Raw genomic sequence first — 230,686 nt, forward strand, 5'->3', positions numbered from 1 at the left:
ATTATGCGTTCTACCTCATGGATGCGTACAAGATCACGATTGATAACGCTCAGATTTATATTTTTCTATTTCTCGCATCCGGAGCTGTGGGTACCTTCTTCGGCGGTCCGCTGGCCGACCGCTTTGGCCGCCGCAACATGATCATGCTCTCCATGATCGGCACAGCACCCATTGCGTTGATTCTGCCGTTCGCCTCCCCGTTCTGGGCGGCTGTATTGCTCCTTATTGGCGGATTTGTTCTATTGTCCAGTTTTTCAGTTACCGTCGTCTATGCCCAAATGCTGCATCCGGGCAATATCGGTACGGTATCCGGGCTGATTACCGGGTTTGCTTTTGGCATGGGCGGGGTCGGTTCGCTTGTGCTCGGTAATCTCGGGGATGCTTGGGGAATCGGCAATGTTATGATCGCCATCGGCTTCTTGCCGCTGCTTGGTCTGCTTGCCCTGCTTCTTCCCGGTGATGATAAGCTGGACCAGTGGGCAAGAGATTAACAGTTTCCGCTAAGTCTCTGTAACCGTTCAGATTGCTTGCTTTAAATAACATAGTTATGGTCCTTATAAGACAGACGCCCAGATCATCCGCGCCGATACGGATCGACTGGGTGTCTGTCATTTATATTGACATAAAAAGGATATCTGTGCCTGTATCGCTAATCTTCCCTTCCTTTAGCGCTTTGTTTTTGATAATCCCAGTCAATAGACATGGTATACTAAACAAAATACAAGCCATAGTATGACCAGGCTAGACCAAAGGAATGTGCGATATGTTGAAAATCCCAGGATATACGATCATCGGCATCGTCTATGAGGATTCATATATAACGGTGGCGTATGCCCGTTCCGAGCGAACCCGGAGAACGATGCTCCTGAAAATTGTAAATGAAGGTACCCGTACAACGATCGAGAACGCGAAGCTCATCCACGAATATCATTTCCTCAGTGACTTGGATGTGGACGGGCTGTTCAAGCCAGTATCCTACCTATCATTCAAGACAATGATCGTGTTGGAGTTTGAACCCATCCACGCTATTACCTTAAGGGAATATGTGCGAATTCACGGCTCCTCACCCTCAGTATTAATACCAATGCTTGAGCGTGCTGCCCGCAGGCTGCAGGAACTGCATATCCACGACGTTCTTCATTTAAACATCAGGCCAGATACGCTCCTTGTTCAAGAAAGTTCCCAGGACGTTTATTTAACAGGCTTCGGATACGCCGTTCGCAGGGATCAAATGAATATAGAGGGACATGGCAGTCTGGAAGCCAATCCAATCTATATGTCTCCGGAACAAACCGGGAGAATAGGCCATCGACTGGACAGCAGAGCCGATATCTACTCACTTGGCGTAACATTCTACGAGCTATTCGCTCATAGACTTCCCTTTACCGCGAACGGCGCGCTTCCTTGGGCTCACGCCCATCTTACCATAAGGCCTGAGCCCTTCCATGATATTCATCTGCCTCAATGGATATCAGAACTTATCCTGAACATGCTGGAAAAGGACCCCGCTGACCGCTACTTCGACATGCAGAGCATTACTGAGGAAATAGCCCAGCATCGATTAGCGGCTATAAAAGAATCAGATTCGGATGCCAAGCGCTGCAAGCATGAAATCAGGCAGAATCCTTTCGCTTCCAATTCAATTCCGACTCAGCAGCATCATGAAGTACCCAATGCTAAGAACGAGGAGGATAAGTCCTTCCAAGAAACGATCCCCTCCATCTCGCTTTCAGGCCATATCGTCAACTATCCACAAGTGTTGGATTTGGCCGCCATCATGCAGGCATCACATATTTTTAACTCGGAGATCGTAACGGAACGAGTAGCTGAACGTTTCTTGCAGCTCCTGATTATGAACGCTGGTGCCCATCGCGGACTGATACTGACACTTCAGGAAGGCATGTGGTATGTAGAAGCTGAGGCAAAGCAAGACGGGAGACTTATGACGGCTTCTTCCCGGCGAACGCTCCTTGGGGATGCCCATAGAGTCAGTCGGCGTTTGCTCATTCAGACAGCGGAATCCAAAGCTGCCCTTTGCGGCTCGGCTGCCACATCAGGGATGGACGAGTTGAATTCCCCTTCTTCCGCTCATTCGGCAAAAGGTTCCGTGCTTTATTTTCCTGTCGTTGTACAGGATCAGTTGCTAGGAGTATTGTTTTTGCAAAATGATGTGATCACGAAAGCGTTTGCCCCCGAACGATTTCACGTGTTGAGTACCATTGCCTCCCAAGCTTTATTCGCCATTCATGCGAGAGTCCGCTCCCATGCCGAGCTGCAGCTTTCCGAACATGGCCTCCAAACAGTAAGAAAGCATACGGGAGAAGTGCATGATTTAACGGGACGGGAGAAGGAAGTGCTTCGCCTGATCTCAAAGGGGCTCTCGAATAAAGAAATCGCTGCGGCACTTACCATTACCCATGAGACAGTAAAGACCCACATCAAGAAAATCTTCGAAAAACTGAAAGTTGACCGAAGGGGAAAAGCCGCAGCCATCGCTAATACGCTTGGTTTGCTTCACGAGGACCATCAATCTCCTGAATAGCTCCTACCTTCAGAAAGAACTAAACGCCAGTTATAAGCTGCTATCCCGTCGCCTCTGTTCTTCTGTTCCACGAATCAGTTATGCTGGGCAGCAAGGGAAAGCTCTTATAATAGATCTAAAAAGCTTACTTAAGGAAGAGTCCTTAAGTAAGCTTTTCTTTTATACGCTCTGTTCAATTGCTGTTATAAAACGGTGTATAACCGCTGTTACCTCTGCTCGTGTTGCTAAGCCTCGAGGCAAAAATCGTCCCCCGGGGTATCCGTTCATCAACTCGTTCTCGACCACGTTGGATACATGCTGCTTCGCCCAGATAGAAATAGAGCTTTGATCTTTGAAGGACAGCATATCTTTGCTGGATTCACCGGAGGAAAGACTCGCAAGCCGGCTTGACTTAGACAGCATAACAGCCATTTGCTCACGTGTGATCGGATCATCAGGGCCAAAAGCACGGCTGCTGTAACCACCAATAATCCCATGGGCTAGAGCCGTGCGAATCGCATCGCCAGCCCAGTGATTTTTAATATCCTCGAATGCAGCGCTGTATTGCCCTTCTAATCCCAGGCTCCGTACCAGCAGCGCGACAAATTCGGCCCGGGTCACCAGACGGTCTGGTTTGTAGCTTCCGTCAGGATAACCTTTTGCCAGCTTCAGATCATATAGTGCCTGGATTTCCGACTCCGCCCAGTGGCCGGAAATATCCGCAAAGGCAGGAGTTTGTTTGCTAGGGGGCGGCTGAGTAGCAGACGAGTCGCCGTCATTTCCCTGAGCTGGTGTTGTTGGGGGTGGTGCTGGGGTTGAAATCGATCCTGGAAGTCCTTCGTTCTGATCCCCCTTATCTACCGGAGAAGGATTCGGCTCACTCCCGCCGTTTCCCGGAGTAGGATCAGTCGGTCCTGTATCTCCACCACCCGGCCGAGGCGTAACGTTAACCGTTCGAACAACCTCTTCCGCCTCATTGCCGGCACGATCGGCTACCGAATAACGGAGCGTGTATTGTCCCGGTCTGGAAGTATCGACTTTACCTTCAACCTCGATGCGATCCGTTAGATCCCCGTCCAGATTGTCAATGGCCGTGGCCCCCGGGTCCGTATAGTCAGAACCTTGCATCAATGAGATTCGAGAATCACCAAGCAGCGTAATCACCGGCTTCTCCCGATCGATATTCGTGATTTCGACCTGTTTTACCGACTCATTGCCTGCATGATCGCGGACATAATAAGTAATCCAGCCGTTCTCATGGACCTCCAGCTTATCGCTCCAAGGCTCACCACCTCCAACTCCGAAATAGGCAGCATCCTGTTGTCCGAAGACAAACTTGCGATCAACTAAAGGGCTCGGGGCATAGACCGAAGCGGTGACTGTTACTTCCTTTTGTGTTGGCACGGTTGGGGACACCGTAACCTGAATGACAGGCACACTTTTAAAAATATTCGTAATTTCAATGGTCTCAATCCTCTTGTTGCCCGCGGCACTCTCGGCGTATACCGTGTACCATCCGTTCAGCTCCGCTTCGAAGGTTCCGTTAAAGTCGTTCCCTTCCGCGTCAAAATAGGACAACGGCTGAATTCCCGGCGCCCACTTCGTAACCATGATCGGACTTAACGTACCGTATACATCAGCCGTCACGGCCACGTTCTGGTTCGTCGGATCCTTGATAGAAGGCTGCAGGCGGATGATCGGTTCTTCTTTATCGATGTTGCTTACATGCAAGGACTTAACATTCCCGTTACCGGCAGCGTCTTTCGCATATACCGTGTATTCTCCGTTCGCGTCCACCATAAATACATTCTGGAACACTGTGCCCCATCCCTGCTCGAAGTAGGCTTCATCCTGCACACCGGCGCTCCATTTCATAAGTGAGATCACGCCGGAGTTGTCCATGCCGGATACCCATATTTCGACATCCTGACTCGTCCACGCTTCGGGCGTCAGCCTCAGCTCCGATATGATCGGTTTTTCGTTATCCATTCGGGTAACCTCAATGACGGCCACGGCCTCGTAACCAGCATTGTCTTTAATATAAACGGTATACATTCCATTGCTGTCAACGGCAATGCTGCTACCGGTAAACGGAGTGCCTTCATTCATGAAATAATCGGGATCATGATGTCCGGCTGCCCATTTCTGCACTGCAATACCGCTGCCATTGTCCGTTATATCGAGCTGTATTCGTACGGGGCTGTTCGTCCAATTGATGTTGTCGAGTGAAAGACGGAGGTTTGGGCCACTTTTATAAATATTAGTGATTTCTACAGTCTCGATCTGTTCATTCCCGGCCTTGTCCTTGGCATAGACCGTGTATAGACCATTCTCCGAAACCGTAAAGCCTGTCCCTCGCAAGGCGCTCCCCTCTCCCGCAAAATAGGAATACGGCTGCTTGCCCGCTGCCCATTTGACGATCTCGATGCCGCTTTCCTGATCGGAGGCGTCTACAGTAATAGCGATATCCGTCTGCGTCGGCTCTGTCGTGGATGGCGCCAACGAAATTACAGGAGGGATGGCGTCCAGTTTGTCAATCGTGATCTGCTCTGTTACCGCATTCCCCGCTTGATCCTCTGCATAGACGGTGTAACCCCCGTTATCTGTCACTGTAAAAGAATCGCTGAACATGGTTCCGGCGCCATTCTTGAAAAATGCCAAAGGCTGGCTGCCGGCGGCCCACTTCGTGAGCTTAATCCCGCTGAGATCATCTGCGGTTGATGCGGTGATTTGGACAGACCCAGCTGCCCACCCCGTCGGCGATGACGTCAGGCTAAGCGTAGGTGATACTCGATCAATGTTCCCGATCTCAATGTACTGCACCGTCTCATTTCCCGCTTGATCGCTGGCGTACCAGGTATACCATCCGTTATTAAACGCGGTAAATGTGCCGCCTTGCGGCAAATGACCGTTATTATAGAAGAAGGACTCCGTTTGGCGGCCTTCCACCCATTTCTCAATCTGGACCCCGCTCCCCGTATCATAAGCTCGTCCGTTAACAATGACGTTGCCCTGTGTCCATTCTGACGTAGATTGCGTCAGAGATATCGACGGCGGGCTATTGTCGAAAAATACGGAGCTTCCATCCGTGGTTGCCGATACGGTCATTGGAATCCCTTCGTCTTGGTATGCAATGCTGAAATCTATTTGCCCTTCAGGATGGCTAGCGTCCAGCGTCACAGATGCCCTCCATTCGTTTAAGGCAGCGTTTGGTATAGCGGTTGCTTGTACTTGCTGTCCGGCTAGCATGACACTCGGAGATTGCAGTGCTGGAAGCGAAGTAAAGGACAGGGTAACGTTATCGCCTGCCAGTGCATATCCCGGATCGGCCCCATGGGACTCAATCGAAACACTCCGGATGAGGTCCGTCTTCAGGTTGTAACTTGCCTGGGAACGACTGTAGTTTAAGGCCTTGTTTTCGCCGCTCCAGGTGGTCGTATAATAACTTATTGTGGCCCATAACGCGTTAGCCGGCACCTCAGGACCACTTAAAACATTGACGCCGTCCACACTGTACGTATACTGCTGATTATCGATGGGGTGATTCTCAAAGAACGATCCATCAAAGTTGCTTAATGTCAGCCACTTCACATCGGCAGGAATGTCGTTCAATTGTCCAGTGGTAAGCATTCTCTTCTCCGTTGTAATCCCATCCCGGCTATAATAAAGCTCCATGCCGTCAAAATTGATCGGCACAAACGTGGCCCACTTTGCGCTTGATGGGACTTCCGATAAATTGGTCGACCTGATGGTCGTCCCGTCGCTGTAAATATGAAGGACTCCGGCAAATCCCCTTGGATCATAAACGATGTCACCGAGCGTCTCGGCCTGTACCTGTAATGCAAAAGCTTGATCTCTCACCGGAATGGCCAGGCTGCCTAATAGAAGCGGTACGATCATGGCCATCACAATGAATGTTTGTGCTACACTGCGCTTAATGGCTCTAATCCTCCTTTTTTTGTTTTTTAAACATACAACCTTAGTGAAATAGGAATGTATACCTATATAAAATAGTAGCTTTTGCCTGGGTAGATATACATCCCCCGTATGAGGGATCTTTGGAGAAAATGAAAAAGACTCGGCTGCTGCCAGCCGAGTCTTTCATAGTTAAAAATCCGCCTTTGCCTATCCTAGATTAGATTTTGTTCAGATAATCCAGCAAACGGTACACAATCACGGATACCTGAGCCCGAGTGGAAGTCTCACCCGGTCCGAAGCGGTTGCCATTCACTCCCTTCACCAGACCTTCCTTCACTGCAAAAGCTACGGCCGCACGTGCATCCTCCGAAATCAAATTCGTATCATTAAATGACAAGGAGCCTGCTTCGGAATCAATCTTCAGCGCTTCCGCAATCATGACCACCATATCCTCACGGGTCAGCGGATTCTTCGCTCCCGCTTCTTTGCTGCGTGTTTCCCAATCGATGCCTGTTTCGAAAATACGATCAAGCAGTGTCGCAAATTCGGCACGGGTCACCGCATTGTTCGGAGAGAAGCGGCCTGCACCTGTACCGTTCGTGATATGCTGCGAGGCAGCAACCTCGATCTCATCTTTAGCCCAGTGGCTGATGATGTCGTTAAAGGTCACGTTATTCTCGGCAGCCACATATGAACCAGGACCGTTAATACGGAACGTGATCGATCCACGCGCAGCCGATTGCAGCAATCCAGCGGATTGCAGGTCCCCTTTTTCCGATTGCACGTAGGCACCTACCTTGCGCGCATCCTTCACTTTTGTTGGGTCATAGTTCAATGTCAGCAAAAGCGGATGTTTAAACTTATCCCCATGCTTGATCGAAACGATCGGGGATACAGCGTTCAATGTGTTTTCGGATCCCGCTTTGCTTGCAGCTACGGAAACCGCTAAGCTGAATCCGCTGTTCGTAGTGAAATCATCCAAGGCATCGGCAGGCACCGTCAAGGTAAAACCGTTACCTGTAATAACAAGCGGTTTGCCGGATGCTTTCAGCTTATCCACGGCAGCCTTACCGAGGGTAAGGGCTACATCGCTATATTTGCCGAAATCCAGCTTCGATACGTCCAGCTTCACTTCTTTGCCGTCTCCGGTAATTCCTGCCGCAACCGCTGCTTCAGATAGAGCGGCCGTTGCAGACTCGGTACCATCCGCATTTTTCTTCGTGGTTACTTTGGCATCCCCCGTTAATTCAGGTGCTGGAGTGGTTGGAGTTCCTGTGGAACCCCCACCGGAGGACGAGCCTCCACCGCCTCCTCCAGATCCGCCACCTGGGTTACCTGGATCCGGGTTGCCTGGTCCAGGCGCGCCCGTCAACTGCAAAGATACGGAAGCCGTTCCTTGAAGTCCTTGACGGTCCTTGACGGAAAGCTCAACGGTATAGTTGCCTGAAGATAACCCGTCTAGGGCAATGTTAAATGCACCATCCTGTCCAACATCAAAGGTGCCTTGCTTGGCGACCGTTTTGTTAGCTCTTTTAATAACGTAATTGGCATCTAACCATTCGCTTACATCAAAATCAATTGCCCATTCATCCCACAGAGCCGGAACAGCCGTTACATAGAGGTCATCGATCGTACCGGTTAGTGCAGGATTACTCTTGCCGGATATTTTGACATCCAGCTCGGTTTGGATCGATGGTGCTGATCTCTTCACGAAGAAAGGAATCGTGGCATAATCGGAATAAACGATTCCATCCGTACCAAGGGATAAAAGCTCGATCGAATATAATCCGTCCTGAACCTCTGCCTCTTTCTCGGTTTCATAATCGGCATACTTCCCGTTCCAGCCGATCGTAAACGAGGTGTTTGCATCAAAATAGGCTTCCCCTCCGAATATTTGGCCAATAATACCGTCGCCGTCAACACCCGCTCCTGGATTAAGACTGTCATACAAGTCCACAATGACGATCTGCATCGGATTGTAGAATTCAAAAGCCAGGTTGAGTTTGCCCAATTCACCAGTCTTGGTCAACGGAACATGCGGTAAATAGTTCTCTTTGTCACTGTAAGCTTTTGTATATTTCACGCCTGTGATCTCAAGGTTAAAGTACGCCACGTAAGGAACCGAATAGGTGCGGGTTCCATTCGTAAAGGTAATATACCCTTGTTGTTCCGATACGCCCTCTATCCCTTCCGGCACTTGAAGGGTTACTGTAACCTCTTCTTGACCGTTGAGGGCGAAGGTGCTTTTATCGGTTGTGACGCTTACCCCCGGCGTGACCTGCGTGTTATTGATTTCCACGTTAAAAGTCCCGCCCGCACTTCCAATACTCTCTACCTTTATTTTTTTCTGAACGGTCTTGGCAGCTTTACCGGTAAAATTACCGAAGTTGATGCTTCCCGTAATGTTATCCTGCTCTTTACTTGTTCCGTTCTCCTGATACGATGTCTTGTCTAGGACCTTCACCAGAGCCTCTGCCTGGATGGTATTGAGTGCTTGTACGCGTCCGGCTCCTTGATCCGTTACATCGTAGGATTCGGTATTCAGCACTTTGGCGTTATTCATCAGTGCGACTTTGACGTCGAATGGAGTCCAGTCGTTGTGCTTCTCCAATATGAGAGCTGCAAGCCCTGCCACATGCGGGGATGCCATACTGGTGCCCGTGAAGCGATCATAGGATTGACTGTAATCTGCATCGGCAATGTCCCTACCGTACGCCGGAATGGATGACAATATGCTGGTTCCCGGTGCAACCACGTCAGGCTTGATGTCCAGCGTCTTTTTAGCCGGGCCGCGGGAGCTGGAATCATTGATTTCATCGCCTGCGGTTCGGTTCTTGATAAAATCCGTAAAATTCACTTTCATATTCGGGTTGGCATCGAGCAGCGATTTGATATAATCCCCGTCTTCTTTGCTCATACTAAAGGTCGGAATGAAGGCAAAACTGTCTCCAAGCAACACACCGATAGGTCCAGGGTTCTGGTTGAACACAATAACACCCTTCGCGTCTGCCGCCTTAGCATTGGCAATTTTTTCGACGAAGGCAATTTCGCCGCGTTTAATCAAAGCGATTTTGCCGGCTACGTCTTTACCCGTGAAATCCTCTGGCTTACCCAGACCCGCATAAACCAGTTCGAAATCGCCATCCAGGGCAACTTCAGGATCTTCGGCCAGATTCCAGGCCATTAATTCAAGCTTATACGTTGCATCTGTCACCGTGATCGGAGCGGCATCGTCTGCCGAGGGCCCTTCCTTATCCTTGACAGGTTCAACAGCCTCTTCTTCCGTGGCCGGCTCTTCTCCGGCTCCTTCAGTCGGTTGAGTCGGCTCTAGATCTTGCTCCGTATCGACGGAAGGCTCCGTCTCACCCATAGCAGCGGTGTCATCCGTCGATGTTGGCCCAGCGGCTTCATCTGCCTGCGCTCCTACATCCGTCTGCTCTTCAGGCGTAACGGGATGTGTCGGCTCAGCTCCAAGCTCCAACGGACCCTCATTGTTATCAATAGGCTCACCCGGCAATTCCGAATCCGTGAAAAAGTGCGCTGTTGCCGCAATTTCGTCACTTGGACCCGTTGAGTTTCCTACCGTAATCGGAAAAGCGGCCGCTCCTGGTGATCCAACCGTCCAGCGGTTAGGCCCCGAATTGCCGCTTGCAACGACTGGGGTGACACCAGCCAGCGCAGCATTGTTGAGTGCTACGGACGTCACATAGTCCGGATCATTGCGTGAATTGCCAAGGGAGAGGTTGATTATATCCATTCCGTCTTGAACGGAACGGTCAATACCACCCAGTACCCAGCTGGAATAGCCGCTTCCGTATGGCCCAAGAACTCGGTAAGCATAGATATCCGCTTCCGGCGCAATGCCCACGACTCCATATTCGCCGGCATCACGGGCCCCGATGGTACCCGCTACATGCGTTCCGTGATCCGTCCAATACGTACTCCCCCTGTCATCGACCTGTGGGGGATTGGAAGGGTCATTCTCCCAGTCGAGCGGAGTCGTCTCATAGGGATCGTTATCATTGTCTACGAAATCATATCCACCCTTATAAGCATCCTTCAAAACAGGGTGTACGTAATCAATACCCGTATCGATAACGCCTACTTTAATGCCTTTACCTGTATAACCGAGATCCCATACTTCCGGAGCACCGATGAACGGCCCCGTATCTTTCATGTATGGATTCACTTCGCCCTTCGGTCCAACCGTTACCTCCAGATCGGGATATACGCCTAGAACGCCAGGGAGATCAAGCAGCGCTTCAACCTTGCTGCCGTCGATCTCCATGGACACTCCGTTGAATGCGTAACTATATTGCTCCGAAATTTCGTGCGTTATATTCTTCGTGCTCAGGCTGCGTATAAAAGTCTGCTGCTCCAATTGCACTTGTTCCTCAACCTTCGCTTCTGCGGAAGAACTAAAGGATTGACCCTGAATAGAAGAAAGCCCTTTGGCTAAGGCCACTGGCTCAGTAGACAGCTCTACAATGACTCTTGTAGGACCCCCGGCAGATCTCTGCAGACTTTGATCAAGCACCGGAAACTCGGCAAGCTTAGCTCGCTGTTTCAGAATATCCTTTATCTGACCAGCTTCATCGGCACTGAGCTGATTGTCCAGCTCGATCTGCCGTTCTGACGGAGCGGCCCCAGCCGCTGGTGCAACGAGTGATAGCGTTAATACAAAACTTAGTAGTGCGGACCATAACTTTTTACTCAAGGCTTTGCCCCTCCCATAAGATAGATTTCCCAATCACATTAGGGTCTGGGATGTCATCAGCATATCTGCGCTGCCTAACGATGGTATCCACTCCTTTCCGCATAAGACTGACCCGTGGTAAATTATTCTAGAACTCAAAATTAGATTCCTTCATCCTTTTCTGTATGTTTTTGTTAAATCGAGTCGAATGTTTAGGAGCTTTTGACGAATGATCGAAAACGTCATAGATTCATAGAAAATATGGCTTACATCGCAAGTGAGGGAGAAGTCAGGGAACTGGGGAAAAGAGAAAAACCGAGGCTATCGATAGCCTCGGTTCACATGGAGTCGCAACTGATTCTGCAAGATATATCCAGGTTGTATTATGATTCGTCAAGCAACCGCACGAACTCTTCTTCATCCTCCAGGATGTCGATGCCGAGCTGCTGGGCTTTGGCCAGCTTGCTGCCGGCTTTTTCGCCTGCAATGAGGAGATCGGTTTTCTTGGACACGCTGCCGGTGACTTTGGCGCCGAGCGCTTCCAAGCGTTCGGTTGCCTCTTCGCGGGTCAGCAGATGGAGGGTGCCTGTCAGCACGACCGTTTTGCCGCTGAAGTAGGAATCGGTGCTGACCGGCTTCGGTGCTTCCGGCGCTTTTGCTTGGACACCCAGCGAGAGCATCTTCTGAATGCTTGCTTGGGCAAACGGGTCCGCAAAGTATCCAGCGATGCTTTCGGCCACGATGCTGCCAACGTCCGGCAGCTCGACCAATTCCTCTGCGGTCGCCGCCATCACGCGATGCAGATCGCGATAGTGATCGGCCAGCATTTTGGTTGTGGATTTGCCGGTATTCGGAATCCCCAGCGCAAAGAGGAAGGATGCAAGATCCCGCTCCTTACTCTTCTCGATGGCATCCAGCAGATTCTGGGCTTTTTTCTCGCCGAAGCGCTCCAGCTTCAGCAAGCTATCAAAAGATAACGTGTAAAGGTCAGCCGGTTCTCTTACACCCAGTTCGTCGTATAACTGGATCGCGGTTTTGTCGCTGAATGTTTCAATGTCCATGGCATCCCTGGAAGCAAAATGCGTGATCCGGGCCACGATTTGCGGTTTGCACCCCGTCTTGTTGTTGCAGAAGAGATGAGCGCCGCGCTGCTCCAGCGGGAATCCGCAGGATGGACACTGTTCCGGATACAGGATCTCTTCTCCGTCCTGCTCCTCCGTTACTTTGCCGAGGATCTCGGGAATAACGTCATTCGAACGGCGAATGAAGACTCGGGAGCCCAGTGCGAACTTGAGGTTCTTGCGCTCAATATCCCCGATATTGTTCAGCGTACAATTTTGCACCGTGACCCCGGCAAGCTCAACTGGCTCTACACGCGCTAACGGCGTGATTTTTCCGGTCCGCCCCACATTCCAGGTTACCGACTGCAGCACGGTCGTGGTTTCTTCCGCTTCGAATTTATAAGCGACTGCCCAGCGGGGGAACTTATCGGTATATCCAAGAGCTTCGCGAATGCGGAAATCGGTCACCTTCACCACCGCTCCGTCAATGAGATAATCGAGCTCGGAACGGCGTTTCTCGATATCGGCCAATTGCTCCATTACATCATCAAACTGCTCAAAATAGAAAATGTACGGATTGACCTTGAGCCGGTTCTCTCGCAGGAAATCCATCATTTCCTTGTGATCGGCAAAAGTGATTCCATCCGAATAACCTACATTATAGAAGTAAGCGTTCAGTTTACGCTCAGCCGTCACCTTGGGATTAAGATTGCGGAGCGCCCCTGCGGCGGCATTACGCGCGTTCTTGAGCGGCTCGGCCGCGGTTTGATTGTATTTGTCCAGCACGGACAGGTTCATGATGCCTTCGCCCTGTACTTCAATCGTACCTGCCGTGTACGGGATCGTCATCGGCACCGACTTGATGGTTTTCACCTGAGCCAAAATACCTTCGCCAACTGCACCGTTGCCCCGTGTCGACGCCTGAACGAGCTTGCCGTCCTGATAGGTCAGATTCAGCGTGAGCCCGTCAAACTTCAGCTCCAGTGCATAACAAGGTGCCTTGAGAGGATTGCCGGGATTCTTCGTATTATAGTCATTGACCAGCCTGACCACGCGATCATGCCAGGTACGGAGCTGCTCAATGTTCTGAGCCTTATCGAGACTCCATAACGGAGCCAAATGGCGGTGCGGGGCAAAACCCTTCAGAATCTCCCCGCCCACCCGCTGGGTCGGAGAATCCGGAAGCGTCACTCCGGTCTCGGCCTCCAACGCTACCAGCTGGTCGTACAGGGCGTCATATTCCTTGTCGCTTACAAGCGGCTGATCCAGCGTGTAGTAATGGTAATTGTAATTGTTCAGCTCCGCAATGAGCTTCTCCATCTTTTCCTTGAAATCCATGCAGGGGCAATCCTCCTTCAATAATATAAGGCCATTATAGGTTACGTTGTGACTTATGTGGACTGTTGTTCAACCATTGTATTACATTGTTGTCCAAACATCCTGCTCTTAACATGCAGCAACCACCATCGTCCTCGGTTATTCCACCTTCGTAATCGGCGCGAAGCCGGCAAGCAGACGTTTCACGCCCACAGGCGCCGGGAATGCAATCTGCAATTCCATGTCGTTGCCACTGCCTTTTACCGCTACGATCGTACCGGTTCCCCATTTGCCATGGGCCACTTTGTCGCCGGCTTTAAATTCCCCACTGCCCGAAGCAGCAGCCGGACGGGATGACCCACCGGTTGTCATCGTCACCCGGCTCTTCGGCGCAGCTTGCGCGGAAGCGGTCGATCCGCTGAGGGAGAGGTCAACACTGCGACCGCCGCCAAAGTTGCTGCCTCCACCGCCTCCGAAGCCGCGTCCTGCGTAAGATCCGCCCACATTGCTACCGCCGCCGCGGCGGTATCGGTCATGCGCCATCTGGGTGTCTTCCTTCAATTCTTCCGGGATCTCCTCCAGGAATCGCGATGGCATGTTCGCCGTCGTGCGGCCAAATAAGGTGCGCATACGTGCACAGGATAAGAACAACTGCTTCTCGGCGCGCGTGATGCCTACATAAGCTAGTCGGCGTTCCTCTTCCAGCTCCTCGTTATCCATAAAGGCACGGCTATGCGGGAATACCCCCTCCTCCATGCCGATGATGAACACCACCGGGAACTCCAGGCCTTTGGCACTGTGCATCGTCATGAGCACGACAGCGTCGTCACGATCTTCTTCGTCATCGTTCATCGAATCGATGTCCGCGATCAGCGCAAGATCCGTGAGGAAGGAGATGAGCGATTTATCCTCGTTGTTCTTCTCGAACTCTTGCGTCACCGACAGGAACTCGTCAATGTTCTCGAGGCGGGATCTGGATTCGATCGTATTCTCGTTTTGCAGCTCTAGGCGGTACTCGGACATTTCCAGTATTTTTTCCGTAAGCTCGGTGACCGACAGAAATTCGACCATTCGGCTAAGCGCGGCAATCATGTCGTAGAAGCCCACCAGCGCATTGCGTGTTCGTCCGGCAAAACCGAGGTCGTCCACGATTTCCAGCACGCGGAAAATCGAGATGCCCCGCTCTGCGGCTGCAGCAGCCAGCTTCGCAACGGTTGTGTCGCCGATGCTTCTTTTTGGCACGTTAATGATCCGCGTTAAACTGATATCGTCGTCCGGGTTGGAGATCAGGCGTAGGTAGGCGAGCAGGTCCTTAATCTCTTTGCGATCGTAGAACTTGATGCCCCCGACGATCTGGTACGGAATATCCGACTTGATCAGAATTTCCTCGATCACCCGGGACTGCGCATTGGTCCGATACAGAATCGCGTGGTCCTGATAGCTTTTGCCAGCGGTAACGCTCTTGCTGATTTCCGAGGTAACAAAATACCCCTCATCATGCTCCGTGTCTCCACGGAACACCTTGATCTTCGGTCCTTCACCCTGCTCGGTCCACAGATTCTTCGGTTTCCGGCCTGTGTTCAGGCCGATCACATTGTTGGCAGCATTCAAAATATTCGCTGTAGAACGGTAATTCTGCTCCAGCAGAATCGTCCGCGCCTCGGGATAATCCTGCTCAAAATTCAGGATGTTCGTGATATCCGCGCCACGCCAGCGGTAGATCGACTGATCGCTGTCCCCGACAACGCAGATGCGGTGATGGCTGTCTGCCAACATGCGGCAAAGCATGTACTGCGCCCGGTTGGTATCCTGATACTCATCCACGTGAATGTACTGGAACTTCCGCTGGTAGAAGTCGAGGACCTCCGGCACTTCCTTAAACAGCTGGATCGTGGTCATGATCAGATCGTCAAAATCGAGCGAGTTGTTGCTCTTTAAGCGCTTCTGATATTCCGTATATACCTTGGCAACAAGGGTTTCAAAATAGTCTCCGGCCTTCTGTTCATACTGCTGCGGGGAGATCAGCTCATTCTTAGCCGCGCTCATAGCTGCTTGAATTGCCTTCGGCTCGAATTTCTTCGGATCGATGTTGTGCTGCTTCATCACGTTCCGAATAACGGACAGCTGATCCGTCGAGTCTAGAATACTGAAATTCGATGTAAAGCCAATCCGTTCAATGTCTCTACGCAAAATCCGCACGCACATCGAGTGGAACGTCGATACCCAGATGTCCTGGCCTTCCCGGCCGACCAGCTTGGATACCCGCTCCTGCATCTCACGGGCTGCTTTATTCGTAAACGTAATCGCCAGGATGCTCCAAGGTGCAGCTTTGCGCGTGGCGATCAGGTACGCGATTCGGTGTGTCAGTACCCGCGTCTTACCGGAGCCGGCACCTGCCATAATGAGCAGCGGTCCGTCGGTTGCTTCAACGGCTTGGCGCTGCTGCGGATTCAGCCGTCTGACGGCGTCGTGTATATCAATGGAATGCATAGTATTGCCTCCTAATAAGTGTAGATTTGGTAAGGGAGAAACTTGGTTAAAGATGACAAGCGAAAAAAATGAAATAGGGTCTGGCAGATAGATAAAATTCAAAGTGAATGAATATGAATATAGAATACTGTCTGTCTAAGACACGGTGCGTTCTGCTAGCTTGGTTAAATGGATTATAAAATTAATTATTATATAAATGTATACTTAACCGTCACAAGGCGGATGGAGAAAACACACTATTATAGAGCCTGAACTGGCTTAACGCGCCTCTATATTTTTGGGCAGATCTTATTAATATCTTATAACAGAGACAAGTCAGCCCTTCACGGCCTTGACCGTTTCTAGCGCCTGCTCCAGATGATCATACACAACGTTTCCAACAACGATCGTATCAGCGATAGCTGCAGCCTCCAGCGCCTGCTGGAAGGTGGTAATTCCGCCACCATAGAACAAACGGGCGTTATCCAGCGATCTTCGAACCGTACGGACGGTCTCCATATCCCCATAAACGCCGCTGTATTCCAAATACACAATCGGCAGATTCATCAGCTTGTCCGCAATCTGGGCATAAGCGGCGGCAGCGCTCGCTTCAATTGAAGTCTCAGCTCCAGTCAGCTTCGCCACCGCGGCATTCTCGTTCAACACGATATACCCCTCGGTCACAACCAGATCCCACGGGATCATGTACCCGTAGCGTTCGATTCCTTCGCGATGCCGGCCCATAATCCAGGTCGGATCCTGCGTATTCAAAACCATCGGGACCATATATAGATCAAATCCGGGTACAACGGCTTCCAGATCGGATACTTCCTGCACGCACGGCAGCTCGTAACGCCGAACTCGGGACAGCAGATCCACGGTATTTTCATAAGTGACTCCGGTTGAGCCTCCGACCATAATGGCATCGGTTCCTGACAAACATACCGCATCAAGGGTCTCGTCATCGATCTCCTTGTCGGGGTCCAGCTTAAACACATGCCTCCAGGATTGTATCATCTCTTTCAAGCGTCATTCCTCCACGTTCACGGGTTACTATTATACTAAAATAAGTCTATGCTAGCACGGTAAGCAAGTCAATTTATGTTCGCATAAAATACGAACATTTTTTTGGTAATTGCGGTTTATCGGTTTAGCCGATATACGAACCGAACCTCTGGAACGGGATTGGTGCTGATACTTCGCTAAGAAAAACGTCAATCGATGTACATTCCCAGACCGTATGACGCACGATCCCAGACATATAGATGGTGGTTTTCTGTGATATCAAATAGGCCATGCTTCGAATTTATATCTTCTGATATCAAAAAATAGCCCGCGTCTCTTTGGGAGACAACGGACTTCGATGTTCGGCATCACTGTAAATGAAATTAGCCTTTTCAATTGACGGGCGATACAACATGGGGGCAAACCATGAAAAGCACCCTCTATGCGAGTCACTTTTTAAAAGTATATCTCAGGCTGTTCTGCTCCAACTCCGGCTCTGTGAGCAGATCTGAATAAACGCCATAAACTCCCCATTTTTCATAATTGTTCACGGTCGTGGTGTCATTGATGGTGTGGACATAAGTCACAGCACCCGCTTCCTTCAGCTTCGCTACGAAATTCGGGCTGACCTTGTACTCCGGCATGGTAACCGCGTCAATGTGGTTCTCCTGTATGAAGGCGGTGATCTCAGCAGGTGAGTCCTGCGTGGCATACAGCGTATATATAATCGATTGAAACGGGTAGATGTCCCTGACCATATCAAGCATCGGCTCATTGTAAATTTGGACGACAACCCGATCCAGAAGCTTCGGATTCCGTTCTTTAGCAGCGTTTACAATCTCCGCGAACAGGTACTGTATATCCCGGTCCTTCTGCTCCTTCGTATCCGTCACGATGTAGATATCGGGATGACGCTCCATCATATCCATAATCCCCTCAATATCCATCGGCTGGTATTGTTCCAAAATCGGCGTATTAATGAATTCCTCATGGCTCAGGCGCGCTGCCTGCTTATCATCGGGGAGTTTCTCCTTCTGACCCAGCTGCTGTGTCATGCTCTCCGTCCACTCATGCCTGGCCACGACTTTCCGGTCCTCCGTCAGCATCAAATCAATCTCGAACACCCTTGTGCCTTTCTCATAGTTAACAACCATGGCTTCATAAGCGTTCGTATAGGGCTGTTCCCCGATGCTTCCCATGGCATGAGCAATCAGGCGATAGGCCGCGAATCCTTGCGGTTCTTCTTCTTCCAACTCCAGATGAGTCAGAAGCAGTATTATAATGGCGGAAAATAATAGAAGGACAGCTGCGATCCGTTTCATGGTATCCCCACCCTTTGTTTCGTTCATCGCTGTTGCTAGGTAAATACCCGGTTACATGGTCGGCCAAACAAAAAACGTCATTTGGCGGCTGCCAAATGACGGAATGATTTTTTATAATACTGTTGGCCACTAGCTCTTGGCCTTCAAAAGGTAAATATACCATTTCAATCCCGCGTTGTGGTTAAACACACTGACTTTATCTACCACGTCAAACCCATCACAGCTTTCGATTTCGCCGATCTTATGCTCTACCATGAGATTCGGGATCGTGGGTGTTCATATGTGAATATAGGGAAAATATGATGACGCCATCCGGGGTCAGGTAACACGCATATTCCAAAAGCTTGCTAGAGGTATTGGGAACGTAAAAAAGATGACGTCGTAGCTTTTATGAGGAACATAATGATTGATGTCCGCGCGCTGAATTAAGTTTCTTGGCGTTTTGCCAGATGCGAATCCGATCGCTTCCTCAGACAAGTCTACAGCGGTATAATTCGATTTTCAGTCATACAACAGGACTCCCCCGCACCCCATATCCAGAATGCCCTCTTCCCCAAGGACTTTCGGATGTTACCGCACACGACCGAGTATCCGGCATATTCCGTGATGTCCGATGTAAATTACCTGATCAATCTGCGCCGATACCAACATCGGCTCCAATGAACTTCGACCGCCTCTTTGTCCAAGGCGAAGAAATCAAACCCGGCAAGAGCAGCAAGGGAAAGCATCGGCACCAAAGATCAAAAATATCAAGCCCGTCAACGTTAAGGGCGATGTAGATCAGGTATTGGTAGCAAAATGCTTTAATTTGCTTCTGACCGAGCTGCATAACGCCGGACTGATGGAGGAACAATAAATGTTGGGAGAGCTTCGGTTCTCCCTAATTTTTGTAACGCGAGGTGTATAATGGACTATGTTCAAGGCATCACACCAGAAGAACGATGGAAGAATGATAAATTAAATGAATTACGTCGTCAGGCCTTGCTCCTTGAGCAGATTGCGCAACTACTCAATGAGAAGGTAAGCCGAAACGAGGAAAGCGTGGTGACGGGGATGACAAGGAAAGTTAACAAGATCATAAATGCTGGGATAGCACAGAAAATGAGTCTACAAGGTGGGGACGAGTTCCATATGCATCCGCCAGCGGACGAAACACGGAATGGATTTATGACTGTAGAAGACGGAAAAACTATGAATGGCGCTACATTATCACCGAGGCCAAATACACTGACGCCAAATACACTGATGAAACGAAATCCATCAGGACGAGCGGAGGTATCCGAGCCACTGGAATTAGATAACATCGCACGAAAACAAGAAGTTGATAAAGTTGAAGAGGGTATAGTTATAAACATTACATCAAATGTTGCTCACCCAACTGAACACATATCTTACAGTGGTGAGGTAATTGGGGCCAGGAATGTCAAGCAAACAATCGATAAAACTGATAGTAGAATTGACAGCCTAATTTTAAATATTGGAGATGGCACACCAGAAGTTATTGACGCGAGGGGAGGATTCCCGTTATTAGGTGATCGGTTAGATGCTTTTGATAACAATATGGCCGGTATTGTATCTGTTACAAATTTCAATACCTTTGCTTCTGCCATAGATCACTTGAAAACTCTTGGAGGTGGTATATTAAGAGTCCCAAAAGGAACATACAATGAAAGTTTTAAAATCGATTCAGGTAATATCGCTCTAAAACTTGATGATGATGCAGTGATTGACGGAAAAATTTCGATCAAAGGAGAAGGAGTTGGGAAATCTAATTCAGTTTCCTTTGTTGGTGATTGGTCTGTATTTCCTTCCGGGACATCTGTTTTTAACGGGGACTTTTCCGCCTTTGGAGTCGGGGACGTTGTTATGATCGAAACGGGAATCCAAAATGCAACTTATAATCAGACCGGGATTGATTTTGGTACTGTTGCGTCTGCAAGTAGAACAAATTTAATGATTGATTTGCCTACAAAGTTTGCATATAACAATCCCACTATTTCAAAAGTATCTGGTGCAATGTATGTAACTGGTTCAATATCTGCAGATGACTCCAGTATAACGGGGAACTTCACGAATTTGTTGTCAGTTGGTGCTATCGTCAGATTTGAGAATCGCTCTGGTGACGGTGGCGCTGATTCCAGTACGGCTTATTTTGAAATAAACAAAGTAGTTTCTATTAGCTCGACCGCCGTTGTATTTGAAAATAAGTTTACTCATTCATTTACCGATTATTGGATAGTGAAGTTGAACTACATTGATAATGTTTCGATTTCAGGAGGTAAAATAAATACCCTGGAAGTTGAGTATGTTTCGGACTTTAAGATTGACGGAACGAAGCATGGTTTGACTAACGACGGGGAGTTTTACACAGTTTCATTAAAGTATATATACGAGTTTTATATTAGCACTATTGATGTAGAAGTAATATCAAAACCAATAGGCGTTGAACTTGTATATTGTTACAACGGATTTGTCTCAGGTGTAGTGGTTAGCGGAGCAAGAGGTTCAACAGATAATGCTAATCTAAAGCTAATGAGTTGCATCAATGTCGCACTTGATACAGTCGTTTCAACCGACACCAAAAGTTCAAGCGCAGAGGCTGTAATTCCTTTTATTATCGATTACTACTACACTCCGTATAAGTGCTGGAACGACAAACTGGTTATTGATTCTATCACGGCAACGGGAAACAAAAACCAAGAGGATTTAACTTCGCCTGATTTTTGGGCAATAGGTGTTAGGAATTCGATTGTCAGTGGTGTGGCCTGTAACAACCCAATCAGGATATCAAATAACCTCAATGTCATATACTCGGATCTTATCAATGACAGTACGCTTTTTTTAGATCAAGGGTGTGTGTCAATAGCGATTAATAATTTCAAGTGTGGATCACTCGACATTGTGGGACTTGTTTTGTCCACGATCTCTAATGGTATCCTAACAAGTAAAGATGCGGTGTTGTCTCGTGTTATATACCTTCACGGTAATACAAGATATGTGAAGTTAAAAGAAATCTATGTAAGTTTAAGTGCATATACCACGTTGTATATTCAAAACTCTGAACATATAGAGGTTGACGGAATATCGGATCAAGCAGCCGGTGAATACAGCGTTTTTCATGGAGACAGTGCCACAAACGTAAGATATGGCACTAACTTTTTCGCCAAAGCAACCCCTTCAAATACATCGTCAATCGCGCCGACGAAACATTATGGAATACCCAAGGGTGTTATTGTTCCTTTTTTCGTATTAGGAAGGAATTCTTACAGCGATAAAGGCGCAATAACAGGTGATGGAACAGAGTACAAATGTGTGTTTGATGGCGATGGCCTGAATACCTATAACAAAAACAATGTTACTGACCTGTCAAAATTTACGGTACCAGGCGAAGCTGCTGGAAATTACATGATTACAGCTTCTATTGGTTTGGAAGGATTAGGGTCGTCACATAATTTAGCTGAGTTGTATCTACTAAAAAACGGGACCCAAAAGTATTACCTTGACTACCGACAAATTTCTTTAACTGGCAGTTTGTATTTGAATGGGACCATCGTACTCCCCTTATTGGCTGCTGATTATTTGGAATTGTGCGTTAAAGTTGCGGGATCCAGCAGGACTATTACCTGGCCCTACTCAGAAATGGGCGGTCAACTTTCGGGGACTCTTCTGTTTGCTGAATAAAAAGAGGGATAACATAGAAATGTGTCGAATTACCCAGAAAGGAGCTAAGCAAATAATGTTACCGAAAGGCGGAAATTAATTGTTAGAGGTTAAAATAGAAAGAGTGTTCTATTTAGACTTTATTAGAGCACTCTCTATGTTGTCCATTGTAATATTCCATTTCAATGCTTGCTCGTTCAATCGGGGTAACCTTAGTTTTTTTTGACACATATCCAAATGGAAACTTGGGTAGGATCGGTGTCTCGTTGTTTTTTATTTTGTCAGGATCTGCATTGATGCTCACTTATAAAAAAGGGCTGTCAATAAAAAACTACCTTAAAAGAAGATTTATTTCTATTTATCCGATGTTTTGGGTAGCATATGCTATTGTGTTTTTGTATTATTTTTATAAATATTTTGCTATAAATCCATTTAGTCCAGAAGTGCCGAAATGGACTTTTGCTTTAAGTATAATTGGTTTAGACGGGTACTTATCTGGTCTTATTCCGAATTACTATATACTTGGTGAGTGGTTTTTAGGTTGTATTATAATTTTTTATTTCTTGTTCCCTGCGCTAAGGTATCTGCTTATTAAATTCCCTAAGATTTTGGCGATATCGTCGTTGGTTGTTTACTTTATCGTCATCCAAAATTATATTTTTGAATTACCAATCGACTATAATATATTGACAAGATTGCCTGAATTTTTGTTTGGAATGTACTTTGTTCAATACTTTAAAAAGGTTAACGTATATGCTTTCTTGGTTTCATTGGCTTTAGTTATTTTCATGTTGTTTGTTGAAATTCCTTCAATAAACTACATGTACACTATCTCATTATTCGGAATTCCACTTTTCATTGTACTGGCTTTTATAGGGCAACAAATAGGAAGAGAAAAAATTCAAAAACCCTTCTGTTTGTTAGCAAATACTCTTTTGCTATTTTCTTAATACATCATGTTATAACAGAACAGATGCTTGTACGTTTTTACCGAAAGAGTTATCACGCCAATTGAGACTTATTGTTTGTTCTTAATAGTTTGTGTAGTAATTGGCGTAGCCGCATTCTATTTGTTCAAACTGACGGATGCGTTCAAAGGGCTTTTCGTTTTTAACGAAAGACGTAAGAAGCCGACACCTTAATAACCATCCTAAACCTCAACAAGCAGCTAGATGGTATCAATTAATCTGTAGAATCCATAGAGATCAAGGACAGTCAAGCACTGTCTGCGGTCGACGTGGATTTTTTTATACCTATCTCGATTTGAAAAGGGGCTCTATAAATGGCGACCTACAAAGAATATTGGATGACGATGACGTTAAAACATGACATTCGTTCACAAATGACAAGGTTTTCGTTTGGTTGAACGAGTCCATATTGGAAATTCACGAAAGTTTGGAGGTAGATTCAATGCTCTTATAACTAACCAGCGGATTCTACATATTGGACAACCTCTGAGAAAAGCACTGATGCGCCGACATCTCATTATAATGGTATCATAGTTATATTTAAAAATAATTCTAGATTACTATTGTCCGCTGTGTTGTACATGCATGTTTAAGTGGAGAGGAATGGATCGAATGTCCGAAGTTTATTCGGTATCGAATGTTATCGCTTCATGTAAGGCTGTGACAGTACAGGGATCTTTACAAGAGGCGTCGGGATTTGGCCAGCAACTTTAGTCGATATCTTCTTCTAGGTCAGGTAAATAAAAAACGCCATCCGGCTCATGCCTGATGACGTCATCATTAAATTACAATCAGTATGCATTTTTGAATCCGTTACGGATCGTGCGCAGAATGATTTTGATATCAAATAGAATGGACCAATTCTCGATGTAGAAAATATCGTGCTTGATCCGTTCCTCAATCGAAGTGTCCCCACGCAGGCCGTTGCTCTGCGCCCATCCCGTGATGCCCGGGCGTACGTGGTGTTTCACCATGTACTTCGGAATTTCCTCTTTGAACTGTTCCACATAATAAGGGCGCTCCGGTCTAGGGCCCACCACGCTCATATGACCGAACAGAACATTGAAAAACTGAGGTAACTCATCCAGACTGGTCTTCCGGAGAAACGAACCGAAATTGGTGCGGCGTGGATCATTTTCCACGGTCCAGCCCGTATCCGGGGCCCCCTCCGGTTGCGGCTTCATGGACCGGAATTTATACATATAAAAGTTCCGTCGGTTCAACCCCACCCGCTCCTGCTTGAAAATGACGGGTCCCCGGGAAGTCAAACGGATACCCAGGTATATCCCGATCATCACTGGAAGGGTGAGGATAATCGCCACTAACGAGAATACAATATCGAATGCTCGCTTAAACAGTCGGTTTGCCGCTAGATCCAGCGGGATATCACGCACGTTGATCATCGGCATCCCCGCGAAGTTATCAAACACCGGCCGTGCCGGGAGGTAATCGAAAAAGTCCGGGATAATCAGCGTTCGGACACCGGCCTTTTCACAAGCGGCAATGATTTCAGGGTATTTGTGGTGCGCATCCAGTGGAAGGGCTAGCACGACCTCATCCACGAGCTTTTCGTTTAGCACCTTATGTAGATCGCTGACCGAACCCAAGATAGGTTTAAGCCTTCTCGCTTCGATCTCGTCCCACTGCTGGTAATCATCCAAGAAACCGATAACTTCATATCCAAGCTCCGGGTACTGCTTCAGATTTTTGAAGAAGCGCTTGCCCAGCGATCCTGCACCCACGATGAGCACAAATTGGCGATTGTAGCCTTTTTCCCGAAAATGCTTCAGGGACGTCTTTAAGAAATAACGGTACAAAATGATGAATGCTACATTGAGAATCATGTATATCGCAAGATACCAACGGGAGATATTCACTTCCTTCACAAAGAACATTAAGCTGAGTAGGATGAACATTCCAATGAAATGCATCTGGAAGATTTTCATGAACTCGTCTGCGAAGCGTTTTTTCCGCTTTGGTGAGTATAAGGAAATCATGATGCCGACAACTACGGCAACCGCTCCGTATATCAAACTCCACATCCCATATGATTCGATGGGCAGAGGTTTTTCGTACGGAAACCAACCGCTTTCGAATTTCATCCACCAAGCGAGCAGAAAGGCCAGTTGGATGAAGACAAAGTCAGTTAACATATACAACTTGGTCAGGAAACCCTGATTCTGGCGTATCATGATTTCACCTCCACTCCACCTGAAGTTTGCGTTATCGTTGCAGGACGAATGGGCTTAAGCCGGTTCGTGAGCAGGGACAGGAGCAATTTTAAACCAACGCCCGCATACACGGCTCCATTAACGAATATGTTGTATTTCTGCCGGTAATGCTTCCGATGGAAAAGAATCATCGCCCGATGGAACTCAAAAATAATTTTGAACGGCCGGCGCCGAGCGCTGCCGCCTTTATAATGGATGATCGTCGTGCGAGGATAATAGTGAATGCCCCATCCCGCCTGCTTGATGCGATAGCACCAGTCAATATCTTCCCCATACATAAAGAACGTCTCGTCCAGCCCGCCAACCTGCTCAATCGTCTCGCGGCGTACCAGCATGAACGCTCCAACCAAACAATCTACCGGAAACTCAACGTCCGGATTCAAATACCCCAGCTGATACTGGTTAAACTCCGGCTTGTTCGGGAACAGCTTGCTGAGCCCAAAAGCATAGTAAAAAGAAGCTGCAGGAGTTGGGAATCCTCTTTTACAGGCCTTATCCAGCGAACCGTCCGGGAGGACGATTTTACAGCCGGAGGCACCGATTATCGGATTATAGTCCATAAAAGCGACCATCGTCTGTATCGTATCCTGCTGGATAATCGTGTCGGAATTTAGCAGCAGCATATAGCGGCCTTCCGCCACTTCCATCCCCTGATTGTTGGCTTTAGCAAAGCCGGTATTCTCCGTGTTCTCGATCAACTTAACCTGCGGGAATAACTCCCGAATGGTCTGAACCGACTCGTCCTTCGAGTTGTTATCTATCAAAATGACTTCATATGTATACTCCGTCTCTGATGCAAACACGGATCGCAAACAGTCCACCGTCAGTTGACAAGTATTGTAGTTCACGATTAAAATGCTTAAATCCATTGCATAACGTCTCCTGACAAATATAGTAATCTATCGACATTATAGCATAAAGAGGCAGGTCGGGCAGGAATAAAGAACTTCAATTACTAAAATCTAGTTATGGATGACTCTTTATATATACCCCAGAAGAATTAAAAAACGAAAGAGTGACTGCTCTATAATTGATTGACGATACAGTTTTGATTTTTTAAGGAAATAGATTTTTTCTCTAAGTCGTTCCCTAGGAGCAATAAAAAGTTCAAGTTGCTCTCGCTTTTTCTCGTCCATCAAATGACCGTAAACTCGGTGAAACTCTCTTGCTTGCATGATAAGAAGATGCTTCCCCTTATGTTTTAAGTAACTGCGATATTTCTGTTTTAGTTTGTTGAATAAAGAGTTACTTCCACCTACGACATTTTTTTCATGCTGGCGATACAGTATCGAAGGACGTTTATCATATATTACATTGCCGAATCCAGATACCAATAAGTAAAACCACCAATCATGCATAATGATTTTACTATGATCGACCTCGCATCCTTTAACAAATTTATTTCTCGCCGCCCTATTTATCGTAATGGTTGCTCCAACAGCAATATTTTGCACTAAAGCATTGTAAAATGAAGGTTCCTTCGAAGGGGGCTTAGGCCAAGTACCAAGAGTATTCAAATCTTTATCTGTAAGCTCCGTTGATGTGAATACAATCGCAGGAATGTGAGCCTCTTGAGAACGTAACATGCTTACAGCACGCTCAATTTTATGCTCCAGCCATACATCATCCTGATCGCAGAAACAGTAATAATCCGCATGGGGATCGGATTGCTGAACCAGCTCAAAAAAACTGGAAACAACGCCCACATTACTCCCGGCGATCACTTTGATTCGGTCAGGATGAACTTTTGCATATTCCTTTAATAAGGCAAGCGTTTGATCGGAAGATCCATCATCTCGTACAAGAACGGAAATGTGTGGATAACTTTGTTTTAAAATACTTTGTAGCTGAGCGTATATATAATGCTCCCCATTATAGGAAGACAGCAGCACCTGAACCTGTTTCATTTCATTTATGACCTCCAAACCACGGCTAAATATAACATAAGGCCTGATCATACAGATCAGGCCTACATTTGCTGTATTCACTTCAAGTATAGTTCAGGGTGCTGTTTCATATCCAGCATAAACTGCTTCAATCCCTCTCGCCAATGCGGCAGATCTTGCAACTGATTTAAACGGATCGAAAGGTGGTCCATTACGGAATTAGCTGGTCGAGGGGCTGGTCGTGGAAACTCTGCCGTCGTGCAAGGTTGCAGCTCAGCCGTTATCTCTAGCCCCAATTGATCTCGTGCTTCTTCAAAAATAGCCTGCGTGAATTCATACCAAGTACAAGAGCCGCTGTTGGAGGCATGATATAAACCGTATTTTTCTGTGGAAATGAGGTTTAACAAAAATTTTGCTAGATCTACCGTGTAGGTAGGAGAGCCCTTTTGGTCATTAACCACCTTTAAAAGTGGTTTTTCCTGACCTAGACGGAGCATTGTCTTCACAAAGTTATTCCCGTGTAGCCCGAACACCCAAGATGTTCTCACGACAAACCACTTGGAGCAGAAATCCCGAATCATTCGCTCGCCCGCCAGCTTGGATCGGCCATAAATCGTTTGTGGGTCAGTGTCGTCATACTCAACATAAGGCGTCTCACTAGTACCATTAAAAACATAATCCGTGCTTATATAGACTACTGTAGCACCCATCTTTTCAGCGGACACTGCGATATTTCGGGTACCTATAGCATTCACAAGATAAGCACCATCCGTATCGCTTTCGGCTGCATCCACGGCCGTATAAGCCGCACAATGAATGATGGTATCAGGATTATAAGCAGAAATAACCCGTCCGCATTGCTCCATGTTCGTAATATCCAGTTCTACTCTTCCGCAGCCTATAACCTGATACCCAGCTTCAGCAAGAACATTTGTTACATCCTGCCCCAACTGACCATTTGCCCCAGTTACGAGTACCTTCATTCAACTTCACCCAACCGCTTGCCGTACTGCTGGGTAATATAATCCCGGTAAGCCCCGGACTGGATTCGAGTCCACCAATCCTTATGGCTCAAAAACCATTGAATCGTTTCCTTAATGCCTGTCTCGAAATTATGTTTTGGCTTCCAGCCGAGCTCATTCGTGATTTTTGTAGGATCAATGCCATATCGGCGATCATGGCCAGGACGGTCTTCCACGTAAGTGATCAACGATTCGGGTTTGCCAAGCTCCTTCAGAATGGTTTGCACAATATGCAGATTGGTCCGCTCATTGTTACCCCCGATGTTATAGATCTCACCTATTTTCCCTTGATGGATAACAAGATCGATCGCACTGCAATGATCCTCAACATACAGCCAGTCTCGTATATTCAAACCATCCCCATACACTGGAAGGGCCTCATCATTTAGAGCCCGAGAAATAATAAGGGGAATCAGCTTCTCAGGGAATTGATATGGACCGTAATTATTCGAGCAGCGGGTAATGTTAACCGGCAGACCAAAGGTCTCATGATAAGCTCTTACAAGCAGATCCCCACCTGCCTTGCTGGCTGAATAAGGACTGTTCGGAGCAAGTGGTGTCTTTTCTGAAAACAGCCCCGTCTCACCAAGAGAACCGTACACTTCATCCGTTGATACTTGAACAAACTTCATTACGCCATATTTCTTGGCTGCATCCAAAAGAACTTGTGTACCCAGGACATTCGTGTTCACGAAAATCTCCGGTTCCAGAATGCTACGATCCACGTGTGACTCTGCGGCGAAGTTAACCACCACGTCGATACCCTGCTGAAAAATAGCATCTACTGCTTGTTTATCTGCAATATCCGCCTGCACGAATGAGTAGTTTGGCTGATCCTCAATCGATTTCAAGTTTTCCAGATTACCCGCATAGGTAAGAGCATCCATATTCACGATCTTATAATCCGTATGCTGCTGCATCATATATAAAATAAAATTGCTGCCAATAAATCCGGCACCGCCAGTGACCAGAAGTTTCATAAGGGCCTCCCTAATACTCTTTAATCATATTATACTCATCGATTCGTATCAATGAGTGAATAAATTCTAGAAGTTCATTTCTGCATCTGCCAAAACAGGGTGCTGTTTATCCTTTTCCGAAAGAATAGGATTAAAAGTTGGCCAGTCGATTGCAAGAGCAGGATCATTCCACAAAATCCCCCTGTCATTCTCAGGAGAATAATATTCATCAACTTTATAAGCAACCTGCGTATTTGGAACTAAAGTACAAAACCCATGGGCAAACCCCTCAGGTACAAGAAGCTGCCTCTTATTGTATTCACTTAAAATGACACCAGCCCATTGTCCAAACGTAGCGGATTCCCTTCGAATATCAACTATAACATCATAGATAGCTCCAGAAATAACTCTAACCAGCTTCGTCTGAGCTTTGGGATTCAGTTGATAATGAAGTCCACGAATGATTCCCGGCTCTGCTGACAAAGATTGATTGTCCTGTATAAAATTGTGATTGATGCCATTGGAATGCATAACTTGTTCATTGTAGCTTTCCATAAAAAAGCCACGGTGATCTCCATGGACCACCGGCTCAATAATTTTTGCACCTTCCAGTTGCAAAGGGATTACCTTCATAACTACGAGGCCTCCTTGTCATTACAACTTCAGTTTTCCAAACTCTTCTCCAAATAAGATTTCCTTTGCCAATTCATTAGCTCTTGCCAGAGAAGTATGAGTACCCGCATCTGTCCACCAGCCCTCAAGTATATCAAAAGTAAGAGTCCCATTCTTAATATATGCATTATTTACATCAGTGATTTCCAATTCGCCCCTGCCGGATGGCTTAAGTGTCTTAACAATGTCAAAGACTCCATGATCAAACATATAAATGCCTGTAACGGCAAAATTACTCTTCGGCTCTTTCGGTTTTTCTTCAATGGAAATAATGCGGTCTTCTTGCAGCTCTGCTACGCCAAAACGATGAGGGTCCTGAACCTGTTGCAATAACAGCTTTGCCCCTGTAACCTGCTTGCGAAAATTGTCAACAAACGGAGAGATGTCATCCTTAAATACGTTATCACCAAGAATAACTACCATTTGATCGTTACCAACAAAGTGTTCAGCCAAGTCGAGTGCCTGTGCAATGCCACCAGCCTCGTCTTGTACTTTGTATGTAAAGGTTACGCCCATTTTACGACCGCTACCCAAAAGATTTACTACATCACCCATATGATCTTTGCCAGTGACAATTAGAATATCTGTAATATCTGCTTGTTTTAGTTTATAAACGGCATGAAAAATCATAGGATATTTTCCTACAGGCAAAAGATGCTTATTAGTGACCTTTGTAAGTGGGTATAGACGTGAACCTGTACCTCCAGCTAAAATAATGCCCTTCATTATTGATAAATCCCCTTCCCAGCTAATGAACTATTTTTCACTATGCCATTTGATTCACTAGTTGATCGATTCCTTCTTTTAATGAGTAGCGAGGAATAAAACCCATTTCTCTTATTTTTGAAATGTTTAATGCATTAGAGTGAATAGTTGCTGTACAAGCTGCTTTATGCACAACTTCTATTTTTCTACCAGTAGCTTCCTCTATCAAATCAATAGCTTTAGCCAGAGAATTACCTTGTCCGCTTCCAACATTAAATTCGTCGCCGCGGCTCTTGGTTTTCTTAATAATTAGATCCGTCGCTTTAAGAAAATCATTAATAAAAATAAAATCCCTAACGGTGTTTTGGCTTACCCATAACTCGATTGCTTCCCCGGAAAGTGCTTTATTAATCATTATGGGGATAATCCCCTGTTTCTTTAAGGGATCCTGTTGACCACCGTAAGGATTCGATACTCTTAACACAACGTAATGAAATTCATTGGATTCCAACATCTTTATTCTCAGCAAGTTCTCAAAATACACTTTTTGCAATCCATATATATTAACTGGTCTTAGAGGGTGACTTTCCTGTATAAGACTGACCTGAGTATCCCCATAAACTGTTCCTGCTGAAGATATAAAAACAAACTTACGAACTTCTTTTCGCTCACAAACATTGATAAGCTTAATAAAAGAAGTGTAGTTAGACTGTAAATCATACTCAAGATCAATAAAGCTATTAGTTGAATTAATATGATTAACAGCATGAATAACTATACTGTTTGCTGGAATAACATCTTCATAATCTTCAACGTTAAATAAATTTGCTTCATAAAAGGTAATAGATGGATGTAGTTTATCTACATAATAAGAAGATTTTCCAATAATCCGCACATCTTTATTCTCATCGTGGAAATAATTCGCAAGATGGTAACCTAAATAACCACATCCCAAAATTACATATGTTTCCTTCTTCATCCTTCCATCATTCCATCATTCCTCATAATTTATTACCATCTGATTTTAGTTGACTATTCAACAATATATTTAAACAAACTTTCTCTTAAATTCTGCCGATCCAACAACTCTAATTCAGGTTCATTAATCCCTTTCTTTTGGGCAGAATTGATATAGGACCTCAATAGCCAGACCATCTTATCATTTCCTTGAACATTAATTGATTCAGCCATTTCCTCAAAATCAATCTCATTATTATTATTAAAAATGTCGCTTCCCTCAAAGCGGTGGAGGTTAGCAGCATAAATCCAGCATATTTCAAAAAGCATATGCTTTCGATTAGTTTTTATGGTATTTGTTCCATGAATCCGATACCGCATGAGACTGTCACTAATAATAGCACATTTTGTTTGTTCTGCAGCTCGCAATGCAAAATCCCAGTCATGGGCAAACTTTAAGTTACGCATTCCGCCTATTATCTCAAATAATTCTCTAGTAAAAACCATATTGCTCGTTGTAGATATGAAGTTTGACATCAATAAGTTTCTGGTAAAATCTTTATCTTTGGCAAAGCTTTTCTCTTTATTCGGAAAAGGCCACGGCTCCATATTCTCCCAGCCCCTTTTTATTCCCAGCACGTCTCCTGTATCGTTAATAATTTTAATGTAAGAGCAAACAAAATGAACATCAGGCTCACTTTGGAGAAGCCTTACACATTTCTCCAAACGGTTCTTTTCATACAGATCGTCAGAGTTCAATATTGTAAGATAATCACCTGTTGCCATATGAAGACCACGATTAATCGTATTATGTGCTCCTGCATTTTCCTGCGCTATTACAGTGATCCGGTCATCCTTAAAAGATCTTGCAACATTCAGCGAGTCATCCTTAGATCCATCGTCGATTACGATTAATTCTAGATTTTCATAACTTTGAAAAAGTACACTTTCTATTGCATCAGTTATATAATGCTCGTGGTTATACAGCGGAATAACTACTGAAACCTTTTTATTTTGGTCAAAAGGTATTTTCTTTTTCCGAAAAAACATACCACTCTATCCCCTTAATTAACTTTTTCTAATGTAATTTCAGTTGGGACCAGATATCCACGACCTTCTTGATATGGGCGTGGATCTCTAACGACAATTATCAACACATCATTAATCCATTGAATTTGCTCATGTGCCTGGTAGGTTCCATTTGCTAATGCAATGTCGAGAGAGTATTTACCGCTTCGCAAATAAGGAAATTCGAGTGCAAAGCGATAATGATATCGCTGATTTGCCACCAATGGTTCCAGTTGAATCTTTTCAAAATGAGTATTCGTTACGATTACAGTGTTACCTAGTGGATCTTTTAACGTAAAACCCAGAATGGGCATATCTATATGCCTAATAATTTTTAGGGTGAAATCAATATAAATTGGATCGCCACCTGCAACAATACTGCTCTTTTTCTCTGTTTCCTGATTAATCAGTCTTACCGTTTCAAAAAAACCATCCCCATTACCAAATGCCTGTGGGCGAGATTGTCCCATATCTTCTTCAACTTCTTCTGAATCGATGTCACTACTTTTGTATACAGTGACGGCTTCCATTTCTTTAACGTCATAACTCATAAAGGCTTGATACTCATCCAAAATTTTATCGGGACGTCCCTCTTTGAAAATTCTGCCTCCATCCAACCAAATAATTCGATCACAAAAGCTAGCTAGAACCCCTGTATCATGACTTACAAATAAGACTGTTCCTGTTTTCTTTATTTCCCTGATCTTACGGTAGCATTTCTGCTGAAACCGCATATCCCCGACACTAAGCGCTTCATCCACAATCAAAATTTCGGGATTAATATTAATGGCTATTGCAAAAGCCAATCTGACAAACATACCACTCGAATACGTTTTAACTGGTTGATGAATGAAATCGCCAATATCAGCAAAATCCAATATTGAAGGGATACTTTTTTCGACATACTCCCTCGAGTATCCTAAAAGAGTCCCATTCAGATAAATATTCTCCATTCCAGACAGGTCACCATTAAACCCTGCTCCAAGCTCCAATAAAGCAGACAACTTCCCTTCCACGTCAATAGAGCCTGATGAAGGCGTCAACACGCCTGCAACCATCTTTAACAAAGTGGACTTTCCCGAACCGTTTTTACCGATGATTCCAACGGTTTCTCCTCTTTTCACTTCAAAAGAGACATTATCTAATGCAAAAAACTTTTTATGATATTTTTTTTTAGTAGGACTAATGACTTCTTTTACCCGATCCATAGGAGTCTGATACAACTTGTAAATTTTGGATAAGTTCCTTATTTGTATTAAGGCATCTGACAAATGAATTACCTCCAATTACACACCAATTTCGTCGAAACAAGATATAGCGACTAATTACAAAACATCCGCAAAATGAGGCTTCATTTTTTTGAAGAATACAATGCCAATCAAAGCAGTAATTATTGTAATGCCCCAAAAATACAGTGTCTGATTGGGATGTTCAAAAAACCATACTCTGTTAATTAAAGCTTCTCGATAGCCATTAACAATATAGTAAATTGGGTTTAATTTAACGATCCATCTATAGGGTTCAGCGATGATGTCTTCCACCCACATAATAGGTGTTAACCAAATTCCAAATTGAAGCAAGATTCCAACAATCTGCGTAGTATCCTTGAAGAATACATTAAGTGTTGATAAAAAATATGATAATGCAGTAATTAAAGCAAAGATACAAAAATTATAATATAAAATGTCAATCAAATGGATTCCTGGAAACATTCCATATAGTGTAAATATAATAATTAAAAGCACATTAAAAGCAATGTTCAGAAAAAAAGAAGAAGTCACTTTAACCAAAGGCAATAAACCTATTTTAAAAACCAGCTTCTTTACAACAAAAGAATAACTTGTAAAAGCTCCTGTTGCATTTATAATTGCATCTGCAAAAAAGTTCCACGGAATCATGGCCGCGCATAGCCATAATATAAATGGTACATTTGAAATCGGCTGCGCACGAAAGCCTACTTGGAAGACAAACCAAAAAATCAGTATTGTCATAAGAGGTTGAACGACTGCCCAAACAACTCCGAAATATGAGCCAGAAAACCTACTTTTAAAGTCGCTTTTAGACATATTTATAAGGAGCTTTCTATTTCTCCACATGTCCAGAACTGAATTCAACATACTACCTCCCAATCCCAACTTCCAATTCACTGTTATTGTATTTTCTCATAGCCTTTTCAAAACTTTTTTTCATTAAGCCAGCTGCTCTTTCAGAAGAAAAGAACTCTAGACTTTGTTCTGTGCAGTTAATGGCATTTTCTTTATATTGGGACAAGTCAGCATAAAAACGATCGAAATCACCTTTGATATCTTCGATTTCGTGGCTTTTGGTAATTACCCCGTTGCTATTTTCATTTACGAATAGAGCGATATCACCCACATCAGTGGAGAATATAGGAGTGCCTACACACATGGCTTCAATACACACAATAGGCAACCCTTCAAATAGAGAAACCATGACCAATCCATCAATTGCCTTTATAAATTCGGAAACATTGGATATGTATTTTATCCGATGTATGCGGCTTTTCAGCCCGCTTCCTTCAATCAGTCTTTCTATGTCTGCCGAGGCCTCTCCATCTCCTACCATTACAAAGTCAACATTCTCATATCGGGTTGTAATATATTGGGCCAGCTGAAACACTTTTCTAGGTTGCTTTTGTTCAGTAAAACGACCCATAAATGCAAAATATAATTTATCCGGATCCAAATTAAAACTCTTGAGAATCTCCGGCCTGGAATAATTATCATTAATGGCTGTCCGAATTTTCTTCGTATCCGTTGCTGAATATACCAAGTCAATATCATCCGGGTTTATCCCATAAGAGGTAATAAATTTACTTTCTATCTTTTTATTTATAGCAATAAATCGATCATATGAATGTACAGCAGGTCTGTTGTAGTATTCAATCCATCCATATTTGTAATCATAGACATCCTGAACAACAATCGGAACGCCATTAAAAACTCGCCTTATGTTTGAAGCATTATCCATAGTCCATGGAGAACTGTTACATATCCACACGAGATCAGGATTATAAATTTCTTTTAATTTCTCGAGATTGAAAATATAGTGATCAAACGTAGAAATTTCAGCAAGATCAAAATACGCCAAACATTTATCTGCCACTTGGCTGTATAAGCTCCCCTGTTCTACACGGTGAGGCTCAAAAGTAATGACTACAAAATCGAATTCATCTTGTATCCGGTTCATAATTTCGATAGTATTTTTTTCGACACCACCGACAGCCATAAATACAGGTAAAACAAATATAATGGGTTTATCTTTTTTTACTTGTCTAACTCCAATGTCATTATTCCAATGAACAGTCCGTAACTCATTATTAAATATAAGGCTCCCCTGGGGCTTGAAGTTAGACATGGTACCCGAAAGATCAATTTTCCGGTCTAAGTTACGACTGCCTGGGAGTCTAATGAATCTACCAACAACATCACCAGAATTATTCCATTCTCCATCATTCCTTGATAGGGATTTTTTTTCGATTACTGAATCTTCAATAGAGTAACCACTTACGATGGGATAGTAATCTAAACTATCAGACAGGATTGCAAAATCGTAATCATACTCCAACAAACAGAGAATGGCATTTAGAAACTGTGTATTCTCCAAAGCATACTCAACATCTGTAATCTTATAAATGTATTCAGAATACTCAACACTCGAACCAGATCCATATGTTTCAATACGAACATCAGGCAGAACCGCACAAATGTTTTGATAATTTTGCAATAAATTATGTGCATCTTGTCCTTCTGGAACGATTACATGAACCCATACTCCTCTTCTGGCGGAGTTGTCCACTTGATCCAATACAAATTCGTTGCTTTTGAGATTTTTTCTTTTTTCAAAATAATTCAGAAGTTTTCTTGGCAGCTTTCTAAGCATCCTCAATATGTTTTTCAGGCTTCTCAAAAATCTTTTTAATAACAAGTAATCCAGACTAAACCCGATTTTAATGAATTTTGTATCAGGAGGTAAAAATGAACTGATTAGAATCGGATCATTTTCATTGGAAAAAGAATACCTATTCTCACCCGACAGACTTCCATTTGAATAGTCAAAGGTCACTGCTTGAACAGTTCCATCAGATAAATGCGCTTGGGCAAAGTTCAATTTAATATTGCAAAAGTGATCCAACGGATCAAAGCGAATTCTTCCCTTCGGTTTGTCACGCATATCAATTTCTATTGTTACATTTTTTTCACCGGCTGTATGAAAAACGACAGAATTGGCTTCTGTAAAGTTGTTATCCTTATCATAGAAAACCTGTGTTTTACCAAAAAACAAATATCTGAACACGTATCTTTTGGCTTGAGAAGGTTTAGCTGAGGCACATTTATCATAGCCATAAGCAAGCCCAAGGTACATATAATAGCTAAATACAATAGAGTATAATTTTGAGCATAACCTCTCAACCAAATAGCTGTTATTATTAGCCAAAAACTTTTCTAAAATTTTTGTAAAGTGTTTGAATAAAAAAACCAATATTCGGCCGGAATCCCCAATAAAATCTATTGTTTTATGGGACATTACATATCTTTCATATTTTTCATTAAATTCGTCTATATTCACTTTTATTTCTTCGGCACTTAGCTCAGGGTGCAGACGTTTAAAGGTATTCATTTCTTCTCCTGCCGAAAGCTGTCGTTTGCAAAATTTTTCTACACTAGAATAAACATGATCATGATAGGCAAGACAATTCGGATTATATAAGATCTGAACTCCTCTTTTATATAACCGATATCCAAGCTCAATGTCCTCAAATCCATATTTTTCAAACCTTTGGTCAAACAGACAGTCCAATTCTTGGAGCTCTTTGCGCGCAATACTAATATTAGAGGTATAAAAGTGCCTGAAATCAACATATTCAAATGGCTTCATGCCGACAAACCCGAATTGCTCACATCCAATGTCAGTAATATGCTTCATAAGATGGTTCATTTGAATGCCTTCTCGCCATTCAATCCTTCCAAGCATGGCGGTTTTACTTCCATTTTTCAAAAAGGATTCATAATGCTCGTTAATGAAATTGGGTTCAGGAAAAATATCGTCACCAGTAAAAATAATTATATCCCCTGTTGCATGTTGATAAGCGTTGTTTCGCGCCTTGGCCGCTCCACCATGTTGGTTTTTAAGAACCTTAACAGGCAAATCATTGCATGCTTCCAAAATTGCAACAGAATTATCAGATGATTCATCATCCGAAAATATAATTTCGTATTTATATTTTGTAGCTTGATCGACGATTCTCCAATGCTCTAGCAAAGATGGCAGTAGCGGAGCTCTATTATATACCGCTATAATTACACTAACTTGCATTTTGACACTCCTTTTTAATAAAGCAAAATCAGCATATACCGTATACCTTTCTTGCTCATCAAGTCTCTTGAATTTTAAAGTCGATGATTTATTTTTTTATTTTATTTTTCAACGATTTAAAAAAGTATAAGAAGCCTCTTTTCTCTGCTAATTCTCTAGTTTCTTTCAAAAGTTCTCCTTGTGACAGAACTAAAGAGGTTAAATTCTCCAAATAATTCCTTTCTTCTTCTGATTTTGCGTTTAATTCATTTAACTTAGTGTGTAACTCTTCAATTCTGTCCATCTGTTTATCAAGCTGTTTTTGCAAAATTTGATGATTTTCTTCTCTGCTTTGTCCTTCAACCTGCAAGACATCGATTTGGGAAGATAGCTCTTTTTGTGTTTTTTCAAACATTTCCGAGAGTTGCGTAAGCAAAAAAGTATTATTTTTACTTGCTTCCGTCATTCTATGGTAAAAACCATTAATGAACTCACTTAACTCAACCTGATTTAATACTTTAAAATATCCATTTATAGTAATAAAAGTTGCTCCTGCGAATTCACCCTTGATTTCAAACTGAGGATCTATATTCATAAAAACAAAGCCTGTTCTGTAGTATTCCAAAGCATTTAATGGCAGTGAGCTTTCAACAACTCCATCTGTTAGAACTTCTTGGATACTGCATATACAAAATTGATTTTCAATAGGATCGAATCTGAAACTTTTCGCATTATTGAACTGTGATATATCAAACGTTATTGAAAATTGATTATCCTCGTGCACTTTAATTGCCGCATTTTGCTTGTTTAACTGTGTATATATATTATCTTCTTCAGCCCCGTAAAGAGTTGCAATCGAGGTACCAATAGGGTTGTCATACTTATAAGCAGAATTTAAATCAACCTGCGATAAAGTATTTTTATCGTCACTGCACACCGCAATCATATATTTTTCCACGTCGTCAAGATCTTTATTTTTCAACATTCGAACATTTAAATCCAGACTCGACTCATCAATGATTGAAGAAACCATAAACAGAGACTGATTATAGATCAAAACATTTCCAAATTCATTTGATAAAAAATCTCTAAACTCATCGGGATAGAATTCATGAATATGGAACGGATTGTGATATCCACTCTTATCGGTATACACCGTTTTGTTCGGTGTGGAGATGATTAAAAATCCTGTAGGTTTTAGAACTCTCTTTGCTTCTTTTAAAAAAGCATTTTGAACTTCTTCATTAACATGCTCGATTACTTCAAGGTTAACAATACAGTCGAATTCTGAATCAGGAAATGGCAATTTTTCCAGAGAAGCTTGAATAAATGATAAGTTATTTTGGGCTCCATAATGATCTTGGCACCATGAGACGGTTTCGTCAGAAATATCAATCCCTACTATACTGCTGGCAGCTTGGGACAAAATGAAAGAACCGTACCCCGTCCCACATCCGGCATCTAAGACTCTCAAATCCTTAACATTCTTAGCAACAATTTTATATCTATGAATATGCTCAGCCTCTATCTCTGCTCCATCATGGCTTGGAATAAATCTTTCCCCAGTGTACTCCATAAAAATGTGACACCTCCAGCAATTTTCAATAAAATTTTTATTCACACCATTCATTTGGCAACAGACATGCTCACTAAAGAAATCTAAGTTCTGAAGTGTGTTCATGTACTTGTTAGTTTTAAGTTGACACTGTTGAAGATGACTAAACACACAAAATTTAGTAGTTAATTGTGGTATGGCCCTACTAAATCTTGTGTGTTGAATAATGTGATCTAATTTGAAAAGAAGATTGTAACCCTTATCAAATTCAGTAATACAAGCACAACCGTCGACCCGAGGCGAAATCAGGCCGTCGCAGCCCGGGCTTTAATTCCATGATTTTACATCGTTTAACTCATCCACTAGGAATACTACTAGCGAATTTTTCTATATATATTGTCATGAAGTTCTCATAAGTATACTACATGCATCCTTTATAAATACACAAAAGTAGATTCTATGTTCACCAAATAGCGGTAACAAGCTTCCGGCCATAACTAAAGCAATATCTGGCTCCTTCCTATTCGTTTATGCTAAAATATTGTCGTATCTACACGAAAAGGAGCTAATTACGTTGTCGAATCCAGTATACGGTAAAAAGGCCACCACGTCGAGAAAAGCTAAGACAAGATCGCCTTTATTTTGGGTGTTGATTTCAGGAATTATTTTGTTCCTGGCTTGGACGCCGTTCCAGACTGCTCTATTTAACGGACAAATGCTAGAATTTGAGAAACCGATTTTCTGGGCTGCTATCTTAGCATGTCTACTAATAATTCTCTGGATTGCTCATTCCTATAAAAGCATCCAACTACAAGATCAAAGAGATTGGCTAGCTGTGAGTGTGCTTTTACTTCCCGCAACATACATACTCTCACTCATTAGCGCCGCCTCTCATGTTCTTGCCATGAATATGGTCATCATTAATTGTATCTACGCCATTATGTTTATCATCGGATTATATGTGTTACGCGAGAATTTGGGAAATCGAATCATTAAAAATACAATTATGGCTGTATCATATCTTATTGTTGGTTTCGGTTTGCTCCATTGGTTTGGGCAGGGCAAGACTGCAGGTGCCATTGCGAAATGGTTTTCCAATACCGTTTTAAACGGTACGTACACTCATGCCGTCATGACTGACTCCAACGGTCTGCGACTCACTTCCGTATTCCAATACGCCAATACCTATGCGGCTTTTCTAATGGCATTCCTTTTCGCGGCAGTCTTTTTCGTTACGACATCTCGAAAATGGTACAGTCAAGCCTTTCATAGCTTCATGCTGGTACCCATCATTGTATCGCTGCTCTTGACGTTGTCTCGGGGCGGTCTGGTGATGTTACCTGTTGTGTTTGTTTTGTTACTCTTATTCCTGAAGCCAGCTAAACAATTATTGTGGATCCTGTACTGCGGTATAGCGGGCGTGACTTCACTGATCATTTCTAAACCGGTAACAGAGTTAGGGTTGAAATTAAATGAAACCTTTAGCAGCAGTGGCGCCCTTAAGGGCTGGGGAATTTTGCTTGGTGTGTCCGCTATTGTAGGACTCCTCGGATGGGCTATACAAAGTTTTATTGCTCCCAAACTTGAACGGTCTTTAGACAATTGGTCTGCTAGAAAAACCTCCAACTTATGGATTCCACTCGGTTCCGTTGCTATTGGAGGCCTGCTGATTTTCCTATTCATCGGTACTGGATTGAAAAATATACTGCCACAAAACATCAGCGTCCGACTCGAAAATATTAACTTTAATCAGCATAGTGTTCTGGAACGCTTTACATTCTATAAAGACGCCATGAAGGTACTGGCTGACTACCCGATCATCGGAGCCGGAGGCGGAGCATGGGCTTCACTCTATGAGCAGTATCAAAACAACCCATACACAAGCCGTCAAGCACATAACTTCTTTTTACAGTACTTGATCGAGGTTGGAATTGTCGGATTTGTGATATTCATGTCGTTTATCCTGTATATTTTCTACAAGTATATTCGCGGTTATATCAAGAGTAATGAGGAAGAGCGCAGCAGCCATTTTCTATATTTCATTATCGTTCTATCGATACTGATCCACAGCATTTTGGACTTTAACATGAGTTATGTGTTCATGGGAATTCTTGTATTCCTGGGACTTGGCGGAATGGCTGCCGTTATGGATAATAAGCCAGTGAAAAAATGGAGCCTCAAAGATTCAACTGCCAGAGGTGCATATAGTGCAGTCGTCGGACTTTGCGCTATTCTCGTTATGATTACATCCATCGGGTATGTACAAGCCGCAGACTCGGGAATGGAAGCACGCAGAGTCGTTCAGGTTAGCACTTCGTTTGAAGAGATTAAAGCGCCATTAGACAAAGACCTTGGTATCCGCCCGAGTCATCCTGACTCGCTACTGTTAACAGCATCACTCTATCAGACGGTATATAAGCAAAATCAAGATGAGAATTTTTATAACGCATCTGTTGATCTACTTAACAAAGCGTTAAAAGCTGAACCATATAACAAGTCTATGCTACGTCGATTAATTGAAAGTTACGAAATGAAACAGCAACCGGAGCAAGCCTATGAAGTTCTTATCAACAATGCCTATAAATTTAAATGGGACATTAGCTGGTCCGAACAAATTATCAATAAAGGTTATGATCTTGGCATGAAGGCTATTGGTACGGGTGACAACGCTTCGAAGGATAGATACTTCAAGCAAGCAACCGAAGCGTTTGCCGAGGTTCAGACAGGTATTCAGCATTTAAGTACATTGCCGGAAGGACAACTGCAAGGGCGCTCATTTGAGAACACACCAGATATGATCCTCCATACAGGCAAAATGTACTACATGATGAATCAACCGGAGCAGGCGGCAAATGCGCTCAAGATAGGCATCCAGGATGACCTGTCTCAGCCATCTGCTCAAAAGATAGTCAGATGGTACCTTGCTTCGCTTCAGAAGCTAGGCCAGAGCGACGAAGCGTTGCTTGAGAAGTTAAAGCAAGTTGATCCAAATGCGGAGCAAAACATCAAGCAGCTGTCAGATCTTCAATTCTAAGTAAAATAGCGGGTGCGTTCGGTAGGTCAATATCTACCGGAACACACCCGCTATATTTTTGCCTATAAGACTATCTCACTTTCTCCATTACTTTACTCATATAAGCTAATAAATCCTCTCGTAATTCCTCTCGCTGCAGTGCATAGTGAATACTGGTCTGAATAAAGCCCATCTTCTCACCAACATCATGGCGTACGCCCTCAAAATTATAGGCTAATATTGGACTCCGGCGGGCTAGTACAGACAGAGCATCGGTAAGCTGAATCTCGCCATTCTTACCAGCTTCTTGATCCTCCAGTAAATCAAAAATAACCGAGGGTAAAATATAACGCCCCATAATGGCCAAATTGGAGGGTGCTTCATCTCGTGAAGGTTTTTCAACGAGCCTCGACGTTTCATAGATTCTTTCCGATTTTCTTAGGCCGTCCACAATGCCGTACCGATCAACTTCATTCCAAGCTACAGGCTGCACGCCTACAACGGCTGAGTGATAGGTGTCGTAGACCTTCATCATTTGTTTCAGGCAAGGGACCTCCGACTCTACAATGTCGTCACCAAGCAACACTGCAAACGGTTCGTCCCCGATGAACTTGCGCGCACACCAGATGGCATGTCCGAGCCCCTTGGGCTCCTTCTGCCGGATATAATGGATATCAGCCATGTCAGATGGCTTCCTAACTTCTTCTAGAAGTCCCCACTTGCCCTTCTCCGCTAGATTATGTTCCAGCTCAAAGGAAGAATCAAAATGGTCCTCGATCGCCCGTTTACCCTTCCCGGTTACGATGATAATATCCTCAATGCCGGAAGCTACTGCTTCCTCGATGATGTACTGGATGGTCGGCTTGTCCACTATGGGAAGCATCTCTTTCGGCATCGCTTTGGTAGCCGGTAGGAAGCGAGTGCCGAGTCCCGCTGCTGGTATGATCGCTTTACGAATGTTCATTTCTAACTATCGCTCCATTTCCGTATGTTCCCACGAATAATGCTATTGTAGCATGTTCCGAATGGTCATTCGACATTAAAAATGATTTTAGTCAAAGTCAGACATCTTCAGAGTAAAGGCCAAAAACGTCTCACCGCATTCGTGGTTGATCTGCATACGATGCTCAAGCTCCAGTCATGAGTAAGCCACAACTTGCACATTCCCGAAAATGGCACGATCCGTTATCATACCTTAATTGATCCAAGGGTAAGTATTGTTTTTATACCTGCTTTTTTCATTTGATGTTAGCGCCTCCAGCCATGAAGCTTTTTGTGGAGATAGCTTTCTTAGAGTCGTAATGCCGCCTTCCAAATTTAACCATGGAAAGCCCCACTATCGTCCGATATACTAGTACGAAACTTCGATGGACTATAAAGCCAAAGGAGCTGGTTACTGATGAAAGAGAGAGACGTCTATTTCGATAACCTCAAATTCATACTGATCCTGTTGGTGGTCGTGGGGCATCTCATCGAGCCGTTTAACGGCGAAGCAGCAATGGGAGCGATTTATCAGTTCATTTACTCGTTTCATATGCCGCTGTTTATTTTTGCGGCCGGTTATTTTGCCAAATGCATTCAATCCCCCAAACAATACGTCGGCCTGCTGTCGGGACTGGTCGTGCCGTATTTCATATTCGAGACGCTTTATACCCTGTTCGACTATTACATGCAAGGCTTGGATCGGCTCGATTTCACGTACTTTTACCCCAACTGGATCCTGTGGTTCCTGTTCAGCATGATGCTGTGGAAAATGCTTCTGCCGTACCTGCTGATGCTCAAATACCCGCTTGTCATCTGTTTCACGATGTCCATCATGCTCGGGTACTCGATCGATGTCGACTATTACGCGAGCATTTCGCGCACGCTGTACTTCCTGCCTTTTTTTCTCATCGGATATGTTTTCAAAAGGGAATGGCTGGATGCCATCAAGGCCCGACCATTTCAACTGCTATCGATCATCCTGCTCTCCGCCGGATTTGCCTTGCTGTACGTCATATCGCCGATCCTGCCAACTAACTGGTTCTACGGGGCGATGCCTTACCTGGAGTTCGGCTTGGACTCGTGGTATGCAGGCTTCTACAGAATGATCACCTACGCGTTCACTATCATCATGGGACTGTGTGTCCTCTCCCTCATCCCGGTGTCGAAGACGCCCTTCACCGACCGTGGGGTCAATACCATGTACGTCTTTTTGCTTCACGGGTTCATCGTCAAAACGATGTTGCATCTCAACGGGTTCGAAGCGTTCCGATCCATGGGAGGCAAACTGCTGTTGATCCTGCTCGGCGCACTCTTGACCTGGCTGCTATCCTCTTCCTGGATCAAACGCGGCTTCGGGTGGATCGTCGAGCCGAACGTCGGATTTCTATTCCATTATCGATCCAAGCACCGCCATGAACGAGCTGAAACAAAGCGTTCCGACGCAAAAAGGAGCTTAGGGTAGCTCGATATATACGTAATACGCATGCTCCTTACTTCACCAACTGCCGCCCCCGCGTTTGAATACACGAACTCCTTTGGAAATCAGAGTTCCTATTTAAAACAAAGCAACTATTTGCAGTTGTTAGCCGCTATTATCGTTGTTCTCAAATTGATCTGCTTTTATATTTATATGGTCCTCATTTTATATGTCTCATTTTTCTTCTTTGAACTATTCCCCTTATTAAGCGCATCATTCAACTCCGGACTCAAAAACGTATTCAAGGTGGTCCAATCTTTATAATTAACGGAGATGTTAAATCGCTGTTCTTCCTCTCCGGCCACGTGTCCCTCCATATTTACTTGGGAAGCCACATAGGTAGTGAGCATCTCTTGTTTCGTTATTCGGACCTCTAAACCGTACTCTTCTTGAAAGTGCGTAATTGCCACCTCTTGTGCTTCCTCTATAATTGCTGTTTGTTCATTTCCCTTCACGTCTTTACACCCCCCAAGGACTACAGCTAATAAGGTAAGTAACTCGAGCCAAAGCATATATTTTTTAGAAATCATATTTCCCCACCTTTTTACTCTTAATCCATAACAAGCTGTTCTCTCGATTCTATCACTAAATAAAACAATAGATTCCAATTATAAACAATTGTCGTATAAATCTCACCATGCATATAGGGGACTGAAGTCCCGAATGCAGCGCACATTAAGCACCCCTCATCCTATTCTAAAAACAAAAAAACATGCCTGACCCTTTCAAAGGTCAGACATGTTGTATACAATCCGTTCCTTACTTCACCAACTGCCCCCGCGTAACGCCAAGCTGGTTGGTCGCCTTCAGCTTCTTCCACACCTGGGTGCCGCTGATCTCGCCGCGCAGGGCGCGGTTGTAGAGATCGATGACCTCGTGGACTTGTTCCGGCGTTTCCTCGAGGAACTCCACGCGGTAGCTGGATACGCCCAGCTCCATAAAGTTGGCCAGGTACTCGGCGCCGGATTGCTCGATGGCATTGTATACCGTGTTACGGCAGCCTTCGTCAACCCGTACCGGGTGGGACATGCCAATCCGGTCCTGCAGGGATACCCGGCTCTCTTCGCACGGACGGCCACAGTTCGTGAAGTCCGTTCCTTCGCTGAGGAACGTACAGTACACGCAATGCTCCGTATGGAACATCGGCAGATGCTGATGGATGACGATCTCCATCTTGGACGTGTCCGCCTTCCCAAGAAGATCCACCATCTGCTGGATGTTCAGGTCATAGGAAGGCGTGACGGTGTCGCATCCGGCTTCGAGGAACAGGTCAACCGCCTTGTGGTTGGCTATGTTCAGAGAGAAGTCGCCGATCAGCCGGGGATGCTTCGCCCCCGGGTTCTCCATCCGGTGGCGCAGGTAGAAATACAGCGCACCGGTGTTGCGCACCAGCACAGCGTCCGGCTGGAGGCGCAGGATGTTGTTGTGGTAGCCGTTCTCGCCCGGCATGTGAATGCGCGGCGTTGCCAGCGCAATCTGTTTGCCAGCTGCACGCACGGCTTCCACCGCTGCCGGGAACTGCTTGATGAACTCGAAGTCGGCGTAGATCATCTCGACGCCAGCCGCAAGCGCAGCCTCAACCTGCGGGAGGCTGCGGCACAACGCGGTGAGCTTCGCCTCACCGCGAGCCACGGGCGCTGCGGGCACCGCCGCATCGCCATACACCGACACCGCCCGTTTCACGTACACGGGCGGCTTCGGCCGCTCGCCAGCGAGCAGCTCCACCGCACGGCGGCGGATGCTGTTGAGCTCGCGAATCGGCACGATGACGTCGCCATACAGGTCGACGTCGAGTACCTCAAGCTGGAACACCGTTCCGCCCAGGCGGCCAAGCTGCTCCTCCAGGATCTCCTGGCTGAGCGGCCGCTTCTGGGCTATCTCCAGTTCCAGCTCCGAATCCACCTGGACCGTCGTGCCCTTCTGCACATCGGTCCACCAGGTCGACAGCGGCTGTCCGGGACGTCCGCTGATACGCACATGTACCGGGAATACCCGGTACGGCTTCTCCGTCTCGTACGTCTGACGGAGGCGCTTATCCAGCGCCGGATCGTTCGTCTTCCAGATCCGGTCGCCCACATGCAGCTTGCGCAGGTCCACGTCGCTCCGGCCGGGAACGATATCGACGATCCAGCCTTCCTGCGCTTCGCCCTCCAGCTTGACGCCTTTGCGGCGCACGTCGTAGACGCGTCCGCCTTCTTCTTTTTTCGTTGGGTCGCCGGCATCGAACACAATACCATCTCCACGCTTCAGCGGCGCATCCAGCTTGCAGACGACACCGTCACGCAGAATTTGTTCCACCCGGCCGAGGTACACACCGCGGCTTTTCGGGAACGTACCCTCAACCAGCTTTTTATTGTTCGTTCCATCCAGGAAGCCATGCGTGAAGCCGCGGGAGAAGCTCTGCTGCAGCTCGCGAACCTCTTCCTTGCTCGGTCTCGCATCTTCGCCGTCAAAATACCGGTCGATCGCCTTCCGATACTTGCTCACAACGTTAGCCACGTACTCTGGAGTCTTCAACCGGCCCTCAATCTTGAACGAGGTCACGCCCGCTTCAATCAGCTCCGGCATCAGATCGATCGCAGCCAGATCTTTCGGTGAGAGCAGGTAGGCGACATCACCCATCGGTTTCTGCTCGCCATCCACGATCAGATCGTACGGAAGACGGCAGGCCTGCGCGCACTCCCCTCGGTTGGCGGAACGACCGCCCCACATTTCGGAAGTCAGGCATTGGCCCGAGTATGACACGCACAATGCACCATGCACGAATACTTCCATTGGGAGCTTCGCCTGCTCCCCGATCTTCTGGATTTGCTTCAGATTGTTCTCGCGTCCCAATACGACACGTTCCATATTGAACGGTTTCGTGAACTCAACGGCCTCCGGCGACGTAATCGTCATTTGCGTAGAACCATGGATCGGGAAGTCCGGGGAAATCTCGCGAATCATTTTCACCAGCCCCAAATCCTGTACAATCACCGCATCCACGCCTGCATCTACGCACGCATCGATCAGTTCCTTGGCATCCTCCAGCTCGTTCTCGAACACCAGAATATTGAAGGTCAGGAACCCCTTAACCCCATAACTGTGCAAGAAGGCCATAATCTCGGACAGCTCGTCCATCCGGAAATTGTTCGCCCGTGCGCGCGCATTAAATTTCTCGACCCCAAAAAAGATCGCGTCCGCCCCGTTCGCCACCGCGGCCCGCATGCAATCCCAATCCCCTGCCGGTGCCAGCAGCTCCACGTCTTCTCTTCGTAGTGCTTTCGTGTCCATCTATATCCTCCCAGGCCGGTTCAAGCCGGCGTGCTGTGTACTACTATTCTTTCATTGAAACCTGCAAGCCATACTCTATGTTCATAGAACAGGGCCTCCGACATCTATATCAATTGATTTTGTAAATGCTTCGAAAGCTTTTCAACTTATCTAGTTTACCAAAAGTCCGGCTTCTCTTCTACCTGCTAACTTGATTTCCACACTTTTGATAGTGTTGCCATAATCCGCATAGCACACTCGGTTTCGCTTGCCTGCGGTTCATTATCTAGTTTGGTCGGGACGCGGACGTTAAACTCCCTGTGATGATCTGACTCCCTGTTATCTTCATAGCCATAACATCTTTAAAAGAAAAATAAACAAGCCCTCCCATCGGAAGGCTTGCCTCACATCATCCTCAGCGACTGCTACTAGCAGATGATTATCCGTGCGGGGCTAGTGTTATCTCTTTTCTTTTACATATGGAGATTACTTTCCCTTACCTTTATACCAGGGATACCGCACTGGAATTTCAAAATCCTTTAGTCAGAACCTCCTTAACATCTCAGCGGTCGATAGCCATCCAAGCATGCCGCGAAGCACGCACCGTGCGCACGATGTACACAACGTTGGAACGAAATCGCCCCAACCGTCAACTGGTTCCTGGATTCCTTCATCACAGGTTTGCCAGTGCACGACCTGCCTTCAAGTTTGCCAGTACATCGTCCTGCACCATGCCCTCCTACTCTTACTCCGCACCCTCCAGCACAAAAACCATGCTCGCCAACCGCTTGCCGTTCACAACAATGTGAAGACGGTGATCACCCGAATAGAAACGACGCGTGGAGATCGGTTTAAATGACTGCTTCTTCTCCACCTTCCAGGTTCCCGGCGCATAGATCTTGTCCGAGCATTTATAGCGTTTCGGCGCAAGCTTGCCGTTTGCCTTCATATAATCGATCTCATAATCGATGCGGAGCGCCATCGGATAGCCGGTTTCGTTGACCACCTGAAAAGCGAATTCCAGATCATCGCCCATTGCGATCACGGAACGTTTGATCCGCAGCTCGCGCACCTCAAGTCCCTCCAGCTCTTCAAGCTCCTCATATCCGAAAATGGCCAGTGCCCGGATATCCCCCTTCCGCAGCAGCGAACGCAGCGCATGCCGTACGATCCAATCCGTTAACGGATGTTTGCCATACCATTTAGCGGCGATCTCAAGCACAAGCTCCGGGTGATCCTTGGAGATATCGTTCAAGTGATTGGCAACGCTTTTTCTAACATATAAGGAAGGATCCTCTTTCAACTGCTCCAGGATCGGGAGCGCCGGACGCGGATCCTTAATCAGGGCCGGCAGCTGCGGTGCCCAAGGCAGGCGTGGTCTGCAGCCTTCACTCGCCAACCGGCGCAAATGCTCGTCATCGGACTGTGCCCATGTCATCATCTGAGCCAGCATCCGTTCCTGATCCTGGATGATAAAAGGCCGAACCGCAAACTCCGCCGTGGAAGAACGCGTGAATACCGCCAAAGCCTCCATCGAGGTCTCCAGATCCTCCATCCCGTTCACCTCGACATAGTCAGGGAAGAACACATATTCCACGCCTCTAAAATGTGGGGCTACCTGTTTCAGAATCTGAACGGCTTCCGGGTAAGAAGCAGGCAGCGTGTCCGTTAAGGCCAGCGTCATATGCCGGATGCGCTGCTTGAACTCCTCTTGTCCCCAGGCTTCATTATGAATCAGCTCCATGAACCGGTTCGAATCGAATGCCGGATAAACCTCCTTCAACCGGTCGGTCACTTGCTGGAACAACGTATTTGAATATAGATCCTTCAGCGTTTCTCTCATATAAGATCTCCCTAAAAAAATAATTTTTACGATATTGCATCCACGTCTTATGGAATCCTGAAAGCCCTTTATTTATGCGATAAGCCGGCGGTTCCAACCCATCTCCAAAAGAGCCGTCAACCGCTCCAACCCCATTCCCCGCCTCTTCCCAATCCAAAACATGTGGTGTAGGATGAAGTTGCACGCCTTTCGCTTTAGCGCGGCAGTCTGGTTCATTCCAGTTTGCCAAATTAGTGGGGCGTTTTGCTTTATCCATATCCGGCCTCCCGCTGCTGGGATGTCACAATGTATATATGAACAACTTTCTTATCTCTCAAGAAAAACGTCTATCGACGTACCTTCACAGATGACAGACCGCATGTAGAGGAAGTTTTTCTTTCGAGATAAGCGCAGCGCCTTCTCCAGGACGGTAAACCTACGGATTCTCCTGCAGGAACTCCTGCAGCTTCTCGGCGAACAAGGACTCAAGTCTCGAAGTTCATACTTTTGCTATCTCTAAAAATGTAATACATACATCATTATCCCATTTCAAAAGACAGGAGGCGAAGCTCGAAGGATTACAACAAATCGCACACCAGGAGATGAAGAAGACATGGAAAGCTGGAAAAAGAATTTATGGATACTATGGTTCGGCTCATTTATCGTTTCATCAAGCTTCTCGATGGTCATACCATTTCTCCCGCTTTTTCTGATTGAGCTCGGCGTTACCAAGCATACGGAAATGTGGTCGGGACTGCTGTTCAGTTCCGCTTTTTTTGCGGGCGCCTTGTCCTCTCCCTTCTGGGGAGCCGTCGGGGATAAATATGGACGCAAACCGATGATTATCCGCGCGGGGCTGGTGCTCTTTGTCATCTATATTCTGATGGCGTTCGTCACGAATGAGTATCAGGTGCTGATTCTCCGCCTGCTCCAAGGCCTTCTCTCCGGCTTTATCCCGGGTGCAATAGCCATTGTAGGCACCAATACCCCCGAGAAAAAGGTCGGCTACGCACTCTCCATGATGTCCACGGCAACCGCAACCGGCGGCATCATGGGCCCGATGATCGGAGGCACCCTGGCCTCCCTGTTCAGCAACCGAATGGCATTCGGATTGGCAGGGATGCTGTGCTTCGCAGCCACGCTGCTTGTCATATTCTGGGTCAAGGAAGAGAAATTCGTACCCAGCAAAGAGCGCGTCTCCGTCATAAACACGTTTAAGGTCGCCGGACATAACAAGGCGCTGATGACCGTGCTCATGCTTACGGTGCTGACTCAGTTCTCCGTCATGACGATCGAGCCCGTACTGCCGCTGTATATCGCTCAAATCGGCGGCTCTTCATCACATACCTCGATGATTGCCGGCTTTGTGTTCTCCATCGTCGGGATCGCCAGCATCCTGTTTGCGGCCCGCTGGGGACGTTTATCCGACAAAATCGGATTCCAAAAGGTGCTGCTGATTGGTCTGCTCGCCGGCGGTATCGGATCGCTCGCCCAAATCCTGTTCAGCAACATTTGGGCATTCTCGGCCATCCGCTTTGCTTACGGCGCCTTCTTCTGTGCCGTATTCCCGGCACTCAACGGCCTTGTTGTCAAACATACGCCAAGCGAATTCCGCGGGCGGGCGTTCAGCCTCAACCAGACAGCCAACCAAATTGGCGGGATGGCCGGACCGCTCGCGGGCGGCATGATCAGCGGCATCTTTAACATTCATTCGGTATTCTTGATGACTGGTGTGTTAATGCTGATTACGACCGCCATTACTTATTGGACAATGCGGCCAACGCGACAGCAGCCTGTTGAAAAAGGATCGCTCTCTTCATAAAACCTCTTTACGATGCGCACGCGGGATGATTTCATATCTCGCGTGTGCATTTCATTACGGATTTAAATTGAATCATCGGGTGTGCTTATATAGTCCAACATCGTTAACATAATCGCTCGATTGTCTATATACTCCATTACATAATTAATGTCATTGATATTTAATCCTGCTAATAACGGCTTCGCTTACGCATGATTGCCTTTCACAGCAGCATTCTGCCTCGCTACACATCATTAAGTTCATTGCTGCACCATTCACTTGTCACGAGCAATATGAAATCGGCGAATATTCCACTAGCGCGCACATCTTGCCTGCACGCCTATTCTCCTCCGCCACTTTACACATGCATATGACGGTCCGCTTCATCCCACGGCACCGCATATCCGCTTCCCTTCGCACAAAATATCGAAGAGGAGCTGTATTCCGGGTCCGCATTTTTATCGTATCCTTTACGTTCAATGACCTCGGCCTCGTTATGGCACCGGCCATATCCGCCGTAAACCAAGGATATCGCACCTCTTCCCTTCGTGTAGGCGGCTAATTCCATGCTGTAATTCATCATGGTCGATACGGGAGCCGATCCCGTGACCGTCACTTTGTTTCCCGCCGTTTCCGGCGGCTCGAAGCTTGCCTTCGCCTGGGTCAGATCCGACATCAACCGTCCGATATACTCGGCATCCACCTTTACCTTGAAGTGATAGTAAGGCTCTAGAAGCATATTGGCTGCCTTCTCCAGGCCTTGGCGTAACGCACGGTAGGTGGCTTCCCTGAAATCCCCGCCGTGCGTATGCTTGTTGTGCGCCCGCCCCTTCAGCAGGGTAATCTTGATGTCCGTGACGGGTGAGCCTGTAAGCAGCCCGTGATGATCCCTCTCGCCGACATGCTGGGCGACCAGATGCTGATAATTGACCGGGAGCACATCGGGATGACAAGCATTGGCGAACACGATGCCGCTGTTCCGCTCCCCAGGCTCCAGCCGGAGGTGCACCTCCGCATAATGCTTCAACGGTTCAAAATGACCACAGCCTACGACGGCTTCCATTATGGTCTCTTTATATAGAATCTCCGGTTCACCGAAGGTGATCCGGTAACCGAACCGCTCGGACACGATGCGTTCCAGCACTTCAAGCTGAATGATCCCCATCATATGGATATGGATCGCCTGAGCATGCTCATCCCACTGCACAGACAGGGAAGGATCCTCCGCATCGAGCAGACGGAATTCGCGCAGCATATCCTTGGGATGAATCGAGGGCTCGAATAGCACCTTCGACTTCAGTGTCGGTACAAGCTCATATACCGTCCGGTCACCCCCCAGAGTCCCAAGGCCATCCCCTGCCGCAGCTGAAGAAATACCCGTAACGACAAACAGATCACCCGCATGCACCTGATCGACATTCGTCACGCGACCCCCATTGATCAAACGGATATGCGTCACCTTCTCCGTGATCGTCTCCGTTCCGGAAAAATAAGTCATTTCGTCGCGCACCCGCAGCGTTCCGCCCGTGGCCTTGATATAGGTTAACCTTGCGCCCTGTTCGTCATGGCGAATCTTATATACCCTTCCGGCAAAATCAGCCCCGGGATCATAGTCCGTAACCGTCAGCAGATCCAGCTGCTGCAAGAAATGGGACACGCCCACGTTTTGCAGAGCTGATCCGCCGAAGCAGGGGAATAGCTGCCCTTTCCTAATCATCGCGGTCATCGTATCCAGCCACCGTGAAACCTCATATCCCTGTTCCATATATTGCTCCAGCAGCTTCTCGTCCCGCTCCGCGATAGCCTCAATGACCGAGGACTTCATTACGCCTTCGTGCAGCACATCCTCCTCTGTGATCATACAGACGTCTTCGGTAAGCTCACTCCGAATCTCTGCAAACACACGCGCCACATCCGCGCCTTCCCGATCGATTTTATTAATAAACAAGAACGTAGGGACGCCATGTTTGCGCAATAACTGCCATACCGTCTCCGTATGCCCTTCGACACCTTCCACGGCACTTATAACGACGACGGCAGCGTCCATGACTTGAATCGCCCGCTCCATCTCCGGCGAGAAGTCGACGTGACCCGGCGTATCGATTAAATAATAAGTGGATCCGTTAAAATACATGGTGGCCTGATCGGCAAATACCGTGATGCCCCGTTCCCTTTCAACGTCATGTCGATCAAGAAAAGCACTCTGATGATCCACGCGGCCGCGCTCCTGAATCGTATCGGTCATATATAACAATTGCTCCGCCAACGTGGTTTTTCCTGCATCCACATGGGCGAACATGCCTATCGTTTTTTTCATCCGCTTATTCCCTCTTCTGTAAGCCGGTTTAATTACATATCCATTGCTCTCACAGATTTAATTTTACCATATCAGATCGCATGAACGGCACATATGTTCTATCATTTCGGATGAGAATCGCTCCTTTTCTCTATTTGTGCGTGTTCAAAAAGGTCGATTTTCAGTACCGAGAAGGTTTTGAACAACCTCTATAAACCAAAATAGCTGCCTGCGGCACCCCTATGGATGCAGCAGGACAGCTATCCGCGTTATCAAAACTATGATTGCCCACTAAAATGTGATCTGCGTTTTATATTCCATCCTTCGGACTACTTCACCAGCTCAAACGAGGACAGCGCACGCTCCAAAGCGGCTTGCTGCATGTCCGTCGCATTGGCATCATTCAACGTCGTCGTAATCGTGTACGCGATATTTCCGCTTTCAAAGACGATCTCCTGGGTGGTAAAGCCAACGCCGTTCTTCACCTGATGCACCTTGAACGACACGGCAGGCACACCGGCAAACGTGATGTTATCCACGCCAAGTAATTTCACCGTCGTCCCTGAAGCCGTGCTGGCTTCATTATAATAACGCTTCAGGTTGCTGACGATGAAGTCTGCGGATGTATCCTTCTGTGCATTAATTTCAAACCCGCCTCCGGCAAATCCATATTCGACCGTTCCCTGCTCGAACTGATCATTCAGCGGTTCCCAGTATTTTGGAATGTCGATATGATAGCGGTACGTTTCGGAGTTTTTGCTCCGCATCTTGGTTTTATCGGTCAGGTAGCCCTCTTCGCCAATGCGGCCGAAGTTCTCCGGTACCACATCATAATCGATCTCGATCGATTCCAGCACCTTCTTCCAGTTGGCAGCCGTCTTCTCTTGGCCATCCGGTACCGCATATTCCAGATAATAGCGGTAGCCGTTCTTCTGGATCATCACTTCATATTCCGTCACCCATTTATCTCCGAAGTTGTACCGAACCTCTTGAATCTGCCCTTTGACGCCCGAGATCTCCACCGGCGTAAGTCCCACGTATTCGTATGAATCCTGGACGAAGGATTCCGACAGCCAGTCTTTAAGACGCTGCCCCCAAGCTGCGAGCGTGCCATCAACCCCTGTCGGTACGGATGTCACCGAGACGGACAGATAACCTTCTCCTTCGCTGCCGTATAACATATCCTTGTTGTTGATCTCCCAGCCTGCAGGAATGCCAAACCATATGCCGTATTCTTCATTTCCTGCTTCGCGGAGCCCACCTACGATGGAAGAGACGTCTTTTAATGATTTGTCTCCCGCCTGATAGGTCGTTCTGAAAGAACCCAGCAAGCTCGCGTGCTTGTCCATATCTTTATAGTGAACCGCTTCCGCATCGGCAAAATACAGCTCATAGACGCGGTCATTGGCATAATACTGCCGGCCTTCCCATAGGACGCCGTCGATATCGCGGGAAATGACTCTGGCATACGGCACAGCTCCGCTTGCGACCGTCTCTTGGTGAAGCACAACATCTCCGGAATCGCTCAGTTCTTTCAGGAGCCGTTCTAACAGATCGTCAGGACTCAGCTTTACTTTCTGGGAGGAGGCATGAACCTCAAGATAATAGCGGCCCGTAGCATCGTTGAAAGCAGCACCGCTCTCGTCGTCCGTTCCTCTCCCAACGATCATCCAGGAAGGATAATTCATACTCCATTCATAATAGCTATTTCCGATTCGAGTCTTCCCGGTCGTATTGTTGATCTCGCCCTCGTCATGCTTCTCTTCCTTATCCGTGACCATGAGGCTGATGGATAGCTTGCCTTGGGAGGAGCTTACCTTGGCTCCAATCCCCGCGGCAACCGGACGCAGCGGTACCATCAGCGTTCCGGACACCATCGTCGGTTCTGCCGGCAGCTGGACCTTTTTCCCGTCAATCCAGGCAGTCTTGTTGTCGATAACGAGCACAACCGTATGCGGTCCTTGCAGCAGTCGAACCCGGTTCTCGCCCTCCAGCTTGATCTCGCTGCCAAACGCTTTTTTAAACACGCCCAGCGGCACCATCAATACGCCCTGCTTCAGCTGCGGCTTGGCTATCGTATAGGAGGTGCCATTGACCGAAGCTGAGCTGCTGCCGCTTTGCACGGTCAGGATACGCTTCTCCGGCACAACGTCATCTCCCCATACGGGAAGGGATAATGACGTGAATAGCATCAAAGCCGATAAGGTTCCAGCTGTCATCTGCCGCAAACGCCGGCTTGACTTCGTTCTTTCTCTCTTCACCATCACTCGGCCTCCCCAGCGCTTGACGAAGCAGCTCGATTATCATCCTGGCTGAGCGTCAGTTTTACATTTACAATATCTCCATCCCGCTGCATCAGCAGCTGGACCTGCTGGCCTGGAATGAAGGGCTTTAACCGTTCGTTGATATCAACGACGGAATAGATGCGCTTTCCGTTAATTGCATATAACACGTCATCTTCTTGGATTCCAGCTTTTCGGGCTTGCTCGGACAGCACCTTCGTAACGGTCAATGGATCGTCTGAAGGCAGACCCACAATGGCGGACCAGCTTTCTTCCAGTTCCAACCCTAGGCCGGCTCTTCGAACCTCTCCATATTCCAATAAGTGATCCACAATATAATGGACCGTTTCCGCAGGAATGGAAAAGCCCATATTCTCGATGCCAACAGCGGCAAACTTCTTGCTGTTGATGCCAATGACCTCGCCTTTCAGATTGACGAGCGGCCCTCCGCTGTTGCCCGGGTTAATGGCGGTATCGGTTTGAATCAGGCGATAAGAGCCGTCGACGCTCCGGTTCAGGCCGCTAACCACACCCACGGATGCCGAGTTTCGTAACGAGAAAGAGATTGGCGTACCTATGGCGACCACCGTTTCTCCAACCAGCGCATTTTGCGCGGATGCGGCAAATTTAGCCGGCTTCAGAGACTTGGCGTTTATTTTGACTAATGCAATATCACTCATAGGATCGCTGTATACGCCCTTGGCTTTATAGGATTTGCCGTCTGACGTCACGACCGTGATTCCGGTAAGCCCGTCCACTACATGAGCGTTGGTGACAATCCAGCCGTCTGACTTCCAGATCACCCCCGTACCGTGCGCCAGGTTGTATCTGTCATCCACTTCGCTGCTTCCTTGTGCGGCCTTTCCGATAATGCCAACAACCGATGGCGACATCCGGCTGATAACCTGAGGCACAGCATGTTGTTCATATGTATTCTTGGGTTTAGCGCTTGCTGCAGCCGCAACGTCTGTATGCATAACCGCATCGCCGCTTCCCGCCATAATGATGGCCCCCAGCAGTACAGCCGCCGATCGTTTTTGCCATTGTATATTCTTCAATTCGTTTGTTCCTCCCCCGGTTCCATCCTCTACCCAGCCAACCTGTACTCCTCAATTTATCATGTTTTTCCATTTGTAGCCATTGCTTCTAGACCTATTTCTTATACGTTTTTCCTGCGGACCGTGTAACTTTTCCCCGAAGAAACAAAAAGACGCCTCACACTGCGAACAGCGGACGGGCGTCTTGTTTGTATGTAACTCATTACATTCGTCATATGAAGCCGCTTTACATAAGGTGCCTAGGCCAACCTAATTGTTAAACCATCCTGTAATCATGGCATAGTCAGAGTACAAGAACACAAATAAGCTGACGAGACCGAAAGCGATTGCGAATTTATTTTTTTGGCGGGCCATCAACAAGCGAACCACACCAACAAAGATCAGAATCGTAAACAGGATCATGAAAATATCAAATGTCTTAAATGTCGCGCTCGCATCCGATGCTGCTGCAAGGATCATGAAACGTACCTCCTCGTGGGTTTCTTCTCGGGCAAATTTACATATCTTCTTCTATGTTATCCATGTGCCCGTCCAGATGCAAGCCCTCCGCCCCTAAAAATCAAAAAAAGTCATAGAATTTTCTCATTTTTAACCAAATTTTCAGATATTAGCATGACTTTCATCACGGCAGAGTTTAAATCAAGCTCTCGTTATGGATTCAGGCATAGGCTGCTTCGTATATCCAAGTGACTGCGGTCAGGATCGAGAAAACGTTCACTCCTGTGACTCATACTCCTCAGGAGTCGATTCCTGCTCTACTGCCGTTTCCTCCTCCAAGTCTTCACTTGGCAATGCCACGGAGGGATCTGTGATCGTAATCCGATCCTCTGGGTCCTTCTTGACCTCCAGCGCAACCTCATTGGACGGTTCACTGCTTACATTCAATTCGTTTACAGCAACGACATGGATCGCATACCGGCCGGACGGACCTACTAACATATTGCGGTTCGGAATAAGATATGCACGTCTCACTAACGGTTCCTCATTCAAACGATACAGTACTCCGTCAGGTCCTATGTAGTATACATGATAGATTACGCCTTCCTGCACATCTGTCCAGGTTAAACCAATGGATTCATCTTCCTCATTTAGGATGGCCTGAAGACCGGATATTTTATTCGGACGGCTCGAAACTTCGTTAGAATAACCACTCTTGCCGAAACTGTTCACTGCCTCGACTACATAGTAGGCCGTCTCCTGAAAACGCACGTCGGATGTTGCGTAACTGCCTGACTTCACATTCGCTCCGTCTGACAATAATGTATAACCCGTCCCGGACTTCTCGCTGTAATAGATATTGTAGGTTTCCCCTTGTTTCGCTGTCCAGGTTAATTGAATCTGCCCCTTCTCATATCGGAACTTCAGATCCGTCGGAGCAGTTGGTGCCGTTGTCGGCAAATCCGGCTGAGATGCCAAGTTCTCTGTCCCCGCATGGGACTGTGCTGTTCCAGGAACGGAAGGAGTTGTGGATGTTGATCCCGATGATGAGGTTACGATACCATGGATGACCGGGTGAGCACTTTCTGGTGGTGTCTCTATCTCATCCTCCGCAGCATCCGAGCTTATATACTCCACGGATTTCAACCACTTCGCTGTAAGCAAAGCCGCTTCTTCCTGAGTAACGATACCCTTGGGATTCCAAGCCTCGGCTGCCGATTCCTGAAAGAGGCCTAACTCCATGGCCAGTTCGATAGCTTCCTTAGCATAAGGGCTGAAAGAGCCCTCATATAACTCCAGCTGCTTGGCTTCCGCGTCCGAGTTTTCGTTATCAGTAATCCCTTGCAGAGCTCTTTGATACAGCACAGCCATATCCTGACGTGTCAGCGATTGTCCAAGTCCAAACCTACCGTTCCCTACCCCTTTCACCAGCCCTGCATGAACCGCACCTTCGATGGCGGAGAAAGCATAGTGATCGTTGGGTACATCCTTGAAGGTAGCGACTTCCGGACGTTCAGCCGTGCTAAGGTTTAGAGCTTTGACAATCATTATGACAAAATCCTGCCGGGTGATGGCCGCGTTCGAATGGAGATCCCCACTACCGTCACCGGGATGGAGTCCTTCCTCGGTTAACCGGAGAGTGGCTTCCTGTGCATCGAAGCGCCCCCTATCTGAGACGGGTACGGGTACAACATCATCTGCTTGAACGCTATCGGATGAGTTTATGTATAAAGCACTTGCTGCCAGAGCTATCAGAACGGAACAGGTGATCCTCTTCATACAATCCCTCCAATTTGTCGCAATCATCAAGATCATACCATATCCTGGAATGCGAAGATATTGGAGGATGATATGAAAATAAAAAAAGAGCCCCCGTTAATAAAACCAGGGACTCTGTTATTACGCTAACCTTGTTCATCTGCTGAAATATGAAATGCAATAAGCTGTGTACCCACAGTTCACTCCAGCATGGAGCAGATTCGTTTAAGATACTGCCAATTCATCCGGTCTCCCTAGCAGAAGCGAGGGAGCAGCTGTTAACGTGCCGCTTCCACCTTGTTCAATTCCTTAGTTCGCTTCGTATCGCGTTCCAGGATGGGCTTCAGGTACTTCCCTGTATAAGACTCGGGTACCTTCACCAAATCCTCAGGCGTTCCGGTAGCGATGATGGTACCACCGCCGCTGCCGCCCTCTGGACCCAGGTCGATCAGATAGTCTGCTGTCTTGATGACATCGAGATTGTGCTCAATGACAAGGACGGATTCCCCGGATTCCACCAGACGATGAAGGACAACGAGCAGACGGTCGATATCGTCCACATGCAGGCCGGTGGTCGGTTCATCCAGAATATACATCGTTTTGCCCGTGCTGCGGCGGTACAGCTCGGAAGCCAGCTTCACGCGCTGGGCTTCACCACCGGACAACGTGGTGGCAGGCTGACCCAAAGTAATATAACCCAGACCGACATCCATCAGCGTCTGCATCTTCCGGTGAATCTTCGGAATGTTCTGGAAGAAATCCGTTGCATTCTCAACGGTCATCTCCAGTACCTCAGCGATGTTCTTGCCTTTATATTTAACTTCCAGCGTTTCGCGGTTGTAGCGTTTGCCCTTGCACACTTCGCAAGGCACGTAGATATCCGGCAGGAAGTGCATCTCAATCTTGATGATACCGTCCCCGCGGCAGGCCTCACAGCGTCCGCCCTTCACGTTGAAGCTGAAGCGGCCCTTCTTGTATCCGCGAATCTTCGCTTCATTCGTCTGGGAATAGATATCCCGGATATCGTCGAAGACGCCCGTGTAGGTCGCCGGATTGGAGCGAGGCGTACGGCCAATCGGTGACTGGTCGATGTCAATAACCTTCTCGATATGCTCCAGACCCTTCATCTCGCGGTATTGCCCCGGACGGACTTTGGCTCTGTTCAAGTCACGAGCGAGCGTCTTGTACAGGATCTCGTTGACCAATGTAGACTTGCCTGAACCGGACACGCCGGTTACCGCCGTGAAGACGCCAATCGGAATTTTCACGTTGATATTCTTCAGATTGTTCTCTTTCGCGCCTTTAATCTCGAGCCAGCGTCCATCGGTCTTGCGGCGCTTGCTGCTGACCGGAATGAACTTGCGGCCGCTCAGGTACTGGCCCGTCAGAGAGTTAGGGTCGTTCATAATCTCCTTCGGCGTTCCCTCCGCGATGACCTGGCCGCCATGAATGCCTGCGCCCGGGCCGATGTCGATGATATAATCTGCGGCCATCATCGTGTCCTCGTCATGCTCGACCACAATGAGCGTATTGCCCAGATTCCGCATATGCTCCAGCGTTGAAATCAGGCGATCATTATCCCGTTGATGCAGCCCGATGCTGGGCTCGTCCAGAATGTACAGCACGCCCATCAGGCTGGAGCCGATCTGCGTAGCTAACCGGATCCGCTGCGCTTCCCCGCCCGACAGCGTTCCCGCCGAACGGCTGAGTGTCAGGTAATCCAGGCCCACATTGACAAGGAAGCCCAAACGGCTGTGAATCTCCTTCAGAATGAGATTGGCAATCTGTTTTTCTTTCTCGCTAAGCTCCAGGTGATCGAAGAATTTCAGGGATTCACCGATCGACAGGCTGGTGACATAGGCCATGTTGCGGTCATTGATCGTTACCGCCAGGCTTTCCTTACGGAGACGATGACCTTTACAAACATCGCACGGCTTGCTGCTCATATAACCTTCGATGTATTCGCGAATACCCTCGGAATTGGTATCGCGGTAGCGACGTTCCAGGTTCGGAATGATGCCTTCGAAGGTCACATGCGCTTCCTTGCGCTGACCGAAGTCATTCTCATAACGGAAGTGAACCTTCTCATTGCCTGTACCGTACAACAGTTTATTCATCTGTTCCTGGCTAAAGGTACTGACCGGCTTGTCCAGCGGAATGCCGAAATGTGCGCAGACCGATTTCAGAAACTGCGGATAATAAGTCGACGTGCCCCCGCTCCATGCAGCGAAGGCGCCTTCCTCTACGCTTTTGCTCATATCCGGTACAAGCAGCTCCGGATCCACGATCATCTCGACGCCAAGTCCGTCGCAATCCGGACAAGCTCCGAAAGGAGTATTGAAGGAGAACATCCTCGGCGTCAGTTCTTCCATGCTGAAACCGCAGATCGGGCAAGCAAAGTTGGAGCTGAACCGCAGCTCCTCCTGACCCATGATATCGACCAGAAGCTGGCCGCCTGACAGGTTCAGCGCGGTCTCGATCGAATCGGCCAGACGTGCCTCTATATCTTCCTTAACTACGATCCGGTCCACAACGACCTCAATCGTATGCTTTTTGTTCTTCTCCAGCTCGATGCTTTCCGACAGATCGCGCAGCTCTCCGTCGACGCGCACCCGAACGAAGCCCTGTTTCGCAATATCGGCAAACAGATTCTTATGCTCGCCCTTGCGCCCGGAAATGACCGGCGCGAGAATTTGCAGTCTCGTCTTCTCGGGATACTGCATAATGCGGTCTACCATTTGCTCGACCGTCTGGGAGGTAATCTCCACGCCATGCTCCGGACAGTGCGGATGTCCCACCCGGGCAAACAGCAGACGCAGATAATCATAGATTTCCGTTACGGTACCTACCGTAGAGCGCGGGTTGCGGCTCGTCGTTTTCTGGTCAATCGATATCGCCGGCGATAGGCCTTCAATGGAATCGACATCCGGTTTCTCCATCTGTCCGAGGAACTGGCGTGCATAAGCGGACAAGGATTCCACGTAACGTCGCTGACCCTCGGCATAAATCGTATCGAATGCGAGAGAGGATTTGCCCGAGCCGCTAAGCCCCGTAAGAACGATGAACTTGTCACGCGGTATCGTGACGTCGATATTTTTCAGATTGTGTGCACGTGCGCCTTTGATCACAATATTTTCACTTGCCAAACGATATCATCTCCTACTCCATATGGCATGCATGTTGGTGCTTATATTTTCACAAAGAGAACGACCGCATAGGCCGTCCCCCCTGTCATTCATCTCTCCAAATTTATTCGGCTTGTAGCTCCAGCAGCGCATCACGAAGCTCGGCCGCACGCTCGAATTGCAAATTCTTCGCTGCTTCCTTCATTTCGGCCTCGAGACGCTGGATCAGTTTCTGACGATCCTTCTTCGACATCTTCTGTCCTTCGCCCACCAGATAATCCGCCTTGCCCTCCGCAACCTTCGTTGCTTCGATGACATCGCGGATCTTCTTGCGGATCGTTTGCGGCGTTATGCCGTGCTTCTCGTTGTAGGCAACCTGGATGCTGCGGCGGCGCTCGGTTTCCTTGATCGCCCGATCCATCGAGTCGGTGATCTTATCGCCGTACATGATAACTTTACCTTCCGAGTTCCGGGCTGCCCGGCCGATCGTCTGAATGAGCGAGCGATCCGAACGGAGGAAGCCTTCCTTGTCGGCATCGAGAATCGCTACCAAGGAAACCTCCGGAAGGTCAAGCCCCTCCCGTAGAAGGTTAATACCCACCAGCACGTGGAATGTACCAAGCCGCAGATCCCGTAGAATCTGCATCCGTTCCAGCGTCTTGATATCGGAGTGCATGTAACGAACCTTGATGCCGATTTCCTTCAGGTAATCGGTCAGATCCTCGGCCATTTTCTTCGTGAGGGTCGTCACGAGCACACGCTCGTCACGATCCACGCGGTCATGGATCTCGCTAATCAGGTCATCGATCTGCCCTTCAGTCGGACGCACATCGATGATCGGATCGAGCAGGCCTGTCGGCCGGATGATCTGTTCAACCATCGTATCGCAGTGCTCCATCTCATACGGTCCCGGCGTGGCCGACACATAGATGATCTGGTTCACTTTCTCCTCGAATTCCTCGAACTTCAGCGGCCGGTTATCCAGCGCGGACGGCAAGCGGAAGCCGTGATCGACCAGCACGGTTTTCCGTGCCCGGTCACCGTTGTACATCGCTCGGATTTGCGGGAGCGTAACATGCGATTCATCAATGACAAACAGCATATCGTCCGGGAAGTAGTCAAGGAGCGTATATGGCGTAGCCCCAGGCTCCCTGAAGGTCAGAGGGCCGGAATAGTTCTCGATGCCGGAGCAGAATCCGACTTCCTTCATCATCTCGATGTCATAACGGGTACGCTGCTCCAGGCGCTGCGCTTCCAGCAGCTTGCCTTCCGAGCGCAGCAGCTCAAGGCGCTCTTCCAATTCGCGTTCGATGTTCACGAGCGCCACCCGCATCGTCTCTTCACGGGTAACGAAGTGAGACGCTGGGAAGATAGCGATATGCTCGCGTTCTCCAACCAGCTCGCCCGTCAAGACGTCGATCTCCGTGATCCGCTCAATCTCGTCGCCGAACAGCTCGACGCGAACGGCATGCTCCCCCTTCGAGGCAGGGAAAATCTCGATAACATCCCCACGAACGCGGAAGGTACCGCGAACGAAGTTGATATCGTTGCGCTGATACTGGATATCAACCAGCCGCGACAGAATCTCATTCCGCGGCTTCTCCATCCCTACACGGAGCGACAGCAGCATTTCGCCGTATTCATGCGGCGAACCCAAGCCATATATGCAGGATACGCTGGCCACAATGATGACATCGCGCCGTTCAAACAGCGAACTCGTTGCAGAGTGGCGGAGCTTATCAATCTCTTCATTAATGCTGGAGTCCTTCTCGATATACGTATCGGAGGAAGGGATATAAGCTTCCGGCTGATAGTAATCGTAATAACTCACGAAATAATCCACGGAGTTGTTCGGGAAGAATTCCTTAAACTCGCTGGCCAGCTGTGCAGCCAGCGTCTTGTTATGCGCAATGACGAGTGTGGGACGGTTTACTTTGGCGATTGTCTGCGCGATCGTAAACGTCTTCCCCGTTCCTGTTGCACCTAGCAGCGTCTGATGTTTTTTCCCTTGGCGGAGTCCTTCGACCAACGCATCAATAGCCGTGGGCTGATCGCCCTGCGGCTGGAATTCAGACTGGATCTCAAAGGATTTGGTACTGACAACTAAATCGCTCATTGCCCTTCATCACCCTCATACTCTAAAATGAAATTCATGCTAAAAGATATGTCGAAACTTCCCGATGATATACTATGGGAAATTAGTGGTGTCTACATAAGGAATAAGAATATTTGTTCCCGTCTCATTATACCCTTTACGTTTTTTTGATGCAAACAGTTTAATTAAATTTTAATAAGTTCCAGCACGAATGTTCCAAGCCTCAGCTTCCTCCGGTTCGCTGCTCCGGAATCCATGTCGGACAAGCTTGAGGCGAACCGATGATTGTTAATTAACTTCCTTAAGGAGATGATACAGCGTTATGGATATTACGATTATTCTTGGCATTCTCGCCGGCTTGGCCGCGTTGATCGGAGGGTTTTTATGGGAAGGCGGGCATCTGAGCGGCCTGCTGCAAGGTGCGGCGGCGCTAATCGTATTCGGCGGCACCATCGCCGCCGTCATCGTCAGTTTCCCTGCTACCCGGCTCCGCACCATCCCGGCTGCGCTCAAGCTGGCCTTCGGCCGCAGCAACCGTTCGTCGGACGATCTGATTGACGCCATTGTCGATATGTCGGTTACAGCCAGAAGAGACGGGGTGCTGGCGCTGGAGCGCATCTCGGCCGAGCACGAGGACCCGTTCCTGCGGGAAGGCATGCAGATGGTCGTGGACGGCAACGACCCGGAAATGGTTCGTCAAATCCTGGAGCTCGATATCAATGCCGCCGAGCAGAAGCACGAAGGATATGCCAAAATCTTTGAGTCCGCCGGGGGATATGCTCCTACCATGGGGATCATCGGTACCGTCATGGGATTGATCCACGTGCTGGGCAGTCTGCAAGACCCAACCGGTCTCGGACCTTCGATCGCAGTCGCGTTTACCGCCACTTTATACGGTGTCGCAAGTGCCAATATTATCTTTTTGCCCATTGCGTCGAAGATTAAAGCACGTTCCGAAGAAGAAATTGCAAATATGGAGCTGCTGCTCGAAGGAATTATGGCTGTTCAGAACGGAGAGCACCCGCTGTTGGTTCGTAAAAAGCTAGCCTCCTTCGCTTCCGCAGGCACCACGGACATTCCGTCCTCAAGGGGGATCGCGCATGAGACAGCCGAATAGACGGCGCCGTCATCGCAAGCAGGCGGAAGGCGACCAGCGCGAACGCTGGATGATCACCTATGCCGACCTGATTACGCTGCTCCTGATCTTTTTTGTGGTGATGTATGCCATGAGCCGGCTCGATACGGAAAAATACAAACTCGTCACCCAATCCCTGCAGGCCACCTTCCAGAGCGGTGACAGCATCCTGGAGATGGGCTCCGGCATTACCGGCACAGCCGATACGGAGAACCATAAGAACCCTCCGCCGAAGCCTGCTGCCGAAGAGGAGGGCGGCCAAGAGAAAGATGCAGATACGGCGGCGGTGCCGCTAACCGAGCGGGAGCTCGCTTTCCGTGCCCAGGAGGAGGAGCTGGCGAACTTTATGGGGCTCATTCAGCAATACGTGAAGGACAACCAGCTCGAAGAGGATATCTTCATCGCGGACGAGCCGCAAGGGATTGCCATTACGCTAAGCGACCGCTTCCTGTTCGATGTCGGCAAAGCCGAGCTTAAACCCGGAGCCGCTCCGGTTCTGGGCAAATTAGCCAGCCTGTTCAGCGATTTAAACACCACGGTGAGCATCGAGGGGCATACGGACAATGTGCCGATCGGCCGCTACTCCAGCTACAAGGACAACTGGGAGCTCTCCGGTGCCCGGGCGATGTCGGTGCTGCGGTTCTTCCTCGATAACAGCAAGCTGGACCCGGAAGGCTTCCAATACGCAGGCTATGCCGATACAAGACCAGCCGCGGATAATGCGACTGCCGAAGGCAAGCAGAAGAATCGGCGGGTTGAAATTACCGTTCTACGACAGCTTAAGGAGTAGGAAGAGGCGTCATGCGGCTAAACCCGCTCCCCTGCCTTGCCTTAAGAAAACTTTTAACCCATCGTCACCTATAGTAAATAAGCGCCCGGCAGACTGAATGGACATGCATTCAGATCTGGCCGGGCGCTTTTGTTTTATCAAAAAATGATCGATCACTGACAACGTTCCTAAGAGCCACGAGATATCCAGCATACTCGTTTATGCGCCGTGCCCAACTCCGCTCTCGCTTGGCCGCAGGATAGCAGAACCGACGGCGAGCAGAATGACCGCCATCAAGCCGAGAACAGCCAGAGGCAGTGCGATATCGGATAGCGTACCACCGGTGGCCGCTATCTCAACCGCTTCAATGGCCCATTTTTGCGGGATGAAGTTGGCGATTTTCTGCATGAACTCCGGCATGATGGCAAGCGGCCAGAAGCACCCGCCCAGCATGCAGGTCGGAGTGACGATCATGGAATTGATCATGGCCGCATTCTGCCCGTTCCGGATCAACCCGGCGACCGTACTTGCCACGCCTAACGATACCAGCATAAAGGCCGTCAGAATAAGGAAATGCAGTAATAACGGCACTCCGTAATCGTAACGGAGCACATACCGGCTCAGCACAAGCACGATGATCACCTGCAGCGAGCCGACCACCAAGCTGCCCAGAAAATTGCCTATAGCGATCTGATAGGCACGCACTGGTGCCGTGTACATGCGGGACAGCGTTCGCTGCCTGCGGTCATCGATCATCATCGAGACCACGCTGGAGATGAGGGTCATCATGAACATCAGGGTAAAACCCGTTACGTTGGATAGGCCTGGCTTGGCGTACAGATTCAAATCCGTGACCTCCGTATCCACCCGATTCATTGCGGACTGCTTGAGCACATCTTGCAGCATCAGCATTCGGTCAACATCCGGCTCCGAGGTTTCCCGGATCAAAGCAGCTGTGCCGCTCAGACGTGTGACCGCAGAGTCTGCCGTCATTCGTATCATCACCGAAGCCTCCGTGGTTGAGACCTCGTATATCTGAACCAGCGGCTGCTGTCCTTCAATCAACCCATCGCTGAAGCCCTCCGGTATATAAACGCCTACGGTACTTTTATTCTCCACCAAGTCTTCTCTCAGCGTATTCTCGGATTCGGACTCCTTGAGTACGTATTGGCCGCTGCGCTCCAGCTCATTCATCAGATACTGACCTGCCGGGCCTTCGTCTTCATTCACATATGAGACCAGGATGCTTGCAGCCGAGGTCTGCCCCAAGAGAAACACCGTCAAGGTAACGACCACGCAAGGAACCAGCAGGTAGACGATCCAGCCTCTTTTTCGCCCCAGCGTGCGCCGCACCATATGCCAGGCAATGGTTAGGCTATGCATGGTATCCCACCTTTCTGTACGTAATCATGGCTGCAGTTGACAGAGCTGCGGTAATCGCCGCCAGCATGCCGAGGCAGGTGACGATCAAATGCACGTCGCTGTTCAGCATCATACGCAGCATGCTCTGCATGGCCCAATGATTGACGGTGAAGGAAGCGATCTTTTGGAAAAATTTCACGGGAAGCGGCATGAATCCCCCGCTCACAAATGTCATGGCGATAATGATCGCCTGCATCAGCCCCCTGGCTCCTGCCGCCGTTGAGGAGACCAGGGTGATGAACGTGGCAATGGTCATGGACGATAATGTGATTAACACGCAGACCACGATAAGCAGCAGGGGGTGGGGCCCCCATTTCACGCCGTACAGCCACATGGAACCAAGTACGATGGCTGCTGCCTGTACAAGCGTGATCAGACTGCAGCCGATAATTTTACCGGCAAATACGGTTCCGGGGGTGACGGGTGCGCTTTGCAGGCGATACAGGGTCCGGCTTTCCCGCTCTCCCAGCAGACTGCTGCTTGCCATCAGACCCGAATACAACAGAAACATAATCAGCATGGAGGCAGCGTAGTATTGGGCTGCTGAATACGTGGCTCCTTTCTCGCCCAGTTTCCCGATCGTTATGTTCGGTCCAGACGAGGTTTCCACAGGTGCTGCCGCTTGAGCCGCAAGAACTTGATCTCCGCCCATAACGATAACCTCAGCCTGTTTGTGATTGACATCTGCGATAAAGGTCTTAAAGATCGTGTCTGCCACCAGGTTGAGATTACGGTCTCTTCCGGGCAGCAATTCAAGCTTCACGTCCGCTCCCTGACCCATCCGTTCATCAAAGGAAGCGGGAATCACTACCGCGTAATCGACCTCGCCCCTGCGCAGCTTTCCTTCAACCTCTTCACGGCTGGCTGCCATCTCATGAACGAGAATCTCCTGGATCTCCGGCGAGCCGGTTAGAGCCTGAATACTCCCCGGCAGCTGGCCTCCATCTGCAGCATCCAACACAAACCCCACTCTGACCGATGACTGTTTAAATTCCTGATCATTGCCGAACCAGCCCGAGAGCGCGTTTCCCAATATAAAAATAAGGATGAGCGGCAGCAAAAACTGGTTGATCAGCACCGTTCGGCTGGTAGCCATCCGCTTCAGCTCAAACCAGGCGATAATCATCATATTCATCTTCGGTATTCCTCCTTCATCGATTCCTCTGCACGTGTCCCTTATGATCAATCGCGAAGCGTGCGCCCGGTCAGGCTGAGAAACAGCGTTTCAAGCCCCGGCTCCTCGCACTGCAAGGAGCGAAGCGTCGTACGGTGTTTACTGCAGATGAACAAAATATCCTGCAGCTCATCCTGAGCTGACGGTACATAAACTTCGATCTCGTTATCATTCTGCGTGACGCTCCGAATGCGCGGGTGAATGGTCAGCTCCTCCACCAGTTCCGGTGTGATTCCATCAGCGGTAAGAATGATTTTTTCCTCATGCGCAACGCGTGCCCGAAGCTCCTGCTGCGTCCCGCAGGCGATAACATGACCTTGATCCATAATGGCCACCCGATCACTGATCGCAGCAACTTCCTCCATGTAATGACTAGTATAAATAACGGTAGAACCCATGCGGTTTAGCGTCTTCACGGATTCCAGGATATGATTCCGGGACTGCGGATCAATCCCTACCGTAGGCTCATCCATAATGATCAGCTTCGGACGGTGCGTGATCGAGCATGCAATATTCAATCTTCGTTTCATCCCCCCGGAGAAGGTGGACGGCTTTTCCTTCGCCCGATCTTGCAGGCCGACAAACTCCAGCGCCTCTTCCACTCGTTCCTTTAACAAAGGGCCGCGCAGTCCATATAATTTTGCAAAAAAAGCAACATTGTCCCAAGCCGACATCTCTTCGTACAGAGCCAGATCCTGCGGCACCAACCCGATTCTCCGCTTCACTTCCAGCGGCTGCTCTTCAATCGAGATGCCGTCCACCTTAATGCTGCCCTGATCCTTGGGAAGAAGTCCGCAGATCATATTGATGGACGTGCTTTTGCCCGCCCCGTTCGGTCCCAGAAGCCCAAAGATTTCCCCTTCGTTCACTTCCAGGTTCATATGATCCACCGACAGCTTGTTTCCATATCGTTTCACGACATCCTTCATCTGCAGAAAGACCGCCATCTTCACCATCTCCATTTCTCCAATCTCTCGTATCCATTTGTTGATTTTATTCTATCTGGAATCGCCGAATTTTTAAGGTAGAAGAAGTCACTTTATAGGGTGACGAAAGTCATCTCCTTACTGAAAACAACCATGTGATATAATGAAGCCAATGTTTTGAACGGTTTGATTTCACTAAGGAAAAGGGTTTGATCGCACGTGACATCCCCACTCACCTATCTAAGGTATGGCTTCATTCTCCTTCCGGCCGCCGCGGACATCTTTTTGCAGCAGCTCGATGATTATGGGGCATACATGGTGTACATATTGCTGTTTCTGGCGATTACGGTGCTAAGCCGCTTTTTGCCATCGCCTGCTTATCTGAAGGCAGCCGCTCTGCTGGAAATCCCACTATCTCTGTGGCTATGTCATCAATTCGGCTTCATGATGGTGTTCCTATCCATCTCCACCCTATGTGTCTATTTGCCCTTGTTCGAGCGACCAGGCAGGCTATGGGCGGCGTTCGGTCACCTTCTGCTGCTCAACATGGCTATTATCGATTACGATGCAATGCTGCTGACGACCGCCAATCTACTGTTTCTGTTCATGGCGGTAACGTTCAACCACATCCATGAAATGAAGCAGAAGGAAGCGGATCATATTCAGTTATACGACGAGCTGAAAAGACTGCATTTCCAGCAGGACGAGGCCGGCAGACAATTGCTGCAATTCGCCCATCAGGTAGAGAGTGCGGCGCAGGCCGAGGAGCGCAACCGCATCTCCCGCCAGCTGCATGACGACATCGGCCACCGGCTGATTCGAGTTAAAATGATGATGGAAGCAGCCCTCCTCACCGTTCCGCATGATTCCGCGCGCGGCATGGATATGCTCCGTCAAATCCGTGACCAGCTGGGAGAGAGCATGGAGCAGATGCGAACGGCCGTGAAACAGATGAATCCAGCGCGGCGGATTACAGACGACTATTCCCTCGATCGGCTCCTGGAGGAGACAGGCAGACAGACCGGGATCGAGACAGAGCTAATATTGCAAGGAATTCCCTATCCGCTCTATCCCAGTCAACAGGTGGTGTTATACAAAAATGCCCGTGAAGCTATCACGAACGCCATCCGCCATGGCGAGGCTAAACGGGTCCAGATCATCCTGCATTACGGGGAACAGGACGTCCGGATGGAGGTTTCCAACGATGGTGCAGTCCATGAGCCGGCTGGCGGCGAAGCTTCATCAAACCGTCAAGGTATCGGAATGAGCGGCATGCTCGAACGAACCCAAGTGGTGGGCGGGACGCTGGAGGTACGGAGAACCGTGCCTTTTACCGTCATCACCCGGCTGCCTGTCTACCGGAAGCGTGAGATTATGTAATATAACAAGACGCAGTATCTTATTTTATCGAAAAGGTCGTGGACATCCATGATATCTGTTTTAATTGTAGATGATGATCCGTTCATTCGGGAAAGCTTGAAATTGCTGGTGGGGATGGATCCGGATATCGAAGTATCAGCTGTCGCAGAACACGGAGAGGAAGCGTTGGCTTTGTTGGAGGAGGGACTTCCTGTCGATGTCGTGCTCATGGACATTCGCATGCCGGTATGCGACGGCGTAGAGGGATCGCGGCGGATTCGTGAACGTCACTCGGATGTGCGAGTGCTTATGCTGACCACCTTCGATGATGATGAATATATTGTCGAAGCTCTGCGGAACGGGGCCAGCGGTTATCTGCTGAAGAACATTCCGCCGGACCGGATCATCCAGGGGATTAAAACCGTGCATGACGGAAACATGCTGATTCATCCCGATATCGCACGCAAGCTGTCCGGCATGCTTCGTCCAACGGCGCAGCCCGCCCCTAAATCCGCTGAGCTGGAACAATTCGGGCTGACCCCGACCGAGAAGAAGGTCGTCGTCCTTATTGCGGAGGGCCTGTCCAATAAGGAAATTGCCGGACAGCTTTATTTAAGTGAAGGTACCGTCAAAAACTATGTCACCGAAATCTTGGGAAAGCTCAATCTTCGGGACCGAACGCAAATCGCCATTTTTTATTTAAAAAAAGTGCAGGGCTAACTCCATATACAGCATTTTGCAACCAAAAAAGCGGGTCACTGTCCGATATAGGACAAAGGCCCGCTTTCCAGTATCATGATGAATGGAAACCTGTTTCTTCGGAGCCGCCGGTCGTTGCGCTGCCGGAAGAACCCCGCTTGCTGCGAATATGAAGTTTATTCGCCAGCAGCGTGATCAAGCTTACCGGCTTCAATCTCACCGCTATGCCATCTCTCGGATCAGGCGCCACGATAGCTCCCAGCTGATGATGATCCCCCGCGTAAATTGCACGCTGCAGGAACTTGCTCTCCCCTTGATGATTCTGAACCTCCAGCTTACAGAAGGCCGAATTCTGACGAAGGGCGCTATGCAGCTGTTCCTTGCTATGGATCAGTTTACCGTTCACCTTCAGAATCGTCTCTCCAGCCAGAATGCCTAGTTCGCTTGCCGGACTATTCGGAAGCACCGCGAGGACGCGTAGTCCACGAATCGGATGAACAAAGATCGGACTGCGCTGCTGCTCTTCATAACGGCTGTACCACACCAAGCCTTCGTGCAGCAGTAATGCCGCTAATGCAGCCACGATAGTAAGCGGTGTCCACCACTCGGCAAGCAGGCTCAATGCCAGCACAATCGCTCCGTAGAATATGAGCCGCTTCGATGTGATTCCTGCCTTCTCCTGTGGAAGCATGCTCTGCGTCATTTCCCCGAAGCCGATTACGACCGGGAGCGCCATCATCGTAAAGCCTGCGCTCCAGGCATCACCGCCGAAAAATGGCGTCCAGGGCAGCGCGCTGCCTCCGCTTACCGCCGGAACAAGCAGGAACAAGGGCAAGGGCCAGAAACTCTGCATATGATAGCCGCCAACGAGCTTGCCACGCTTCCCCTCAAGGAACAGCGGTGTAGCAAAACCCGAACCCTGTATCCTGACAAGTAAGGCTTCGGCAAAATGCAGGACGGCGGATAAAGCCAGCAGCGCGGGAATGTCCAATCCAACAATCGTTGTGGTTACTTGACTGATCCACCCATCCGGCTGCCAATTCGGAAACCAGCTTAATCCAAACTGAATGATCCCAAGAAGGCCGATGGAATAGGCAAAGCATAAGTACCGGATATGAAACAGCATCAGGATCAGGGATGTCACCCATATGCATATAATGGCTTCCAGGCTTAAGGATATCCCGAGGAAGGCCACAACGACGGACACGCCGATTCCTGCCAGCAGCCCGCCTAGAAACGTTCGCCATGTCTGCAACCCCCAGGAATGCAGCTTCACATGGAACAGCTTGCGCTCCACCAGCACCTGCCTTCGGTAAAACAGCATCACAAACAAAATCGAAATATAATAAAAGGGCTGCGTCAGCAGTTGTATGCCTGCATCTATCCCATACATAAGCAGTTGTTTCAATGTCTCCAACAGCTTGCCACGCTCCTTTCAGCTTCAAGACGCTTCAAAGCTTATACTTTCTGATATCTTAAAAGAAAAAAAAGAAGGCTAACGTTCAGCCTTCTTACTTGTTCGACGCCTGAGCGGCGATTTCCTTCCGAACCTCGGCAATTCCGCGATTCATTTGATTATCCTCTTTCGGATCCTGAATCTTCTCGATCAATGCGGCTTCCAACGCCTCGGCTGTGGCGCCGTTAAGAATACCGTCCGCTTTCAGCTTGTGCTTGCTCTGGAAGCTCTTGATCGCCTTCTCCGTGTTCCGGTCGAAATAGCCATCGGTACGCCCAGTCTTATAGCCAACGGCTTCAAGCATGATCTGCGCGTTCTTCACATCCGTGCTATTGGTGTCGTACGTATAGGTTTTCTTCTTATCGATCGGTGCAACGGTAAAGTATTCCGGCTGTGACACCTGAATATCCGGCTCAATTCCCTTCTCATGGATCCAGGTACCGTTTGGTGTCAACCATTTGGCAATCGTAACTTTGAGCAGGCTTCCATCGCCAAATTGCTTATCGAAGCTCGTTTGCACGGTTCCTTTACCGAAGGAATGCTCACCCATCAAAGTAGCTCCCGCCGACTGCTGCAGTGCGCCCGCCAAAATTTCGGAAGCGCTGGCGCTGCCCTTGTTCATCAGCACCGTAATCGGATAGGATTTCGCCTCACCGTTCGACGGATGCTTCTCCCGCTTCTTATTCTTATCCTCTACCTGAACGATCAACTCGCCTTTAGGTACGAACTGCTCTGCAATGTCAATGACAACGGACAGCACGCCGCCTGGATTGTTCCGGACGTCGATCAGCAGTCCCTTCATGCCCTGGCTTTCCAGTTTCTCGAGTTCTTCCTTAAAGCGTTCGCCTGTGTTCAGCGAGAATTGGGAGATCTCAATAACGCCGATTCCGCCCTTCTCCATCCGTGCCGATACGGTTTCCAGATCGACGTCATCACGAACGATAACATACTCGATCGGCTGTTCGGAGCCAGCACGCTTGATCTGAAGGACTGCCTTGGAGCCCTTCGGACCGCGAATCTTATTGACGGCCGCGTTCAGCTCAAGGCCCTGCAAGGATTCGCCATTGACTGAAAGGATGGTGTCCTTCGCCCGAATGCCGGCTTTATCCGCAGGAGATCCCTTGATCGGAGACACAACGACCACACTGCCATCTACAGAGGACACCTCCGCGCCAATCCCCGAGAAGGAGCCCTCGATGCTCTCTTCAAACTGGGCTGCCGTTTCTTTTCCCATATAGTTGGAATATGGATCTTCCAGCGCTTCCATCATCCCGTTGATGGCGCCGTCGATCAGTTTCGACCGATCGATATCCTTGTAATAATTGCTTTCGATGAGGTCAATTGCTGTCCCCAGTTTTTTCGCTTCAGACTGCTCCAGTCCATTCCTGTTCGCTATACTGGCCAGCAGCCCCTCACCGTCTCCAGTCTGGCTGGGAGCGGGCAGCTGGGTCAAAGCCATCGTTAACAGCACGCCGCATAGCATGGCAGCTATGACCAGAAAGACAGCCGTTCGTTTTTTCAGCAAGTACTTCACCGCCTTTGTACGTTTCAACTGCTACACACACGGGGAATCCCGTCCACCTAGTATATGATTGGCTTGCCGGGAATATTTATACAGCGGTCTGAAGGTTATATGGTATAAGTCATGAAATTCTGTTACAGATAAGGCGAAGGATTCACCGGCGATCCATTGACCCGAACCTCAAAATGAAGATGCGGTCCTGTGCTCTGACCCGTGGAGCCTACTTCGGCAATCTTCTGCCCTCTGGACACCTTATCGCCTTCGCTGACTTTAATGCCGCCGTTGCGGATATGTCCATACAATGTCCATACGCCGCCCCCATGATCAACAATAACACAGTTTCCGTAACCGCTCCACCATTCGGCCAAGATCACCGTGCCGCTCTCGGCTGCACGGATCTCCGTCCCTTGCGGAGCCGCAAAATCCTGGCCCGTATGCATCTTGCCAACCTCACCCGTTACCGGATGGACTCGCGGCCCATAACCGGAAGACAGTCTGGCTCCGGAGACCGGAAGGGCGAATGGTCCGCCGTTACCTGTATATCCGTCGCCGCCGCTACTACCGCCGAGGGTGGTCGCCTTGGCTCTTTTCGCCGCAGCCGCTCTTTTTGCCGCAGCCGCTTTGGCAGCCGCTGCTTTACGGGCAGCTTCCTCGGCCGCCAGCTTATTCTTTTCCTTCTGCAGATCCGAACGTTTGCTTGCCAGGGCAACCAGCATTCTATCCTGCTCTTCGGTCAAGATTTCCGCATCCTCAATTTCCTGATCATACTGGGCCAGTAGTACGCGCTTCTCCTGTTCCTTCTCGTTCAAGATGCTCTTACGGTCCTCCATTTGGCCATACAGGTCCTTGGCGGTTGCATACTGTCCTTCAAGTTCCTTCTTCTTGTCAATGACCAGCAGCTTGTCCTGCTTATGCTCCACCAGCAAATCCTGGTCCTGGTTAACGATCGTCTTCAAGGAATCCGCACGCTCAATAAAATCGCTGAAGCTGGTCGAGGAGAGCAGCACATCCAGATACGATACTTGCCCATCCATATAGATGAGGCGAATTCGGGATTCCAACAGCTTCTCACGGGAGGCGATACGCTCCTCCGCCGCTTCAAGTTCCTTGGTCGTTTTTCTTAGCAGATCCTCTGTCTCCTCGATCTTCATGGAGATTTTGGTCAATTCATTGCTGACGATGCTGATCTGCTCCATCACATATTTCAGATTCTTCGTTGTTTTCTTCTTGTAATGCTGAGCTTCTTGTTTATTTTCCGCTGCTTTGTTCTTCTGCGCCCGAGCTTTCTTGACCTGCTCCTGAAGCACTCTCAGCTCTCGATCTACATCGGCTGAAGTCTTCTTCTCGGCTTGTCCGACGGTCGGTTGGATCATAACAGTGGCCAGTAATAAGGCTGCTACTCCTGCGGCGATCTTCTTCAAGTTTCGCTCCCCATCCTTTACCTTGTTTTATACTTTCAAAAATTTACGTATCGACATGGTGCTTCCCCAGATGCCAATGACAATGCCCAGCCCAACAACAATGGTGCCGATCGGCAGCCACAAATCGCCTAGAGGGATTAAACTTTGGGCTAACGTCAAATCCGTTTGCGATGCGGCGTACAGGCGGTTGTAGCCTACAAACAACAGCGTGACCGTCACAATGGAGCCCATCAGGCCGATCATGGCGCCCTCCACGAAGAACGGCCAGCGAATGAAGTTGTTGGTCGCGCCGACAAGCTTCATAATGCCGATCTCGCGGCGACGGGCCAAAATCGTAACCCGAATGGTGTTCGAGATCAAGAACATGGACATCAAGCCGAGTCCCGCTACGAAAATAAAGCCGATATTCCGTACCGTCTTCGTAATCTTGAACAGGGTTTCTACCGTGCCTTCCCCATACTTGACACGCAGGATCGGCTCCTCCGTATACTTCTTGTTCAGGGCCGTAATCTTGTCGGCAACAAAACCGACCGTGGTCGGTTCAATAACGGAAACTTCGAATGCATCCGGTAGGGGATTCTGGTCCGCCTCGCTGAAGCCTTCCACCCATTCGGAGCCCAGGCTTTCCTCAAGCTCCTTCATGCCCTCTTCCTTGGACACGAACTTGATGGCGCTGACCTCCGGCATGGCCTCGAGTTCACCCTTAATGGTCTCGCGCAGCTTCTCATCCACGTTGAGATTTAAGTACGTATTGATTTGCACATTGCTATCTGCTTTATCGGCTAAAGCGTTCACATTCATGACTAACAGCATGAAAACGCCGAGTATAAACAAAGACACCACGATGGAAGTGACGGATGCGACCGACATCCATCCGTTCCGGAAAACGCTCTTCGCCCCTTCCCGCAAGTGCCGCAAGAAGGTTCTAAAATTCATACCCGTAATCTCCTCTCTGCTGGTCACGGACGATCTGTCCGTGCTCAATCGCAAGAACGCGTTTGCGCATGGTGTTCACGATATCCCTGTTGTGGGTAGCCATTACGATAGTGGTTCCCCTGAAATTGATCTCATCCAGCAGCTGCATGATGCCCCACGAGGTTTCCGGATCCAGATTACCTGTAGGCTCGTCCGCAATAATGACGGCGGGGTTGTTCACAATCGCTCTGGCGATTGCGATCCGCTGCTGCTCCCCGCCGGAGAGCTGGGAAGGTTCGCGGTTCGCCTTGGCTTTCAGACCCACAAGCTCCAGCACCTCCATGACCCGTCTCTTGATGAGACGCGGCGGCGCTTCAATAACCTCCATGGCAAAAGCTACATTTTCGTAAGCAGTCAGCTTGGGCAGCAGACGATAGTCTTGAAAAATAACCCCGATATTTCGGCGAACATAGGGGATTTTGCGCTGTTGCAGCTTCCCGATATTAAATCCGTTAACGGAAATTTGACCCTTGGTAGGAACTTCTTCTCTATAGATAAGTTTCATAAACGTCGATTTGCCCGCACCTGATGGTCCGACAACATAGACGAATTCATTTCGATTGATTTTGACGGAAACTCCCTGAAGCGCATGAGCGCCGTTCGGATAGGTCTTCCATACGTCCTGCATTTCGATCACTTCATCACTTCCCAATCCTTAATTAGCCATTATACTTTCGACAGTTTCCATCGAATTCCTTTAAAATCCATGAAAAATCCTCACGACATCGTCTATTGTAACAAATTTGTTACCTTTTGAGTACCCGAAAGTTTAAGCCCACCGTGACATATACATGAACAAGTGCATGAACTGCGGCCAATACGAAGTTAAGAAGGTGGTTTCGAATGAAAAAAATTCATCTTGGTCTCATCATTGTCATCAGTTTCGGTCTTCTCCTCTCCGTCGGCTTCGGTCTATTGACGATGTACGTGAACCAGAAGGAACTCCCGAAGGGGGTTGTTCTCTCCGGTTGGCAGGTAGGCGGTAAACCATCAGACGAGGTGCTGTCAGAGCTGGATCAACGGCTGCAGGCGATGACAGCGCTGAAGGTGGAGCTGCAATCGGACGCGCTTAAGGGACACACGGAAAGCTTCACTCTCCGAGAGGCCGGAGTTCAATTCAACGCAGCCGATTTTCAGGAGGCTATCGCCAGGTTGTCCGAAGGATCACTATGGGATCAAGTTCTATACCGGCGTAACTTTCAGCAGGAATGGCATATATCCACGGACTGGGATCGCGATGTGTTAAAAGAGAGGCTGAGCGAAGAGTGGCAAAAGGAACGCTTCGGGGAACCCGTCAATGCGGTACGGAGCATATCCCAAGATGATGTTGTCCGGTACACTCCGGAGAAAACAGCATACCGTATTGATTGGCCCGCATTCTATGAAGGGTTCGGCGCTGTGCTTCCGAATGAGTCTCACTTCACCGAGCCGAATCCCGATGAGATCATTACGGTTTCGCTGCCTCTCATCCGTCAAAAGCCCCCCGTTACCGTAAAATCGCTGCAGGATGACGGGATTGAGCGCAAAATCGTTGAATTCTCCACCAGTCTCGGATCCAGCGGGCCTGGACGCGTTCATAACGTGACCGCTGCTGCCAAATCCGTAGACGGCATGATTCTGAAGCCCGGCGATGAATTCAATTATGCTCATATTATTGATACCGCGAAAAAGGAATACGGTTTTGAAGAAGCTCCTGTCATCGTGAACGGCAAGCTGGTCCCCGGCATCGGCGGCGGAATCTGCCAGGTATCCAGCACGGTGTATCATGCCGCCCTACTGATCGGACTGGAGATCACCGAAAGGCGGAATCATTCCCTTCCGGTCAGCTACCTGCCCAAGGGGCAGGATGCCACCTTCGCGGAAGGGGCGATCAATTTCCGTTTCCGAAACAACACAGGCAAGCATCTGCTTATTTTATCGGAAGTATCGCACGGTAATTTAACGTTGAAGATGTTTGGCACCTTCCCGGAAAACACGGAATATGAGCTTGTGTCCACCACCGTTGAAACCTTGCCGTCACCAGAGAAGGTCATTCACAATAACTCGCTGCCGCCAGGACTCAAGCAGGTGGTTCAGAACGGGAAGCCAGGCTATGTGGTTGAAACCTACCGAACCAAGAAAGTAAACGGCAAGGTTGTAGAGAAGGTTAAAATATCCAAGGATACCTATCGCCCCCAGAACAGCATCGTTGCCATCAATCCGACAAGCGAGGTCCAACTGCCGGAAGCGAATGACACACCGAAAGAGGAAGTGGTTGAGGACGGTATCAGCGCACCCTAAACCTGGAGATAGCATTGAAAACATCGACGTCTACTCTATCGGTTCCGTTCTGCGGCGAAAGCCCTTGTGGATTTCCCATTGGTCATACCGAACATAGTAGAAACATGGAACAGCCCGGATTCGCGAATAGAACCGCGAATCCGGGCTGTTTGCCTTTCCGCTATTTAGTATAAGACATCGATTTTATAAAAGGTCCCGACTTCTGCCATGGCATCTGCGCTGAAGGCCTCGGTATATTCCACCTGTTCGGCCTAAGGCCTGAACGCGGGGATGGTTTCCACCCTTAAAACCGCCTGGACGCTCTGACCTCGGCTTCCGGATGCTGTGACAGTTCATCTCTGTACTCCACTTGCCGAATCTCGCAACCTTTGCCTAGGATCACCCGATTACCGCGGACGATATCAGCTTCGACATACTCGAGATCAAGGACGTCGCCTTCAATAATACGAGCCTCCAGGCGCGTTCCCCTTAAAGACAAGGACAGCATTTCCCAGAGCCGCTTCCCTTTTTTGCGAATCGTGATCCGGTCTCCAACGATTTCCTGTGCAAGGCAGCGACCCAATACTCGGATATCCGCTGTTCCAACATGCAGGCGGCCATCGATCTTAAAGCCTCCCTGGAACGTGGCGGATTCACTCCGCACATCACCATGGCTTCTCAAGTTTCCGGTAACCTCAAGCTTCTTCGATTCGGAATCTCCGTGAACGCTGCAATGCCCCCCGATGTAGATGGATCTGCTGCGCAATCCTTCTTTCAAGCTCAGGCTGCCGGCAACATTCAGCTCCTCAGACTCCACGGCCCCCTTAATGGTTCCCGAACCGTTCACGCGAATCGTACGCGCAGCGACGGCGCCATTGACGCTCATCGTTCCATTGCCTATCAATTCCCGGCACTCCAGATCTCCATTTATTTGCCCGGCACCGTCAATGCGTACCTTGTCGTATTGGCCGCCGCTTGAACTTCCGGTGCCCGTAATCTTCAGATCGGATAGCTTGTCGTCACGTGGTATCATGAGTATCCTCCATATCACAAAGTAATCACTATCTATATCTAAACGGCTTCATCACAACAATTACCTTAAATAAAAGTCCATCCTCCACCAGGGTGGAGCCATAATCTCCCTCTAAGATACCACAACCCCGCTAATCATAGAACAGCCCGATGGCTGAACTTCGCCTCGGTCTCAAGACCGAGATGAAGTATGCAGCTTATCCTATCCATTTCGATTCCGGCCCGAGCCGCCTTTATATCCCCGAGGATTGTGATATGATTTAAATAGACTCGTCTTTTCGATTCACATTTACAAAAGTGAAAGGGGATACATAACATGGCTCTTATGCAATGTCACTTCTACTCGGAGGTACTCGGTCTCAGCACGTCCATGACCGTTATTCTCCCTCAGCAAACCTCTTCGCAGATTGGTATGACCAATCATGCCAAAAAAGGGCTGCATCCGACGCTCTTCCTGCTGCACGGCCTGTCCGACGACGATTCCATCTGGCTGCGCAGAACCTCCATCGAACGCTATGTGGCCGAGATGGGCATTGCCGTCGTTATGCCGCAGGTGCACCGCAGCTTCTATACGGACATGGAATACGGCGGCAAATACTGGACCTTCATCAGCCAGGAGCTGCCGGCCATTGCCCGTTCCTTCTTCCCGTTATCCCACGCGCGAGAAGATAACTTCGTCGCCGGCTTGTCCATGGGCGGGTACGGGGCATTCAAGCTGGCCCTTCGCTGTCCCGAAGCCTTTGCCGCAGCTGCCAGTTTGTCGGGCGCGCTCGATATGGCGGGTCATGTCCGGAGGAATGAGGCCTTGTTTGAACATCAATTAGTCTACGGAGATCAAGATATTACCGGCACCGACAACGACCTGCTGTGGCTGCTTCAGGAAGTCGATCGATCAGAGGGGCCTAAGCCGCTGCTTTATCAATGCTGCGGAACCGAAGACTTCCTCTATGAAGACAATCAAGCGTTCCGCAAGGCCTGCGAAGAAACCTCCCTCGATCTCACCTATCTGGAAGGCCCAGGCGGCCATGATTGGGGATATTGGGATACTCACATTCAGGATGTGCTGAAGTGGCTTCCGTTGAAAGCCTGATGAATCCAGATATGCATGCCCATCCTACGGGCAGCAGTTGTCCCGCTGTTCGGTTTATCCGCATGCAATGGAGGACACCGCCCCTGCGATTCGTTCATACTTTTTTGATATCTTAAAAAAGGTGGATCGGCAAATGTAGCGTTTGCCGGTCCACCTCTATTTTTTCACGCTTGCGATTTCTGTATCGTTACTCTACATTCCCTTGACGGAGACCCAGCCATTCTTCCGTAACCTGAAGCGTCCGCACGCTGCGGTCAATGGCCGCCTTCACCTGCTCGGTTGCCGTGCCGCCGTAAACGTTACGCGCATTGACTACCGTCTCGGGTTGAAGCACACCATAAATGGAGTCGTCGAACAGCTCCGAGAACTGCTTGAACTCATCCAGCGTCAGGTCCAGCAGATACTTGTTGTTCTGGATGCAGTACAATACGGTCTTGCCGATCACTTCATGCGCTTGACGGAAAGGAAGTCCTTTGCCAACCAGGAAGTCCGCGATGTCGGTTGCGTTGGAGAAGTCGGTATTCACCGCTTCACGCATGCGGCCTTTGTTGACCTTCATCGTGGCAATCATCGGAGCAAACAGCTGCAATGCGCCTTCCAGTGTAGCCACGGTATCGAACATGCCCTCTTTATCTTCCTGCATATCCTTGTTATAAGCAAGCGGCAGCGACTTCAGCACGGTGAGCAGACCCATCAGGTTGCCATATACACGACCGGTTTTGCCGCGGACCAGCTCTGGTACATCCGGATTCTTCTTCTGCGGCATTATGCTGCTGCCCGTACAGAACGCATCATCCAGCTCGATGAAGTTGAACTCTGTGCTGCTCCAGAGCACCAGCTCCTCGCTCAAGCGGGACAAGTGCATCATGATGATGGAAGCATCCGAGAGGAATTCCAGAATGAAGTCGCGGTCGCTGACCGCATCCAGACTGTTCTCGTAAACGCCGTCAAACCCAAGCTGCTCCGCCACGAAATGGCGGTCGATCGGGAACGTCGTCCCCGCTAGCGCGCCTGCCCCGAGCGGCAACACATTAATGCGCTTATAGCTGTCGATCAGACGGTCGATATCCCGCTGGAACATGGACACGTAAGCCATCAGATGATGCGCAAACAGAATCGGCTGAGCACGCTGCAGATGCGTATACCCCGGAATAATTGTGTCCAGGTTATCCTTGGCTTGCCCGATTAATGCGGTTTGCAGCTCATGCAGCATGCCGGTCAGCGCCACCACGCGGTTACGCAAATACAGATGCATATCCGTAGCCACTTGATCGTTACGGCTGCGTCCTGTGTGGAGCTTGCCGCCGACAGGTCCGATTTCCTCGATCAGATTCTTCTCGATGTTCATATGGATATCCTCATCCGAAACGGAGAACTCGATGCTGCCCTCACGGATGCGCTCCAGCACCTTGTTCAAGCCAGCCTTGATCGTCTCCACGTCTTCGGCCGGCACGATGCCGCATTTGCCCAGCATGGACACATGCGCAAGGCTTCCCTGGATATCCTCCTCAGCCAGCTGCTTATCAAAACCGATGGATGCCGTATATTCCTCTACCAATGCGTTGGTCTGCTTCGTAAAGCGTCCGCCCCATAACTTGCTCACAACACTTGCCCCTCTCTGTTTAAGGCAGAGGGCCGCTTCCCGCTTAAGAAGTCCCATTGATCCCGGTTACGCGAGAATCAACGGAGCTCCCTTGCATGAAAACGGCCTTCAGCCTGTTCATTATTGTAAACTTATTGATTCTGGTTCACGCCGGTTGCCACTTTCAAACGCAGTGCGTTCAAGCGGATAAAGCCGGTCGCATCGCCCTGATCATAAGCTTGCGTTGGATCGGCTTCCATCGTAGCGATATCCGGGTTGTACAGACTAACCGGACTCTTTACGCCTGCGCCGATAATGTTGCCTTTATACAGCTTCACGCGCACCGTACCGGATACGTTCTTCTGGCTCTCGGTTACCAGGGCCTGCAGTGCCAGACGTTCCGGCGCAAACCAGAAACCGTTATAAACCAAGGTGCTGTAACGGGTAATCAGGCTGTCGCGCAGGTTCATCACTTCGCGGTCCATCGTGATGGATTCCATTTTGCGATGAGCGGTGAACAGGATCGTTCCACCCGGCGTCTCGTAGACACCGCGGCTCTTCATGCCTACGAAACGGTTCTCCACCATATCCACGCGACCGATGCCGTGCTTGCCGCCCAGCTCGTTCAGCTTCTCCATCACTTGCAGCGGGCTCATCGTTTCGCCGTTCAGCGCAACAACATTCCCTTGCTCAAACGTAAGCTCGAGGTATTCCGCCTCGTCCGGCGCATCCTCAGGCGATACGCTGAGCAGGTACATATCCTTGCTGTCCTCTGCGCTTGCATCGAACCAAGGATCCTCCAGCACGCCGCTCTCATAACTAATATGGAGCAGGTTGCGGTCCATGGAGTAGGATTTCGCCGCGGATGCCGTCACCGGAATGCCATGGGCTTCTGCGTAAGCGATCATCTCTGCGCGACCCGGGAAGGAGTTACGGAACTCCTCGATGCGCCAAGGCGCGATTACTTCAATGTCCGGTGCCAAGCCGGCTACGCCAAGCTCAAAACGAACCTGGTCGTTCCCTTTGCCCGTAGCGCCGTGCGCAATCGCCGTCGCGCCTTCGGCACGAGCGATATCCACCATGCGTTTGGCAATCAACGGACGCGCGATGCTGGTACCGAGCAGGTACTGCCCTTCGTACATGGCACCCGCCTGGAACATCGGATAGATGAAATCCGTTGCAAATTCGTCGCGCAGATCATCGATGTATACTTTGGAGGCGCCGGTCGCCAGCGCTTTTTCCTCAAGTCCGTCCAGCTCTTCCTTCTGGCCGATATCGGCCGTGAAAGCAATGATCTCCGCATCGTAAGTTTCTTTCAGCCATTTCAGAATAACGGACGTATCCAGGCCACCGGAATACGCCAGCACGATTTTTTGTTTTGCCATCGTTAAACTCCCTCTCTTTGTTACTAACAACCCTGTCGTTCATTATACTAAAGATAACGTCCATTGACGCATTTTCATAGAGAATGTTCGCTGCAATCGAGTTGCACTAAGCCATCAAAGCAACCATCAAAGCCTTCTGGGCATGGAGACGGTTCTCGGCCTGATCAAAAATGACGGAGTTGGCACCGTCGATCACGCCTTCACTGACCTCTTCGCCCCGATGGGCCGGGAGGCAATGCAGGAACAAGTAATCCGGCTTCGCCGCCTTCACAAGCTCCTCATTCACCTGGTAGTCCGCAAACGCAGCCTCCCGCTGTGCCTGCTCCTCTTCAAAGCCCATGCTTGCCCATACATCCGTATAGATCACGTCCGCATCCTTCGCGGCTTCGATCGGGTCTTGCGTAATCGTAATTTTGCCACCCGTTTGCGCCGCGATTTCCTCGCTCAGCTTCACGATGCTGGCATCCGCCTCATAGCCCTTCGGACTGGCTACGGCCACATGCATGCCCATCTTAGCGCCGCCAATTAGGAGCGAATGCGCCATATTGTTGCCATCGCCGATAAAGGCCATTTTGAGACCTTTCAGCTTACCCTTGTGCTCCAGCACGGTCTGCAAATCGGCCAGCACCTGACATGGATGCGCCATGTCGCTCAGGCCGTTGATAACCGGAATGGAGGCATATTTCGCCAGGTTGACCACGTTGTCGTGCCCGAAGGTACGGATCATTAAGCCGTCCAAATAACGGGACATCACCTGAGCCGTATCGCTGATCGGCTCGCCGCGTCCGAGCTGAATATCGTTTTTACTTAAAAAGAGTGCATGTCCGCCCAGCTGGAACATCCCAGCCTCGAATGAAACCCGCGTCCGCGTGGACGACTTCTCAAAAATCAATCCGATCGTCTTGCCTTTCAGCGGCTGATAGACTTCGCCGTTCTTCTGCTTGCGTTTGATCTCAATTGCCGAATCAAGCAAGAACTGAATCTCTTCCGTCGAGTATTCGTCCAGCTCGATCATATCCCGCCCTTTCAGGCTTAATTCCTTCACTTGTCCGCTAGTGGCCATATTCTCCAGTCCTCCTTAACCATGCTGTTATTGTCCAAAATGTCACTGCACGATTCTTCTATGCTTGGCTAACCGCCGTATGCTCATGTATAAGTTCCGTAACAATCGATACCGCCTGGTCGATCTCTTCTTTAGTGACGTACAGATTCGGAAGCAGCCGGATCACATTCGGTCCTGCCGTTACGAACAGCAGCCCGCGGCTCTGCCCTTTCAGCACCAGCTCGCCAACCGGCTCAACGCATTCGATGCCGATCAGCAGACCTTTACCCCGGATCGCCTTCACAAAGGGATGACTACCGAGGCTCTCATTCAGCTTCGTCATCAAATATTCTCCGGCTTCGGCCGCACGCTGCGGCACATTGTCCTCCAGCATCGTTTCGATAGTGGCCTGGATAACGGCGCTCGCAATCGGTGTGCCGCCAAACGTTGTCGCATGGCTTCCTGCCGTGAAGGCTTCGCGCAAGTAAGTTTTACCCAGCATCGCGCCGACCGGGAACCCGGAGCCAAGCCCTTTGGCCACGGTAAAGATATCCGGCTCAATGCCGTAATGCTCATGCGCAAACAGCTTCCCGGTCCGGCCCATGCCCGTCTGCACCTCGTCCACGATCAGCAGCAGTCCATGCTTCTTGCACAGCTCGGTGACGGCTTGAAGGAACTCCGGCTCTACCGGATGCACACCGCCCTCCGCCTGCACCATTTCGATCATGATCGCAGCGGTGTTGTCGTTAACAGCCGCTTCCAGTGCCGGAAGGTCATGCAGCGGAACGCTTTTGAAGCCTGCCGGAAGCGGAAGGAACCCTTCCTTTACCTTATCCTGGCCGGTGGCCGTCAGCGTAGCCAGCGTCCGTCCATGGAAGGACTGCGTAAACGTAATGACCTCGTAGCGCCCCGTTCCCTTCACCTTCTGATGGTAGCGGCGCGCCAGCTTAATGGCCGCTTCGTTCGCTTCCGCCCCACTGTTGCAGAAGAAAACCGCATCCGCGCAGGTGTTCGCTGTCAGCAGCTCGGCTGCTTTTTCCTGACCGGGAATGTGGAACAGGTTCGAGACATGCCACAATTCATCCAGCTGGGCCTTCAGCTTCTCTTTCACTTTTACCGGGGCATGGCCGAGATTCGTTACCGCCAGGCCTGCCATAAAATCAAGATATTTGTTGCCTTGAGCGTCCCATAACCAGCTGCCTTCCCCTTTGACCAGGGCGATTGGATATCTGGCGTACGTCTGGAACAACGAGCTTTCATTCGCTGCTGTAACACCGCCTGCTGCTGTTTCTTTCCCCATAACCTTCACACACTCCTTTGCATTTGGCATAGCTTCGTGTTTCACGTTTGGAACATCTCCCGATTAAGGCATCCATTTATGCTTAACCAGCACTGCGAATTCGGACCATTCCTCCGATCCCTGTTGCCCACAGAATTTTATTGAAATGGTTGCAGCGGTTAAAACCCGAGGGCAAAGGCGACCGCGCTGCTTCTCCAGAACAATTCCACCTTCTCCGTTGAAGCCGCTCTGTCTATAATCTCTAATCTCAATTTACATCCGCACGATGCGCGTACCCAGCACTTCTCCGCCAAGCACGCGGCTCAGTACATTCGGCTCGCTTCCGTCCACGATGACAACCTCGCTCACCTTGCCGTGAATGCAGCTGATGGCCGCTCTGACCTTCGGTATCATGCCGCCGTAGATTTCGCCTGTCCCGATCATATCCTCGATCTCCTGAACCGTCACGGTTGGAAGCACCCGCTTCTCGCCGCCCGATCCTTTCATAATTCCAGGTACGTCAGTGACAACGATCATCCGGTTTACGCCCAGATGAGAAGCCACGGCACCCGCCGCCGTATCGGCATTGATATTGTAGCGCTGACCGGATTGATCCACCCCGATCGGTGCAACCACCGGCATGTATCCCATCTCCAGCACGCCGCTCAGGATGGATGACTTCACAAACGTAACGTCGCCGACCCAGCCGACCTCCGCGTGGTTCGTCACCGGTTTGGCCTCGATCAGCCCGCCGTCCGAGCCGGATAAACCGATGGCAGAGCCGCCTACGCTTTGAATCCGTCGTACGATCTGCTTATTGATGGTGCCCGCAAGTACCATCTCCACAACGTCCAGCACATCCTCCGTCGTCTTGCGCAGCCCGTTCACGAACTCGGTCTCGATGCCAAGCTTCTCCAGATTGCCGGAGATCGCGGGTCCGCCACCATGAACGATAACGGGGTTAACTCCCTTTTGCTGCAGATTCTTCAAATCCTCGAAGAAGCTGTCAGGAAGGGCCGCGAGCGTGCTGCCGCCGCATTTCATCACGAACGTATCCGCACCTGATGTTTGACCCGGCAGCGTAACCTTTTGATCGATCGTGCTCTTCATATCCGTCTCCTCCGTCCTACTGAATGTTTGATTATCTAAGTACGATAAGCCGCATTAATGCGGACATAATCATAAGTTAAATCACAGCCCCAGGCCGTAGCCGAGCCATTTCCGATATGCAGCTTCACGTCAATATCCACGGTGTCTCCCTGAAGGTAAACCAGAGCTGCATCTTCGTCAAAAGCAACGGGTCTTGACTGCTCCAGCACCGAAATCGGGCCTATGGCAATATCGACCGTCTCCGGATTAACCGGACGGCCCGCACGGCCGACAGCCGCAATAATGCGTCCCCAGTTGGCATCTGCGCCGAATACGGCGGATTTGACCAGGCTGGAGCCAATGATCGTCTTGGCAATCGCTTGCGCGTCATCATCGCTTTCAGCACCGCCCACGCGAACCTCGATCAGGCGGGAAGCTCCCTCTCCGTCACGCGCGATCGCCTTCGCCAGCTGCTGGCAAACATAATGGAAGCCAGCTGCGAATGCATCCCAATCCGGGTGCTCCGGCGAAAGCATGTCGTGCCCCGCCATGCCGCTAGCCATCGCAACCAGCATATCGTTGGTGCTCGTATCGCCATCCACCGTAATCATATTAAAGGTCAGATTGGTCGTTTCGCGCAGCAGCAGCTGCAGCGCTTCCTGACCAATGACCGCATCTGTCGTCATAAATCCGAGCATGGTCGCCATGTTCGGATGAATCATCCCTGACCCCTTCGCTGTTCCGGCGATAGTCACCTTCGTACCGTTAACTTGAACGGTCACGCAGGCTTCCTTTTTCACGAGATCGGTTGTCAAAATCGCTTGGCTGAAGCTCTCAGCCCCTTCGCTTCCGCCGCTAAGTCGTGCAGGCAGGCCAGCAATCCCTGAGGAAACGCGGTCCATCTTCAGCAGTTCCCCGATGACTCCCGTTGAGGCGACGGCCACATCGTTCTCGTCCAGGCCGAATTGCGCAGCCGTATTGGCACGCATCGTGTAAGCATCCTCTTCACCCTGCTTACCCGTACAGGCATTGGCATTCCCGCTGTTCACGACAATCGCGCGAAGCTTGCCGTCCTGCAGGCTTTCACGCGTTACCTTCAGCGGTGCCGCTTGAAACAGATTCGTCGTATATACAGCTGCCGCCACGGCAGGCACGTCACATACAATGACACCCAGATCGTTACGGTCGGTCTTCTTAAGTCCACAGTGGAGTCCGGCAGCTTTGAAGCCTTGCGGCGTTACGATGCTGCCCCCATCAATAATCGCAAACATATTCTCTCCCATGTCTGTATCCCCAGCCGCTTACGGATAAATCGGCGTAAACGTAAGTCCGAGGCTCTCCTCCCATCCCATCATCAAATTCAGGTTCTGGATTGCCTGACCGGCCGCACCCTTCACCACGTTGTCAATGACCGATATAATGGTCACTCTGTTCGTACGCGCATCTACCGCGAATCCGATGTCGCAGTAATTGGACCCGCTGACTTCTTTTGTCGCAGGCCATACGCCCAAGTCCCGGATTCTCACAAACTTGCGATCCTTGAAATACTGGCGATACAGTTCAATAAAATCCTCTTCCGTGTATGGACCATTCAGCGTGGCATACATGGTGGTCATGATTCCCCTCGTCATCGGCACCAAATGGGTGGTAAAGGTAACGGTAATCGGTTCGCCCGCCACCTGAGTCAATACCTGCTCAACCTCGGGAATATGCTGGTGTTTATTCACCTTATAGGCTTTGAAGTTCTCATTGATCTCGGCATAATGCGTCATCAAACTCGTTCCCCGGCCTGCACCGGATACGCCGGATTTGGCATCGATAATAAGGGAAGAGGCATCAATCCATCCCGCGCTGATGGCCGGAATCAGCCCGAGCAGCGTCGCTGTCGGATAGCAGCCCGGATTGGAGATGAAATCGACATCGCGGACCTCTTCGCCAAACACTTCGCATAGACCGTATACGGCTTTCTCCAATAGTTCCGCACTCGGAGCCGTATGCTTATACCACTGTTCATACACTGCCCCGTCTTTTAAGCGAAAATCTCCCGACAGATCAATGACCTTCAGGCCTGCATCCAGCAGCTCCGGCACCAGCTTGGCACTGACGCCCGAAGGCGTGGCCGCGAACACCAGGTCTGCCACCTCAGCGATTTCCGCCGGGTTAACGCCATCCAGGTTCTGGGTCATGATATTTGTCAAATGCGGAAAACCGTCCGATATCGGTACGCCTGCAGTTGAAGACGAGATTACCGATGTAATCTCAACGCGCGGGTGTGCTTGCAGCAGCCGGATCAGTTCCACGCCACCGTAGCCGGTAGATCCTACAATAGCTACTTTTACTATGTTTGTGTCCGTCATTTCTCCTCATCCCTCTCCCCAAGGAACAGCTGAAGGACCTTATGCAAGGTCCCATTCATCCATCCTTCATCTGTACGCCATGCTCATTCCGTTTCCTTCATCCGATCGATCACGCTGCCGCTGATGCTATCCTCATCATATGATGGGTTATCAAAAACCACGCGTGTCTACTGGTGCTTCTTGATATCATTTTTACTTCAAGAAGCAGTCAAGCTGGTAATGGTCTTCTTCGGAGTTTTTGTCTCCTGCGTTAGCACACGCTTTATTCCTAGGTATTCATTGACTTTATCCGTCTCATAAATATGTATTATTATACGACTGTATTCATATAAATACAATGGATTATTCAAATTTGATCCCATTGCACAATAATTCCAATCGCCTACAAATGCTAAAGAGTTTCATATTCTTCTTTTAGAATGGAGTATAATTTGAGGTCCCAATGCCGCCCTTTGGTCTTTATCCCCTTCCTCAACGTCCCCTCATAGGACATGCCGATCTTCTCCATCACACGCTGAGAGCCGATATTCCCTTCTATGCAACGCGCTTGGATGCGCACAAGATCCATTTCACCAAAACCGAGCTTCAGTAGAGCAGAAGCAGCTTCCGTCATGAGACCTTGTCCCCAACAATCCCGCGCGAGTACATATCCAATCTCGGCACTCTGCTGTTCGGGTTTCCACCATACGAAATCCACCGTCCCGACCAGACGTCCGCTTTCCTTCAGCTCGATTCCCCAAGGGGCAATATCATGCTTGGCATACTGGACAAGTATAAACTGGATGAATTTCTTACTGTCGTTGATCGAGCGGTGAGTTTCCCATGTTACGTACTTGGCAACCTCATCATCAGAGGCATAGGCATACATCTGGTCCGCATCCTGCATCGATATTCTGCGAAGCCTCAGGCGTTCGGTTTCCAGCACCGGCAAATTAGCAAAGATCCGTTCGATTTCCATAATCTCCTACCCCCTGAACAATATTAGATACCATTATATGCTCTTTGCTAGAAAAATAAAGGAAAATTCAAGGCATATCGGCTTGGCTCCCACCGGACAGTAGATCCCATTCGGAAAAACGACTATCGACGCACTTCACAGAGGACAGACCACGTTTAGAGGAAGCTTTGCTTGCAACTCAACGAACGGTTCAGCTTCGCTGAAAACTTATACATTCTATAGTCCACAAAAAAAAGAGACGGTGATATACACCGCCTCTTCAAGTGCCGAGAACCTCTCGACACAGCTTTTATTGTTTTACGCCTTAATATTGCGGAAGCCCTCACCCAATACCTCATGGGCATTGCTAATGATGACAAACGCATTCGGGTCCACCGATTGTACCACCGTCTTCAGACGTGGAATTTCACTCTGTCCGACCACAACCATCAGAACCGTCCGGTGTTCACCCGTATAGCCTCCCTCTGCGGTCAGCTTGGTTAATCCACGGTCGAGGTCCTCGAGGATGGCCTTGGTTATCGGCTCCGTATGATCGGATATAATGTAAGCCACCTTGGTGAAGCTAAAGCCCAGCTCAATCGCATCAATCACTTTGCCTGTCACGTACAGTCCAATGAGTGCGTACAACGCCTGCTCCAGCGACAGCACGAGGGCTGCCGAAGAGATCACAATCGCATCCAAGAGCACGACGCAAAGGGAGAAGCTGAGGCCGCTGTATTTTTGCAGGAGCTGAGCCACGATGGTCAATCCACCGGTTGAACCCCTGCCGCGATAGACCAGCCCCATGCCGATCCCGACGCCGATCCCGCCATAGATGGAAGCCAAGAGGGGATTGGAGGTTGGAATCGGCCAGTCCTTGGTCAAAAATACGAACAATGGCAAAACCACGCTTCCCAAAAGGGAACGAATGCCATAGTCACGTCCTAGCAGCCAGAAGCCGAGCACAAACAAGGGGATATTGAGCGCCCACTGCGTAAAGGCCGGTTCAATGCCGAGCCATGCTTGCGCGAGAACCGACAATCCGGACACACCGCCTGAGGCGATGTGGTTGGGCAAGAAAAACAGATTAAATGACAGCGCCATAATAAAGGAGCCGATGATGATAAAAACGGTGTCCACCGTCTGTCGAAGGGGACCGTTGATCGGAATCAGGGGTTCTCTTTTTCTTTTGTTAATCGATGGATTGCCAGCGGATTGCGCCATAGTTCTTCAAATCTCTCCTCAACGTCCTACTCGACTTCCTGCTTGATCTGGCTGCGCAAATATCCATCGATAAAAGCATCCAGATCCCCGTCCATGACGGCTCCTATATTACCGGTCTCCACCTGTGTACGATGGTCTTTCACCATGCTGTACGGATGGAAAACATACGAGCGGATCTGGCTGCCCCATGCGATGTCGGACTGCTCGCCGCGGATTTCCGCCAATTCCTTCTGCTGCTCTTCAATCTTGCGCTCGTAGAGCTTGGAACGAAGCATGGTCATCGCACGCTCACGGTTCTTAATCTGGGACCGTTCATTCTGACAGGTTACGACCACACCGGTTGGCAAGTGAGTGATCCGTACGGCCGAGTCCGTCGTATTGATATGCTGACCACCGGCGCCGCTCGCACGGTAAGTATCAATCTTCAGGTCCTCCGTGCGGATGTCCAGTTCAATCTCATCGTTAATCTCCGGAACGACGTCACAGGACACAAATGAGGTATGGCGACGGCCGGAAGAATCGAACGGGGAGATCCGAACCAGGCGATGCACGCCTTTTTCCGCCTTCAAATACCCATAAGCATTGTAGCCCTTAATGAGCAGCGTCACGCTTTTGATTCCCGCTTCATCCCCAGGCAAATAATCCAGCGTCTCTACCTTGAAGCCGCGTTTTTCCGCCCAACGCGTATACATGCGATGCAGCATTTGGCCCCAGTCCTGCGACTCGGTACCCCCCGCGCCCGGATGCAGCTCAAGGATGGCATTCATTTTATCGTAAGGCTGGTTCAACAGCAGTTGGAGTTCAAACTCTTCTACACGCCCAACCAGGTCCTTGATCGTCTCTCCAATTTCTCCCGCAAGAGAGTCATCGCCTTCTTCATCCGCCAGCTCGATCATCACGACGGCATCGTCGTAATCCGCTTGCAGCTTCAGATATTGATCCACGGATGACTTCACGGCATTCATCTCGGCAATGAGCGCCTGCGCTTTCTCATTGTCGTCCCAGAAATCCGGGGCCGCCATCTTCTCTTCAAAGTTCTCAATCATCTCCTGCTTTAAATCTAAGTCAAAGAGACCCCCTAAGATTGGTTAGTTTCTTGCTAATTTCACGCAGGTCCTGCTTCACACTTGGATCGATCATGAGTCCTCGTCCTTTCTTATCTTCATGTAATAATTTCAGTATACCCTCTCCTGTATGAAAAACGTTCCATTTCAAGAGAAAATCCATGTCACATCGCTTCACAACAGGTTTCGCTGTTTATTCAGATAAACTCCCTTAAGCGCAGCAGTGATTCCGGATCACGGTGGAATAGACCACAATCACCCGGTTCATCTGCCGCTCTTAAGGGAGTTGAAAAGTTCGCGCCCATATTCTGGACGGGCTTATAAGAATCACCGAATTCGTCGGTTTTAGCGAAACTGAACAAATTCGATCATCGCAAGAAAATGATCCTCTACACGCGATCCGACTGCTGTAAAAGCGCGTCGATGGATGCTTTTCTTATATTATATTCATCGCCAATAGGCCGTATCGCTTATGCGTTCTGTCCATGGCAGTGCTTATATTTCTTGCCGCTGCCGCAAGGGCATGCATCATTCCGGCCAATCTGTTCAGCCACTTGGACCGGACGCTTCTCGGCAGGTTCGCTGCTGCTGTTCGTGGAGACTTTGTTCTCGTCCACAACGGCTTGACGCTCCTGATTCGTCGCGATTTGGGCCTTCATGATGTACGTCGCCACTTCTTCCTGGATCGTCGCGATCATGGCATTAAACATTTCGAAGCCTTCGAATTGGTATTCGCGAAGCGGATCGGTACCGCCGTAAGCACGAAGGTGAATACCTTGACGCAATTGGTCCATTGCATCGATATGATCCATCCACTTACTGTCTACCGCACGCAGCACGATAACCTTCTCGAACTCGCGAACCATTTCTTCGCCGATGGCTTGCTCACGCTCTTCGTACTTCTTCATCACGCGATCGAAGATGTACTCGGTAAGCTCTTCTGCTTCTTTACCCCACAGATCTTCGCGGGTAACGGCACCCTCGTCCAGCAGCTTGCTGTTGACGTAGTCTGCCACTTCTTGCAGTTCCCAGTTCTCCGGAATGTCATCGCTGCAGTGAGCCTGAACGACACGATCAATGACCGGCTTAATCATCTCTACAACGATTTGCTTAATGTCTTGGGACTCCAAGATCTCGCGGCGCTGTTTGTAGATGATCTCACGCTGCTGGTTCATGACGTCATCATATTGGAGAACGACTTTACGCATGTCGAAGTTATTGCCTTCTACCCGCTTCTGCGCGGATTCAACCGCACGGGTAATCATTTTGCTCTCAATCGGCTGGTCTTCTTCAAAACCAAGACGCTCCATCATGTTCAGCACGTTGTCCGTACCAAAACGTTTCATCAGCTCATCGCCGAGGGACAGATAGAACTGAGTCGACCCCGGGTCACCCTGACGACCGGCACGACCACGCAGCTGGTTATCGATCCGGCGCGATTCGTGGCGTTCCGTACCGATAATGTGAAGCCCGCCAATATCCTGTACGCCTTCACCAAGCAAAATATCCGTACCGCGTCCCGCCATGTTCGTCGCGATCGTTACCGATCCCGGCTGACCGGCGCGGGAGATGATTTCCGCTTCCTCCGCATGGTACTTCGCATTCAGAACTTTATGCTGGACGCCTTTGCGCTTCAGCATTTCCGATAAACGCTCGGAGTTCTCGATGGAAACCGTACCCACCAGAATAGGCTGGTTCTTTTTGTGACGCTCCACGATCTCAGCTACAACCGCCTTAAACTTGCCCTCTTCGCTCTTGTAAACCACATCCGGCATGTCGATACGCTGATTCGGTTTGTTCGTAGGAATTTGCAGCACTTCAAGACCATAAATCTTCTTGAATTCTTCTTCCTCGGTTTTAGCCGTACCGGTCATACCTGCCAGCTTGCGATACATCCGGAAGTAGTTCTGGAAGGTGATGGTTGCAAGGGTCATGCTCTCATTCTGAACCTCGATGCCTTCCTTCGCTTCAATCGCCTGGTGGAGTCCGTCGCTGTAGCGGCGTCCAGCCATCAGACGTCCCGTAAATTCATCAACGATGACCACTTCATCGTCAGTAACAACGTAATCCACATCGCGGCGCATGATCACGTTCGCTTTCAGCGCTTGTACAATGTGGTGGTTCAAGGTTACGTGGTTATGGTCATACAGGTTGTCGATACCGAAGGAACGCTCCGCAAGCGCCACACCTTTTTCAGTTAAGGCCACGGATTTGACTTTAATGTCTACCGTATAATCCTCTTCCGCAGTCAGACGCTTCACGAAACGGTCAGCGGCAAAATACAGCTCGGTCGATTTCTGAGCTTGACCCGAGATGATGAGCGGCGTACGCGCTTCGTCAACCAGGATGGAGTCCACTTCATCAATAATACAGAAATAGAGTGGGCGCTGAACCATCTGCTCTTTGTAGAGGACCATGTTATCCCGCAGATAGTCAAAGCCGAACTCATTGTTCGTTCCGTACGTAATATCGCAAGCATATGCCTGCTGTTTATCCGGGTGTTCCATGCCGCTCAGGTTAACCCCGACCGTCATTCCCAGGAAATTATATATTTGCGCCATCTCTTGGCTGTCACGCTGCGCCAGATAATCATTGACCGTTACAACGTGAACACCTTTGCCAAGCAGGGCATTTAAGTAAACCGGCAGCGTACCTACAAGGGTCTTACCTTCACCGGTCTTCATCTCTGCAATTCTGCCTTCGTGGAGGGCCATTCCTCCGATCAGCTGCACGTCATAGTGACGCTTGCCGAGTGTCCGTCTGGAAGCTTCACGAACTGTCGCAAACGCTTCAGGAAGCAATTCCTCCAGCGTCTCACCTTTCTCGATCCGCGAACGGAACTCTTCGGTTTTGGATTGCAGCTGCTCATCGGAGAGCTTCTCAAAATCCGGTTCCAGTTTGTTGATTACATCGACCGTCTTCATGAGCCGTTTGACATCACGCTCGTTGGTGTCGCCGAATATCTTTTTGACAAGTCCTAGCATGGTTAACCCCTTTCGTGCAAAACAAGTGATAGAATCAACTTCATTAAATGCCAAAGGGTTAAATGATGAAATCGATTCATTGATTCCTTATGATGGTCCCACTTCATGCAGGCTAAAAAGCCCGTCCCATAAAATGAGGGTTTGCATAAATTGTAACAGTTTGTAAGGGATGCCGCAACAATATGTGCTATCACAAGAGATGTCTGTTACGTGAAGCCCTTACTCTATGAGACGCGGGAAGGCTCAAAAAAGTTGCGTGGAGCATTTACCCAGTCATAACCAATGGAAGTATATTCATTTCATAAATGAAACTCTACATCTAAGTGGGTGCCAAATATTCATCTCTCATTGTCCGAAAACAACAAAGACTCCGCCCTAGAACTATCGCTGAATCGTGGCTAACCGAACGTTAATCCTCTTATATAGGAAGTCCTTAAGACGTTGTACCTGAAGCTGTTAAAGAAACGGCCTCGTAGTCCCCTAAGAGCCACCTCATTGAAAAAATGATTGCACTATTCAGCACACTCCGATGGGCTTACCATCATATGCCAGCGTCTTTACGATGCCTATCGCATCGAAAACGTATATATCCAAATAAAGAGCCCCACCCGCTTACACGGATGAAGGCTCATCTTACATTTCAATTTCATTTCAACGTTTAAAATTTAAAATTCGATCAGGTCCAACTGCCTCTGCATTCCGTTTGGAATGCCGTTTAAAAACTTAGTCCCGCTCGATCAATCCGTACTTGCCGTCATCACGCTTGTAAACGACATTTACTTCTTGTGTGTCAATGTTGGAAAATACGAAGAAATTATGGCCTACCATGTTCATCTGCAGGATCGCTTCTTCCACGTCCATCGGCTTCATGGTAAAACGTTTCGTACGGACAACTTCGTAATTGTCCTCGTCATACTCGACTTGCTCTGCCTCCATCTGACTGGTTGCCGCTGCTCCGTTCGCCGCAATGAGCGTCTTCAGTCCGCCCTCTTGCTTGATCTTACGGTTCAGCTTGGTTTTGTGCTTGCGAATCTGACGTTCCAACTTGTCCACAACAGCGTCAATGGAAGCGTACATATCATCGCTTCGGTCTTCCGCACGCAGTACCACGCCTGTGAGCGGAATGGTCACTTCCACTGTGTGCAATCCTCGAATGACATTCAGTGTGACATATCCTTCGGAGGTGGGGGGTGCATCAAAATACTTATCTAGCCTGCTGAGTTTCTTGTCAACATAGTCTTTCAAAGCATCGGTCACTTCAATTTGTTGACCTCGGATAGTGAATTGCATTGGGCACTCCTCCTTTGCACCTTCATTATAGCATTTTGTTAAGGCTATGTAAAAAGTCAGAATTGTGAATTTTAGCACAATATTTTAAAGGGGGCGGCGCACAGAAAAAAGACTCCGGACGAACCGGAGTCTTGGGCTAGCGAATCTCGAACTGTTAATCATCTATACCGTTTATGTAGGTCGGCTGTGCCGGGATGATTATAATTTGATTACGTTAGCTGCTTGCGGGCCACGAGCGCCTTCAACGATCTCGAATTCTACGGATTGTCCTTCTTCCAGAGTCTTGAAGCCCTCGGATTGGATCGCGGAGAAATGCACGAATACGTCGCCGCCGTCCTCAGTCTCGATGAAGCCATAACCTTTCTCTGCGTTGAACCATTTCACTTTACCTTGCATGCACTAACATTCCCTTCATTGTCAAATAAAGTGTGACACTAATTGTCCACATTTCCGACTATAGCACCCGACTTATCCAGTGTCAATTACCAAGGAAAAGGTTTTCTTTTGCAAAAAAACCGGAAAAATGTCGACTTGGCTTCAGGCCAGAGTTGGCGGGCAAAAATAGTTTGCGGACAAAATAGATTTAGGGTTATTTACCCGGTAAAAAATATAATGAACCAAGTTCTTCAGAAAAATACCTGTCCAAATTATACAAAAACGTAGTGAAAGGATCCTCATTAAGCTAAATTAAAGTTATGTCAAAAAATGCTCTTGGCAGCGCCTACGGCACCTCCAAGAGCATAAATACTATAGATACATTCCGTCTTAATGGGCACCCGGATCATAGGGTGGGGTTTCCGGTGCACTTGTCCCCGTATCATAAGAATTCACTTCAAACGTAATAATCTTATCATAGAATACATAATCCTTACGATTTACAAACGGTCCTTTATTATTATTGTATTTATTGATACCATACGTAGCTGTTCCAACGCCGTTGGCACGTTCTTCATACCAGTTAATGAAGGCATTCACCTCCGTCATGGATAAGTCGTACTCTCTATCGATGCCATTTAAAAGGATAAGACGAAGCAAAGCCCGCTCTCCTTCTTGGCCATTACCAGGACCTGGAGGATTTACTACCTTCGGTGTAGCCGAAGCTTCATTTGAATCGCCACTTTCACCTGCTGCAGTAACCGCGGTAACAATATAATAATATGTAGTGCCATTCATAACATTGCTATCTGTGTAACTGTAAGTATTTCCTGTTACGGTTCCAATTACAGCATACGGTCCGCCAGATACCGTGGCTCGCTTTACATTAAAGCTTGTGGCGGCATTGTTAGAACTGCTGCCCCAATGTAAAACAACGTTTTTATTACCGGCAGTAGAAACTAAATTAAATGGTGCCTCTGGAGGCAATTCCCCGCCTTTCCCAAACACATTCCATTCGTAAACTCTTGAATTGGCTCCCGTGTATTTTAAAACAACTGTCGATACATCTGGTACGGGGGCTGGTAGCGTCTCTACAGCATCATTGGTAGATAGTTCGTATCTCTGTAGCAGGTTATTGTTTACATCATAAAATTCAACCGCTACTGGATTAGTATACTTTGCAACGACGCCAGAAACCTCAACCGGGGAAGGGAATGTATACCACACAAATTCCCCATTGCTCATGACCTTAGTAGTAGATATATTGTTGTCCGTCAGTTCTCGTGCAATTCCTGTCGGATTGGATATCGATTTGCCTACTTGCAAAGTAACCCAATCAAGCAAGCCTCCCGTGTACTTCGTTGCCTCAATTTTGATACTCTTCTCAGGCGAGTTGCTGCTTTCCCCTGCCTGATTCACCGCAGAAACTACATAATAATATGTCGTTCCATTGGTTACCGCGTTATCAGAATATGTGGTTCCTTTAACATTCGCAATTACTGCATAAGGTCCACCTGGAGAAGTAGCACGCTTAACATTGTACGACTCTGCTCCGTTTGCCGTCCATTCCAGTTTCGCTACCTGATCACCGCCTTGAATCCAGGTAATCGCTGTTGGCAACGGAGCCGTTAATGGAGCCGCAAACACATTCCATTCGTAAACTCTCGAATTAGCTCCCGTATATTTCAACGCAACGGTTGAAACATTTTGTACCGGAGCCGGAAGCGTCTGAACTCCATCATTGCTTAATATTTCATATCTTTGTAGTAAGTTATTATTCACATCATAAAACTCAACCGCTACTGGATTCGTATATTTGGCAATGACCGCAGAAATCTCAACTGGGGCAGGGAAAGTATGCCACACAAATTCCCCATTGCTCATGACCTTAGTAGTAGATATATTGTTATCCGTCAGTTCTCGCGCAGTTCCTGTCGGACTGGATATCGACTTGCCTACTTGCAAAGTAACCCAATCAAGCAAACCTCCCGTGTACTTCGTTGCCTCAATTTTGATACTCTTCTCAGGCGAGTTGCTGCTTTCCCCTGCCTGATTCACCGCAGAAACTACATAATAATATGTCGTTCCATTGGTTACGGTGTTATCAGAATATGTGGTTCCTTTAACATTCGCAATTACTGCATAAGGTCCACCTGGAGAAGTAGCACGCTTAACATTGTACGACTCTGCTCCATTCGCCGTCCATTCCAGTTTAGCTACCCGATCACCGCCTTGAATCCAGGTAATCGCTGTTGGCAACGGAGCCGTTAAAGGTGTTGTAAACACATTCCACTCGTAAACTCTCGAATTAGCTCCCGTATATTTCAACGCAACTGTTGAAACATTTTGTACCGGAGCCGGAAGCGTTTGAACTCCATCACTGCTTAATATTTCATATCTTTGTAGTAAGTTATTATTCACATCATAAAACTCAACCGCTACTGGATTCGTATATTTGGCAATGACCGCAGAAATCTCAACTGGGGCAGGAAACGTGTACCAAGCGAGATTGCCGTTAGCAAGAACTACTGAGGTCGATGGATCATTATCTGTCAACTGTGTAGCTAGAGATGATGATTGTCCTACAGAAGATCCAATTTGTACCGTCTCTCCATCCAGTAGCCCCCCAGTATACTGAGTTGCTGCTTTGACAACTGCTGGGTTGATAAAAGCTAAACTTAAAAACAGAGATAGAATTAGCAATAAATTACTAGTTTTCTTCAATTTTTATCCTCCTATAGTATTATATTGGTTCTTTTATACTAGTAATTTAGCACTTCATCCCATTTTTGTCTATGTATATATTCCTAGTTTCGAGGATTATTTTATTATGACTTCTATCTTTTATTGCTAAAGGACTTGATTGAAATTCCAGAAGTGTTGTGAAGTTTCGACAAAAAAGACCCCGGAAGTTCCAGAGTCTTCGACACAAGTTTTGAATTGTTTAAACATCCATTCAGTTTTTATGCTGGTCGGCTGTGCCCCAACAATTATAATTTGGCTATTTTAGCTAACTTGCGAATCACGAGCGCCTTCAACAATCTCGAATTCTAAGGATTGGATCGAAGAAGTGTTCGAAAACTCGTCTCTGTGTTGAAGCATTACACTTGACCTTGCAATAACATTCCCTTGATTACAAATAAAGTGTGATACCCACTGTCACATCTCCGGCTAATTCACCCATTTTAACCAGAGAGAGAGACGGGATGAAACAGGCATACAAAAAGAACCTGTCTCTAGATAAACAAACTTTCTTTTATCGTATTAAATATATTCAGGCCAGAAGATCCATCGACATTAACATATGCTTTACTAGCAATACCTTTACGTTTATCTGCTAATGGATCATCACCCTGAGAAAATCTTTTCACTAATTTATACCACGGTTCTCTAGAATCATATACATAATAAAATGTATCTGAAGGAACAGCCGATTCACCAGGTAACTTTTCATCCCAGTACAATATTTTTTTCTCAGTTAGCAAGTATGATCTGAGAAGTGACCCTTCGGTACTAATTAACACATCTGCCGCCTTCAAAGCTGCAAAGTAGTTGTCGCTCTCATCGAATATAATATTTTCATAAAGGGGATTCTTCTCATTATTAAGACAATCTTCTGTTAACTGTTTATAGTAATCTGCAAAATATGGTGTATACTTTGCTATCGAAGTTTTAGTTAATGGATGCGGTCTCCAAATAACAACATTTTTCTCATCCATACGCGATATATTAAATAAATCCACTAATTTCTCCAGCGACTTGAACGGGTCTTCTGAAAAATAAAGACATCCTGTATTTATTAAATATACGATTTTCCCCTGGAGCTTATCTTTCCATTCTGTATTGCAGCATGTATCTTCGTGCAAAGCTCTCAACATAGCATCGAATTTTGGCGAGCCTAATACAAGTAGTTTCTCGGCTGGTACCCCTTCATTAATAGCTGCAGCCTTTAAAAAATCTGCAGCTAAGATAATTCTGTCTACATTTTTAATAGTTGCTAAACTATATGCTAATCTAGTATCTCCCGGTTTCGGTAAAATGAAGGAGGATATATGATATGGAATATATACTAGCATATCAGTATATTTCTTTATATTCGAAGTGAAAAATCTTTCATCAACACGAGTAAGGGTATTGTAATTATCATATATATTATGGACAAAGACGATATCTGGACGTTCATTTTCAAAACTATATTCATCAAAATGAGTTATGGGGATATTATGAGGAAAACGATCTCCCTCATATGTTGAGATGACCTCACCATTTCCTGATACTCGGTAGTAAGGAATAGGAACTACACGAACGGTGCAATCCTTATCCTTAACAGCGGCTTCATACACACTCTCTAGACTATCCCACATCGAGACTTTATAAGGAAAAAAAACGATATTCAACTTAGCGTCGATTTTTTCTATAATCATAGTTTTCAATGAGAGCATCTGCTCATGTAGTACAGTGACTTTGTTTGTATCTATAAAGGATTTCTTTTGGATTTCTTTTAGACTTTCTAGAATGTTTGTCAACATTTCCAGAATTTCATCTGGACAAATCTCCTCCAGCATTAATTTTTCATTTATTGAATTGAGAGCAGTTAAACATTCCCTAATCGTATTATTTGGATTCTTTAACCGATCTAGTATAACTAAGTACTCAGAGACAGTACCTAATAACCCAATTATCCTTTTCTTCATGTTGAGATTCATGCTTGTCCCCCTATAATGTTACCTGCTAATCACTTATTTTACTATTATCACACTTCCACAAATATCACTAATAGGAACATACTTAGCATTAACTGATTTACAATATTCTCTAACTGCTTTTTTCACTCCATGAAATCGGGTACTATTATAATCATGAATAAATATATACCCTCCTTCATTCAATCGTGGATAAAAAAATCTCAACCCTTCTAATATTGGTCCGTACAAGTCCACGTCAAGACTTACAAAAGCAAAAGAATCATCAGTATCTATCGCTGATTCAGGAAAGTAACCCTTCTTTACGATACAATTCTCAGGATGAGACATTTTGTTAAGAACTAATTGTACATCTTCATTTTTAAACTCACCCGCAGAAGCATTCGAAAACTTACCTTCTTTTTCAGTAAGAATATCTTTTTCATCGAAACCATTAAATGTATCAAAGAGGTAAAGTTTTCGATCATAAAATGACTCGTTAATATATTTTGCAAAATCCCCCTTATATACACCTAACTCTGCGACATTCCCTTGAACTTGATTCTCATATATTTCATCTGCTGCTAAACGAAGGGAGGCTATACGAGAATCAAACATTTGATTTCTATAGAAATCAATAATTTTATCTCTGCTCACATCATTATCATCTACGAGCTGGGTAATAATCGACTCACTTTGAAGGTTAGCAATGATAATATAATCATATGAATAGTTATTGATCCGTTCAGGACTTATTATCGGCTTCGAATATAAAGATCTCCCTTGCTTGGCTAAGTTATTATCTGCGAAAGCTATTACTTCATATTGTTGATCTAAAAGATAAAAAACCCTTGATCCTCCATTGCCAGCACCAAATATGATAACCTTGACTTTTTCGCCCATTTGACTTGTTCTCCTTTTACTATATCACTATTTGAATGCTAAGCTTTGATTATGGTTGTATTCTGCCTCGTAATAAACGCCTCAATAATACTAGAGATTGCAATGGATTCTTTCGGGGTTAACTTAAACCCCTTTTTATCATTCCCATTAATTATTGAGATGAAATCACTTAACTCATAACGAAGGCCTTCACCTTCAAACTTCGAAAAGAATTTTTCATTGTTCTGTACATTTTCATAACACACTTCAAACTGCTGTGTTTTCCACCATGGAGCCTTAACATTGATATACCCCTTAGTTCCAGAAATCAGCAAATCCCCCTCAGATTTAACTCCTAGACCCACCTTCGCTGTCGAAAACGCATGATCATATTGAAGATATATTTTAGTGAACATATCAACACCATGTTCATCTATAAATGTATCGAATCTAAAATCCGTAATCTCAGTTCCTAGCAGCTTCACAATCGCAAGCAAGGGATAGCTAGCAAGCTCTGTAACACTCCCACCGTATTCATCAACTCGTAATTCCCTAACATCCCCCGATACGAGTTTAGTGAAACATGCCTCTACATCACGAATCCGACCAATCTGTCCACTCCTTGCTATTGCTAGTAGCTGTAGAAATCCCGGTGAATAGGCAGTCTTAATTGCCTCCAAAAGAGTAAGCCCCTTCTCGTGTGCTGATTCATACACTTCTTTAGCTTGATTGAAACTTAATACCAATGGTTTTTCACAAAGCACATGCTTTCCATGTTTTAGAGCCTGCTTTATGTAGTCATAGTGTGTATGGTGCGGTGAAGCAATATAAACGGCATCAATTTTATCAAAAAAGGTTTCAAGATTATCCGTAGCAAATTTAAGTTCAAATTTTTCTGCAAACTTTTTTGCACTTTCAATCCTTGGGTTGAAAACCCCTTCAAGACTTGCTCCGCTTACATATTTCACTTCAGGAGCAAACCTAACAGCTATTCTACCAGTACCAATAACCCCTAGTCTTACGATTTTATAGTTTCTTTGGCGTTTTAGAGTGCTCGATATTCCTTTAGTTCGTTCCAGATAAACAACTTTGCAATATTGCTCTAGAAAATCAAATTTACCCATCCAATCCGAGCCTACAGTAAAGATGTCAATACCATACTTTTGAATGTCCTCTACTTTTTGCCCTACATGATCCTCAATCAATATCTCGTCGGCTAGTCCTGTTTCCTTAACATTCTCAATCCGTTCCATTAGCGAGTCTACAACATTCATTTTCCCACGATACTCATCATATTGCTCAGTTGTTACTCCGACAATGAGATAATCCCCTAATTCTTTAGCACGCTGCAAAAGACGATAGTGCCCTTCATGAAACAAATCAAACGAACCGTAGGTAATGACTTTTTTCATTGCAATGCTCTCCCTTGAAGTTCTGAAGTTCTATTCTAGTTACGGTCACGTGGCAGCAGCCTGTATCTAGTCGAAGCATGCCCCTGCCTTTGTTCTACTGGGGGCGGTTCTAGATAATTGCCAAATTTAAAGGTCAAGTATTCATCATAATCTTTCGCCCCTGGAAAATAGTGCCCTTCAAATAAAATATCTTTAAGATCTACATACCACTTCTTATAGTATCCGTAATATCCGTTATCAGGTGTAGGGAATGTCAGAATACGTACCATTCGTGTCTGCTTTCTATTACTAAGTCGTTTTAAAGTATTATAAAGACTAAAAACAAAATCTCTTGGAATCAGGGAAACTAGACGATAAAGAATTCGCATAATTTTCTTTGAATCCGATTTTGCGCCCACAGTAGACCAGAGCATTTTTCTAACTACTGTACAACCGAAATTGTGAATTTTTCGATAAATCATACGTTCCGGTACATGGTCCAACGGAAAAATATCAATGAATATGCCAGAAGGATAAGGCATATGCTCTTGGCCTTTACGAATAAACTCAGTGTCCTTACGACGAATTTTCCCATAACCCCAACGGTATCCGGAAGTATTTGAATGTGTCTGTAAATAAAACCGTGAATGATCCATTTCTTCCTCGCACACACTACAAAATTTCTCATATTCTGGACGTAGCATGGCTACATCAGCATCGTCATCCCACGGAATGTATCCTTTATGCCGAACAGCACCGAGAAGCGTTCCTGCAATGATACAATAGCGGATATTAAATTTTTTACATATTCGGTCTACTTCTAGCAGCATCTCAAGTTGAATCAACTGTAACTGTCTTAAGTCTTCAGGCGGCATCTCTTTATATCCATTACCCATAGCGGACCTCTCTCATTATATAAATTAGTAGTCGCGGCTAAATGCTGTCTTATTAGCTTAATATATCTCCTAAAAGGCTTAGCAGGACTTCAGAGAGTAAATCTAGAAAGGCTCAGACTCTTTACCCATTTAGATTCTGGTTGTAGATTCGAAATATCATTTAAGATGTTTTCAAGAGATACTAAATCATTTAATTCTAGCGCTACATCACATATATGAAATGCTATCATTGCACTTTTTTTAATTTCAACTGCTTGATTATAGTAATAGATGCTGTCCTCTAAGGAACCCAATTGGCGCAAAGCTTTTGCTGCTAAAAGATTAATTTTATAACTTTCTTTTTCTGTGGTTCCCTCCAGCAATACTGAAAGCGAGATATCATAAAAACCAGCTTTGTAACACGCTTTTGCTAAAACATAGCGCATTTGTGGGTTGTTAAACTGCTCAGTAAAGTAGTCCATGTATCTGTAGTCCTGAAGTTTAAGCACATCAATTAATAAATTATAAATAATCTCTACAAACTCTTTAGTAAATTCCAAGCAAGTGAATGTCTCTTTCGAGATTATGGACTTGAGGATCTTCTGTTCGTTACTTCTCAAAGAAACTGAATCGAAATAATGTTCTAGTAAATTAGTGTCCGACAAAAGGAAGCTTATTAATAGTATTTCTCTTATATCATTGTGTTTGTTTTCGGAAAAATGATAATATTCCCGTGCACTCTGATATTCCCCTTTCAAAATATTGACGAAGGCCTCTACACCTTGATCAGTTTGAACTTCATACCTATTGATGTATTCTAGTAGTACAGGATGTCGTAAGTGATAAAGTGCGGTAATTAGCTGCTGAATAACTGATTTCTGGTTAGGCCATAAGATAGACATTTTCTCAAACAATGTAGATCGATCAGCATGATAGTTAATTTCTAAGAAGCTCTTAAGCATTCCCATTACATTAGGGGCCTTCAATATGGCTTGAACTATATATTCATTTGCCCTTTTTTGATCAAAACGTTCTACCGCAATTTCCGATAATCTAGCGAATGCTAAGTAGCTGCCAGTCCCCTCGTAAGTATTAAAATGTATAGCTGGATTACTATCGCCAATCTTAATACAGGTTTCAAAACAATCTGCTGCATCCTGCAAATAACCTAGTTCTTGATAAGTTAAGCCTTCGTAGTATTTAAACTCAACATAATCAGGATAAAGAGAGAAGCAATCACTAGCAATAGATAAAGCATCTTGATATTGTTTCAGCTGCATCAAGGCTTGAATTAAACCCAAGTAAAGTCTCTTTGTGAATGTATATTCTCCACCGTATTGGTATGATTTTCGATATGCTTCTAGAGCCTTTTGATATTCTCCTTCTGTAAAATACTGCTGACCAAGATTATAGTAATTAAAAGCTGATGGATTATCCTTGTTTTCTTGCAGTAAGATATCCATGTTTCTTTTTTTCTTGTTTTTCAAATTAACAACGGGCATTAAATATCCATCATGGTGAATCACAATATTTTCAAGAACCGCTGAGCTTCTATGCCAATTTAATGTGAGATTGATCTGCTCATGAAGAGCGCCTTCATACCTTAACTCATTAATATTTCGGAATAACCGAGGAAACTTGTGTACTTCTGCCAAGCCTCCCCCTAAATCATTACGAATCGGCAAATAATAAATATCCTTATCCAATGCACTGCTTAAATCATGTTCGCTATCCTCAAGCCATTCGTCAGCATCTAATTGGAGTATATAATCACCTGTTGCTTGTTCGATGGCGTGGTTCCTCGCATTAGAGAAATTGTGATCCCATTTGTAATGAAATACCTTTGCATTAAATTTGGCTATTAATTCAAGGGTTCGATCTGATGATCCGGTATCGACGACTATGATCTCATCTACTGTGGAATATACGCTTTCTAAACAGCGTTCGATACATCGTTCTTCATCTTTTACAATCATACATAAGGAAATAGTAGATTTATTCATAGGGGCCTCCTATAACAGATGAGCTAATCGGTTACATGCTAAATCAAAACCATAGTCACTGCTTTTTTTGTAATGATAACGAGCTTGATCTGGCTTCATAGATACTTCATAATACAATCCTAGATTATAATGTGCTAGATAGGAACCCACACCGTTCTCTGTTTCATACTTAACAGAGTCTGCCTCCCCCAATGCAACACACTTCTCAAATGCTTGAGGAATCAGATGAAAGGATTCTGGGGTTTTCATTTCTATTAATGCACAACCATATATATAATATAAATCGGTATAGCAAGGATAAGTTATTAGGGATGATTTCAAAAGAATCATTAATTTTTCCCACTTCTTTTCTTTTAAATACGCTTTTGCCAAACTTCGGATAATAGTCGAACGGTATGATAGAGTGAAATCTGATATTAAATATGCCTTTTCTAAGTACATGACAGATAAATCATCTTGTTTACTAACCGAATAGGTCCGACCTAACTGAAATAGAATATATGGGTCTTCTAAATTTTCCTGTAATTGTTTATGAAGCAATTCCAAATTTCTTTTGATTTTGTCTTTATTAAGAATGTGAGTTTGGTTGTAGCCATAATGTGCTATTGTTAAATTCGTGTTATACGTTGCGGGAGAAGTATTCTTATATAAAAGTTGCTCATGGATAATACCAACGTAACTGAATTCCTGTTGATTGGGAAATAATCTCACTATATTCGATCTAACTGTCCCGCTTTCCAGTATATTATGAATTTCAACTTTTCCAGCCATTTGTTTATGATTACTCAGATATATCAAGTCCTTCTGAATCTTCTCGACATCAGCATCGATTAGCCGTTCATCAGCGTCTAGCATCAAAATATAAGGTTGGCTTGCATACTCGATCACTTTATTTCTGGCTCTTGAAAAATCATTACACCATTCTGTTTCTCTAACAATCCCTCCTTCTTCTGTGACAATTCCGACTGTCTGATCGTTTGACCCAGTATCAAGTACCACTACTTCCTCCATATATTTTTTAACTGACATCATACACTCCTTGATATTTGACTCCTCGTTTCTAGTCACAATACACACAGAAATTGGCAGCTTCATGGCTACTCCTTTCGTAATAAAAACAGGCGCCTAACTGGATATAGATTAGGCGCCTCTGCATTTGGTAAAAACAGGAAATATTATTAATAGTATGTGTAGGCGTCAGCTAGTGTACCAGTTTGTCCATCTGGATTAACAATAGTAACTGAAACACCGCCAACCACACTTGAAGCTGGAACCCGTATTCTAAGCTGAGTCGAACTTAAGAATGTAGCAGCGACGCTGACACCATTAATTTCAACCTTGGCTCCACTCTGAATATTTGTTCCATAAACAGTAATGATATTGCCACCGGATTTCGAGCCAGTATTAGGTGAAACACTAGTAACGGTAGGTGCAGGCTTAGGAGCAGGTGCGCTATACGTGAATCCTCCCTGAATAGTGGCTTGTTGACCATCCGGATTAACAACCTTCACATCAACTCCCCCAGCATTAGGCCAAGCTGGAACCCGAACTCTAAGCTGTCCTGAACTTACATATGTTGCAGCGAGTTCTTCTTCATTGAAATAAACTTTAGAACCGTTCTTGTAATTGGCCCCATAAATAGTTACTAGTGTCCCTCCGGTTGTCAAACCGCTACTTGGAGACAGACTACTAATTGAAGGTGGTAAATCAGGAATAAAGATAATGCCATTTACCAACTCCCCAATTTGGGCATCAGGATTTATAACTCTTACCGTGACAGATTCTGGGTTGCTCCATACCGGTGTAGCTACTCGCAATTGGTTTTTACTTATAAATGTTGCTGTTACTTCGATATCATTAAATGCAACCCTTGCACCACTAACAAAGAAGTCTCCATTAATTGTAATTAAAGAACTTGTAGAAGCAAGTGCTGTGTTAGGCGTTATTGAGTTTAACACAGGCGCTGGTGGTGGTGGTGGCGTTGTATAAGTGAATCCATCTGGGAGGAGTCCTTCTTTACCATCTGGGTTCACGACTTTTACAGTCACAGACTCTGAAGCATTCCAAGCTGGTGTTTTAATTCTAAGTTGAGTACTACTAAGTAGGGTCGCAGCTATTTCTACATTATTAAAAAAGACTTTTGAACCATTCTCAAAATTTTTCCCACTGACAGTTATAGTTATGCCTCCGCCAGGCAGCTCTGCAGTATTTGGAGAAACAGTTGATACAATTGGATTTGGCTTCTCTGGTGGGGCCATAAAAGTAAACGCATTTGCTAAAATTGAAGGTTCTCCATCTGGACCGGAAACAGATATATCCACTGTTGCAGGAGTCTCCCATTGCGGTGTTTTAAATCGAATTTCGGATGTCGACATTAATGTTCCAGAAACAGTAACTCCTCCGATTTTCACCAAGGTCTCCGAATTGAAATTACTTCCCTTAATTGTTAAAAGCGTTCCTCCTGCCTGTGGCCCACTATTCGGTGTGACTGAAGCAATTGTAGGGGCTGGGGGCGGAGGCGGAACCTCATAAGTAAACCCTCCTGTTAAAACAGCTGATTGCCCGTCCGAGTTCAACACCCTAATATCTACACTTTCAGCTGTCGCCCATCCCGGTGTCGTGGTTCGGAGTTCAGTTCCTGAGATATAAGACACCGCTATCTCACGATCAGCAAAGAACACTTTTGAATCACTCTTAAAGTTGGTACCATAAATTTTCAAGGCTGTGCCGCCAGAAACCGGGCCCACTTTAGGTGAGACCGAAGTCAACGTCGGTCCAGGTAGCGGTAAATATTGGTATCCATCTATGAGTTCAGCTGACTGACCATCAGGGTTCGTTATGGATACGGTCACAAATCCGGGAACCGTTCCGGCAGGAACCTTTATTCGGAGCAAAGAGCTACTCGTGAAAGTGTAAGCCACCTTCTCCTGACCAAAATACAATTCCAATCCATTTACAAAATTCGTACCATTAATCGAGATGATATTTCCACCCGAAACGACTCCTGATGCAGGAGATACACTACTAATTGTTGGTGCCGGTGGTTTAGGAAGAGGAAGATACTCAAAAGCCTCAAGTAGGTTTGCTGTATACCCCATAGGAGTCAGTATACTTACATTGACTTTTCCAGGTGCCGACCATTCCGGTGCTGTAATCACGATTTGAGTGGCACTTAATGATTGAACCGGAACCTCAATATCTCCAAAGTACACCTTAGTCCCTATAGGGAAATCAGCTCCCTTTACTGTAACAGTTGTTCCACCAGTAACTAGTCCGCTAGTTGGACTGATTGATGTTAGCGTTGGATCCGGTGGTGCTAGGTATTCAAATGCATTTATAAATTCAACTTCCTTGCCATCCGGGTTAACAATCTTAATTGAAACGAGGCCGGCATTTGACCATGATGGAGTCTTTAATCGAATTTCTCCAGCGTTAATATACGTATATCCGCTTTGCTCAATTCCACCCCAAATTAATTTTGCCCCGGACTTAATATGATTTCCTTTAATATACACTAATGTTCCGCCAGCCAAAGGCCCAGTAGACGGTGACACAGAGTTTACAACCGGATTTGGATCTTCGTACGTGTAGCCCTTAGGAAGAACATGCTTCTGGCCATTTGGATTCTCTACAGTTACGTCTACACTCTCTGCTTTAGCCCATGCAGGTGTAGTTAATCTAATTTCATTACTGGAGACGTAATTAACGAGAACTAAAGTATTGTTAAAGTAAACTTTGACCCCGTCTTTAAACCGCTCCCCTGTCAAAACTACGGTTTCGCCACCGGTTCGACTTCCTATATTAGGATTAATGGAATTAATCTGAGGCCCTTCTATATACGTAAAGGCATCAACCAGGGTAATGGTTGTTCCGTCAGAATTAGTGACCGTAACATCCACCACACCAGGCAATGTCCCCGCAGGTGTTGTTACTTCCAGTTCATTAATATTGCTTTTTGTCACTACTGCTTTTTTTCCATCAATTGATACAGTTGCATCTTGCATGAAGTAGTCTCCCTTAATCAATACCTTGGTCCCTCCTTCCAAAGGACCTTCATTAGGTAAAACCTCAACAATTTGCGGATCAGCATAATATCGATATTCAGATACAGCGGATTGACCATCTTCATTCGTTACCGTTACAGGAATCATTCCCTGTGTTCCCGGAGGAGTAATAATCTTTAATTGATGTGAGTTTATATATTCAACATTCGGCAGTGAAGTCGATCCAAAATGAACTGTGGCGTTTGGACTGAAATGTTCACCGTTAATGACGACTACCTCGCTACCATCAATATGCCCGTAATTCGGTTCGATTGATGTAACGATGGGAGCATACTGTTTTACAGTTAAAATCGGTTGAGAAACCGAATATTGATGTTGTTGACCAAGATAGTCTTTATATTTAACTGAGATATCCTGGTCTCCCGCTGGGAATGATCCCGAGGGAGCTCCTGATTTATGGCGAATTTTATACTTAAAAGTTAGCAGCTCATTTTTAAGCTCAAGAAAACTCCAGGAAATCGTATTACCATTTACAATTGGCTGCGGAATATTGTCATTATAAGATCCGGGAACTATTTCAAATTGTGACGATACGAAGTCAGTTACCGTCACATCGTAGGCGCTTGCAACCCCAATCTCTTCAACAATTGCAGCATAGATCTCTGCTAGTCCGACTGATCCCAGCACAAAATGATGATGGTGGGAAGTAGTAGCCATTTCCCTCATTAGCAAATTAGGAGCACTCGTATCAGGATTTTCTGTCGGCAACAATAATGCAATCGTATAGAAAACCACTCCTTCCGTCTTTGCTGAGCTGGCTTGTTCCAAAGCAACTTGACGAGCATAAGTTTCAGGACTTGGTTCAGTTGCTTGTCCATCAGTCAATAATATAATGACTGGTTGGGCATCAGGTCTATGATTTCTAAGCAACTCCTGTGCTTTTTCTATTGCTGATTTTGTAGCTGTACCACCATTAGCTTGAATTCCATTAACATATTGCTTCAAATCAGCAGGATTGCTTGTTAAGTCTTTATGATTAACATTGCTGGCGAAATCAACTATTCCAACTCTATGCTTACTAAAGTCAACCAAATCAATAAAACCCTTGGCTGCCTCTTTGGCATTGCGCATTTTGTCCTCTCCGTTATTTGGAGCATAATTAGGCCCCATACTTCCAGAGCGGTCTATAATTAAAATAATGTCATTAGGTTTAATAAATGTGCTATCTGGAGTACCCTGAACATTAATCGTTACTTCAGACTCGCCCCCCTTAAATATTTCAATTGGGTTTAGCTCTTTCGTGACCTTTACACTCTCATCATTAACCTGTGCAAATAAAGCCGGCGAGAAATTAAAACATTGCACGATTATGAGAGTAAACGCCAAAAACGAAATTAATATTTTCGGTTTTAACTTCATATAAATCCTCCATTTATCTATTTTTTGTAATCCAGAAAAAAGGCATCGACATTGTAATTGTTCGATTGCCTTCCATAATGATCTGAAATTCTTTTTCTCTTCTCAAAAAGGTTTATTTCTTCGTTCAGTATTCTTTTTTCGTTTAAAATGACCTCGGTAAGCTTTTCATGAAGCACTTGCACCTCAGACAATAGAGATCGGTCATATTCAGTTAACGTGATTTCACACAAATGATCGTATAGTTTAGTCATCCGCTCTTCATGCTCACTGTAATGATCATAACTCGGGATCTCCATAACAACTTGATATAATCTAAGTAATTCTTCGGCCGGACTAATCATCTCATGCTTATTACTCATGAGCTTGATTTCCGCCCTTTAGTGATTGAAGAGCCTGACTCCAAGTCCTCGTGATATCTCTTGCAAAATCAAGCAATTGGTCTAACATGTTCTCATCTTTTTTTATAATAAATTCTGCTATATAGCTGTAGTAGAATTCATACAAGCTGCGTAGATTTTTGGCTATATCATAATCCATATTCAAACTTATCATTAATTCGTTTAGAATTGCTCTAACCTTATAAAGAGGCTCATTCATGGCCTCAAACTGATTTTGAGAATATAACCTTTTTGCCGAGAGCAATGATTTGACCATTTCCTGATATAGCAAGAGTGTTAATTCACCAGGACCAGCTGTCTCAACCTGAACTTTTAAATATTGTTGTTGTTGTGCATAATGCATATTTTTCGCTCTCCATCAGTCATTTTATTAAAAACTAGAACCAAAAATGTAAAATCAACCTAATTGTGAAGCTAGCCACGAGCTTTGACTATTCATTTTCTGCAGCGCCTGTTCCATAGCTGCAAAACGCTTGTAATACCGATTTTCAATATCCAACAATTTTGATTTCCATTGCGCTTCTTGATCATTCAATGTTTTCAACTGTTTCCCAATAGTACTATCATCAATTGCTTCTAACGAACTTCCAGAACCTATTTTTTTCTTGAGTGCATCCATTTGTGAATTCACAATGTTATACACTCGATCGGCTATACCAAGATTGCTTTTACCTGGTGCTGGATCATTAGAGGACGACATTACAAAAAGCTGCTTTACCTCTTCAAAATTAGTATTAATTGCTTCATTTAATTTCGTTTCGTCAATTTCCAACTTACCGTTTTCTTTATAATCGCTCTTAACCGTGATACCAATATTGGATAATAGCTGGATTTGTCCTTTAGGAACATCTAACGGCGTATTCAATGATGAACGAAGTGAGGAAAGAGTACCCGTTAGAATGCTATCATTGTATAGCGTTCCTTGCTTTGCTCTCTTCTCCCATTGATTAATTTGAGTGTCGGTCATTGCCTCTTTTTCTTCCGCAGTCAAAGGCTCGTAATCACGGTTTTTCCTCGTTGTTGAAGCCGAACTAAACAAGTCAATTATTGAGTTATACTGTTCTACAAACTTTTTAATATCGTCAGCAATACCGCTACGATCTGTCACTGCTCCTATGGATGCCTCACCGATACTTTTCAGTGTAACTTGAACTCCGTTGATACTTATACTATTAGAAGAAGAAGTTATAGCTGTTGTGGAGCCATTTACATAATATTTCGCATCTTTACCAGTAGCCGTTCCACTTGAAAGATTGAAAATGTCCATAAAATTACTAAGACTATCGGGATTGGTAGCAGCGGGATCGCTAGTTATATCAATTCTAGAACCAGATCCTGACGCGTTTGAACTCAAGTATACAACTCCACTAGACTTATCAAAACTAGCTTTAACACCCGTTTGTTTGGATTTTGAGTTAATATCCTTTAGGATAGAGTTCACCGTAGAATCTTCTGTAAATGAAATTACGACATCGTTGATCTTCACACTTCCGGACTTACCGACTTTTTCAGTGTCGGATGCAATAGAACCGCTAATTAATGTTGCTGAAGAAGCCAGTTGTTCAATTTTTACAGAGCTACTACCGGATGTTGTCCCACTTGATGTAACATCCAATATCGTGCTATTGGATGAAGTAGCGGTGGTTTTTTGGAAATTGCTTTCATAACGCAATCTGTTAGCAGTGTTCCTAAAAGACAACAATGCTGTATTCATGGCTTGATAGTCTTCTCTTTGCCAGAGAGTAAATTGCTTCTGTTTTTGAATCTTGTCCAACGGCAGCCGTTCGGCTTGCATTAATTTAGCGATCAGCGAGTCAGTATCCAGAGTTCCACTGAATCCTGTCAATCGAATAGGTCCACTAATTGCCATTGTCCCGCTCCTTCCTTACATTTTTTCATCAAGAAAAACGCCCACTCTTTGACTGATGTTATATAAAATCTCCAGCATCTTCTCGCTAGGTATCTCCCGAATGATTTCATTTGTCTCATCCTGTAGAACCATAACCATTATAGTATTTGTTTTTTCATGTACCTTGACCTGTATGTGAGTCCCTAACTCTTTGAGTTTCTCATTGACCTGGTTCACTAGTTCAGGAATCGTATTCTTCTCTTGGTTTGGTTTAACTCCCTTTATGTGTACGTCCTGGGCAACTTCGTTAGCAATTTTGTTGAACCATGGCAGCAAGGATTTCTGAGCAGGATTTGAGTTCGAATCGATCCTCATCACTAGCCTCCCAGCGCCTTTATCAGGCTAAAATGAAAAAACCGACCGGTTTCCCGGCCGGCTAAATTCAATATTAACGCAGCAATTGCAGAACGCCTTGAGGCTGTTGATTTGCTTGTGCAAGCATCGCTGTAGCTGCTTGTTGCAGAATGTTGTTCTTCGTGAATTCGGACATTTCTTTTGCCATATCAACATCACGAATACGGGATTCAGCAGCTTGCAGGTTCTCGGAAGTTGTTCCCAAGTTGTTGATCGTGTGTTCCAGACGGTTTTGCACAGCACCGAGATCAGAACGCATTTGAGATACAGTGTTGATAGCCTTTTGTACCAAACTCAAGTTAGCTGCTGCAGTACTATTCATTTCACCTGCACCTGTGCCAGAGAGCTCTGCCAGACCAGTTCCATCAAATTGAACACCCAGAACTGTATTCGTTGCACTTTCAAGAGATAGTGTAATTGTCTCTCCACCATTAGCACCAACTTGGAAAATAACACTTGAAGTAGTACCATCAAGCAATTTTTTCGTGTTGAACTGAGTTTGAGTAGCAATCGAACCGATTTGTGCAGACAATTGTTTAGCTTCGGAGTCGATCTTAGCAGCGTCAGTAGTAGTCAACACTTCGTTCGCACCCTGTACATACAGCTCAGCCATACGTTGCAGCATCGCATGAGTTTCATTCAAAGCACCTTCAGCTGTTTGGATCAGGGAGATACCATCCAAAGCATTCTTGGAAGCTTGCTCCAGACCACGGATCTGGTTACGCATTTTCTCGGAAATGGCAAGACCAGCTGCATCGTCAGCTGCACGGTTGATACGGTAGCCGGAAGACAGCTTTTCAAGGGATTTACCTTGTTGAGTGTTGTTGAAAGACAATTGACGCTGTGTGTTGTAAGAACTGATATTGTGGTTAATACGCATGATAAAATTCCTCCTTGGAATGTGTTGGTGATCAGCATCCTTGCTTCACCCTATTGTGATCGGGACATGGCGTTCGGCCGTTACTGCCATGCCTTTCGACCCATATTATATTTATCGGAAACTTTACTCTATTGTTTATAGCAGAATACTAATTTCTAAATAAAAAATTAATTCTATTCTCTTGGAATGACAGTTTGTAAAATATTTTGTATATCATCATTGAAATCCACTGCATTTTGGTTTTGCTGCTTGATAGCTTCATAAATTTCTTCTCGATATATAGTCACATTCCCAGGGGCTTCAATCCCAATTCTGACCTGATCACCATTTACTTCAATAACAGAAAGAACAATGTTATCATTGATCATAATTTTCTGCCCTTTATTTCTTGACAGAATCAGCATTAATCTCAGCCCCCTTCTTCTGTCTTAACAAAGGCTGCTGTGTTGTATATTGCACATGATCTAGAACAATCTGTGCTGCCCTATTGTTGGATTTATTTATGACAACAGGCGCCTTTAAATTGCAGGATATATCATCTGCAGATCGGACCGTAACAATAACCATTACCATAATATCGGACTCATTAGTAATAGCTAATGCCTCAAGCCAATGTGGTTCCAAATGAAATTCATATTGAGGAAAAAAAACAAAGGGGTCTGTAACAATAAAACTCAGATCTTCATTCTCCGCAGACTGCAAGAACTCAAAGGGACTCGTCTTCTCCTCTGATTGAAGCAAAATATATTTTTGGAAATCTCCGAATCCTAATATCGGACTCTCAAATACGATCATTTGGTTGTTATCTGTCTCGATTTGGCCGAATCTTTTTGTATTTACAATCATAGGTTACTCCTCCTTCGTTAAAAACAATAGCTATAATGAAACAAGTTTCATTATAGCTATTGTATATCTACAACTAGACAACTGCATCAAGCTGTTTCCCCGTTGCCGACATAAATATAAAATTTTGATTGATCAAATATGGATTTATCTTGCCTGGATAATAATCAACTACTGGTCTATGCGTCTCCGGATTTAAGCTAACCCCACCTGGAATATAGTTAGTCTTCACTTGACCAGGAATATACGTAATGTCAACATTATCATATCCTGGATCACCAGTTATTTCGACCCTTGGACGGTCTTTGAACACGTTATTCCTCGCAATTTCTGCGAATACATTTCCACCTTCATGAGTTGCCATCATTTGATCGCCATTCCGGGCTATATCTGCAATATTTTGCATTGAAATCTGTAATGAAGATTGTGCTATTCTATCGGTAGCTTCTTCAAAGCGAGCCTTCCCTAGAGCTGACCACGCCTTGCGTGAATCAATCTCCAATGTTCCTTTAGCTTGCTCCACCTCTAGGATGGCCTTCTTCTGGGTCATATTTATGGATGGTCTAGGCTGCTCTATACTCTGCTGCCCCCTCTCCGTTTGAAGGCCAATCTGAGAGTATCCTTGCTGAATTTGTATTCGGGGGATATTCATAAATACCCTCCTTTATCTTAGAAAGTCCAACAGACTCGGACGAATAATTCTAGCCATAGTATCTAATGAAGCCTGATAAACACTCTCGGAAGTCTTGAGACCTATAATAACTTTTGAGATATCTGCGTCTTCCACTTTGGATTGTAAATCCATGTAGTTTAAATTAAGATCACCAAGTCTGCTAAGCGTAAATTCCAGACGATTTTGTTTACCACCCATCTCAGCCTGAGCGGTAATTGTTGTCTCGAGATTCTTCTGCAGTGAAGGTATGGAACTTTGGATACCTGCTGTATCGTCAGCAAGCAGTGCCTTCTTAAGATTGTCTACCACAGCAAATATGCCCGAAGTGTCTCCATATGCTCCAAACACTTGCTCGCCCAAGGTATTCACGGACACCGTGATTCCAGCACCTACTTGATACCTCACTTCGCCATCATCCAAAGCATACGCGGTCTGCGTTGGATCATCAGGGAATGGCTTCTCATCGGTTCTCTCGCCATTAAAAATATACTTCCCCTTAAATTGGGAGTTCCCAAGAGAAACCAGCTGTTGAAATAGCTGATCTACTTCTGCGGCAATATTGGCACGAGCGTCGGCAGGTACCGTTTCCGTTCCGCCCTGCACCGCCAGCTCCGAAAGCTTTTGGATAATCTGTGTAACTTCGGTCATTACCGTATCCCCATACTTTAGCCACGCATCCGCATCATCCGCATTTTGCTCAAACTGCGTCGTAGCTGTGATCTGGCCACGATACTGGAGCGCACTGGCTACACCCACCGGATCGTCGGAAGGACGATTAATCCGGCGCTGGGTCATCATCTGCTCCTGGTATTTGTCCAGTCTGCGATAATTACCTTGCAAACCACTCATCATGGAGCTAGTCATCATGGATTGTGTTATGCGCATGATTTATTCCTCCTATCTGCCGACGACGCCGGTACCGTTGATTAATTTATCCAGCATCTCATCAATGGTAGTAACCACACGTGATGACGCGCTGTATGCATGCTGGAAGCGGATCAGATCTGACATCTCTTCATCAAGTGATACACTGCTAATTGACAGACGGAGTGTATCTGCATGCTCCACCAACAATGTACCGTTCTCTACCATCTTGATGGCATTGCTGCTGTCCGTACCTAATTTGGAGATAACAGACTGCAAGTATCCTTCAAAGTTCGTAATATCGCTTACCGCACCGTTGCTATTGTTCGGATTAAAACTAAACGTACGTTCTGACAGTTGGGCAATCAGAAGCGCCATGCCGCCGTTCCCTTTCAGAACCACCTCAGAGGTCGTACCGTTATCCGGATCAGTCTTCATCTCTGTCCGCAGGGAAGCACCAATGTTCTTCAGATCAGCTTGGATCGTCTGGCTTAATCTCATATTTCCAGCGGTAATTGGCCCGCCGTTAGCAGATACAAAGAAGTCGCCACCGGTTGTGGCCGGCTCATTAAGGGTATAACCCAACTTATGTAATCCGTTGAGGCCATCAACCGTATGCTTCACATCCTGAGCAAGCTTGCGAGGATTATTTGCATCCATAACAGCATTCGGAATGTTCACGCCTGGCGGAAGAATCGTTCCAGCCGGCAGGGTCACTTCTACTTTGCCTGTAGCCAGTGTGTTGGCCATAATGTTCAGCTGGGTGATATATCCTTGAACATGCACATCACGGGAGGTCACATAACCAGCGATCTCCCCGCCGGTCAATGTCCCGGCAATCGCGTTCGTAATCGGTGTGGACGTCATATCGTCAACCACGACCTGGTTGCCAAACGTCAATTGATAAACGTCACCTGTCTCCGTTACATTCACATTACCGAGTAATGATAACTGATCAACGAGCAAATCTCGCTTATCCCGCAGATCGTTTGCGTTATCGCCAAGACCCTCGATTCGCTTAATACTCTGCGTTAATTCCGCCACTTGCTCAATATAGTTGTTAGCTTCCGCTACCTTGGTGTCGATGCGGGAAGTCAAGTTGTTGCTGAGGGTATCCAATTGGGAGTAAATATGGTTAAACGTCTCCGTCAAAGCGATCGCTTTCTGCTGAACCGCCATACGGGCGGACAAGTCGGTGTCGCTCGGATTCTTACTCAGCGTCTGCCAAGCCGTCCAGAACTCGGCAATGCTTGCGCTCAAACTGCTGTCCGAAGGCTCGTTAAAAATCCCTTCAATATTCGAAAGCGTCTCTTGCTGAACGCTCCATGTCGACAAATTCGTGTTCTGATTGCGGTATTCAATATCCAATAGAAAGTCCCGTACCCGCTGGATGCTCTGCGCTTCTACGCCCATTCCAAGCTGACCGGCCGCTTGGGAACGCTGCAATCCCGGGAAAGCAATCGGATTCGATGCAACCAGGCGGGTAGTCTGACGAGAGTAACCTGGCGTATTGGCGTTCGTGACATTATGTCCAGCTGTGTTAAGTGCAGCTTGCTGGGCAATCAAGCCCCTCTTTCCGATTTCGAGCAAATGAAATGTGGATCTCATCTACATTTTCCTTTCTGCTTATGCCCTGGTATCAAACATGCTTCGGCCCTTGCCGGCAGGATTCTGATGCTTCGGATGCTGATAAAGCAAATCATCCTCCGGACGACTGACTAACAAATTCAAACTGTAATCTATGAACGCTAGGGACTGCTCAATGAGCTCCCGGTTAATCGCATTCAGCTCTTTGAGTTCCATGAGCCTGTCCATTAATTGCTGCTGCACATCCTGCAGCTCTGTTTTTTCCTCCGGGTTAAATACAAGACGAGTCATTTCAGTAACCGTCAGCTGAAGCTGGGAGCGGATGCCCTTCTCACGCAAAAAATCATCTGCGGCACCTTGACGCAGCGCTTCCGTTTCCGCCACCTGCTTCAGCAGGCGGTTCTCCTTGGTCATGACCGCTGTAAGACGTTCCACATCATTATCCAGAATGGCTTGCCTTTTATCTTTCCCTGCCTCTATGAGCTGCTGATGCAGCTCATCCTGACGCTTCATATATTCGATTATGGATCTAGCACTCACTTGGACTCACCTGATTTATTGTAGGATTGAAAATACGGGAGCAATTTGTCTGCCAAACGATCAACTGGCACTTCATATGTGCCGTTGGTTACAGCTTCCTTCAAACGCTGAATTTTCTCCGCGCGTTCCGGATCCTGTACTTTACTCTGTGCACTCAGTTCCATCGCCTCCGGGGAGATTGATACTTCATCCTTACGGCGTTTCCTCTTATCGATATGCTGCATCTCCCGAGATTCAATATTCCGTTGATACGAATTGATGCCGTTCACACGTCCCGATTCGTTAATCTTCACGCCCTATTCACCTCACTTAAAATAAAAGACCGATAAGCTTTACTAAGTTTATCGGCCGGATATGAAACATTGTTAATAGTTCAAAAGTTAGTATTTGCGCAGTTTATCGACTGCACTGTAAGTCTCTCTGTCTTTGCGGGACCCAGGCTGATTTTCCTGGTCGCCAGCAGCAGCCTGCCTTAGCTCCCTCGTTAATCGCGTCCGACAGGACTCGCACATATTGCTCTCACGAATCAACGTTCCGCATACTTCGCAAGGATACGCCAGGTTCGGCGCGTTCGCAATCGAGATCCGGCCTTCCTTGATGAACTTCGTAATTTGCCGCACAGATACTTCCGTAGCCTCAGATACCTCGTGAATCGTTGCACCTTTTTGCTCACGAAGGAAGGTTGCGCATTTCTCATATTCTTTCTCAATAACCTTCAAGCATTCAGGACACAATTCCCGAATATTTACCGTATATAACTTGCCGCACCGAGGGCAATTCCCCAGATTCATGCTCAACAACCTCCATGCCACATAGAACCTTTGATACCCCTAGATTACATTATCTTAGGCCATACGTCTATCATTCGGTAACAGAATCCGCACATTTTTCCTGTTTTAATCATTTACGAACGAGCCCAGGTTAAACTATTGATCTCTGCGGGCATTTCCAAAAGGGATTCGCATCTCCGCAAAACCTGCGCACAAGCATTGATCGTACTTCCAGTTGTATAGATGTCATCAATCAAAAGTATACGGAATGGTCCTTTGAACAGAGATGCTCCCACTTCAGAACGAGTATGCTCTGCGGCCTGATTTCTTATGGACAAAAGCATATCGGGTCCATCCTGCAATGCTCCGAATACACCCTCCATATCCTTCAACCGATCCATCCGGTTTTTGAAGCTCTGTTTGTCCGTGTGACGTCTACGTTCCAACATCCGTACATAAGGCACCTTAATTCGAAGCGCAAGCCCCTGTGCAAGTACCTCCGCTTGATTGAAGCCCCTCTCCTGAAGCCTTTCCTCACTGACCGGAACCGAAGTGACAGCATGTACAGTCCATGGCATGTTACTAGATTTCCATGACCCCTTATTGCCCAAATGGATGTTTGCTTCCCGATGGAGCATTGCGTATGCCCGCAGCATCATCTCTATCAAAAGAGGAGCATAACGTTCATTCCCCCTATATTTGTACTGAGCCAACCACTCTCTCATCTGTGTATCGTAGGTTACCGCACTTCGGTTCAAAACAAAACTTCGATCGTTCATTCCTAAACGAGTACAGTCGGGGCAGCCGATTCCTCTCCCGCAACGCCAACATTTAGGTTTCATAATCCAGGGGATATTCCGATAACAGGCACGGCATATGCCCGGAAGTTCCCGAGTGAAGGAACCTGTTTTTCCACAAGCGAGACAGGTTTCGTCAATCGGTTTGAGCAAATGATGCATATGCCCGATTAGATGGCTAAAGACGTTTGAAATCAATTATGCTCCTTCCTTTCTAAGAGAGCTAGAATAAAGAATGATAGACATCACTCAACGGGTAAAAAGACTACAAAACAACAACGCGAATATATTGTCATCACTATTCCGGGACCGCCGATATCAGCTCAGTAGATTTTTTTCACTATAGAGTTGGAAACTTAAAGGACTCCCGAGATTCAATATTCATGCGCTACAAACTCATGTCCGCTCAATCCCCTAGTCATTCACCAGTTCCTGAACAGACAGTAAATACCCTCCCTTACGGGCAATTCTGTTCATCGCTTTGATTTGCCGGACTGCCGAGCTTTGGCTCCGAGTCCATTGGGGCGCAGCAAAAACCACCCGTCCTGCCGGATCATCCTTGGATCGGCCCGCGCGGCCAGCCATTTGAATCAATGCAGCTTCGTCAAAAAGCTCACTGTCCGCATCCAAAATGAACACGTCACTCTTCGGAACCGTTACCCCGCGCTCGAGTATGGTCGTTGTCACGAGCAAGCGAATCTCCCGGTTACGAAAGGCCATAACTTTGCTTGCCCGTTCCGGATCGATGGATGAAGTCCCTTCAATCGGCACGTTGGCGATCGCCTTGCGAAGCAGCTCCAGAATCGGAGCAATATGCTTGATCCGGGAAACGAACAGGAACACTTGAGCACCACGGGAAAGAGATGCGTTCAGACTGCGAATCAGGAGTGGGGGGAGCTTTTTTTCTTGTAGACAACGGTTCACCGCAAACATTTTCAGCTTCTGAGGAACGGGTAACGGATGACCATGGAAGCGTGCGGGAACTTTCGCGTGTGGCAATCTGCCTGCAGCCGCCTCACGCTGTAATGGCGTTGGCGGAGTGGCTGATAGGTATATATACTTCCCTCCTATTTTGCAAGCGCCTTTGGCAGCGTAATCCAGCATTGGATCATTATGATACGGGAAGGCATCAATCTCGTCGATCACCACCAGGTCAAAAGCTCCCCTGAAACGCAGCAGCTGATGCGTCGTTGCCAGCGTGATGCTCCCACGCTTCCAACGGTCCGGACTCCCACCATATAACGTGACCACCGTCTTCGCGGGAAAAGCCTTGGATAAACGTGGCGCCAGCTCCAGCACCACGTCCCGTCTTGGCGCGGCAACCAGCACGCGTCCACCCGCATCCAAAATCGACTGCAGCAGCGGAAAGATCATCTCGGTCTTTCCGGCACCGGTCACCGCCCAGATGAGAAACCGGGCAGGCCCCGCGGAGCCCCCTGCGGGCGGCTCCGCCAAAAACCGCAGCGCAGCGCCAGCGGCGGCGCTCTGCGCTGCGCCCCCACCGGCCCAAGGCCGCGGTGGGGGAACCCCCGGCCGTGCCCCGCACGGCCGATCCTGCTGCGCCATGCAGCAGCAGGGCACAGGCGCGGCTGCGCCCCATCGCGAGGCAGGCCTCGCAATAGGCGCAAGCCGCCGAGCCGCACGCGGCGCATGCCGTGCGGCTTCGGGCCTCGCTGCCGCATCGCCGGCAGCGGGGGCCATGGCCCGGCGGCGCAGCCAGCCGGGCGCACTGCGCGGGGCCGGCTGTGCCAGCCCCGCTTCCAATCGCAGGCGACCCAGCAGGACGCCGAGCTGGGCCGCAGAGCGCCAGTCTCCGGTGTCCCCGGAGACCTCCGCCAATAAGGCCTCAACCTCGCCTGCAAGCAAGGCTCGTCCTGCCATGCACTGAATCAGCAGCTCCGCCCGCTGCATCAACAAACCCCAATCCTCAGCCTCGTTCCTATCTTCGATAGAGTTATTTACATACGCCCCCTCCAACATCTGAATCTCCTTAAACAAAACACTCCACTGCGTTCTGCTTCCTTCAGGCTCCTGGAGTAAAAAAGGAGCCAAGCTCTGGTACAAATATTTCCGCCAATCGGATTTCCCCCATTGATCCATGTCTTGGATGAATCGAAATCTCTCTTGAATGAAAACCGCCCATCCTAGTGGGACCTGTGTTGATAACAGTACTAATGAGCGTGGGCTGGCTTTCTCATCCGTCGATCTTTTCACTCCATACCACCATTGAAGATCTACCCGCATATCCAGCGAGAGATAACACTCCCATTTCTCTGAAGTTCGAATGGCATATACGGCAATACGCATGAAATCAACTCCAATATCGAGACATATAAATTACATTATGAAACAGATCATTCTCACGATGCCCTATGTTGAAATCTGTCACCTCCTTCTTTTAGCTGCCTTATTCCCAATTCTCCTAGTCGGGTACACGTACCGCTACGAGGGACAGTCAATCACAGGGAACCAAAATCTGAGTTCAGTGTGGGAGGTTCAGCTAAAAACAAAGCAAGAACAAGCACCTATAGATACTTATGGATATGGGAAAGCCACTCCTCTCCCCAGAAAAACAAAAAACACACCCCTCGCATACGCTAGGAGTGTGCTTCACGCCTTTAACAATATGAATACGAACCTGGTAACCAAAACAACTTCCAGATGTTTATCCCTGTACATATGGAATTCGAACAGCCTCCATCGGGTTTCTTAGATCGATCCGTATCACTTCTTCTTCATTCGGATCGGCATCTACTTCCCGTGATGCCGAATCATCGGACCTCCAAGTCCCATATACCAGCTCAATTCCGGACAAATGAGTCAATCTCTGAACAATCTTCAGTGTATCATCGTACGACTGATCATCAAGGACGGTGACACGCACGCGCGTCCCGCTCAGCAGGGCATACCATGAAAGGGCTCTCAAATACCATTCCACCTGCCGCTCATGGTTGGACGTGATCAGCACATAATGCCTGCGCCGCCCCGTGCCTTCACCGGCTCTTCTGAGTTGACGGGCATGCATAATATGAATTAGAGCAACAGCAATCCCGTACACCGCGAGTATCCACAGCAATTGGGCAACCATGAGACTCACCTCCTTCTCTTATCAACAATATATGCTGATCAGGAGGGGACGGTGACAGTTAAGAAACCAGGGCCCACACGGAACTTGATGGGAACGGCTCAACACCATAAGAGAACAACTATCGAGGCGTACCTTCACAGAAGACAGATTGCCTTTTGAAGTATGTCTAATTGCGATATCAAAAAGACCATTCTTCGAAATTTACACTTTCTGATATCTTAGGATGAATAACTATGTAATGACCTTCACGGAAAGCTGACCTCGCTGAATAAGTACTTTCTTATCTTTATCAAGGTTTGTTCAGCTTCAGCGGAAACTTATAAACTCCATATCATAACAAAAAGGAACCGCCCTTGGCAGTTCCCTCCCTATGTAAGACGCGTCCGTGCATTCGGATCGGCGATTACAACGTCACCCAGCCATATTTGATCGAGTTGATAACCGCTTGCGTACGGTCGTCCACTTCCATCTTCTGCAAAATGCTGCTGACGTGGTTTTTTACAGTTTTTTCACTAATGAACAGGTACTCCCCTATCATCTTGTTGCTCTTGCCTTCAGCCATTAGTCTAAGCACTTCCGCTTCGCGCCTTGTCAATGGGTTATTCTCGCCTGCCACGAACTTGACTCCAGCTTCACGCGAACCGCTCTCAGCCATAGCGCCTGCTTCGTTTACATAAGTCATCCGGCGGAGCTGTTGAATAAGCTTGCCCGTAACTTTCGGATGGATAAATGCATATCCCTCATGTACCGAACGAATCGCATTAATCAGTGACTCGGCTTCCATATCCTTCAGGAGGTAACCGTTTGCTCCCTTACGGAGCGTTTCAAACACATAACTCTCGTCGTCATGAATCGACAGAATGATAACTTTGATCTCAGGAAACATTTCACGTAGTTTCTCAGTTGCTTGAACGCCATTTTCGGTAGGCATGTTGATATCCATCAGCACGATATCCGGCTTCACTTCATTACAGAACTCAAGTACTTGAATTCCATCGCCGCATTCTCCGATTACGTCAATGTCGTCCTCCATATTCAGTATACGCTTCAGACCCTCCCTAAATAGCTGGTGGTCATCCGCTAATAATACTTTTATAATCGTGTTCTCTTTTTCCAAATGTTCCATCCGATTACTCCTTTCTCTTTTCTACGTTCGTCGGGATATGAATCACGATCTTGGTTCCTTGATTCTCAGCTGAATCGATCTCCATTCTCCCTTCGAGCAGCTCAACCCTCTCCCGCATGCCAATTAACCCAAAGTGGTCCTTGCTTTTCTGCTCCAGCAAATCGACATTGAATCCCAGGCCATTGTCCTGTACAACGATTTTGACCAATTGCGCCTGGTACGTGATTTCAACAAGCACATAAGTCGGGTAAGCATGTTTTGCAGCATTCGAAAGTGCTTCCTGCACCAACCGGTAGATGGCAGCCTCCATCGCAGAAGAGAGACGATGCTCTTTTCCCCGTGTCTCGAAGATCGTGCGGATTTTCGATTTCTCTTCATAATCATGCACGTATTTACGCAGTGTGGGGATTAATCCTAGATCATCGAGTGCCATTGGACGCAGATTAAAAATGACTTTTCGCATTTCCTCCAAGCTCGATCGAACCTGGCCCTTCAAATCTACTATTTCGTCCTGCACCATCTTAAATTCCTGCTTTGCGAGCATTCTTTCTACAATTTCCGTCCTAAGAACCAGATTCGCCAGCAATTGTGCAGGTCCATCATGAATCTCTCTGGAGATGCGTTTCCGTTCCTCTTCCTGCGCCAAAATAATTTTGAGACCAATGACCTGTCTGTTTTTCGCAGATTCGATGATTCGGGATACCTGCCCCAGCTCCCCGGACAAGTATTCCAATACCACGCCCATCTGAGATCCGATCGATTCCGCACGCTCCACGGAGCTCTCGACATTACGAACCCGCTTCTGCAGCTCATCTCGTCTTGCCTTCAGATACATTTCCTTCTCCCGGTAGATCATGAGGTCAAGCTGAAGCTGCGTCGCTTTCTCATACGCCTGCTTGATGTCCTCTTCCTTGTACCGGACAAAATCCCGGCTGACCTCGGTCAGCCGGATCCGGGAACGGCGGTAATTCAGCTCCAGCTGATCTACCTTCTCTAAGGTTTCCGTCGTTTCTTTTAATGTCCGCTGCAGTTCATGATTGAGAGACGCGAGCTCCTGCCGCGACGCCTCCAATATTTCGAACATTTGGTATTTGCTGTCCTCCATCACTTTGATGGCATTTTTTATGACACGGTCGATGGCATCGGCTTGATAATCCACGCACTCTACTCCATTTCTAACGTTTCATATACATATCATACCATATCACGATTCGATCGTAACGGTCTTCGTGTTCTTGTCCCATTTTACTTTAAGGCCTAATTGCTCGGAAACGAGACGAAGAGGGACCAAAGTCCTACCACCTTGAACCATAGGTGCTACAGCCGCCGAACTGCGCTTACCGTTTAGAATGAATTCCTTCTTGCCGACCGTCAGTTCCATGAGCATGCCGCCCCTCAGGACACCCACCCGCTGAGCGGATTGGTTCCAGGTTGCTTGCCCGCCGAACGCGTCGAGCACATGCTTAATCGGAACGTAAGTCGTTCCATTCTTCAAGATTGGTGCCGAATCAATTGCCACTTTCGAACCATTCAGCATAAGCGATTTTTGCCCAATGGTCATGACCGCTTTGCCTGTTGGAAGACCTTCATTCCCGGATAGGGACGGCATCGTAAAGCGGATATCGTCAAAAGATACAGCTCCTGTCAATGCGCGCTCATCCTGGCCTTCTTCCACGTTCACCACATACAACCGCTTCATCTGTGCCGGGAATGCAATGTTATGTCCGCTGAGATCGATGCTCAGTGTTTTCCAGCCGCTCCAATCAATTGCTTTTGCCAAGTCGACGTACACGGTTTTCCCATTATTGTCCTTGAGCTCGGCGCGCAGCCAGTTCAGGCTGTTATCTCCCTCCACATCGATGGTCATGGCCGTTGCCTGTGCAGGGATCACTTTGCCAGTTGCGCCATTCAACTCGGCGTAAGCGTACATTTTTTGCCCTAATCCGCCTGTCATATCATAGGTCAAGTTCAAGACTTTAGATGATGCTTTTGCTCCGCTGCCATTTTTGATCGCTGCAGCCCCGGTAACTGCCGGTACATTGGTCGTGAACTTCACCGGGTAATTCACATTCTCGAAGTTCTCCCATGTGCTCTCGCCCGCTGCCGATAAAATAACGACCGTGCTAAAGCCGTCATAGCGTGCGATGGCATAACCGACTTTCGTATTGCTGTTCACGGAGGATACGGTCAGGCGGCCGTCTTTTACGCTGCCTTTAAATCCGATAAACTCCCATTTCAGCGCACTGCTTGGAACTTCCAAGCTTTGACCATTGCCTGTTACGGCCGTCACCGGCACGGAAACGCTCGTTCCAGCCTGCAGCGGTGCGCTTGATACGCCGGTAGTCAATGCAACAAGATCATCCGCGCCCAGCACTTTGACTTGCATCGTAGCTTTCGTGCTGCCGCTTACTGCCGTCAGTGTTGAGGTACCCGGCTTTGTCGCTTTAATGCTTTGTCCGTTGACCGCTAAATTGCCGTTGCTGGACTTCCAAGTCGGTTTAATCGAACCTGCCTCAATTGGATTATAGTAAGTATCATAGCCCTTCAGTTCATACGTGCCGATCTGGCCGATCAGGAGCGTGTTGCTTCCGCTTACTTTTAAGCCCTTCAAGCTGCCCTGAGGTGCCGTTGAGAACACGCCAAGTGCGTTAACGATGCTGCGCTGCGTGGTGCCGTATTCCGTATTGAAGGTCAGCTGCGTGTTCATCTCGGCAAGTGGACGGTTTACCATCGTTGTCGATCCTCCGCCGTCCAGGTTCATTCCCTTCCATACTCCAACCTTCGTCATGAAGTCCTGAAGCTGCTGCAGCGTCATGCCTTTGCTGTTATCGTTGCTCTCTGTGGCAATCAGGTAAGCGTAACGACCGTCTTTGGAGTAACCTACGGCTGTTCGTGCCCTGCTTCCTCCAATCGAATTCACGTTTCGCGAGAATGAAGTGGCCTTGCCGTTATCCACCAGAATCGTATGGCCACCAATCATCATTTGGAGTGTAGATGGGTCCAGTTCTTTACCCGATTTTTTGGAAACTAAAGCATAATCGGCTTTCAGTCTCTGTCCAACTGCCAGATTTTGTTTCACGAACTCTGCCGCAGCCCCATGGGTTCGCAAAATGTAGCTTCCCTCCGGTATCACTGTTGGCAATCCTGCCATTACTGAAATATCGGTGATGACCCCATCCGTTACCATAACCTCCGTTGGCGTTGTCGAGCTGTTCTTAGGACGCTCAATAGCCTTCCATGCGCTGGTGTAGATATAAGCTGAATTCGCATGGCTATACGTTGATCCGGTGCCCTCAGGAGCATAAGAGGTTTTGTTCATCCCCGCGAGTGGGAATGAGGCGCCATTTTCAGCTGTAATACTCCCCGAGAATGCAAACTCATCCAGAATTGGCGTTCCATCGTTCGTTACTCCAAAAGCATACATGCCTTTCAGGTCCGATGGGGTTGACATCAACTGACCGTTCGATACTTGAGCACCCATCGGAGCCCCTTCGCTGCCGGTATTAAAAAAGTCACCGTTAATAGCAGCAACCGCTCCGTTCTCCTTAGCCATTCCGCCCGTGCTTTGTCTCGTTGTAAATTGATTCCCTTGGCCTGTCATGACATCCAGTTTCACGTACTTGTTGTTCAAGTCCACCCGAATGACATTAGCCAGCGATTTTGCGCCAGTACTGTTGATATACTGATATTTCATTAAAACCGCACCGGAAGTAATGATTTCCTCACCAAGCTGCTTAGCCGATGTTGATGCCGCATAAGCTACCGAGGATGTTGATAGATTCCCTATCACTGGTATTCCGCTGCCCAACACAGGACCCACCCAGATGGCCCCTGCCAATGTAATAATCAACCATTTCTTGCCTACACCAGATGTTGTAGACTTCAGTGTTTTCCCCTGACTAACCATGTAATCGTAACTCTCCCATCTCTTGTTCGACACGGATGCCGAACATATAAAGTCTCTAATTAATAGACTTCATTTTTGCGGAAAAGTTACGAATTTGTTATAAAAAAACACTTTCGCGTATCGTACACCAAGTCTTGCTAGATTTGTACCGGGATTTTTTAGGAGTTCATGTAAATCAATCCTATGTTACTATATTATTATGTAAAAGTAACTAGTTTGTCATAAATTATATTCCTGTTTTTCCATTTATTTAATGAAAATGCTGATAACCACGATAGTTCATTGACTCTTTTAATTATTTCATTTTTGTCATATTATCTGGTTCAGCTGCGTTGAATCTCTACTCATAATTAGAAAAAGAAGCAAAAAAGACATGCACCGATTTTTTTCAGAAGAAAAATTAAATCAGCACATGCCTAAATTTTATATCTGTTACATATCCTAAAATTACCTTAGTTTACGCCAGCTTGTTCTTTCAAGGCTTCCGCTTTGTCTACGCGTTCCCAAGGGAGATCCAGATCCGTACGTCCAAAATGTCCGTAAGCAGCGGTTTGTTTGTAGATCGGACGGCGAAGATCCAGCATGCGAATGATTCCAGCCGGACGCAGGTCGAAGTTGTTACGCACAAGCTCAACCAGCTTCTCTTCGCTCACTTTACCTGTTCCGTAAGTATCTACACTAATCGACACTGGGTTAGCGACACCAATAGCGTAAGCCAATTGAATTTCGCACTTGTCCGCAAGTCCTGCAGCAACCAGGTTTTTAGCCACGTAGCGAGCCGCGTAAGCAGCGGAACGGTCAACCTTTGTAGGATCCTTACCGGAAAATGCACCGCCGCCATGACGAGCGTAGCCGCCATAGGTGTCCACGATGATTTTGCGGCCTGTCAGACCAGCGTCCCCTTGAGGACCACCGATTACGAAACGGCCGGTTGGGTTAATGAAATATTTAGTTTCTGCGTCCAGCAATTCAGCCGGTACGACAGGAAGAATAACTTGTTCTTTAATATCCTTCTGGATTTGCTCCAGTGTTGCTTCTTCGGCATGTTGAGTCGAGACCACGATCGTATCCACGCGAACCGGGGTATTGCCGTCATACTCAACCGTTACCTGGGTTTTGCCATCCGGACGCAGGTATTCCAGCGTACCGTTTTTACGAACCTCGGACAAACGACGAGCGATACGGTGAGACAATGCAATCGGAAGAGGCATCAGTTCTGGGGTCTCGTTCGTTGCAAAACCAAACATCAGACCTTGGTCGCCAGCACCAATGTTCTCGGTTTCCTTGTCCACTTGGGAAGGATCACGATTCTCCAGTGCAGCGTTTACCCCCTGTGCAATATCGGCCGATTGCTCATTCAGCGATGTCAACACCGCACATGTATTGGAATCAAAACCGTATTTTGCACGGGTATACCCGATTTCCTTCACGGTATTGCGTACGATGGATGGAATATCCACGTATTCAGAGTTAGTGCTAATTTCACCAATGACCAAAACAAGACCAGTCGCAACGGAAACTTCACAAGCTACGCGTGCGTTCGGATCGTTAGCCAAAAAAGCATCGAGTACCGCATCAGAAATCTGGTCACAGATTTTATCCGGATGTCCTTCAGTTACGGACTCAGATGTAAATAAACGTCGCCCTGTTAAAGACATGAGATCAACCTCCCATATGAATAGTATGTGATATATCAAGAGGTCCTACACAAAAAATGAACCTTTTCCGACAGGAAAAGGTTTGAAATGTACAATCCTCAACATGCATATTAACTTATTTGTTACCAGGTGTCAATCCAGTAAGTAAGCTGTTTTTCAAGGATTTTCTTGGGTTTTTCAATCATTTTAATCAAGATTAAGTTCCACTTGTAACTGAAAAACGACTACAGTCTACCGAAGAGACTTTGTTCAGCGTTTCGAACCAAACGTTTAGTGATCTCTCCACCAACGGATCCGTTCTCACGGGATGTTAGATGTCCCCATCCAGGACGACGGCTGGAAGATCCACCTCCGATGGTTCCTAACTCGGAACCAAATTCCGTATCGGCTCCATTGGAACCGCTACCATATCCCACGGGTAATCCAAACTCTGCTGCAATTTCGTATTTCATTTGCTTCAGCATTTCACGACTCTCCGGTACCACTTGACGGTTACGACTGCTGCGTGCCATGAAAATACACCTCCTGTATTGGTTTTTACAGATGTATTATTTGTCGATTTCAAGGCACTCACACGTATAAAACGTTGTCACAACTGGCAATAATTATAAGAGGAATAAGCCGGACAAAAGTCCTCGCCATACCACTCGAGGATGAGCGATATCAGCAGGTGTCTAACGCACTCTAGTTGCCAATCATTACTTAATGGTGTAGCCGCCGCGCACCATGACAATCAGATTGCTTGTCTGTCCTTCTTTCACTTGAATGCCGCGACCTTCACGCGGGAAGGAAAGCAGATGGTTCTTAGGCGCCACTTGACCATTCAACAGGTCTTTACCATCGGTAAGGTCTGCAACTCCGCTAGCGACTTCTGTGTAGATCACTGCGTTACCCGAACGGACAATGAACTCTGTTCCTGCGTCTGCAATAAGGATCTTGCCTGGTTTCAACGCAACGTTCTTAACTTCGTCAGCTCCCTGGGATGGCTCAGTGGGATTTGTAGGATTTGTTGGGTTCGTAGACCCTCCACCACCGCCATTCAGCGCTTGCTGTATTTGTTGGTCTACGTAGCTTTTAGTGACGACCGGGTCGTCGGTTGTGCCTGGGGTGGTGCTTGCGCCGGTTGCGGTGTTGCTGTATACTGCGCCGATCCATATGCCTGAGCCAATGGCCAGGGCAGTAAGGGATATTTTCCAGTATGATTTCATAAATGATTTGTTCCTCCTCATCAGTTTCCTGCTTATTCTATTAATTCTATTGAAAATTGATAGGAAGATCAAGCAACGGCTACTGTGGAAACGTCCTTGTTAAACTTGAATACAAAAACACACCGGAGAACTAAATGTTCCCCGGTGTGAGCTGGATTTGATTATTTGTACAGGTTAAGATTACTTCGCAATTTGTACAGAAATTGCTTGCTCTTTACCTTTGTACTCAACCTTGCCGATCAGTTGCTCACCAACAACATCAGCATCTCCAGTTGTTACAACAATGGTGTTACTGTTATTTGCAGTTGCTGTATATTCTTTTCCAGCAATAATGACTTTATTATCAACAACTTTAGTTACAGCGTTGTTAAGTCTAACAGTCAGTTGTCCTTCCTGTGCAGCTTTACCACCATTGAACTGATATGATGCTGAATCAGCAATTGAACCAGTAGTATCACCTTTTTGAGCTTCGTAGTTTACATCAGCGGTAAGAACTGCTGCAACGATATCAGAAACTGTTGCATCGTTATTCACAGTGATGTTAAGACCATTGACTTTAACTTTATCTGTTTGTGCAGCATTTTTTGTAACAACGACGGAGTTACCGTTAAGCCCGGTACCAACAGATTTAGCGACAAACTTCAGGCCATTTTGATCTGCAGTTTGGGCAAGAGCACCCTTATCAGCAACAGTGACTAGTGTACCTGTTACAGATACAGAGTCAGTGCTTTGAGCTGGTGGTGCAATTTGATACTCGCTGGATTTAGTAACATAAACCCGTGGAGTGGAGCCTGCTGCATACAAGTAGCTTGCATTATCTGCTACTTGGAACTGAACAGGGTTGTTAAGAGCTTCCTGATCATAAATATCTACTCTGATCACGCGGTCCGAAACTCTCTCAACTGTATAACCGGCTTTGTTGATCACTGGATTGTTAGTCTTACCAACATTTTTAAGAATGATATCATTCTTAACGTCAGCATAGTTAGCTGCAGCTGCTTCAACATCAACAGAGAAGGTTACTTCAAAGGAGTTATATACAGCTCCGGTAGCATTTACTCCATTCTTTCTTGTATCATCCACTTTTACTACTCTTGGTGCAGCAGCATTGTTCACTGGCATTGTAGCATTGGTAGCTAAGTTAAGTTTGTTATTCGAGTAAGTTTCAATGGAGTTGTTTGCAAAGATTGTGATTTCGCCACCATTAAATTCACTGCTTGTTTTCAAAGTAACAACACCATCATTGATGCTGACACTTGATGGATATTGACCGTTCACCAGGAAGTCGCCTGTGCTAGCATTTGCAATAACATGGTTAAATGTCAGTTCAAATGTTTTAGCATCTTTTTGTGTTGCTCCAACCCACTTCACGGAAGCTCCCGCTTCAGTCAATACTTGGTTATCCAAGGATACATATTGACCAGTTTTAGATTTCAGACCGGTAGTCCATACTTTCGAAACAGATCCGCCTGGTCCAAACGTTACGCGAGTTCCATCGATGTACTCTGGGAATTGAAGGACTACAGACTTACCGCCGTTAACTGGATTCACAGTCACATCAGCTGGAATAGCGATGTTCTGTGCGTCAGTATAACCACTCTTCTTAAAGGCAATGAAATAGTTGGCTTTACTTTGCAGAGTAGCCAGATCCATTTCTCTACCGAAGTTCAGAGTAAGCTTGCGGTTTGTATTGTTGTAATCAACGGAGGAAATCATTGGGTTCGCAGTGTCATTAGCTACGAATGTCCCTTTGTATTCCACCACTGTATTACCCAAAGCCGTACGGTCTTTTACGTCTTTAACTGTCAGATCGTAAGTTCCGTATTCAAGCTTGCTGAAGAAGTTAACATAGAAGATTTTGTTGGAAGCATCAGCTGCAACAACATCTTTCACAGGAATCGTATCGTTACCTTTTTTAACTGTGTAGTATTTTTTGTCAGCTGCATATACAGCTTTGTCAAAACGTACTGTCAGTGTATTAGGTCTGTCAGCACCGAAACTTGTTTCAACTACGTGCGGTTGTACCAAGTCAACACTTGCCGTAATTTTATGTTCTTTTACTGGGTTAGCGTTACCGGAATAGTCTTTAACTTCAACAAACAGAGTTGTTTCATATCCAGGCAGACGGTTTTCAGTAAAGTCAATCTCATATACGTTGCTGGAGATTTGAGTTACTTTACCTGTCTTCTTGCTGTCACCAGACTTCCAGTAGAAGCTGTCGTTAGTTACAGTATCCGGATCGATCTCTTCGTCAAATGTTACTGTTACTTTTTCCAAAGTTGCGGAGACTTCAGTAACCTTTGGACCTTCAGTATCTACTGCAACCGTGAATTCTTTAGTATCAGCAGGCGATTTCAGACCAGCGTAGTCTTCGATCAGGGAAGTTGTCAATTTATGAGTTCCCACAGAAATATTGCCTGTGTAGTCTCTCAGGATAACTTCTCTTTGGTCCGGACCAAGCTTCACGTTGCCAACGAATGCTTTGTCATCCAGTTGGAAGTTGCTGCTCGAAGGCGAAACGATTGGCTCGGAGAAAGTCACCTTGATTACTTTCGTACCAAGAGCTTTCACTTCGGTTACAGTAGGCAGAGTGTTGTCGGAAACAGTGAATGACAGCTCGCCTTGTGGAAGCACAGAACCACTATCGTTTTTCACGTTTTTAACAACAGCTTTGTAAGTTGTACCTTGAGTGAATTTGCTAGATTCGTTCAACAGGATGCGAGCAGTTTTACCGTCTGCCAGCAGCGTGATCGATTTAATCCCTTTGGAGTTGGAATCGATGACGTAGTTGTTTTTGTCAGTAGCAGTCACTTTATCAACTTTACCGTCGAATACAACTTCAACCTCTTTCAGGTTCTTAGCACTTGCGGATTCCACTTTAGTTGCAGATGTTACGACCCAAGTTACACTTTCAGTGTACTCGTAGTTGTTATGTGTGAATTTCACTTCAGTTGCAGTGTTAGCTTTCAGAGGAGTTTCCAGTTCAACTTTCACGCTTTCGTTGTTAGCAAGTTTGAAAGTTACAACTTTACCGCTCTCAGTTACATCATAAGAAACCACTTTTGGTTTTTGTTGCGACAGGTAGATTGTGTAAGCAACTTCAACCAATTGGGAACGGGAAGCGTTAGCTTTAGGGTTTGTTTTAGCATCTACCAAACCAGCGTTGATTGCTGCTTGAACATAACCTTTAGCCCAGTCAGAAGCGTTGTTGTTCGTTTCTGTTGGAACTTCAAGCTTTTGAGCAGTAACGAGAACCTTCGCCATTTCTTGAACGGTAATTTTACCGTTGAAGTCGAAGATCATTTTCGTAGTGTTCTTACCTTCCATGATACCTGCAGCGTATACTGCTTCTACATAAGGAGCTGGCCATTTGTCAGCTTTGTAGTTTTTGTCTTTGAAAGACGCTTTGCCTTGGATTGGCTCAAGACCCATGATGCCTACCAAAACTTTCGCGAACTCAGCGCGAGTCATTTCTTTGTCAAGACCAGCAGTTCCATCTGGATAGCCAGTGAAGATACCTTTTTCTTTCAGTACATCAAATTTCTGTTGTGTGTTAAGCGCATCGTCACCGAATGCAACAGAAGCAAACATGGAGAATGCCATTGCTGTAGACAGTGCTACGGATAAAATTTTCTTCATAACCTTTTTTTCTCCTCCTTGAATCATCACTTGATTGTTTTCTTTAATTTGGTAGCTCTTATCACTCATTGTCCTGCACCTCCTTTCCCGAGTTGAGCATAAATCATAAATGATGTCTGTGACGATATCACAGAATCTTGTTAACGAGAGAACACTACAAACTAGAATAGATTCCTAATCCTACCTAGGTATTATACAACGAGTCCCATACTCCGTAAAGAACATTTTTCTAATTAATAGACAAGTTTCTTGTTTCGGATAATCTTGGGTTGCTCATTGGGTTCTACATTATAAACGTTTGATTTCTCGAAAAGTTGCGGTTGTTGCAAAGTTTTTTTAAAAATATTTTCGAAATCATTTTAGATTCGCATAACATTGGGTTCATTACATATTGCGACAACAAAAAAAGACGCCCTATGGGCGCCCTTTGTAGAATCCTAGCGAATCTTCATAGCAAGCTGGATAATGCGTGCACGCATCTCCGGATTGCTATGCAGTGTTTCGTACATCAGATCAATTTCCGCTTTATTCGTACGATATGTTTTGTCATGTTTTATTGTTGTATGAGACCACTGGATCAACGCATTCTCTGCCGCTGTCATTTCGTTAAATGAATCATGAAAGCCTGTCTCAACAACGAGTCCCTCCATGACTTCCTGAGTTATCTCATCATGAGCGGCACGAGCCAGCTCAATCTTCTTCTCCATCACTTTGGCCTTTTCCTCGAACTTGGTCTTCGCCTTCATGTAGTCGAGCTGCGCTTTTGATAATATCGGCTTCATAAATTCATCTTCACCCTCTAAAAATAGTATGTGCTTCCGCTATTGTAGCGTATTCTACATGAAATTACAAAACAATAGATATTGGTAAACGGTTTCCTGGCCTCTGATAACACCCATAAGATCTTGCTAATTATGCCATAAATAACCTTATCCATTAAAAACCGCGCATGAAAAAACGAGAGCACTGCCAATAGAAATTGGGCATCTGCTCTCGTTCCTTTTCCCTACAGTTTCTTCTTATTTATATGGCCTACAGCATTTTGAGTTTGCCCATCATGCGTTTCACGATCGTCGCCGTATCTGCACGATTCAGCACGGCATCCGGATTGAAGTTATACGTTGGTTTCTTCTCCCCTTCTTTCAAGCTATTCGCAACACCAGTGATGATACCGGCCTTACTTACAGCAAGAATGGCTGGGTAAGAATAATTCGATTTGATTTTGCCTACATCTTCGAACTGCTTCTGAAGTGCTGCTTTATCTTTTTCGATTTCACCCATCTTCAGGTTCAATGCGCGTGCAATCATGTTGGCCGCTTCTTCGCGAGTCAGTTCCATATTAGGAGCAAAGCTTCGAGGCGCTATGCCGCGAATGATCCCTTTTCTGGCCGCTGTCTCAATGTAACGGTAATCCCACTGCATGCTGTTGACTACACTTTCTTGATAGATGTCATCAAACGTCAGCTTGTTCTTATCGGTATCATAATCCAACGGAATATCGAGCAGCTTCACTATAATAGTAGCTAATTCACCGCGAGTCATTGGATCATACACGCCGAATGCATCCGTCTTGGATGCCTTCATATATCCTCTTGCCAGCATCAATTCAATATCGTTACGGGCTGTCTTATGCGAAATCGCATCGGAGTAGCTATAACGCAAGGATTTAACTGCGTAATAACCAAATCCCTTAAATGGTGCCGTAACAGTTTTCTTCTTGGCGTCTACTTTCCCGCCGATGTTGATCCACGTTCCTTGGGAAGGGTTATACCACCAAATACCCAGGTTGCTGGAAGCTGAGTTCACCAGTGCGGAATCATATTTCAAGGTTATCGTACCTTTTTGAGACAATTCCATCCAGTTCTGCGGAATCAAGCGTTGATGAAATTCGTTTCCTTTTGCGTAAGGATGAGCTGCTGCCTTTACGTTAAAGTCCTCAATGTTGCTACTGTATGCATTAAGCGAACCCGCATCCAGCCAGTAAAGAGGTGATGAATAGCCGTAATGGGCTGCCGGAGTGAAACGGAACGCATTGTTGTTATCCCCTGGAATGAGGGACAAACGTCCATCCATTTCTACACCGTTCTCGATTTCACCAATTCGATTGTAAGCCTTAACGGTCCGCCCATCGATCTGGTTGGCAATACCAAACAGGATGTCATGCTCACCAAGCAGATTGATCGTAGGCACTTCTGCATTCGGACTTGATTTAGCCTGTTGAAGCACCGTGCCTTTCGGCAAGGACAGGGACAAATCACCCTTGAATACTTTAACCTTACCTGACTTCGAAATATTCGTTTTAAACTGAGAGCCTTCGGTTGCATCATCCGTGTACGTTACAACGAATTGCCCGCTTGTCTTTTTGGTGCCTTGTTCGATCGTAAACTTGATGGTGTTTTTGCCATTTTTCAGGTTCTTGACTTCAAGACGGAATATGTCGCTGATCTCGGATTTTACCATTGGCGTTTTGCCAATCAGAATGGAGTCCGCGCCTTCAGCCTTGATGCTTACCTCTACAAAGTTCTGTTTCAAAACACCTTCGTTAGGAAGCCTAGGAGAAAGGACTTCGTAAGGCGCACGCTCACGCGTAATCTCAATGGTATCCGTTGTGGTAACCGACTGATAACGCGAACCGATGCTGATTGCCTGCAATCCTACCTCAGGAAGTGCTAGCTCTTTAAACACAACGCGGGCAGAGCTGGAGTTGGCTCCATTGACAATGGAATAGTACAGGCTGTGATCCGCTTGATTAATGGCATCCAATTGCGTCTTCAGTGCACCGCCAGAGAGCGTCCAAGTTCCTGTGTTGTCTTTGGTAAAGACTGCAAAGATGGATGGCGTAGGATGACTAAGGTTCACCGTAATCTCATCCGTGTATTCCACCTCAAAGCGAAGACCCAGAGCCTTTTCATATGTGTTATAGGCGTTCTCGGCCGTTTCTCTGAACAATCCATCCGGATCGGATTCTGTTGCGGAACCAACCGGGAATGGAATCATGTTTTTGATTACCGAGCGCGTATCGCTAAAATAGAGCAGAGTCAGCTTCGTCGAGATTTTCCCGCTCTTGTCAGCGACCACCAACGTATTCGGACCTGGAATCAGCTGCAGGAATGCAGCATCAGAAAAGCTAAACTCGCCGTTTCCGTTCACTGTCAAATCGCCAGTATTACCATTCAAGGAAATCGTAAGTCCTGATGTTCCCGTGTAGTTCACAATCCGACCCGTAACTTGATTGAAATCTGTACTATTCTTAAACACCTGATTGTTATACAAATGATAAATATCAATATAAGTGGAGGACAGGAACGTTACCGGGATCACCTTCGTATCGGAGACGCCCGATGCATTGCTGACCTTGATGATCAGATTTTGTTGTCCTGAAGGCAAATTCGTGATTTTGAAAACCGTGTTACCATTATAGGTAAGTTTCTGGGCAATCGTGCCGCCGCCCTTGCTCGATTCAATCTCAACATCACCTGCGTTCACTTGTTCCACCATTAAGTAGATCGGCAATTCGTTCAGGACCGTATCGTTACCGCTTGGAAAAATGGACTGGGAGGTAGCCGATACCGTTCCCCCGCTCTCTGTTACACCGTATAGTTGATACACCTGCTTGATTGTAGGTGCATTGACATCACGATAAGTGAAAGGATTTTTCACGTCGAAACCAGTGGTAGTGTCCTTAGTGTAAACAAAATACTCCCCGCTCTGTGTGATGCTAACCGAGCCAGTGGTTGTAAAAGGATACATCAAGCTGTTACCCAGGATGCTTGCTGCTCCTACGGTTGCCTGCGAGCTCATGATTGGCACCGTGGATCCTGTCGGAAACACAGATACTTCAAGAGTTGGCGGCACCGCTGGCGTACCAGCCGGAGGAGCATCCATGATAACATAACCGGAGATGACGCCGTTCACATTACCGGTTACAACGGTCTGCCCATCGATCTTGGTGTTACCGATCTGCAGTTGATTGACCGTCAGGGAGCCTGTCGGATGATAGACAACCTGTCTATTGATGGTCTGAGTTTTCGATTCCGAGTTCACGACGATCACCAGATCGTTGACACCCTTCTGCAATTGGATCCCTGCGGAGTAAAACGTATCACCGCCGCCCGGATACATTGCCATGCCGTTAACCGTCACGCCTTTGGAGCCATTGGTTGCTTTTACCGAGATACTAACCGTCTGCGTGGTAACGACAACCGGCTTGGAAGCATTCTCTTCCAGCACACGTCCATCACTGAGCGCTACTTCATAAACAGCCGGTACATCGGAGAACTTCACATAGGCTGTGGCACTCATCTGCTGACCTTGCGTGCTCATACCCGACACAATGATTTTGTTCACGCCCTGATTCAATTGGACATTCAGGAATTGGAACGTATTCGCTGCTTCGTCCAGGATCGGCTTGACACCTGTTCCGCCCGTGGTTGTGTCATCGAAGCGTTTAATCTCATACGAGATGGTATTCGGGTTAATGCCATTGTAGGTACCCGAAACCGTAATGGAATTCCGGTTCTCCGGTGTTGGGGAGTTCGGATCCGTACTTAGATTGGAAAAGTGAAAATACAAGGCTCCATTTGCAGCAGAAGCCGGTAATGCCGGAATTAGGGAAAAGAACATAGCAATGGCCAATAACAGGCTTGCTATTGTACGGAAATTTTTCTTCAACGGTTGTGCCTCCTTGATCATTCGGACGTTGGCGTCCGTTTTGGGTGTTACATCGTTCACTGGGTCCCCTCGCTTTCACTGACAGATTGATTCTAGCGCATAGTTCATATATCGGAAGCGAGTGTCCTATTATTTAGCAAAAACCACAAAAAAGCCTCACCCTTTTTGGGTGAGGCTGGCATGTCCTATCCGGACACATCATGAAAAAGAATAAGTTCTACTTCGTGCGGCTTTCGGGATTTGCCTTCATTCGCATCCGATTGATCAGACCCAGAATCGGCCGTTTGGTCTTGCCGACCAGTCCGATAATTTCCGCACCGATCTGCATGAAACACATCATGACGCAGATCACGACGAAGGTGACCCAGTTGGCTTCATACATGGCAGCCGAAGATTGAATGACTGCCAGTACGCCGAAAAAGGCGGCAATCACGTAAATAATCAACACCGTCTGACGGTGACTGAATCCAAGCTCGCGCAGACAATGATGCAGATGTCCCTTGTCCGGAGCGAAGATCGGTTTCTTCTGGATTTTACGACGGATGATAGCGAAAAACGTATCAGACAACGGAACACCGATAATAATCAGCGGCGTAATGAAGGATACAATCGCAATCTGTTTAAATCCAAGCAAGGACAGCATGGCCAAACAAAATCCAAGGAATAACGAGCCCGTATCCCCCATGAAAATCTTGGCCGGATGGAAGTTGAAGAACAGGAACCCGATAATGCTGCCGAGCAGAAGCAGGCATAGCAAGGCAACGGTGGTGTTGCCCATCAAGACGGCCATGACCAGAATCGTGCCGATCGCAATGCCGGAAACACCGGCTGCAAGTCCATCCAGTCCGTCAATGAGATTAATCGCGTTGGTTACGCCGACAATCCAGAAGATTGTCAGTGGAATCGATACCCAGCTCTCCAGCATGGAGTACCGATCCTGGAACGGTATATTTACAAAGTCCACGGTAATATTAAATCCGAATACAACTACGCAAGCAGCTGCAATTTGAGCCAGAAACTTCACTTTGGCCGAAAGTTCAAATCGATCATCCAAGGCTCCGATCAATACGATCATGGAACCGCCGATCAGAAATGCCTTCATAAAGTTGGCATCCCGAGGCGACAGGCTATCCGGAAGAAAAGGAAGAACTGCAATCAGTCCAAGAATAAAAGCCAGATAAATGCCGAGTCCCCCGAGTCGGGGCATGATCCGGGTATGAACCTTGCGGGCATTAGGAACGTCAACGGCACCAATCTTAACCGCAAACTTCTTCACAAGCGGCGTTAAGAGCAGGGCGAGCGTCAGCGATACGATAAACCCGATGATGTATATCATTAACATGTAATCATTCGACCCCCAATAAAAGTCTACCGGTTGAATTATACTCCCTTCGGGTCCAAAAACCAATACCAATTTCCGGTGAAATCCCGGATTCCCCCCACAGAAATGAGCCATTTAGCTCGATTTCGTTACGTTTTCTTTCTCGCGCAGCACTTTCACTACGAATTTCGGCAGCGCAAGCATTCTTTTGTAACGGGTGGGCTCCTTCAGAAGGCGGTAAAACCATTCGAGACGAAGCTTTTGGAATACTTTCGGCGCCCGCTTCAGTTTGCCGGAGATAATATCGAAAGATCCCCCGACTCCCATAACAACCGGAACTTGAAGCGCTTGTTTATGCTGCGCAATCCAAGGCTCTTGATTGTCCGCACCACGGGCGACAAACAAAATATCCGGTGAAGCTGCCCGAATCTGCTCAATGACGGCAGCATCTTCATCAGGTCCAAAAAAACCGTCCCGGTACCCGCATATAATCGCAGCCGGATATTGCATTTGTAACCTTTCGGCAGCTTCCTGAATCACTTCGGCAGTGGTTCCCAGCAGAAAGAACTTCCATCTATAGGTTTCCCCGACCTTCAACAATTCATGTAACAGCTCAAAGCCGGTGACGCGCCCCTCCAGCGGTTCGCCGCCCACACTGGCGGCCCAGACGATCCCCGTCCCATCCGGAACGATGATTTCGGCACTTTGCATCATCTGTTTATATTCCGGTTGGTTGACGGCCGTCATCACCATGATCGGATTCGCCGTTATGACATGGTGGGGCTGCCTTGACTGAACAGCCTCGGTCAGGAATTTCACCGTATCTTTCATACTAAGCTTGGAAAAAGGAATCTCGAACACCGATACGGTAGGAAATGGATAGGTCTGTTTCATGTTTATCATCCTCTATGGCGTAAATATTGGGCAATGTGGCGTGCAGGCAGCGCAGCCTCTTGTTTCAATACGGATATCTGCTCGCCGTGCTCCGCCTTCCATGCCGCTGCATCGTCTAACAGCTTCAGCATCTGATCCTTTAACGCATCTGCGTCAAGTGATTCACTGCTTCCCGCAGGTTCGCTGCCCAGCCGCTTCAAAAAGTGATTGATTTTCGGATCATAGGAAATTCCGAGCAACGGCACACGCTGATTCGCGGCATAGATCAGGCTATGCAGACGCATGCCCAATATCATATCACAACGACTAACCTCTCGCAGCATGTCCTGCGGCTGCTTCTCATCACGATAGAAACTGATAATCGAACCATTCTTGGAAATATCGCCAATGCCGCTAGCAATAAACTGCGAAGCCTCAAGATCATCCGGCTGATGAAAAGGGAGGAAGCGAAGATGTACCGGACGATGTGCGGCTAATGCCTTTAAACCTTCCGCAACAGCCTTCAGCTCTTGGCGTTCCGGATGCCAATATCGAACCGAAATACCGATAATCGGCAGAGATCCTTCCCCTTCCGTTTCGCGATTGGATAATGAGGACTGCACTAAAGGTTCTTCGAATGATTCACGATGTTCTTCTATAGAAGAAACTGATGCGGCATCGTTCTCTTCTAACCCCGATCCCGGGTTGAAATCAAGCTGAACATCCTCCCCCTCTGGCAGCGGCAAGCCCATCACCGGATCGGGTACGACGTGAATGGCTTCCCCTGATATTCCCATCGACTGAAGCAGTTCACCTGACTGAATGTCACGCACCGAGATGTAGGTGCATTTTCGGAAGATCGAGCGAATCATCGGATAAAACAGCTTACGGTTGACCGGACCAACGCCCTGCGCATAAATGAACGTCGGTTTACCAAGCCACTGCGCGATCTTGAGGACGCCCAGATAATACGGGATTGTCTTTGGGCTGGTGGCATCCTGCAGCAAGCTTCCTCCACCGCTGATCAAACCGTCGCTGTCCTTGATTGCCTGTCGAACTTCTCCCAGTTTCATTCGGTGTACGGACTTCACCCCATAGGCAGCCGAAGTCCAATCCGGGTCAATGGAAAGTACAACGGGATTGATCACAATCCCCGTTGCCTTACCCTCCTTCTCCAGAGCGGTCAAGATGGATTTGAGGACCGCTTCGTCACCGCTATTTTTGAATCCGTAGTATCCGGAGATGACTATTGTCTTAGAAGTGGAGACCATCGTTTCCAGATCCCTTCTGCCACTTGCCATACCAATATCGCGATCAATCCGATAATCAAGCCGAGTCCAAGACCCAGTACAACGCGAATGGCCGAAATATAGAGTGGCGTGTGAATATGCGTGAATGTTCCGACCATCGACAGCTGCCCCATTACACCGATAATGAGCAGATAAACGGCATGACGGTATTTAAATGACAGGAACACGCCGAGTACCATCATTGGATGGGCAAGCAAGAACTCCTTATTACGCGGACGTACGCCAAACGTATTTTCCAGGAATGTACGGAATGCCATTTCGATCGACGACACAGAGCCTGCATTACCTGTACGAGTGAGATAGTACCAACCGACAATAGCCACAATACCGGCTGCGATAACCCATGTAAGCGAGATCGGTGCTTTAAGCAGTTTCAGAATAGAGCTATAAGTAGATCCCCCTCGGTACAGAACCACGTAGATTGCAATGAGTCCTATCGGCGCTGCAGCCAGCAAGCTCACGCCGCGGAACTGATCCAGAACGAGCATATAGGTCACATTATTCAATAACGCAACAACGATCGGTACGGCAGCAAGCGACAAGATCGTGGTCTTTATCAATAGTACGATCGAATGGGTCACCCTTCTGCCAGAACTCATGTCCGGTATACTCTGCTGCGTTTCATTGACTTTGCGAATCGCCAGAATGACGGCAACCGTTGGAGCACTGATTGCCGCAAATAAAGCCAAGGCCTGTTCAAGCAAGGTCGGCTTCAGAACATACAATCCGGCACTGCCCAAAAGCCCGATCAGGAAAGCGGCAATCGTAAGGAACGGAATGTAATAGGAAATCATGAGCGTGATCAGGGCTACGGCTCCGACAACAGCCCCAAGCTTGAAGTAACGCTGCAAGGAAGAGTCGGTCACCTTAAACGGCTCTGCTGGACCCATGGTGAAGCCATTGTCCTCGATCTGCTTAATGGCCTGACCCGTACCAGTCAAACTGTCAATCAAATTATCCAGCGGGTGAGTAACGGATGCCTTGGTCATATCTCGGCTCGGCTCCGCGTTTAAATAGAACATTCGAATGTTACGATCTTTGGAAGCCAGAGCAAAACGGTCTCCAATAACCTCAGGCTCCAGATTAGCATCCCGCTCGCTTAAGGAATAAATACGGGTTACGTTGTAATCTGTTAAATAAGCAAGTTTCGTAAATCCTTTTTGAGGACGCTTGATATTCTCAATCGCCACGAGGCCGATGCCATGTTGGTTCAAAAGCTCGCCAAAGGAATCCAAGCTTTTCATGTCTGCATCATCATTGAAGCCTCTTGCGGAATCACCTTCAAACAAAATTCGTTTTACGCCGTTGTCCGCAAAGTACGCCATCAGCTTCTCCATATAGGCCTGGTCATACGGAAGACTGTCCGACAGACGCGGCACAATATTAAAGCCCTTCTCTCGCAGCATGCTTATGGTAATAGGGTCTGGAGACAGCGGCTTAATCACCGCGTTGGAACGCGGAGTTTCCAGCACCAACCCATCCACTCCACGATCGAACTGCCAGGATCTTACCGGAATACCCAATCTCGTGTAGGTTTCTTCGATAATGGGTTTAATTAAAGTCGCGCTTTCCTCGTTCAGGAATGAAACATACGTAAAATTCTCGTTCGGGGAGATCGTCGTACCTGTCAGATCAGCGACCTGCTGCCCGTCATATACCGATATTCGCCGCGATTTCACCAGCTCGTCCAGCGTGCTTTCATAAAGCGCCATACTGATTACGCCGGCTTCTTTCAGGCGATCCAGCTGCTCAGATACAAAATCCTGCGGCTTGGATTGATACGCCGCGACATCCAACAAATCCCGATAATCAAACACCAGCTCTACATTCTTTGATGTTGATTCTGTTTGCAGTCGGTCATAACCTACCGGCAGGGCCGCTGCAACGCCAAGAACAACCAGAATCCACAGCCACTTGCGGGCTGCTGTGTTCCAGCGTTTCCAATTCTGAACCACGAAAGTACCTCCTCATTGAACCTATGGAAATTTACGATGGAGGGCAACAGCTCTTAGGGGCCTTGCAGCAACCATCGTAAATTCCCTTCGTTCTCTTCTCTCATTCAATGTATTTATGTTTAAGCGTCTACCCGGGCCATGACTTGAGCCGAGAGCGATTGAATTTTGCGATTCGCATCGGCGAGAGATTCGCCGCGCACGGCAAAATACACTTTGATCTTCGGTTCGGTACCGGAAGGTCTCAGGCAGAACCAAGATCCGTCATCAAGCAGATACTTTAACACATTTTCCTTCGGCAACCCGTCCAGGCCTTCGGCATAATCAAGCACCTGCTTAACCGGCACGCCCCCGACTTCCCCTGGCGGATTATCGCGCCAATCGGACATCTTCGCTTGAATCTGGGCGACACCATCCTTACCCTTGAGCGTCCGGGATTCCAGTGTCTCGAGGAAATAACCGAACTGCTCATACAGCTCCTGCAGGACATCGTACAGCGTCTTGCCTTGTCCTTTATAATAAGCGGCTGCTTCGCATATGAGCATCGAGGCTAATACGGCATCCTTGTCGCGGGCATAATTGCCAGCCAAATAGCCGTAACTCTCCTCATAACCAAACAGATACGTATGGCTGCCGGACTCCTCGAACTGGGTCATTTTCTCACCAATGTATTTGAAGCCTGTCAATGTATTAAAAACGGTGGCACCATAATGCTCGGCAATCGCCGCCCCCATCTCACTCGTTACGATCGTCTTGATAACCGCACCATGATTAGGCAGCTTACCCGCTTCCTTCAATTGCCCCAGCAAATAGTGGATCATAATCGCGCCGGATTGATTGCCTGTCAGCACGACGTATTCGCCCTGGCTATTCTTCACGACAGCCCCCATACGATCCGCATCGGGATCCGTCCCGATCAAAATGTCAGCTCCCACTTTCTCGCCCAGCTTCATCGCGAGGGTAAAAGCTTCCCGCTCCTCCGGATTCGGGGATTTGACGGTGGAGAAGTTAGCATCCGGCTCGGCTTGCTCCGGAACAACATGAATATGCTTAAAGCCAATGCTCTTAAGCACGCGCTCTACGGGTGCTTGCCCTGTTCCATGGAGAGGCGTGAATACGATATGGATATCTTCGCCCAGCTTGGATTTGATAAGATCCCGGTTCACGCTGACACTCGCCACCGTATCCGCAAAAGCCTGGTCCTCCGCTTCGCCCAGCCAAACCAGCAGGCCTTGAGCCTCTGCATCCGCTTGAGACAGCCTCTTAACCGCAGAGAAGGAATCCACCTCCTGTATCCGGGCAATCACGTTCTCTGCTTCGTCCGGTACCAGCTGGCCGCCTTCACGGTTGTACACCTTATAACCGTTGTATTCCGGCGGATTATGGCTTGCCGTGATGACAATCCCTCCGGTAGCACCCAAGTGACGCACGCTGAATGACAATTGCGGCGTTGATCGCAAGGATGGATACAGCTTCGCTACAACCCCGTTTCCGGCCAAAACCAAAGCAGCCTCTAACGCAAATTCCGGCGAGAAATGCCGGGAGTCATGGGCAATGACAACAGAAGGCTTGCCCTCCGCGGTGCCGTGAGCCTCCAGGATATATTGTGCAAAGCCTTGCGTTGCGCGGCCTACCGTATATTTATTAATCCGGTTGCTGCCTGCACCGATAACACCGCGCAGACCGCCCGTGCCAAATTCCAGATCACGATAAAACCGTTCCTCCAGCTCTTTGGTGTCGTGCTCGAGTGAACGCAGTTCCTGCTTCGTCTCCTCATCTACATAAGGATCATTCAACCAACGTTGTACCGTATCGATTGTTCTCTGACTCATCTCTGACATGAAAAAAAGTCTCCCTTCCTCATCCAAACAAGAATAGTCTGATAATTACTCCTTATCCGCGAGAGCAAACATAATCTCTCCCTCGGCAACTACACGTCCATCCACTGTAGCGGTTGCTTTCCCTTTACCGATTATGCCCTTCAAACGAATGATCTCGACTTCCAGCCGCAGCGTATCACCCGGTACCACTTGCCCGCGGAAACGGAAACCGTCAATGCCCGCCAAAAAGCCCAGCTTTCCCCGGTTGCTCTCTACATTAAGAATCGCGACAGCACCGACCTGCGCCAAAGCTTCCACAATCAGGACTCCCGGCATAACAGCATATTCAGGGAAATGGCCGACAAAAAAAGGCTCATTGATCGTTACGTTCTTGATGCCGACTGCTCGTTTGCCGTCCTCAATCTCCACAATTTTATCGACCAGCAAAAACGGGGGGCGATGGGGAATAATTTCTTGAATCTGTTTGATGTTCAACATAGTATTAAAATCCTCCTTATGTACGTACCCGCCAAGCATAGCGTTTGAAAAGGGTTGTTCGTTCCATTTGCTGCCGCTGTGCCGCTTTCTCAAGCCGCGGGAGGTATTATTTACGGCTGTATCATGCTTTCTCTTGAGGTTTTCTTAACGAATTTCAGATCATGTGCATAAAAAGAAGGATCTGCGGAAAAAATGATGGATATCCTTCACCGCTGCAGAAGTGAAGGTTTTAGATAAGGGGCTTTCTCCCATCGGACACTTGTGTACGAGGAGAGGGCCCTTTTACAAGTTTTTTGGGGTCCCCGCAAAGTATTTGGAATAAGCATCGCAGCATAGGCTCCACTTTGTGGGGTTATTTTGTATACATCCGTCCATTGTCATGAAATGACAAAGTTAATACGCAAGTCCCATCCCATTATACCGTTTAACCCCAAAAAAAGAAAACTCCCTTAAAGGGAGTTTGGCATCTTATCTCAAGACATTGTGGTCACCTTGACCTCTCGTCACGGTGCAAAAATCAAATCAAAAACATGCTTCCATGTGCCCCATTCAAACACTTCACCGAGCTCCTGATCGCCGAGGACAACATATCCGAAGACCATGCCTCCGAATAATGCCAATACGAGCAATACAGGAATCATGATACGGACAGCGATTTTCCATCCGGATGTCTTGGATCGTTTTTTGGCGTTTGATTCACTCATGATGCCCACCTACCCTCGCATTGTGTTGGCAAGGTTCATCATGGTATCGCTTGAACTAAGCGCACGTGCCGTCAGCTGGTAGGCCCGCTGAACTTCCATCATTTTGGTCATTTCATCGGTCAAATTGACATTCGATTGTTCAATAAATCCGGAAAGCACCTTCGATTTCGGAGGCTCGCCCGGAGCCGACGGTGTTAAATCGAACACATCGCCTTCCGTCAATCCGCTTCCTACGACGAACAGGTTATCGCCAACAGCGACCAAGCCCTCCGGACGCTCAAGCTCAACCAGCTTCAAGGTTGCATAAGGAGCCGTTCGACCCGTTGGGGTCTCCACGATAATCTGCCCTTTCTGGTTAATGGCAACTTTCCCCTTGGCCGGAAGCGAGATTGGATTATTGTTCACGTCAAGTACAGGATAGCCTTGTGAATTGACCAGCAGCAGGTTGTTTGGGTTCCGGGCATCCGGAGATACATGAAATCCGCCTTCGCGGGTATATCCAATCGCGTCATCTCCCTGAACGGCAAACATGGCTTGTCCATCAATCATCAGATCGAGCGGATTACCGGTTTCCTTCATGGCCCCCTGCTCCATGTTCTGCACGACGGAAGATAGTCTCATGCCATACCCGAGTGTATAGCCAAGCGGTGTCGCGCGGCCCGTCCGGTCGAAATCCTTGTGATGCCGCTGAACCTGCGTCAGCACATCTTCAAAGGATCCCTCCTTTTTCTTATAACCAGCCGTATTGACGTTTGCTATATTGTCCGCAATGACATCCAATCGCTGCTGGAGGGCATTCATCGACACCATGGCGCTAATCATCGAGTTGTTCATCACTTACCTCCCGTGGGCTCACATTTTCATACAGCAGTTGTGCTGCCTGCCTACTTACAAACACAGCTTAGACTCGGCCGATCTCATTGACCGCCTTCTCCAGCGTTCTGTCGTAATACTGAACGATTTTTTGGTTTGTTTCATACGCGCGCAGCGCAGCTGTCAATTCAACCATCGATTGCGTCGGATCCACGTTGGACCCCTCGATGAATCCCTGGCGGATGACTCCGTTATCACCGGGTGCCATAAAACGCACTTCCCCGTCCGGATCGGCCATACGGAACACGCCATGACCTTCACGAATCAGTCCATGAGGCTCGCTCACGATGCTGACTCCGAGAATGATGCCTGTCCCATTGCCTTCTGCGTCCATGATTTCTCCTTGCTCATTCACTGTAAAGTTACTCGCCGAGCCTGTCAATACAATCGGTCTGTTATTGTTATCCAATACCTGATAGCCGCTCTCGCTCATGAGGCTGCCATTCGGGCTAACCCGGAAGCTGCCGTTACGGGTATAACGGGTATCCCCATTCTCATTCTGAACCGTAAAAAATCCTTCCGGCCGGTAGATCACCTCGCCGTTCTCATCCACGTATCTGCCGGAAGCATCAAATGGATAAGGTTGGCCCGTTGCCGGATTCTGTACTGTAAAAGAGGATACCAGCGCAAAGTCTGTTGACTTGCCCGTTTCACGGAGCGCGCCTTCCGTATAAAGCGATATGCTCTCCTCAGCGTAAACACCCGTGTTGAACTTACCCAACTTCCGCCCCGCATTCGTCGAATCATTGCCGCCGATCATGGAGACAAGAACTTCAGGGAACGAACGCTGTACGCTGTTGGTTGCCTTGTAGCCTGTCGTGTTGACGTTAGCGATGTTCTGCGTCACCGTATTATGTCGCTGCTCCTGAGTCATCATCCCCGAAGCGGCTGTATATAGACCTCTTAACAATGAAGGCACTTCCCTTCCAAAATAGATGCGTGAATGGCCGCTGCGCTGACGGATTGTATCTCCAATCGCTGCTGTTCAGCATGACCATTGTATAAATTGCAGACCTATGTAGCTGCATCGTATGGATACAGATTGATAATCCAATATCACGTTTCTATTATCTATATCGGAAGGTTAGAACTTTTTCTTTACGACCTTGTCCAAATTATCCAGCATAATTCCCGTTCCCTTAACCACACAATGCATCGGATCCTCCGCAACAAGCACCGGCACCCTCAGCTCGTCCGTTAACAGCTCGTCCAAACCATGAAGCAATGCGCCACCGCCGGTCAATATGACGCCGCGATCGATAATGTCCGCTGACAGCTCCGGCGGGGTCCGCTCCAAAACGGATTTGGCTGCGAGTACGATCGATGACACCGGATCCCACAGAGCTTCCTGCACCTCTGCCGAAGACACCGTTACGGTAAACGGCAGTCCCGATACCATATCGCGTCCGCGAATATCCATCTCAGCTTGTCTACCGCCTGGACGAACCGTTCCGATTGCTACCTTCAAATCTTCTGCCGTCCGTTCCCCGATCAGCAATTTATATTTATGCTTCACGTACTTCGTGATCGCCTCGTCGAACTTGTCCCCCGCCATTTTAATCGAAGAAGCGGTGACGACATCGCCCATGGACAGGACGGCCACATCCGTGGTGCCGCCCCCGATGTCCACAACCATGTTACCGCTCGGCTGGAAAATATCCATCCCTGCGCCAATTGCCGCTGCCTTCGGTTCTTCTTCAAGGAACACATCCCTTGCGCCGCTGCGCTCAGCCGCTTCCCGGATCGCCTTCTGCTCTACCGAAGTAATGTTGGTCGGTGCACAGATGAGGATTCGGGGCCGGCTGTGCCAACTGCGCGCGCCCACGCGATCAATAAAGTACTTCAGCATCGCTTCCGTAATTTCGAAGTCGGCGATGACCCCGTCCCTCAGCGGGCGGATCGCCGTAATGTTGCCGGGAGTGCGCCCGACCATGCGCCGTGCTTCCTCACCGACGGCAAGGACTCGTTTGGTGTCGGTCTCAATAGTGACAACGGAAGGTTCGTCTAACACTACCCCCTTCCCCTTTACGTGAATGAGCACGTTCGCCGTTCCGAGATCGATTCCAATATCCTTGCTCAACATCATGAAAAGCCCCCAAAGTGTTATTTTATGGTAAAAGAGTCTGTTCGCTGTACCGAACCATCCTTCGACATAATCTAGCAATCGATGATGATCTTCGGCAAAACAGGTCCCATATTTCGATCCTATACCAGCTTTTAACATATCATACTTTAGGGGAGGGATTCAACGTCAATCTAGTGACCTAAGCCCTAACAATCAGGATTTCGCCGTGGCCACCGGTTCACGGTTGCTGCCGGTTTTTTTGTACTTGATCTTGGTAGCTTCTCCGCCTCTCAGATGGCGGATGGATTTGTGGTATTCGAGAATGTGCTTCACCTGATCCGCCAGGTCCGGGTTGATCTCCGGCAGACGTTCGGTTAAGTCCTTATGCACCGTGCTCTTCGACACGCCAAATTCTTTGGCTATAGTTCGAACCGTATGCCTCGTTTCCACGATACAGCGTCCGATCTTAATGGTCCGCTCTTTGATGTAATCGTGCACGCTCCCGCCTCCCTACTGTGTGGATAGTTTGGTACATTATATGAGGGGCATGACGGGATATTCTCGGTTTCAAGGGGTGACAAGCTTACTTGGACCCATTTATTTTCTGGACATGCCCGTGACGGACAAGTCTAAAATGTCCAAAAAACAAGGCCCGGCAAGGGTTGGACTTGCCGTCCAAAACCGCAACAAAAAAAAGACAGGATCACAAGATCCTGCCCTCTTCAAGTGCGCGGTGGGCGCATGGCTACAAAGAAATGAAATTATTTTTGCGGAAGCACGCTCACAGGGTTGACCAGTTTCCCGCCCTCGTACACTTCGAAGTGCACATGGTTGCCGAGATCCTTCTCAAGCTCACTGCGCCCGGCAGTCGCGATGGAATCGCCCTGCTTCACTTCAGCGCCTTCCTTCACTTTCACTTCGTTCAAGCTTTGGTACACGGTTTTCGTGTCACCGGACGTAATTTCCACAACGTTACCGTTAACCGGATGATTCTCGACCCGGGTCACCTTACCTGTCAGTGCGGCACGAACTTCAAACATCGTGTCATCCGCAGCAGCCAAGTCGATTCCCATATTCGGCGTAAAGGTGTCATTATACTGCACCATCGCCTCTTGATGCGAATCCGGGTTCGTCTCGTCAAAGTAAGGCTTGACGATACTTACCGCCACGTCGTCGGCTACAGGCCAGATCATCGATTGCGCGTTGGCCGTCACTTCTACAGCTTCTCCGTCGTTGCCTTCGGTTGCAGCAGGCTTCTCCGAGCCTTGAACTGAATCCGATACGGTTGTTGCTTCCTCTTGTGGGTTCAGCGTCTTTTGGCTGGCGTCCTGGTAGACCCACACGAGGGTTAGTATAATTGCCGCTGCTGCTAAGTATGCTGCCGGGAACACCCACCGTTTGGATAATGCTTTCTTCCACGAAGATGACGGTACCGCCGAATCTCCTTGCACAGTTTTAGGAGTTTCTTCGTGGGGTTTACTATTTTTGTTCTGTTCATTCATTTGCAATCACCTCAGTAACCATTGTTACCGGGGGCAACTCTTTTATACGTTATCTAACTATTATTTTTTTGAGAGGTTGTTCAAAAAGTCGTCTTTTGATCACGAAGTGAATCAAGAAGTAGTTCGGCATCGAATCTTGAATTCAGCTGGGCCTTCCAGTGCTCACGTACCCAAAACGTACGCTCCGCTCCTCAGGCCCTAGCTTCATTCACCCTTCTCGGTGCTGAAAATCCGACCTTTTGAATTTCCACTTAAAGAGAGAAGATTTGAAGTTTTGTCAAAAGAAATATTCGTATAATAGTGCGCCAGAATCTCTTTCGCTTCATATCCTTCACGGGCCATGCCCTCTGCCCCGTATTGGCTCATGCCCACGCCGTGACCGTTGCCGTAGGTCGTTATCTCAATCTCGCCGTCTTTCATATGAAGGGTGAATTGGCTCGAACGAAGCCCCAGCTTCTCTCTCACCTCGCGACCGGTGAACTTCTTGCCGCCGACCCGTACGCTCTCAATTCGATGACCTTGCGTATACGAGAGTACTTTCAAAAAAGAAGCTCCCCCATCCCCGCCTGCCGATACCGGTACGGCTCCATCCGCCAGACCAAGCTTTCCTATGAATTCCGAGCGGGGCATCGTGATCGTTGTCTTGTACTTCGGTGAAATCTGTTTATCCCATGGACTCTCCACGCTGCGCAGGTAGGGAATCTCGTTCTTCCAATAATCCTCTGAATTTTCGGTATAACCGTTACTGGTGGAGAAAAAAGAAGCGGTAATCGGCTGACCCTCATACGTCATCACCACTCCTGCCGTTTCCTTTACCGCTCGCTGGAGCTTCGCCAGCTCGGCTTCCTTCCCGAGCCGCTGCCATTCCTTCGTCAGTTCGTCTTGGGCGATGTAAGCCTGGTGGCTGACCGTATCGGTCACCACGGCCTTGCCGTCCGGCACGCCGCTGCGGTCGCCGGAGGCCAGCCGCTGCACGATATAAGTCCGTGCCGCGATGGCCTGGGCCTTGAGTGCCTCCAGCTGGAACTCGGCCGGCATCTCGGCGGCCAGAACGCCGACGAGATATTGTTCCAGCGGCAGTTCCTCCACGGTATCCGTCTTGGTTACGTAGACGGATACCGTGGGCTCTTCCGCCGCCTGCGGCTCGGCGGAAGGCAGCGGGGCAGGCCCCGGCGGAAGCGGCTCTGGTGCGTTGTTGCCGGGGGCAACCACCAGCAGAGGCAGCGCCAGCGCCAAGGCCAGCAGCACCGCCACCGCCCATACGGCAGGGTGCACCCGCACCCGCCGCCTTCCGGCGGCCGGGCGCCGCGAGGCAAAGCCGCGGCGCCCCCAGCGCGCAGGCCGCACACGGAACGTGCGGCCGCCGCGCGGCACGCGGCCCGCTGCCGCTGGCGCGAAGCGCTGCGGCTCGGCCGCGGAATGCGGGCCCTGCGGCATCGCCGCTGGCCCGCCGGGGGCTGGCGCGGCGCCGTGCGCAGGCGCGCCAGCGGGGCTTCCGGGCGGCGGCGTATGGGCCGCCCGCGTGCTGTGGCCGGACTGGCCGAAGGCGTCCGGCGCTCTCCCCGGGCCGCGGTGCCCGCGCGGCCCTTCCTGTATATCCTTTTTATCCGGATTAGAATCATGGCTATGTGCTTCAGTCGATCCGGCTTTCTTCTCAAGTTCTCCTGGAAAGTCCCACTTCAATACGGGAGCAGCCGATCCCTCGGATGGTACCCGGTATGATTGAGAATTTCCTTCCTTCAAATCGTCTCTTGAATCAATCGCTCTTTTTTTTCCTGCAGAATTCACATTCACCCGAACCTTTGAATCTTTCATTGCACTTCCCTCCTGTGCCTTTTCCCCTGGTATATACTCTTGTACATGTTCCTGCACGCTCTACTTATACTTATGAGACACGCGCATTTGATAGAACTATTCTAAGAGAAAGGACAAAGTCACATGGATGAAGAACCCAGTCACTGACTGCAAGCAAGCTGGCAAAGAGTCTCCCAGTCAACCGGAAACTCAACATAAGAGAATGAATGATAGCCTATGGTGATGCATTACAAAAAGAAGGAGCTTCGCCCTTATCGGCAAAGCTCCTTCTCCTATACTCTATTGTGGTCTATCCTGAGTCGCCAGATCCATCCTGTTGTTTACACCCAGGTAGGTTGAACTTTGAAAACTTTTGCGTCTTCTGTTTCGCCTGCCACTTTTTTCGAAACCTTCTCCGAGCTCTGGTCCTCCGTTGAAATACGCCAGATATCCGCGCCAAGTCCAGACAGCTTTTCCGCTAAATGAACATAACCGCGATCAATATGCTGTACGCCGCCAACTTCGGTAGTCCCTTCCGAGACGAGCCCGGCTAATATCAAGGCAGCCCCTGCACGCAGATCCGTTGCGGTTACTTTGGCTCCTTTAAGCTTAGCTCCGCCCGTAACGATCGCAGAACGTCCTTCAACCTTGATCTCCGCATTCATCAGCTGGAATTCATCCACATGCATAAAGCGGTTCTCAAATACCGTTTCCGTAACAACACTTGTACCCTCGGAAACCAGCAAAAGCGCCATCATCTGGGACTGCATATCCGTTGGGAAGCCAGGATAAGGCAAGGTTTTCACATCAACCGACTTTAATGGTTTGTCAGCGATAACACGAATCCCATTTTCGTCCGGTTCAATGGTAATCCCCATCTCTTCCATCTTGGAAATAACCGGTCCAAGGTGGTCCGCAATGGCTCCTTCCACATATACATCCCCGCCCGTGATCGCAGCTGCAGCCATGAAGGTGCCTGCTTCAATCCGGTCAGGAATCACGTTATGCTTGACGCCATGCATCTGCTCAACGCCCTCGATCCGAATCACACCCGTGCCCGCACCGCGAACTTTGGCACCCATCGCATTCAGGTAATTCGCTAAATCGACAATTTCCGGCTCTTTCGCCGCATTTTCGATTACCGTGATTCCTTCAGCCAATGTAGCAGCCATCATAATATTTTCAGTAGCACCTACGCTGGCAACGTCCAAATAGACCTTCGCCCCACGCAATCTGCCATTGCTTTTAGCTTCAATATATCCTTGTCCGAGGCTGATCTCTGCCCCGAGAGCTTCAAATCCCTTTAGGTGTTGGTCAATGGGTCTTGTGCCGATAGCACATCCCCCGGGAAGCGAAATCCGGGTTCGTCCACAACGTGCCAATAAAGGCCCCATGACCAGAAAAGACGCCCGCATCTTCCGCACCCATTCATAAGGCGCTTCACATGTCGTTATGTGCTCTGCATTCACACGTATCACTTCATCCTGATATGTAATGCCCGCACCAAGCGACTCCAATACTTTACTGATTGTAATTACATCGTCAAGAGGAGGCGCGTCAATAATAACACTTTCCCCAACTTCCCCTAGTAGAGAGGCAGCGATGATCGGAAGAACTGAATTTTTTGCTCCGCTGACTTTGACGCTTCCGGTCAGTCTTTTGCCACCGCGGACGATAAATTTGCTCATCATGGTTTCCCTCCGCGTCCATAATTTTCCTGATTGCGTGTGTTAGTGATTAGTTGTTGCTAATTCCCTAACTTTCATCTTAACATTAGAGATTTCCGCTAAACAAGCGATTTTCGAACTATTTATGACATCTGATTCGGTGTCCACATCAGGTTTCAGAAATCCATGATGCCACCTTATGAAGCATCTGTTATCCGCAGTATGGACCTACGAAAGGTACCATGACCGACCAGCACTTGTCAATGCATAACAATTACCGGGTGAACATTATAGTCCGGAAGTCATACCGTCCGCCCGATCAATTTCTTATTTTAAGTGTTAACATAATAAAATGCGTTTATTCGACATCTTCTCTCCAAGCAACCTAACAGAGATATAACCATTCATGCCGCAATTAAAACAGACGAGTAAAATATCGCCAAACACATAACCATCATGCAACAAATGTTTGATTACTAGCTGCAGCACCTCGTGTTATGTATGACGCTCATTCTCTGCGTTAAAACATATATCGGATCATTTGACTCCATGTAATATAGTCAATTAGGAATTCAGCCACGAATCGTCCAAGCACCACCGCCAGCAGCAAATGCAGCAGCTTTCCCTGCGGCCCTTTTGGATGACGGACAATCAAATCCAGCTTCAGTTGTTGTAATGCCCACCAAGCCAGTGCGATACAGATCAGCGAAATGACAATAGACAACAACCCGTTAACACCTACAGCACTGATTGAATTAGATAAATCCTGGTTCATACTCCCTCCTCCTTCATAAATTATCCTGCCCTTTCAGGACCGACTCTTCTATAATACTTGGCTGGAGGCTAAGAATCCAGCACTTTCTATACGACATTTCCTCGGAAATAATAAAGTTTATCGACAACTTCCCAAAACGATCATGTATGCGCTATTAGATGAAGTCTAAATTTCCATTTATTACACTTGAAAAATACATCCAGTAGCCAGAATCATAGTATAGTTTTATATCTCGAACTTCTATTTATACCGATGATATAACAAAAAAATGCCCAGTCTTTGAAAATAATAAGGTTCACAGACCAGGTATAGCTGAATAGGGGCACGAAAGATGAATATTTATGCATCAAAACAATCTATGCCTCAGGTCCTTTCTATGAGTAATCGATGCCTGTGGACCCAGTAATGCCACCAATCAAAGTTGTATATCATCAGCCCCATTGTCCCAATAGAATATCCACCCTATATGTGATTTAGGATGTGAGATAGACATATAAGATCCCCTCCTTCTCCTTTTAATGCCGGGTAATACACCTTAAATCGAGCACTTTCATAACAAATATGGGTTTTCAACTCCTAGAATAGAGCACAAAAAAAGACAGCTTGGCTGTATCATTACAGCAAGCTGTCTTCGTTCACCTTATTAGTTCCGCGTCACTTTAATCCGGTTCATCGCTCTTTGCAGAGCCATTTCGGCGCGACGATGGTCGACTTCATCTTGTCTTCCCTTCGCATTCAGGCGGGTCTCAGCTCTTTCCTTCGCGGCTTCCGCACGCTCCAAATCGATTTCTTCCGCTTTCTCTGCGCTTTCCGCCAGGATGACAATCTTATCTTTACGGACTTCGACAAAACCGCCTTGTACCGCAAACGGGGTTCTCTGGTTGCCAATCTTCACATAAACTGGCGCTATCTGAAGCGGCGTAACGAAGGAAATATGACCTGGCAAAATACCCAGCTCTCCCTCGACCCCACGCACCGTAACACTGTTCACCTGCTCAGAGTAGACCAGGCGGTCCGGCGTTACGATTTCCAACAAAATGGTGCTCACTTCCATCCCTCCTCACCGTTTTCCGCAGAAAACTCGCGCAGCAGACCTCACAGTCTCACTAGAAGCACTGTTCCGGTCTGCCGATCACGGAGCGTCAGCTTACAATGTTTTTGCTTTTTCAACTGCCTCTTCAATCGTACCTACGAACAGGAAAGCCGCTTCCGGAAGGTGGTCATGCTTGCCTTCCAAGATCTCTTTAAAGCTGCGTACAGTTTCTTTAACCGGTACATATTTACCCGGGATGCCGTTAAACTGCTCGGCAACGTGGAAAGCTTGGGAAAGGAAACGCTGAACACGACGAGCACGTCCAACAATCGCTTTATCTTCCTCGCTCAGCTCATCCATACCGAGAATCGCGATGATATCTTGAAGCTCGTTATAGCGAGCCAAAATTTTCTTAACGCCTTGAGCAACATTATAGTGCTCTTCGCCCACGATTTCCGGAGCCAAGATACGGGAACTGGATGCAAGCGGATCTACCGCAGGATAGATACCCATCTCGGAAATTTTACGCTCCAGGTTTGTCGTTGCGTCCAAGTGAGCAAACGTTGTAGCCGGAGCCGGATCCGTATAGTCATCCGCCGGTACATAGATAGCCTGGATGGATGTAACGGAACCCTTTTTGGTAGAGGTAATCCGCTCCTGCAAGCGTCCCATTTCGGATGCCAGCGTTGGCTGGTAACCTACCGCGGAAGGCATACGACCCAGAAGGGCGGATACTTCGGAACCCGCTTGAGTAAAGCGGAAGATGTTATCGATAAAGAGAAGTACGTCTTTACCTTCTTGATCACGGAAATATTCCGCCATCGTCAAACCAGTCAATGCTACGCGAAGACGGGCACCCGGAGGCTCGTTCATTTGACCGAATACCATCGCGGTTTTGTTGATAACACCGGAATCACTCATCTCGTGGTAAAGGTCATTACCTTCACGAGTACGCTCACCTACGCCGGCAAATACGGAAATACCGCCGTGTTCTTGGGCGATGTTGTTGATCAATTCCTGGATCGCAACGGTTTTACCTACGCCGGCACCACCAAAGAGACCGATCTTACCGCCTTTTTGGTATGGAGCAAGCAAGTCGATGACTTTAATACCCGTTTCAAGCATTTCTGCTTGCGTAGAAAGCTCATCATAAGCAGGAGCTTCACGGTGGATCGGGTTATTAATTTCGGATACTACGGCACCTGCATTATCGATCGGCTCACCCAATACATTAAATACACGGCCAAGTGTAGCGGAACCTACAGGGACCGTAATCGGTCTGCCCAAATCCACGGCTTCGATACCGCGAACGAGACCATCCGTGGATGACATCGCGATACAACGAACCAGATTATCACCCAAATGATTGGATACTTCCAAAGTCAAATCAACCGAGCGGCCGCCTTCCAGCGTAGCTTCAATCTTGACAGCATTAAAAATCTCGGGAAGATGACCGCGCTCAAATTCAATGTCAACTACAGCACCTGTAATGCTGACAACGCGTCCTTTTTTCATTGATTCGTTTTCCCTCCTACCCGCTCACCTCTAGCGGTGAACGATGATCGTAAAAGCGGCTTATTCATGACATGGCCGCATATCCGTTAAATACTAAGTTAAGAATTCGGACCGTGCATTATTGCTGAGCGTTTGCTCCGCCCACAATCTCGGAAATTTCCTGGGTAATGGCAGCCTGACGAGCACGGTTGTAAGTAAGGTTCAACTCGTTGATCATCTTGCTTGCATTCTTCGTTGCGGCTCCCATAGCAGTCATCTTCGCACCCAGCTCACTTGCCTTCGCATTCAGCATCGCACTGAAAATCAATGTTTCCGCATATTTCGGAAGCAGTACCTCAAGCACGCCTTCAGGGGACGGTTCATACTCATAACCCGTCAGGTTCTCAGCGCTGCCGATGTTCTCCATGGGCAGAAGCTTGGAGATCTCCTGGAGCTGAGTCAAAGCATTCACGAATTGGTTGTAACACACGTATAACTCATCAATCTGACCCAGCTCGTATTGATGAACCGCCGCGTTAGCGATGGTCTTAATGTCTGCATAGGTCGGACTATCGGATAAATCGGTGAGTTCCTCCACAACCGGAAGTTCACGACGGCGGAAGTAATCCCGTCCTTTACGTCCGATTACAAACAGGCAATACTCATCCTTGGACTGATGGCGTTCTGCGATGAAGTTCGATACTTTTCGCAAAATGTTGGAGTTTGATGCACCAGCAAGACCGCGGTCGGAAGTGATCACCAGATAACCGGTTTTTTTCACTTCACGCTTTTCCAGCATCGGATGGCTGATTCCCTTGGTTCCAGCAGCAATGCTGCCAACCACTTCTTTCAGCTTCTCGGAGTATGGAAGTGCGGAGGTTGCCTTCTCCTGAGCTCTTCTCAGCTTGGCGGCAGCAACCATTTCCATCGCCTTGGTGATCTGCCTTGTGTTCTGAACACTCTTGATCTGCCGCTTAATATCACGTAATCCTCTTGCCATGTTTTCACCACCTTAAAGCTTTGGCGAAGCCAAAGCTAACTTCGTAAGCAAACACCTAGCTTTGGCGAAGCCAAAGCTAACTTTGTAAGCGTAGACTAAGCTTTGGCTAGGACCAAAGCCGTACCTTTTGTAAAAATCACTTTGGTCACAGCCAAAGCTACATTCCATATGATGAAAGAGGATGCCGGGCTTACCCCGGCTCCCCTCCTATTACTTACCTGAGGAGCTTAAACCGAAGCGGCAAAGCCCTTCTTAAATTGATCGATTGCCGCTTTCAATGCGTTTTCGTTATCGGACGTCAGATCCTTCGTATCCGTAATGGATTGAAGAATTTCCGGTTTATTGCTTCCAATAAACGCAAGGAATTCGCTCTCGAAACGACGAACATCAGCAACCTCGATATCATCGATATATCCTTTAACGGCTGCGTACAAGCTAACCACCTGTTGTTCAACGGACAACGGCTGGTTTACACCCTGTTTCAGGATTTCCATCAATCTTGCACCACGGTTCAAACGAGCCAAGGTTGATTTATCCAGATCCGATCCGAACTGGGAGAACGCCTGGAGCTCACGATATTGCGCAAGATCCAGCTTCATGCCGCCTGCAACCTTTTTCATCGCTTTGATCTGCGCGGAACCACCGACACGGGATACCGAAATACCGACGTTAATCGCTGGACGCTGACCGGAGTAGAACAACTCAGACTCCAGGAAGATCTGTCCATCCGTAATCGAAATTACGTTGGTTGGAATGTATGCAGATACGTCAGAAGCCTGTGTTTCAATAAATGGCAGCGCGGTTAATGAACCACCACCAAGTTCATCGTTGAGCTTCGCTGCACGTTCCAGCAAACGGGAGTGCAAGTAGAAAACGTCACCCGGATAAGCTTCCCGACCCGGAGGACGACGAAGGAGCAAGGACAACTCACGGTATGCTGCTGCTTGTTTCGACAAGTCATCATAGATGATAAGTGCATGCTCGCCCTTGTACATGAAGTACTCACCCATTGCGCAGCCTGCGTATGGAGCGATGTACTGCAGTGGAGCCGGCTCAGAAGCCGAAGCCGTAACAACAATCGTGTACTCCAGTGCGCCATGACGGCGAAGCGTTTCAACAACCTGTGCTACAGTGGATTGTTTTTGCCCAATGGCTACATAGATACATTTAACGCCGCTACCTTTTTGGTTCAGGATCGTATCGATCGCAACGGTGGTTTTACCCGTTTGGCGGTCACCGATGATCAGCTCGCGCTGTCCGCGGCCGATAGGTACCATCGCGTCGATCGCTTTAATACCTGTCTGCATAGGCTCATGTACGGATTTACGGTCGATAACGCCTGGTGCGCTGCTCTCAACTGGACGGTAGGCAGCCGCTTCGATCGGGCCTTTGCCGTCAAGCGGTTGACCCAGCGGATTGACAACGCGTCCTAGCAGAGCTTCACCTACAGGAACCTCCATAATACGTCCTGTGCGCTTAACCTGATCGCCTTCCTTGATTTCAGAGTAAGGTCCCAGGATAACGACACCGACATTGCTCTCTTCAAGGTTCAGCGCCAGACCGAACACGCCGTTCTGGAACTCCAAAAGTTCCCCGGACATCGCGTTCTCCAGGCCGTACACGCGAGCAATACCGTCACTTACTTGAATTACCGTACCTACTTCAGAGACAGTGATATCGGATTTATATTCTTCAATTTGACTTTTGATTAAAGTACTGATTTCTTCAGGTCTGATACTCAACGTTTTCACCCCTATCTACTATGCTCGTCTATTAAAAGACTTTTCAAGACGTTCCAGCTTCCCGGCAAGGCTTCCGTCATAAAGCTTGTCGCCAATGACAACTTTCAGGCCGCCGAGCAAACTCTCGTCCACAACATTGGTCACCCGGATATTCTGATGTGCTAACTGTCCGAATTCCGAAGCTACCTGTTCTTTTTCCTGATCGCTAAGCGGGTAGGTGGAGTACACAGTGGCGTCCGCCAATCCTAAGCTCGCACCTTGTATCTTCACATAACTGTTCAGCAGTTCAGCGAACATTTCTGTACGCCCTCTGTCGAGAAGCAATTCGATCGTGTTCAATACAGGCTGCGATACCTTCCCTGCCAACGCCTGGCTGATTACGTTCATCTTCACGGACTGGGGAATATTCGGCGTGGAGATGAATTTCTGAATGTCGGCATCGCCTTCAATGGCATGCACAACAGCGCGCAATTCCTCTTCCACTTCCAGACCCTTCTGCTGCTGAGCCGCCACTTCGAACAGCGCCCGCGCATACCGCTTGGCTGCTACTGTATTTTGGCTCATGGTCTGCCTCCTACCTCTTTAAGGTATTGATCCACCAGTTCTTCTTGCATATTGTCATTCTTAACTTCTTTTTCAAGAAGCTTGGAAGCAATTTTCACGGAAACGCTGCCCAGCTCGTTGCGAAGCTCAGCAACCGCTTTGGTTTTCTCGTTTTCAATGTCGCGTACTGCGTCAACCTTAATGCGTTCCGCTTCCTCCTTAGCGAGCCCAACGATTTGCTCGGCTTGCTTGCTGCTAGTCTGTCTGGAACGCTCGATAATATCGTGAGCCTCTTGACGTGCCTGATTCAGTGCTTGTTTTTGCTCTTCAACATACTGATGCGCCTGCTCACGTGTTTTCGAAGCCTCGTCCATTTGGCTCAAAACCAATTCCCGGCGTTGCTCCATAATCGCAAACAATTTACCGAATGCGAACTTATGAAGCAGTACATACAGAATAGCAAATGCCAGAATTGAAATTAAAATAGTCTCCCAAAGTACTGCCATGGTTTAAAAGTCACTCCTTTCCGTTAATGCGAAGTGCAGTTCTTAACAAAACGAAGGCGCGGATGGCATCGGCCCTCCCCGCCAAACCGTTGTATTCTTATTAAGAAAACATGATCAAGAAAGCAATAACGGTAGCAGCGAGTGGAACTACCTCGACGATACCAACACCGATAAACATTGTCGTTTGCAACGGACCACGAGCTTCAGGCTGACGAGCGATAGATTCTACTGTTCTACTTACGATCATACCGTTACCAAGACCTGCGCCAAGAGCGCCCAAACCTACTGCAATAGCTGCTGCCAAAAATTCCATTGTTAAATATCCTCCTTAAAATTGGTTCAAAATTTTGAAATATTGTTTTGATATAATGATCTCTTTCGAATCCTCCATGACGTTTGCGGCATGATTCGTCCGAGCTTATTAATGAGCTTCTTCTTCATGAATCGTAGTTTGCGCGATGTACACCATCGTCAGAATTGTAAAGATAAACGCTTGCAATGCACCAACGAAGATACTAAAACCTTGCCATACCGCCAGGAATGGAATCCCGAGGAAACCCATTTTTAGAATAACGGTAATGAGTACTTCCCCTGCAAAAATGTTTGCAAACAAACGGATAGCAAGCGCAATCGGCTTCGCCAAGTTCTCGATAATATTCAGAGGGAGAAAGATTGGGAACGGCTCAATGTAGTGCTTCAGATAGTGCTTACGATTCAGCTTCAAGCCCAGATAGTTCATGAGAATGAACACGACAATCGCCAGCCCCGCGGTGACCGATACGTCAGCCGTCGGCGACTTCCACCACAAGACGTGCGCCAAATGCCCATCATGAAGGTCTTTCGTCGCTTCGATCGTAAAACCGAAGACCTTGAAATTCGCAGGCAAATCGGTAATAACTGCGAACGGAAGTCCGAGCAGGTTGGCCACGAAGATGAACAGAATCAAGGTCAAGCCGAGCGAGATGTATGCTTTTCCTTTTTTCAAATCCATAGCGCTAGCTACGATGCCTTGCACAAATTCTACGACCCACTCCATGAAGTTCTGCATTTTGGAAGGGTTTTCGACAGATAGATTCCGAACCGACAACCGAGCAAGAACAAAGACAATAATCCCCGTTACAAGCAGCATGATGACAGCTGATAGGTCAAGTCGAAATCCACCTAAATCAATAATCGGTGATTCATGCATGAAATTGTTTTCACCCCTTTCCAATAAGCGTTGATCAATTCTTGGTTCTCAAGCTAACAATGATGCTGACTGGAATGGTCAACAATTGGGGAATGAACAAACCCACAATCGTCGCGGCGAGCGACACGGGTTCAAGCCTCGCAGCAATCATCACAATCAAAAACGCGATACAAAGTCTTGTGACAAATCCAAAACTGAAACGTCTGCGCTCCCGGCTCACCGCCAAATCCGCAAGCTGCCTCACTTTAATGGAAAGAAAGCGTACGTTGAACAAGCCGCCAACCATACCCAATATCAAGCCTGATATTTCAGGTCGATATTCCGGATACATTGCCCATCCCAAAAACAAAGCAGATAATAAGAGTATTGTTACTCTAGTTACACCGTTCACAATGGATGTAGTCAAATCATTCACTTTGCGCCCCCAAATACTTCTTAATGAGAAGAGCAATATTCAAAATCCCTATACAGAGCCCTATAACGGTTCCAATCGCCAACCAGTATCTGGGCCCGTCCAGCCATTCAGCCAGCCATCTTCCCGCAAAAAAACCGATGAGAATGTAAGCGGCAAGCAAACCGCCCGCCCCGCTAATGTATAGCGCTATCAACCAAGGGTTATCTTGACTTTTCGGATTTTTCATATGAACCTCTAATCCCAACTCATTTTACTGAATATAACAAGAGTTTGTCAATGAATCGATTTGATGGATTTACCGTGTAAAATCGGCGTTTTGAGCAGTCTAAATAACGCAAAACGCCGCGGTAACCGTACAGTTCAACTGTATGCTGTCCCCTTGCCCATCAGAATACGGTAAACTATACCTTTGTGAACATTCTGTGAAATTCTTCTGGACGCTCTTTTCGGATGCCAAAATGGTGCAAAATCGCATTGACAATTCGCTGTGAAGCTTGTCCATCGCCATACGGATTAGCAGCCTTGCTCATCTTTTCGTAGAGCTCCTGATCGGTCAGAAGAACCTTAATGCGTTCATACACATTTTCCTCCTGGGTGCCTACCAGCTCCAGGGTACCGGCCTCAATGCCCTCCGGACGTTCGGTCGTATCCCGAAGCACCAGCGTCGGCACGCCGAATGACGGAGCTTCCTCCTGCATGCCGCCGGAATCCGTAATGATGAAATGCGTATGGGTGTAAATATTGTTCATATCCACGACATCCAGCGGATCAATTAGCTTGATGCGCGGGTGATCTCCCAGAATGCGATGAGCCGGCTCTTTAACAGCTGGGCTTGGATGTACAGGATATACGATGGCAATATCCTCAAATTCATCGGCAATGCGCTTTACCGCTTCAAATATTTGACGATGCGGCTCCCCTTGGGATTCGCGGCGGTGTGCCGTCATCAGGATCAAGCGTTTGCCCTTCGCCCAGTCCAGAACCGGATGGGTATAACCTTCGCGCACCGTGTACTGGAATACATCCGTAGCCGTGTTACCCGTTACATAAATGCGGGAATCCGGCTTGTTCTCCTTGCGGAGATTCTCGGCGGACCAGTCCGTCGGCGCAAAGTGAAGATCAGCAAGCACGCCGGTCAGCTGACGGTTCATCTCTTCCGGATAAGGATTCAGCTTGTTCCATGTGCGCAGACCCGCTTCCACATGGCCGACTTGAATCTGCTGCAGAAAGGCTGCATAGCTGGCCAGGAACGTTGTCAGCGTATCGCCGTGCACCAATACAATATCGGGCTTGGCTTCACGCAGAACAGGTTCAAGACCCTCCAGGACGCGCACGGTGATCTCGTTGAGCGTCTGACGGTCCTTCATGACATCCAAATCATAATCCGGAACAATCTTGAACACATCCAGCACCTGATCCAGCATTTGCCGATGCTGCGCAGTAACACAAACGACCGATTCGATATGCTCAGGGTGACGTTGAAGCTCTAGAATTAACGGCGCCATCTTGATGGCTTCGGGGCGGACCCCAAATATCGTCATCACTTTCACTTTTGACATGTTTGAAAATACCCCTCTTTGCTTGTTTTCAAATATTCAAGACGTACGAGTGACTGGCTTGGCTCTTATTTCGTGCCGTACAGCCGATCCCCTGCATCACCAAGGCCCGGTACGATGTAACCATGGTCGTTAAGACCCTCATCGAGAGCAGCAACATAAATGTCCACGTCCGGGTGGGCATCATGGACAGCCTTCACACCTTCCGGTGCAGCCACGAGGTTCATCATCTTGATCTGGGTACAGCCGCGTTTCTTCAGCACGTCGATCGCAGCGATAGCGGATCCGCCCGTCGCGAGCATCGGATCAATGACGATCAATTCCCGTTCCGTCACATCGGTTGGAAGCTTCGTATAATATTCAACAGGCTGAAGCGTTTCGGGGTCACGGAACAATCCGACATGCCCTACCTTTGCCGCTGGGAGCAGCTTGACAACGCCGTCCAGCATGCCCAGACCGGCGCGCAGGATCGGAACCAAGCCGAGCATGCGGCCGGAAATGACTTTCCCTTGGGTTTCAGCTACCGGCGTCTGCACGGATATCGATTCAAGAGGAACCTCCCGCGTAATTTCATAAGCCATCAAAGTCGCGACTTCGTCTACCAATTCGCGAAAGTCTTTTGTGTTAGTCCGCATATCGCGGATAAATGTAAGTTTGTGTTGAATCAACGGGTGATCACAAATCACCAATTTTCCCATGTCTGGTCCCTCCGGTTTGAGTACAAATGTTATTTCAATATGGGCGTAAATATTTGTGAGCTCCATAAATCCTGTCTATTATATCATTCCCTCTAGTCAATTGACACCTGCACGAGTCATGTTTTATTCCATGAGTTTTTGACCTTATAACGGAATCGGATCTTCTTCTGCCCTGAACCTAGGTTTTCCATTCTCGCCTATATTGATGCTAACCGCGAAAGGACCTGACTGGGAAAATGAGAGCATAGCAATCTGGCCAGAATGTTCATAGCTCCTAAAAGGACCCCACCTGCATCAGGCGGGGTCCTTATATCATAGGCTTCTTACGCGAAGGAAACTGTGATTAATATTTCATTTCAGCATAGAGAGGATATTGATCGGTAAGCTCAGCCACCAAACGGCCTGCTTTTTCAAGCGTTGCCTCGTCTTTCGGCTGCTTCAATGTCATGGCGATAATTTTCGCGATGTTCACCATCGCTTGCTCATCCATACCGCGGGAAGTAACCGCAGGGGTACCAATACGGATACCGCTCGTTACGAACGGGCTGGTCGGATCAAACGGGATGGCATTCTTGTTCACGGTAATCCCGATGGAGTCCAGAACCTTCTCCGCGTCTTTGCCGGTGATGTCCAGATTACGGGTATCCACCAGCATCAGGTGGTTATCGGTTCCGCCGGAAACGATGTTCAGGCCTTCCTCGATCAGGGTATCGGCCAGCACTTTCGCGTTCTTCACGACATTCTCTGCATACGTCTTGAAAGACGGATCCAAGGCTTCGCCAAGCGCAACGGCTTTGGAAGCAATCACATGCATGAGAGGCCCGCCTTGGGAGCCGGGGAATACCGCTTTATCAATCGCTTGCGCCCAAGCCTTTTTGCACAGAATCATACCGCCGCGAGGTCCGCGAAGCGTCTTATGCGTCGTTGTCGTTACAAAATGGGCATGCGGAACCGGATTCGGATGAAGACCTGCCGCAACGAGCCCTGCAATATGAGCCATGTCGACCATGAACAACGCGCCTACGTCATTGGCGATGGCAGCCAGCTTTTCAAAATCAATAATGCGAGGATAGGCACTTGCACCCGCCACGATCAGACGAGGGCGATGCTTGAATGCCGCTTTGCGGACTTCGTCGTAATCGATAAGGAACGTGTCTTCTTGCACGCCGTAGGCAACGAAATTGTACAGAAGGCCGGAAGCGTTAACCGGGCTTCCGTGAGTCAAATGGCCGCCATGGGCCAGGTTCATGCCGAGCACGGTATCTCCAGGCTTCAGGGCTGCCAAATATACCGCCATGTTCGCTTGGGCACCGGAGTGCGGCTGAACGTTGGCATGCTCGGCTCCGAACAATTCTTTGGCGCGGTCACGGGCGATATCTTCCACGATATCCACACGCTCACAGCCACCGTAATAGCGTTTGCCAGGGTAGCCTTCCGCATATTTATTCGTCAGCACCGTCCCCATTGCTTCCATAACCGCTTCGCTGACAATATTCTCAGAGGCAATCAGCTCAATGTTGCTGCGTTGACGCTTCAGCTCCAAATCCATCGCTTCCAATACAGCCGGGTCACTCTTCCGCAAATGTTCCATCATGTTCATATCCTCCCATAATCCATCGTTATTTTTTCTTGCAAACTTAAAACTACAAGTAGTCATCATTGAAAAAGCGAGTTCTCATTCGAATCAATCGCACAGCGTGGAATCATCCCTCTGCTCGAGTCGGTACACCGCACGTTCTCCGCCGATCAGCTTGGGGCGGGTATAAGCCGCAGTTACGCGCGCCTCCCCGATATAACGCTCGGTCGGCCGGAATGGAACCGCCACTCTCCGCAAATGCATGCCGATCAGCGTCTCGCCGATATCGACACCCGCATGGGCTTCAATCGATTCCGCAAGGCAGGGCTCCTTCATGCTGCGGTAAGCTGCAGAAGCCATCGACCCGCCCGCACCCGGAATGGGAACTGCCGCCACTTCCGTCAAGCCCAGCCGCTCGAGCAGCTCGCGTTCCATGACAAGCGCACGGTTCAGATGCTCACAGCATTGATAGGCCACCGCGAAACCGAATTCCGCTTGAACCGCGGCAATGCCCTGGAGAAGCCGCTGCGCCGTTTCAAGAGCGCCACCCGTACCGATTCGGCGTCCAACCACTTCACTGGTGCTGGCTCCGATGACCAGCACTTTACCCGGGCCTAAATCGGCCGCTTCGGCCAGTTCGCGGACAATACGCGCTGTCTGTTCGTTCAAGGAAACCTTGGAGATATCCGTCATGACACAGTCCTCCCGATGATTTTTTCACAGAAGATGCTTCAATCCCATATCACGATAGCCGCAGCTGTATTACGCGTTCACTTATCGCGATTCATTCTTCAGGTAACGCTCCTCGATGGCCTTGATCTTGTTCACGCGGCCGACATGGCGCTCGCCATGACTAAAATCCGTCGTCAGCCATGCGCTGACGATTTCGGCAGCAAGTCCGGGACCGACGACACGCTCACCCAGCGCAATCACGTTGCTGTCGTTATGCTCGCGCGTCGCTTTAGCTGAGAACACATCATGTGTCAGCGCGCAGCGAATGCCCGGCACCTTGTTGGCCGCAATGCTCATGCCGATCCCCGTACCGCAGATCAGAATGCCGCGGTCCGCTTCACCCGAGACGACCTTCTCGCACACCGGAAGGGCATAATCGGGATAATCCACGGAGTCGGAACAGCCGCAGCCCAGATCCTCCACCTCGTGTCCAAGACCCCGAATGACTTCCACGATCTCCTCTTTCAGACGAATGCCGGCATGATCCGTACCCAATGCAATTTTCATCTATGAAAAACCCCCTCGTATGTTCGCTTTTGCGTTTTAGCTTGTTTCATTATAACCCAAATCGGGCGCAAAAGACGAAAAAAGAGCAGTCGGCGCACGTATTGTGCTCCAAATGCTCTTTGCCCAGGCGACCGGCCGTATATTCCGATGCTCCATCGTGGTTTCATCCACTTCGTCGCCAGTTACACCGGATCATTTGTTTTTCACCTTCATCTTAAAGCAATACCATGCGAAAGGCAAGTGGCTTTTTAGCCCAATGGCAGGCTTTATATCTCTAAAAGCTAGACTTAGTTATGCCGATCCGCTTCCAGCTTGTCCAAAAGACGGAACAACGCCGTCCGTATCTCTGCGGCCGTCGCTTCATATTCCTCCCGCGAGCCTCCAAAAGGGTCGGAGATATCGAAGCTCGGGATGCGCTGACGCAGCTCGATCAGACGCTCCCGGTCACGGTCGCTGACATCGTGGCCCAGAGATCTGGCCAGCTCAAGCGCTGCATACAGACTATCCTGCTCCCGCAGATCGTCCAGCACCCGGCGGTCATCCTCAACAAACTCTTTCAGCGTGTGCATCTTGTCTGCGGCGTGCGGGAACTGCCTTATAGCATACTGCTTATGCGACTGGGTCAGCGTCAGAATCAGATCCGCCCATTCCACCAGGTTCGCGGTCAACGGCTTGGACACCAAGCGTTCCTGGATATCCTGGTCTCGCAGGATGGATTCCGCATGATGGGACACCGGCATTCCGTCCACGGCCGAGACGCCGGCGGACTTCGTTTCCAGCGGAATGCCCCGTTGTTTGGCAAGCTTTCTCAGCATGCCTTCCGCCATTGGACTGCGGCAGGTATTTCCCGTGCAGACAAACAGTATATTTTTCACGGTCCGTTCCTCCCGTTCGTAGGTTCTTTGGGGCTATTGTAACAAATATTGCGTCAAAAAATAAACATGGTGCCAAAGATAACCAAAATCAGTCCGCCCAGCATTTCACCGTACTCCCCCAGCTTATTGCTTACCTGACGGCCAAGCAGCAAACCGAGAATGGACAGCAAACCGCCCACGACCCCGAAGGAAATTACGATTAACAGCACATCATCCACAAACATTCCGAGCGAAACGCCTACCGAGAAGGAGTCGATGCTGACGCTAAGCGAAAACAGCAGCATGCCTAAAAATGCGGTAGGATGTATTCGCTGCCCTTCTCCGCCCCGCAGGGCGTTATACATCATATGCCCGCCCAATAAAAGCAGCAGCCCGCCGGCAGCAAGCCCTGTGACGTGGCCCAGTAACATGCCAACGTAGCGGCCGGCAAATAAGCCCAGCAGCGGCATCAACATGTGAAACAACGCGATCATGAAGCTGATGCCCAGCATATGGCCTAAGCGCATACCGCCTCTCATTCCAACTCCGATTCCAAGCGAAAATGCGTCTAGCCCGAGTGCAACCGCCATCAGCAGAATCGCCGCAAGCTGTCCCGATTGGACAGACGCCTCCAGCATGCCCATTCCCCCAAGTCCCATGGTCTTGTACACCATATGCGGACAAGGGGTAAATGATGCCAACAGCGTTCATGCGGCAGCTTTAATTCACCTCGATGATGTGGTGTCCCGCGGCCTTCAGCAGCCGGTTCATGACGGCTGCTCCGAGGCCCTGCTCCGGGCACGCTTCGGCCAGGATGAAGGTTGCGCCTTCGTCATCGAACCGGCGCAGGCCGGCGTACAGCCGGCGGGCCGCTTCCTCCGGCGCGGCCAGGCTGCCGAGCGAGACGGCAACGTCCGCGCGGTAGTGACCGATGTGCTCGTCGAACGACAGCACGCCGGTCACCTCCCCGCGCCGGGCAGCCGCCTCAAGCTCGGCCGCGATGCGTGCCGAAACGGCGTCGGCACGCGGGCCCTGCACCACGCACATCGCACCCTTCGGTGCGTAGTGCGTGTACTTCATGCCCGGCGAGCGCGGCGCCGGGCTCTCCGCCTCCCCGGCGGCGCGATGCAGCGCCGGGTCCATGCGCACGCTTGCCGCAACGGCGGCAAGCTGCTCGGCCGTGACGCCGCCCGGGCGGAGCACCGTGACGGCGCCGTCTTCGCCGACTTGCACCACCGTCGACTCGACGCCCACCCCGGCAGGGCCGCCGTCGAGGACGCCGTCGATCGCCCCGGCCAAATCCTCCAGGACATGGCTGGCCAGCGTCGGGCTTGGCCGACCGGAACGGTTCGCGCTCGGCGCAGCCAGCGGACGCCCGGCCGCGCTGATCAAGGCTAGCGCCACGTTGTGATCCGGCATCCGCACGGCAACGGTATCGAGCCCCGCCGTCACACGAGGGGATACGGCACCCGGTTTAACGGGCAGCACCAGCGATAGCGGCCCAGGCCAGAACCTTGCCATCAACGCCCTTTCTGTCTCATTCACACGACGGACCAAACCGTCAAGCTGAGTAAGCTCCGAAATATGCACGATCAATGGATTGTCAGACGGCCGGCCCTTCGCGGCAAAAACACGCTCGACTGCTTCCGTATTACCGGCGTCTGCACCAAGCCCGTAGACTGTTTCCGTCGGAAAGGCCACCGTTCCGCCCCGCTCGAGCACCTGCCCCGCTTCCTCCAGCGCCTGCTTCGCCTCCTTCTCCAAACTCAAGCTCTCCCTGGAAAGTGAGCTCGATACATGCCACACCTGGGTTGAATTTGCAGCAGCCTGGCGGAAGCCGTTATCCCGCTGCTGGCTAGGTTCCATGCCATTCCCGTTCTGTTCCATTCCTATCCCAAACTTTCTGTATATGAAATATATAGACTCCAACGCGTGTGTTGCCTACGCCCCAAAATAAAAAGCGCTTTTCGTTCTTCAGTCCCGTGCCGGTTCCCATTCAAACCAGTCGCGCCAAAGAGAAAGCACTCTTCTACTTCAAAGTTTATCATACCCGATCAGGATTGAAAATCAACTCGCTTATAATCCTAGAACAAGCTTACCACCCAGTTCCAAATGCCAAGGAACATATCCCACAAGAAGAAGCGGACCTCCGGTTCACTGTCGCCTGCATTCTTCGGAACTTCCTCTTGGGAAGCCTCGCCGGCCTCTGCTGTAACCGTTTGGATACCTGCGTCAACAGGCTGCGCCGCCGCATCCCCGCTGCCACCATCGATGAAACAAAGCGGCGGGAACAAGACGCACCACCAGTTCTGCCCTTGACCTTCGCCTAACGTAATCCGCAGCGCATCGTAATCGCCAGCCGGATAAACCGTGCCCCCGTATAACTTCGTCGGGAACGGCACAACACCAAGCTCTACGGTGTAACTGTACGTAATCCCTCTTTTCTTCAACTCTTCACTCACCAATTGGCGGATTTCCGGAAGATGCTGCCGGGTTAATTCTTTGGCGTCTTCCAGGCTTTGCGGGTTCTCCAGCTGCAGGACCCAGAGCTGCATTTGCTCAACGACCGAATCACGAATCTCTCTTTTGACCAGCTGATCGGACGGGCTATCGGAATTCGCCAGTATGCGAAGTCGTATCGATTCCTGAGGGATCGGACCGCCAACAACGGAAGCATCAATCTGCTGTCCTTCCCAAGCCATGATGACCATAAACATACAGGATAAGAGCACAACCATTTTCTTCACGATAATACGGAGGGTTTCACTAACATTTTTCATCTCGGACAACCGCCTCTCTATGAACGAAACTCTATGATGCTATCAGTATGTCCGCAGGCAAAAGATATAAACGTTGAATCTAGCAATTTCGATAAAAAATCATAGATTGGTGCAGCATGAACCAAATCAAAACCACCCGTGTGAATGAACTGCACCCCAATTGTTAGACACCATCTAACATTGGAGGTGCAGTTTTTTCTATGGCTAATTTTAGTTCGGACGAAAAATTACAAGCAGTTATGCGTTATCAAAATGGATCAGAAAGCATGAAATCGATTGCGAAATCACTAGGACTCCATCATACTGTCCTTTTACATTGGATTAGACAATATGAGCATCATGGTGAAGAAGTCTTTAAAAAGCGCTATACACCGTATTCTGTACAGGATAAACTAGACGTACTTCATTATATAAAAGAACATGGGACGTCTATTAGAGAGGCAGCTGCAGTATTTAATATTGCGAGTCATAGTACCATTCTAAGCTGGCAAAGAAGCTTAGAGTTACATGGAATAGATGCCCTACAACCAAAGAAAAAGGGGCGTTCATCCATGAAAAAGGATCCAAAACAACTGAATGATCAAAAGTCTGTAAAGGGGTCGGTAGAGGCTTTACAGAAAGAGATAGAACTTTTGCGTATGGAGAATGCTTATTTAAAAAAGTTGAATACCTTAGTTCAAAACAAGGAAAAATCACCAAACAAGACAAAGCGCAAGTAGTCTATGAACTAAGGAACGAATTTTCGGTGAAAGCACTCCTCCAGCTCGCAGATATCCCACGTAGCACGTATTACTACTGGGTGAATACATTCGGTATGCCGGACAAAGATTCTGAGTTAAAGGACGTTATTCAAGCGATTTATGAGGAGCATCAGGGGCGTTATGGTTATCGCCGTATTCGAGACGAGTTAATGAATCGCGGTCACCATGTGAATCACAAAAAGGTGCAGCGTTTGATGAACGTGTTGGGATTGAAGTGTCTAGTACGCATGAAGAAATATCGTTCATATAAAGGTTTGGTTGGCAAGATTGCATCAAACATTCTAGAGCGTAACTTCTCCGCTGAAAAGCCAAATGAGAAGTGGGTAACGGATATAACAGAGATTAAATTATTTGGAGAAAAACTGTACTTATCCCCCGTGTTAGATCTTTTTAATGGGGAGATTATTACGTATACGATCGGTTCAAGACCCGTCTATTCCCTTGTTTCAACCATGCTAGATCAAGCATTCGATCGACTAACGGATGAAGATACTCTTCTGATTCATTCTGACCAAGGCTGGCATTACCAGATGAAACAGTATCGTCATGCCCTCGAACAACGCGGTGTTAAGCAAAGTATGTCCCGTAAAGGTAACTGTTACGACAACGCGGTCATTGAGAACTTTTTTGGAATCATAAAATCTGAGTTTCTATATATTAATGAATTTGAAAGTATTGAGCAGTTTAAACAAGAACTTTCTACATATATCGATTATTACAATCACAAGCGAATTAAAGCAAAACTAAAAGGCATGAGTCCGGTACAGTACCGAACTCATGCCCAACAAATTGCCTAATAAAATAATATGTCTAACTTTATGGGGTCAGTTCAGAACGGGTGGTTTGCTCTGCGGCTGAAAGCCTTTGTTACTGGCCAGCCCTAAAGGGCATTGAATCGTTCGCCAACCGCACTACTTTTTCGGCTACCCCTTAAGGGGTCTTCTAGTTCTTCTTCTTTCGTTTGCTTCCTGTTTCTTCTCCTGTGAATGGATCTATATACTCTTCCAGCGTCATTTGCTCTGCAACCACGTCTTCTTGTAACTGATTTCGTATATACTCTTCAATCACTTTCTTGTTCCTTCCTACCGTGTCCACATAAAACCCTTTACACCAGAATTTTCGATTCCCATACTTATATTTTAAATTTGCATGGCGATCAAATATCATTAAGCTACTCTTCCCTTTTAGATACCCTATAAATGATGACACACTTATTTTCGGCGGTATACTTACCAGCATGTGTATATGATCTTTACATGCCTCTGCTTCTATAATTTCTACACCTTTTCTTTCACACAATTGTCTTAGTATTTTTCCTATATCTCTTTTCAATTTCCCATAGATCACTTGTCTTCTGTACTTTGGTGCAAACACTATGTGATACTTACAATTCCATTTTGTATGTGCTAAACTGTTCACATCAGATGCCATCTGATCTCCTCCTCGTGTTTTAAATTTGGTTGGCGAACCGAATTTATCTTAACACTTCGGAGGATTTTTTTTATACAACGCTTAAGCTATCCTGAACCATACGCATAGCGTATGGTTTTCTTTTTACAAAAAAAGATGCGATCCCCAGTCGGAATCGCATCTTCGTTAAGATCGGTTATTCAGTTCGTCTCCGTGATTATTGAGCTTCCCGCAAAGAAAAGTTTACGCCTGCTTAGAAGCGGCCGGACGATAGGCATGCGGATCCGGCATATCTTCCTCCACTTCCTGGCCATGCAGCTTGACGCTCATGGCTACTCCCAGACTGGCCATGCTGATCACAAGGGAAGTTCCCCCGTAACTGATAAAGGGCAGCGTAATCCCTGTCAGCGGCATTAAACCGATAAACATGCCGATGTTCTCGAAGATCTGATATAGGAACATGGCCACGATCCCTATAATGAGAAACGGCCCCGCACGCTCCCGGGATTCCAGGGAGATCAGGATCAGCCGATGGATCAAGATGAAATATAACAGAAGCAGAATGGAAGATCCGATAAACCCGAATTCCTCGGCAATCTGCACAAATATAGAATCAGAGTACGCATAAGGCACCCTGCCCGACTGGATCGACGAGCCTTGCATGTAACCCTCGCCGCTCATGCCGCCCGAAGCGATGGCAAGCTTCGCATTCGTTGTATGATAGCTGGCCTTGGCGGTCGCCTTCTCCGGATACAGCCACGGATCAATCCGTTCCACCCAGTGCGGCTTCAGTATTTTCGATTCCAGCAGTTCATCATGATAATGAATATAGGCCTGAGCGCCGCCGAAGGCCACGCCTGCCACAAGCGCAAGCCCGATGAGCGCATGGGAGAACTTGACGTTTCCGATCCAGAGCAGCCCCAGCAAAATAACGACATAACTGAGCGCGTTACCCAAATCATTCTGGGCCATGACGAGCACAAAAGGCACGAATGCCAAGAGTCCGATCGGAACAACGTCCTTCCAGAAGGACAGCAGCGGTTTGTTTTTGCGCACCAATACAAAAGAAAGGAAAATAATCAGGATCAGCTTGAACAATTCAGCAGGCTGTATACTTAAACTGCCAATGTAAATCCAGCCTTGGGCGCCGTTAATATCCTTACCGATAAACATAACGAGGACCAACACGGCCAATCCGCCCAGGTAAATATATTTAGCATATTTAATCAACAACCGGTAATCCAGCAGGCTTATGCCAAAAAAAGCAATAAAGCCGACAATGTAAAAGGCAACCATGCGGAGATGAGAGCCCTCAAATTTGGTGTCAACGGTTGTGCTGTATATCGACGTAATGCTGATACCCATCATCAAAACCAGTACGAAAACAATAACGTAATCCATCTTCTTAAATTTTTGAAGCATGCTTTATGGTCCCCCTGTGCCCGGAGCTGATCGCCCCCGGTTTGCCTATACAGGCATATAACGATTATTCGAAAAGAAAGTTTGACGCTGCTTATCATTGCTATAGATGATATCCGTTAAAAAAGCCTAAAGGCAGCCTGCAATGGAGCGCGTTTCAAGGAGTATGCCTGCTGCCCCTAATGAATTATTCTAAAAGATTTCCTCCTCTAATACAATTCACGGGCCCTGCCTGTAGTTACCAACAAAAAATACAAAAGAGATGCTGCTTTCAATAGCATCTCTCTGATTCTACATTCCAATAAATCGAATCAAGCCTGTTTGGGCGGAGCGGAACGGTACGTTTGAGGATTGGGCATATCCTCCTCCACTTCCTGCCCATGTAGCTTCACACTCATGACGACCCCGAGACACGCCATGTTAATGATGAGCGAGGTTCCGCCATAACTGATGAAGGGCAGCGTAATCCCGGTCAAAGGCATTAATCCAATAAACATGCCGATATTCTCAAAGATTTGATACAGCAGCATGGCAACGATACCGATGATTAAAAACGGGCCTGCTCTGTCCCGACTTTCCAATGATATCAAAATCATCCTGTGAATGAGTATGAAATATAACAACAACAAAACGGAAGAACCGATGAAGCCATATTCCTCTGCAATTTGCACAAAAATCGAATCCGAATACGTATAAGGCACACGTGAGGATTGTACGGAGCTCCCCTGCAAGTACCCTTCCCCGCTCATACCGCCGGAAGCAATGGCCAGCTTGGCGTTGTTCGTATGATAACTCGCTTTTGCGGTAGCTTTTTCGGGTACCAGCCATGGATCGATCCGTTCCATCCAATGACCGCGGCTCTCCATGATTTTCGATTCTTTAATTTCATCATGATAGTGGATGTAGGCCTGGGCTCCACCAAATGCAATCCCTGCTACAAGCAGCAGTCCGATAAGAGCGTGCGAGAACTTCACATTACCGATCCATAACAGCCCAAGCAAGATGACAATATAACTTAGTCCATTACCCAAGTCATTCTGCACCATGACAACGGCAAACGGAATAAACGTCAAAAGCCCAATCGGTACGATGTCCCGCCAAAAAGACAACTTCGCTTTGTTCTTACGGATAAGAAGATAGGTGATAAATATGATCAGCACCAGCTTAAACAACTCCGCAGGTTGAAAATCAACGATACCGAGATTAATCCAGCCCGTGGCATTATTTTTGGTCTGGCCGATGAAGGAAGGCAGCAAAAGGGTTAATAACCCTCCGATGTATATGTGCAGTGCGTATTTATTCCATAAACGATAATCAATCAAGCTGAGCCCGAAAAAGGCTGCGAATCCGAGGATATAAAATATCGCCATCTTGATATGGTGTTTTTCGAATCCGGTGGTGTCGAGCGTGGCACTATATATCGATGTAATACTGACAACCATTAGCATCAACAGTACAAAAACGATAACAAAATCAATCTTCTTGAATTTCTGAAGCATGCTTTGGTCCCCCTGTGCCCGGAGCTGTAAACACTGATTTGCCGATTGAGGCCATGTAACGATCTGAACGACAACACCCCATTTAATCGGCTCAGCCCATCATCTATTTTAAAAGATATTCATCCAGAACACAATTAACGGGATATTCCCAAGACATGCCTGTCAATGCCCGCCAAATCCGGCACCGTGACGATTTCCTTCCAGTGCCCTGCACTCCGTAAAAGCTCTGCCACATCCCCGGCTTGGCCCATGCCCAGCTCAAAGGCAATCAGCCGCGGCGGCGCTGACAGCAAGGGCAGCTGCTCCATCATGATCCGGTACGGATTCAAACCGTCCGGCCCGCCATCCAGTGCCGTTCGCGGCTCATAGTCGCGGACTTCGGGCTGAAGCCCCTCAATATCCTCCGCCGGAATGTAAGGCGGGTTGGAGACGAGGATGTCCGGCGCCATGCCAACGAACGGCTCCAGCAGGTTCCCCTGCCGGAACTCGACATCGGCATTCAGATGCTTCGCATTACGCGCAGCAACCTCTAGCGCATCAGGCGAAATATCACTCGCCAGCAAATCCCACGCCGCCTCCTGTAATGCCAACGTAATGGCAATGGCCCCGCTGCCGGTACCGATGTCTATGGCCTTTAACCTTTTTGACCGCGGAGTGAGCTCCCGTCCATACTTCAGCACCGCTTCCACGAGCAGTTCCGTTTCCGGACGCGGAATGAGAACCGCCGGCGTAACTTCAAACGGCCGGCCGTAGAACTCCTGCTCGCCGATAATATACTGCGCAGGGACGCCCTGCGCCTTGCGATTAATGACGTCCTCCAAGGCGTGGCGGCGATCCGCCGGAAACGGCTCCGCGAGCGCCATATAATATGAGGTTCCCGACAATTCCAGCACATGCTCCAGCAGCAGCTGCGCATTCCGCTGCGGCTCCATTACCCGCATGGCGTCTAAAAAAGAAGAAGCCTCCACAAAGGCTTCTCTTATGCTGCGCTGCGGCGTCAATTCAAATCTCGTCCGCTTCAAAGCGTTATACTCCTTTTTCCATCGCTTCAGCCTGCTCCGCAAGGGTCAGCGCCGAAACGATCTCTTCAATCTCCCCGTTCATCACTTGATCCAGCTTGTGAACGGTAAGTCCGATCCGATGATCGGTTACACGGCTTTGCGGGAAGTTGTACGTACGGATCCGCTCACTGCGGTCACCTGTACCTACTTTGCTCTTCCGCTCACCGGCATACTTCGCTTCTTCCTCTTGGCGCATCATATCAAAGATACGGGCCCGAAGCACCTGCAGCGCCTTCTCCTTATTGGAGTTTTGCGATTTGCCGTCTTGGCACGTAGCCACGATCCCCGTCGGGATATGCGTTACGCGTACCGCCGACTTGGTGGTGTTAACGGACTGACCGCCTGCACCACTGGAGCAGAAGGTATCTACGCGGATGTCCTTGTCATGGATTTCGATGTCCACTTCTTCCGCCTCCGGCATAACCGCCACGGTGGAGGTGGAGGTATGGATACGCCCGCCGGATTCCGTTGCCGGAATACGCTGAACACGGTGCGCGCCGCTCTCGAATTTCATTTTGCTGTATGCGCCGCGGCCATTGATCATGAAGATCACTTCCTTGAAGCCGCCCAGATCGTTCGTGTTGACGTCCATCAGTTCAACCTTCCAGCCTTGAGTATCCGCATAACGGGTATACATCCGGTACAGGTCGGAAGCAAACAGCGCCGCCTCGTCGCCGCCGGCAGCGCCGCGAATCTCGATGATCACGTTCTTGTCATCGTTCGGGTCCTTCGGCAGCAGCAAGATCCGAATCTTCTCCGCCAGCTCTTGCTCGCGCTGGGTAAGCTCCTCGATCTCCATTTTCACCATTTCGCGCATTTCGTCATCCAACTTTTCGCCCTGCATGGTTTTGGCAGCTTCGAGCTCTTCAATTACATTTTTATATTCAACATAAGCCTCATAAGCAGGCTGTAAATCGGATTGTTCTTTGGAATAATCCCTGAGCTTCTTGGAGTCATTAGCGACATCGGGATCGCACAACAGCTCACTTAACTTCTCGTAACGGTCCGCAAGGGATTGTAATCGGTCCAACAAAGGAATTCACCTCTCTAAGATATATTCCTGAAGATATGCCTTTTTGCACTCCATTTCGCATCACAATGAAGTGTAAACGACTTTTTATTTTACCATGAAACGACGCATTTGACTAGCAGGCAGTTGACCGCACGGAAAGGTTCTCCCCTTCAAAAAAACCACGGTCCCATGCACAAAGTGACATGGAGCCATGGCCTTTGAATACTTCAATTCCTACACATTGAAACGGAAGTGCATCACATCGCCGTCATTCACAACGTACTCTTTGCCTTCCAGGCGAAGCTGTCCGCGTTCCTTCGCGCCGTTCATCGATCCGGCTGCAACGAGGTCATCGTAAGCTACAACCTCTGCACGAATGAAGCCGCGTTCGAAGTCGGTATGAATCACACCTGCCGCTTGCGGAGCTTTCGTTCCTTTACGGATCGTCCAGGCACGCACTTCCTGCACGCCTGCCGTAAAGTAAGTGTACAATCCCAGCAGACTGTAAGCAGCCTTGATGAGACGGTTCAAACCGGATTCTTCCAGACCCAGCTCCTCAAGGAACATCGCTTTGTCCTCGCCTTCAAGCTCGGCAATTTCGGCTTCAACCTTCGCGCTGATCGGAACCACGATCGCGTTCTCCGCAGCCGCGAAATCACGAACCTGCTGCACGAAGGGATTGCTGTCGGCTTCCGTAACACCGTCTTCGCTCAGGTTGGCCGCGTATAGCACCGGCTTCAATGTCAGCAGGTGCAAATCGCGAACAATCAGCTTCTCATCATCGCTCAGCTCCACGCTGCGTGCCGGTTGATCGTTGTAAAGGGCTTCCTTCAGGCGCTCCAGCAGCTCTACTTCCTGAGCATACTGCTTGTTGCCGCCCTTCATGTTCTTCTTCGCCCGGTCAATCCGCTTCTCCACGCTGTCGAGGTCCGCAAGGATCAGCTCCAAATTAATCGTCTGGATATCGCTGACCGGGTTCACTTTACCGTCAACGTGGGTAATGTTCTCGTCTTCAAAGCAGCGAACAACATGAACGATGGCATCCACTTCACGAATATGGGCAAGAAACTTGTTCCCAAGACCTTCCCCTTTGCTCGCCCCGCGGACCAAGCCCGCGATGTCCACGAATTCAAAAGCGGTTGGTACCGTTTTGTTCGGTTGAACCAGCTCGGTCAGCTTGTCGAGGCGCTCATCCGGCACTTCCACAACACCGACGTTTGGATCAATCGTACAGAACGGATAGTTGGCCGATTCGGCGCCCGCTTGCGTGATCGCATTAAACAATGTTGATTTGCCGACGTTTGGCAAACCGACGATTCCTGCTTTTAAAGCCATTTATGTGACAACTCCTTATCAGGTTTACTTCTATATTTGTAAGTATGACACAGCTTCGGTTCTTACCGCCGAAGCTACTAATCGTAAGCTAAACAATCTTATTAATTATAGCAGATACCCGATAGACTTCAACACGAATATACTGCCATCGCTTTAAAGTAGTTCCCGCCAATCACCCCGGCCATTCAAACGCGAATCAGCCGTTGGGTTGACTTCAGCGCATCGATATTCCCCGCGCCGATTCCGAACATCGCCGTCCGCAGCTCCAACTCCACCTGGGCAAGCCGCTGATCCAGCGCTTCCACCGATTCGACGGCCGATCCCAGGAGTCCACGCCCGAAGCCTGCCAGATCGGCGCCAAGCGAGAGCGCTTTAGCAGCATCGACGCCGTTTTGCAGCCCGCCGCTGCCGATAAGCGCACAGGTTGGCGCAGCTTCACGCACCTCCACGATGCATTCCGCGGTAGGATTGCCCCACCCGGCGAAAGCCTCAGCCGCAGCGCGGCGAACCGGATCCGGGCTGCGGAATTTTTCAACCTGACTCCATGAGGTACCGCCCGCACCAGCCACGTCGATGAAGGCCGCCCCGATATTGAGCAGGTTCCGCGCCGTTTCACCATCGATGCCCCATCCGACTTCTTTAATGCCGACCGGTACCGAAAGCGTACGGCACAGATCCTCAATTCGCTTAAGCAAACGACCAAACCGTGTATTCCCTTCCGGCTGAAACACCTCTTGAAGTCCGTTTAAATGAAGGACCAGCATGTCCGCCCCCGCGATATCCACCGCCCGCTGACAATCGTCAAGTCCAAAGCCATAGTTCAACTGCACCGCTCCAAGGTTGGCGATAACCGGCACGCTCGGCGCACTCTCCCGGACACGGAAAGTGGGAGCAAGCTCCTCCTTCTCCACCGCTGCCCGCACGGAGCCTACCCCAAGTGCCCAGCCGCGCCGCTGCGCGGCTTCAGCCAGACGTCTATTGATCTCTCCCGTGGCCTTGCTCCCCCCAGTCATGGAGCTGATCAGAAATGGGGTTCGTACGGAAAAACCAAGAAATGCAGTGTCCAGCTTAATATCCTCAAAGTCGATTTCCGGCAGTGCGGAGTGACGGAAACGGTAACGTTCAAAACCAGTGGTTACCCCTACGGAGCCAACTTCTTCATTCAGGCATAAGCGTACATGCTCTATTTTTCGTTCGCCCGTAGGCACTTCCGGCACCAGCCTGCCCTCGGATCTTTCCAAACCTCTGCCTGAAATGGTTTCAGCTGGTTGACCCGCGGTCTCTTTATGTTCTGAATTCATCCCGTGCCTCCTTATCCACTTCGCTCATCCTTTAGATAAGCCATATATAAGCATATCATTGGCATCAGGTTATCCCGCCTGCATGATATGCACATCATCCATTAGCAAAAATATAAACGACTCGGTCTTGACCCATTCTACCGCATGTTTTGAAAAAACAAACCCGAATATCATTCTACCCCGGCTTCCTAGGATCAACTCCGTCTGTATCTCACACTTTCTGAATTGCAGAAACGAAGAGTGCGTCAGAACGGGACTTTCAAGTTAATTAACGGTATACAACAGCGATAGGAGGATGGGCTATCTTGGGTTTCCGCCATTTCATTCATAACCGCAATTCAGAAAATCTACCTACAACCGATCCAGGCAACCTGCTCGTGTCGAGGAAACCGAATACCAAAAGCTCCCGAACGCGAACAACGATTTTCATCTGCCTTGTCCTTCTTATACTATGGCTCATCGGCGTGATGATCTATCAGACTCATAAGCCACTACCGAAAGGGATCTCCTATGAAAGCCCGCTGTACCAGAGCGACGTTAAAATGTGGACCGACCTGACCTACCCCGGACCGGATGGTCAACCGGTACATGATCGTGAAATCGGACCCCGCATCGGTCAAATTATCGACGAATCCCGAAAATTCCTGGTTATCGATATGTTTCTGTTCAACGGCTACGCTCATAAAGATCAGGATTTCCCCAAAGTTAGCGAAGAACTTGCCCATCGCCTTGTTGCCCATAAGAAGAAATATCCCGACATGGATATCTTCTTTATTTCCGATGAAGTGAATACCGGGTATGGCTCCTATTCGCTGCCGGAATTCGAGGCCATGAAGGCTGCCGGCATTCATGTAATCATGACCGATGTCGACCGGCTGCGAGACTCCACGCCCGCCTATTCTGCCGTATGGCGCACATTCTTCCAATGGTTTGGCCAGTCGGGCACGGGGACACTCCCCAATCTGATGGCCAACGAAGCACCCGATATTACGGTGCGCTCCTATCTGAAGCTGCTGAACGTGAAGGCCAATCACCGTAAAGTCGTCATCAGCGAGAACACCGCGCTGGTCACATCTGCCAACATCCATGACGCCAGCGCGTTCCACTCGAACATCGCCTTCGAAACGAGCGGGGACATCATCGGGGATATGCTTGCAGCCGAGCAAGCCGCCGTTAACCTTACAAGCCCGATCAAACTGCCGGAGTATGAGCCGGGCTCAAAGCCACCTCTGCAGCCTTCAGGTCAAGCTAACGATGTCGATGTTCGTTATTTGACGGAAGGGAAAATTTATAAATATGTTCTGGAGGCCATCGAGCAATCACAGCCCGGGGATACGCTCTGGATGGGGATGTTCTATCTGGCTGACAGCAAAGTCATGGACCAGCTTCTAAAAGCTTCGGACCGCGGTGTTGATATACGCCTCATCCTGGATCCGAACCAGAACGCCTTCGGCCGGGATAAGATTGGCATCCCCAACCGTCCGGCTGCGGCCGAGCTCATCAAGAAATCCAAAGGGAACATCTCCATCCGCTGGTACAACACCGGTACGGAGCAGTATCATACCAAGCTCATGTACATTGCCAAACCGACGGCAAAATCCGTCATTACCGGCGGGTCGACCAATTTTACCCAGCGGAATCTGGCCGATCTCAACCTGGAAAACAACTTGTGGATAGCCGCGCCTAAAGATCATCCGCTTACCCGGGATCTGGACCGTTACTTTCATCGAATATGGTTCAACGAAGGCGCAGCCTTTAGCCTCGAAGCCGAGGCTTACCAAGGAGAAACGACATGGATGAAGAACATCCTGTTTAAACTGCAAAAATGGCTGGGCTTCACAACCTTTTAACAATTCCTTCAATAGTATGTATGTACTCGTATGAAGGCGGTCTAGGCCTGAATGGCCTACCTCCGCTTGGCCTACAGCAGAGGTGACATCAGTCGGGCGGCCGACTCCAGCAGCCGGGTCATGATTCTCTTTTTACGGGTATGATTGCGATCGTACAGGAGGGCGTATTCCAGATCCTGCTCGAAATCGGATACCAGCCTGCCAACACTTTCCGTATGAACGAGTAAAGCGTTAACCTCAAAATTAAGGTGGAAGCTCCGCATGTCCATGTTAGCCGTGCCAATGGTTGCAACCTCGCCATCAACGATCAGCAGCTTCGAGTGCATGAACCCTTTTTCATATTCATATACCCTTACCCCGGCGTCCAGCAGATCCGGAAAATAGGAATGGGAAGCCAGAAAGGGCAGCCATTTGTCCGGCTTCGACGGAAACAGAATCCGTACATCAAGACCGGACAGGGCAGCAACCCTGAGCGCGGTGAATATGTCTTCATCCGGTATAAAATACGGCGTAGCCAGCCATACCGACTTGCGAGCCGACACAATCATGGAGAAGAAAATGTTCTTCAGGGCTCTTCGCTCATTGTCCGGTCCGCTTGCGATAATCTGAACGGCACCGGCACGACTCTCCAGTAAATCCGGTGAATAATAGATCGGCTCACTCGGCTGCTCTCCCGTCATGTACTGCCAATCCTGCAGAAAGACAACCTGGAGCGTTCTGACGGCCTCTCCGCGAACAAGCATATGGGTATCACGCCAGAAACCGAATGCCTTGCTGCGGCTTAAATACTCATCCCCTACATTCAATCCCCCAACGAATCCGACACTCCCGTCAATCACAACGATTTTGCGATGATTGCGGTAATTTACACGGCTCGTGAAGAAAATCGTCTTTGGACTGCCGAATACGGCGACCTGTACACCCGCATCCCTCATCTCCTGCAAAAAGGAAGGCGGCAGCTGCAAGCTGCCAACGGCGTCCACCATAAACCGCACGGCAACCCCCTCTCTCGCCTTCCGAATTAATATTTCCTGGATCTGCGTTCCGATCGCATCCGGACGGTAAATGTAATATTCCATATGAATGTGATGCGCCGCTTGCTCCAGCTCCGTTATCAAGGCTGCAAATGTCTCCTCCCCGTCGGTCAGCACCTTGGTATCGCTCGAGAAGGAAATCGGCGTGCGTGCCAGGCGGGTAGACAGCTGAAGGAGCTGCTGCACTTCGGGCTTAAAGCAGGAAATGTCCGGGGTGTTCTTGCGGAGCACTTCGCTGGTGTATACCAGAACGTCCTTACGTGCCTTTTTGTCGTATTTTCTTCGCTTGAAATAGTTCTGTCCAAACAAAAAATAAAACACAAGCCCCACGATAGGGACTAGCGCCAAGAGCAGAATCCAGGCCATCGTGCTGGTGGGATGACGGTTCTCCATAAAAATCATGAAACCGATGGATACTACGGTTAGCGTGGAGAATATCCCGATAATGGTCCCGGTCGTCTTCCCGAAATAATCCAGGCCAAAATAATAAAACGCGAACAAAAGCGCGGTAATCAATACAGCCTGTATTCCCTTTCTCATATCGTATACCCCTTGTTCTTCATCGTTAATGTCTCTATGTATGTACGATGCTGGTCACACCATATTCTACATGATCTCCCCCAGGAACTAAAGACTGTTCTCCGCGAGCTGACAAGGGACCGACGCCCCAAAATAAAATATTGACAATGGTAACGCCATTTGTTAAAAATATAACTAACGACCGTTAGTTAGGAGGAATGTTATGAGTGCCGCCGATATTAAGCAATCCGCCCTTGCCCACTTTGCCAAAAACGGTTACGAAGGGGCATCGCTAAAACATATTGCAGACGACTGCGGGATCAAAAAACCGTCGATTTACGCCCATTTTTCGAGCAAGAACGATTTGTTTCTGCAGGTGCTTCAGGACGTATTCCAGCGTCAAGAGGAGTCGATGGTGGCCTATTTTCTAAACCATGCCGATTGGCCGCTGGAGCAGCAGCTGCACGGATTTCTTGAAAGCCGTCTCCAAGCCTATCGTCTGGATGATGAAGTGCGGTTCTTCATGCGAATGGCCTTCTTTCCGCCAAGTACGCTGTATGACGAAGTGATGGCGATGGTGTATCCGCTGCTGGATCAACAGGAGCAGAACTTGTCGAGGCTGCTTGCCGCGGGCTGTCCGAAGCATGGACGTATCATCCGTCATCCGCGCAATGCGGCGATTGCCTTTATGACCTTGGTGGATGGAATCCATCTGGAAACCGTGTACGGCGGGGAAGAACGGGCCATGAGACGTCTTGCAGCTGCTTGGCCAGTGTATTGGTTAGGGGTAACAAAGCAACGATATAACCACAAGAGTTAATGTCTCCTAATTTACGCATAATAAAGAGACTTAAGGAGAATAGGAACAGGAATCGGTAACCGTGAGGGGTTACTGTTGTTTTCATAAAAGGAGTGAACCATCATAATGAATCGCAACTGGATTTTTGTGCTGCTTGGTGGATTGGTTGAAATCATATGGGTGATGGGTTTGAAGCATTCCTCAAACATCTGGGAATGGATTGGAACCATAGCCGCCATTGCAGTCAGCTTCTATCTTATTATCGAGGCAGCCAAACGGCTGCCGGTCGGAACGGTGTATGCAGTATTCACGGGAATCGGTACAGCCGGAACGGTCGCGTCGGAGATGCTGTTCTTCGGGGAACCGTTTAAACTGGTCAAGGTGCTTCTGATCTGTGTGCTGCTGGCAGGCGTCATTGGCCTTAAGCTGGTTACGGCTGATCATGCGGAACCGGAGGTGAGCAAGTAATGGCTTGGATTGCACTTGTGTTTGCAGGATTGTTCGAAATCGGCGGCGTCATCGGCATCAAAGGCGTGTCGGAGCGCAAGGGATGGCAATATGTACTGATTTTGGCCTTATCTTTTGCCGCCAGCTTCTCCCTCCTCTCCTACGCCATGACCGTACTGCCTATGGGTACCGCTTATGCCATCTGGACGGGAATCGGGACGGTGGGCGGCGCCATTACAGGGATGCTCCTGTTCGGTGAACCGAAGGAATGGCGGCGCGTGCTCTTTATCGCCATGATCCTGTGCTCGGCTGTCGGTCTAAAATTGATCAGTTAATTACTTTTGTAAAATTTCATAAGTTTTCAGAACCTAACGTAAAGGACGACCGTAGTAAAGTTGAAACGGTCGTTCTTTTTCATATATAATAATTCTTGACCCTATGGTCAATTCAAGAACCGCAAAGTTCTCAAGTGAGGTGAGCTATTGATTGGCTGATAAAACGGCAGAAAAACGACAGCAAATTCTCATCACTGCGATGCAGCTGTTTTCCGCGAAGGGCTCTTCGGTTACCTCCATGCAGGAAATCGCCGAAGTATGCGGGATGTCGAAAGGCAGCCTCTATCTTCATTTCAAGTCCAAAGAGGAACTGGAAAAGAGCATTTACGAGCATATCGCAAGCCGGATTAAAGATGAGATTCTCCGGGTCGACCACGATCCGCTTCTCGGACCCAAGGAGCAGCTGCGCAAGCAGACGGAAGTGCTTTTGATCCATTTTCTGGAGATCCGGGAATTTCTCCTGAAGCAGTTCCATGATCAGATGCCGGGGAAACCGCCTTTTGACAAGGAAAACATGCGACAGGAAATGCTGGCTGCATTGCAGTGGTTTAACAATAAGCTGAAATCCATTTATGGACCCGAAGTAGAGCCATACACATTAGAAATCGGCATGTTTATGGGCAGTATGCTGGGTTCGTATATCCACTTCCTGTTCATGCCCGGGTTCCATTTGAATGTGGGAATCACCGCTGATCACCAGATTCAGCTGCTCGATGATATTGTGGACAGTATTCTGCGCAGACGGCCCGAGCCCCTGATCCCAATGGAGGCGGTGGGGCAATTGGGCCAATTATGCCAAACCGACATTCGCACAACTCGTCACCCGCTCATCGTCATTAAGGCGATGAAGAATGAAATAAAGAAGATTCAGGTAGAGACGGATGTCCGGGAAGATGCAATGGAGTCGCTCCATATTATGGAGAAGGAACTGCTTGCCATCCAGCCCAGCCGAGCCGTTCTGAAAGGAATGCTTGCTAACTTGGAAGGGATCGAGGACCTTGAAGCATTGTATAAGGAGCTCAAGGGCAACATCATTACTGTGCTGGAAAGCTATCTTACACCAGGTGGAATTATGCAGGAAAGTTAGTTTTAGTTAGAGACATAGAGTTTTGGAGAGGAGAGAGAATCGCCTAATGAAAGGAATTATCAATTTCTCGCTGCGCAACAAGTTTGCGATCTGGCTGCTGACCATCATCGTCAGCTTCGGTGGGTTATACAGCGGACTGACGATGAAACAAGAAACCATTCCGGATATTAATGTCCCGTTCTTAAGTGTCACCGCGATCTATCCGGGCGCCGCTCCTGAAGGGGTTGTGGAGGATGTTACCAAACCGCTCGAGACGAGACTTCGCAATATCGACGGCGTCAAGACCGTAACCTCCACTTCCATGGAGAATGCAGCCAATGTCATGGTTGAGTTTGATTATGGTAGTGATCTGGACAACGCTACGGCTGCTGTTCGTGAAGCCATTAACGAGGTAAAGCTGCCCGACGACGCTCAGAAACCTACCATATCCAAATTCAGCATGAGCTCCATGCCGGTTGTCTCCCTAAGTATTGCGAACAAAGACAACATGGCATTGGATGAATTGACACGCATCACAGAGAATGACATCGTTCCGGAGCTGGAGGATTTGGACGGCGTTGCTTCCATCCAGGTAGCCGGACAATTCGTGAACGAGGTACAGCTTAAGTTTAATCAGGACAAACTGAACGAGCTTGGCTTGACGGAGGATACCGTTAAAGGTATCGTGCAGGGTTCCGCGCTGTACGTTCCGCTCGGCATGTTCGAAATGGACAAATCCCAGAAGGCCGTGGCTATTGATGGCGGCATTATCGGCATTGACGATCTGAAAAATATCGCTATTCCGGTTGTTCCGGGCGGCGGCGGTGCAGCTGCCGGAGCCGGCGCTCCGAATGCCGGGGCAGGCCAACAAGGCGCTCCTGGATCCGGTGCAGCTGCAAGCGGAACAAGCGGTGCTCCTGCCGTTCCAACCGGCATTCCAACCGTAAAACTCAGCGAGATTGCCAAAATTGAAGTTATTGGAACCTCGGAATCCATCTCCCGCACCAACGGGAAGGAATCGATCGGTATCCAAATCGTGAAAGCCAACGACGCCAATACGGTGGACGTTGTCAATCAGGTGAAAGACAAGGCAGAGGAATTGAGAGGCCTCTATCCTGGCATGGATCTGACGATCATGCTGGACCAAGGCAAGCCGATTGAAGACTCTGTTCATACGATGCTCTCCAAGGCATTATTCGGCGCATTGTTCGCCGTTCTGATCATAATGGTCTTCCTGCGCAACATCCGTTCGACAATTATATCGATTATTTCGATCCCATTGTCCTTGCTGATTGCTGTGCTCTGTCTGAGACAAATGGATATCACCCTGAATATGATGTCACTCGGTGCCATGACCGTTGCCATCGGCCGGGTTGTCGATGACTCGATCGTCGTTATCGAGAATATCTACCGGCGCATGTCCCTCTCGACCGAGAAATTAACGGGCCGTGAGCTCATCAGCGCCGCTACACGCGAAATGTTTGTTCCGATCATGTCCTCCACTATCGTAACCATCGCGGTATTCCTGCCGCTTACCCTGGTCAGCGGTATGGTCGGAGAGCTGTTCATGCCATTTGCATTGACGATGGTCTTCGCACTGCTCGCTTCCCTGGTCGTAGCGATCACGCTCGTGCCCGCTATGGCGCACAGCCTGTTCCGCAAAGGCTTGAAGAACAAACATGATCATGCGGAGAAACCGGGCGCAATGGCCCGCGGGTATCGTTCCATTCTGAAATGGACGCTGAATCACAAAGCCATTACATTCCTGGCAGCCATCGCGTTATTGGCAGGAAGCTTGTTCCTGACGAAGTACCTTGGCGTTAGCTTCATTCCGGAACAGGAAGACAAATATGCCATGGTAACTTATTCTCCTGAGCCCGGCGTCATGCTGGAGGATGTGGAGGAACGCGCATTAAAAGCGGAGAAATTGATTCTGGATCAACCTGGAGTCGAAACGATGCAGTACTCCATCGGCGGAAGCAATCCGCTTGGTATGGGATCAGCGAATTCCGGATTGTTCTATATTATGTATGACCCGGACACGAAAAACTTCGAAGATGTTAAAAAAGCCCTTGTCGAGGATCTTGCCAAGGAAGTACCGGACGGTACTTGGTCCAATATGGACATGGCAGCCGGCGGCTTTGGCGGCGGCCAGTTAACGGTTAACGTCTTTGGCGATTCTCTGGAGCAGATCAAGCCGGTAGCTGATCAAATTGCAGAGCTTGCCAACAAGGATACAGCCACTTTCGAGAATGCAGAAACCAGCTTGTCCGAAGCGTTCGAGCAGTATACGCTGGTTGCTGACCAAGAGAAGCTGAGCTCCCTTGGCCTGACCGCAGGACAATTGGCAATGAAGCTGTCTCCCGTACGGGAACGTCCGGTCTTGACCGAAGTCAAAATTGAGGACAAGAGTTACAATGTTTACATTGAAACGGACAGCAAGACCTATAAGAGCATCAAAGAAATCGAGAACGAAACCGTCACCTCTCCACTCGGTATCGAAGTGCCGATCAAGGACGTGGCCAAGGTGGAAAAAGGAACGACTCCTGACTCTATTATGCGCATCGACGGGAAAATGGTTGTGACCGTCACAGCCGATATCCTGTCCAGCGATGTTGGGTCGGCCTCCACCAACCTGGAGACTGAAGTGAACAAGCTTGAGCTTCCAGACGGCGTATCCGTCCAGTTCGGAGGCGTTACCGAGCAAATCAACGAAACCTTCGGACAGCTTGGACTCGCCATGCTGGCAGCCATTGCGATTGTATACTTCGTGCTTGTGGTTACATTCGGTGGCGGTCTCGCACCGTTCGCCATCCTGTTCTCGCTGCCGTTCATTGTCATCGGAGCCATTATCGGTTTGCTTGTTACAGGCGAGACACTGAACGTGTCTGCACTCATGGGCGTACTCATGCTGATCGGTATCGTCGTGACCAATGCGATTGTATTGATCGACCGCGTGATCCATATGGAACGCGAAGGCATGAGCACCCGCGAAGCCCTGCTTGAAGCCGGCGCTACCCGTCTTCGTCCAATTCTTATGACGGCACTCGCAACGATCGGCGCTCTCCTGCCACTCGTATTCGGTTGGGAGAACAGCGCAGGCATCATTTCGAAAGGACTCGGCATCACGGTTATCGGCGGTCTGATCAGCTCGACGCTGCTCACACTCGTGGTGGTACCTATCGTGTACGAGTTCCTGATGAAGTTCAGCAAAAAAAGAATCGAAGATTAATTAGAACATCAAAGCCCCGGCTTCCTACATTAGGAGGCTGGGGCTTTTTTTTGGATGACTATGATATTGTCCTGGCTCGCTAATGTACCAGCACAGCTTCCCTGGAATGCTTCCACGTCTTCAACATGTTCAGATCCTGTGCGAGGAACTCCTCGAGCAGACTGAATACCGACTGATAAAGCGGGCTTTCCGTGGAGCCTTTTAGATCCTTGCAGAGGGATGGCACCCATGACAACAGATGCTCCTCCAGAAACTTCTCTTGAACCTCCATCAATTGCAGCATGCTATGTTCACAATACGTATTGTTCAGCATACGGTCATGAAGCAGTGTCATAAATTCCAGTTCAATGGCTATATGATCGTCCGCTTCCCCGTGCAGTTTATTAAAGGCAACACCGACGGATGCATAACAATCGGCTAAATCCTGAGCGCATCCATCCTTCGTGTAATGAGACTTTGCCGCTTGACGCTGTTTGGACTGCTGAAGCAATCGGCGGTATTCCGCCCCTTCGTATTCGCAAATCCGAACCAATTCCTCAGGTGAGCGTCCACATAAATAGGTCATCAGGTCCGTACCGGCCTTCGAACACTCCGCAGCCTTGCTTATTCCGCTTCCGCGGCTCCATTCCGCAATCATAGACAAGCTGGGCCAATTGCCCAAAAAATCGATGAGCAGCTCGTAGACCGTACCCCGGTTTTCAAGCCATCTGTGACAGACGTCAGGCACCTCCAAAGTTTGAACAGGTGATATCGCCATATCGAACCTCCTATTGGTAACCTTTCTTGTTGGATGTGATATCCTTGACAGTATATCTTAGATGAACGTCTAATGAAAGCAGTTTGAAATGATTTCCGAAAATTTCGGAAAAATCAGGAAACTTTCGGAAATCTAGAATGTCACTACTCGCTTTCAAGGGGAGAAAGCTTTTGTCCACAGCTTCAATATACTGGATCCCGAAAGCGTTTTCTGTGATACTTCTCACAAATCCTTGAACTTATCCACGCAGCTTGTCCGGCTGACATGACCCTTACAATGCATTGACTCCCGTTCGGGGAATGGCTACAATGTGACCATGCATGCTATAAAGGGGGATTTCCATGATCGAACCGCTTAAAGATTCTTTCGGTCGGGTCCATGATTATATTCGTATCTCGGTGACAGATCGATGCAATCTTCGTTGTGTCTATTGTATGCCGGAAGAAGGGATGGAATTCCAACCTCCCGATCAGATTATGAGTTATGAAGAGATCGCAGCGATCATGCGCGTCCTTGCCCCAATGGGTGTCTCCAAAGTACGCCTTACCGGCGGCGAGCCGCTGGTACGCAAGGATCTGGAATCCTTGGTCCATATGATTGCTTCCATTGAAGGAATTCAAGATATATCCCTGACTACCAACGGGATCATGCTCCCCTCCAAAGCTCACCTGCTTAAGGAAGCCGGACTTACCCGAATCAACATCAGTCTGGATTCGCTTCATGAGGATCGCTACGCGCGCATTACGCGCGGCGGTCAAGTGCGTAAAGTGCTGGAAGGCATTGAAGCCGCATATGAAGCCGGCCTGGATCCCATCAAACTAAACATGGTGTTAATGAAGGGCTTCAACGAAGACGAAATTCGCGACTTTATCGCGCTGACGCTCGATCGTCCCCTACATGTCCGCTTTATTGAATACATGCCGATCGGGCAAGCGTCCGATGCCTGGCGAGATTCGTATCTGCCGCTCAGCCGGGTATCCGAAGTGTGCCAGGAGGCGGGTTGGACCATTCAGGAAGAGCAGGGGCCATCCGGCAACGGACCTTCACGAAATATGAAGGTGGTTGGAGCTACAGGAACCTTCGGTCTGATCCATCCGGTCAGCGATCATTTCTGCGATTCCTGCAACCGCCTCAGACTGACGGCTGACGGCCACATCAAGGCTTGCCTGTACTGGTCCGACGAATTTAACGTGCGCCGCGTCGTCGATGATCCTTCCGCGGTGGCAAACCTGTTCCGCAAAGCGCTGGGTTCCAAACCGTTGAATCATGAAATGGCGCTCGCGCTCGAGAAAAAAATGCAAAGCCATACCCCAACCGTCCGGCGTATGTCACAGATCGGCGGATAAACCGTCGGCTGTGCGTATAATAGCCGAAGGCAGTCATATGGTTGATATTAAAATCCCCGCCAAGCATTTAGCTGGCGGGGTTATTTTTTTATGATGAATACCGTTTCGTCGTGCTTTTGCACACCTTTATTCAGCTATAGAAATCTACTATCTATCCTCAGGCAAGTCCGCATTCATCAGGCCGCCTGCTGACTCGTATTCCCCAGGCGTGTTCATATTAAATAAAATTTTGCGCGGATCAAGACCCGTAATTGCCTCTAATTGCTCCTCGTGCACGAAGACGGCATTCAGCTCCTGCACCCACTCCACCATGCGAAGTTGTCCCTTGTTCAGCCTGCGTTCAAGGCCTTCTACGATTTCTTTGCGATATGCCGCCAGCAGCGGATGCACCCTGCCTTCTACAACAGGAATTACAGCATCGGCTGTGAGCTGCTGATTCGCCAGATACAGCAATCCCCGAAGGAAACGCTCATGGATATGGGGCATGTCGCAAGCAGCGACCATATTCCATGTGCTTTGGGATGACTTGAGCGCTGCATGAAGACCCGCCATCGGGCCTTGCCCGACATAAAGGTCGGGAACGCATTCCAATCCGAGAAATTGATAAGACTCGGGGGTATTGGTGGATAGGATGACGCGGCCGCTAACCCCGTCAAGCGCCTGGACCGTTCGCTCGATCAAACTCATTCCCTGCATGGGCAGAAGCGCCTTGTTTCTTCCCATTCTCCGGGAGGCCCCGCCTGCAAGTACGATACCCGTCACCTGATCCGGCGAAAAGCCGACATCTATGGGTTGACCGCTCATATGTTCTACCAGCCTTTCTTACACGTTGTAAAAAAACTTGATTCAGTTTATAGGTTAATAACCAGAATAATGGAAAATCATTTAAAAGATGGTTTGTATCCCTTTTCAATGCGTGATACATTGAAAGGGAAAGCGGCTTTTTTTCGATGCCGCGATTGTGGATTGTATTCGGTTTGAAAGGAATGACCTACTTGCGGAATATGGACAACGCCCAACCTTCGCTGATATCGCTCAAGCTGTTCAACTTCTTCATTTACGGAACCATGGTCATCTTCACCGGTTTCTTCCAGTTATATTTGCAAGACATCGGCATGAGCAAAATTGAAATCGGCAGCCTGATGGCGATCGCGCCATTTGTGTCCATCTTCGCCAATCCGTTCTGGGGATTCTGGGGTGATCGGGCGGCAAACATCAAGCGGATACTGCTGATCATGATGACCGGTACGCTGCTGCTGGTTCAGCTTGTATTTCAAGCGAATACCTATGCAATGATATACATGACAATGATTTTCTTTTATTTCTTCCAGACTCCGATGTTCTCGCAGACAAATTCGCTGATTCTAACCTATATTGAGGGGACGCAGCAAAAGTTCGGCTCCTTCCGGCTATGGGGCTCGCTCGGATGGGCGCTGACGGCCATCGCTGCAGGGCCTGTCATCGATCGGCTCGGGTCGGGGCGCATCGCCATCGTGTTCTCGATTATGCTGCTGGTGGCGGCCGTGTTCATGTTTACGCTGCCCTCTATCCAGAAGACGACAGCATCGGCATCGGTCAGCCTTAGAGGACTCGGTAGACTGTTTCTGAACTCCTATTTTGTCTGTTTTATCCTGTTAGGCATTATGGTATCCATCCCGAACACAGCTAATAACACTTTTATGTCCCTGTACATCCTGGAGCTTGGTGGTACCAAGCAGATGGTAGGCCTTGCGATCTTCTTCTCGTCGATATTCGAAGTGGTGATCTTCATTCTGTTTGACCGCTTCCTGAAACGAAAAATCAATGTCTTGGTCGGCTGCCTAACGATTGTCAGCCTGCTCTTCGCCCTCCGCTGGCTGCTGATGGCGGAAGCCAACAGCGCGCTCGAGGTGGCCTTCATCCAGCTCCTGCACTGCGTAACCTTCGGCGGCTATTTCTATGTCGGCGTGCAGCTGACGATGCTGTTTGTACCAACGCCGTATCGCGCTTCCGGACAAGCGATCTATACCTTAAGCTGGAGCGGCATATCCGGCGTCATCGGCGGTCTTGCCGGCGGCTGGATGTTCCAGAACTTCGGGGCGCAGATCATGTACTTCACCGGCACGATGCTTGCCATTGTGGGTGCCATCGGTTTTGGCTGGATGTGGTACAACCTTCGCAAGCACGGGTATCAGCCACTGCATCCGGACGATCTCGATAGCGACGAGATGGAGGAATACGCTGCGAGTTAGACCGTGGTCCTGTACCAAGCCGTTCACTAAGATGGTATTATCGTAAATATAACAAGACTCGAATGAATCCTGTAACGGAATCTTCGAGTCTTGTTTACGTTATAGAGCACAGGAGACTTCTTAAACGCGCCTATACCATTATCTTGATTTAGTTCTTCGGAAGCTGGAACGAGCTCTTCAGGGAGACCACGCGGTTAAATACCGGACGTCCTGGCTGCGAATACTTCGAGTCGACGTTGAAATATCCATGGCGGAAGAACTGGAACTTGTCCTGCGGCGCAGCATCCTTCATATTCGGTTCCACGAATCCCTGCACGATTTGCAGCGAGTTCGGGTTGATGTCGTCCAGGAAGGACTTCTCGGCAGTTGCTTCTTCCGCCTCGCCTGCAACCTCCTGCACCAATTCGGCTTCTTCCTCTTCGTCCTTGAACAGCGGTTCGAACAGGCGGAATTCAGCAGGTACGGCCTGCGTGGCTTCCACCCAGTGAATCGTTCCCTTCACCTTGCGTCCGGTAAAGCCGCTGCCGCTCTTCGTCTCCGGATCATACGTGCAGTGGATCTCGACGACCTTGCCGTTCTCGTCTTTAATGACGTCATTACACTTGATGAAGTACGCATGCTTCAAACGGACCTCGTTGCCGGGGAACAAGCGGAAATATTTGTTTGGAGGATCTTCCATGAAATCTTCCTGCTCAATATAAATCTCGCGCGAGAACGGAATCTGGCGAATCCCCATCTCCGGATTCTCCGTGTTGTTCTCGGCGTCCAGCCATTCGATCTGACCTTCAGGGTAATTCGTAATGACCACCTTCAGCGGGTCCAGCACAGCCATCGTACGCGGCGCCTTCAGCTTCAGGTCCTCACGGATAAAGTGTTCCATCACTTGACGGTCCACCGTTCCGTACGCCTTCGAAATTCCCGTCTCAAACACGAAGTTGCGAATGGCTTCAGGCGTATACCCCAAGCGGCGAAGTCCGGAGATCGTCGGCATGCGCGGATCATCCCAGCCGTCCACCACATTCTCGTCGACGAGCTGCTTCAGTTTACGCTTGCTCGTAACCGTCTGCGCCACGTTCAGACGTCCGAATTCGTACTGATGCGGCGTGCTGTCCATCTCGCATTCGGCCACAACCCAATCATAGAACGGTCGTTGATCCTCAAACTCCAGGGAGCACAGGGAATGCGTAACCCCTTCAATGGCATCCTCCAGCGGATGGGCAAAAGCGTACATCGGATAAATGCACCACTTGTCGCCTGTATTATGATGATGCGCGTGAGAGATCCGGTAGATGACCGGATCCCGCAGATTAATATTCGGCGAAGCCATGTCGATCTTGGCGCGCAGCACGCGTTCTCCGTTGGCGAATTCCCCTTTGCGCATCCGCTCGAACAGATCCAGATTCTCTTCCACGCTGCGATCCCGGTATGGACTATTATGCCCTGGCTCGGTCAGGGTTCCGCGCGTTTCGCGGATTTGGTCGGCGGATTGGTCATCCACATAAGCTTTCCCTTTCTTAATCAGCAGCACGGCACGATTGTACATCTCTTCAAAATAATCGGACGCGTACCGCAGCTCTTCCCAATCGAATCCGAGCCACTTCACGTCCTCCTTAATGGAGTTAACATACTCAATGTCTTCCTTCACCGGGTTCGTATCATCGAACCGCAAGTGCGTCCGTCCGCCGAATTCATCGGCCAGTGTGAAATTGATCCATATGGCCTTGGCATGTCCAATATGCAAGTAGCCGTTCGGCTCCGGCGGAAAGCGGGTAACGATTTCCTTGACTTTACCGGACTTCAGGTCTTCGGTAATAACATTTTTTATGAAATTGGAGGGGGTTCCCCGATGGTTCTCCACGTTGATCAACCTTTCGTCCTGTAATTTCTGTCTATCTCCTGTATAAACGTGTTTCCCTTAAATATACCTGTAATGCCGCGATTGTTCAAGGAATTCGGCACCTCCGTGCCGCAAGTCGCCAGCTTGCGATGAGGATTCGGCAAGCAGTCTGCTCCCAGCATCTTAACCCGCACACAGAAGATTCTCCCACAACCGAAAATGCCGGCGAAAATCGTTTTGACGGGGGCTGGTCAATAGGGTAGCATGGAGAGAAAAACAGCTATGAAGGAGGCCTGCAATCATCTTATGAAACCTACCAAATTCCCTAAAGAACAACGCGAACAGCTGATTGGACTGGTTCAGGAATACTTTGAGACCGAGCGCGGCGAAACCCTCGGCCATCTAGCCGCAGAGGGTGTTCTTGATTTTTTCACGGAGACCTTAGGGCCTCATCTATACAATCAAGCGCTCAGCGACTGCAGAACGGTTGTTAGTCAGCGTATGATTTCCCTTGAAGAGGATATTTACGCATTGGAGCAAAAAGTGAAGCGGACTCGTTAAAGTTACATACACTTCACGAGAGAACAAAGGAGATACCTTATGTTTGGATACACATTAGACGACCATGTTGAATTGCGCCCGCTTGCCATAGAGCATGCACGGGCGATGTTCGAGATTACCGATCGTTCCCGGGACCGCCTGCGCAAGTGGCTTCCGTGGGTGGATGCCGTCACCGAGGTCAACGATACCGTCAATTATATCAAAGGCGCCATGAAGCAAGCGGCCGAGAACGGCGGCTTCTCGGCCGGCATCTGGGTCCGCGAGGAGCTGGCAGGCACCATCTCGTTTCATGAGATCGATTGGAACAACCGCTCGGTCAGTATCGGATACTGGCTGGATCAGCATTTCACGGGGCAAGGCCTGATGACAAGCGCATGCCGCGCGTTCACAGATCACGCGCTGATGCGCATGGGCCTGAATCGGGTGGAGATCCGCTGTGCAACGGCTAACCATCGCAGCCGGGCCATTCCGGAACGGCTGGGGTTTGTGCTGGAGGGAGTCATAAGGGAAGCCGAGAAGCTGCCCCAAGGCTATGTTAACCACGCGGTCTACGGCATGATTCAGAGCGAATGGAAGCGGATGAGGTAACCTCTATATCCGGAACAAAACCGGCTTGAATCCTACGATAAGGACGCAAGCCGGTTTTGTTGTCTGTATGTGTTCTAGAATATAGGCTGACCTTGGCTTAGAAGCCTGGCAAGAACCATCGTCTCACTCCTGATTCTCCCGCAGGGTCTCCAGCCACTTGCCGAATTGCGACTTCAGGCTGGCTGACAGCACATCGATCTCCAGCATGCGGGACAATCCGCGTTCATCCTTCCGTCCATCCTTCATTATGCGAAGCACGTCCTGCACCGTTATGCCGGAAGCATGGGACTCAAGCTGAGTGACCGCGGAATCGGCACGGACATCCCCTTCCTCCAGGACTCGAAAGTAAAACCCGCTGTAGCCCGTATTCAATACTCTTGCCGGCATATCTTTCACGCCATGCTTTTGCGACAGCTTAAAGCAGGGATATCGGGGCTGGCTGACCTGTACCACCGCGTCGCCTATCCGGTATACATCCCCGATGCAGACCCGATCCTCCAGCATCCCCCGCAGCGTCAGGTTTTCGCCAAAGGCAGCATACGCCATCTGTTTGCCCAAGGAGTGTTCCCAATAAGGATAATGCTCGAAGGGGTACGCGCACACCGCCTTATCCACGCCGCCGTGATTGACGAGATCGGCCTGACCATCCCCCTCGAAATTCAATGAACTTAGGAACAAGGGACCCTCCACAGGCTGCTTATAGATTCCCGTGGACAGGTCCTTTCCCTGGTAATCAACCGTTACAGGCTTTCCCACATTCAGCGATACAATGCCCATAGTCATGGAAAATAACCTCCGCCTTCTTTTCTTTTCATCTACTATATGCAATAGCGTATGCCCTTGTCCAGAAGCCGTTTTAAGTGGCGGGCCAAATAACATAAGGCCAACCAGAAAACCCTGGTTGGCCTTGACATATGAAACAGCCCGGCAAGCTGCCGGACTGTTCAACCCTATGACCTTCATCTCTCTGCCGCTCGGTAAACGGCCTAGAGGGATATCATGATGTGATCCATCATGATAAGAAGCAGCACATTAAGATATCATCGACGTAACGTCCATCCACATAAAACTCCTGAATCAGCCTGCCCTCTTCCTGAAACCCGCAGTTCCTGTAAAAAGCGAATGCGCCAGGATTGCTGGACAGCACCCGCAGCCTCAGCTTCGAAATGCCCTCCGCACGCGCCATATCCTTCACAGCATCGATCAGCCGCTGCCCGATGCCCTGCCGTTGATAGGCAGGGTGAACCGCGATGTTCAGCTCCAGCACATGACGATTACTGTGAAGGCTTGTGGGCGACCGGAATCCGATGTAACCGCACAGTTCCCCCTCATGCAAGGCCACGAGCTGTGTGCCTGGCGGACAATGCAGAAGATAATGATCTCTTGAGTTCCACTCCAATGGGGCAGGGGCCGTATTGCGATCCCATACCAGTTCGTCGAGTTCCATGAGTGCAGCAGCATCCTTCATCTCGGAGAACCGGATGGTCAATGTCTCTTGACCGGTCTTCATCGCCATCCCTCGCTTTGATAACCATTCCCTCTATTATATCAGACCGGTTTGCTTCTTGCAGACGAGTTTCACGGGGTCAAGAATTATTGTTCATGAATAGAGGCGTAAATATCCACGACGCAATCGGTGCCACCCTCTCCGGCCAATCGTTTGAAATCCGCACCTGCAATACGAACGCCGCCTGTGCGATATCGGTTCCGGATCGCATCTGCTGCTACATCCTGCCCGTTAATCGTAATGCGGGTCCCCTCGGAACGATCCACGTGATAAATGAACGTTACCGCCATCCCCGCGTAGTTAAATTGGAACTCCAGGCCATCCAGCGTCTTCGGCAGGACCGGATCAATCACCAGGTCTCCTCCCGCTTCGCGAATGCCAAGCGCATTAGATATCAATTGATTCATGTAGATCCCCGGACCACTGGAATAAATCCGCCATCCGCCTTTGACAGGTACGCTTCCGCTGCGCAGCGCATCAAACGATTCCTGCGCTTCATAGCGCGTGTTGAACTTTCCGTCCGAGCTGCTGAAATACGCGTTGCTCTGACGCAGCTCCGCATTCGGCACAACTTCGGCAATGCCGATCGGATTGATGCGCTCAAGCCCGCTCCACACCTCGCTGCTCTTGCCGAGCTTGGCCATCGCCTCTACATAACGGATGTGCGCATGCACATATTGAAGGCCAACCTCCCGGCCAAAATTCGCCGCCTGCTCCGCCCGCTTAAAGTGCGTGCTGACACCGCCGGCATATACGGCTGGACGGTTCATCAATCTAACGCCGTCCGGACAGAACAGCTGCTCACGGATAATCTCATAATGGCTTGCTGCCTGCTCCGGCGTCAACAGCTCGCTGATCATGCTGCGCGTCATCGGAAGCAGCCGGTACTGGATTCCCGTTTCCTGATCGGACGGATGCAGCAGGAATTTGCTCTGCTCTTTGCTCTCCATATAGACAAAGCCGGGAATAACTTCAGAATTCAAAATATACGTATTGAAATCCCGCTGAATTCCTTCCGCGAGATCCCCCATGGCATCGGACATCGCTTGGTCCACAGGCTCCATGACCTGGGAGAACTGTTTCAAGGTCTGATAGGTCAAAGCCACCGTCCAGCTGCTGACCATGAACTGCTTCAGCTGCGCGTTAGCCGGCTGAAGCGTATCATCCCAATCCCCGTCTCCATAAGAAGACAGATAGGTATCATGAAGGAAGTGATTTTGAATATAGGCCATTTGCTTCTTCACATGCTCAAGCACGGTGTACGTCTGCTCCGTGAAATCGAAGCTGTGCTTTCTCGTGTATGGAACGGCAGACTCCAGTATGCTGTAATCGTTAGTGACGGCCAAATAATCGCCCAGCACCTTAAGCGGCCATACGATAATGTCGCCGTGGCTCTCTTCCTGCTGGATATGGGCGTACTTATCAAACATGAACCACTGCGGCCAATTTCCGTCATCCTCATACTGGTGGGAGTACACTTCAAGCAGGATATCGCGTACCTGCTCGTATTTATGCGTAGCCATGAAATATTCGACAGGCCCTTGGCATACATCGCGTGTTCCCCACGCTGCGCCGCCGTATTGTTCCAGGCCGTGCGGTACCGAATAGTGAACGAGCATATTATGCGTATACCACCAGGCCAGCGCATTCACCTTGAACAAGCCGTCTTCCTGTCCATTCTTCAGGCTCAGATGGAACCCGTTCATGACAGACGCGTAGAACGAGCGGTAGCTTGCAATCTCTTCATCGGCTACCCGCGCCGCAAGCGGAGCGTTCGCTGCATCAAGGCTGCCTTGTACTGTCATGGTCCATTCCACACTCTCACCAAGCTCAAGTACTGTCAAGGAGGCACTGCCAGGCGCGATGTTGCTTGCCAGACAAGTTTCGTCCGTCACCTGCACATCGGCTCCCGTCACCCCAAGGCGATAATGCAAATCCTTATACACGGAAGCGCTGAGCGAAGCCGAATCGGCACGGAACGTAATGATGCCGTCTTCCTGAACCCTATGATACGGGACTTCATATTCGTTCACATCCATCGTGACCTGCATGGTGACCAAATAACGGTACGCTCTTCCGCTCTCGGAACGGACTTGGAGCGTAACCTCCGGTGCCGCGGCAGACGTGAAGTTCGTAATGATCAGCATGTCGCTTTCGGTCTTATAGTACCACCGTACATAGTTAAAGCCGATCTCGAACACGGACGGCATCGTCAAGAGGCGATATTCCCCGTCCATCTCGACATATATCCGCTGTCCGGATGTCTTAGGCACGTTTAGTGCATTACGAGCATGACTCATCATTTTGTTAAAATTCGTGTTCCCCGTCACCAGCTGGGAATTAAACACGCCATACATGTAGGAGGTTGTCGTAATGACAGGGCTGCCCAGCTTCACATTGTTGCCGCTCATCAAGATATGCCCGTGCGGACGCTCCACGCGAAGCTCCTTCTCCTTCAAAACGATATGCTCATAGGTATCCGTGAAGAACGAGAGCAGCTCCTCCCCGTCACGCTCTTCTTGGCGGCGTACAGGATACAAAGCGTTCAATTCGTCTGCCGTCAGCGGCAATGTGCGAAGAGGTTCCCCGAAACGCTTGGATCGCTCCGACCGAGGCAGCTGATGGCCCGTCTCGGTCAACCGGCTCGCTGCAAACTGGTGCCACACAGCCTGAAGCTCATCCTGGAATTCAAGCGACGTAACTGCTTCCGGATGATCCTCTTTAAACAGGCCGTAAAATACGAACCGAGCCGTGCCATTCAGCGCAACGAGAGGGGACTGCAGAGCCGTATAGGCAAACTCATATTGATACACCTCATTCGGCAGACTCTCCTTGGATAAAGCCACCGCCTGATTCGTTTCTTTATAGGAAAGGCCGAAGAACTGAAAGCCATCCGTTGCATACCCGACAGCAGAAGTCATCGCCCCCTGTTGAAGATACGGGAATTTGCCTCCCTGCGGCTGATTTTGACGTGAGCACACGACATACCCCAGATCTTCCTGCCGGAACACAGCATGGTCGATGTACTGGGACAAATAGGCCTCATTGTTACGAACGGCACCAGGATGGGCGATGCCGATATCCTGTCCATACACGACGTCGGCTTGAATTCCTTCCCCCTGGAGCTCGACGTCCCAGAACCACGCGCCGGTATCCGTTGGGGTAAACAAAACCTTATAACCTACTCCCTTGACGCTGCCTTCCCACATCATCCGGTTATCCGCATGAGTGACCACGCTGTTGGAGTGTACTCCGAGCATAGGAACGGCCTGAATGCCGCTCTCAGTATGGATTCTCAGAAACAAATTGTTAAGGGCGCCGTCAATCGAATTGGAGAGCAGCTGATTGATCATCGTCGTGCCGTAACTGGCTTGATAAAGATCACCGCTAGGCAAAAAGGAAAACGTCAAATCTCCCGCCTGGAGTACAATCTTCGCATCGTTCATTACATGATTGGCTGTCACAAGTTTCACTTCCTATTCTGCATAAATGATGTTAGTCGAGTTATTTCCGAAGCCGAAAACGTCTTGTCTCCGTATCCCGGCTATTCTTTCCAACCATAATGTCGAACTCGCCCGCATCGCTGGTGAAAGACAGATCCGAGTGGTGATAGCGCAGCTGTTCTTCGGTCAGCGTAAACGTGATTTCCTGTCGTTCGCCCGGCTGCAGCAGCACCTTGCGGAAAGCCTTTAGCTCCCTGACAGGCCTAACGACCTCTCCGGATCGGTCGCGGACGTACAGCTGGATCACTTCTTCACCGGCCATATCGCCGGCATTCGTCACCGAAACCGTAATTTCAAGCGGCTGGTCCGGGAACATTTCATCCGCCGACAGCGTCATCTTCCCGTATACGAATTCCGTATAACTGAGGCCGAATCCAAACGGAAACAGCGGCTCATTCGGAATGTCCAAATATTGCGATACATAGCGTACCTGCGCATCGGGCGCATCCTTCGGACGGCCGGTGTTAAAATGGTTGTAGTATACCGGCACCTGTCCCACGGAATAAGGGAACGACATGCTGAGCCGGCCGGAAGGATTCGCCTCGCCCGTCAGCAGTGCAGCTACAGCCGCCCCGCCTTCACTTCCCGGGAACCAGGCTTCCAGCACAGCCTCCGCTTCGTCCAGCACCCCATGCAGATCCAGCGGACGACCGTTGAACAATACGGCAACCATCGGCTTCTCCAGCGTTTTCAAATGCTGAATCAGCTCGAGCTGCGGTTGTGGCAGCGTTATAAACCCACGGCTGCCCGCTTCGCCGCTCATCTCGGAATCCTCGCCCAGCGCAAGCACTATCACGTCGGCTTCCTTTGCTGCCTTCATCGCCTCTTCCAACTGCTGCCCGGTCATGGCGTTCACGTTACAACCCTCAGCTACCGTGAGGGCACCGGAAGCCACCTTGGAGCGCAGTCCCTGCTCCAGCGTTACCGCGTCTTCTTTGGAGCCTGTCCAGGACCAGGGGCCAAGAATATCGCCGCTGGCAGCGAACGGGCCGATCAAGGCAACGCGCTGCCCGCCGCGCAGCGGCAGCAGGGAGTCGTTCTTCAGGAGCACGCAGGACTTCGCCGCAGCCTCCCGGGCCGCCTGACGATGTTCCTCGCAGAACACAATCTCCCGTTCCGCCTGCGGATCGGCTCCCCGCACAGGGCGCTCGAACAGTCCAAGCCGCTTTTTCAAAGACAGAATGCGCAGCACCGCTTCATCGATCAGGCTCTCGTCCACCCGGCCTTCACGTACCATTTCAGGTAAATGATGAACATAGCTGGAAGTCATCATCTCGATGTCCACGCCCGCTTCAATAGCTCTTAACGCTGCCTCTGCCTCATCCTCCGCTACCCCGTGTGGAATCAGCTCTTTGACCGCTCCCCAGTCGGAGATCAGCACGCCGTCAAAGCCCCATTCGCGGCGCAGCAAATCGCGCATCATCCGTTTATTGCCCGTAGCCGGTATGCCATCCACCGTATTAAAGGCGGTCATGACCATCTCGACACCTTCGTCCAGCGCAGCCTTGTACGCCGGCAAGTAATATTCCCGCAGCTGACGCTCGGACATGTCCACCGTGTTGTAATCGCGGCCGCCTTCGCCTGCTCCATATGCGGCAAAGTGCTTCACGCAAGCAGCCAGCCGGTTGAGATCGCCGCTCAGGTCCTCTCCTTGGAAACCTCTGACAAAGGCTCTGGCAAATTCACTGTTTAAGTAAGGATCCTCGCCCGTCGATTCCATCACGCGCCCCCAGCGGGGATCGCGCACCAGGTCCACCATCGGCGCAAATGTCACATGCAGACCGGATACCGCGGCTTCGCGCGCAGCGATTTCCGCACTCCGCTCCGCTAGACTAGGGTCCCAAGAGCTCCCCATGGCGAGCGGAACCGGAAAGATTGTTTTAAAGCCGTGTACGATATCAGCCATCATCAGCAGCGGAATCTTCAATCGATTCTTGCGCAAATGGGCTTCCTGGACGGCTATCACTTCCTCCGCCCCTGCCAAACCCAGCACGGAGCCGGCATTACTTACGATGTCATCGGTGATGCCAAGCGACTCCATCGGTCCTGTAATCTGCCCCGATTCTTGGGTGCCTTCGAAAAAAGGGACGGCCAGTTGTATAAGCTGCGCAATTTTCTCCTCCAGCGTCATCTGCTCGACCAGAGAAAGTAGTTGTTGATCTGCCATTTCCCATCCTCCTTTGTCATTACCGTTCTCTTTTTCACTAATTCGAAACGTTATGATTCTCTCGAAAACAATCAATAATTTCCTGTAACCATATATTTCATAAGCTTTCTACTTACAAATTAACAATCTGAAAATCGAAAAAATCAGCGCTAATCCGCATATAAAATCGAAACGTTTCAATACATGCGGACAAAAAATTCAGGGCAGGGGCAGCCAATCCAGCACCCGCTGAATTTTGCGATCCCAATATCCCCATTCATGACCACCGGGTTCTTCCTCATAGGTGATATGAAGCCCCAGGCTGTCCGCATAGTGTCTAAAGGTCTGATTATCGTTATACAAAAAATCCTCTGTCCCACAGCACTGATACAGCATCGGTTTGTCGCCACTGTATGCCGCGAATTCCGAGGCTAAGAACAGCAAATCGTCCCGGCTTCCTCGCAATCGATCAACGCTTCCAAACAGGGTACGAACTTCTGCCTCCTGGAAGCCCGGTCCTGCAGCGCGGCTGGCGAGATCCAGCCCACCCGACAGGCTTGCGCCTGCCGCGTAACGCTCCGGATAACGAAGCGCCAGCTTGAATGCCCCATACCCGCCCATGGAAATTCCGGCGACAAAGGTATCTTCCCTCCGCCCGGACACCGGAAAGAACGACTGAACGAGCTGTGGAAGCTCCTCGCTCAGGAAAGTAAAGTAAGGCAAGCCGTTTGCCATGTCCATATAATAGCTTCGTCCGACTCCCGGCATCACGAGCGCGATGCCTTTATTCTCGGCATATCGTTCGATGGACGACCTGCGCATCCATTCGGTCTGATCCGCTCCTCGTCCGTGAAGCAAATAAAGCACCGGCAGCTTCGAAGAAGAACCGTACGGCATCAAAGCGGCTTGCGGCAGAAAAACCTCTATGCCGGTAGACAGCTTCAGTATTTCGGAATAAAAATCACACGTGATCCATGCCAAGTTCCTCATCTCCAATCCGGTCCATTAATTCTCTACTTTGCTCTTCCCTGCAGATGCCCGCTCCATCATTTCGGTCGTCAGCATATAAGACTGCTTTACGGATTCACCGGCCAATATCTGAAACAGCAAATGGGCTGCAAGCGATCCCGCCTCGCTCTTGGGCTGCTTGATCGTGGTAAGCGGCGGATTCACGTATTCGGCTAATTGAATATCGTCATATCCGATGACGGATACATCATCCGGCACCGATATGCCGCTCTCCTCAAAAGCCTTCAATCCTCCGATGGCCATCTCGTCGTTGCCGTAGAACACCGCCGACGGGAGCGACCCCTGCATAATCATCATCTTGGTCGCATTGTAACCGCCCTCGCGCACGAAGTTGCCGCTGAGACGCCATTTCGACTGTTCCTCCAGCCCTGCCTCGGCAAGTGCCCGTAAATACCCCTGATAACGCAAATGGTTATCGTACGAATCTGAAGAACCGCTGATGTATGCCACATGCCGATGACCGTTCTCAAGCAGATACCGGGTAGCCGTGTATCCTCCTTGTTCCCCATCGACCAGCACATTGACCAGGTATTCGCTGCACAATGGACGATCCATCACGACAATCGGAAATTGGGGACCCGAGGTCTCGATCAGAACTTCATCCCGGATATTAGGTGCAAGTATGATGGCACCGTCCGCCCTTTTCTCTCTCAAAAATTTAACCGCCGTTGAATCTCTGCCACCCATCGAACTGCATGCGATCAGATCATATCCGTTGGTTAAAGCGACTTCCTGTACGCTTCGAATCAGCTCGGAATAATAAGGCCCGGATAGATCCGTCAGAATAAGAGCGATTGTCTTGGTGCGGCTCCGCTTCAAATCCATGGCAAATCCGTTCTTCCGATAATTCAACTGCCTTGCTGCCTCGAGCACCTTTGATCTTGTCTTGGAACTCACTCTGCTGTCGCCGCTTAACGCGTATGAAGCCGTTGACAAGGCGACTCCAGCGAGCTTTGCCACATCCTTAATCGTTGCCATTTCCTTACGCCCCTTCTACTACTTAAAAAACTCTATCTATTTTATTTCATGCCAGAGATCGTATATCCTTCAATAATATGTTTTTGGAAGAAAGAAAATACGATGATAATCGGAACCACCATAAATGCAGCGCCTGCCATCTGGAGGCCGAAATCAGATCCGTGCTGTCCTTTCAGAAGCTGCAGACCCACCGAAAGCGTATAAAGCTTTTGGTCATTTGCCATGATGAGAGGCCACAGGAAACTGTTCCAAGCGCCGATGAAGGCCAAAATCCCCTGTACCGCAAATACCGGCTTCGTGATCGGAACGATCAACTGGAAGAAAATCCGCAGCTCTCCCGCTCCATCCAGCCTGGATGCTTCAATTAGATCCGTAGGGATCGTGGACATGAACTGACGGAAGAGGAAAATACCGAATGCTCCGACCAGGCCAGGCAGCACAATACCCGCCATCGTGTTAGTCAATCCCATGGCATTAATCAGCAGGTAGACCGGAATCATGGTAACCTGTCCCGGAATCATCATCGTTGCCAGCACGAGATAAAACAGCTTCTTGTTGCCGGGGAACTCGTATTTAGCGAATGCATATCCTGCAAGCGCATTGAGGAACAGACCGACAAAAGACCAGAACACAATGATAAGCGTATTTTTCAGGTATACGATAAAGTCCAGCTTCGTAAATAAATCCACATAATTTTCAATTGTAAATTCTTTCGGCAATAGCGTCGGCGGAACTGCCGTAAATTCATTTTCCGGCTTGAATGAGGACGTGATCATCCAGATAAACGGAATCATCATCAGCAATCCTCCTGCAATGAGCAGCACCGTCATGACTGTTTTCTCAATTCTTTTAGCTGCCATACCCTGAGCCTCCTTCAGTTACGATACGAAAACATCGGTTGAACCTGAAACTTAATATTCGACATCTTTTCTCTTGACTGCGAATTGTACGACCGTTACAGCGATAATGATGATGAAGAGCACAAACGATCCTGCAGCCGCATAACCAAAATTGCTAAGCTGGAAGCCATTGTTATAAATAAAGAGGGCCATCGACATCGTGGAGTTCAGCGGTCCGCCCTTGGTCATAACCAGAGGCTCCTCGAAGAATTGAATCCAGCCGATCAGCGTCGTTATCGTGACAAAGAAGGTAGCAAAGCTAAGGAGCGGGACCGTGATGTACAACAGTTTCTTCCATTTGCTCGCACCATCGATCTCCGCCGCTTCATAATAGGAACGTGGAATGCCCTGCAGCGCAGCCAGAAAAATGATCATATTGAGGCCAATCGATTTCCATACAGCCAGAAGAATAAGAGATAACTTGGCAAGTGTAGGATCATTCAGCCATTGCTGTGCCGGAATACCAAACCAGGATAACATATGGTTAAAGAGGCCGTAATGGCTGTTATACAGGTATCCCCAAACAACCGCGACCGCCACAATATTCGTAATGGAAGGCATATAATAAACAACGCGGAATGTCTTAAACAACCATCCCGTGCCATAGTTAAGCAGCAATGCAGCACCCATGGCAAGCATAACGACAAACGGAACACCGATAATAACATAGAACATGGTGTTAAACATCGATTTCAGAAAAACCGGATCTTTAAATACATTCATAAAATTATCGAAGCCAACGCCTTCAATGTTTGAATAATTAGCGAGACCAGCGAGGTCAATATCCGTGAAGCTGATGACAAGCGCAATGATGATCGGAATGATTGAGAACGTCAGAAGTAGCACCAGTGCGGGCGCAATAAACATATAAGGATACTTATATTGGTTAAAGCGCTTGATAAAGTTCTGCAATGTCATTCACCTCCTGCAAGTGTGGGTTTCTCAATAAAAGAATAACGCTCTTTGGAAGCAGTCAGGCTTGTTTCATCCTTCGAAGAAACAAGCCGGGCTGCGTTAAGACGCACTCTTATTTTTTGTTTAGAATTTCAGTAGCTTTCTGATTCAAAAGATCCATTTCTGCTTTGATGTCAGCACCGCCAAGCGTAATTTTCTCAAATGCGGCAATGGCTTCTTGGGAGATAGCATCCCACTCCTTAATGAACGGAACAGGCTTAGCGCTTTCGAGCTGTTTTCCGAAGGTAGCAAAAATCGGATCTTCAAAGCGTTGATCTTCCCATGCACTCTTAACAGCAGGCAGGTTTTTAGCCACATCATAGTTGGTCAGCTGCGATTCTTGTTCACTCATGAAGGATATGAATTTAACGGCTTCATCTGCATTTTCGGTTGTATTGAATACCGACATGTTAGCTCCGCCGAGGAACGATGCATTGTTTTCTTTAGCTGGAAGTGTCGTCGTAGCCCATTTGCCTTCAATCTCAGGCGCTTTGTCTTTAACGCCCTGAATCATCCAAGGACCGCTGATAAACATCGGGAATTGTCCGTCTTTAAATGCGGCAAACAGATCCAAATCACTGGCAAGCGGCGTCATACCCGTATCATAGAAGCTCTTCAGGTATTCCATGGCTCCCATGAATTCCGGCTCGTTAAAATGAGGCTTCCTGTTTTCGTCGATCATAGCGCTTCCATTCTGCCAAGCAAACATGGACAGATAGTTCATATCTTTAGCATCAATGGTGATTGCGTAATTGCCGTCTCCTCTAGCTGCCAGTTTCTTACCGGCATCCTTCATTTCATCCCAATTCTTAGGACCTTCCGGATAGCCTACTTCAGCCAAAATGTCCGTACGGTAGAACAGCACGCGCGTTTCCACATACCATGGGATGCTGACAACTTTGTCATCATAACTCATGGTTTGCACAGCGCCGTCAAAATAATTTTCTTGCTTCAAGTTTGGATACTGCTCAAGATACGGCGTCAGATCGAGCAAAGCTCCAGCCTGAGCAAATTCCGGAATCCAGGTTGTTCCCATCTGCACGACGTCCGGGCCGCTTTTGGATGCAACCGCTGTAAGCAGCTTGTCATGGGCACTGCCCCAAGGAATTAATTGAACGCTTACCTTAACGCCTGGATTCTTCTCTTCATATTGCTTAATCAAGGTTTCGTCAGATGTGTCACCCATCAGCCAAACTTTCAGTTCCTTCTTGCCTCCACCGCCTTCGCTACCTCCATCTGCTTTCTCAGACCCGCCCGAGCATCCGGCTAATACGACGGAGAACACCAGCAATGCTGCCAACGTCCACAATATTGATTTTTTTCTCATTCTACATTCACCCCGTTTTTAATGTTTACCACCATGCGAAACGTAATGCAAAACCTAATTGAAAGCACTTACTTCGAAACGTTTCGATTTTATTCGAAAAAATAAAGACGCCGGATAAAGGTTGCTTCTATAATCCTACTGTCTCTTCATTCCCCCTATAAAGCACCTTTTCATGGTTATCCTAGGGATAAACAAGCTGTTTCGTGTTCATAATAAAAATTTTCCTTGCTTAATTACTTTAAAAAACGCATTCTTTTTGAAACGTTTCGACAAGTTCATTATAGCTCCCCCTGAGAGCGATTTCAATATCCTTTTTATTTTTTTTGTAAGGCGTTTCTTTGACAAGTGGTGTAAGCCTTAAACCGTAGACAAAAAAAGCAGCACACCCCAAAGAAGGCCTGCTGCTTAATCTCTATCCTGAAATTATATCAACTATTAAAACTTGGGCTATGCATTAAGGTGACCTGCATTCTTGTCATGAGCGTCGTGATGCAGCGGGATGTCCTTACTAATCCGGGCATGCACGGCAAATGACAGGAATGACAACACGGCAACACCTACAGCCAACCATGCCACCGGCGTCAACCCGCCGCCGTCATACATCGTTCCCATCGCATAAGGCCCAATCACCCGGCCTGCGGCACCCATGCCGCCTGTCACGCCGATATAGAACGGAGCCGCTTGTCCTGCACGCTCCGAGATAAAAGCCGGGATCGCAGGTGAAATCAGCATTTCCCCCAATGTGGCCAGCACCATCGCAAGGATCATGCCCGGATAACTGTGCACTGTCACAATGACGACATAAGCTGCCAGATAGAACAAAGCGCTTGCCGTCATCTGACTGCTCTCCGTACGGGCCGCCCAACGCTTGATGGCATTCGTGAGCGGCTGCGCGGCAAAAATGAGGATCCCGTTCAGCGTCCATAAATAACCGTAGGCCGTCTTGGACATCCCCTCCGAGATGATGAACGGAGACACCCCTGTATTCCAGATGGAATTACCGAACCACAGAAACAGAGAACCCAATCCCATAAAGAGATAGATTCGGGTGTTCCCGAGCAATGCCCAAGCGCCGGGGCCCGCCGGCAGCGGACTCTTGGGCTGGGGATGATGGGACCCTTGCGATACGCCTGTTCCGCCCAGCTTCGTCAGATAGGACAGGAAGAAAATCGCAAATCCGAAGGACGTGACGCCGTTTAAGACAAAGCTTAAATGATACGATATCTCCGCCAGGAAACCGCTCATGGCCGTTCCTAAGGCTACGCCGATATTATTCGCAACATAAATGACATTAAACAATTCGCCCCGCCGATCGGCAAACCGGAAGCCGATAAATGCCTGTATGGCTGGCATCGATATCGCGTTACAGAATCCGATGAAACCCATCATCGCGATGAACAAGCCCCATAGTCCATTAATGAACGGAAGGGTGAACAGTCCGAGGGCATTCAGCAGCAGCGAGCCCACAATGAGCTTTTTCACCCCAACCCGGTGGTACAGCGCACCGCCAAGGAGTTGACCGGCAATTCCCCCCATGGATTGAATCAGTATGACAAAACCCGCATCCTTCATGCTTCGTCCCAGTTCATCGAATACATACATCGTTGTCAGCGGCCACATCAGGGACCCGCCTGCAGAGGCAACGAGACTTGCAACAAGAAAACCTTTTACTTCCTTAGGGTACTGCTCCAACCATTTCATGTTTATTATCTCCCAGCAGCCTCGCAGCAGTATATTTACGCATATAACCTAAAATAGCCCCACAAAGTGGAGCCTATGCTCCGATGCTTATTCCAAATACTTTGCGGGGACCCCAAAAAACTTTATAAATTCTAATATGTTAAAAAAAAGCCCATGCGGGCTTTTTCTAATTATTCTTCAAAAAAGAGGCGAACGCCATCTTTTTGCTGTCCCTATAATCCTGTAAGAATGAACATTGCTTGTCACTTCTTATCGCCCAAATCCTAGTATCGCTTGAGAGATCCATTTTTAGCAAGCACATTCATTGACGCTTTACCATAACAGCGAACAGGACGCTAAACAGCGGATCCTCAATTGTTGAAGAATCCCTTGGTTCAGAGTCCCCGTCTACCCCGCCGCCTTCTTATCGGGGTTTGAATTTCTGGATCTTGCAGGTATGCGTATTTGAACCGAAGTCCCGATTCCGACTTTGCTGAAGATGGACACGCCGTATTCGCTCCCATAATGCAGCTTCACCCGCTGGTCAATGTTTCGAATCCCGCAGCCCGTGTGATTATGATCCTGGGGATCCAATATCTCTTGGATTCGTTCCTGCTTCATACCCAGGCCATCATCTATGATTCTGTACAGGATATCATCGCCTTCCTTTTGGACTGAAACCCGAATATGAATACGATCTCCACTCCAAGCATGCTTCAGCACATTTTCAATGAAGGGCTGTAAAATCAGTTTTATAGTCTCGTAAGGCCATATATTCGTGTCGATATCAAAAGTGACTTCCATGCGCTGACCATATTTTACTTTTTGAATATCCAGATACGCATTGGCCTGCTCAATCTCTAAAGCGATGGGTATCAATATTCTGCCTGAATTTAAGGTAAGCCGATAAAATTGTGCCAGCTGCACCACCATATCCTGAAGTTTCTCCGTTTCCCCGAATTTCGCAAGCTGATTAATGGAGGATAGCGTATTGTATAAGAAATGAGGATTAATCTGCGTTTGCAGCATTTCAAGCTCTGCTTCCTTCTTTTGTAGCTGGGTTAAATACACTTTTTTTATTAACGCTTCGATATCCTCGCCCATCGCATTCAAGGCATTCGCAATTTGAGGGAACTCCCCCTTGCCCCGATAAGCGATCCGTTTATGCAGATCCCCTTCCCGAAATGCATTGAGTACCCCTACAATCTTCAGGATTCGTTTAGAGAAAGATCGGGAAATAACATACCCCGTATATGTAAATAACACTACGCAGATGATACAAATGACTATCAAAACGGTTCGTACTCTCTTCGCTTCCTGTTCAATAATATTAAGCGGAACTTGCGCAACGATCTTCCAGTTCTTCTGTGGCAAATCTTCTTCGATGATCAAATAATGCTTCTGATCGTGTGCTGTTAACCCCGTAGGTTCATTTACTTTGACGAGGGTGTCGTTATTATCTTCAACAGATGGGCCAGAGGTAAACACCACATTCCCAAAGGGATCCAGTACCGATAACATACTTCCGTCCCCAAGTTTCGCGTAATCTACACTATCGAACAGCTGCGACAAGCGCACACTGAACCGCATGATTCCCACTTCTTTAATTTGCAGCGGATTGTTCATATCCACCATTCGTCGAATCATCGAAATCCGTCCATCCCGCTCATCCTCTTCCACCTGCCTCCAGATCATGGTTGCATTGTATTTCTCTCCCGGCAGTGTGAAATACCAAAACTCATTGGAAACCCGGGTCATATGGTAAATATCATAGGTTTGTTCGTTGAAATCTTGGTTGATTTCGTGATTCCAATTTTTATACTTCTCGTACACCGTTTGATTATGAAAATAGACGGATAGCCTTAAATTAAGGCCAACCGCCTTTGCAGCGCTCTCTAGCTTTGGGAGAATCACATTGTTCATACGGACATGATTCTCAGCACCCGATAAATCCCGGCGGATGCTCTGAATGAATGCAGGATCATCATACAATGTCGCCGATGTCTGGACGATATCATCCACCTTATAGGCAACGTTATCCCGAATCTGCTGAAGCGTCCCCTGGATGTTGACGCGGGTCTGTTCGCGCATAGTCTCATCATACATCGAATGCGAAATATAAAAGTTTACAGAAACCAATAGCAAAGTAAAGACCGTAAAAGTCAGCATGAGCTTATAACCGACGGGTATATACCCCAGCTTCTTGCCGTCTGTTCCGGATGATGAAATCCAGTGATTGTTCATCCCAATTCTCTCTTTCGATATTCCATGGGTGTCATGGCGAATTTTTCTTTGAACTGCCGGCTGAAATAAGGAAGATAGCGGTATCCTACCTGATCGGCGACTTCATAAACTTTAAGGCCAGGCTGTTTTAGCAATTCACACGCTTTTTCCATGCGCAGTTGTACAAGCAGTTCATTAAACGTATTTCCTGACCGCTCTTTAATCAAAAATCCGATATGACTCGGCGAAAAAGAAAAATGCTGGGCAATATCCTTTATCGTTATATTCTCACTCATTCGTTCTTTCATCGTTTGGATGACACTGCGGATGAATTTACTATCCTTGGAATTGGATTTCTCATATAATCTTTCGGAAATTTCGAATATACGCTGGATGAACCATGAACGAATATCGCTGACGGTTTCGAACTGCATCAAGATATCCAGATGATGAATATCCATGCCTAACAGGTCAAACAAGTCTTCATTGCGACTGCTTAAATATTGTTCGAGCTTCCATATAATATAATTCGACATATTATGCACGGTAAAACGGGAGCGCAGACTCCTTATAGAGCCGAATAATTTTTCCAGTTCATCACAGATTTGAACCAGCTCGTATTCCTCCATTGCCTTTAAGAGGACGTTCATGCGTTCATCAAGCATCCTTGCATCCAGCATTCCCGGCTCGGCACTGACGTCTTCGTACTTGATAATACTTCCCTTGCCCAGAAACATCTTGCCTTCCACCGCTTCAACAGCCTGCCTATACGACAGGTGAAGTTGATCCAATGTGCGTACGGGTTCACCAATGCCCGTTGTCATGGATGTCATCAAATGCTGCTGAACGCTATCCATCAGTGTGCTTATCGTTGGAGTAGCGTTACTGTCCTCCAGCAGTATCGCTACTCGTTGCGAAGACAGCTTACAGTAAGGAAGCATGCCGCTCCCACTATCCGTAATCGCCTCTTGAATACGTTGCAGGAATATTCTCGCCAATTCCCTCTGTGAGGAAAGGCTCCCCGCCTGACGCCATGAAACATTATCGAGCTCCATGACTGCGACGCGAACCGGCCATTTCAACTGGTCGAATTCATAAGAGATACTCATCTTTGTCAGTAATTCTTCTGATTCTTCCCGCTCAAGCAGACGTATAAGAAAATCGCTTTTGACAATGGGGATCATCTCCTGATAAGCCATCTCCACCTCGCGCTGCTTGTTTTCTTCATCTAGATCCCGCTTTACCTTGATTAAGGAAGCAACAAGCTCCCTATCGTTCATCGGCTTGAGAACATAACTGTAAGCCTTCAATAAGAGTGCTTGCTGTACATAGCTGAATTCCTGATATCCGCTGACGAATATGACTCGCATGTTAGGTTTATGTTCAAGCGCAATCCGTGCCAGCTCGAGTCCAGACATATAAGGCATATTGACGTCACTGACTAAAATATCAACATCTTCGCTCTTGATAATTTCACATGCCGACAATGCATTATTGACACTCCCCACTAACTCCATATGCAGATCGGACCAAGGAATGAATCTTCTCATGCCTTCGAGATCTAGTTCTTCATCATCCACAAGCAGCACCTTGTACATAGAACCCCCTCCAGACAATTATGTTCGCAAAACAGAGATATCCCAAAGAACCTTATGGATTCTTTGGGAAGTCCCCCCTAACATTACTGTGTTATTATTTTCCGTTCAATTTAGCTAAATTCTCCTGCCATTTGATCGTCCGCCATTCCAGAAGCTGACCATAGCCCAAATCCATCAAATCCTTGTTTCCTTGATCGAGAATTTTATCAACCTCTTCGTCGTTCTTCGCCATGACGGACTTAGCATAGATTTCGAGGAAAAGTTCATCGACAGATGCTTTGATAATGCCTTCATCCGAATCTGGAGCCGGATTGAGGTTAACAAATTCTGTAACGTTCAATTGAGTTGGCCAAGTAATCGTTTGTTGGTAACGTGTTCTCCAGTCCTGCTCTTCGAAGGGGAGATTCTCCATGTATTTATATTTGGCAGGGTCAATATAACTCGTATTACCTACGAACATAACAGGCTCATTCTTAGATTGAATTTCTGCTACTTCTGCCGGATCATAATTCTCGGTGAAATTCGGCTTACCATCTTCATCGAATCCGTCCCAGTTCTTTCCTTCCGGACCGAAGAATTGGACGTTCATCCCTTCCGGACCTGTGTACCAGTCGAGGAATGCGAATATCGCTTCAGGGTCCTCAGCAGCCGTTGTAATATAGGCAGCATTCCATCCAAAGCTTGTGTAGGTGCCTGGATAAATCTTATTCTTATCCAGACCCGGCTTATGAATAGGCCAAATCATGAAATACCCGCCATCCGGATCTTGTTTGATCAATTCAGGGTGCGCTTCGCCTGCCATCGTTGTGGGACTTGCTCCTGCAAATACTGCCACTCTGCCTGTCATGACTTTCTCCAAAATCTGATCTTCCGTTTGGTTAAAGGCATCTTGAGAGATGAGCTTCTCTCTGTACAGTTTAGCAATATATTTCTGAGCCTCTCGGAATACCGGATCTGTAAGTACTGACGTCAGTTTTCCGTCTTTTGGAACCGCAAGCAAGCTAGCATTCAGATTCGTGTAACTTGCTCCCTCTCCGAAGGCCGTGTATAACACGCCAAGTCCCTGTCTTTCCTGTGCACGGTGCGGCTCGAACGGAATGATGCTGCTGCCGTACTTATCTTTAACTTTCACCAGATAATCATATAGATCGTCCGTTGTTTCGAGCGGAGGCTCGCCCAGCTCTTTATAGATTTTCTTGTTAACTACGTAACCGGCGTTACCGTAAGGATTGGATGAATACCAGTTAGGGAACATATACAGTTTGCCATCATCTGAACGTAACATGTTCAGATCGCCCATCCATGTCTTCAGGTTGGGATACTTATCCAAATAATCATCATAGGCTACCAGTTTTCCTTCTTTGCGGAGTCTCTCCAAGTCTGGATGGTTCTTGTCTGTCCAGATCATATCCGGCAGGTCGTCTGAAGCCATCATCGCACTCAGCTTTTGCGTATGTGCTCCAGCAGCCGCAATCATGTTGATTTTCACTTGTTTTTCTTCACTTAAATATTTACCGACAGGCGTGCTCTCCCATTTAGGGAAGTCCGAGTTCTCATAGTGAGAATATGCTGAAAACTCCAGCGGCTTCTCACCAAGGACCCATTTGCCGTCACGATTCCCCTCTGCTGGCGGATCGGTTTTCTTCTCGCCATCATTGTTTGCTGCCGGTGGTGCTGGAGCTGGAGCTGCCGATTTTCCGCATCCCGCTAGAGCCGTAACCATTATCAATAGCAACGAGACCAATACGAGCAACGGCTTTTTCGTCTTTCTCATTCACTTAACCCCTCTCATTAACAAAAATATATATGTTCAAAGCTGTTCGCCTTAAACCGTTCGTCAACTACTCCTTCAGCGAGCCTACCAGTACGCCTTTGACAAAATACTTTTGCACAAAAGGATAGACAAGAATGATCGGTAAGGTCACCACGATCATCATCGCCATTGTGAGCGATTTTGAAGTGATTTGCCTTGCTTGATCCAGTAGGGCAACCGAAGCGCTATCGAGCACGGAGCTTGAACCCGATACAATATTGGCATTCAAGGTCTGCCGCAGAATCGTCTGAATGGGGAGTAAATAATCACTGGTGATGTAGATACTCGGCAGGAACCAGTCGTTCCAGTGTCCAACGGCAGTCAACAGAGCCAGCGTAGCGATAACCGGTCCGGACAATGGGAGAATAATCCGAAAGAATGTGCCCCAATTGCTGCAGCCGTCAATATGGGCTGACTCTTCCAGCCCTACGGGAAGACCTCGAAAGAAGGTCCGAAAAATGATCATGTTCCACACGCTGATTAAGGATGGAATAATAAATACCAGAAAGCTGTCCATCAGACCGAGTGAACGGATAAGGAGATACGTTGGAATCAATCCTCCACCAAAGTAGAGGGTGAATATAAAGAACAATGTGTAATATTTTCGTCCGATCAGATAAGTTCGGGTCATCCCGAATGCGAGGAGCGCTGTCATGAATATGGAGGTTGCGGTGCCGATTATGGTACGACTTATGGATATGAAGAACCCGTTAAGCAGTCGGTCGTCCTGGAGTATGATTTTATAATTTTCGGTTGTGAATTCTCTTGGCCAGAAGGTGACTCCGCCCTTTGCGGTATCGACACCTACGTTGAAGGAAACAGCCACCGCATTCCAGAAAGGATAGAGCGCCGAGAAGGCTAATAGACTGAGGAACACGTATATCACGATAAGCATGACCTTATCACCAAAGCTAATTCTTTTTAACATGCCGTACCTCCTGAGGGCTGCTGATTGTTACCATAAGCTATTACCAGATCTTCGAGCCAGACAGTTCGCGATCGTAAGCAGTACAACACTGATAATCGCCTTGAACAATCCGATAGCAACCGCATAAGAATAACGGTGTGACCCTAGGCCTACTCGATAGACATACGTATCAATAACATCGGATACCGGCCGCAGCACCGGATTGGATGCCAGGAGCAGGATGTCCTCAAAGCCTGCATTGAGCAAGTTGCCGATCGCAAGAATCATAAAGATAATGATGACCGGCATAATCGAAGGAAGCGTAATCAGGTAGATTTGCTTGGACTTGCTTGCACCGTCGATGTCGGCAGCCTCATAGAGAGCAGGATCAATACTCGCAATCGCAGCCAGGAATACAATCGAGTTAAATCCGATCTCCTTCCATACGTTGGCCGAAATCAGGATCGACCAAAAATACTCCTTTAACGAAAGGAAATTGATCGGTTCATCAATGGCCCCTATGCTCTCCAGCAGAATGTTGATGCTTCCGTTCTCCGTTGATAGCAAGGCGGTGGTGAATCCTGCCACAATAACCCATGATAGGAAATGGGGCAGGTATGTAATCGTCTGGATGACTCTTTTGAATAACATATGGCGAACTTCATTCAATAAAAGTGCCAGTACGATCGGTGCTGGAAATCCGATAAAGAATTTCAATAGACTGATCACAATCGTGTTGCGCAAAATTCTTTCAAACTCGGGGGCGGCAAAAAAAGCTTCAAAATGTTTAAAACCAACCCACGGGTTATCCCAAATTCTTGAGCCGGTGAACAGGTTATAATCCATAAATCCGGTTATTACGCCGTACATAGGCAGATAGGCAAAAATGAAAACTAGAATGACGCCGGGTATCACCATGAGCTGAACATCCCATTGCTTCATGAATCGCCTAAGAAAACTTTTACTATGGACTTTTGGCTGCCGGGCAATGGGTGATGGTTGCTGTTCTGCAGTAGCTTGCGGCATATTTATCCTCCCGTTACGAAATGATGTAAAAGCACGCCGGGTCTCTGAATGTTTACCATTTTCGAAACCGCTTGCAATTGACTTAGTATCATTCTACCTATGGAAATATTTTGAATCTATATAATAAAACCCCGATTTTTTATACTTCTACCGGAATGTTTCACCCTTTCCAGCCAACAAAAAAACGTCTATCGACGTACTTACTCAGTAGACAGACGCATTTAACGGAAGTTTCTCTTGCGAGATAAGGGGATGCTAAGCCTCGGATGTTTATACTTTCTTATCCCAAAAAAAGACTGCCTTGAGGTCATATAGACCAACAAGACAGTCAATGTATTCATCTTTATGCACCGGTTATTTTAGTCCTGACCTCGACCACCGTTGAGAAGAAGGTAGCCCCTTCACCCATATCCGACAGCCTGTCGGGTGTAAGGGCATTGGCGCGCTGCTTACGGCCCTCGCCTTCCCACCACAGGCCTTGGCTGACAACGGTGCCCGGCAGCATTTTATCCGTTACCTTGGCCCGAACTTCATAGGTTCCGCGGTCGTTGTATACCGTAACCATGTCTCCGTCCTCTATACCGCGTTCCTCTGCATCCTCCGGATGGATCTGCAGGGCAGGCTCCTTCTCCAGCTTCTGATGCTTCTCCACATTCGCAAAGGTCGAATTCAGGAAGTTGTGGTTCGGCGGCGAAATGAACATGAGCGGGTATTTGTGCCCGCGGCCGCGCCTTACGCCGTCATAACCTTCCTTCAGCGGCACGTAGGTCGGAAGAGGCGGAAGACCTACTTCCTCCAACTGTGCGGAGTAAAGCTCGATCCGGCCCGAAGGCGTCGGCAAACGATCCAGATATGTTTCAAGCGGCGTCATATCAAGCTTCACATAGCGGTGATCCTTTAGCTTGTCCAGCGTGACGCCGTTCAGATAAGGGTTACCCGGGAAGTCGAGCGCTCTTGCCATCATCTCCTCTTCCGTCTCATGAAAGGCCGGGTCAGTGAACCCCATAGCCCGCCCCAGCATGGAGAACAGCTCTACATTGCTCTTGCTCTCCCCAAGCGCCGGGATGACCGGCTCCTGCAGCTGGATGTACTGATGCCAGTAGGAAGCGAACAGGTCGGTATTCTCGAACGAGGAGGTTGCCGGGAGCACGATATCCGCATACTTGGCCGTATCCGTCATAAACAGGTCATGCACAACCGTAAACAGATCCTCCCGTGCAAACCCTTCCCTTACCCGCTCGGAGTCGGGAGCGACAACCAGCGGATTGCTGCAATAGACAAAGACCGACTTAATCGGCTGTTCGGTCATGGCAAGCGCCTCGCCGATCCGGTTCATGTTAATCGTCCGCGCATCCGGATTCGGACGGAGATCGGGACGTTCGAGCGCATCGCTGTCCATGCTGTTGTAACCGCCGTTCGACTTGGCGGCCCCTCCGCCCCGCTTCAGCCATTGTCCGGTCAAGGCCGGAAGCGCCGCGATGCTGCGCACCGTCAAGCCCCCATTGTCATGATGCTGAAGACCGTTACCGATATGAATGTAGGAAGTATCTGCCCGGCCGTACAGCTCGGCCAGCTTCTCGATATCCTCAACTGGAATTCCGGTAATGGAGGATACATGCTCCGGTGTATAGTCTTTCACATGCTCACGCAAGGCTTCATGACCGATCGTATACTGCCGCAGGAATTCCTCGTTCACCATGCCGTCACGGAACAAGATGTGCATGAGGCCGACGGCCAGTGCCGCATCCGTGCCCGGAAACAGCGGAATGAACCAATCGGCCCATTGCCCCGTCTGGTTCTTATGCACGTCGATGACAACGACCTTGGCACCGGCCTTGCGCGCTTTCTCTGCCAACACCACCTGATGCATATTGGTGCTGACGATGTTGCCGCCCCAGACGATGATGACATCGGCATGAACGGTATCCTCCGGGACGGTGCCTCCATTAAACCCCATAACGGATTTCCAGCCCTCATTGCCTGCCGAATTACAGATCGACTGCTTCAGCCGGCTGGCGCCCAGCCTGTTGAAGAATCTCCGATCCATGCCGTCTACACTTAATATCCCCATGTTGCCGTAGAAGCTGTAAGGCAGAATGCTCTCAGAGCCATGCTCCTCGATCAGCTTCTCGTAGCGTTCGGCAATCTCCTGAACCGCTTCATCCCAGCTGATTCGCTCGAAATCTCCCTGACCTTTGGGCCCTACCCTCCGCAGCGGATATAGCACGCGCTCCGGATGATACACCCGATGTGCCATATTACGGACTTTATTGCAGATGGCTCCCTGCGTAATCGGATGATCCGGATTACCGGTAACCTTCACGATTTTTCCGTTCTCTTTATGCAGTAGCAGGCCGCAAGTATCGGGACAATCCAACGGACAGACCGCCGGAAACACGCCGTTTTCCTGATGAATCATCGCTTGAGTCATTTCGTCTATTCCCCCTTGTACACGCTGAATCATATCCCTTTATCTTAAAAGAAAATCAGGGCTCCAGTAAAGTCTTACATTTTTTTCTGCATCGGTGATTCACTCTACTTCCTTCCGGGTATATTCCTATCAAGAGCAACGAAGAGGAACCCAGACCCTTTCTCTTCCTTGCCAAATCATGGACCACTCCCAAAAATTCGCCATGCCCATGTCTCCTCCCCCGAGACCGGCATGGCGAATTTGTTTGTATGGCATTATCGATACCGTACAGCGGAAGGCAAACGAATCCGACTACCAGGTTACCGTGGTCATCCCGCAGTTCATCCCCAAGAAGGGCTGGCATAACTTCCTGCACAATCAATCCAGCTTGCTCATCCGTGCACACTTGCTGTATCGGAGAGAAGTGATTTTTACGACTGTGCCTTACCATTTATAAATAGCGGGCTTGTTCCTTTTGCGACTTATGCAAAGAGTCCGCTCCGCCAACAACGACAAAAAAGCTGCGATCATCCGACCCTATCCCTTAGGGAGCGGTCGATCGCAGCTATTTTCTCGCCTTTATTTACCAGGCTTCAGTATAATATTTCTACGCAGAATGAACCTGTTGAGCAGTGCCGGTAGCCGGAGCGGAAGGCAGCGCAGCTTCTTGTTCGCCGCGTGGAATGACCTCAACCTTATCATTCTTCTTCAAATATACGGTCCCGTAGGCAGCTCCCACAAACAGCGCGCCTCCGACGAAATTGCCAAGCCATACCGGAATGAAATTTATGAAATACTCACCCCAGCTGTAATACCCTTCAAATATCGCGGCCGGAATGAGGAACATGTTGGCCACCACGTGCTGAAAGCCGATGGCTACAAACGCCATCGTCGGAAACCAGATCCCGAAAATTTTGCCACTCATCTGGTCCGATCCGTAGGACAGCCACACGGCGAGCGCTACGAGCCAGTTGCAGCCGATGCCCGACAAGAAAGCCTGCAGGAAGCTGTCGTCCAGCTTGTGTCCCGCCATATCCACCAGCTTCTCCAGATAAACTCCGCTGCCTGTCAGACCGGTCACATGACCGAAGAAGTAAGCGACGAACAACGCCCCCGCCATATTGCTTACCGTGACGAGAGCTAAATTCCGTATCATCTCCTTCGTGGAAATCCGCTTCTTGAATCTGGCCAGGGACACGGCCATCATGTTGCCCGTCAGCAGCTCTCCGCCTGCGAGCAATACAAGAATCAGTCCGACAGGGAATATCGCCGCGCCTATAAAACCGGCAATGCCTCCCCAAGCCTCAGACGCCCCGGCAATCACGCGAATATCCAGCAAAAAGCCGAGCGCGATAAAAGCCCCCGCCAAAAATCCTAATATCATTACGTTCATGACGGAGTTATGTGCTTTTTTCACCCCGTTCTCCACGGTGATCTCCGCAATGCGATCCGGTTTGTAATAGGCCATGGCCGTTCCCCCATTTCTCCCGCATTCCGTCCTGAAAATCTCTCGAATGCAGCTTCTGATGTTTCTGTTACAGTTACGGTTACAGTTACAGTTACAGTTACAGTTACAGTTACAGTTACAGTTACAGTTACAGTTACAGTTACAGTTACCCATATTGTACCGCAGCAGCCAAAGCAAGAACGTGAATTATATCACGACCCAGTACGTCAGGATCGGACATCCTTGTGTCCTGGCTGCCCTTGATCACGTTTGAGATCGATCATTCGCTCGATCTGAGCCAGCGGTACATATAAAAAAATGCGGTGCCCGGAGATAATCCCGACACCGCTTGGTTGGTGCTTTTACCAGCCCTCTTGTTCTAAACCAGCTAACTTATGCCAGTTTACAAGCAACACGTTCTAAACCAGCAGCCTATGCCAAATTACCAGCAACAAGTTCTAACCACTATCCTATGCCTCGGCGGCAGTCTCTACTCTAACAGGCGTTTCCTTTTCCTGAGCCGGAACGTTCGAGATCGGAAGCTTCATGCTAATCAAGGACGACAGCAGGAAGAGCGCGCCTGCCGTAAAATACACGACCACAATGGAGGTTACCGACATATACCATCCCGTAAACCCGGAGCCGATGAGCAGCATGCCGGTAAACATCGGCGTCATCACGCCATTCAGCCGACCGATGAATTTCTCTTCCACCTGCTGCATCATCACGGCCATCAGAACCGTCTGCGCCATCGCCATCAGCACCCCGGTTGCGAAGCGCATCGTGCCGGTCAGGATCGGCCACTGGGACAGCACCTCGACAAAGGTCGAGAGGCCAAGGAAGGCAAGCCCGGCGAACAACAAGTAGTTGCCTTTCACTCTCCCCGCAATGACAGCAGCCAGCACGCCGCCAATTAACATGCCTAGGCCCTCTAGCGCGGTGAACCACTGAACGCTGGACATTGCCAGTTGTAAACGCTCCGTGATAACAAAGATATCAAGCGGCTGAACAAGTCCGCTGCCGAGCGCCAATAAAACATAGACCACCAGCAGCACCTTCAACAGCCGGCTGGACCCGATATAAGTGAAGCCCGCCTTCATGTCCTTCATAAAAGAACCGGTCGATTCCGAATTGTTAGAGGGTTCATCCACACTGGAAGGAAGACACATTAGCACGATCGCCGAAGCGCCGAATAGAACCAACAAGCTGATTAAAGACGCCTGCAATCCAAAAGCTTGATAAATCGTCGTACCGACCATCGGTCCCAAAATGATAAACAGCGACATCGAGGTCTGGGACAAAGCTGTGGCCGCGGGCACATGCTCATCCGGCAAGCAGCGCTTGATGAGCTTCATGGACGAAGGCTGCGAGAATTGAGATACAACAGCCGAGATCAGGGTCACCGCAAAAACGGCCTGCCAATATCCCGCATACACAACGAACAGGATAAGCAATATGGATAAAAAGCTGAGAATGTCCCCCCAGATCATCGTTCGCTTGGGACGCCAACGGTCCGCCAGCACGCCGCCAATCATGGAGATCACAAAGATCGGCGCGTATTCAATTACGGTAAGCAGCGATACGGCGACCGGATCATGGTTGCTCTTCTCCATAATGAAGAACAACAATGCCATGTTGCGGATCCAGATCCCGATATTTTGCATGAAATCCGAAACCATCAGCAGCACGAACGCGCGGTTGCCAAACAAATGCCTCATGTTTTATCCCCCCCAGTTTAAACCGACTATTCGGTTTAAATATATTTATGCGGAAACGCCCGCCCCGCTTGCAAATCGAGAGGAAGCGTTTCCGATTAATCCTCCGGTTCACTACGATCCTCGGCTCGATAACACACCGTTTAAAAAGTAAGTGACTCCCTTGCGATACAGCTGCCTTGATTCCTCCTGGGTCCGTTCAAAGTACCACACCGACATCCCATCAAGCAGCGATGCGAATATGATGGATATTTCCTCTACTTCCTCTGCCGGTATTCGCCCTTCGCTTACTCCTTCTGCGAAAATCTCGCGGTAGAGCGTGCGCGGACCTTGCAGGATGGCCAGCATCTCGCCCACAATCGTCTTATTCTCCGGCTGATTGATAAAGAATTCCTCCGCAATCTTGGTCAGCGGATTCTGGAAGTCGTCGACCATATGATCGGCAATGCCGTACAGCTTCTCCTCGAAGCTGGCGTAACGGGCTTTTTGATCGTTCCAGGCTTCCATCCATTCCTGATTCTGCTTCGCCAGCAGCTTGACGAACAAATCTTCCTTGCTCTCAAAGTGATAGTAGATGCTTCCCTTACTGGCACCCGTATACTTGACCAGTTCATCCATGGA

174 protein-coding genes, 2 pseudogenes and 1 riboswitch (2 of these 177 running past the window's edge) are annotated in these 230,686 nt (G+C 48.3%); of the genes and pseudogenes, 25 read left to right on the plus strand and 151 right to left on the minus strand.

Annotation, left to right across the window (positions count from 1 at the left end; translation table 11 throughout):
- Positions 1-491 carry the final stretch of an MFS transporter gene (locus tag MKY82_RS31005; protein WP_339294970.1) on the plus strand. It extends 766 nt beyond the left edge of the window, so the window shows 491 of its 1,257 coding nt (coding positions 767-1,257); the start codon falls outside the window, past its left edge; its stop codon occupies positions 489-491.
- A 272-nt stretch (positions 492-763) separates the two neighbouring features.
- Complete coding sequence (locus tag MKY82_RS31010; protein ID WP_339294971.1) at positions 764-2,542, plus strand: LuxR C-terminal-related transcriptional regulator; 1,779 nt, start codon at positions 764-766, stop codon at positions 2,540-2,542.
- 159 nt (positions 2,543-2,701) lie between these two features.
- Here MKY82_RS31010 and MKY82_RS31015 read toward each other — a convergent pair whose 3' ends face one another.
- The 6 genes from MKY82_RS31015 to MKY82_RS31040 all read right to left on the minus strand — a co-directional run bounded on the left by MKY82_RS31015 (position 2,702) and on the right by MKY82_RS31040 (position 18,309).
- Entirely contained in the window at positions 2,702-6,427 is a 3,726-nt protein-coding gene (locus MKY82_RS31015) for an S-layer homology domain-containing protein (RefSeq protein ID WP_339294972.1), read from the minus strand.
- 229 nt (positions 6,428-6,656) lie between these two features.
- Positions 6,657-11,156 carry a S8 family serine peptidase gene (locus tag MKY82_RS31020; RefSeq protein WP_339294973.1) on the minus strand — a complete coding sequence of 1,500 codons (4,500 nt, stop codon included), beginning with the start codon at positions 11,154-11,156 and terminating at the stop codon, positions 6,657-6,659.
- A 362-nt stretch (positions 11,157-11,518) separates the two neighbouring features.
- A complete protein-coding gene (gene ligA, locus MKY82_RS31025) occupies positions 11,519-13,534 on the minus strand; it encodes an NAD-dependent DNA ligase LigA (RefSeq protein WP_339294974.1) in 2,016 nt (671 codons plus the stop codon).
- Between the two features lie 138 nt (positions 13,535-13,672).
- Complete coding sequence (gene pcrA, locus MKY82_RS31030; protein ID WP_194544731.1) at positions 13,673-16,003, minus strand: DNA helicase PcrA; 2,331 nt, start codon at positions 16,001-16,003, stop codon at positions 13,673-13,675.
- Positions 16,004-16,318: 315 nt separating this feature from the next.
- On the minus strand, positions 16,319-17,008 hold the full coding sequence (locus MKY82_RS31035; protein ID WP_194544732.1) for a heptaprenylglyceryl phosphate synthase: 690 nt from the start codon (positions 17,006-17,008) through the stop codon (positions 16,319-16,321).
- Positions 17,009-17,436: 428 nt separating this feature from the next.
- Positions 17,437-18,309, minus strand: a complete 873-nt coding sequence (locus MKY82_RS31040) for a phosphatidylinositol-specific phospholipase C/glycerophosphodiester phosphodiesterase family protein (RefSeq protein ID WP_339294975.1) — start codon at positions 18,307-18,309, stop codon at positions 17,437-17,439.
- A 906-nt stretch (positions 18,310-19,215) separates the two neighbouring features.
- Here MKY82_RS31040 and MKY82_RS31045 point away from each other — a divergent pair.
- Both MKY82_RS31045 and MKY82_RS31050 read left to right on the plus strand, forming a co-directional pair.
- Positions 19,216-21,990, plus strand: coding sequence for a hypothetical protein (locus tag MKY82_RS31045; protein ID WP_339294976.1), 2,775 nt, complete (start codon positions 19,216-19,218; stop codon positions 21,988-21,990).
- 245 nt (positions 21,991-22,235) lie between these two features.
- Positions 22,236-22,919, plus strand: coding sequence for an acyltransferase family protein (locus MKY82_RS31050; RefSeq protein WP_339294977.1), 684 nt, complete (start codon positions 22,236-22,238; stop codon positions 22,917-22,919).
- 809 nt (positions 22,920-23,728) lie between these two features.
- On the opposite strand, the gene MKY82_RS31055 is transcribed toward MKY82_RS31050, so the two are convergent.
- The 13 genes from MKY82_RS31055 to MKY82_RS31115 form a co-directional block, all read right to left on the minus strand.
- A complete protein-coding gene (locus tag MKY82_RS31055) occupies positions 23,729-25,129 on the minus strand; it encodes an undecaprenyl-phosphate glucose phosphotransferase (protein WP_339294978.1) in 1,401 nt (466 codons plus the stop codon).
- Positions 25,126-26,037, minus strand: a complete 912-nt coding sequence (locus MKY82_RS31060; protein ID WP_339294979.1) for a glycosyltransferase family 2 protein — start codon at positions 26,035-26,037, stop codon at positions 25,126-25,128. The genes MKY82_RS31055 and MKY82_RS31060 overlap by 4 nt, the downstream gene beginning before the upstream one ends.
- Positions 26,038-26,148: 111 nt before the next feature.
- A complete protein-coding gene (locus tag MKY82_RS31065; RefSeq protein ID WP_339294980.1) occupies positions 26,149-27,075 on the minus strand; it encodes a glycosyltransferase family 2 protein in 927 nt (308 codons plus the stop codon).
- A 77-nt stretch (positions 27,076-27,152) separates the two neighbouring features.
- Entirely contained in the window at positions 27,153-28,037 is an 885-nt protein-coding gene (gene rfbD / locus MKY82_RS31070; protein WP_339294981.1) for a dTDP-4-dehydrorhamnose reductase, read from the minus strand.
- Positions 28,034-29,056 (minus strand): dTDP-glucose 4,6-dehydratase, encoded by a 1,023-nt coding sequence (rfbB, locus tag MKY82_RS31075; protein ID WP_339294982.1) that lies wholly within the window; start codon positions 29,054-29,056, stop codon positions 28,034-28,036. The genes rfbD and rfbB overlap by 4 nt, the downstream gene beginning before the upstream one ends.
- A 66-nt stretch (positions 29,057-29,122) precedes the next feature.
- Entirely contained in the window at positions 29,123-29,668 is a 546-nt protein-coding gene (gene rfbC / locus MKY82_RS31080; protein WP_339294983.1) for a dTDP-4-dehydrorhamnose 3,5-epimerase, read from the minus strand.
- A 21-nt stretch (positions 29,669-29,689) separates the two neighbouring features.
- Positions 29,690-30,433: a sugar phosphate nucleotidyltransferase gene (locus MKY82_RS31085; RefSeq protein WP_339294984.1), complete on the minus strand. Its 744-nt coding sequence runs from the start codon at positions 30,431-30,433 to the stop codon at positions 29,690-29,692.
- Between the two features lie 40 nt (positions 30,434-30,473).
- The gene (locus MKY82_RS31090) at positions 30,474-31,391 is read right to left on the minus strand and encodes an NAD-dependent epimerase/dehydratase family protein (protein WP_339294985.1); all 918 of its coding nucleotides are present in this window, start codon (positions 31,389-31,391) and stop codon (positions 30,474-30,476) included.
- 53 nt (positions 31,392-31,444) lie between these two features.
- Positions 31,445-32,419: a glycosyltransferase gene (locus tag MKY82_RS31095; RefSeq protein ID WP_339294986.1), complete on the minus strand. Its 975-nt coding sequence runs from the start codon at positions 32,417-32,419 to the stop codon at positions 31,445-31,447.
- A 14-nt stretch (positions 32,420-32,433) separates the two neighbouring features.
- Entirely contained in the window at positions 32,434-33,708 is a 1,275-nt protein-coding gene (locus tag MKY82_RS31100) for an ABC transporter ATP-binding protein (protein WP_339294987.1), read from the minus strand.
- A gap of 54 nt (positions 33,709-33,762) precedes the next feature.
- Positions 33,763-34,554 (minus strand): ABC transporter permease, encoded by a 792-nt coding sequence (locus tag MKY82_RS31105; RefSeq protein WP_339294988.1) that lies wholly within the window; start codon positions 34,552-34,554, stop codon positions 33,763-33,765.
- A gap of 1 nt (position 34,555) precedes the next feature.
- Positions 34,556-37,774 carry a glycosyltransferase gene (locus MKY82_RS31110; protein ID WP_339294989.1) on the minus strand — a complete coding sequence of 1,073 codons (3,219 nt, stop codon included), beginning with the start codon at positions 37,772-37,774 and terminating at the stop codon, positions 34,556-34,558.
- Positions 37,775-37,862: 88 nt separating this feature from the next.
- Positions 37,863-39,329, minus strand: a complete 1,467-nt coding sequence (locus MKY82_RS31115; RefSeq protein WP_339294990.1) for a methyltransferase domain-containing protein — start codon at positions 39,327-39,329, stop codon at positions 37,863-37,865.
- A gap of 553 nt (positions 39,330-39,882) precedes the next feature.
- Here MKY82_RS31115 and MKY82_RS31120 point away from each other — a divergent pair.
- Complete coding sequence (locus MKY82_RS31120; protein ID WP_339294991.1) at positions 39,883-42,342, plus strand: O-antigen ligase family protein; 2,460 nt, start codon at positions 39,883-39,885, stop codon at positions 42,340-42,342.
- 70 nt (positions 42,343-42,412) lie between these two features.
- Here MKY82_RS31120 and galU read toward each other — a convergent pair whose 3' ends face one another.
- Positions 42,413-43,285: a UTP--glucose-1-phosphate uridylyltransferase GalU gene (galU, locus tag MKY82_RS31125; RefSeq protein ID WP_339294992.1), complete on the minus strand. Its 873-nt coding sequence runs from the start codon at positions 43,283-43,285 to the stop codon at positions 42,413-42,415.
- 435 nt (positions 43,286-43,720) lie between these two features.
- On the opposite strand from galU, the gene MKY82_RS31130 reads away from it, so the two are divergent.
- Positions 43,721-44,767 (plus strand): acyltransferase family protein, encoded by a 1,047-nt coding sequence (locus MKY82_RS31130; RefSeq protein WP_339294993.1) that lies wholly within the window; start codon positions 43,721-43,723, stop codon positions 44,765-44,767.
- A 164-nt stretch (positions 44,768-44,931) separates the two neighbouring features.
- Here the strand turns inward: MKY82_RS31130 and MKY82_RS31135 are convergent, their stop codons facing one another.
- The 4 genes from MKY82_RS31135 to MKY82_RS31150 all read right to left on the minus strand — a co-directional run bounded on the left by MKY82_RS31135 (position 44,932) and on the right by MKY82_RS31150 (position 50,133).
- The gene (locus tag MKY82_RS31135; protein ID WP_339294994.1) at positions 44,932-45,312 is read right to left on the minus strand and encodes a hypothetical protein; all 381 of its coding nucleotides are present in this window, start codon (positions 45,310-45,312) and stop codon (positions 44,932-44,934) included.
- Positions 45,313-45,541: 229 nt separating this feature from the next.
- Positions 45,542-48,055, minus strand: a complete 2,514-nt coding sequence (locus MKY82_RS31140) for a DUF3656 domain-containing protein (RefSeq protein ID WP_339294995.1) — start codon at positions 48,053-48,055, stop codon at positions 45,542-45,544.
- A gap of 724 nt (positions 48,056-48,779) precedes the next feature.
- Positions 48,780-49,877: a DNA alkylation repair protein gene (locus MKY82_RS31145; RefSeq protein ID WP_339294996.1), complete on the minus strand. Its 1,098-nt coding sequence runs from the start codon at positions 49,875-49,877 to the stop codon at positions 48,780-48,782.
- Positions 49,762-50,133 (minus strand): hypothetical protein, encoded by a 372-nt coding sequence (locus tag MKY82_RS31150; protein WP_339294997.1) that lies wholly within the window; start codon positions 50,131-50,133, stop codon positions 49,762-49,764. Before MKY82_RS31150 ends, MKY82_RS31145 begins: the two co-directional genes overlap by 116 nt.
- Positions 50,134-50,469: 336 nt before the next feature.
- Between MKY82_RS31150 and MKY82_RS31155 the strand changes: the two genes are divergently transcribed.
- Entirely contained in the window at positions 50,470-51,678 is a 1,209-nt protein-coding gene (locus MKY82_RS31155) for an MFS transporter (protein ID WP_194539880.1), read from the plus strand.
- A gap of 337 nt (positions 51,679-52,015) precedes the next feature.
- On the opposite strand, the gene MKY82_RS31160 is transcribed toward MKY82_RS31155, so the two are convergent.
- From MKY82_RS31160 to uvrB, 7 genes are all read right to left on the minus strand, one after another.
- Positions 52,016-53,974, minus strand: coding sequence for a translation factor GTPase family protein (locus tag MKY82_RS31160; RefSeq protein WP_339294998.1), 1,959 nt, complete (start codon positions 53,972-53,974; stop codon positions 52,016-52,018).
- Positions 53,975-54,282: 308 nt separating this feature from the next.
- Positions 54,283-56,217 (minus strand): copper amine oxidase N-terminal domain-containing protein, encoded by a 1,935-nt coding sequence (locus tag MKY82_RS31165; RefSeq protein ID WP_339294999.1) that lies wholly within the window; start codon positions 56,215-56,217, stop codon positions 54,283-54,285.
- A complete protein-coding gene (locus tag MKY82_RS31170; RefSeq protein WP_339295000.1) occupies positions 56,217-57,293 on the minus strand; it encodes a trypsin-like peptidase domain-containing protein in 1,077 nt (358 codons plus the stop codon). Before MKY82_RS31170 ends, MKY82_RS31165 begins: the two co-directional genes overlap by 1 nt.
- Positions 57,294-57,542: 249 nt before the next feature.
- Complete coding sequence (locus MKY82_RS31175) at positions 57,543-57,752, minus strand: hypothetical protein (protein WP_071219760.1); 210 nt, start codon at positions 57,750-57,752, stop codon at positions 57,543-57,545.
- A 255-nt stretch (positions 57,753-58,007) separates the two neighbouring features.
- Positions 58,008-59,510 (minus strand): S-layer homology domain-containing protein, encoded by a 1,503-nt coding sequence (locus MKY82_RS31180; RefSeq protein WP_339295001.1) that lies wholly within the window; start codon positions 59,508-59,510, stop codon positions 58,008-58,010.
- Between the two features lie 257 nt (positions 59,511-59,767).
- The gene (uvrA, locus tag MKY82_RS31185; RefSeq protein ID WP_339295002.1) at positions 59,768-62,635 is read right to left on the minus strand and encodes an excinuclease ABC subunit UvrA; all 2,868 of its coding nucleotides are present in this window, start codon (positions 62,633-62,635) and stop codon (positions 59,768-59,770) included.
- Between the two features lie 103 nt (positions 62,636-62,738).
- Entirely contained in the window at positions 62,739-64,730 is a 1,992-nt protein-coding gene (gene uvrB / locus MKY82_RS31190; protein WP_220683721.1) for an excinuclease ABC subunit UvrB, read from the minus strand.
- Between the two features lie 301 nt (positions 64,731-65,031).
- On the opposite strand from uvrB, the gene MKY82_RS31195 reads away from it, so the two are divergent.
- Both MKY82_RS31195 and MKY82_RS31200 read left to right on the plus strand, forming a co-directional pair.
- A complete protein-coding gene (locus MKY82_RS31195; protein WP_339295003.1) occupies positions 65,032-65,826 on the plus strand; it encodes a flagellar motor protein in 795 nt (264 codons plus the stop codon).
- Positions 65,810-66,634: a flagellar motor protein MotB gene (locus MKY82_RS31200; protein ID WP_339295004.1), complete on the plus strand. Its 825-nt coding sequence runs from the start codon at positions 65,810-65,812 to the stop codon at positions 66,632-66,634. The genes MKY82_RS31195 and MKY82_RS31200 overlap by 17 nt, the downstream gene beginning before the upstream one ends.
- Positions 66,635-66,832: 198 nt before the next feature.
- Here MKY82_RS31200 and MKY82_RS31205 read toward each other — a convergent pair whose 3' ends face one another.
- Genes MKY82_RS31205 through MKY82_RS31215 form a run of 3 tightly spaced genes read right to left on the minus strand, consistent with a single transcriptional unit; the run spans position 66,833 to position 70,165 of the window.
- On the minus strand, positions 66,833-67,996 hold the full coding sequence (locus tag MKY82_RS31205) for an ABC transporter permease (RefSeq protein ID WP_339295005.1): 1,164 nt from the start codon (positions 67,994-67,996) through the stop codon (positions 66,833-66,835).
- Positions 67,989-69,170 carry an ABC transporter permease gene (locus tag MKY82_RS31210; RefSeq protein ID WP_339295006.1) on the minus strand — a complete coding sequence of 394 codons (1,182 nt, stop codon included), beginning with the start codon at positions 69,168-69,170 and terminating at the stop codon, positions 67,989-67,991. The genes MKY82_RS31205 and MKY82_RS31210 overlap by 8 nt, the downstream gene beginning before the upstream one ends.
- Before the next feature lie 47 nt (positions 69,171-69,217).
- Positions 69,218-70,165 (minus strand): ABC transporter ATP-binding protein, encoded by a 948-nt coding sequence (locus MKY82_RS31215; protein ID WP_339224623.1) that lies wholly within the window; start codon positions 70,163-70,165, stop codon positions 69,218-69,220.
- A 189-nt stretch (positions 70,166-70,354) separates the two neighbouring features.
- On the opposite strand from MKY82_RS31215, the gene MKY82_RS31220 reads away from it, so the two are divergent.
- Both MKY82_RS31220 and MKY82_RS31225 read left to right on the plus strand, forming a co-directional pair.
- Positions 70,355-71,515 carry a sensor histidine kinase gene (locus tag MKY82_RS31220; RefSeq protein WP_339295007.1) on the plus strand — a complete coding sequence of 387 codons (1,161 nt, stop codon included), beginning with the start codon at positions 70,355-70,357 and terminating at the stop codon, positions 71,513-71,515.
- Between the two features lie 48 nt (positions 71,516-71,563).
- Positions 71,564-72,214 carry a response regulator transcription factor gene (locus MKY82_RS31225; RefSeq protein ID WP_220683718.1) on the plus strand — a complete coding sequence of 217 codons (651 nt, stop codon included), beginning with the start codon at positions 71,564-71,566 and terminating at the stop codon, positions 72,212-72,214.
- Positions 72,215-72,287: 73 nt separating this feature from the next.
- Here MKY82_RS31225 and MKY82_RS31230 read toward each other — a convergent pair whose 3' ends face one another.
- The 5 genes from MKY82_RS31230 to ftsE form a co-directional block, all read right to left on the minus strand.
- Positions 72,288-73,610 carry a PDZ domain-containing protein gene (locus MKY82_RS31230; RefSeq protein WP_339295008.1) on the minus strand — a complete coding sequence of 441 codons (1,323 nt, stop codon included), beginning with the start codon at positions 73,608-73,610 and terminating at the stop codon, positions 72,288-72,290.
- 94 nt (positions 73,611-73,704) lie between these two features.
- Positions 73,705-75,174: a S41 family peptidase gene (locus MKY82_RS31235; protein WP_071219771.1), complete on the minus strand. Its 1,470-nt coding sequence runs from the start codon at positions 75,172-75,174 to the stop codon at positions 73,705-73,707.
- A gap of 131 nt (positions 75,175-75,305) precedes the next feature.
- Positions 75,306-76,592, minus strand: a complete 1,287-nt coding sequence (locus tag MKY82_RS31240; RefSeq protein WP_220683716.1) for a M23 family metallopeptidase — start codon at positions 76,590-76,592, stop codon at positions 75,306-75,308.
- Positions 76,593-76,619: 27 nt separating this feature from the next.
- The gene (ftsX, locus tag MKY82_RS31245) at positions 76,620-77,528 is read right to left on the minus strand and encodes a permease-like cell division protein FtsX (protein WP_194539893.1); all 909 of its coding nucleotides are present in this window, start codon (positions 77,526-77,528) and stop codon (positions 76,620-76,622) included.
- Complete coding sequence (ftsE, locus tag MKY82_RS31250; RefSeq protein ID WP_113059704.1) at positions 77,518-78,204, minus strand: cell division ATP-binding protein FtsE; 687 nt, start codon at positions 78,202-78,204, stop codon at positions 77,518-77,520. The genes ftsX and ftsE overlap by 11 nt, the downstream gene beginning before the upstream one ends.
- Before the next feature lie 206 nt (positions 78,205-78,410).
- On the opposite strand from ftsE, the gene MKY82_RS31255 reads away from it, so the two are divergent.
- Complete coding sequence (locus MKY82_RS31255; protein ID WP_339295009.1) at positions 78,411-79,847, plus strand: VanW family protein; 1,437 nt, start codon at positions 78,411-78,413, stop codon at positions 79,845-79,847.
- A gap of 283 nt (positions 79,848-80,130) precedes the next feature.
- Here the strand turns inward: MKY82_RS31255 and MKY82_RS31260 are convergent, their stop codons facing one another.
- Positions 80,131-80,859, minus strand: a complete 729-nt coding sequence (locus tag MKY82_RS31260) for a polymer-forming cytoskeletal protein (protein ID WP_339220272.1) — start codon at positions 80,857-80,859, stop codon at positions 80,131-80,133.
- A 315-nt stretch (positions 80,860-81,174) separates the two neighbouring features.
- On the opposite strand from MKY82_RS31260, the gene MKY82_RS31265 reads away from it, so the two are divergent.
- Positions 81,175-81,948: an alpha/beta hydrolase family protein gene (locus MKY82_RS31265; RefSeq protein WP_194539896.1), complete on the plus strand. Its 774-nt coding sequence runs from the start codon at positions 81,175-81,177 to the stop codon at positions 81,946-81,948.
- Positions 81,949-82,135: 187 nt separating this feature from the next.
- Here MKY82_RS31265 and argH read toward each other — a convergent pair whose 3' ends face one another.
- The 80 genes and pseudogenes from argH to spoIIR form a co-directional block, all read right to left on the minus strand.
- Positions 82,136-83,551, minus strand: coding sequence for an argininosuccinate lyase (argH, locus tag MKY82_RS31270; protein ID WP_220683713.1), 1,416 nt, complete (start codon positions 83,549-83,551; stop codon positions 82,136-82,138).
- A 131-nt stretch (positions 83,552-83,682) separates the two neighbouring features.
- Positions 83,683-84,915, minus strand: coding sequence for an argininosuccinate synthase (locus MKY82_RS31275; protein ID WP_194539897.1), 1,233 nt, complete (start codon positions 84,913-84,915; stop codon positions 83,683-83,685).
- A 106-nt stretch (positions 84,916-85,021) separates the two neighbouring features.
- The gene (gene argF, locus MKY82_RS31280) at positions 85,022-85,978 is read right to left on the minus strand and encodes an ornithine carbamoyltransferase (RefSeq protein WP_194539898.1); all 957 of its coding nucleotides are present in this window, start codon (positions 85,976-85,978) and stop codon (positions 85,022-85,024) included.
- Between the two features lie 58 nt (positions 85,979-86,036).
- Complete coding sequence (locus MKY82_RS31285; protein WP_339295010.1) at positions 86,037-87,257, minus strand: acetylornithine transaminase; 1,221 nt, start codon at positions 87,255-87,257, stop codon at positions 86,037-86,039.
- Positions 87,258-87,509: 252 nt separating this feature from the next.
- Positions 87,510-88,346 (minus strand): acetylglutamate kinase, encoded by an 837-nt coding sequence (gene argB / locus MKY82_RS31290; RefSeq protein WP_194539900.1) that lies wholly within the window; start codon positions 88,344-88,346, stop codon positions 87,510-87,512.
- Between the two features lie 35 nt (positions 88,347-88,381).
- Positions 88,382-89,608, minus strand: coding sequence for a bifunctional glutamate N-acetyltransferase/amino-acid acetyltransferase ArgJ (gene argJ / locus MKY82_RS31295; protein WP_339295011.1), 1,227 nt, complete (start codon positions 89,606-89,608; stop codon positions 88,382-88,384).
- A gap of 18 nt (positions 89,609-89,626) precedes the next feature.
- Positions 89,627-90,682: an N-acetyl-gamma-glutamyl-phosphate reductase gene (argC, locus tag MKY82_RS31300; protein ID WP_071219785.1), complete on the minus strand. Its 1,056-nt coding sequence runs from the start codon at positions 90,680-90,682 to the stop codon at positions 89,627-89,629.
- A 391-nt stretch (positions 90,683-91,073) separates the two neighbouring features.
- Positions 91,074-91,640 carry a GNAT family protein gene (locus MKY82_RS31305; RefSeq protein ID WP_339295012.1) on the minus strand — a complete coding sequence of 189 codons (567 nt, stop codon included), beginning with the start codon at positions 91,638-91,640 and terminating at the stop codon, positions 91,074-91,076.
- Positions 91,641-91,937: 297 nt separating this feature from the next.
- Entirely contained in the window at positions 91,938-92,843 is a 906-nt protein-coding gene (locus MKY82_RS31310; RefSeq protein WP_071219787.1) for a YitT family protein, read from the minus strand.
- A gap of 26 nt (positions 92,844-92,869) precedes the next feature.
- Positions 92,870-93,983, minus strand: a protein-coding gene (gene prfB, locus MKY82_RS31315) for a peptide chain release factor 2 (protein WP_113059739.1) whose coding sequence is annotated in 2 segments (ribosomal slippage) — positions 92,870-93,910 and positions 93,912-93,983 — 1,113 coding nt in all. Because the reading frame shifts where the segments join, the coding sequence is not laid out codon by codon here.
- Positions 93,984-94,377: 394 nt separating this feature from the next.
- Positions 94,378-96,891, minus strand: coding sequence for a preprotein translocase subunit SecA (secA, locus tag MKY82_RS31320; protein WP_339295013.1), 2,514 nt, complete (start codon positions 96,889-96,891; stop codon positions 94,378-94,380).
- Positions 96,892-97,614: 723 nt separating this feature from the next.
- Positions 97,615-98,181: a ribosome-associated translation inhibitor RaiA gene (gene raiA, locus MKY82_RS31325; RefSeq protein WP_071219789.1), complete on the minus strand. Its 567-nt coding sequence runs from the start codon at positions 98,179-98,181 to the stop codon at positions 97,615-97,617.
- A gap of 198 nt (positions 98,182-98,379) precedes the next feature.
- Positions 98,380-98,577: a cold shock domain-containing protein gene (locus MKY82_RS31330; protein WP_009594275.1), complete on the minus strand. Its 198-nt coding sequence runs from the start codon at positions 98,575-98,577 to the stop codon at positions 98,380-98,382.
- Between the two features lie 369 nt (positions 98,578-98,946).
- Positions 98,947-101,280 (minus strand): hypothetical protein, encoded by a 2,334-nt coding sequence (locus MKY82_RS31335; RefSeq protein ID WP_339295014.1) that lies wholly within the window; start codon positions 101,278-101,280, stop codon positions 98,947-98,949.
- A 512-nt stretch (positions 101,281-101,792) separates the two neighbouring features.
- Positions 101,793-103,262, minus strand: coding sequence for a hypothetical protein (locus MKY82_RS31340; RefSeq protein ID WP_339295015.1), 1,470 nt, complete (start codon positions 103,260-103,262; stop codon positions 101,793-101,795).
- 33 nt (positions 103,263-103,295) lie between these two features.
- The gene (locus MKY82_RS31345) at positions 103,296-104,141 is read right to left on the minus strand and encodes a TylF/MycF/NovP-related O-methyltransferase (RefSeq protein ID WP_339295016.1); all 846 of its coding nucleotides are present in this window, start codon (positions 104,139-104,141) and stop codon (positions 103,296-103,298) included.
- Positions 104,142-104,179: 38 nt separating this feature from the next.
- Positions 104,180-105,532 carry a Gfo/Idh/MocA family oxidoreductase gene (locus MKY82_RS31350; RefSeq protein ID WP_339295017.1) on the minus strand — a complete coding sequence of 451 codons (1,353 nt, stop codon included), beginning with the start codon at positions 105,530-105,532 and terminating at the stop codon, positions 104,180-104,182.
- Positions 105,533-105,567: 35 nt separating this feature from the next.
- The gene (locus MKY82_RS31355) at positions 105,568-106,407 is read right to left on the minus strand and encodes a LicD family protein (RefSeq protein ID WP_339295018.1); all 840 of its coding nucleotides are present in this window, start codon (positions 106,405-106,407) and stop codon (positions 105,568-105,570) included.
- A gap of 89 nt (positions 106,408-106,496) precedes the next feature.
- Positions 106,497-108,389: a glycosyltransferase gene (locus MKY82_RS31360; RefSeq protein ID WP_339295019.1), complete on the minus strand. Its 1,893-nt coding sequence runs from the start codon at positions 108,387-108,389 to the stop codon at positions 106,497-106,499.
- 9 nt (positions 108,390-108,398) lie between these two features.
- The gene (locus MKY82_RS31365; RefSeq protein ID WP_339295020.1) at positions 108,399-109,484 is read right to left on the minus strand and encodes a glycosyltransferase family 2 protein; all 1,086 of its coding nucleotides are present in this window, start codon (positions 109,482-109,484) and stop codon (positions 108,399-108,401) included.
- 83 nt (positions 109,485-109,567) lie between these two features.
- The gene (locus MKY82_RS31370; protein ID WP_339295021.1) at positions 109,568-113,812 is read right to left on the minus strand and encodes an IPT/TIG domain-containing protein; all 4,245 of its coding nucleotides are present in this window, start codon (positions 113,810-113,812) and stop codon (positions 109,568-109,570) included.
- Positions 113,813-113,829: 17 nt separating this feature from the next.
- Positions 113,830-114,171, minus strand: coding sequence for a hypothetical protein (locus tag MKY82_RS31375; RefSeq protein ID WP_339295022.1), 342 nt, complete (start codon positions 114,169-114,171; stop codon positions 113,830-113,832).
- Positions 114,164-114,553 (minus strand): flagellar export chaperone FliS, encoded by a 390-nt coding sequence (fliS, locus tag MKY82_RS31380; protein ID WP_339295023.1) that lies wholly within the window; start codon positions 114,551-114,553, stop codon positions 114,164-114,166. The genes MKY82_RS31375 and fliS overlap by 8 nt, the downstream gene beginning before the upstream one ends.
- Positions 114,554-114,607: 54 nt before the next feature.
- Positions 114,608-116,080, minus strand: a complete 1,473-nt coding sequence (gene fliD / locus MKY82_RS31385) for a flagellar filament capping protein FliD (RefSeq protein ID WP_339295024.1) — start codon at positions 116,078-116,080, stop codon at positions 114,608-114,610.
- Positions 116,081-116,095: 15 nt separating this feature from the next.
- Positions 116,096-116,434 carry a flagellar protein FlaG gene (locus MKY82_RS31390; protein ID WP_339295025.1) on the minus strand — a complete coding sequence of 113 codons (339 nt, stop codon included), beginning with the start codon at positions 116,432-116,434 and terminating at the stop codon, positions 116,096-116,098.
- Between the two features lie 73 nt (positions 116,435-116,507).
- A complete protein-coding gene (locus tag MKY82_RS31395) occupies positions 116,508-117,353 on the minus strand; it encodes a flagellin (protein WP_339295026.1) in 846 nt (281 codons plus the stop codon).
- Positions 117,354-117,526: 173 nt separating this feature from the next.
- Positions 117,527-117,757: a carbon storage regulator CsrA gene (gene csrA, locus MKY82_RS31400; protein ID WP_339295027.1), complete on the minus strand. Its 231-nt coding sequence runs from the start codon at positions 117,755-117,757 to the stop codon at positions 117,527-117,529.
- Positions 117,735-118,199 carry a flagellar assembly protein FliW gene (locus MKY82_RS31405; RefSeq protein ID WP_339295028.1) on the minus strand — a complete coding sequence of 155 codons (465 nt, stop codon included), beginning with the start codon at positions 118,197-118,199 and terminating at the stop codon, positions 117,735-117,737. The genes csrA and MKY82_RS31405 overlap by 23 nt, the downstream gene beginning before the upstream one ends.
- A gap of 73 nt (positions 118,200-118,272) precedes the next feature.
- Positions 118,273-118,848 (minus strand): DUF6470 family protein, encoded by a 576-nt coding sequence (locus MKY82_RS31410; RefSeq protein WP_339295029.1) that lies wholly within the window; start codon positions 118,846-118,848, stop codon positions 118,273-118,275.
- Positions 118,849-118,860: 12 nt separating this feature from the next.
- Complete coding sequence (gene flgL, locus MKY82_RS31415; RefSeq protein WP_339295030.1) at positions 118,861-119,754, minus strand: flagellar hook-associated protein FlgL; 894 nt, start codon at positions 119,752-119,754, stop codon at positions 118,861-118,863.
- A 12-nt stretch (positions 119,755-119,766) separates the two neighbouring features.
- Entirely contained in the window at positions 119,767-121,341 is a 1,575-nt protein-coding gene (gene flgK / locus MKY82_RS31420; protein ID WP_339295031.1) for a flagellar hook-associated protein FlgK, read from the minus strand.
- A gap of 18 nt (positions 121,342-121,359) precedes the next feature.
- On the minus strand, positions 121,360-121,860 hold the full coding sequence (locus MKY82_RS31425) for a flagellar protein FlgN (RefSeq protein WP_260069447.1): 501 nt from the start codon (positions 121,858-121,860) through the stop codon (positions 121,360-121,362).
- The gene (flgM, locus tag MKY82_RS31430) at positions 121,857-122,153 is read right to left on the minus strand and encodes a flagellar biosynthesis anti-sigma factor FlgM (RefSeq protein WP_326120435.1); all 297 of its coding nucleotides are present in this window, start codon (positions 122,151-122,153) and stop codon (positions 121,857-121,859) included. Before flgM ends, MKY82_RS31425 begins: the two co-directional genes overlap by 4 nt.
- A gap of 87 nt (positions 122,154-122,240) precedes the next feature.
- A complete protein-coding gene (locus tag MKY82_RS31435; protein WP_339295032.1) occupies positions 122,241-122,651 on the minus strand; it encodes a TIGR03826 family flagellar region protein in 411 nt (136 codons plus the stop codon).
- Between the two features lie 113 nt (positions 122,652-122,764).
- Complete coding sequence (locus tag MKY82_RS31440) at positions 122,765-123,208, minus strand: ComF family protein (protein ID WP_339295033.1); 444 nt, start codon at positions 123,206-123,208, stop codon at positions 122,765-122,767.
- A gap of 633 nt (positions 123,209-123,841) precedes the next feature.
- Positions 123,842-125,734, minus strand: a pseudogene (locus MKY82_RS31445) (helicase-related protein).
- A 358-nt stretch (positions 125,735-126,092) separates the two neighbouring features.
- Positions 126,093-126,515 carry a hypothetical protein gene (locus MKY82_RS31450; RefSeq protein WP_339295034.1) on the minus strand — a complete coding sequence of 141 codons (423 nt, stop codon included), beginning with the start codon at positions 126,513-126,515 and terminating at the stop codon, positions 126,093-126,095.
- A gap of 403 nt (positions 126,516-126,918) precedes the next feature.
- Positions 126,919-127,641, minus strand: a complete 723-nt coding sequence (locus tag MKY82_RS31455; RefSeq protein WP_071219809.1) for a response regulator transcription factor — start codon at positions 127,639-127,641, stop codon at positions 126,919-126,921.
- Positions 127,642-127,645: 4 nt separating this feature from the next.
- Positions 127,646-128,800, minus strand: a complete 1,155-nt coding sequence (locus MKY82_RS31460; RefSeq protein ID WP_113061599.1) for a sensor histidine kinase — start codon at positions 128,798-128,800, stop codon at positions 127,646-127,648.
- Between the two features lie 45 nt (positions 128,801-128,845).
- A complete protein-coding gene (locus tag MKY82_RS31465) occupies positions 128,846-131,548 on the minus strand; it encodes a stalk domain-containing protein (RefSeq protein WP_339295035.1) in 2,703 nt (900 codons plus the stop codon).
- 452 nt (positions 131,549-132,000) lie between these two features.
- On the minus strand, positions 132,001-133,206 hold the full coding sequence (gene metK, locus MKY82_RS31470; protein ID WP_339295036.1) for a methionine adenosyltransferase: 1,206 nt from the start codon (positions 133,204-133,206) through the stop codon (positions 132,001-132,003).
- Positions 133,207-133,430: 224 nt separating this feature from the next.
- Positions 133,431-133,718 carry an alpha/beta-type small acid-soluble spore protein gene (locus MKY82_RS31475; protein WP_100540939.1) on the minus strand — a complete coding sequence of 96 codons (288 nt, stop codon included), beginning with the start codon at positions 133,716-133,718 and terminating at the stop codon, positions 133,431-133,433.
- 186 nt (positions 133,719-133,904) lie between these two features.
- On the minus strand, positions 133,905-134,414 hold the full coding sequence (locus tag MKY82_RS31480; protein WP_339295037.1) for a hypothetical protein: 510 nt from the start codon (positions 134,412-134,414) through the stop codon (positions 133,905-133,907).
- Positions 134,415-134,594: 180 nt separating this feature from the next.
- Entirely contained in the window at positions 134,595-138,122 is a 3,528-nt protein-coding gene (locus MKY82_RS31485) for an S-layer protein (RefSeq protein WP_339295038.1), read from the minus strand.
- 368 nt (positions 138,123-138,490) lie between these two features.
- Positions 138,491-138,835 (minus strand): hypothetical protein, encoded by a 345-nt coding sequence (locus MKY82_RS31490; RefSeq protein WP_071219815.1) that lies wholly within the window; start codon positions 138,833-138,835, stop codon positions 138,491-138,493.
- Between the two features lie 250 nt (positions 138,836-139,085).
- Positions 139,086-142,724 (minus strand): S-layer homology domain-containing protein, encoded by a 3,639-nt coding sequence (locus MKY82_RS31495; protein WP_339295039.1) that lies wholly within the window; start codon positions 142,722-142,724, stop codon positions 139,086-139,088.
- Between the two features lie 217 nt (positions 142,725-142,941).
- Entirely contained in the window at positions 142,942-144,066 is a 1,125-nt protein-coding gene (locus MKY82_RS31500; protein ID WP_071219817.1) for an MraY family glycosyltransferase, read from the minus strand.
- A gap of 114 nt (positions 144,067-144,180) precedes the next feature.
- Complete coding sequence (locus MKY82_RS31505) at positions 144,181-144,939, minus strand: WecB/TagA/CpsF family glycosyltransferase (RefSeq protein WP_071219818.1); 759 nt, start codon at positions 144,937-144,939, stop codon at positions 144,181-144,183.
- 5 nt (positions 144,940-144,944) lie between these two features.
- Positions 144,945-146,189, minus strand: coding sequence for a polysaccharide pyruvyl transferase CsaB (gene csaB / locus MKY82_RS31510; RefSeq protein WP_339295040.1), 1,245 nt, complete (start codon positions 146,187-146,189; stop codon positions 144,945-144,947).
- Complete coding sequence (locus tag MKY82_RS31515; RefSeq protein WP_339295041.1) at positions 146,165-148,183, minus strand: DUF5693 family protein; 2,019 nt, start codon at positions 148,181-148,183, stop codon at positions 146,165-146,167. Before MKY82_RS31515 ends, csaB begins: the two co-directional genes overlap by 25 nt.
- Positions 148,184-148,302: 119 nt before the next feature.
- The gene (locus tag MKY82_RS31520; protein ID WP_339295042.1) at positions 148,303-150,021 is read right to left on the minus strand and encodes a phospho-sugar mutase; all 1,719 of its coding nucleotides are present in this window, start codon (positions 150,019-150,021) and stop codon (positions 148,303-148,305) included.
- A gap of 45 nt (positions 150,022-150,066) precedes the next feature.
- A complete protein-coding gene (gene fabZ / locus MKY82_RS31525) occupies positions 150,067-150,498 on the minus strand; it encodes a 3-hydroxyacyl-ACP dehydratase FabZ (RefSeq protein WP_339295043.1) in 432 nt (143 codons plus the stop codon).
- Positions 150,499-151,001: 503 nt separating this feature from the next.
- The gene (locus tag MKY82_RS31530) at positions 151,002-151,202 is read right to left on the minus strand and encodes a DNA-directed RNA polymerase subunit beta (RefSeq protein WP_119846156.1); all 201 of its coding nucleotides are present in this window, start codon (positions 151,200-151,202) and stop codon (positions 151,002-151,004) included.
- Between the two features lie 9 nt (positions 151,203-151,211).
- The gene (locus MKY82_RS31535) at positions 151,212-152,036 is read right to left on the minus strand and encodes a flagellar hook-basal body protein (RefSeq protein ID WP_339295044.1); all 825 of its coding nucleotides are present in this window, start codon (positions 152,034-152,036) and stop codon (positions 151,212-151,214) included.
- A 67-nt stretch (positions 152,037-152,103) separates the two neighbouring features.
- Positions 152,104-152,985: a flagellar hook-basal body protein gene (locus tag MKY82_RS31540; RefSeq protein WP_339295045.1), complete on the minus strand. Its 882-nt coding sequence runs from the start codon at positions 152,983-152,985 to the stop codon at positions 152,104-152,106.
- Between the two features lie 174 nt (positions 152,986-153,159).
- Positions 153,160-154,158 (minus strand): rod shape-determining protein, encoded by a 999-nt coding sequence (locus MKY82_RS31545; protein ID WP_063479709.1) that lies wholly within the window; start codon positions 154,156-154,158, stop codon positions 153,160-153,162.
- Between the two features lie 195 nt (positions 154,159-154,353).
- Complete coding sequence (gene spoIIID, locus MKY82_RS31550; RefSeq protein ID WP_009594246.1) at positions 154,354-154,638, minus strand: sporulation transcriptional regulator SpoIIID; 285 nt, start codon at positions 154,636-154,638, stop codon at positions 154,354-154,356.
- 263 nt (positions 154,639-154,901) lie between these two features.
- Positions 154,902-155,642, minus strand: coding sequence for a M23 family metallopeptidase (locus tag MKY82_RS31555; protein ID WP_113061586.1), 741 nt, complete (start codon positions 155,640-155,642; stop codon positions 154,902-154,904).
- A 204-nt stretch (positions 155,643-155,846) separates the two neighbouring features.
- Positions 155,847-157,457 carry a stage II sporulation protein D gene (gene spoIID, locus MKY82_RS31560; RefSeq protein ID WP_339220338.1) on the minus strand — a complete coding sequence of 537 codons (1,611 nt, stop codon included), beginning with the start codon at positions 157,455-157,457 and terminating at the stop codon, positions 155,847-155,849.
- Positions 157,458-157,777: 320 nt separating this feature from the next.
- Positions 157,778-159,124, minus strand: a complete 1,347-nt coding sequence (gene murA / locus MKY82_RS31565; protein ID WP_181469847.1) for a UDP-N-acetylglucosamine 1-carboxyvinyltransferase — start codon at positions 159,122-159,124, stop codon at positions 157,778-157,780.
- Between the two features lie 499 nt (positions 159,125-159,623).
- Positions 159,624-159,878, minus strand: coding sequence for a DUF1146 family protein (locus tag MKY82_RS31570; RefSeq protein ID WP_194539936.1), 255 nt, complete (start codon positions 159,876-159,878; stop codon positions 159,624-159,626).
- Between the two features lie 643 nt (positions 159,879-160,521).
- On the minus strand, positions 160,522-160,926 hold the full coding sequence (locus MKY82_RS31575) for a F0F1 ATP synthase subunit epsilon (protein WP_100540954.1): 405 nt from the start codon (positions 160,924-160,926) through the stop codon (positions 160,522-160,524).
- A gap of 99 nt (positions 160,927-161,025) precedes the next feature.
- Complete coding sequence (gene atpD / locus MKY82_RS31580; RefSeq protein WP_076323983.1) at positions 161,026-162,426, minus strand: F0F1 ATP synthase subunit beta; 1,401 nt, start codon at positions 162,424-162,426, stop codon at positions 161,026-161,028.
- 118 nt (positions 162,427-162,544) lie between these two features.
- Positions 162,545-163,405, minus strand: a complete 861-nt coding sequence (gene atpG, locus MKY82_RS31585; RefSeq protein WP_194539938.1) for an ATP synthase F1 subunit gamma — start codon at positions 163,403-163,405, stop codon at positions 162,545-162,547.
- 227 nt (positions 163,406-163,632) lie between these two features.
- The gene (gene atpA / locus MKY82_RS31590) at positions 163,633-165,147 is read right to left on the minus strand and encodes a F0F1 ATP synthase subunit alpha (RefSeq protein ID WP_071218871.1); all 1,515 of its coding nucleotides are present in this window, start codon (positions 165,145-165,147) and stop codon (positions 163,633-163,635) included.
- A gap of 18 nt (positions 165,148-165,165) precedes the next feature.
- Positions 165,166-165,711, minus strand: coding sequence for a F0F1 ATP synthase subunit delta (locus tag MKY82_RS31595; protein WP_071218870.1), 546 nt, complete (start codon positions 165,709-165,711; stop codon positions 165,166-165,168).
- Positions 165,708-166,196, minus strand: coding sequence for a F0F1 ATP synthase subunit B (atpF, locus tag MKY82_RS31600; protein ID WP_220687297.1), 489 nt, complete (start codon positions 166,194-166,196; stop codon positions 165,708-165,710). The genes MKY82_RS31595 and atpF overlap by 4 nt, the downstream gene beginning before the upstream one ends.
- 100 nt (positions 166,197-166,296) lie before the next feature.
- Entirely contained in the window at positions 166,297-166,509 is a 213-nt protein-coding gene (gene atpE / locus MKY82_RS31605; RefSeq protein WP_006213098.1) for a F0F1 ATP synthase subunit C, read from the minus strand.
- Between the two features lie 108 nt (positions 166,510-166,617).
- Positions 166,618-167,385: a F0F1 ATP synthase subunit A gene (atpB, locus tag MKY82_RS31610; RefSeq protein ID WP_220687296.1), complete on the minus strand. Its 768-nt coding sequence runs from the start codon at positions 167,383-167,385 to the stop codon at positions 166,618-166,620.
- A 34-nt stretch (positions 167,386-167,419) separates the two neighbouring features.
- On the minus strand, positions 167,420-167,800 hold the full coding sequence (locus tag MKY82_RS31615) for an ATP synthase subunit I (protein ID WP_220687295.1): 381 nt from the start codon (positions 167,798-167,800) through the stop codon (positions 167,420-167,422).
- Positions 167,793-168,026, minus strand: coding sequence for an AtpZ/AtpI family protein (locus MKY82_RS31620; RefSeq protein ID WP_220687294.1), 234 nt, complete (start codon positions 168,024-168,026; stop codon positions 167,793-167,795). Before MKY82_RS31620 ends, MKY82_RS31615 begins: the two co-directional genes overlap by 8 nt.
- A 175-nt stretch (positions 168,027-168,201) precedes the next feature.
- Positions 168,202-169,359: a UDP-N-acetylglucosamine 2-epimerase (non-hydrolyzing) gene (gene wecB / locus MKY82_RS31625; protein WP_113059552.1), complete on the minus strand. Its 1,158-nt coding sequence runs from the start codon at positions 169,357-169,359 to the stop codon at positions 168,202-168,204.
- Positions 169,360-169,424: 65 nt separating this feature from the next.
- Complete coding sequence (upp, locus tag MKY82_RS31630; RefSeq protein ID WP_006213103.1) at positions 169,425-170,054, minus strand: uracil phosphoribosyltransferase; 630 nt, start codon at positions 170,052-170,054, stop codon at positions 169,425-169,427.
- 343 nt (positions 170,055-170,397) lie between these two features.
- A complete protein-coding gene (gene glyA, locus MKY82_RS31635; RefSeq protein WP_269468903.1) occupies positions 170,398-171,648 on the minus strand; it encodes a serine hydroxymethyltransferase in 1,251 nt (416 codons plus the stop codon).
- A gap of 90 nt (positions 171,649-171,738) precedes the next feature.
- The gene (locus MKY82_RS31640) at positions 171,739-172,323 is read right to left on the minus strand and encodes a TIGR01440 family protein (protein ID WP_339295046.1); all 585 of its coding nucleotides are present in this window, start codon (positions 172,321-172,323) and stop codon (positions 171,739-171,741) included.
- Positions 172,324-172,404: 81 nt separating this feature from the next.
- The gene (gene rpiB, locus MKY82_RS31645) at positions 172,405-172,869 is read right to left on the minus strand and encodes a ribose 5-phosphate isomerase B (protein ID WP_071218862.1); all 465 of its coding nucleotides are present in this window, start codon (positions 172,867-172,869) and stop codon (positions 172,405-172,407) included.
- Between the two features lie 114 nt (positions 172,870-172,983).
- Positions 172,984-173,065: riboswitch (ZMP/ZTP riboswitch) on the minus strand.
- Positions 173,066-173,156: 91 nt separating this feature from the next.
- Complete coding sequence (locus tag MKY82_RS31650; RefSeq protein WP_071218861.1) at positions 173,157-173,744, minus strand: low molecular weight protein arginine phosphatase; 588 nt, start codon at positions 173,742-173,744, stop codon at positions 173,157-173,159.
- A gap of 53 nt (positions 173,745-173,797) precedes the next feature.
- On the minus strand, positions 173,798-174,361 hold the full coding sequence (locus tag MKY82_RS31655) for a manganese efflux pump MntP family protein (protein WP_260068663.1): 564 nt from the start codon (positions 174,359-174,361) through the stop codon (positions 173,798-173,800).
- An 82-nt stretch (positions 174,362-174,443) separates the two neighbouring features.
- Positions 174,444-175,610, minus strand: coding sequence for an L-threonylcarbamoyladenylate synthase (locus MKY82_RS31660; protein ID WP_339295047.1), 1,167 nt, complete (start codon positions 175,608-175,610; stop codon positions 174,444-174,446).
- Between the two features lie 197 nt (positions 175,611-175,807).
- Complete coding sequence (gene spoIIR, locus MKY82_RS31665) at positions 175,808-176,503, minus strand: stage II sporulation protein R (RefSeq protein WP_339295048.1); 696 nt, start codon at positions 176,501-176,503, stop codon at positions 175,808-175,810.
- 200 nt (positions 176,504-176,703) lie between these two features.
- On the opposite strand from spoIIR, the gene MKY82_RS31670 reads away from it, so the two are divergent.
- Positions 176,704-178,061, plus strand: a protein-coding gene (locus tag MKY82_RS31670) for an IS3 family transposase (protein ID WP_194543387.1) whose coding sequence is annotated in 2 segments (ribosomal slippage) — positions 176,704-177,157 and positions 177,157-178,061 — 1,359 coding nt in all. Because the reading frame shifts where the segments join, the coding sequence is not laid out codon by codon here.
- Positions 178,062-178,206: 145 nt separating this feature from the next.
- Here the strand turns inward: MKY82_RS31670 and tnpA are convergent.
- The 7 genes from tnpA to fni form a co-directional block, all read right to left on the minus strand.
- A complete protein-coding gene (tnpA, locus tag MKY82_RS31675; protein WP_071223663.1) occupies positions 178,207-178,695 on the minus strand; it encodes an IS200/IS605 family transposase in 489 nt (162 codons plus the stop codon).
- Positions 178,696-178,917: 222 nt separating this feature from the next.
- Positions 178,918-180,096 (minus strand): FtsW/RodA/SpoVE family cell cycle protein, encoded by a 1,179-nt coding sequence (locus MKY82_RS31680; protein WP_194539944.1) that lies wholly within the window; start codon positions 180,094-180,096, stop codon positions 178,918-178,920.
- A gap of 308 nt (positions 180,097-180,404) precedes the next feature.
- The gene (locus MKY82_RS31685) at positions 180,405-181,592 is read right to left on the minus strand and encodes an FtsW/RodA/SpoVE family cell cycle protein (protein ID WP_194539945.1); all 1,188 of its coding nucleotides are present in this window, start codon (positions 181,590-181,592) and stop codon (positions 180,405-180,407) included.
- Between the two features lie 134 nt (positions 181,593-181,726).
- Entirely contained in the window at positions 181,727-182,614 is an 888-nt protein-coding gene (prmC, locus tag MKY82_RS31690) for a peptide chain release factor N(5)-glutamine methyltransferase (protein ID WP_339220354.1), read from the minus strand.
- A gap of 4 nt (positions 182,615-182,618) precedes the next feature.
- Positions 182,619-183,686, minus strand: a complete 1,068-nt coding sequence (prfA, locus tag MKY82_RS31695; RefSeq protein ID WP_071218854.1) for a peptide chain release factor 1 — start codon at positions 183,684-183,686, stop codon at positions 182,619-182,621.
- 213 nt (positions 183,687-183,899) lie between these two features.
- Entirely contained in the window at positions 183,900-185,000 is a 1,101-nt protein-coding gene (gene ychF, locus MKY82_RS31700; RefSeq protein ID WP_339295049.1) for a redox-regulated ATPase YchF, read from the minus strand.
- 185 nt (positions 185,001-185,185) lie between these two features.
- On the minus strand, positions 185,186-186,301 hold the full coding sequence (fni, locus tag MKY82_RS31705) for a type 2 isopentenyl-diphosphate Delta-isomerase (protein ID WP_339295050.1): 1,116 nt from the start codon (positions 186,299-186,301) through the stop codon (positions 185,186-185,188).
- Between the two features lie 305 nt (positions 186,302-186,606).
- Between fni and MKY82_RS31710 the strand changes: the two genes are divergently transcribed.
- Positions 186,607-188,151, plus strand: coding sequence for a phospholipase D family protein (locus tag MKY82_RS31710; protein ID WP_339295051.1), 1,545 nt, complete (start codon positions 186,607-186,609; stop codon positions 188,149-188,151).
- 71 nt (positions 188,152-188,222) lie between these two features.
- Here the strand turns inward: MKY82_RS31710 and cls are convergent, their stop codons facing one another.
- Positions 188,223-189,725 carry a cardiolipin synthase gene (gene cls, locus MKY82_RS31715; RefSeq protein ID WP_339295052.1) on the minus strand — a complete coding sequence of 501 codons (1,503 nt, stop codon included), beginning with the start codon at positions 189,723-189,725 and terminating at the stop codon, positions 188,223-188,225.
- A 202-nt stretch (positions 189,726-189,927) separates the two neighbouring features.
- Between cls and MKY82_RS31720 the strand changes: the two genes are divergently transcribed.
- The 5 genes from MKY82_RS31720 (at position 189,928) to MKY82_RS31740 (ending at position 195,583) form a co-directional block, all read left to right on the plus strand.
- Positions 189,928-190,524, plus strand: a complete 597-nt coding sequence (locus MKY82_RS31720; RefSeq protein WP_339220362.1) for a TetR/AcrR family transcriptional regulator — start codon at positions 189,928-189,930, stop codon at positions 190,522-190,524.
- 105 nt (positions 190,525-190,629) lie between these two features.
- A complete protein-coding gene (locus MKY82_RS31725; RefSeq protein WP_194539951.1) occupies positions 190,630-190,971 on the plus strand; it encodes a multidrug efflux SMR transporter in 342 nt (113 codons plus the stop codon).
- The gene (locus MKY82_RS31730) at positions 190,971-191,285 is read left to right on the plus strand and encodes a multidrug efflux SMR transporter (protein ID WP_194539952.1); all 315 of its coding nucleotides are present in this window, start codon (positions 190,971-190,973) and stop codon (positions 191,283-191,285) included. Before MKY82_RS31725 ends, MKY82_RS31730 begins: the two co-directional genes overlap by 1 nt.
- Before the next feature lie 151 nt (positions 191,286-191,436).
- On the plus strand, positions 191,437-192,372 hold the full coding sequence (locus MKY82_RS31735; RefSeq protein WP_339295053.1) for a TetR/AcrR family transcriptional regulator: 936 nt from the start codon (positions 191,437-191,439) through the stop codon (positions 192,370-192,372).
- A gap of 46 nt (positions 192,373-192,418) precedes the next feature.
- The gene (locus MKY82_RS31740) at positions 192,419-195,583 is read left to right on the plus strand and encodes an efflux RND transporter permease subunit (RefSeq protein WP_220687287.1); all 3,165 of its coding nucleotides are present in this window, start codon (positions 192,419-192,421) and stop codon (positions 195,581-195,583) included.
- 79 nt (positions 195,584-195,662) lie between these two features.
- Here MKY82_RS31740 and MKY82_RS31745 read toward each other — a convergent pair whose 3' ends face one another.
- Complete coding sequence (locus tag MKY82_RS31745) at positions 195,663-196,340, minus strand: molecular chaperone TorD family protein (protein WP_194539955.1); 678 nt, start codon at positions 196,338-196,340, stop codon at positions 195,663-195,665.
- A 341-nt stretch (positions 196,341-196,681) separates the two neighbouring features.
- On the opposite strand from MKY82_RS31745, the gene moaA reads away from it, so the two are divergent.
- Positions 196,682-197,686 carry a GTP 3',8-cyclase MoaA gene (moaA, locus tag MKY82_RS31750; protein ID WP_194539956.1) on the plus strand — a complete coding sequence of 335 codons (1,005 nt, stop codon included), beginning with the start codon at positions 196,682-196,684 and terminating at the stop codon, positions 197,684-197,686.
- Positions 197,687-197,833: 147 nt separating this feature from the next.
- Here the strand turns inward: moaA and MKY82_RS31755 are convergent, their stop codons facing one another.
- On the minus strand, positions 197,834-198,490 hold the full coding sequence (locus MKY82_RS31755; RefSeq protein WP_339295054.1) for a molybdenum cofactor guanylyltransferase: 657 nt from the start codon (positions 198,488-198,490) through the stop codon (positions 197,834-197,836).
- 182 nt (positions 198,491-198,672) lie between these two features.
- Here MKY82_RS31755 and MKY82_RS31760 point away from each other — a divergent pair, with 182 nt between their 5' ends.
- Entirely contained in the window at positions 198,673-199,917 is a 1,245-nt protein-coding gene (locus tag MKY82_RS31760; RefSeq protein WP_194544971.1) for an MFS transporter, read from the plus strand.
- A gap of 148 nt (positions 199,918-200,065) precedes the next feature.
- On the opposite strand, the gene MKY82_RS31765 is transcribed toward MKY82_RS31760, so the two are convergent.
- Positions 200,066-201,784, minus strand: coding sequence for a glutamine--tRNA ligase/YqeY domain fusion protein (locus MKY82_RS31765; protein WP_194539957.1), 1,719 nt, complete (start codon positions 201,782-201,784; stop codon positions 200,066-200,068).
- The gene (locus tag MKY82_RS31770) at positions 201,781-201,948 is read right to left on the minus strand and encodes a hypothetical protein (protein ID WP_194539958.1); all 168 of its coding nucleotides are present in this window, start codon (positions 201,946-201,948) and stop codon (positions 201,781-201,783) included. The genes MKY82_RS31765 and MKY82_RS31770 overlap by 4 nt, the downstream gene beginning before the upstream one ends.
- A 112-nt stretch (positions 201,949-202,060) precedes the next feature.
- On the opposite strand from MKY82_RS31770, the gene MKY82_RS31775 reads away from it, so the two are divergent.
- Positions 202,061-202,315, plus strand: a complete 255-nt coding sequence (locus tag MKY82_RS31775) for a DUF2164 domain-containing protein (protein WP_071218900.1) — start codon at positions 202,061-202,063, stop codon at positions 202,313-202,315.
- A gap of 39 nt (positions 202,316-202,354) precedes the next feature.
- Complete coding sequence (locus MKY82_RS31780) at positions 202,355-202,903, plus strand: GNAT family protein (protein ID WP_113059576.1); 549 nt, start codon at positions 202,355-202,357, stop codon at positions 202,901-202,903.
- A gap of 123 nt (positions 202,904-203,026) precedes the next feature.
- Here MKY82_RS31780 and MKY82_RS31785 read toward each other — a convergent pair whose 3' ends face one another.
- The 16 genes from MKY82_RS31785 to MKY82_RS31860 all read right to left on the minus strand — a co-directional run bounded on the left by MKY82_RS31785 (position 203,027) and on the right by MKY82_RS31860 (position 226,924).
- Complete coding sequence (locus MKY82_RS31785) at positions 203,027-203,686, minus strand: MOSC domain-containing protein (RefSeq protein ID WP_194539959.1); 660 nt, start codon at positions 203,684-203,686, stop codon at positions 203,027-203,029.
- A gap of 229 nt (positions 203,687-203,915) precedes the next feature.
- Positions 203,916-204,413 carry a GNAT family N-acetyltransferase gene (locus MKY82_RS31790; RefSeq protein WP_194539960.1) on the minus strand — a complete coding sequence of 166 codons (498 nt, stop codon included), beginning with the start codon at positions 204,411-204,413 and terminating at the stop codon, positions 203,916-203,918.
- Positions 204,414-204,496: 83 nt separating this feature from the next.
- Positions 204,497-207,874, minus strand: coding sequence for a cellobiose phosphorylase (locus MKY82_RS31795; RefSeq protein WP_339295055.1), 3,378 nt, complete (start codon positions 207,872-207,874; stop codon positions 204,497-204,499).
- Between the two features lie 40 nt (positions 207,875-207,914).
- Positions 207,915-210,080: a beta-glucosidase BglX gene (bglX, locus tag MKY82_RS31800; protein WP_339295056.1), complete on the minus strand. Its 2,166-nt coding sequence runs from the start codon at positions 210,078-210,080 to the stop codon at positions 207,915-207,917.
- Positions 210,081-210,278: 198 nt separating this feature from the next.
- A complete protein-coding gene (locus MKY82_RS31805) occupies positions 210,279-211,040 on the minus strand; it encodes an alpha/beta hydrolase family protein (RefSeq protein WP_220687281.1) in 762 nt (253 codons plus the stop codon).
- 24 nt (positions 211,041-211,064) lie between these two features.
- Positions 211,065-212,066 carry a LacI family DNA-binding transcriptional regulator gene (locus tag MKY82_RS31810; RefSeq protein ID WP_194539963.1) on the minus strand — a complete coding sequence of 334 codons (1,002 nt, stop codon included), beginning with the start codon at positions 212,064-212,066 and terminating at the stop codon, positions 211,065-211,067.
- A 41-nt stretch (positions 212,067-212,107) separates the two neighbouring features.
- Positions 212,108-212,926 carry a carbohydrate ABC transporter permease gene (locus tag MKY82_RS31815; protein ID WP_100540992.1) on the minus strand — a complete coding sequence of 273 codons (819 nt, stop codon included), beginning with the start codon at positions 212,924-212,926 and terminating at the stop codon, positions 212,108-212,110.
- Positions 212,927-212,977: 51 nt separating this feature from the next.
- The gene (locus MKY82_RS31820; protein WP_339220378.1) at positions 212,978-213,883 is read right to left on the minus strand and encodes a sugar ABC transporter permease; all 906 of its coding nucleotides are present in this window, start codon (positions 213,881-213,883) and stop codon (positions 212,978-212,980) included.
- Positions 213,884-213,992: 109 nt separating this feature from the next.
- Positions 213,993-215,246 (minus strand): sugar ABC transporter substrate-binding protein, encoded by a 1,254-nt coding sequence (locus MKY82_RS31825; protein ID WP_339295057.1) that lies wholly within the window; start codon positions 215,244-215,246, stop codon positions 213,993-213,995.
- A gap of 447 nt (positions 215,247-215,693) precedes the next feature.
- Positions 215,694-216,947, minus strand: a complete 1,254-nt coding sequence (locus MKY82_RS31830) for an MFS transporter (protein WP_194539966.1) — start codon at positions 216,945-216,947, stop codon at positions 215,694-215,696.
- A 387-nt stretch (positions 216,948-217,334) separates the two neighbouring features.
- Complete coding sequence (locus tag MKY82_RS31835; protein WP_339220380.1) at positions 217,335-219,170, minus strand: sensor histidine kinase; 1,836 nt, start codon at positions 219,168-219,170, stop codon at positions 217,335-217,337.
- Complete coding sequence (locus MKY82_RS31840) at positions 219,167-220,747, minus strand: response regulator (protein WP_339295058.1); 1,581 nt, start codon at positions 220,745-220,747, stop codon at positions 219,167-219,169. Before MKY82_RS31840 ends, MKY82_RS31835 begins: the two co-directional genes overlap by 4 nt.
- A gap of 94 nt (positions 220,748-220,841) precedes the next feature.
- The gene (locus tag MKY82_RS31845; RefSeq protein WP_339220384.1) at positions 220,842-222,521 is read right to left on the minus strand and encodes an extracellular solute-binding protein; all 1,680 of its coding nucleotides are present in this window, start codon (positions 222,519-222,521) and stop codon (positions 220,842-220,844) included.
- A 67-nt stretch (positions 222,522-222,588) separates the two neighbouring features.
- Complete coding sequence (locus MKY82_RS31850; RefSeq protein ID WP_339220386.1) at positions 222,589-223,488, minus strand: carbohydrate ABC transporter permease; 900 nt, start codon at positions 223,486-223,488, stop codon at positions 222,589-222,591.
- A gap of 27 nt (positions 223,489-223,515) precedes the next feature.
- Positions 223,516-224,493 carry an ABC transporter permease subunit gene (locus tag MKY82_RS31855; protein ID WP_339295059.1) on the minus strand — a complete coding sequence of 326 codons (978 nt, stop codon included), beginning with the start codon at positions 224,491-224,493 and terminating at the stop codon, positions 223,516-223,518.
- 343 nt (positions 224,494-224,836) lie between these two features.
- On the minus strand, positions 224,837-226,924 hold the full coding sequence (locus MKY82_RS31860) for a molybdopterin oxidoreductase family protein (protein WP_339295060.1): 2,088 nt from the start codon (positions 226,922-226,924) through the stop codon (positions 224,837-224,839).
- Between the two features lie 256 nt (positions 226,925-227,180).
- Between MKY82_RS31860 and MKY82_RS31865 the strand changes: the two are divergent.
- Positions 227,181-227,360 (plus strand): annotated as a pseudogene (locus tag MKY82_RS31865) (hypothetical protein); the annotation flags it as partial.
- Positions 227,361-227,510: 150 nt separating this feature from the next.
- Here MKY82_RS31865 and MKY82_RS31870 read toward each other — a convergent pair.
- The 3 genes from MKY82_RS31870 to MKY82_RS31880 form a co-directional block, all read right to left on the minus strand.
- Positions 227,511-228,371, minus strand: coding sequence for a formate/nitrite transporter family protein (locus tag MKY82_RS31870; protein ID WP_339295061.1), 861 nt, complete (start codon positions 228,369-228,371; stop codon positions 227,511-227,513).
- 449 nt (positions 228,372-228,820) lie between these two features.
- On the minus strand, positions 228,821-230,068 hold the full coding sequence (locus MKY82_RS31875) for an MFS transporter (RefSeq protein ID WP_220687276.1): 1,248 nt from the start codon (positions 230,066-230,068) through the stop codon (positions 228,821-228,823).
- A gap of 111 nt (positions 230,069-230,179) precedes the next feature.
- Positions 230,180-230,686, minus strand: the 3' portion of a protein-coding gene (locus MKY82_RS31880; RefSeq protein WP_220687275.1) for a TetR/AcrR family transcriptional regulator. It continues 87 nt past the right edge of the window; 507 of the gene's 594 nt are visible here — the last part of the coding sequence; its start codon lies beyond the right edge, outside the window; its stop codon occupies positions 230,180-230,182.

The organism is Paenibacillus sp. FSL W7-1279 (assembly GCF_037969845.1).
Lineage (GTDB): Bacteria > Bacillota > Bacilli > Paenibacillales > Paenibacillaceae > Paenibacillus_AQ.

What these genes read in the sequence shown, in the direction of transcription:
- MKY82_RS31010 (WP_339294971.1), top strand. Translation starts at nt 764, where the DNA reads ATGTTGAAAATCCCAGGATATACGATCATCGGCATCGTCTATGAGGAT.
- MKY82_RS31015 (WP_339294972.1), bottom strand. Translation starts at nt 6,427, where the DNA reads ATGGCCATGATCGTACCGCTTCTATTAGGCAGCCTGGCCATTCCGGTG.
- ligA (WP_339294974.1), bottom strand. Translation starts at nt 13,534, where the DNA reads ATGGATTTCAAGGAAAAGATGGAGAAGCTCATTGCGGAGCTGAACAAT.
- pcrA (WP_194544731.1), bottom strand. Translation starts at nt 16,003, where the DNA reads ATGCATTCCATTGATATACACGACGCCGTCAGACGGCTGAATCCGCAG.
- MKY82_RS31040 (WP_339294975.1), bottom strand. Translation starts at nt 18,309, where the DNA reads ATGAAACGGATCGCAGCTGTCCTTCTATTATTTTCCGCCATTATAATA.
- MKY82_RS31045 (WP_339294976.1), top strand. Translation starts at nt 19,216, where the DNA reads ATGGACTATGTTCAAGGCATCACACCAGAAGAACGATGGAAGAATGAT.
- MKY82_RS31055 (WP_339294978.1), bottom strand. Translation starts at nt 25,129, where the DNA reads ATGATACGCCAGAATCAGGGTTTCCTGACCAAGTTGTATATGTTAACT.
- MKY82_RS31060 (WP_339294979.1), bottom strand. Translation starts at nt 26,037, where the DNA reads ATGGATTTAAGCATTTTAATCGTGAACTACAATACTTGTCAACTGACG.
- MKY82_RS31065 (WP_339294980.1), bottom strand. Translation starts at nt 27,075, where the DNA reads ATGAAACAGGTTCAGGTGCTGCTGTCTTCCTATAATGGGGAGCATTAT.
- rfbD (WP_339294981.1), bottom strand. Translation starts at nt 28,037, where the DNA reads ATGAAGGTACTCGTAACTGGGGCAAATGGTCAGTTGGGGCAGGATGTA.
- rfbB (WP_339294982.1), bottom strand. Translation starts at nt 29,056, where the DNA reads ATGAAACTTCTGGTCACTGGCGGTGCCGGATTTATTGGCAGCAATTTT.
- rfbC (WP_339294983.1), bottom strand. Translation starts at nt 29,668, where the DNA reads ATGAAGGTAATCCCTTTGCAACTGGAAGGTGCAAAAATTATTGAGCCG.
- MKY82_RS31085 (WP_339294984.1), bottom strand. Translation starts at nt 30,433, where the DNA reads ATGAAGGGCATTATTTTAGCTGGAGGTACAGGTTCACGTCTATACCCA.
- MKY82_RS31090 (WP_339294985.1), bottom strand. Translation starts at nt 31,391, where the DNA reads ATGAAGAAGGAAACATATGTAATTTTGGGATGTGGTTATTTAGGTTAC.
- MKY82_RS31095 (WP_339294986.1), bottom strand. Translation starts at nt 32,419, where the DNA reads ATGTTTTTTCGGAAAAAGAAAATACCTTTTGACCAAAATAAAAAGGTT.
- MKY82_RS31105 (WP_339294988.1), bottom strand. Translation starts at nt 34,554, where the DNA reads ATGTTGAATTCAGTTCTGGACATGTGGAGAAATAGAAAGCTCCTTATA.
- MKY82_RS31110 (WP_339294989.1), bottom strand. Translation starts at nt 37,774, where the DNA reads ATGCAAGTTAGTGTAATTATAGCGGTATATAATAGAGCTCCGCTACTG.
- MKY82_RS31115 (WP_339294990.1), bottom strand. Translation starts at nt 39,329, where the DNA reads ATGGAGTACACTGGGGAAAGATTTATTCCAAGCCATGATGGAGCAGAG.
- galU (WP_339294992.1), bottom strand. Translation starts at nt 43,285, where the DNA reads ATGAACATTCGTAAAGCGATCATACCAGCAGCGGGACTCGGCACTCGC.
- MKY82_RS31130 (WP_339294993.1), top strand. Translation starts at nt 43,721, where the DNA reads ATGAAAGAGAGAGACGTCTATTTCGATAACCTCAAATTCATACTGATC.
- MKY82_RS31135 (WP_339294994.1), bottom strand. Translation starts at nt 45,312, where the DNA reads ATGATTTCTAAAAAATATATGCTTTGGCTCGAGTTACTTACCTTATTA.
- MKY82_RS31140 (WP_339294995.1), bottom strand. Translation starts at nt 48,055, where the DNA reads ATGGACACGAAAGCACTACGAAGAGAAGACGTGGAGCTGCTGGCACCG.
- MKY82_RS31145 (WP_339294996.1), bottom strand. Translation starts at nt 49,877, where the DNA reads ATGAGAGAAACGCTGAAGGATCTATATTCAAATACGTTGTTCCAGCAA.
- MKY82_RS31150 (WP_339294997.1), bottom strand. Translation starts at nt 50,133, where the DNA reads ATGGATAAAGCAAAACGCCCCACTAATTTGGCAAACTGGAATGAACCA.
- MKY82_RS31155 (WP_194539880.1), top strand. Translation starts at nt 50,470, where the DNA reads ATGGAAAGCTGGAAAAAGAATTTATGGATACTATGGTTCGGCTCATTT.
- MKY82_RS31160 (WP_339294998.1), bottom strand. Translation starts at nt 53,974, where the DNA reads ATGAAAAAAACGATAGGCATGTTCGCCCATGTGGATGCAGGAAAAACC.
- MKY82_RS31165 (WP_339294999.1), bottom strand. Translation starts at nt 56,217, where the DNA reads ATGGTGAAGAGAGAAAGAACGAAGTCAAGCCGGCGTTTGCGGCAGATG.
- MKY82_RS31175 (WP_071219760.1), bottom strand. Translation starts at nt 57,752, where the DNA reads ATGATCCTTGCAGCAGCATCGGATGCGAGCGCGACATTTAAGACATTT.
- MKY82_RS31180 (WP_339295001.1), bottom strand. Translation starts at nt 59,510, where the DNA reads ATGAAGAGGATCACCTGTTCCGTTCTGATAGCTCTGGCAGCAAGTGCT.
- uvrB (WP_220683721.1), bottom strand. Translation starts at nt 64,730, where the DNA reads ATGAGCGATTTAGTTGTCAGTACCAAATCCTTTGAGATCCAGTCTGAA.
- MKY82_RS31195 (WP_339295003.1), top strand. Translation starts at nt 65,032, where the DNA reads ATGGATATTACGATTATTCTTGGCATTCTCGCCGGCTTGGCCGCGTTG.
- MKY82_RS31200 (WP_339295004.1), top strand. Translation starts at nt 65,810, where the DNA reads ATGAGACAGCCGAATAGACGGCGCCGTCATCGCAAGCAGGCGGAAGGC.
- MKY82_RS31205 (WP_339295005.1), bottom strand. Translation starts at nt 67,996, where the DNA reads ATGCATAGCCTAACCATTGCCTGGCATATGGTGCGGCGCACGCTGGGG.
- MKY82_RS31210 (WP_339295006.1), bottom strand. Translation starts at nt 69,170, where the DNA reads ATGAATATGATGATTATCGCCTGGTTTGAGCTGAAGCGGATGGCTACC.
- MKY82_RS31215 (WP_339224623.1), bottom strand. Translation starts at nt 70,165, where the DNA reads ATGGTGAAGATGGCGGTCTTTCTGCAGATGAAGGATGTCGTGAAACGA.
- MKY82_RS31225 (WP_220683718.1), top strand. Translation starts at nt 71,564, where the DNA reads ATGATATCTGTTTTAATTGTAGATGATGATCCGTTCATTCGGGAAAGC.
- ftsX (WP_194539893.1), bottom strand. Translation starts at nt 77,528, where the DNA reads ATGAATTTTAGAACCTTCTTGCGGCACTTGCGGGAAGGGGCGAAGAGC.
- MKY82_RS31255 (WP_339295009.1), top strand. Translation starts at nt 78,411, where the DNA reads ATGAAAAAAATTCATCTTGGTCTCATCATTGTCATCAGTTTCGGTCTT.
- MKY82_RS31260 (WP_339220272.1), bottom strand. Translation starts at nt 80,859, where the DNA reads ATGATACCACGTGACGACAAGCTATCCGATCTGAAGATTACGGGCACC.
- MKY82_RS31265 (WP_194539896.1), top strand. Translation starts at nt 81,175, where the DNA reads ATGGCTCTTATGCAATGTCACTTCTACTCGGAGGTACTCGGTCTCAGC.
- MKY82_RS31275 (WP_194539897.1), bottom strand. Translation starts at nt 84,915, where the DNA reads ATGGCAAAACAAAAAATCGTGCTGGCGTATTCCGGTGGCCTGGATACG.
- argF (WP_194539898.1), bottom strand. Translation starts at nt 85,978, where the DNA reads ATGGCCACTAGCGGACAAGTGAAGGAATTAAGCCTGAAAGGGCGGGAT.
- MKY82_RS31285 (WP_339295010.1), bottom strand. Translation starts at nt 87,257, where the DNA reads ATGGGGAAAGAAACAGCAGCAGGCGGTGTTACAGCAGCGAATGAAAGC.
- argB (WP_194539900.1), bottom strand. Translation starts at nt 88,346, where the DNA reads ATGAAGAGCACGATCGATCAAAAGGTTACGCTGCCGGGTCAAACATCA.
- argJ (WP_339295011.1), bottom strand. Translation starts at nt 89,608, where the DNA reads ATGGGAGAGAATATGTTTGCGATTATTGATGGGGGCAGCATCGTAACG.
- argC (WP_071219785.1), bottom strand. Translation starts at nt 90,682, where the DNA reads ATGACGGACACAAACATAGTAAAAGTAGCTATTGTAGGATCTACCGGC.
- MKY82_RS31305 (WP_339295012.1), bottom strand. Translation starts at nt 91,640, where the DNA reads ATGGAAATCGAACGGATCTTTGCTAATTTGCCGGTGCTGGAAACCGAA.
- MKY82_RS31310 (WP_071219787.1), bottom strand. Translation starts at nt 92,843, where the DNA reads ATGGCGCAATCCGCTGGCAATCCATCGATTAACAAAAGAAAAAGAGAA.
- secA (WP_339295013.1), bottom strand. Translation starts at nt 96,891, where the DNA reads ATGCTAGGACTTGTCAAAAAGATATTCGGCGACACCAACGAGCGTGAT.
- raiA (WP_071219789.1), bottom strand. Translation starts at nt 98,181, where the DNA reads ATGCAATTCACTATCCGAGGTCAACAAATTGAAGTGACCGATGCTTTG.
- MKY82_RS31330 (WP_009594275.1), bottom strand. Translation starts at nt 98,577, where the DNA reads ATGCAAGGTAAAGTGAAATGGTTCAACGCAGAGAAAGGTTATGGCTTC.
- MKY82_RS31340 (WP_339295015.1), bottom strand. Translation starts at nt 103,262, where the DNA reads ATGAATCTCAACATGAAGAAAAGGATAATTGGGTTATTAGGTACTGTC.
- MKY82_RS31345 (WP_339295016.1), bottom strand. Translation starts at nt 104,141, where the DNA reads ATGGGCGAAAAAGTCAAGGTTATCATATTTGGTGCTGGCAATGGAGGA.
- MKY82_RS31350 (WP_339295017.1), bottom strand. Translation starts at nt 105,532, where the DNA reads ATGAAAAAAGTCATTACCTACGGTTCGTTTGATTTGTTTCATGAAGGG.
- MKY82_RS31355 (WP_339295018.1), bottom strand. Translation starts at nt 106,407, where the DNA reads ATGGGTAATGGATATAAAGAGATGCCGCCTGAAGACTTAAGACAGTTA.
- MKY82_RS31360 (WP_339295019.1), bottom strand. Translation starts at nt 108,389, where the DNA reads ATGAATAAATCTACTATTTCCTTATGTATGATTGTAAAAGATGAAGAA.
- MKY82_RS31365 (WP_339295020.1), bottom strand. Translation starts at nt 109,484, where the DNA reads ATGAAGCTGCCAATTTCTGTGTGTATTGTGACTAGAAACGAGGAGTCA.
- MKY82_RS31370 (WP_339295021.1), bottom strand. Translation starts at nt 113,812, where the DNA reads ATGAAGTTAAAACCGAAAATATTAATTTCGTTTTTGGCGTTTACTCTC.
- MKY82_RS31375 (WP_339295022.1), bottom strand. Translation starts at nt 114,171, where the DNA reads ATGAGTAATAAGCATGAGATGATTAGTCCGGCCGAAGAATTACTTAGA.
- fliS (WP_339295023.1), bottom strand. Translation starts at nt 114,553, where the DNA reads ATGCATTATGCACAACAACAACAATATTTAAAAGTTCAGGTTGAGACA.
- fliD (WP_339295024.1), bottom strand. Translation starts at nt 116,080, where the DNA reads ATGGCAATTAGTGGACCTATTCGATTGACAGGATTCAGTGGAACTCTG.
- MKY82_RS31390 (WP_339295025.1), bottom strand. Translation starts at nt 116,434, where the DNA reads ATGAGGATCGATTCGAACTCAAATCCTGCTCAGAAATCCTTGCTGCCA.
- MKY82_RS31395 (WP_339295026.1), bottom strand. Translation starts at nt 117,353, where the DNA reads ATGCGTATTAACCACAATATCAGTTCTTACAACACACAGCGTCAATTG.
- csrA (WP_339295027.1), bottom strand. Translation starts at nt 117,757, where the DNA reads ATGCTGATTCTGTCAAGAAATAAAGGGCAGAAAATTATGATCAATGAT.
- MKY82_RS31405 (WP_339295028.1), bottom strand. Translation starts at nt 118,199, where the DNA reads ATGATTGTAAATACAAAAAGATTCGGCCAAATCGAGACAGATAACAAC.
- MKY82_RS31410 (WP_339295029.1), bottom strand. Translation starts at nt 118,848, where the DNA reads ATGAATATCCCCCGAATACAAATTCAGCAAGGATACTCTCAGATTGGC.
- flgL (WP_339295030.1), bottom strand. Translation starts at nt 119,754, where the DNA reads ATGCGCATAACACAATCCATGATGACTAGCTCCATGATGAGTGGTTTG.
- flgK (WP_339295031.1), bottom strand. Translation starts at nt 121,341, where the DNA reads ATGAGATCCACATTTCATTTGCTCGAAATCGGAAAGAGGGGCTTGATT.
- MKY82_RS31435 (WP_339295032.1), bottom strand. Translation starts at nt 122,651, where the DNA reads ATGAATCTGGGGAATTGCCCTCGGTGCGGCAAGTTATATACGGTAAAT.
- MKY82_RS31440 (WP_339295033.1), bottom strand. Translation starts at nt 123,208, where the DNA reads ATGCCATGGACTGTACATGCTGTCACTTCGGTTCCGGTCAGTGAGGAA.
- MKY82_RS31450 (WP_339295034.1), bottom strand. Translation starts at nt 126,515, where the DNA reads ATGGTTGCCCAATTGCTGTGGATACTCGCGGTGTACGGGATTGCTGTT.
- MKY82_RS31455 (WP_071219809.1), bottom strand. Translation starts at nt 127,641, where the DNA reads ATGGAACATTTGGAAAAAGAGAACACGATTATAAAAGTATTATTAGCG.
- MKY82_RS31465 (WP_339295035.1), bottom strand. Translation starts at nt 131,548, where the DNA reads ATGGTTAGTCAGGGGAAAACACTGAAGTCTACAACATCTGGTGTAGGC.
- metK (WP_339295036.1), bottom strand. Translation starts at nt 133,206, where the DNA reads ATGTCTTTAACAGGGCGACGTTTATTTACATCTGAGTCCGTAACTGAA.
- MKY82_RS31475 (WP_100540939.1), bottom strand. Translation starts at nt 133,718, where the DNA reads ATGGCACGCAGCAGTCGTAACCGTCAAGTGGTACCGGAGAGTCGTGAA.
- MKY82_RS31480 (WP_339295037.1), bottom strand. Translation starts at nt 134,414, where the DNA reads ATGAAATCATACTGGAAAATATCCCTTACTGCCCTGGCCATTGGCTCA.
- MKY82_RS31485 (WP_339295038.1), bottom strand. Translation starts at nt 138,122, where the DNA reads ATGAGTGATAAGAGCTACCAAATTAAAGAAAACAATCAAGTGATGATT.
- MKY82_RS31490 (WP_071219815.1), bottom strand. Translation starts at nt 138,835, where the DNA reads ATGAAGCCGATATTATCAAAAGCGCAGCTCGACTACATGAAGGCGAAG.
- MKY82_RS31500 (WP_071219817.1), bottom strand. Translation starts at nt 144,066, where the DNA reads ATGTTAATGATATACATCATCGGGTTTATCGTATCGCTGACGCTCGCC.
- MKY82_RS31505 (WP_071219818.1), bottom strand. Translation starts at nt 144,939, where the DNA reads ATGAAACAGACCTATCCATTTCCTACCGTATCGGTGTTCGAGATTCCT.
- csaB (WP_339295040.1), bottom strand. Translation starts at nt 146,189, where the DNA reads ATGGTCTCCACTTCTAAGACAATAGTCATCTCCGGATACTACGGATTC.
- MKY82_RS31520 (WP_339295042.1), bottom strand. Translation starts at nt 150,021, where the DNA reads ATGTCAGAGATGAGTCAGAGAACAATCGATACGGTACAACGTTGGTTG.
- fabZ (WP_339295043.1), bottom strand. Translation starts at nt 150,498, where the DNA reads ATGTTGAACATCAAACAGATTCAAGAAATTATTCCCCATCGCCCCCCG.
- MKY82_RS31530 (WP_119846156.1), bottom strand. Translation starts at nt 151,202, where the DNA reads ATGAGTGAATCAAACGCCAAAAAACGATCCAAGACATCCGGATGGAAA.
- MKY82_RS31535 (WP_339295044.1), bottom strand. Translation starts at nt 152,036, where the DNA reads ATGAACAACTCGATGATTAGCGCCATGGTGTCGATGAATGCCCTCCAG.
- MKY82_RS31545 (WP_063479709.1), bottom strand. Translation starts at nt 154,158, where the DNA reads ATGTTGAGCAAGGATATTGGAATCGATCTCGGAACGGCGAACGTGCTC.
- MKY82_RS31555 (WP_113061586.1), bottom strand. Translation starts at nt 155,642, where the DNA reads ATGAATGAACAGAACAAAAATAGTAAACCCCACGAAGAAACTCCTAAA.
- spoIID (WP_339220338.1), bottom strand. Translation starts at nt 157,457, where the DNA reads ATGAAAGATTCAAAGGTTCGGGTGAATGTGAATTCTGCAGGAAAAAAA.
- murA (WP_181469847.1), bottom strand. Translation starts at nt 159,124, where the DNA reads ATGAGCAAATTTATCGTCCGCGGTGGCAAAAGACTGACCGGAAGCGTC.
- MKY82_RS31570 (WP_194539936.1), bottom strand. Translation starts at nt 159,878, where the DNA reads ATGAACCAGGATTTATCTAATTCAATCAGTGCTGTAGGTGTTAACGGG.
- atpD (WP_076323983.1), bottom strand. Translation starts at nt 162,426, where the DNA reads ATGAAAAAAGGACGCGTTGTCAGCATTACAGGTGCTGTAGTTGACATT.
- atpG (WP_194539938.1), bottom strand. Translation starts at nt 163,405, where the DNA reads ATGGCAAGAGGATTACGTGATATTAAGCGGCAGATCAAGAGTGTTCAG.
- MKY82_RS31595 (WP_071218870.1), bottom strand. Translation starts at nt 165,711, where the DNA reads ATGAGCCAAAATACAGTAGCAGCCAAGCGGTATGCGCGGGCGCTGTTC.
- atpF (WP_220687297.1), bottom strand. Translation starts at nt 166,196, where the DNA reads ATGGCAGTACTTTGGGAGACTATTTTAATTTCAATTCTGGCATTTGCT.
- atpE (WP_006213098.1), bottom strand. Translation starts at nt 166,509, where the DNA reads ATGGAATTTTTGGCAGCAGCTATTGCAGTAGGTTTGGGCGCTCTTGGC.
- atpB (WP_220687296.1), bottom strand. Translation starts at nt 167,385, where the DNA reads ATGCATGAATCACCGATTATTGATTTAGGTGGATTTCGACTTGACCTA.
- MKY82_RS31620 (WP_220687294.1), bottom strand. Translation starts at nt 168,026, where the DNA reads ATGAAAAATCCGAAAAGTCAAGATAACCCTTGGTTGATAGCGCTATAC.
- wecB (WP_113059552.1), bottom strand. Translation starts at nt 169,359, where the DNA reads ATGTCAAAAGTGAAAGTGATGACGATATTTGGGGTCCGCCCCGAAGCC.
- upp (WP_006213103.1), bottom strand. Translation starts at nt 170,054, where the DNA reads ATGGGAAAATTGGTGATTTGTGATCACCCGTTGATTCAACACAAACTT.
- glyA (WP_269468903.1), bottom strand. Translation starts at nt 171,648, where the DNA reads ATGATGGAACATTTGCGGAAGAGTGACCCGGCTGTATTGGAAGCGATG.
- MKY82_RS31640 (WP_339295046.1), bottom strand. Translation starts at nt 172,323, where the DNA reads ATGACGGATATCTCCAAGGTTTCCTTGAACGAACAGACAGCGCGTATT.
- rpiB (WP_071218862.1), bottom strand. Translation starts at nt 172,869, where the DNA reads ATGAAAATTGCATTGGGTACGGATCATGCCGGCATTCGTCTGAAAGAG.
- MKY82_RS31655 (WP_260068663.1), bottom strand. Translation starts at nt 174,361, where the DNA reads ATGCTGGAGGCGTCTGTCCAATCGGGACAGCTTGCGGCGATTCTGCTG.
- MKY82_RS31660 (WP_339295047.1), bottom strand. Translation starts at nt 175,610, where the DNA reads ATGGAACAGAACGGGAATGGCATGGAACCTAGCCAGCAGCGGGATAAC.
- spoIIR (WP_339295048.1), bottom strand. Translation starts at nt 176,503, where the DNA reads ATGAAAAATGTTAGTGAAACCCTCCGTATTATCGTGAAGAAAATGGTT.
- tnpA (WP_071223663.1), bottom strand. Translation starts at nt 178,695, where the DNA reads ATGGCATCTGATGTGAACAGTTTAGCACATACAAAATGGAATTGTAAG.
- MKY82_RS31680 (WP_194539944.1), bottom strand. Translation starts at nt 180,096, where the DNA reads ATGCTTCAAAAATTTAAGAAGATGGATTACGTTATTGTTTTCGTACTG.
- MKY82_RS31685 (WP_194539945.1), bottom strand. Translation starts at nt 181,592, where the DNA reads ATGCTTCAGAAATTCAAGAAGATTGATTTTGTTATCGTTTTTGTACTG.
- ychF (WP_339295049.1), bottom strand. Translation starts at nt 185,000, where the DNA reads ATGGCTTTAAAAGCAGGAATCGTCGGTTTGCCAAACGTCGGCAAATCA.
- fni (WP_339295050.1), bottom strand. Translation starts at nt 186,301, where the DNA reads ATGAATTCAGAACATAAAGAGACCGCGGGTCAACCAGCTGAAACCATT.
- cls (WP_339295052.1), bottom strand. Translation starts at nt 189,725, where the DNA reads ATGAGAAAGGGAATACAGGCTGTATTGATTACCGCGCTTTTGTTCGCG.
- MKY82_RS31720 (WP_339220362.1), top strand. Translation starts at nt 189,928, where the DNA reads ATGAGTGCCGCCGATATTAAGCAATCCGCCCTTGCCCACTTTGCCAAA.
- MKY82_RS31725 (WP_194539951.1), top strand. Translation starts at nt 190,630, where the DNA reads ATGAATCGCAACTGGATTTTTGTGCTGCTTGGTGGATTGGTTGAAATC.
- MKY82_RS31730 (WP_194539952.1), top strand. Translation starts at nt 190,971, where the DNA reads ATGGCTTGGATTGCACTTGTGTTTGCAGGATTGTTCGAAATCGGCGGC.
- MKY82_RS31740 (WP_220687287.1), top strand. Translation starts at nt 192,419, where the DNA reads ATGAAAGGAATTATCAATTTCTCGCTGCGCAACAAGTTTGCGATCTGG.
- MKY82_RS31745 (WP_194539955.1), bottom strand. Translation starts at nt 196,340, where the DNA reads ATGGCGATATCACCTGTTCAAACTTTGGAGGTGCCTGACGTCTGTCAC.
- moaA (WP_194539956.1), top strand. Translation starts at nt 196,682, where the DNA reads ATGATCGAACCGCTTAAAGATTCTTTCGGTCGGGTCCATGATTATATT.
- MKY82_RS31755 (WP_339295054.1), bottom strand. Translation starts at nt 198,490, where the DNA reads ATGAGCGGTCAACCCATAGATGTCGGCTTTTCGCCGGATCAGGTGACG.
- MKY82_RS31760 (WP_194544971.1), top strand. Translation starts at nt 198,673, where the DNA reads ATGACCTACTTGCGGAATATGGACAACGCCCAACCTTCGCTGATATCG.
- MKY82_RS31775 (WP_071218900.1), top strand. Translation starts at nt 202,061, where the DNA reads ATGAAACCTACCAAATTCCCTAAAGAACAACGCGAACAGCTGATTGGA.
- MKY82_RS31780 (WP_113059576.1), top strand. Translation starts at nt 202,355, where the DNA reads ATGTTTGGATACACATTAGACGACCATGTTGAATTGCGCCCGCTTGCC.
- MKY82_RS31785 (WP_194539959.1), bottom strand. Translation starts at nt 203,686, where the DNA reads ATGACTATGGGCATTGTATCGCTGAATGTGGGAAAGCCTGTAACGGTT.
- MKY82_RS31790 (WP_194539960.1), bottom strand. Translation starts at nt 204,413, where the DNA reads ATGAAGACCGGTCAAGAGACATTGACCATCCGGTTCTCCGAGATGAAG.
- bglX (WP_339295056.1), bottom strand. Translation starts at nt 210,080, where the DNA reads ATGGCAGATCAACAACTACTTTCTCTGGTCGAGCAGATGACGCTGGAG.
- MKY82_RS31810 (WP_194539963.1), bottom strand. Translation starts at nt 212,066, where the DNA reads ATGGCAACGATTAAGGATGTGGCAAAGCTCGCTGGAGTCGCCTTGTCA.
- MKY82_RS31815 (WP_100540992.1), bottom strand. Translation starts at nt 212,926, where the DNA reads ATGGCAGCTAAAAGAATTGAGAAAACAGTCATGACGGTGCTGCTCATT.
- MKY82_RS31820 (WP_339220378.1), bottom strand. Translation starts at nt 213,883, where the DNA reads ATGACATTGCAGAACTTTATCAAGCGCTTTAACCAATATAAGTATCCT.
- MKY82_RS31825 (WP_339295057.1), bottom strand. Translation starts at nt 215,246, where the DNA reads ATGAGAAAAAAATCAATATTGTGGACGTTGGCAGCATTGCTGGTGTTC.
- MKY82_RS31830 (WP_194539966.1), bottom strand. Translation starts at nt 216,947, where the DNA reads ATGAAATGGTTGGAGCAGTACCCTAAGGAAGTAAAAGGTTTTCTTGTT.
- MKY82_RS31835 (WP_339220380.1), bottom strand. Translation starts at nt 219,170, where the DNA reads ATGAACAATCACTGGATTTCATCATCCGGAACAGACGGCAAGAAGCTG.
- MKY82_RS31840 (WP_339295058.1), bottom strand. Translation starts at nt 220,747, where the DNA reads ATGTACAAGGTGCTGCTTGTGGATGATGAAGAACTAGATCTCGAAGGC.
- MKY82_RS31845 (WP_339220384.1), bottom strand. Translation starts at nt 222,521, where the DNA reads ATGAGAAAGACGAAAAAGCCGTTGCTCGTATTGGTCTCGTTGCTATTG.
- MKY82_RS31850 (WP_339220386.1), bottom strand. Translation starts at nt 223,488, where the DNA reads ATGTTAAAAAGAATTAGCTTTGGTGATAAGGTCATGCTTATCGTGATA.
- MKY82_RS31855 (WP_339295059.1), bottom strand. Translation starts at nt 224,493, where the DNA reads ATGCCGCAAGCTACTGCAGAACAGCAACCATCACCCATTGCCCGGCAG.
- MKY82_RS31860 (WP_339295060.1), bottom strand. Translation starts at nt 226,924, where the DNA reads ATGACTCAAGCGATGATTCATCAGGAAAACGGCGTGTTTCCGGCGGTC.
- MKY82_RS31870 (WP_339295061.1), bottom strand. Translation starts at nt 228,371, where the DNA reads ATGGCCTATTACAAACCGGATCGCATTGCGGAGATCACCGTGGAGAAC.
- MKY82_RS31875 (WP_220687276.1), bottom strand. Translation starts at nt 230,068, where the DNA reads ATGAGGCATTTGTTTGGCAACCGCGCGTTCGTGCTGCTGATGGTTTCG.